Source organism: Rhodococcus sp. PvP016, from assembly GCF_017832185.1.
Taxonomy (GTDB): Bacteria; Actinomycetota; Actinomycetes; order Mycobacteriales; family Mycobacteriaceae; genus Rhodococcoides.
In genome coordinates this window covers 625,365-856,050 of the sequence record NZ_JAFIBH010000001.1, presented here as the reverse complement: position 1 = coordinate 856,050, position 230,686 = coordinate 625,365, and the positions used below count along the sequence as shown (strand labels likewise).

At 68.3% G+C, this 230,686-nt stretch carries 213 protein-coding genes, 3 tRNA genes and 1 pseudogene (2 of these 217 only partly in view); 86 read left to right on the top strand and 131 right to left on the bottom strand.

Going from position 1 to position 230,686, the window contains the following annotated elements; all coding sequences use genetic code 11:
• Window positions 1-573 carry the 3' portion of a histidine phosphatase family protein gene (locus JOE30_RS03875; RefSeq protein WP_204869462.1) on the top strand. 45 nt of this gene lie to the left of the window's left edge, so the window shows 573 of its 618 coding nt (coding positions 46-618); its start codon lies beyond the left edge, outside the window; its stop codon occupies window positions 571-573.
• Between the two features lie 87 nt (window positions 574-660).
• Complete coding sequence (locus JOE30_RS03870) at window positions 661-2,253, top strand: phage infection protein (protein ID WP_204869461.1); 1,593 nt, start codon at window positions 661-663, stop codon at window positions 2,251-2,253.
• A 1-nt stretch (window position 2,254) separates the two neighbouring features.
• Here the strand turns inward: JOE30_RS03870 and JOE30_RS03865 are convergent, their stop codons facing one another.
• Together JOE30_RS03865 and JOE30_RS03860 are read right to left on the bottom strand one after the other, a co-directional pair.
• Window positions 2,255-2,539, bottom strand: coding sequence for a putative quinol monooxygenase (locus JOE30_RS03865; protein WP_027505918.1), 285 nt, complete (start codon window positions 2,537-2,539; stop codon window positions 2,255-2,257).
• 97 nt (window positions 2,540-2,636) lie between these two features.
• Window positions 2,637-3,503, bottom strand: a complete 867-nt coding sequence (locus JOE30_RS03860) for an NAD(P)-dependent oxidoreductase (RefSeq protein ID WP_027505919.1) — start codon at window positions 3,501-3,503, stop codon at window positions 2,637-2,639.
• A 114-nt stretch (window positions 3,504-3,617) separates the two neighbouring features.
• On the opposite strand from JOE30_RS03860, the gene JOE30_RS03855 reads away from it, so the two are divergent.
• On the top strand, window positions 3,618-5,129 hold the full coding sequence (locus JOE30_RS03855; RefSeq protein WP_204869460.1) for an MFS transporter: 1,512 nt from the start codon (window positions 3,618-3,620) through the stop codon (window positions 5,127-5,129).
• Window positions 5,130-5,207: 78 nt separating this feature from the next.
• Here JOE30_RS03855 and JOE30_RS03850 read toward each other — a convergent pair whose 3' ends face one another.
• The 3 genes from JOE30_RS03850 to JOE30_RS03840 form a co-directional block, all read right to left on the bottom strand.
• Window positions 5,208-6,674: a glutamate synthase subunit beta gene (locus JOE30_RS03850; protein ID WP_027505921.1), complete on the bottom strand. Its 1,467-nt coding sequence runs from the start codon at window positions 6,672-6,674 to the stop codon at window positions 5,208-5,210.
• A complete protein-coding gene (gene gltB / locus JOE30_RS03845; protein WP_204869459.1) occupies window positions 6,667-11,268 on the bottom strand; it encodes a glutamate synthase large subunit in 4,602 nt (1,533 codons plus the stop codon). The genes JOE30_RS03850 and gltB overlap by 8 nt, the downstream gene beginning before the upstream one ends.
• A gap of 444 nt (window positions 11,269-11,712) precedes the next feature.
• A tRNA-Leu gene (locus tag JOE30_RS03840) sits at window positions 11,713-11,798 on the bottom strand.
• A gap of 275 nt (window positions 11,799-12,073) precedes the next feature.
• Here JOE30_RS03840 and JOE30_RS03835 point away from each other — a divergent pair.
• The 7 genes from JOE30_RS03835 to pknB all read left to right on the top strand — a co-directional run bounded on the left by JOE30_RS03835 (window position 12,074) and on the right by pknB (window position 22,126).
• Entirely contained in the window at window positions 12,074-13,753 is a 1,680-nt protein-coding gene (locus tag JOE30_RS03835; protein ID WP_204869458.1) for an FhaA domain-containing protein, read from the top strand.
• 138 nt (window positions 13,754-13,891) lie between these two features.
• Window positions 13,892-14,353: an FHA domain-containing protein gene (locus JOE30_RS03830; protein WP_027505924.1), complete on the top strand. Its 462-nt coding sequence runs from the start codon at window positions 13,892-13,894 to the stop codon at window positions 14,351-14,353.
• On the top strand, window positions 14,350-15,810 hold the full coding sequence (locus JOE30_RS03825) for a PP2C family serine/threonine-protein phosphatase (protein ID WP_204869457.1): 1,461 nt from the start codon (window positions 14,350-14,352) through the stop codon (window positions 15,808-15,810). Before JOE30_RS03830 ends, JOE30_RS03825 begins: the two co-directional genes overlap by 4 nt.
• Window positions 15,810-17,285: an FtsW/RodA/SpoVE family cell cycle protein gene (locus JOE30_RS03820; RefSeq protein ID WP_204870751.1), complete on the top strand. Its 1,476-nt coding sequence runs from the start codon at window positions 15,810-15,812 to the stop codon at window positions 17,283-17,285. Before JOE30_RS03825 ends, JOE30_RS03820 begins: the two co-directional genes overlap by 1 nt.
• Window positions 17,282-18,769 (top strand): penicillin-binding transpeptidase domain-containing protein, encoded by a 1,488-nt coding sequence (locus JOE30_RS03815; protein WP_204869456.1) that lies wholly within the window; start codon window positions 17,282-17,284, stop codon window positions 18,767-18,769. Before JOE30_RS03820 ends, JOE30_RS03815 begins: the two co-directional genes overlap by 4 nt.
• A 7-nt stretch (window positions 18,770-18,776) precedes the next feature.
• Window positions 18,777-20,195, top strand: a complete 1,419-nt coding sequence (locus tag JOE30_RS03810) for a serine/threonine-protein kinase (protein ID WP_204869455.1) — start codon at window positions 18,777-18,779, stop codon at window positions 20,193-20,195.
• Window positions 20,192-22,126, top strand: a complete 1,935-nt coding sequence (pknB, locus tag JOE30_RS03805; protein WP_204869454.1) for a Stk1 family PASTA domain-containing Ser/Thr kinase — start codon at window positions 20,192-20,194, stop codon at window positions 22,124-22,126. Before JOE30_RS03810 ends, pknB begins: the two co-directional genes overlap by 4 nt.
• A gap of 18 nt (window positions 22,127-22,144) precedes the next feature.
• Here pknB and JOE30_RS03800 read toward each other — a convergent pair whose 3' ends face one another.
• Window positions 22,145-22,777: an aminodeoxychorismate/anthranilate synthase component II gene (locus JOE30_RS03800; RefSeq protein WP_204869453.1), complete on the bottom strand. Its 633-nt coding sequence runs from the start codon at window positions 22,775-22,777 to the stop codon at window positions 22,145-22,147.
• Between the two features lie 126 nt (window positions 22,778-22,903).
• On the opposite strand from JOE30_RS03800, the gene crgA reads away from it, so the two are divergent.
• Entirely contained in the window at window positions 22,904-23,167 is a 264-nt protein-coding gene (gene crgA / locus JOE30_RS03795; protein WP_027505930.1) for a cell division protein CrgA, read from the top strand.
• 78 nt (window positions 23,168-23,245) lie between these two features.
• Entirely contained in the window at window positions 23,246-23,707 is a 462-nt protein-coding gene (locus JOE30_RS03790; RefSeq protein ID WP_204869452.1) for a PH domain-containing protein, read from the top strand.
• Here JOE30_RS03790 and JOE30_RS03785 read toward each other — a convergent pair.
• Together JOE30_RS03785 and JOE30_RS03780 are read right to left on the bottom strand one after the other, a co-directional pair.
• The gene (locus JOE30_RS03785; RefSeq protein WP_204869451.1) at window positions 23,704-24,597 is read right to left on the bottom strand and encodes a rhomboid family intramembrane serine protease; all 894 of its coding nucleotides are present in this window, start codon (window positions 24,595-24,597) and stop codon (window positions 23,704-23,706) included. The two genes, JOE30_RS03790 and JOE30_RS03785, sit on opposite strands and share 4 nt — an antisense overlap.
• 39 nt (window positions 24,598-24,636) lie before the next feature.
• Window positions 24,637-25,164 carry a peptidylprolyl isomerase gene (locus JOE30_RS03780; protein ID WP_204869450.1) on the bottom strand — a complete coding sequence of 176 codons (528 nt, stop codon included), beginning with the start codon at window positions 25,162-25,164 and terminating at the stop codon, window positions 24,637-24,639.
• A 41-nt stretch (window positions 25,165-25,205) separates the two neighbouring features.
• Here JOE30_RS03780 and JOE30_RS03775 point away from each other — a divergent pair, with 41 nt between their 5' ends.
• On the top strand, window positions 25,206-25,568 hold the full coding sequence (locus tag JOE30_RS03775; RefSeq protein ID WP_204870863.1) for a hypothetical protein: 363 nt from the start codon (window positions 25,206-25,208) through the stop codon (window positions 25,566-25,568).
• Window positions 25,569-25,580: 12 nt separating this feature from the next.
• On the opposite strand, the gene JOE30_RS03770 is transcribed toward JOE30_RS03775, so the two are convergent.
• From JOE30_RS03770 to dnaA, 14 genes are all read right to left on the bottom strand, one after another.
• Complete coding sequence (locus JOE30_RS03770) at window positions 25,581-26,897, bottom strand: alpha/beta hydrolase (protein WP_204869449.1); 1,317 nt, start codon at window positions 26,895-26,897, stop codon at window positions 25,581-25,583.
• A gap of 110 nt (window positions 26,898-27,007) precedes the next feature.
• Window positions 27,008-28,003: a GGDEF domain-containing protein gene (locus JOE30_RS03765; RefSeq protein WP_307806053.1), complete on the bottom strand. Its 996-nt coding sequence runs from the start codon at window positions 28,001-28,003 to the stop codon at window positions 27,008-27,010.
• Window positions 28,004-28,124: 121 nt separating this feature from the next.
• Window positions 28,125-28,197 (bottom strand) — tRNA-Ala (locus JOE30_RS03760).
• Between the two features lie 132 nt (window positions 28,198-28,329).
• Window positions 28,330-28,403 (bottom strand) — tRNA-Ile (locus JOE30_RS03755).
• Between the two features lie 98 nt (window positions 28,404-28,501).
• Window positions 28,502-29,458: a DUF3566 domain-containing protein gene (locus tag JOE30_RS03750; RefSeq protein ID WP_239532474.1), complete on the bottom strand. Its 957-nt coding sequence runs from the start codon at window positions 29,456-29,458 to the stop codon at window positions 28,502-28,504.
• A gap of 5 nt (window positions 29,459-29,463) precedes the next feature.
• Window positions 29,464-31,986: a DNA gyrase subunit A gene (gene gyrA / locus JOE30_RS03745; protein ID WP_204869447.1), complete on the bottom strand. Its 2,523-nt coding sequence runs from the start codon at window positions 31,984-31,986 to the stop codon at window positions 29,464-29,466.
• Between the two features lie 37 nt (window positions 31,987-32,023).
• Complete coding sequence (gene gyrB, locus JOE30_RS03740) at window positions 32,024-34,063, bottom strand: DNA topoisomerase (ATP-hydrolyzing) subunit B (RefSeq protein WP_204869446.1); 2,040 nt, start codon at window positions 34,061-34,063, stop codon at window positions 32,024-32,026.
• A gap of 253 nt (window positions 34,064-34,316) precedes the next feature.
• Window positions 34,317-35,411: a PDR/VanB family oxidoreductase gene (locus JOE30_RS03735; protein WP_204870748.1), complete on the bottom strand. Its 1,095-nt coding sequence runs from the start codon at window positions 35,409-35,411 to the stop codon at window positions 34,317-34,319.
• A 26-nt stretch (window positions 35,412-35,437) separates the two neighbouring features.
• Complete coding sequence (locus JOE30_RS03730) at window positions 35,438-36,301, bottom strand: metal-dependent hydrolase (RefSeq protein WP_239532472.1); 864 nt, start codon at window positions 36,299-36,301, stop codon at window positions 35,438-35,440.
• 155 nt (window positions 36,302-36,456) lie between these two features.
• Complete coding sequence (locus JOE30_RS03725; RefSeq protein WP_204869444.1) at window positions 36,457-37,002, bottom strand: DUF721 family protein; 546 nt, start codon at window positions 37,000-37,002, stop codon at window positions 36,457-36,459.
• On the bottom strand, window positions 36,999-38,264 hold the full coding sequence (recF, locus tag JOE30_RS03720) for a DNA replication/repair protein RecF (protein ID WP_204869443.1): 1,266 nt from the start codon (window positions 38,262-38,264) through the stop codon (window positions 36,999-37,001). Before recF ends, JOE30_RS03725 begins: the two co-directional genes overlap by 4 nt.
• Window positions 38,265-39,170 (bottom strand): phosphogluconate dehydrogenase (NAD(+)-dependent, decarboxylating), encoded by a 906-nt coding sequence (gnd, locus tag JOE30_RS03715; RefSeq protein ID WP_027505941.1) that lies wholly within the window; start codon window positions 39,168-39,170, stop codon window positions 38,265-38,267.
• A 46-nt stretch (window positions 39,171-39,216) separates the two neighbouring features.
• Window positions 39,217-40,401 carry a DNA polymerase III subunit beta gene (gene dnaN / locus JOE30_RS03710; RefSeq protein ID WP_204869442.1) on the bottom strand — a complete coding sequence of 395 codons (1,185 nt, stop codon included), beginning with the start codon at window positions 40,399-40,401 and terminating at the stop codon, window positions 39,217-39,219.
• A gap of 499 nt (window positions 40,402-40,900) precedes the next feature.
• On the bottom strand, window positions 40,901-42,463 hold the full coding sequence (gene dnaA / locus JOE30_RS03705) for a chromosomal replication initiator protein DnaA (protein ID WP_204869441.1): 1,563 nt from the start codon (window positions 42,461-42,463) through the stop codon (window positions 40,901-40,903).
• Between the two features lie 550 nt (window positions 42,464-43,013).
• On the opposite strand from dnaA, the gene rpmH reads away from it, so the two are divergent.
• From rpmH to JOE30_RS03660, 9 genes are all read left to right on the top strand, one after another.
• A complete protein-coding gene (gene rpmH / locus JOE30_RS03700; RefSeq protein WP_027505944.1) occupies window positions 43,014-43,157 on the top strand; it encodes a 50S ribosomal protein L34 in 144 nt (47 codons plus the stop codon).
• A gap of 24 nt (window positions 43,158-43,181) precedes the next feature.
• Entirely contained in the window at window positions 43,182-43,604 is a 423-nt protein-coding gene (rnpA, locus tag JOE30_RS03695) for a ribonuclease P protein component (RefSeq protein WP_204869440.1), read from the top strand.
• Window positions 43,604-43,993: a membrane protein insertion efficiency factor YidD gene (gene yidD / locus JOE30_RS03690; protein WP_204869439.1), complete on the top strand. Its 390-nt coding sequence runs from the start codon at window positions 43,604-43,606 to the stop codon at window positions 43,991-43,993. Before rnpA ends, yidD begins: the two co-directional genes overlap by 1 nt.
• A 4-nt stretch (window positions 43,994-43,997) precedes the next feature.
• A complete protein-coding gene (gene yidC / locus JOE30_RS03685; RefSeq protein WP_204869438.1) occupies window positions 43,998-45,101 on the top strand; it encodes a membrane protein insertase YidC in 1,104 nt (367 codons plus the stop codon).
• Between the two features lie 167 nt (window positions 45,102-45,268).
• Window positions 45,269-45,778: a protein jag gene (locus JOE30_RS03680; protein ID WP_371831739.1), complete on the top strand. Its 510-nt coding sequence runs from the start codon at window positions 45,269-45,271 to the stop codon at window positions 45,776-45,778.
• Between the two features lie 187 nt (window positions 45,779-45,965).
• A complete protein-coding gene (gene rsmG / locus JOE30_RS03675) occupies window positions 45,966-46,670 on the top strand; it encodes a 16S rRNA (guanine(527)-N(7))-methyltransferase RsmG (RefSeq protein WP_204869436.1) in 705 nt (234 codons plus the stop codon).
• Between the two features lie 37 nt (window positions 46,671-46,707).
• Complete coding sequence (locus tag JOE30_RS03670; RefSeq protein ID WP_027505949.1) at window positions 46,708-47,703, top strand: ParA family protein; 996 nt, start codon at window positions 46,708-46,710, stop codon at window positions 47,701-47,703.
• The gene (locus tag JOE30_RS03665) at window positions 47,700-48,692 is read left to right on the top strand and encodes a ParB/RepB/Spo0J family partition protein (RefSeq protein WP_204869435.1); all 993 of its coding nucleotides are present in this window, start codon (window positions 47,700-47,702) and stop codon (window positions 48,690-48,692) included. The genes JOE30_RS03670 and JOE30_RS03665 overlap by 4 nt, the downstream gene beginning before the upstream one ends.
• A 212-nt stretch (window positions 48,693-48,904) precedes the next feature.
• On the top strand, window positions 48,905-49,615 hold the full coding sequence (locus JOE30_RS03660; protein ID WP_204869434.1) for a GNAT family N-acetyltransferase: 711 nt from the start codon (window positions 48,905-48,907) through the stop codon (window positions 49,613-49,615).
• A 21-nt stretch (window positions 49,616-49,636) separates the two neighbouring features.
• Here JOE30_RS03660 and JOE30_RS03655 read toward each other — a convergent pair whose 3' ends face one another.
• From JOE30_RS03655 to JOE30_RS03620, 8 genes are all read right to left on the bottom strand, one after another.
• Window positions 49,637-50,821 carry an N-acetylmuramoyl-L-alanine amidase gene (locus JOE30_RS03655; RefSeq protein ID WP_204869433.1) on the bottom strand — a complete coding sequence of 395 codons (1,185 nt, stop codon included), beginning with the start codon at window positions 50,819-50,821 and terminating at the stop codon, window positions 49,637-49,639.
• Between the two features lie 186 nt (window positions 50,822-51,007).
• The gene (gene trxA / locus JOE30_RS03650; RefSeq protein ID WP_027505953.1) at window positions 51,008-51,340 is read right to left on the bottom strand and encodes a thioredoxin; all 333 of its coding nucleotides are present in this window, start codon (window positions 51,338-51,340) and stop codon (window positions 51,008-51,010) included.
• A 45-nt stretch (window positions 51,341-51,385) separates the two neighbouring features.
• A complete protein-coding gene (gene trxB / locus JOE30_RS03645) occupies window positions 51,386-52,375 on the bottom strand; it encodes a thioredoxin-disulfide reductase (protein ID WP_204869432.1) in 990 nt (329 codons plus the stop codon).
• Window positions 52,376-52,509: 134 nt separating this feature from the next.
• The gene (locus JOE30_RS03640) at window positions 52,510-53,187 is read right to left on the bottom strand and encodes a hypothetical protein (RefSeq protein ID WP_204869431.1); all 678 of its coding nucleotides are present in this window, start codon (window positions 53,185-53,187) and stop codon (window positions 52,510-52,512) included.
• Between the two features lie 60 nt (window positions 53,188-53,247).
• A complete protein-coding gene (gene sigM / locus JOE30_RS03635; RefSeq protein WP_204869430.1) occupies window positions 53,248-53,826 on the bottom strand; it encodes an RNA polymerase sigma factor SigM in 579 nt (192 codons plus the stop codon).
• 76 nt (window positions 53,827-53,902) lie between these two features.
• A complete protein-coding gene (gene murJ / locus JOE30_RS03630; RefSeq protein ID WP_371831738.1) occupies window positions 53,903-57,709 on the bottom strand; it encodes a murein biosynthesis integral membrane protein MurJ in 3,807 nt (1,268 codons plus the stop codon).
• Window positions 57,710-57,835: 126 nt separating this feature from the next.
• Window positions 57,836-60,250: a DUF6049 family protein gene (locus JOE30_RS03625; RefSeq protein ID WP_204869428.1), complete on the bottom strand. Its 2,415-nt coding sequence runs from the start codon at window positions 60,248-60,250 to the stop codon at window positions 57,836-57,838.
• Entirely contained in the window at window positions 60,247-60,954 is a 708-nt protein-coding gene (locus tag JOE30_RS03620) for an NUDIX hydrolase (RefSeq protein WP_371831702.1), read from the bottom strand. The genes JOE30_RS03625 and JOE30_RS03620 overlap by 4 nt, the downstream gene beginning before the upstream one ends.
• A 33-nt stretch (window positions 60,955-60,987) precedes the next feature.
• Between JOE30_RS03620 and JOE30_RS03615 the strand changes: the two genes are divergently transcribed.
• The gene (locus JOE30_RS03615) at window positions 60,988-62,439 is read left to right on the top strand and encodes a CCA tRNA nucleotidyltransferase (protein ID WP_204869426.1); all 1,452 of its coding nucleotides are present in this window, start codon (window positions 60,988-60,990) and stop codon (window positions 62,437-62,439) included.
• Here JOE30_RS03615 and JOE30_RS03610 read toward each other — a convergent pair.
• Window positions 62,384-63,724 carry an MFS transporter gene (locus tag JOE30_RS03610; protein ID WP_307806051.1) on the bottom strand — a complete coding sequence of 447 codons (1,341 nt, stop codon included), beginning with the start codon at window positions 63,722-63,724 and terminating at the stop codon, window positions 62,384-62,386. The genes JOE30_RS03615 and JOE30_RS03610 overlap by 56 nt on opposite strands.
• A gap of 73 nt (window positions 63,725-63,797) precedes the next feature.
• On the opposite strand from JOE30_RS03610, the gene JOE30_RS03605 reads away from it, so the two are divergent.
• Complete coding sequence (locus JOE30_RS03605) at window positions 63,798-64,403, top strand: YqgE/AlgH family protein (RefSeq protein WP_204869425.1); 606 nt, start codon at window positions 63,798-63,800, stop codon at window positions 64,401-64,403.
• A gap of 40 nt (window positions 64,404-64,443) precedes the next feature.
• Here JOE30_RS03605 and JOE30_RS03600 read toward each other — a convergent pair whose 3' ends face one another.
• On the bottom strand, window positions 64,444-65,073 hold the full coding sequence (locus JOE30_RS03600; RefSeq protein ID WP_204870746.1) for a UdgX family uracil-DNA binding protein: 630 nt from the start codon (window positions 65,071-65,073) through the stop codon (window positions 64,444-64,446).
• Window positions 65,074-65,146: 73 nt separating this feature from the next.
• Between JOE30_RS03600 and JOE30_RS03595 the strand changes: the two genes are divergently transcribed.
• Together JOE30_RS03595 and JOE30_RS03590 are read left to right on the top strand one after the other, a co-directional pair.
• The gene (locus tag JOE30_RS03595) at window positions 65,147-66,040 is read left to right on the top strand and encodes a glucose 1-dehydrogenase (RefSeq protein ID WP_204869424.1); all 894 of its coding nucleotides are present in this window, start codon (window positions 65,147-65,149) and stop codon (window positions 66,038-66,040) included.
• Between the two features lie 83 nt (window positions 66,041-66,123).
• The gene (locus JOE30_RS03590) at window positions 66,124-66,528 is read left to right on the top strand and encodes a hypothetical protein (protein ID WP_204869423.1); all 405 of its coding nucleotides are present in this window, start codon (window positions 66,124-66,126) and stop codon (window positions 66,526-66,528) included.
• Here the strand turns inward: JOE30_RS03590 and JOE30_RS03585 are convergent.
• Complete coding sequence (locus tag JOE30_RS03585; RefSeq protein ID WP_307806050.1) at window positions 66,500-67,501, bottom strand: bile acid:sodium symporter family protein; 1,002 nt, start codon at window positions 67,499-67,501, stop codon at window positions 66,500-66,502. The genes JOE30_RS03590 and JOE30_RS03585 overlap by 29 nt on opposite strands.
• Before the next feature lies 1 nt (window position 67,502).
• Entirely contained in the window at window positions 67,503-67,916 is a 414-nt protein-coding gene (locus JOE30_RS03580) for an SdpI family protein (protein WP_204869422.1), read from the bottom strand.
• A 66-nt stretch (window positions 67,917-67,982) separates the two neighbouring features.
• Between JOE30_RS03580 and leuS the strand changes: the two genes are divergently transcribed.
• Window positions 67,983-70,838, top strand: coding sequence for a leucine--tRNA ligase (leuS, locus tag JOE30_RS03575; RefSeq protein ID WP_204869421.1), 2,856 nt, complete (start codon window positions 67,983-67,985; stop codon window positions 70,836-70,838).
• A gap of 106 nt (window positions 70,839-70,944) precedes the next feature.
• On the opposite strand, the gene JOE30_RS03570 is transcribed toward leuS, so the two are convergent.
• The 4 genes from JOE30_RS03570 to JOE30_RS03555 form a co-directional block, all read right to left on the bottom strand.
• Window positions 70,945-71,739 carry a DNA/RNA non-specific endonuclease gene (locus JOE30_RS03570; protein WP_204869420.1) on the bottom strand — a complete coding sequence of 265 codons (795 nt, stop codon included), beginning with the start codon at window positions 71,737-71,739 and terminating at the stop codon, window positions 70,945-70,947.
• 161 nt (window positions 71,740-71,900) lie between these two features.
• Window positions 71,901-73,406, bottom strand: coding sequence for a tripartite tricarboxylate transporter permease (locus JOE30_RS03565; protein ID WP_204869419.1), 1,506 nt, complete (start codon window positions 73,404-73,406; stop codon window positions 71,901-71,903).
• Window positions 73,406-73,954, bottom strand: coding sequence for a tripartite tricarboxylate transporter TctB family protein (locus JOE30_RS03560; RefSeq protein WP_204869418.1), 549 nt, complete (start codon window positions 73,952-73,954; stop codon window positions 73,406-73,408). The genes JOE30_RS03565 and JOE30_RS03560 overlap by 1 nt, the downstream gene beginning before the upstream one ends.
• Window positions 73,951-74,934 carry a tripartite tricarboxylate transporter substrate binding protein gene (locus JOE30_RS03555; RefSeq protein WP_204869417.1) on the bottom strand — a complete coding sequence of 328 codons (984 nt, stop codon included), beginning with the start codon at window positions 74,932-74,934 and terminating at the stop codon, window positions 73,951-73,953. Before JOE30_RS03555 ends, JOE30_RS03560 begins: the two co-directional genes overlap by 4 nt.
• A 177-nt stretch (window positions 74,935-75,111) precedes the next feature.
• Here JOE30_RS03555 and JOE30_RS03550 point away from each other — a divergent pair, with 177 nt between their 5' ends.
• Window positions 75,112-75,498, top strand: coding sequence for a universal stress protein (locus tag JOE30_RS03550; RefSeq protein WP_204869416.1), 387 nt, complete (start codon window positions 75,112-75,114; stop codon window positions 75,496-75,498).
• 24 nt (window positions 75,499-75,522) lie between these two features.
• Here JOE30_RS03550 and JOE30_RS03545 read toward each other — a convergent pair whose 3' ends face one another.
• Window positions 75,523-76,194, bottom strand: coding sequence for an SDR family oxidoreductase (locus tag JOE30_RS03545; RefSeq protein WP_204869415.1), 672 nt, complete (start codon window positions 76,192-76,194; stop codon window positions 75,523-75,525).
• 9 nt (window positions 76,195-76,203) lie between these two features.
• Window positions 76,204-76,662 (bottom strand): MarR family winged helix-turn-helix transcriptional regulator, encoded by a 459-nt coding sequence (locus JOE30_RS03540; protein WP_027505986.1) that lies wholly within the window; start codon window positions 76,660-76,662, stop codon window positions 76,204-76,206.
• Window positions 76,663-76,760: 98 nt separating this feature from the next.
• On the opposite strand from JOE30_RS03540, the gene JOE30_RS03535 reads away from it, so the two are divergent.
• From JOE30_RS03535 to JOE30_RS03525, 3 genes are read left to right on the top strand one after another with little or no spacing between them, the layout of a single operon-like run.
• Entirely contained in the window at window positions 76,761-77,267 is a 507-nt protein-coding gene (locus tag JOE30_RS03535) for a VOC family protein (protein ID WP_204870744.1), read from the top strand.
• A gap of 46 nt (window positions 77,268-77,313) precedes the next feature.
• Window positions 77,314-77,913 carry an NAD(P)H:quinone oxidoreductase gene (gene wrbA / locus JOE30_RS03530; RefSeq protein ID WP_204869414.1) on the top strand — a complete coding sequence of 200 codons (600 nt, stop codon included), beginning with the start codon at window positions 77,314-77,316 and terminating at the stop codon, window positions 77,911-77,913.
• A 30-nt stretch (window positions 77,914-77,943) separates the two neighbouring features.
• Window positions 77,944-78,726: a pirin-like bicupin family protein gene (locus JOE30_RS03525; RefSeq protein WP_204869413.1), complete on the top strand. Its 783-nt coding sequence runs from the start codon at window positions 77,944-77,946 to the stop codon at window positions 78,724-78,726.
• Between the two features lie 14 nt (window positions 78,727-78,740).
• Here the strand turns inward: JOE30_RS03525 and JOE30_RS03520 are convergent, their stop codons facing one another.
• Both JOE30_RS03520 and JOE30_RS03515 read right to left on the bottom strand, forming a co-directional pair.
• On the bottom strand, window positions 78,741-80,171 hold the full coding sequence (locus JOE30_RS03520; protein WP_204869412.1) for an amino acid permease: 1,431 nt from the start codon (window positions 80,169-80,171) through the stop codon (window positions 78,741-78,743).
• Window positions 80,172-80,194: 23 nt separating this feature from the next.
• Window positions 80,195-81,136, bottom strand: a complete 942-nt coding sequence (locus JOE30_RS03515; protein WP_204869411.1) for a universal stress protein — start codon at window positions 81,134-81,136, stop codon at window positions 80,195-80,197.
• Window positions 81,137-81,269: 133 nt separating this feature from the next.
• Here JOE30_RS03515 and JOE30_RS03510 point away from each other — a divergent pair, with 133 nt between their 5' ends.
• On the top strand, window positions 81,270-82,607 hold the full coding sequence (locus JOE30_RS03510) for an amylo-alpha-1,6-glucosidase (protein ID WP_204869410.1): 1,338 nt from the start codon (window positions 81,270-81,272) through the stop codon (window positions 82,605-82,607).
• Window positions 82,608-82,638: 31 nt separating this feature from the next.
• Here JOE30_RS03510 and JOE30_RS03505 read toward each other — a convergent pair whose 3' ends face one another.
• Window positions 82,639-84,708 carry a PhoX family phosphatase gene (locus JOE30_RS03505; RefSeq protein ID WP_204869409.1) on the bottom strand — a complete coding sequence of 690 codons (2,070 nt, stop codon included), beginning with the start codon at window positions 84,706-84,708 and terminating at the stop codon, window positions 82,639-82,641.
• 153 nt (window positions 84,709-84,861) lie between these two features.
• Between JOE30_RS03505 and JOE30_RS03500 the strand changes: the two genes are divergently transcribed.
• Window positions 84,862-85,692 carry an alpha/beta fold hydrolase gene (locus JOE30_RS03500; protein ID WP_204869408.1) on the top strand — a complete coding sequence of 277 codons (831 nt, stop codon included), beginning with the start codon at window positions 84,862-84,864 and terminating at the stop codon, window positions 85,690-85,692.
• Window positions 85,693-85,738: 46 nt separating this feature from the next.
• On the opposite strand, the gene fdhA is transcribed toward JOE30_RS03500, so the two are convergent.
• The 3 genes from fdhA to JOE30_RS03485 all read right to left on the bottom strand — a co-directional run bounded on the left by fdhA (window position 85,739) and on the right by JOE30_RS03485 (window position 89,655).
• Complete coding sequence (fdhA, locus tag JOE30_RS03495) at window positions 85,739-86,959, bottom strand: formaldehyde dehydrogenase, glutathione-independent (RefSeq protein WP_204869407.1); 1,221 nt, start codon at window positions 86,957-86,959, stop codon at window positions 85,739-85,741.
• 113 nt (window positions 86,960-87,072) lie between these two features.
• A complete protein-coding gene (locus tag JOE30_RS03490) occupies window positions 87,073-87,828 on the bottom strand; it encodes an amino acid ABC transporter ATP-binding protein (RefSeq protein WP_056440906.1) in 756 nt (251 codons plus the stop codon).
• A gap of 3 nt (window positions 87,829-87,831) precedes the next feature.
• A complete protein-coding gene (locus JOE30_RS03485) occupies window positions 87,832-89,655 on the bottom strand; it encodes an ABC transporter substrate-binding protein/permease (protein ID WP_204869406.1) in 1,824 nt (607 codons plus the stop codon).
• Window positions 89,656-89,845: 190 nt separating this feature from the next.
• Here JOE30_RS03485 and JOE30_RS03480 point away from each other — a divergent pair, with 190 nt between their 5' ends.
• Complete coding sequence (locus JOE30_RS03480; protein WP_204869405.1) at window positions 89,846-91,210, top strand: ammonium transporter; 1,365 nt, start codon at window positions 89,846-89,848, stop codon at window positions 91,208-91,210.
• A 3-nt stretch (window positions 91,211-91,213) separates the two neighbouring features.
• Here the strand turns inward: JOE30_RS03480 and JOE30_RS03475 are convergent, their stop codons facing one another.
• From JOE30_RS03475 to JOE30_RS03460, 4 genes are all read right to left on the bottom strand, one after another.
• Window positions 91,214-91,981 (bottom strand): LLM class F420-dependent oxidoreductase, encoded by a 768-nt coding sequence (locus tag JOE30_RS03475; RefSeq protein ID WP_204869404.1) that lies wholly within the window; start codon window positions 91,979-91,981, stop codon window positions 91,214-91,216.
• Between the two features lie 53 nt (window positions 91,982-92,034).
• The gene (locus JOE30_RS03470; protein ID WP_204869403.1) at window positions 92,035-92,553 is read right to left on the bottom strand and encodes a TIGR04338 family metallohydrolase; all 519 of its coding nucleotides are present in this window, start codon (window positions 92,551-92,553) and stop codon (window positions 92,035-92,037) included.
• Window positions 92,550-93,365: a DUF2786 domain-containing protein gene (locus JOE30_RS03465; protein ID WP_204869402.1), complete on the bottom strand. Its 816-nt coding sequence runs from the start codon at window positions 93,363-93,365 to the stop codon at window positions 92,550-92,552. The genes JOE30_RS03470 and JOE30_RS03465 overlap by 4 nt, the downstream gene beginning before the upstream one ends.
• A gap of 113 nt (window positions 93,366-93,478) precedes the next feature.
• Entirely contained in the window at window positions 93,479-96,928 is a 3,450-nt protein-coding gene (locus JOE30_RS03460; RefSeq protein WP_204869401.1) for a BREX system ATP-binding domain-containing protein, read from the bottom strand.
• Window positions 96,929-97,061: 133 nt separating this feature from the next.
• Here JOE30_RS03460 and JOE30_RS03455 point away from each other — a divergent pair, with 133 nt between their 5' ends.
• Entirely contained in the window at window positions 97,062-97,604 is a 543-nt protein-coding gene (locus tag JOE30_RS03455) for a hypothetical protein (protein ID WP_204869400.1), read from the top strand.
• A 67-nt stretch (window positions 97,605-97,671) separates the two neighbouring features.
• Here the strand turns inward: JOE30_RS03455 and JOE30_RS03450 are convergent, their stop codons facing one another.
• Window positions 97,672-98,763 carry an inositol-3-phosphate synthase gene (locus JOE30_RS03450; RefSeq protein ID WP_204869399.1) on the bottom strand — a complete coding sequence of 364 codons (1,092 nt, stop codon included), beginning with the start codon at window positions 98,761-98,763 and terminating at the stop codon, window positions 97,672-97,674.
• Window positions 98,756-99,394: a PadR family transcriptional regulator gene (locus JOE30_RS03445; protein ID WP_204869398.1), complete on the bottom strand. Its 639-nt coding sequence runs from the start codon at window positions 99,392-99,394 to the stop codon at window positions 98,756-98,758. The genes JOE30_RS03450 and JOE30_RS03445 overlap by 8 nt, the downstream gene beginning before the upstream one ends.
• A gap of 281 nt (window positions 99,395-99,675) precedes the next feature.
• On the opposite strand from JOE30_RS03445, the gene JOE30_RS03440 reads away from it, so the two are divergent.
• From JOE30_RS03440 to JOE30_RS03430, 3 genes are all read left to right on the top strand, one after another.
• The gene (locus tag JOE30_RS03440) at window positions 99,676-100,095 is read left to right on the top strand and encodes a DUF5318 domain-containing protein (protein ID WP_056695695.1); all 420 of its coding nucleotides are present in this window, start codon (window positions 99,676-99,678) and stop codon (window positions 100,093-100,095) included.
• 655 nt (window positions 100,096-100,750) lie between these two features.
• On the top strand, window positions 100,751-102,841 hold the full coding sequence (locus JOE30_RS03435; protein ID WP_204870743.1) for a transglycosylase domain-containing protein: 2,091 nt from the start codon (window positions 100,751-100,753) through the stop codon (window positions 102,839-102,841).
• A 152-nt stretch (window positions 102,842-102,993) separates the two neighbouring features.
• Window positions 102,994-104,511 carry a glycosyltransferase family 87 protein gene (locus JOE30_RS03430; RefSeq protein WP_204869397.1) on the top strand — a complete coding sequence of 506 codons (1,518 nt, stop codon included), beginning with the start codon at window positions 102,994-102,996 and terminating at the stop codon, window positions 104,509-104,511.
• On the opposite strand, the gene JOE30_RS03425 is transcribed toward JOE30_RS03430, so the two are convergent.
• Genes JOE30_RS03425 through JOE30_RS03395 form a run of 7 tightly spaced genes read right to left on the bottom strand, consistent with a single transcriptional unit; the run spans window position 104,474 to window position 111,890 of the window.
• Window positions 104,474-104,941, bottom strand: a complete 468-nt coding sequence (locus JOE30_RS03425) for a universal stress protein (RefSeq protein ID WP_204869396.1) — start codon at window positions 104,939-104,941, stop codon at window positions 104,474-104,476. The genes JOE30_RS03430 and JOE30_RS03425 overlap by 38 nt on opposite strands.
• A gap of 22 nt (window positions 104,942-104,963) precedes the next feature.
• Window positions 104,964-106,196, bottom strand: coding sequence for a TerD family protein (locus JOE30_RS03420; protein ID WP_307806049.1), 1,233 nt, complete (start codon window positions 106,194-106,196; stop codon window positions 104,964-104,966).
• Window positions 106,197-106,234: 38 nt separating this feature from the next.
• Window positions 106,235-107,062 carry an HAD family hydrolase gene (locus tag JOE30_RS03415; RefSeq protein WP_204870740.1) on the bottom strand — a complete coding sequence of 276 codons (828 nt, stop codon included), beginning with the start codon at window positions 107,060-107,062 and terminating at the stop codon, window positions 106,235-106,237.
• 44 nt (window positions 107,063-107,106) lie between these two features.
• Complete coding sequence (locus JOE30_RS03410; RefSeq protein WP_204869395.1) at window positions 107,107-108,216, bottom strand: cysteine protease StiP family protein; 1,110 nt, start codon at window positions 108,214-108,216, stop codon at window positions 107,107-107,109.
• Complete coding sequence (locus JOE30_RS03405; protein ID WP_204869394.1) at window positions 108,213-109,487, bottom strand: phosphoribosyltransferase family protein; 1,275 nt, start codon at window positions 109,485-109,487, stop codon at window positions 108,213-108,215. The genes JOE30_RS03410 and JOE30_RS03405 overlap by 4 nt, the downstream gene beginning before the upstream one ends.
• Window positions 109,484-110,668, bottom strand: coding sequence for an HpcH/HpaI aldolase/citrate lyase family protein (locus JOE30_RS03400; RefSeq protein ID WP_204869393.1), 1,185 nt, complete (start codon window positions 110,666-110,668; stop codon window positions 109,484-109,486). The genes JOE30_RS03405 and JOE30_RS03400 overlap by 4 nt, the downstream gene beginning before the upstream one ends.
• 16 nt (window positions 110,669-110,684) lie before the next feature.
• Window positions 110,685-111,890 (bottom strand): hypothetical protein, encoded by a 1,206-nt coding sequence (locus tag JOE30_RS03395; protein ID WP_307806048.1) that lies wholly within the window; start codon window positions 111,888-111,890, stop codon window positions 110,685-110,687.
• 165 nt (window positions 111,891-112,055) lie between these two features.
• Between JOE30_RS03395 and JOE30_RS03390 the strand changes: the two genes are divergently transcribed.
• Both JOE30_RS03390 and JOE30_RS03385 read left to right on the top strand, forming a co-directional pair.
• Entirely contained in the window at window positions 112,056-112,631 is a 576-nt protein-coding gene (locus JOE30_RS03390) for a TerD family protein (RefSeq protein WP_204869392.1), read from the top strand.
• A 171-nt stretch (window positions 112,632-112,802) separates the two neighbouring features.
• Window positions 112,803-113,918, top strand: coding sequence for a DUF475 domain-containing protein (locus tag JOE30_RS03385; RefSeq protein WP_204869391.1), 1,116 nt, complete (start codon window positions 112,803-112,805; stop codon window positions 113,916-113,918).
• Between the two features lie 16 nt (window positions 113,919-113,934).
• Here JOE30_RS03385 and JOE30_RS03380 read toward each other — a convergent pair whose 3' ends face one another.
• From JOE30_RS03380 to JOE30_RS03370, 3 genes are all read right to left on the bottom strand, one after another.
• Window positions 113,935-114,246, bottom strand: a complete 312-nt coding sequence (locus tag JOE30_RS03380; protein WP_204869390.1) for a LuxR C-terminal-related transcriptional regulator — start codon at window positions 114,244-114,246, stop codon at window positions 113,935-113,937.
• Window positions 114,247-114,413: 167 nt separating this feature from the next.
• Window positions 114,414-114,995 carry a GNAT family N-acetyltransferase gene (locus JOE30_RS03375; protein WP_204869389.1) on the bottom strand — a complete coding sequence of 194 codons (582 nt, stop codon included), beginning with the start codon at window positions 114,993-114,995 and terminating at the stop codon, window positions 114,414-114,416.
• Window positions 114,992-116,401, bottom strand: coding sequence for a glycosyltransferase 87 family protein (locus JOE30_RS03370; protein WP_204869388.1), 1,410 nt, complete (start codon window positions 116,399-116,401; stop codon window positions 114,992-114,994). Before JOE30_RS03370 ends, JOE30_RS03375 begins: the two co-directional genes overlap by 4 nt.
• A gap of 171 nt (window positions 116,402-116,572) precedes the next feature.
• Here JOE30_RS03370 and rpsF point away from each other — a divergent pair, with 171 nt between their 5' ends.
• The 6 genes from rpsF (at window position 116,573) to dnaB (ending at window position 124,068) form a co-directional block, all read left to right on the top strand.
• Window positions 116,573-116,860, top strand: coding sequence for a 30S ribosomal protein S6 (gene rpsF / locus JOE30_RS03365; protein ID WP_027506019.1), 288 nt, complete (start codon window positions 116,573-116,575; stop codon window positions 116,858-116,860).
• A 79-nt stretch (window positions 116,861-116,939) separates the two neighbouring features.
• Window positions 116,940-117,491, top strand: a complete 552-nt coding sequence (locus tag JOE30_RS03360) for a single-stranded DNA-binding protein (RefSeq protein ID WP_027506020.1) — start codon at window positions 116,940-116,942, stop codon at window positions 117,489-117,491.
• A 47-nt stretch (window positions 117,492-117,538) separates the two neighbouring features.
• Window positions 117,539-117,781, top strand: a complete 243-nt coding sequence (gene rpsR / locus JOE30_RS03355; RefSeq protein WP_027506021.1) for a 30S ribosomal protein S18 — start codon at window positions 117,539-117,541, stop codon at window positions 117,779-117,781.
• Between the two features lie 14 nt (window positions 117,782-117,795).
• Entirely contained in the window at window positions 117,796-118,248 is a 453-nt protein-coding gene (gene rplI, locus JOE30_RS03350; protein ID WP_027506022.1) for a 50S ribosomal protein L9, read from the top strand.
• Between the two features lie 337 nt (window positions 118,249-118,585).
• Window positions 118,586-120,859: a bifunctional SulP family inorganic anion transporter/carbonic anhydrase gene (locus tag JOE30_RS03345; RefSeq protein ID WP_307806047.1), complete on the top strand. Its 2,274-nt coding sequence runs from the start codon at window positions 118,586-118,588 to the stop codon at window positions 120,857-120,859.
• A gap of 569 nt (window positions 120,860-121,428) precedes the next feature.
• Window positions 121,429-124,068: a replicative DNA helicase gene (gene dnaB, locus JOE30_RS03340; protein WP_204869386.1), complete on the top strand. Its 2,640-nt coding sequence runs from the start codon at window positions 121,429-121,431 to the stop codon at window positions 124,066-124,068.
• Window positions 124,069-124,100: 32 nt separating this feature from the next.
• Here the strand turns inward: dnaB and JOE30_RS03335 are convergent, their stop codons facing one another.
• Window positions 124,101-124,643, bottom strand: coding sequence for a YceI family protein (locus tag JOE30_RS03335; RefSeq protein WP_204869385.1), 543 nt, complete (start codon window positions 124,641-124,643; stop codon window positions 124,101-124,103).
• A 41-nt stretch (window positions 124,644-124,684) separates the two neighbouring features.
• Here JOE30_RS03335 and JOE30_RS03330 point away from each other — a divergent pair, with 41 nt between their 5' ends.
• Window positions 124,685-125,392: a YoaK family protein gene (locus JOE30_RS03330; RefSeq protein ID WP_204869384.1), complete on the top strand. Its 708-nt coding sequence runs from the start codon at window positions 124,685-124,687 to the stop codon at window positions 125,390-125,392.
• A 6-nt stretch (window positions 125,393-125,398) separates the two neighbouring features.
• Here JOE30_RS03330 and JOE30_RS03325 read toward each other — a convergent pair whose 3' ends face one another.
• Window positions 125,399-126,829, bottom strand: a complete 1,431-nt coding sequence (locus JOE30_RS03325) for a diguanylate cyclase (protein WP_204869383.1) — start codon at window positions 126,827-126,829, stop codon at window positions 125,399-125,401.
• A gap of 228 nt (window positions 126,830-127,057) precedes the next feature.
• On the opposite strand from JOE30_RS03325, the gene JOE30_RS03320 reads away from it, so the two are divergent.
• Complete coding sequence (locus JOE30_RS03320) at window positions 127,058-127,738, top strand: YitT family protein (RefSeq protein ID WP_204869382.1); 681 nt, start codon at window positions 127,058-127,060, stop codon at window positions 127,736-127,738.
• Here JOE30_RS03320 and JOE30_RS03315 read toward each other — a convergent pair.
• Window positions 127,681-128,073 (bottom strand): hypothetical protein, encoded by a 393-nt coding sequence (locus JOE30_RS03315; protein ID WP_204869381.1) that lies wholly within the window; start codon window positions 128,071-128,073, stop codon window positions 127,681-127,683. The two genes, JOE30_RS03320 and JOE30_RS03315, sit on opposite strands and share 58 nt — an antisense overlap.
• 135 nt (window positions 128,074-128,208) lie before the next feature.
• Here JOE30_RS03315 and JOE30_RS03310 point away from each other — a divergent pair, with 135 nt between their 5' ends.
• Entirely contained in the window at window positions 128,209-128,910 is a 702-nt protein-coding gene (locus tag JOE30_RS03310; protein ID WP_204869380.1) for a type 1 glutamine amidotransferase domain-containing protein, read from the top strand.
• Between the two features lie 168 nt (window positions 128,911-129,078).
• Here JOE30_RS03310 and nuoN read toward each other — a convergent pair whose 3' ends face one another.
• The 17 genes from nuoN to JOE30_RS03225 all read right to left on the bottom strand — a co-directional run bounded on the left by nuoN (window position 129,079) and on the right by JOE30_RS03225 (window position 146,506).
• On the bottom strand, window positions 129,079-130,608 hold the full coding sequence (gene nuoN, locus JOE30_RS03305; protein ID WP_204869379.1) for an NADH-quinone oxidoreductase subunit NuoN: 1,530 nt from the start codon (window positions 130,606-130,608) through the stop codon (window positions 129,079-129,081).
• A complete protein-coding gene (locus JOE30_RS03300) occupies window positions 130,605-132,152 on the bottom strand; it encodes an NADH-quinone oxidoreductase subunit M (protein ID WP_204869378.1) in 1,548 nt (515 codons plus the stop codon). Before JOE30_RS03300 ends, nuoN begins: the two co-directional genes overlap by 4 nt.
• Window positions 132,149-134,035: an NADH-quinone oxidoreductase subunit L gene (gene nuoL / locus JOE30_RS03295; RefSeq protein ID WP_204869377.1), complete on the bottom strand. Its 1,887-nt coding sequence runs from the start codon at window positions 134,033-134,035 to the stop codon at window positions 132,149-132,151. Before nuoL ends, JOE30_RS03300 begins: the two co-directional genes overlap by 4 nt.
• 1 nt (window position 134,036) lies before the next feature.
• Window positions 134,037-134,336 (bottom strand): NADH-quinone oxidoreductase subunit NuoK, encoded by a 300-nt coding sequence (gene nuoK / locus JOE30_RS03290; RefSeq protein WP_056440973.1) that lies wholly within the window; start codon window positions 134,334-134,336, stop codon window positions 134,037-134,039.
• Complete coding sequence (locus tag JOE30_RS03285; protein WP_204869376.1) at window positions 134,333-135,031, bottom strand: NADH-quinone oxidoreductase subunit J; 699 nt, start codon at window positions 135,029-135,031, stop codon at window positions 134,333-134,335. The genes nuoK and JOE30_RS03285 overlap by 4 nt, the downstream gene beginning before the upstream one ends.
• Window positions 135,028-135,582, bottom strand: coding sequence for an NADH-quinone oxidoreductase subunit NuoI (nuoI, locus tag JOE30_RS03280; RefSeq protein ID WP_239532469.1), 555 nt, complete (start codon window positions 135,580-135,582; stop codon window positions 135,028-135,030). Before nuoI ends, JOE30_RS03285 begins: the two co-directional genes overlap by 4 nt.
• The gene (gene nuoH / locus JOE30_RS03275) at window positions 135,575-136,849 is read right to left on the bottom strand and encodes an NADH-quinone oxidoreductase subunit NuoH (protein WP_204869375.1); all 1,275 of its coding nucleotides are present in this window, start codon (window positions 136,847-136,849) and stop codon (window positions 135,575-135,577) included. The genes nuoI and nuoH overlap by 8 nt, the downstream gene beginning before the upstream one ends.
• Window positions 136,846-139,221: an NADH-quinone oxidoreductase subunit G gene (locus tag JOE30_RS03270; RefSeq protein WP_204869374.1), complete on the bottom strand. Its 2,376-nt coding sequence runs from the start codon at window positions 139,219-139,221 to the stop codon at window positions 136,846-136,848. Before JOE30_RS03270 ends, nuoH begins: the two co-directional genes overlap by 4 nt.
• Window positions 139,218-140,534 carry an NADH-quinone oxidoreductase subunit NuoF gene (nuoF, locus tag JOE30_RS03265; RefSeq protein WP_204869373.1) on the bottom strand — a complete coding sequence of 439 codons (1,317 nt, stop codon included), beginning with the start codon at window positions 140,532-140,534 and terminating at the stop codon, window positions 139,218-139,220. Before nuoF ends, JOE30_RS03270 begins: the two co-directional genes overlap by 4 nt.
• Window positions 140,531-141,379: an NADH-quinone oxidoreductase subunit NuoE gene (gene nuoE, locus JOE30_RS03260; RefSeq protein WP_204869372.1), complete on the bottom strand. Its 849-nt coding sequence runs from the start codon at window positions 141,377-141,379 to the stop codon at window positions 140,531-140,533. The genes nuoF and nuoE overlap by 4 nt, the downstream gene beginning before the upstream one ends.
• Complete coding sequence (gene nuoD / locus JOE30_RS03255) at window positions 141,376-142,686, bottom strand: NADH dehydrogenase (quinone) subunit D (protein WP_204869371.1); 1,311 nt, start codon at window positions 142,684-142,686, stop codon at window positions 141,376-141,378. The genes nuoE and nuoD overlap by 4 nt, the downstream gene beginning before the upstream one ends.
• Window positions 142,686-143,333 carry an NADH-quinone oxidoreductase subunit C gene (locus JOE30_RS03250; RefSeq protein WP_204869370.1) on the bottom strand — a complete coding sequence of 216 codons (648 nt, stop codon included), beginning with the start codon at window positions 143,331-143,333 and terminating at the stop codon, window positions 142,686-142,688. The genes nuoD and JOE30_RS03250 overlap by 1 nt, the downstream gene beginning before the upstream one ends.
• Window positions 143,330-143,884, bottom strand: coding sequence for an NADH-quinone oxidoreductase subunit B family protein (locus JOE30_RS03245; protein ID WP_027506037.1), 555 nt, complete (start codon window positions 143,882-143,884; stop codon window positions 143,330-143,332). Before JOE30_RS03245 ends, JOE30_RS03250 begins: the two co-directional genes overlap by 4 nt.
• A gap of 27 nt (window positions 143,885-143,911) precedes the next feature.
• Window positions 143,912-144,271, bottom strand: a complete 360-nt coding sequence (locus tag JOE30_RS03240) for an NADH-quinone oxidoreductase subunit A (protein ID WP_027506038.1) — start codon at window positions 144,269-144,271, stop codon at window positions 143,912-143,914.
• 178 nt (window positions 144,272-144,449) lie between these two features.
• The gene (locus JOE30_RS03235; RefSeq protein WP_204869369.1) at window positions 144,450-144,842 is read right to left on the bottom strand and encodes a response regulator transcription factor; all 393 of its coding nucleotides are present in this window, start codon (window positions 144,840-144,842) and stop codon (window positions 144,450-144,452) included.
• 87 nt (window positions 144,843-144,929) lie between these two features.
• Window positions 144,930-145,559 (bottom strand): MSMEG_1061 family FMN-dependent PPOX-type flavoprotein, encoded by a 630-nt coding sequence (locus JOE30_RS03230; RefSeq protein WP_027506040.1) that lies wholly within the window; start codon window positions 145,557-145,559, stop codon window positions 144,930-144,932.
• Complete coding sequence (locus JOE30_RS03225) at window positions 145,556-146,506, bottom strand: ring-cleaving dioxygenase (protein ID WP_204869368.1); 951 nt, start codon at window positions 146,504-146,506, stop codon at window positions 145,556-145,558. Before JOE30_RS03225 ends, JOE30_RS03230 begins: the two co-directional genes overlap by 4 nt.
• Window positions 146,507-146,554: 48 nt before the next feature.
• Between JOE30_RS03225 and JOE30_RS03220 the strand changes: the two genes are divergently transcribed.
• Window positions 146,555-147,469, top strand: coding sequence for a DUF5996 family protein (locus JOE30_RS03220; protein ID WP_204869367.1), 915 nt, complete (start codon window positions 146,555-146,557; stop codon window positions 147,467-147,469).
• Here JOE30_RS03220 and JOE30_RS03215 read toward each other — a convergent pair.
• The 6 genes from JOE30_RS03215 to JOE30_RS03190 all read right to left on the bottom strand — a co-directional run bounded on the left by JOE30_RS03215 (window position 147,445) and on the right by JOE30_RS03190 (window position 152,836).
• On the bottom strand, window positions 147,445-148,239 hold the full coding sequence (locus JOE30_RS03215) for an SDR family NAD(P)-dependent oxidoreductase (protein WP_204869366.1): 795 nt from the start codon (window positions 148,237-148,239) through the stop codon (window positions 147,445-147,447). The genes JOE30_RS03220 and JOE30_RS03215 overlap by 25 nt on opposite strands.
• 14 nt (window positions 148,240-148,253) lie before the next feature.
• Complete coding sequence (locus JOE30_RS03210) at window positions 148,254-148,691, bottom strand: GNAT family N-acetyltransferase (protein WP_204869365.1); 438 nt, start codon at window positions 148,689-148,691, stop codon at window positions 148,254-148,256.
• A gap of 7 nt (window positions 148,692-148,698) precedes the next feature.
• Window positions 148,699-149,949 carry a dihydrolipoamide acetyltransferase family protein gene (locus JOE30_RS03205; protein ID WP_204869364.1) on the bottom strand — a complete coding sequence of 417 codons (1,251 nt, stop codon included), beginning with the start codon at window positions 149,947-149,949 and terminating at the stop codon, window positions 148,699-148,701.
• A gap of 148 nt (window positions 149,950-150,097) precedes the next feature.
• Window positions 150,098-150,940 (bottom strand): SGNH/GDSL hydrolase family protein, encoded by an 843-nt coding sequence (locus JOE30_RS03200; protein ID WP_204869363.1) that lies wholly within the window; start codon window positions 150,938-150,940, stop codon window positions 150,098-150,100.
• Window positions 150,941-150,950: 10 nt separating this feature from the next.
• Complete coding sequence (locus JOE30_RS03195) at window positions 150,951-151,754, bottom strand: hypothetical protein (protein WP_204870862.1); 804 nt, start codon at window positions 151,752-151,754, stop codon at window positions 150,951-150,953.
• Entirely contained in the window at window positions 151,751-152,836 is a 1,086-nt protein-coding gene (locus JOE30_RS03190) for a PLP-dependent cysteine synthase family protein (RefSeq protein WP_204869362.1), read from the bottom strand. Before JOE30_RS03190 ends, JOE30_RS03195 begins: the two co-directional genes overlap by 4 nt.
• Window positions 152,837-152,926: 90 nt before the next feature.
• On the opposite strand from JOE30_RS03190, the gene JOE30_RS03185 reads away from it, so the two are divergent.
• Entirely contained in the window at window positions 152,927-153,967 is a 1,041-nt protein-coding gene (locus JOE30_RS03185; RefSeq protein ID WP_204869361.1) for a type III polyketide synthase, read from the top strand.
• On the opposite strand, the gene JOE30_RS03180 is transcribed toward JOE30_RS03185, so the two are convergent.
• Window positions 153,968-155,605 (bottom strand): AMP-binding protein, encoded by a 1,638-nt coding sequence (locus JOE30_RS03180; RefSeq protein ID WP_204869360.1) that lies wholly within the window; start codon window positions 155,603-155,605, stop codon window positions 153,968-153,970.
• Window positions 155,606-155,749: 144 nt separating this feature from the next.
• Between JOE30_RS03180 and JOE30_RS03175 the strand changes: the two genes are divergently transcribed.
• Complete coding sequence (locus JOE30_RS03175) at window positions 155,750-156,988, top strand: APC family permease (protein WP_204869359.1); 1,239 nt, start codon at window positions 155,750-155,752, stop codon at window positions 156,986-156,988.
• 2 nt (window positions 156,989-156,990) lie between these two features.
• On the opposite strand, the gene JOE30_RS03170 is transcribed toward JOE30_RS03175, so the two are convergent.
• Window positions 156,991-157,359, bottom strand: coding sequence for an Lsr2 family protein (locus JOE30_RS03170; RefSeq protein WP_204870736.1), 369 nt, complete (start codon window positions 157,357-157,359; stop codon window positions 156,991-156,993).
• Window positions 157,360-157,650: 291 nt separating this feature from the next.
• On the opposite strand from JOE30_RS03170, the gene JOE30_RS03165 reads away from it, so the two are divergent.
• Together JOE30_RS03165 and JOE30_RS03160 are read left to right on the top strand one after the other, a co-directional pair.
• Window positions 157,651-158,643, top strand: coding sequence for an LLM class flavin-dependent oxidoreductase (locus tag JOE30_RS03165; protein ID WP_204869358.1), 993 nt, complete (start codon window positions 157,651-157,653; stop codon window positions 158,641-158,643).
• 116 nt (window positions 158,644-158,759) lie between these two features.
• Window positions 158,760-159,176, top strand: a complete 417-nt coding sequence (locus JOE30_RS03160) for a VOC family protein (protein ID WP_204870735.1) — start codon at window positions 158,760-158,762, stop codon at window positions 159,174-159,176.
• Window positions 159,177-159,197: 21 nt separating this feature from the next.
• Here JOE30_RS03160 and JOE30_RS03155 read toward each other — a convergent pair whose 3' ends face one another.
• The gene (locus JOE30_RS03155) at window positions 159,198-160,178 is read right to left on the bottom strand and encodes a sigma-70 family RNA polymerase sigma factor (protein ID WP_204869357.1); all 981 of its coding nucleotides are present in this window, start codon (window positions 160,176-160,178) and stop codon (window positions 159,198-159,200) included.
• Between the two features lie 91 nt (window positions 160,179-160,269).
• Between JOE30_RS03155 and JOE30_RS03150 the strand changes: the two genes are divergently transcribed.
• Window positions 160,270-160,680 (top strand): DoxX family protein, encoded by a 411-nt coding sequence (locus JOE30_RS03150; protein WP_204869356.1) that lies wholly within the window; start codon window positions 160,270-160,272, stop codon window positions 160,678-160,680.
• A 1-nt stretch (window position 160,681) separates the two neighbouring features.
• On the opposite strand, the gene JOE30_RS03145 is transcribed toward JOE30_RS03150, so the two are convergent.
• Together JOE30_RS03145 and JOE30_RS03140 are read right to left on the bottom strand one after the other, a co-directional pair.
• The gene (locus tag JOE30_RS03145) at window positions 160,682-162,916 is read right to left on the bottom strand and encodes a heavy metal translocating P-type ATPase (RefSeq protein WP_307806046.1); all 2,235 of its coding nucleotides are present in this window, start codon (window positions 162,914-162,916) and stop codon (window positions 160,682-160,684) included.
• Window positions 162,913-163,122, bottom strand: a complete 210-nt coding sequence (locus JOE30_RS03140; protein WP_204869355.1) for a heavy-metal-associated domain-containing protein — start codon at window positions 163,120-163,122, stop codon at window positions 162,913-162,915. The genes JOE30_RS03145 and JOE30_RS03140 overlap by 4 nt, the downstream gene beginning before the upstream one ends.
• A 148-nt stretch (window positions 163,123-163,270) precedes the next feature.
• Here JOE30_RS03140 and JOE30_RS03135 point away from each other — a divergent pair, with 148 nt between their 5' ends.
• Complete coding sequence (locus JOE30_RS03135; protein WP_204869354.1) at window positions 163,271-164,194, top strand: phosphodiesterase; 924 nt, start codon at window positions 163,271-163,273, stop codon at window positions 164,192-164,194.
• Here the strand turns inward: JOE30_RS03135 and JOE30_RS03130 are convergent.
• Both JOE30_RS03130 and JOE30_RS03125 read right to left on the bottom strand, forming a co-directional pair.
• Window positions 164,178-165,611 carry a stealth family protein gene (locus JOE30_RS03130; RefSeq protein WP_371831737.1) on the bottom strand — a complete coding sequence of 478 codons (1,434 nt, stop codon included), beginning with the start codon at window positions 165,609-165,611 and terminating at the stop codon, window positions 164,178-164,180. The genes JOE30_RS03135 and JOE30_RS03130 overlap by 17 nt on opposite strands.
• A 286-nt stretch (window positions 165,612-165,897) precedes the next feature.
• On the bottom strand, window positions 165,898-166,596 hold the full coding sequence (locus JOE30_RS03125; RefSeq protein ID WP_204869352.1) for a FadR/GntR family transcriptional regulator: 699 nt from the start codon (window positions 166,594-166,596) through the stop codon (window positions 165,898-165,900).
• Window positions 166,597-166,784: 188 nt separating this feature from the next.
• Here JOE30_RS03125 and JOE30_RS03120 point away from each other — a divergent pair.
• Window positions 166,785-167,772, top strand: a pseudogene (locus tag JOE30_RS03120) (malate dehydrogenase).
• On the opposite strand, the gene JOE30_RS03115 reads toward JOE30_RS03120, so the two are convergent.
• Complete coding sequence (locus JOE30_RS03115) at window positions 167,744-168,319, bottom strand: hypothetical protein (protein ID WP_204869351.1); 576 nt, start codon at window positions 168,317-168,319, stop codon at window positions 167,744-167,746. The pseudogene JOE30_RS03120 and the gene JOE30_RS03115 overlap by 29 nt on opposite strands.
• Before the next feature lie 63 nt (window positions 168,320-168,382).
• On the opposite strand from JOE30_RS03115, the gene JOE30_RS03110 reads away from it, so the two are divergent.
• A complete protein-coding gene (locus JOE30_RS03110; protein ID WP_204869350.1) occupies window positions 168,383-168,982 on the top strand; it encodes a TetR/AcrR family transcriptional regulator in 600 nt (199 codons plus the stop codon).
• An 11-nt stretch (window positions 168,983-168,993) separates the two neighbouring features.
• On the top strand, window positions 168,994-169,374 hold the full coding sequence (locus JOE30_RS03105) for a YchJ family metal-binding protein (RefSeq protein ID WP_204869349.1): 381 nt from the start codon (window positions 168,994-168,996) through the stop codon (window positions 169,372-169,374).
• Here the strand turns inward: JOE30_RS03105 and JOE30_RS03100 are convergent.
• The 3 genes from JOE30_RS03100 to JOE30_RS03090 are packed head-to-tail and all read right to left on the bottom strand — an operon-like array spanning window position 169,356 to window position 172,277.
• Window positions 169,356-170,282: an alpha/beta fold hydrolase gene (locus JOE30_RS03100; protein ID WP_204869348.1), complete on the bottom strand. Its 927-nt coding sequence runs from the start codon at window positions 170,280-170,282 to the stop codon at window positions 169,356-169,358. The two genes, JOE30_RS03105 and JOE30_RS03100, sit on opposite strands and share 19 nt — an antisense overlap.
• A 40-nt stretch (window positions 170,283-170,322) precedes the next feature.
• Window positions 170,323-171,399: a PDR/VanB family oxidoreductase gene (locus JOE30_RS03095; protein WP_204869347.1), complete on the bottom strand. Its 1,077-nt coding sequence runs from the start codon at window positions 171,397-171,399 to the stop codon at window positions 170,323-170,325.
• The gene (locus JOE30_RS03090; protein ID WP_204869346.1) at window positions 171,396-172,277 is read right to left on the bottom strand and encodes a metal-dependent hydrolase; all 882 of its coding nucleotides are present in this window, start codon (window positions 172,275-172,277) and stop codon (window positions 171,396-171,398) included. Before JOE30_RS03090 ends, JOE30_RS03095 begins: the two co-directional genes overlap by 4 nt.
• A 216-nt stretch (window positions 172,278-172,493) precedes the next feature.
• Here JOE30_RS03090 and JOE30_RS03085 point away from each other — a divergent pair, with 216 nt between their 5' ends.
• On the top strand, window positions 172,494-173,090 hold the full coding sequence (locus JOE30_RS03085; RefSeq protein WP_204869345.1) for a hypothetical protein: 597 nt from the start codon (window positions 172,494-172,496) through the stop codon (window positions 173,088-173,090).
• Between the two features lie 23 nt (window positions 173,091-173,113).
• Here JOE30_RS03085 and JOE30_RS03080 read toward each other — a convergent pair whose 3' ends face one another.
• Window positions 173,114-173,989: an alpha/beta fold hydrolase gene (locus tag JOE30_RS03080; RefSeq protein WP_204869344.1), complete on the bottom strand. Its 876-nt coding sequence runs from the start codon at window positions 173,987-173,989 to the stop codon at window positions 173,114-173,116.
• A gap of 55 nt (window positions 173,990-174,044) precedes the next feature.
• Between JOE30_RS03080 and JOE30_RS03075 the strand changes: the two genes are divergently transcribed.
• Entirely contained in the window at window positions 174,045-174,524 is a 480-nt protein-coding gene (locus JOE30_RS03075; RefSeq protein ID WP_307806045.1) for a MarR family transcriptional regulator, read from the top strand.
• Between the two features lie 18 nt (window positions 174,525-174,542).
• On the opposite strand, the gene JOE30_RS03070 is transcribed toward JOE30_RS03075, so the two are convergent.
• A complete protein-coding gene (locus JOE30_RS03070; RefSeq protein WP_204869343.1) occupies window positions 174,543-175,019 on the bottom strand; it encodes an alpha-isopropylmalate synthase regulatory domain-containing protein in 477 nt (158 codons plus the stop codon).
• Between the two features lie 239 nt (window positions 175,020-175,258).
• On the opposite strand from JOE30_RS03070, the gene JOE30_RS03065 reads away from it, so the two are divergent.
• Window positions 175,259-176,446: an AAA family ATPase gene (locus tag JOE30_RS03065; RefSeq protein ID WP_204869342.1), complete on the top strand. Its 1,188-nt coding sequence runs from the start codon at window positions 175,259-175,261 to the stop codon at window positions 176,444-176,446.
• 32 nt (window positions 176,447-176,478) lie between these two features.
• Here JOE30_RS03065 and JOE30_RS03060 read toward each other — a convergent pair whose 3' ends face one another.
• Both JOE30_RS03060 and JOE30_RS03055 read right to left on the bottom strand, forming a co-directional pair.
• The gene (locus JOE30_RS03060; protein ID WP_204869341.1) at window positions 176,479-177,687 is read right to left on the bottom strand and encodes an acetyl-CoA C-acetyltransferase; all 1,209 of its coding nucleotides are present in this window, start codon (window positions 177,685-177,687) and stop codon (window positions 176,479-176,481) included.
• A complete protein-coding gene (locus JOE30_RS03055; protein WP_204870732.1) occupies window positions 177,684-178,289 on the bottom strand; it encodes a TetR/AcrR family transcriptional regulator in 606 nt (201 codons plus the stop codon). The genes JOE30_RS03060 and JOE30_RS03055 overlap by 4 nt, the downstream gene beginning before the upstream one ends.
• A 223-nt stretch (window positions 178,290-178,512) precedes the next feature.
• On the opposite strand from JOE30_RS03055, the gene JOE30_RS03050 reads away from it, so the two are divergent.
• The 4 genes from JOE30_RS03050 to JOE30_RS03035 all read left to right on the top strand — a co-directional run bounded on the left by JOE30_RS03050 (window position 178,513) and on the right by JOE30_RS03035 (window position 182,992).
• The gene (locus tag JOE30_RS03050; protein ID WP_204869340.1) at window positions 178,513-180,759 is read left to right on the top strand and encodes a bifunctional diguanylate cyclase/phosphodiesterase; all 2,247 of its coding nucleotides are present in this window, start codon (window positions 178,513-178,515) and stop codon (window positions 180,757-180,759) included.
• Between the two features lie 92 nt (window positions 180,760-180,851).
• The gene (locus tag JOE30_RS03045; RefSeq protein ID WP_204869339.1) at window positions 180,852-181,835 is read left to right on the top strand and encodes an NADPH:quinone oxidoreductase family protein; all 984 of its coding nucleotides are present in this window, start codon (window positions 180,852-180,854) and stop codon (window positions 181,833-181,835) included.
• 41 nt (window positions 181,836-181,876) lie between these two features.
• Window positions 181,877-182,218, top strand: a complete 342-nt coding sequence (locus tag JOE30_RS03040) for a carboxymuconolactone decarboxylase family protein (RefSeq protein ID WP_204870731.1) — start codon at window positions 181,877-181,879, stop codon at window positions 182,216-182,218.
• Window positions 182,219-182,227: 9 nt separating this feature from the next.
• Window positions 182,228-182,992, top strand: coding sequence for a deoxyribonuclease IV (locus JOE30_RS03035; RefSeq protein WP_204869338.1), 765 nt, complete (start codon window positions 182,228-182,230; stop codon window positions 182,990-182,992).
• Between the two features lies 1 nt (window position 182,993).
• On the opposite strand, the gene JOE30_RS03030 is transcribed toward JOE30_RS03035, so the two are convergent.
• From JOE30_RS03030 to JOE30_RS03005, 6 genes are all read right to left on the bottom strand, one after another.
• Complete coding sequence (locus tag JOE30_RS03030) at window positions 182,994-184,256, bottom strand: multidrug effflux MFS transporter (protein WP_204869337.1); 1,263 nt, start codon at window positions 184,254-184,256, stop codon at window positions 182,994-182,996.
• 50 nt (window positions 184,257-184,306) lie between these two features.
• Entirely contained in the window at window positions 184,307-184,792 is a 486-nt protein-coding gene (locus JOE30_RS03025; protein ID WP_204869336.1) for a DUF309 domain-containing protein, read from the bottom strand.
• A 10-nt stretch (window positions 184,793-184,802) separates the two neighbouring features.
• Window positions 184,803-185,750, bottom strand: coding sequence for an aldo/keto reductase (locus tag JOE30_RS03020; RefSeq protein ID WP_204869335.1), 948 nt, complete (start codon window positions 185,748-185,750; stop codon window positions 184,803-184,805).
• A gap of 61 nt (window positions 185,751-185,811) precedes the next feature.
• Complete coding sequence (locus JOE30_RS03015; RefSeq protein WP_204869334.1) at window positions 185,812-186,330, bottom strand: VOC family protein; 519 nt, start codon at window positions 186,328-186,330, stop codon at window positions 185,812-185,814.
• A gap of 176 nt (window positions 186,331-186,506) precedes the next feature.
• Entirely contained in the window at window positions 186,507-187,469 is a 963-nt protein-coding gene (locus JOE30_RS03010; protein WP_371831701.1) for a DNA-3-methyladenine glycosylase, read from the bottom strand.
• A complete protein-coding gene (locus tag JOE30_RS03005) occupies window positions 187,459-188,490 on the bottom strand; it encodes an oxidoreductase (RefSeq protein WP_307806044.1) in 1,032 nt (343 codons plus the stop codon). Before JOE30_RS03005 ends, JOE30_RS03010 begins: the two co-directional genes overlap by 11 nt.
• A gap of 136 nt (window positions 188,491-188,626) precedes the next feature.
• Here JOE30_RS03005 and JOE30_RS03000 point away from each other — a divergent pair, with 136 nt between their 5' ends.
• The gene (locus tag JOE30_RS03000; RefSeq protein WP_204869332.1) at window positions 188,627-189,112 is read left to right on the top strand and encodes a ribonuclease H; all 486 of its coding nucleotides are present in this window, start codon (window positions 188,627-188,629) and stop codon (window positions 189,110-189,112) included.
• 9 nt (window positions 189,113-189,121) lie between these two features.
• Here the strand turns inward: JOE30_RS03000 and JOE30_RS02995 are convergent, their stop codons facing one another.
• Window positions 189,122-189,388: a hypothetical protein gene (locus JOE30_RS02995; protein ID WP_204869331.1), complete on the bottom strand. Its 267-nt coding sequence runs from the start codon at window positions 189,386-189,388 to the stop codon at window positions 189,122-189,124.
• Between the two features lie 48 nt (window positions 189,389-189,436).
• Complete coding sequence (locus JOE30_RS21605) at window positions 189,437-189,997, bottom strand: DUF4190 domain-containing protein (protein WP_204869330.1); 561 nt, start codon at window positions 189,995-189,997, stop codon at window positions 189,437-189,439.
• Between the two features lie 118 nt (window positions 189,998-190,115).
• On the opposite strand from JOE30_RS21605, the gene JOE30_RS02985 reads away from it, so the two are divergent.
• The 4 genes from JOE30_RS02985 to JOE30_RS02970 all read left to right on the top strand — a co-directional run bounded on the left by JOE30_RS02985 (window position 190,116) and on the right by JOE30_RS02970 (window position 195,869).
• Window positions 190,116-190,931: an alpha/beta fold hydrolase gene (locus JOE30_RS02985; protein WP_204869329.1), complete on the top strand. Its 816-nt coding sequence runs from the start codon at window positions 190,116-190,118 to the stop codon at window positions 190,929-190,931.
• Between the two features lie 43 nt (window positions 190,932-190,974).
• Window positions 190,975-191,370, top strand: a complete 396-nt coding sequence (locus tag JOE30_RS02980) for an OsmC family protein (protein ID WP_204869328.1) — start codon at window positions 190,975-190,977, stop codon at window positions 191,368-191,370.
• Window positions 191,371-191,562: 192 nt separating this feature from the next.
• Window positions 191,563-193,881 carry an endopeptidase La gene (gene lon / locus JOE30_RS02975; RefSeq protein WP_204869327.1) on the top strand — a complete coding sequence of 773 codons (2,319 nt, stop codon included), beginning with the start codon at window positions 191,563-191,565 and terminating at the stop codon, window positions 193,879-193,881.
• Between the two features lie 113 nt (window positions 193,882-193,994).
• Window positions 193,995-195,869, top strand: a complete 1,875-nt coding sequence (locus JOE30_RS02970) for an ABC transporter ATP-binding protein (protein ID WP_204869326.1) — start codon at window positions 193,995-193,997, stop codon at window positions 195,867-195,869.
• Between the two features lie 10 nt (window positions 195,870-195,879).
• Here the strand turns inward: JOE30_RS02970 and JOE30_RS02965 are convergent, their stop codons facing one another.
• Both JOE30_RS02965 and JOE30_RS02960 read right to left on the bottom strand, forming a co-directional pair.
• A complete protein-coding gene (locus JOE30_RS02965) occupies window positions 195,880-197,088 on the bottom strand; it encodes a lipase family protein (RefSeq protein WP_204869325.1) in 1,209 nt (402 codons plus the stop codon).
• Between the two features lie 192 nt (window positions 197,089-197,280).
• Window positions 197,281-199,554: an ATP-dependent DNA ligase gene (locus JOE30_RS02960; RefSeq protein WP_204869324.1), complete on the bottom strand. Its 2,274-nt coding sequence runs from the start codon at window positions 199,552-199,554 to the stop codon at window positions 197,281-197,283.
• A gap of 109 nt (window positions 199,555-199,663) precedes the next feature.
• Between JOE30_RS02960 and JOE30_RS02955 the strand changes: the two genes are divergently transcribed.
• A complete protein-coding gene (locus JOE30_RS02955; protein WP_056442173.1) occupies window positions 199,664-200,092 on the top strand; it encodes an SRPBCC family protein in 429 nt (142 codons plus the stop codon).
• On the opposite strand, the gene JOE30_RS02950 is transcribed toward JOE30_RS02955, so the two are convergent.
• Genes JOE30_RS02950 through JOE30_RS02940 form a run of 3 tightly spaced genes read right to left on the bottom strand, consistent with a single transcriptional unit; the run spans window position 200,093 to window position 201,815 of the window.
• On the bottom strand, window positions 200,093-200,533 hold the full coding sequence (locus JOE30_RS02950) for a hypothetical protein (protein WP_204869323.1): 441 nt from the start codon (window positions 200,531-200,533) through the stop codon (window positions 200,093-200,095).
• Window positions 200,526-200,906 (bottom strand): hypothetical protein, encoded by a 381-nt coding sequence (locus JOE30_RS02945; protein WP_204869322.1) that lies wholly within the window; start codon window positions 200,904-200,906, stop codon window positions 200,526-200,528. Before JOE30_RS02945 ends, JOE30_RS02950 begins: the two co-directional genes overlap by 8 nt.
• Before the next feature lie 12 nt (window positions 200,907-200,918).
• On the bottom strand, window positions 200,919-201,815 hold the full coding sequence (locus tag JOE30_RS02940; protein WP_307806043.1) for a DUF3626 domain-containing protein: 897 nt from the start codon (window positions 201,813-201,815) through the stop codon (window positions 200,919-200,921).
• A gap of 170 nt (window positions 201,816-201,985) precedes the next feature.
• Between JOE30_RS02940 and JOE30_RS02935 the strand changes: the two genes are divergently transcribed.
• From JOE30_RS02935 to JOE30_RS02900, 8 genes are read left to right on the top strand one after another with little or no spacing between them, the layout of a single operon-like run.
• Window positions 201,986-202,510 (top strand): MSMEG_0572/Sll0783 family nitrogen starvation response protein, encoded by a 525-nt coding sequence (locus JOE30_RS02935; RefSeq protein ID WP_204869321.1) that lies wholly within the window; start codon window positions 201,986-201,988, stop codon window positions 202,508-202,510.
• A 12-nt stretch (window positions 202,511-202,522) separates the two neighbouring features.
• Window positions 202,523-203,626: an MSMEG_0568 family radical SAM protein gene (locus JOE30_RS02930; protein WP_204869320.1), complete on the top strand. Its 1,104-nt coding sequence runs from the start codon at window positions 202,523-202,525 to the stop codon at window positions 203,624-203,626.
• Window position 203,627: 1 nt separating this feature from the next.
• Complete coding sequence (locus JOE30_RS02925; RefSeq protein ID WP_204869319.1) at window positions 203,628-205,025, top strand: MSMEG_0567/sll0787 family protein; 1,398 nt, start codon at window positions 203,628-203,630, stop codon at window positions 205,023-205,025.
• Complete coding sequence (locus JOE30_RS02920) at window positions 205,022-205,930, top strand: carbon-nitrogen hydrolase family protein (protein ID WP_204869318.1); 909 nt, start codon at window positions 205,022-205,024, stop codon at window positions 205,928-205,930. Before JOE30_RS02925 ends, JOE30_RS02920 begins: the two co-directional genes overlap by 4 nt.
• Complete coding sequence (locus tag JOE30_RS02915; protein ID WP_056441075.1) at window positions 205,923-206,207, top strand: MSMEG_0570 family nitrogen starvation response protein; 285 nt, start codon at window positions 205,923-205,925, stop codon at window positions 206,205-206,207. Before JOE30_RS02920 ends, JOE30_RS02915 begins: the two co-directional genes overlap by 8 nt.
• Entirely contained in the window at window positions 206,204-207,457 is a 1,254-nt protein-coding gene (locus tag JOE30_RS02910; RefSeq protein WP_204869317.1) for an MSMEG_0569 family flavin-dependent oxidoreductase, read from the top strand. Before JOE30_RS02915 ends, JOE30_RS02910 begins: the two co-directional genes overlap by 4 nt.
• 7 nt (window positions 207,458-207,464) lie before the next feature.
• Window positions 207,465-208,328, top strand: a complete 864-nt coding sequence (locus JOE30_RS02905) for a carbon-nitrogen hydrolase family protein (protein WP_204869316.1) — start codon at window positions 207,465-207,467, stop codon at window positions 208,326-208,328.
• Entirely contained in the window at window positions 208,310-209,413 is a 1,104-nt protein-coding gene (locus tag JOE30_RS02900) for an MSMEG_0565 family glycosyltransferase (protein ID WP_204869315.1), read from the top strand. The genes JOE30_RS02905 and JOE30_RS02900 overlap by 19 nt, the downstream gene beginning before the upstream one ends.
• Here the strand turns inward: JOE30_RS02900 and JOE30_RS02895 are convergent, their stop codons facing one another.
• Window positions 209,414-209,563, bottom strand: coding sequence for a hypothetical protein (locus JOE30_RS02895; protein ID WP_204869314.1), 150 nt, complete (start codon window positions 209,561-209,563; stop codon window positions 209,414-209,416).
• A gap of 199 nt (window positions 209,564-209,762) precedes the next feature.
• Here JOE30_RS02895 and JOE30_RS02890 point away from each other — a divergent pair, with 199 nt between their 5' ends.
• Together JOE30_RS02890 and JOE30_RS02885 are read left to right on the top strand one after the other, a co-directional pair.
• Window positions 209,763-211,178 (top strand): sugar porter family MFS transporter, encoded by a 1,416-nt coding sequence (locus JOE30_RS02890; RefSeq protein ID WP_204869313.1) that lies wholly within the window; start codon window positions 209,763-209,765, stop codon window positions 211,176-211,178.
• Window positions 211,179-211,215: 37 nt separating this feature from the next.
• Window positions 211,216-211,572 (top strand): universal stress protein, encoded by a 357-nt coding sequence (locus tag JOE30_RS02885; RefSeq protein WP_204869312.1) that lies wholly within the window; start codon window positions 211,216-211,218, stop codon window positions 211,570-211,572.
• A gap of 25 nt (window positions 211,573-211,597) precedes the next feature.
• Here JOE30_RS02885 and JOE30_RS02880 read toward each other — a convergent pair whose 3' ends face one another.
• Window positions 211,598-212,203 carry a lipocalin family protein gene (locus tag JOE30_RS02880; protein WP_027506100.1) on the bottom strand — a complete coding sequence of 202 codons (606 nt, stop codon included), beginning with the start codon at window positions 212,201-212,203 and terminating at the stop codon, window positions 211,598-211,600.
• Window positions 212,200-214,392, bottom strand: a complete 2,193-nt coding sequence (locus JOE30_RS02875) for an MMPL family transporter (protein ID WP_307806042.1) — start codon at window positions 214,390-214,392, stop codon at window positions 212,200-212,202. Before JOE30_RS02875 ends, JOE30_RS02880 begins: the two co-directional genes overlap by 4 nt.
• Window positions 214,393-214,575: 183 nt before the next feature.
• Between JOE30_RS02875 and JOE30_RS02870 the strand changes: the two genes are divergently transcribed.
• Window positions 214,576-215,007 (top strand): MarR family winged helix-turn-helix transcriptional regulator, encoded by a 432-nt coding sequence (locus tag JOE30_RS02870; protein WP_051613432.1) that lies wholly within the window; start codon window positions 214,576-214,578, stop codon window positions 215,005-215,007.
• Here the strand turns inward: JOE30_RS02870 and JOE30_RS02865 are convergent, their stop codons facing one another.
• The 10 genes from JOE30_RS02865 to JOE30_RS21450 all read right to left on the bottom strand — a co-directional run bounded on the left by JOE30_RS02865 (window position 215,008) and on the right by JOE30_RS21450 (window position 225,871).
• Window positions 215,008-215,442: a VOC family protein gene (locus tag JOE30_RS02865; protein WP_056441082.1), complete on the bottom strand. Its 435-nt coding sequence runs from the start codon at window positions 215,440-215,442 to the stop codon at window positions 215,008-215,010.
• A 9-nt stretch (window positions 215,443-215,451) separates the two neighbouring features.
• On the bottom strand, window positions 215,452-216,897 hold the full coding sequence (gene thrC, locus JOE30_RS02860) for a threonine synthase (protein WP_204869311.1): 1,446 nt from the start codon (window positions 216,895-216,897) through the stop codon (window positions 215,452-215,454).
• A gap of 110 nt (window positions 216,898-217,007) precedes the next feature.
• Window positions 217,008-217,853: a type IV toxin-antitoxin system AbiEi family antitoxin domain-containing protein gene (locus JOE30_RS02855; RefSeq protein WP_204869310.1), complete on the bottom strand. Its 846-nt coding sequence runs from the start codon at window positions 217,851-217,853 to the stop codon at window positions 217,008-217,010.
• A gap of 88 nt (window positions 217,854-217,941) precedes the next feature.
• Complete coding sequence (locus tag JOE30_RS21600; RefSeq protein WP_204869309.1) at window positions 217,942-218,745, bottom strand: DNA-formamidopyrimidine glycosylase family protein; 804 nt, start codon at window positions 218,743-218,745, stop codon at window positions 217,942-217,944.
• 1 nt (window position 218,746) lies between these two features.
• A complete protein-coding gene (locus tag JOE30_RS02845) occupies window positions 218,747-219,838 on the bottom strand; it encodes a spore photoproduct lyase family protein (protein WP_204869308.1) in 1,092 nt (363 codons plus the stop codon).
• 9 nt (window positions 219,839-219,847) lie between these two features.
• Window positions 219,848-220,882, bottom strand: a complete 1,035-nt coding sequence (locus JOE30_RS02840; RefSeq protein WP_204869307.1) for an adenylate/guanylate cyclase domain-containing protein — start codon at window positions 220,880-220,882, stop codon at window positions 219,848-219,850.
• Window positions 220,875-222,323 carry an HAD-IB family hydrolase gene (locus JOE30_RS02835; protein ID WP_204869306.1) on the bottom strand — a complete coding sequence of 483 codons (1,449 nt, stop codon included), beginning with the start codon at window positions 222,321-222,323 and terminating at the stop codon, window positions 220,875-220,877. Before JOE30_RS02835 ends, JOE30_RS02840 begins: the two co-directional genes overlap by 8 nt.
• Complete coding sequence (locus JOE30_RS02830; RefSeq protein WP_204869305.1) at window positions 222,320-224,593, bottom strand: glycerol-3-phosphate 1-O-acyltransferase; 2,274 nt, start codon at window positions 224,591-224,593, stop codon at window positions 222,320-222,322. Before JOE30_RS02830 ends, JOE30_RS02835 begins: the two co-directional genes overlap by 4 nt.
• Before the next feature lie 138 nt (window positions 224,594-224,731).
• Window positions 224,732-225,226 carry a pyridoxamine 5'-phosphate oxidase family protein gene (locus JOE30_RS02825; RefSeq protein ID WP_204869304.1) on the bottom strand — a complete coding sequence of 165 codons (495 nt, stop codon included), beginning with the start codon at window positions 225,224-225,226 and terminating at the stop codon, window positions 224,732-224,734.
• 45 nt (window positions 225,227-225,271) lie between these two features.
• On the bottom strand, window positions 225,272-225,871 hold the full coding sequence (locus JOE30_RS21450; RefSeq protein WP_204869303.1) for a CatB-related O-acetyltransferase: 600 nt from the start codon (window positions 225,869-225,871) through the stop codon (window positions 225,272-225,274).
• Between the two features lie 147 nt (window positions 225,872-226,018).
• Here JOE30_RS21450 and JOE30_RS02815 point away from each other — a divergent pair, with 147 nt between their 5' ends.
• Together JOE30_RS02815 and JOE30_RS02810 are read left to right on the top strand one after the other, a co-directional pair.
• Window positions 226,019-226,765 carry a DUF6319 family protein gene (locus JOE30_RS02815; protein ID WP_204869302.1) on the top strand — a complete coding sequence of 249 codons (747 nt, stop codon included), beginning with the start codon at window positions 226,019-226,021 and terminating at the stop codon, window positions 226,763-226,765.
• Window positions 226,766-226,824: 59 nt separating this feature from the next.
• Window positions 226,825-227,496 carry a S1 family peptidase gene (locus JOE30_RS02810; protein ID WP_204869301.1) on the top strand — a complete coding sequence of 224 codons (672 nt, stop codon included), beginning with the start codon at window positions 226,825-226,827 and terminating at the stop codon, window positions 227,494-227,496.
• A 222-nt stretch (window positions 227,497-227,718) separates the two neighbouring features.
• On the opposite strand, the gene JOE30_RS02805 is transcribed toward JOE30_RS02810, so the two are convergent.
• On the bottom strand, window positions 227,719-228,186 hold the full coding sequence (locus tag JOE30_RS02805; RefSeq protein ID WP_204869300.1) for a DUF6764 family protein: 468 nt from the start codon (window positions 228,184-228,186) through the stop codon (window positions 227,719-227,721).
• Window positions 228,187-228,324: 138 nt separating this feature from the next.
• Window positions 228,325-230,058 carry a dihydroxy-acid dehydratase gene (ilvD, locus tag JOE30_RS02800; protein ID WP_204869299.1) on the bottom strand — a complete coding sequence of 578 codons (1,734 nt, stop codon included), beginning with the start codon at window positions 230,056-230,058 and terminating at the stop codon, window positions 228,325-228,327.
• Between the two features lie 231 nt (window positions 230,059-230,289).
• Here ilvD and JOE30_RS02795 point away from each other — a divergent pair, with 231 nt between their 5' ends.
• Window positions 230,290-230,686: the 5' portion of a sigma-70 family RNA polymerase sigma factor gene (locus JOE30_RS02795; RefSeq protein WP_307806041.1), read on the top strand. It continues 182 nt past the right edge of the window; 397 of the gene's 579 nt are visible here — the first part of the coding sequence; its start codon is at window positions 230,290-230,292; its stop codon lies off the right edge, out of view.

Genomic DNA, 230,686 nt, shown 5'->3' with positions numbered 1-230,686 from the left:
GCGGGTGCCGATCCGACACTCGCACCGCTGGGACTCGAGCAGGCCGCGCGCGTGCCCGACGGGCTGCGCGCCCATCGCCTCGCGCGCATCGTCAGCAGTCCACAACTGCGCGCCCGGCAGACCGCGGAACCACTCGCGGCGGACACCGGACTCCCGGTGGACGTGCTCGACGGTCTGGCGGAGTACGACCGCGACTTCCCGGGTTACCTCCCCATCGAGGAGGCCCGCGAGAAGTTTCCCGCCGAGTTCGAGCGCATCAAGGCCGGGCATCTGCCGAGCGCGGTGGACGCCGACGCCTTCCGCCGACGGGTGTTCGACGACATCGCCTCGGTGGTGCGGGACGCGGAGCCTGAGGACACGGTCGCCGCCGTCGCCCACGGCGGGGTGATCAACGTCTACCTGCAGGATCTACTCGGCACCGCAATGCCCCTGACCTTTCCGATCGACTACGTCTCGGTCACGCGAATACTGTTCTCGCGCAGCGGCAGACGTACGGTAGCGTCGGTGAACGAGACGCAGCACGTGTGGGATCTGCTCCCCCGTAACCGCGCACGATCCTCACCGACTTCTTAATCGCGCAGGTCACCGGGTATTACGGGCGCGATCGGCACTCGGCACGGTCCGTCGAGCGCGTCGGCACCGGTTAGCCTGAGCAGTATCATGACTTCTCCCTCAGCACACGGTGCCCCGCGTTCGGGTCTCGTCGCCACGTTGTCGCGGCCCGTGATCGTCGTTCTCGTGATCGCACTCCCCCTGCTCCTGGCCGGCCTCTATGCGTCGTTCAGCGGGAACGACGTCGTTCCCCTGGCCTCGCAGAGCAGTTCCGAGACCACCACCTCGGCGGACGGTTCCGAGGGCACGGACGGGGGCACCACCGCTGCGGGAGACCCGTTGGCGAAGACGCGCTCGGCCCTCACCCAGACGCAGCTGCCCCTGAGCCTCCTCAGCGGTGGACTGACTCAGTTGACCGACGCGGCGCCGCAGCTCACCGACGGGGTCACCCAGCTCTCCGACGGCCTCGGACAGGCGCGCACCGGGTCCCAGCAGCTCGCGGACGGCAACTCCCAGCTGGCCGGCGGACTCGTGCAGCTGCAGGGCGGCGTGGGCCAGCTCGGTGACGGCGCCGTGCAGATCAGCGGCGGCGTGAACCAGCTGACGACACCTCTCCTGGCGCTGGGCGAGAAGCAGGCCAAGGTCACCTCGTCCATCGCGGACGTCGCGAACCGGATCGAGGTGCTGAACAACCCGATCACCACCGATGCGGCGCGGCAGCTGCGTGAGCTCATCGACACGCTGAACGCGCAGGGCATCGGCCCCGACACCGTCTCCCAGATCAACCAGCTGCGCGACGGCGCCGCCCTGCTCGCGTTCCAGCTCGACGATCCGTCCAGCGAGTTCGTCACCGGTGTGAACACCGCCGTCGACGGCAGTGCGCTGCTCTCCACGGGCGCCGGCCAGCTGAACGACGGCATCATCCAGCTCGACGACGGTGGCAAGCAGCTGAAGGCGGGCACCGACCAGATCGCGACCGGCATCGAGCCGATCGGCGGCGTCGTCAGCAGCCTGCAGACCAACGTCAAGACCGCGCAGACCTCGCTGCCCGCAGCGAACGCGGTGGCAGCGACCACGACCACCGACGAGAACGGTCAGACGCAGACCACCCTCGTCGTGCAGGGAAGCACCCCGTCGAACTACTACCTGATCGCGGCACTGGTGGCCGTGGCTGCGGCCGCCGCCGTGAGTCTGATGCGCCTGCTGACGCGTCGGGACCGCCTGGCGCGGATCGCGCCCGTCCTCGGGGCCCTCGCGGTCACCGCAGCTGCGGGCATCGCCTACTGGTTCGTCGGCGACGGCCTCAGCGTCGGCTCGCTCCTCGGCGGCATCGTCTTCCTGTTCCTGGGTTCCGCGGCGTTCCTCGCCGCGGCGGGCGCCGTGCAGATGGCGTTCGGCCGTGCCGTCGGCCAGTCGATCAACCTGGTGCTGCTGCTCGTCCAGCTGGTCCTGGCAGGCGGCGCCCTGGTGGGGTCGCCCGACAGCTCCGTCTTCGGCAAGGCCGCGGCCTTCACGCCCGTCGGGTGGCTCGCCGCCGGACTCGAGCGCATCGCGGCGGACGCCATGGACTCGACGGGCTGGCTCGCCGTCCTCGTGATGGTCGCCCTGCTCGCGGTGTCCGGTCTCGTCTACTCGCTCGTCGCCCGGTCCGACCCGGAGGACGACCGCGCGGCCTACCGGGACGAACCGCGCCTCGCCTGACTCAGGCGGGCGTCAACGGGTGGATCGCCAGGGCGCCCAGCTTGGCGCCGTGGCGACCCATGACGTCGGCCATGTGCGGTGACGCCATGTGCCCGTCGAGGGCCGCCTGGTCCCGCCACACCTCGACGGTGACGATGGTGTCGGGCGCCGCGTTCGAGGTGTAGACGTCGTACTCCAGGCAGCCGTCCTCCTCGCGCGTGAGAACGGCGAACTGCCGCATCGCCTCCAGCACCTCATCGAAGCCGTCCGTCACCGGAATGGTGGCCACCACGTGCAGATCACTCATCGTCGTTCTCGTCTCGCTCGTTCGTCATCGGTCCACCCGAACGTACGGCGAGGAGCGGCGGCGGGCGTCGGTTATCGCCCGACTGCCCGCTGGCGACTCAGCCCTGGAACCCCTCGTCGTTCTCGAAGGCCGTGACGACGGCCGCCAGATCGTCGGCGCCGTGCCCCGCGACGCTCGCGTCCACGTACGCACTGCGCACGGCCTGCAGCAGGCGGGAGGTGCGCGGATCCACCGCATCGATCATGAGGTCGACGTCCTTGACCACGCCGTCGATCCCGAACGACGGGGTGAAGTCGCGCTCGATCATCGAGCGGCCCTTCATCTGTGTGTACGGCGCGTTGATCGGACCACCGTCGAGCGCCTCGAGGACGAGCGAGGGCTCCAGGCCCAGTTCCGACGCCATCGCGAGGGACTGCGCCGTGGCCGCCGTGAGCGTGGACACCATCGCGTTGCACGCCAGTTTGAGCGCACTCGCCCGGCCGGGTTCCGTCCCCGCGTTCACGATCTTCACCGTCATCGACTCGAGCACCGGGCGCACCGACTCGAGCCCCCCGGCGGGTCCGGAGGCCAGCGCCGTGAGCTTTCCCGACTCCGCCGGCTCCTTGGTCCCCAGCATCGGGCAGTCGAGAAAGGCGACCCCGTGGTGCTGCGCCAGATCGGCCAGCCGTCGGGCGCCGGCCGGACCGACGGTCGCGGACTGGACCCACACGGCGCCGTCCTTCACCGCTGACAGGAAGGTGGTGGCCGTGTCCGCGGTGGCCGACTCGTCGTAGAGCATCGTGACGATCACGTCGGCGTCGGCGACGCAGGCCGCCGGATCGTCCGCGACGGTCGCCCCCTGGTCCTTCAGCGGCGCCGCGCGATCGGCGTTGCGGTTCCACACCGTCACCTCGTGGTCGCCGCGGAGCAGAGACCCCGCCATGCCCGCGCCCATCGTTCCGGTTCCCAGTACTGCCACCCGCATGTTCGTTCCCTCTCACCGGCTGGAGCGGATTCTTTTCCGACCCGCTCCGTGTGTTGCAATGCAGGGTGTTCCCCTCACGGAGCACCACCACACGCACTCTCGAACGGATCACGCATGACCAGCACCGACACGCCCGCCACCGAACGGGCGGGGCGTCGCGAGTGGTGGGGTCTCGCCGTCCTCGTCGTCCCCATCGTCCTCGTCTCGATGGACATGTCGGTCCTGTACCTCGCCCTGCCCTCGCTGACCGAGGACCTCCAGCCGAGCAGCTCGCAGCAGCTGTGGATCCTCGACATCTACAGCTTCATGCTCGCCGGCCTACTGGTCACGATGGGCTCCCTCGGCGACCGCATCGGCACCCGTCGGCTGCTCATGATCGGGTCGCTCGTCTTCGGCATCGCGTCCGTCGCCGCCGCCTTCTCGCACACCCCGGAGGCCCTCATCGCCTCGCGGGTTCTTCTCGGGATCGGCGGCGCCACCCTCGCGCCGTCGACACTGTCGTTACTCCGCAAGCTCTTCGTCGACCCCGTGCAGCGCGGTGTCGCCATCGGGATCTGGACGGCCGGATTCGCCGGCGGTGGCTCGTTCGGCCCGGTCATCGCGGGCGCGCTGCTCGAGTACTTCTGGTGGGGCTCGGTGTTCCTCATCAACATCCCGATCATGGTGGTCCTGCTGATCGCCGCGCCGGTGATGCTGCCCGAGGCGAGGAACCCGAACCCCGGCCGCTTCGACCTGCCCGCCGTCGGCGCCTCGATCGTCGCGATGCTCGGTATCGTCTACGCGCTCAAGCACGCCGCGCAGAACGGCCTCGACTGGCAGGTGGCCGCCGCGCTCGCGGTGGGGCTCCTGGTCGGCTGGTGGTTCGTGCGACGTCAACGCGCGAGCACGCACCCGGTCATCGAGTTCGACCTGTTCCGCACCCCGGCCTTCTCCGTCGCGGTGATCGTCATCCTCGTGTCGGTCTTCATCATCACGGGCTTCAATCTGATGCTGTCGCAGTATCTTCAGCTCGTCATGGGGCTCGGCACCCTCGAGGCGGGACTGTGGTCGCTGATCCCGGCGATCGCGACGGCCACCGCCTCACTGACGGCCCCCCTGATCATGAAACGCCGCCCGCCGGCCGTCATCCTCGTCGGCGCCATCTCCGTCATGTTCGTCGGTGCCGTCGTGATCGGTGCGGTGGCCCTCCCCTCGGACGTCGGGTCGGGCGCCACGCTCGCGATCCTGCTGTGCGGAATGGTGATCGCTGCGTTCGGTGTGGGTACCGGCACGACGTTCGGCTCGGATCGGGTGCTCGCCACCGCGGCACCGGAGAAGGCGGGCGCGGCCGGTGCCGTGTCGGAGACGGGTGCGGAACTCGGTGGGGCACTGGGCATCGCCGTGCTCGGCTCCATCAGCGTGGCCACGTACCGCCTGGTGCTGGGGCCCGCCGACACGTCCGGAGACGGCACGCTCGCCGGCACCCTGGCCGAAGCCGGCCGGATGTCACCCGACGTCGGGCCCGACCTCGCGTCCCGCGCCCGCGAGGCGTACGTGGACGGCATCGTCGCCGCGTCCGGGGCCACGCTCGTCACGCTGCTGATCGCCGGCAGCGCGGCCGCCGTCCTGTTCCGTCGAGCGCGCTGACGCACCGACTCCCGACACAGAACACCCTCTGCAGCAGGCTGCAGGGGGTGTTCTGTTCGTACCGGGGGTGTGGGCTCGCTACCGCTGGGGTGCCTGGGTGGGCACGATCGGCGCGGGCAGCGCCGTCTTTCCCATGAGGAACGAATCGACCGCGGACGCGCAGGAGCGGCCCTCGGCGATGGCCCACACGATGAGCGACTGACCGCGGCCCATGTCGCCGGCCACGAAGACACCGTCGACGTTGGTGTTCCACTTGTCGGTCCGCGACACGTTGCCGCGCTCGTTGAGGTTCACCCCGAGGTCGGTGAGCAGGCCCGGCTTCTCGGGTCCGGTGAAGCCCATCGCGAGGAACACGATGTCGGCCTCGAGGTGGAAGTCCGACCCCTCGACCTTGGCGAAGCGACCGTCCTTGAACTCGACCTCGTGCGCGTCGAGTCCGGTGACCATGCCGTTCTCGCCCGTGAAGCGCTCCGTGTTGACGGAGAAGACGCGCTCGCCGCCCTCCTCGTGAGCCGAGGACACGCGGTAGACCAGCGGGTACGTCGGCCACGGGGTGGATCCGGCGCGCTCCTCCGGCGGGCGGGGCATGATCTCGAACTGGTGGACGCTGGCCGCGCCCTGACGGTGCGACGTGCCGAGGCAGTCCGCGCCGGTGTCGCCGCCGCCGATGATGACGACCTTCTTGCCCTTCGCCGTGATGGGCGGCTGGCCGTACTGGTCGACGACGTCGTCGCCGAGCTGAACACGGTTGGCCCAGGGCAGGAACTCCATCGCCTGATGGATGCCGCCGTACTCGCGGCCGGGGACCTCGAGGTCGCGGGCCTTGGTGGCACCGCCCGACAGGACGACCGAGTCGAACTCCTCGCGGAGCTCGTCCGCGGTGATGTCGACACCGACATTGACACCGGTGCGGAAGATGGTGCCCTCGGCCTCCATCTGCGCCAACCGGCGATCGATGTGGCGCTTCTCCATCTTGAACTCGGGGATGCCGTAGCGCAGGAGTCCGCCGATGCGATCCGCTCGCTCGAACACGGTGACGGTGTGGCCGGCACGCGTGAGCTGCTGCGCGGCAGCGAGACCCGCGGGACCGGAACCGACGACGGCCACCTTCTTGCCGGTGAGGTACGTCGGGTAGACGGGCTGGACCCATCCCTCGTCGAAGGCGCGATCGATGATCTCGACCTCGACCTGCTTGATGGTCACCGGGTCCTGGTTGATGCCCAGGACGCACGACGCCTCACACGGAGCCGGGCACAGCCGGCCCGTGAACTCCGGGAAGTTGTTGGTGGCGTGCAACCGGTCGATGCTCTCGCGCCACCGGTCCTTGTACACCAGGTCGTTCCACTCGGGAATCAAGTTCCCGAGCGGGCACCCGTTGTGGCAGAACGGAATGCCACAGTCCATGCACCGGCTGGCCTGGGTGCGGAGGGTGTCCGTGGAGAAGTCCTCGTACACCTCCTTCCAGTCCATGAGGCGCAGGTCGACGGGACGCCGCGACGGGAGCTCCCGCGACGTGTTCTTCAGAAATCCCTGTGGGTCACCCACGAGCTGCCTCCATGATCGCCTCGTCCACGTCCGCGCCGTTCTTCTCGGCCTCGGAGATCGCGAGCAGTACCTTCTTGTAGTCGCGGGGCATCACCTTCACGAAGTGATTGACCTGCTGCGACCAGTCCGCGAGGATGCGCTCGGCGACCTCGGACCCGGTCTCGTCACGATGCCGCGTGATCGCATCCTTGAGCCACGCGAACTCGTCACCCTGGAGCTCCTCGATGTCGACGAGCTCGGTGTTCAGGTTGTCCTCGAACGTCGAGTTCGGGTCGAAGACGAACGCCACACCGCCGGACATGCCGGCACCGAAGTTGCGGCCGGTCTCGCCGAGGATGACGACCTTGCCACCGGTCATGTACTCGCACCCGTGGTCACCGACACCCTCGACCACCGCGACGGCGCCCGAGTTACGGACGGCGAACCGCTCACCGACGACACCGCGGATGAGCGCCTCACCCTCGGTGGCACCGAAGAGGATCACGTTGCCGGCGATGATGTTGTTCTCGGCGACGAAGCTCGAGTTGGCCTCGAGCGACGGGCGTACGACGATCCGCCCACCGGACAGACCCTTGCCGACGAAGTCGTTGGCGTCGCCCTGCAGTCGCAGCGTCATGCCCTTGGGCACGAACGCTCCGAAGCTGTTGCCGGCCGATCCCGTGAAGGTGATGTCGATCGTGCCTTCCGGCAGACCGTCCTCGCCGTACGCCTTGGTGACCTCGTGGCCGAGCATCGTGCCCACGGTGCGGTTCACATTGGTGATCCGCGTCGAGAACTCGACCTTCTCGCCCTTGTCCAGTGCCTCGCGGCTCGCCGCGATGAGTTGCTGGTCGAGAGCCTTGTCCAGTGCGTGGTCCTGCGTACCGGTGCAGTAGAGATCCTGGTTCATGAACGCCGACTCGGCGACGTCCAGGATCGGCGACAGATCGAGCTTCGACGCCTTCCAGTGATCCTTCGCCGCGGTGGTGTCCAGCAGCGCGACCTGGCCGATGGCCTCGTCGAGCGTGCGGAAACCGAACTCCGCGAGGTACTCGCGGACCTCCTCGGCGATGTACAGGAAGAAGTTCTCGACGAACTCGGGCTGACCGGCGAAACGCTTGCGCAGCAGCGGGTTCTGCGTCGCCACGCCCACCGGGCAGGTGTCCAGGTGGCAGACGCGCATCATGATGCAGCCCGAGACCACCAGCGGCGCGGTGGCGAAGCCGAACTCCTCACCACCGAGCAGCGCGGCGACCATGACGTCGCGACCGGTCTTGAGCTGACCGTCGACCTGCACGACGATGCGATCGCGAAGACCGTTGAGCAGCAACGTCTGCTGGGTCTCGGCCAGGCCTAGCTCCCACGGTGCGCCGGCGTGCTTGACCGACGTCAACGGGGTGGCGCCCGTGCCGCCGTCGTGGCCCGAGATGAGCACCACGTCCGCGTGCGCCTTGGAGACACCGGCGGCGACCGTACCGACACCGACCTCGGAGACGAGCTTCACGTGGATGCGCGCCGACGGGTTGGCGTTCTTCAGGTCGTGGATCAGCTGAGCCAGATCCTCGATCGAGTAGATGTCGTGGTGCGGGGGCGGCGAGATGAGGCCGACACCCGGCGTCGAGTGACGCACCTCGGCCACCCACGGGTACACCTTGTGCGCCGGAAGTTGGCCGCCCTCACCGGGCTTGGCGCCCTGCGCCATCTTGATCTGGATGTCGGTGCAGTTGGTCAGGTAGTTCGACGTGACACCGAAACGACCCGACGCGACCTGCTTGATGGCCGACCGACGCCAGTCACCGTTCTCGTCGGGGAGGAAGCGTGCGGTGTCCTCGCCGCCCTCACCCGAGTTCGAGCGACCACCGAGGCGGTTCATCGCGATGGCCAGCGTCTCGTGCGCCTCGGCCGAGATGGAGCCGTAGCTCATCGCACCCGTGGAGAAACGCTTGACGATGTCGCGTGCCGACTCCACCTCGTCGATCGGGATCGGGGTGCGACCCTCGGTCTTGAAGCGGAACAGGCCGCGCAGCGACGCGAGCCGCTCGGACTGGTCGTCCACCATGCGGGTGTACTCCTTGAACACGGAGTACTGACCGGTGCGGGTCGCGTGCTGGAGCTTGAACACCGTGTCCGGGTTGAACAGGTGGTACTCGCCCTCGCGGCGCCACTGGTACTCGCCGCCCGTCTCGAGCTCGCGGTGCGCGCGCTCGAACTTGTTGTCCAGGTATGCGACTCCGTGACGCACCGCGACGTCGGCCGCGATCTGATCGAGATCGATACCGCCGAGCGGCGACTGCACACCGTAGAAGTACTCGTCGACCAGTGCCTGCGACAGGCCGATGACCTGGAACAGCTGGGCGCCGGTGTACGAGGCGAGCGTCGAGATGCCCATCTTCGACATCACCTTCAGCACGCCCTTGCCGGCGGCCTTGATGTAGTTCTTGACGGCGCTGTCGTAGTCGATGCCCTGCAGGGTGTCGCGATCGATCATGTCCTCGATCGACTCGAACGCCATGTAGGGGTTGACCGCTGCGGCACCGAAGCCGACGAGGGTGGCCATGTGGTGGACCTCGCGGGCGTCACCGGCCTCGACGATCAGCCCCACCTTGGTGCGGGTCTTCTCCCGGACGAGGTGGTGATGCACGGCCGAGGTCAGCAGCAGCGACGGGATCGGTGCCAGCCGCTCGCTCGACTCACGGTCGGACAGGATGACGATGCGCGCACCGCCGTCGATCGCCGCGGAGACCTGCGAACGAATGATCTCGAGCGAACGACGCAGTCCCTCGCCGCCTTCGGCGACCGGGTAGAGGCCGCGAACCACCACGGACCGCAGTCCGTCCTGGGTGCCGTCGTCGTTGATGTGGACCAGCTTGGCCAGCTCGTCGTTGTGCAGGATCGGGGACTTGAGCACGATCTGCCGGCACGCTTCGGCACTGGGCTGCAGGAGATCTCGCTCCGGACCGATGGTGCCGCCGAGGCTGGTGACCACCTCTTCCCGGATGGCGTCCAGGGGCGGGTTGGTCACCTGCGCGAACAGCTGCGAGAAGTAGTCGAACAGCATGCGCGGGCGGTTCGAGAGCACGGCGACGGGCGTGTCGGTTCCCATGGACCCGATGGCCTCGGCGCCGGCCTTGGCCATGGGCGCGACCAGCATGGTCAGTTCCTCGGTGGTGTAGCCGAAGATCTGCTGACGGATCAGCACGCGGTCGTGCGTCATGTGGACGTGCGGGCGCTCGGGCAGGTCCTCGATCTCGACGAGACCCTCGTCCAGCCACTCCTGGTAGGGGTGCTCGGCCGCGAGCTCGTCCTTGATCTCGTCGTCGCTGACGATGCGACCCTGCGCGGTGTCCACCAGGAACATGCGACCGGGCTGCAGGCGAACCTTACGCACGATCTTCGACGGCTCGATGTCGAGGACGCCGACCTCGGACGCCATGATGACCAGGCCGTCCTCGGTGACCCAGAGCCGGCTGGGGCGCAGGCCGTTGCGGTCGAGGACCGCGCCGATGACGGTGCCGTCGGTGAAGCACACCGACGCCGGTCCGTCCCAGGGCTCCATCAGAGTCGAGTGGTACTGGTAGAACGCCCGGCGAGCCGGATCCATCTTGTCGTGGTGCTCCCACGCCTCGGGGATCATCATGAGCACGGCGTGCGGCAGGCTGCGACCGCCGAGGTGCAGGAACTCCAACACCTCGTCGAAGCGCGCGGTGTCCGACGCTCCGTGCGTGTTCACCGGGAAGATCTTCTCTAGCTTCTCCGGGCCACCGAAGACGTCCGACTCGATGAGGGCCTCGCGGGCACGCATCCAGTTCTCGTTGCCGGTGACGGTGTTGATCTCACCGTTGTGCGCGACCCGGCGGAACGGGTGGGCCAGCGGCCACGAGGGGAACGTGTTGGTGGAGAAGCGCGAGTGCACCAGACCGAGCGCACTGACGACGCGCTCGTCCTGCAGATCGAGGTAGAAGCCCCGCAGCTGCGGAGTCGTGAGCATGCCCTTGTAGACGATGGTCGACGGCGACAGCGACGGGAAGTACACGGACTCGCGTCCGGGACCGTCCTTGCCGGGGCCCTCGAGTCCGAGTTCGTGCTCGACGCGCTTGCGCACGACGAACGCGCGGCGCTCGAGATCGATGCCGGACAGTGCACGGTCGGGAGCGGCAACGAACAGCTGGCGGAACGTCGGCATGGCGTCACGAGCCAGCGCGCCCAGGGAGGCGTCGTCCGTCTCGATGTCGCGCCAGCCGAGAACCTCGAGGCCCTCCTCGGTCACGACACGCTCGACACCGGCGACCGCTTCTGCGGACGCGGCGCGCGCCTGCGGGAGGAACGCGATACCGGTGGCGTAGGAGCCCTCGGGCGGCAGATCGAAGTCGACCACGGCGCGATAGAACGCGTCGGGGACCTGGATCAGGATGCCGGCACCGTCACCCGTGTTGGGCTCGGCACCCGCAGCGCCGCGGTGTTCGAGATTGATCAGCGCCGTGATCGCCTTGTCGACGATGTCGCGGCTCCGTCGGCCATGCATGTCGACCACGAACGCGACACCGCAGGAGTCGTGTTCGTTGGCGGGATCGTAGAGGCCGCGCGCTGATGGGTACCGGTGTCCGGGAAGCTGCATGTGTCTTGCCTAACTGACGAGTCGAGCCAAGATCCGCGAGAGCGCGGCCACGTCCGAGATTCGACGTGAACCACCGCGGGGCGATGCGAGAGCGGGTTCACCGTTGAACACGCACTCCGATGGGGCTCCGGCCCCTCTCGGACAACGATCCGTTCCGAGGTGGTGACCGAGTGTTTTCGGGCAGGGGCAATCCTTGTGGGTCGACCCCGCAGCTGAACGATAAGTCAGGAACCGGTCGAATTCACAAATCAGGGCATCCTCAATTGGGCCTGACCTGGTCGTTCCCCCGGCGGTGTGGGAGTGTGCGCGACGTTGCGCGGTACCTCGGCGTTCGACCATGAGAATACTCCCGGAGCGCACGAGCTCGACGTCGGAGATCTCACAGTCGTACGAACTACCGGTGAAAGACTACTGGCCGTAGCGATTTCTCAGCTACGGCCAGTGTGGTGGGCGAAGGGGGACTTGAACCCCCACGTCCCGAAGGACACTGGCACCTGAAGCCAGCGCGTCTGCCATTCCGCCACTCGCCCGAGCGACGGGACGAGATTAACACGACCCGTCTCTCGGGCAGAAATCCATACCGTCGGTCCGGGTTTCCGGTGCCGAGGCGGGGCCGGGAACCGATTCCGGGCGTATAGCATGGATCGGTAGTCGCACGCCGGAAGGACACGCGAGGCCGCGAGGCCCGCGCGGACGTCGGCGGCGTGGACGCCTCGGGGACGGTTCCAGCATCATGAGTCTCCGACGCACGGACGCAGTACCGATGTGAGAAGCAGTACCGACGAAGACGGAGAAGGAGGGTGTCGTGGGAGTGGTTCAGCGATTCGAGAGAAAGCTGCAGAGTGCTGTCGGCGACGCCTTCGCTCGCGTCTTCGGCGGCGGTGTGGTGCCGCAGGAGGTCGAGGCGGCCCTCCAGCAGGAGGCCACCATGTCGGTCCGCACGCTCGACGGCGGACATCTGCTGGCACCCAACGCCTACGTCATCACCATCAGCCCGTCGGATCACGACAGGCTCGCGTCCGACCACGACCTCACCACGCGTGCCTTCTCACGCCATCTCCAGGACTTCATCACCGACCAGGGATGGCAGACGTACGGGCGCGTGGTGGTCCGCTTCGAACCGTCCACCACACTGCACACGGGACAGTTCCGCACCTCGGGAACAGTCGATCCCGACGCGTCACCCCAGCAGAGCGCTCCACCTCACCAGTCCACTGCACAAGACCGACCGTCGTCGACATCAGGAGCCGGCCCCATGACCCAGAACTCAGGGACTCAGAACCAGGGCGACGAGCCCGACCGCGACAACGATCGGCCCGCATCGGGCGTCGCCGCCCGTACACCCCGCAACGGCAGCGCGTACCCGTCCGAGGCGTACGACCCCGAGGCGTCGGGTCGCGTCGACCCGGCGGCGGAGAACCGGGTGCGCCCGCCCCGCGCGTACGGCGACTCGGACCAGGACGCTCGGGGCTACGGACGGCCGCCTGCCGGTCAGGAGCAGGGTGGGTACGGACGCGCACCGTACGGACAGGGTCACGATCAGCAGGGCTACGGCCAGGCGGGGTACGACCAGCAGGGCTACGGCCAGGCGGGGTACGAGCAGCAGGGACACGACCAGGCCGGCTACGACCAGGGATACGGGCGCCAGCCGCAGAACCGCGCACCGTACGACTCACGTGCCTACGGCCAGCAGCCTCCCGCTCAGCAGCCGTACGACCGCCAGGCCTACGGACAGCCGGCGGCGGATCCGCGCGGTCAGGGCCGTCCTCCGTACGACCAGGGTGGACCCGACCCCCGCGCCTACGGTCAGCAGGGCTATGACCAGCGCGGCTACGACCAGCGCGGCTACGACCAGGGCGGTCACGACCAGGGCGGTCACGACCAGGGCGGCTACGACCAGCGCGGGTACGACCAGGCGGGCTATGACCAGCGCGGGTACGACCAGGGCGGGTACGACCAGGCGGGCTATGACCAGCGCGGCTACGACCGGTCCGGCTACGACCAGCAGGGTCAGGATCAGCACGGTCAGGACCGTCAGCAGGCGTACGGCGACTACGACCAGCGCGGCTACGCCGACGGTGGCCAGGCCGCACAGCCGCGGGCGTACGGCGCCGCGGCGGCGTACGACCAGCCGGCCACGCAGGGCTACCAGCAGGTCGCGGACGGGGACGACTACGACCGTCCGGCCGCGTCCCGCGGGCTCGCCGCCACTCTCCAGCTCGAGGACGGCAGCGGCCGCCACTACCAGCTCCGCGAGGGCGGCAATGTCGTCGGTCGCGGCCAGGAGGCCCAGTTCCGGCTCCCCGACACCGGCGTCTCGCGGCGGCACTTCGAGATCCGCTGGGACGGCCGGGTGGCCATGCTGTCCGACCTGGGTTCCACGAACGGCACGACCGTGAACGGTGCACCCGTCCAGGACTGGCAGCTGGCCGACGGCGACATCGTCCGCGCGGGTCATTCGGAGATCCTCGTCCGGATCGTCTGAGACGACCGGACCGGCGACGGGTGCGGCGGCCGACACCGGCCGTCGGCGCCTGCCCTTATGATGCTCCGAGACGGGACGTCCCCGGGCGACCGAGAAAGCCGTGACCCGGCTTCTGGTGACACGAGGAGGTGACACGCTGTGCAGGGATTGATTCTGCAGCTCACGCGAGCTGGCTTCCTCCTGATCCTGTGGTTGTTCGTCTGGGCAGTGCTGCGCACCCTGCGGTCGGACATCTACGCAGCCTCCGGGCTGCGGGTGGCACCGCGCTCCCGCACGTCACCGGTGTCGTTGCAGGGCCGCAAGGCGAAGGTGGCCAAGCAACTGGTGGTCACGCAGGGTTCGCTGGCCGGTACCCGCATCACGCTCGGGTCGCAGCCGGTCCTCATGGGTCGGGCGGACGACTCGACGTTGGTCCTCACCGACGACTACGCGTCCACGCGCCACGCACGGCTGTCTCCTCGCGGGGGTGACTGGTACGTCGAGGATCTCGGTTCGACCAACGGCACCTACCTCGACCGGGCCAAGGTCACGACGGCGGTGCGCGTCCCGCTGGGCACGCCCGTGCGCGTCGGCAAGACCGTGATCGAGCTGCGCCCGTGACACTGGTTCTCCGCTACGCCGCGCGCAGCGATCGCGGTCTCGTGCGATCCAACAACGAGGACTCGGTCTACGCCGGCGCCCGCCTGCTCGCTCTCGCCGACGGCATGGGAGGGCACGCTGCCGGTGAGGTCGCGTCCCAGCTCATGATCGCGGCGCTCGCCCACCTCGACGACGACGAGCCGGGAGACGATCTCCTGGGCAAACTCGAACGAGCGACGCGTGAGGGCAACGCCACCATCGCCGAGCAGGTCGAAGAGGATCCCGAGCTCGACGGCATGGGCACGACCCTGACGGCGATCCTGTTCGGCGGCAGGAAGATCGGGCTCGTCCACATCGGCGACTCGCGTGCCTACCTGCTGCGCGACGACGAACTGACGCAGATCACGCGAGACGACACATTCGTCCAGTCCCTGGTGGACGAGGGCCGGATCACGGCCGAGCAGGCGCACTCGCACCCGCAGCGGTCGCTCATCATGCGCGCTCTCACCGGTAACGAGATCGAGCCGACACTCACGGTGCGCGAAGCCCGCGCCGGGGATCGCTATCTCCTGTGCTCCGACGGCCTGTCGGACGTCGTCAGCAGCGAGACCATCGCCGACACGCTCCGCGAGGGCGAGAACGACGAGTGCGCCGATCGGCTCATCGAGCTGGCGCTGCGCAGCGGTGGCCCCGACAACGTCACCGTCGTCGTCGCCGACGTCATCGATCTGGACTACGGCCAGTCGCACCCCATTCTCGCCGGGGCCGCGTCGATGTCCGACGAGGAGGACGCGCCGCCGCCGAACACGGCAGCCGGCCGCGCCGCCGCCATGCGTCCGCCCCGCACCACACCGAAGCGTGTCGTGACACCGCCGCCCGTGCCGGAGAAGAAGTCGCACAAGCTCCGGTGGTCACTTGCCGGCCTCGGCGTGGTCGCTCTCCTCGTCGTCGGTCTGGTCGTGGGATGGCAACTGCTGCAACGCAACTACTACGTCGGCACCGACGACGGTCGTGTGGTCGTGATGCGCGGAGTGTCCGGTTCCGTGCTCGGCTTCTCGCTGCAGGAAGTCGATCTCGTCGGTTGCGTGCGCGACGGTGCCACCGCCACCGAGGACGCGACCGTCGAGCTGCGCGCTCCGGGCGACGCGGACTGCACGGTGCTCGGTGTCGACGATCTCCAGCCCTCGGCGCGCGAGCAGGTGCGCTCGGGACTGCCGTCGGGCACCCTCGACGACGCACGTACCCAGGTGGCACGGCTCGCGTCCGGTGATCTGCTGCCCCCGTGCGATCCCCCGGCGAGCGCCACCACCACACCGAGCCCGACGCCCGAGGCGACGCCCGCACCCACGGCCGCGCCTTCCGCACCGGTTCCACCGGTGCCCGTCGATCCGGCAGCTCCGGTGACCACCACGATCGAGCCCACCCCGGCACCGACGCCGACGCTGGTGGCGGGCCAGACCTGCAGGACGGGTTCGTGATGTCCGCCCCGACCCCGAACCGGTCCACCCCCAGCCAGTCGTCCGCCTCGTTCGCCAGCCCGCCCGGAGGCTTCGCTCCCGCACCGCCGCAGTCGACGAAGCGTGGTGTCGAAGCAGCGCTTCTCGGCGCCGCCGCGATCATCACCACGGTGTCGCTCGTGCTCGTCGAGGCGAGCCAGGAGCAGGCCATCACCTGGGACCTGGCGAAGTACGGCCTCGCCTACCTCGCGATGTTCGCGCTCGCTCACGCCGCGGTGCGCCGGTTCGCCACCCATGCGGACCCGCTCCTGCTCCCGGTCGTCGCGATGCTGAACGGGCTCGGACTGGTGCTCATCCACCGTCTCGATCTCGCAGCGCAGCAGTCGGCCGTGTACCTGGGTATCGAGGAACCGTCGGCGGACGCCACGCAGCAGGTGCTGTGGACGGCCCTGGGTATCGCCGGGTTCGTCGCCGTCCTCGTGCTGGTCCGCGACTACCGCACCCTCGCGCGGTACGGCTACACCCTGGGCCTCGGCGGTCTGGTGTTCCTGGCCCTCCCGGCCGTCCTGCCCTCGTCGTTGTCCGAGGTCAACGGCTCCAAGATCTGGATTCGGTTGCCCGGCTTCAGTATCCAGCCCGGCGAGTTCTCCAAGATCCTGCTGCTCATCTTCTTCGCCTCGGTGCTCGTGGCGAAGCGCGAGCTCTTCACCACCGCGGGCAAGCACGTGCTCGGGATGGACTTCCCGCGCGCCCGCGATCTCGGCCCCATCGTCGTCGCGTGGATCGTGTCCATCGGCGTCCTGGTGTTCGAGAAGGATCTCGGCACGTCGCTGCTGATCTACTGCACGGTCCTGGTGATGATCTACGTCGCCACCGAGCGCGTCGGCTGGATCGTCGTGGGCGTCGCGCTGCTCCTCCTCGGCTTCCTGCTCGCGTACCAGTTCTTCGGTCACGTCAAGATCCGTACCGACACGTGGCTCGATCCGTTCGCGGACTACAACGACACCGGCTATCAGATCTCGCAGTCGCTGTTCGGTCTGGCGACCGGCGGCATGGGCGGCACCGGGCTCGGCAGTGGCAGGCCGTCGCAGGTTCCGTTCGCGAGCACCGACTTCATCATCGCGACCATCGGCGAGGAGCTCGGCCTCATCGGCCTGGCCGCCGTGTTGATGCTGTACCTCGTCTTCGTGCTGCGCGGGCTGCGCACCGCCCTCGCGGTGCGCGACAGCTTCGGCAAGCTGCTCGCCGCCGGGCTGTCCGTCACCATCGCGGTGCAGCTGTTCGTCGTCGTCGGCGGCGTCACCAAGCTCATCCCGCTCACCGGTCTCACCACACCGTTCATGTCCTACGGAGGATCCTCGCTGCTCGCGAACTACGCTCTGGTCGCCTTGCTCATCAAGATCTCGGACGCCGCGCGGGCGCCCGTCGTGCCGCAGAAGCGCGGACCGGCGGCTCCGATCGGTGACGCTCCCACCGAGGTGGTGAAGCGCCCGTGAACACGCCTCTGCGCAGAGTCGCCATCGGCGTCATGGCGATGATCGTCGTCCTGCTCGCCAACGCGACGTACGTCCAGGTCATCAAGGCGGACGATCTCCGAACGGATCCGCGGAACTCGCGGGTGCTGCTCGACGAGTACGCACGTCAGCGTGGGCAGATCTCGAGTGGCGGCCAGGTGCTCGCCGCGTCCGTCGCGACGGACGACCGTTACAAGTACCTGCGGACGTACCCCGCCAACCCCGCGGCACCGTCCAGCCCGGCCGCCAACGCACCGGTCACCGGTTTCTACTCGATGCTGTACTCGAGCACCGCTCTCGAGCGGTCCGAGGACGCGGTGTTGAACGGCTCGGACAACCGACTGTTCGGCAAGCGGTTCTTCGACCTGCTCTCCGGTCGCGACCCCCGCGGCGGCAACGTCGTCACCACGATCGACCCGGTGATGCAGCAGGTCGCCTACGACCAGTTGACCTCGAAGGGCTATACCGGCTCCGTCGTGGCCATCGAGCCGTCCACCGGCAAGATCCTGACGATGGTGAGCACGCCGAGCTACGACCCCAACGAGCTGGCGACGCACGACGGCGAGACGTCGACGCAGGCGTGGGAGCGACTGAGCAGCGATCCGGGCGAGCCCCTGGTCAACCGCGCGGTCTCCCAGACCTACCCGCCTGGTTCGACGTTCAAGGTGGTGGTCACCGCGGCGGCGCTGGCGGCCGGCTCCACCCCGGACACCCAGCTCACGGCGGCGCCGACCATCACGCTGCCCGACACGTCGACGACGCTCGAGAACTACAACGGCTCCACGTGCGGCGGCGGCGCCACCGCGTCGTTGCGCGAGGCGTTCGCGCGCTCCTGCAACACCGCCTTCGTGGAACTCGGTATCGACGCCGGCAGCCAGAACGTCAAGGACGCCGCGTCCGCGTTCGGCATCGGCGAGGCCAACCAGGCCGTGCCGATCCCCGTCGCCGACAGCACCGTCGGGGAGATCCCGGACGACGCCGCCCTCGGTCAGAGCAGCATCGGCCAGCGCGACGTCGCACTGACACCGCTGCAGAACGCCGAGATCGCGGCCACCATCGCGAACGGTGGCGTGCGTATGGCGCCGCACATGGTGGCCCAGCTGCAGGGTCCGGACCTGTCGACCCTCGACACCACCGAGCCCACGTCACTGGGCCAGTCGATCTCTCCCGAGGTCGCGTCCACACTCACCGATCTGATGGTCGGCTCGGAGAACAACTCCGGCGGCGAGGGCAAGATCGCGGGGGTGCAGATCGCGTCCAAGACCGGCACGGCCGAGCACGGCAGCGATCCGCGCAACACCCCTCCGCACGCCTGGTACATCGCGTTCGCGCCGGCACAGGACCCGAAGATCGCCATCGCGGTCATCGTCGAGAACGGTGGTGACCGCGCACTCGCCGCCACCGGTGGGTCCGTCGCGGCACCAGTGGCGAGAGCAGTGCTCGGCGCCGGATTGCAGGGGAGGTGAGCCCCGCATGAGTGGAGGCCTGGGTAACGGAGCAGTGGTCGCCGACCGCTATCGACTGCTCCGACTGATCGCGACCGGTGGAATGGGACAGGTCTGGGAAGCGACGGACAACCGGCTCGATCGCCGCGTCGCCGTCAAGATCCTCAAGCCGGAGTTCTCGGACGACCCGGAGTTCGTCGAACGGTTCCGCGTCGAGGCGCGCACGACCGCGCTGTTGAACCATCCCGGCATCGCCAACATCTACGACTACGGCGAGGTGCGGGACGCCAACGGGCAGTCGCTCGCGTATCTCGTCATGGAGCTCGTCATCGGCGAGCCCCTCAACACGGTGCTCACGCGCATGGGCCGGCTTCCGTTGGTCCACGCACTGGACATGCTCGAGCAGACCGGCCGCGCCCTGCAGGCCGCCCACCGCGCAGGCATCGTCCACCGCGACGTGAAGCCGGGCAACATCATGATCACGCCCGACGGGACGGTGAAGATCACCGACTTCGGCATCGCGAAGGCCGTGGACGCCTCGCCCGTCACGCGCACCGGCATGGTCATGGGCACCGCGCAGTACATCGCACCCGAACAGGCGCTGGGGCAGGACGCGACGTCCGCGTCCGACGTGTACTCGCTCGGCGTCGTGGGCTACGAGGCCATCAGCGGGACCCGTCCGTTCGTCGGCGACGGCGCACTCACGGTCGCGATGAAGCACGTACGGGACGCCGCTCCGCCGCTTCCCGGCGATCTGCCTCAGCCGGTGCGGGAACTCGTCGAGATCACCATGACCAAGGACCCGGCCGCTCGGTACGAGAACGGCGGCGAGTTCGCCGATGCCGTCGCCGCCGTACGCGCCGGCCGACGCCCGCCCGCCCCGGGTACGGCGTCCGGTACCGGTCGGGTCGTCCCGCCCGTCGGCGCCGCCGGTGGGCCGTCCAGTACCCGCATGATGACCACGTCCGCCACCGGCTACGCCGCCGCGGCAGCGGCCACACCGCGATCACCGGAACCCGATCGTGACCGCGGGTCCGGCATGACCCCCGGGCAGAAGGCCCTGGCCTGGGCCGCCGGTGGACTGCTCCTCCTCGCCGCCGTCGTCGCGTTCGGGCTCTTCGTCTTCACCGAGAGCAACGGCTCGACGCCCGTCGTCACCTCGACCACCACGGCGGCGCCCACCACGGAGCCGACCACCACCACGACGCGGCCGACGACCACCACCACCGAACCCACGACCACGACGACGACGACGACCACCACCACCACCACCACGACGGAACCGACGACGACCACGACCACCGAGCCCACGACCACCGAGCCCACGACGACCACCACGACCACGACCAACGGGGGCCTGTTCACCATCCCCGGTCTCGGCGGCGGGAACGGCAACGGCAACGGGGACGGCAACCCGTTCAACTACGCACCGGGAGGATCGCGATGACCACACCGCGCAAGCTCTCGTCCCGGTACGACCTCGGTGAGATCCTCGGTTTCGGTGGCATGTCGGAGGTCCACCTCGCGAAGGACGGTCGTCTCGATCGCGACGTGGCCATCAAGGTGCTGCGTCAGGATCTCGCACGCGATCCCACGTTCTACCTGCGGTTCCGCCGCGAGGCGCAGAACGCTGCGGCACTGAACCATCCGGCAATCGTCGCGGTGTACGACACGGGTGAGGCGGAGACCGAGACGGGTCCGCTGCCCTACATCGTCATGGAGTACGTCGACGGCGACACGCTGCGCGACATCGTCCGCGCCGAGGGCCCGATGGCTCCCAAGCGCGCGATGGAGGTCATCGCCGACGTCTGCGCCGCCCTCGACTTCAGCCACCGCAACGGCATCGTGCACCGCGACGTGAAACCGGCCAACGTGATGATCAACCGCGCCGGTGCCGTCAAGGTCATGGACTTCGGCATCGCTCGGGCCATCGCCGACAGTTCGTCTCCGATGACGCAGACCGCTGCCGTCATCGGCACCGCCCAGTACCTGTCGCCCGAGCAGGCTCGCGGCGAGCAGGTCGACGCGCGGTCCGACGTCTACTCGCTCGGATGCGTGCTGTTCGAGATCCTGACGGGTGAGCCGCCGTTCACGGGTGACTCCCCGGTCGCGGTCGCGTACCAACACGTGCGGGAGGATCCGCGACTGCCGTCGTCGGTGAATCCGGACATCCCACGTGAGCTGGACTCGATCATCCTCAAAGCGATGAGCAAGAACCCGGCCAATCGGTACCAGAGCGCCGCGGACATGCGGACCGATCTCATCCGCGTCCTCGGTGGCCAGCGGCCCAGTGCGCCGATGGTCATGAACGACGAGGATCGCACCACCATCCTCGGCTCGATGGACGCGCCGCGGCCCGGCGCCCGGCCGGCGTCCGACAACTCCGGCGAGCCTCGCCGGATCGCCCGCCACGCACACCCCGACGCGGACGACGAGGGAGACCGACCTCGCCGCAAGGGCCTGCGCGTCGCCGTCATGGCGATCGCCGCACTCGTGGTCGTCGGCATCGTCGGCGTCTTCCTGTGGAATCTCGGCCCCGGTGCGGAAGCCCGTTCGGTGACCGTCCCGGACGTGTCCGCGCAGACCGCCGACGCCGCCCGCACCACCCTCGAGAACGCGGGCTTCCGCGTCGACGTCCAGCAACGATCCGATGCGACGGTGCCCGAGGGGTCCGTCATCGGTACGCGACCCGTGTCCGGCACGACGGTCGACGAGAACAGCATGCTCGTTCTCGAGGTGTCCACCGGTCCGGAGCAGATCCAGGTCCCCCAGCTGGCAGGACTCACGCAGAGCGCCGCGGAACAGGCACTGGTGCAGGCCGGTCTCGCTCTCGACCCGTCGATCGGCCGGGCCGCGTCGTCCCGCGCGGACGTCGACAAGGTCATCGGTCAGGAGCCGGCTCGCGGATCGTCGATGGCGCAGGGCTCGTCGGTACGCATCACGCTCGGATCCGGACCGCGGCAGGTGCGGGTCCCCGACGTGGTCGGTCAGAACATCGACGTCGCTCAGCCGAACATCGCGGGTGCCGGTTTCCTCGTCGATCGCCAGAACGTCGACTCGACGCTCCCGGCCGGTCAGGTGATCGCGACGACGCCCGCGGGTGGCAGCAACGCCACGGACGGCGACACCGTGGTGGTGCGGGTGTCCAACGGATCGCAGTTCGAGATCCCGGACCTGACGGGCCAGACTCCGGTCCAGGCAGTGGAACTGCTCCGCGCCGCGGGGTGGCAGGGCAGCATCGCCGAGATCGATCAGGTCGACGTCCAGACGTCGGACCTCACGCAGGTCAACCGTGTTCAGCAGCAGGCGGTCGCGCCGGGGACGGCCATCGCGAAGACGGCGCGCATCAACGTGACCGTCGGCAAGTTCGGACTCTGACCCGACGCCGCGCGGCGCTCAGACGCGGGCGGCGCTCTCGAGCTCGGCCACCAGGCCCGGCTCGGGAGCCTCGCCGCAGACGGCGAGCCAGTTCGCCAGCATGCGGTGACCACCCTGCGTCATGACCGACTCGGGGTGGAACTGCACGCCGTGGATCGGCAACTCCCGGTGGCGCATCGCCATGACGATCCCGCTCTCGGTGCGCGCGGTCACCTCGAGGTCGTCCGGGATCGTGTTCTCCCGCACCGTCAACGAGTGGTACCGCGTCGCGGTGAACGGATCCGGCAGCCCTGCCAGCACGCCGCCTCCGGAATGGTGGACCACGCTGGTCTTGCCGTGCAGCAGTTCCGGCGCGCGTTCGACCACGCCGCCGAAGGAGGCACCGATGGCCTGGTGTCCGAGGCACACGCCCAGCAGAGGAGTTCCCGACGATGCGCAGGCCTGCACCATGTCCATGGTGACGCCGGCGCGCTGCGGCGTGCCGGGGCCGGGACTGAGCAGCACTCCGTCCACCTCCGCCACGGCGGCCTCGACATCGAGCACCGCGGGGTCGTCGTTCCGCAGCACTCGGGCCCGTGTCCCCAACTGGCCGAGGTACTGGACCAGGTTGAACACGAAGCTGTCGTAGTTGTCGACGACGAGGATGCGCATGTCACAAGACTAATGCCGCACGGGTGGGAGCTCGGCTGCAGGTTATCGTGGACGTGAGAAGTGAGCGTCCACACCGTGGCTCACACCCGCCCGCCTGTAGTCCGGTACGAGAGTTCGAGGTCATCCATGCCCAAGTCGAAGGTCCGCAAGAAGCCCGACTACACGATCGATCCGGCGTCGCGGACGCCCGTCAAGGTCAAGGCCGCTCCGTCGAGCACGCTGTATCTGTCGGTCATGTTCGGTTTCATGGTGCTCGGTCTGGTGTATCTCATCGTGTACTACCTCGCCCAGGACAGCATCGGCTGGATGTCGGATCTGGGGGCCTACAACCTACTGATCGGCTTCGGTTTCTGGATCGTCGGTCTCGTCATGACGATGAAATGGCGTTGACCAGGGCTTCCTTCGCCATGCGCGCCGGAATTACACGCGTGTTGTTCATCCACACTGTGGATAACTTCTGTGGATAACTTGTCCACAGGTGGCAGCGAGACACCGCAGTCCTGGTCCACGCCCCTCGCCGCTGTGGCCGCGCTGGGGGTGGGAGCAGCCGCACTCGCCGCCGCTGCCGTCGCCACGACAGGCGATCCGGCCGGCCGCGCACTCATCGGACTCGCTGCACTGGCAGCCCTGGCGCTGGCTGTGCTGGCCGCGGTCCAACGCCCGAAGTTGAGTGTCGACGGCGACGTACTGCGCATAAGAACTCTGCGCGGAGCCCGCGACTACGGGCGCGACGACGTGCTCTCCCTGCGTCTGGTCCCGTACCCGCGACTCGGTCGGCGGGTTCCGATGCTGGAGATGGACGTGACCGACGGCAACGACGAGCGACTTGTCATCTTCGGTCGCTGGGACCTGGGCGCCGATCCGCGCGCCGTGTTCGACACACTCGAGCTGCACGGGTGGGTCGACGCGGGCTGGTCCCAGCGGGACTAGCCCGCGACGAGGGTCGGAGCGAGCGTCGCGGCACGCAGACCGATCAGCGCCAGGGCGAGCAGGCCGACACCGGCGATGCCGAACCACCCCAGCCGACGGGACCGACGAGCGTCCGAACCGGTGACGAACAGCACCGCGGCCGTGGCGGCGGCACCGGCGGCGAGCCCGCCGAGGTGTCCCCACAACGAGATGCCGGGGATCGCGATGCTCAGCACCACGTTGAGCCCGATCACGACGAGCACCGGGGTGGGGCTGCGACGCAGCCGCACGAGGATCACGGCCTGTGCACCGAGAAGGCCGAACACGGCGCCGGATGCTCCGACTGTCGCCACCAGGGGGCTGGACAACCACATCACGGCCGCGGCGCCGCCCAGAAGCGCGACGACGTACACGGCGAGGTATCGCGAGCGCCCGAGCACCAGTTCGCAATCGCGCCCGATGACATACAGGGCGAACATGTTGACGGCGAGGTGCACGATGCCGGAGTGCAGGAAACCACTGCCCAGGATGCGGACGACATCGCCGTCGGCCACCAGGAGCGGGACGAGCTGCCAGCTGCGGAACAGCGAGCTCGACTGGTTCGCCAGGCCGCCCGACTGGGCGGCGGTGAGGGCGAACACGAGGATGTTCAGTGCCATCACCGCGTAGGTGACGACGGGGGTGGAGACGGTCCTGCTGACACCGCCGGCCATCGTGCGGGCACGCGGGATCGACCCTGCAGCCTGTGCCACGCAGTCGACACAGTGTTGACCCACCGCCGCAGGCCGCAGGCATTCCGGGCAGGCCGGTCGATCGCATCGGGTGCAGGACAGGCCCGTGGGCCGATCGGGGTGGCGCACACAGGTGGGGAGGGGCGGCACCGGAGCGCCGCCCCATCCTGGTCCTGTCATGTCACACCGATCTCGCGACGGGGGACCGTGTCGGTCGAATCAGGCAATGGTGACCGAGTTGATGACGACATCCTCGACGGGGCGATCGCCGCGGCCGGTCGCGGTCGAGCCGATCTCGTCGACGACCTTCTGCGACGCGGGATCGATGACCTCGCCGAAGATGGTGTGGCGACGGTTGAGGTGCGGCGTCGGGCCGACGGTGATGAAGAACTGCGAGCCGTTGGTGCCGGGGCCTGCGTTCGCCATGGCGAGCAGGTACGGACGATCGAACGACAGCTCGGGGTGGAACTCGTCACCGAACTTGTATCCGGGACCACCGGTGCCGGTGCCGGTGGGGTCACCACCCTGGAGCATGAAGCCCGCGATGACGCGGTGGAAGATCGCACCGTCGTAGAAGGGTCCCTCGGAGGTACCCGACGCGTTCTTCGTGCTGTAGTCCTTGGTGCCCTGCGCGAGACCGACGAAGTTCTCGACCGTCTTCGGCGCGTGGTTGCCGAAGAGGGCGATCACGATGTCGCCGTGATTCGTGTGCAGGGTCGCGGTCTGAGTCTGTAGAGGTGAGGTCACAACACCATCGTGCCACCCGGGGAATGTGCAAGGGTGAACGGATGACGTCAACACCCGACAGTGCCACCGCCAAGAAGGCGCTCGGCATCGCCCGTGACACCGCCCTCACGCTCGCGAAGGGCCCCGCAGCAACAGGTTTCGTCGTCACGCGCAAGGGGGTGTCGGTCCTCCGGTCACGACGCGCCCAGCAGCGTGCCGCTCGTCCCGCCCCCGTGCGCACGGCGGCGCCCGTTCGTCGCGGTCGGTTCGTGCCCGGCCGCCGCGCCGGCGTGATCGGACTGCTCGTCCTCCTCGGTGCCGGCGCTGTCGCGTTCTCCCGCTCGCGCCGCACCGAGCTACCCCCTCCCGCCGCCGAGCCGCCGAGCCTGGGCACGCCGAGGACCAACGGTCACCAGGCGCCCTGACTGCTCCGCCCGTCAGAGCATCCCCAGCACGAACCGCGCCACGTCCGCCAGGTCCACGGTTCGTGGGGCGGGTGGGCTCGGTACTCCGGCCACCACCTCGGCCACGGCCCGCGCCGACACACTTCCCGGCTCCAGGTAGTCGGCGTGGCCCACGGTGCCCGCGGTGTCCAGTGCCTCGGTCTCGGGTCGCTCGCTGGGATCGGGCCCGAACCGTCCCAGGTCGGCGACGGGGTCCCACGCCGCCTCGGCGACGTGCACCGGGCCCGGCGCGGCTGCGGCGGCGCGGTCGCTCCATCCGGGTGAACCCATCACCACCACGGCGTCGACGGGCGCGCCGGCCTCGATGGCCCGCGCCGCGACGACAGTGCCGTAGGAGTGCGCCACCAGCGTCACCTCCGGAGCGTCACCACCGTGTCGACGATCGCCCAGCGCCTCGAGAACACCGACGAGCGCGGGTGCCCCGGCCGCGGCCGGCGCAGTCGAGGCAACGCTGCGCCCGGGCTCGAACAGCTCCGTGTTCCATTGCGGCGCTTCGTATCCGAGCCACGACACGCCTGCAGTGACAGAGCCCGGTGACAGTGCACCCGCCTCGGTGACGAGTGCCGCCGTCTCGCCGTCGTGTCGCGCGATCGACTCCGCCACCGTGGTCCCGGCGCCCGGAACCACCACCGCCACCCGATCCGCACCGTCGAGGTCGCCGACGGACACCGCCGCCAGGGTGCGGCGCGCACCCGCCTCGTAGTGCACGAGACGGCGCTCGGGACGCGCGAGCACCTCGATCAGCGCGTCGACGGCCGCCAGGCGCCGCCGTGTCTCGGCGAGTCCCGCGTCCACGTTCGAGAACGCGCCCCCGAACGCGGCGTCGTCGAGTCGCGCGGACAGGTCCCGTTCGGCGACGACGAGGCGCTCACGGTCCTCGGCCATCCGCGCCCGGTTGGCCACGTCCAGCACCGCCGCGGCCCTCGTGGGCGCCGGCTCCGGCGACTCGTCTCCGCCCGCTCTGGTCAGGTCCTCCGCGACCGTGCGATCCAGTTCGACGAGGGCGCCCGCCCGATCCGTGGGATCCCATCGCGACAGGGCTGCACGGTCGTCACCCGCGCGGGCGAGGACGTCCGCGATCCGGCCGAGCACGTCCGCTCGCGTCGACAACTCCGCCGCCGTGCCCACGACGGCCGACCGAGCGGCGTCCGCGGCCGCTCCCTCCCACCCGGTCAGCCTCCCGACCACGGTCGTGCGATCGATCAGCACGCGCAGGCGAGTCCTCGCGGACACCACCCTCGTGTGCATGCTCCACATGTCCGGTGCTGTCCAGACCACCGACTCGCTCACGCCGACCCCCGTCGTTCCCGGACGGCACGTGGTGGCCGCCTCGAGCGGACAGTGGACCAGACGGGGACCGTGGCCGGACCTGCGTCGTCCACAGCCCGGGGATCGAGACGTCAGCGTCGCTCGGCGGGCACTCCGGTGTCCTCGATGACGGCCCTCGGCACCGGCGTCGACATTTGCTGGGCACCGCGGCTGCGCTTGGCCTTGTAGAGCTCGGCATCGGCGGCCCGGTAGATCTCCGACCACTTGCGCACGGTGGGCATGCAGACCAGTCCGACGCTCCACTCGGCCGAGTGCGCTGCCCGCAACCGCTCCAGAAGGGTCGCCGCCTCGCCCTCACCGGTTCCCGGCATGAACAACACGAACTCGTCGCCGCCGAGACGGCCGAGCACGTCGCCCTTGCGCAGTTGGCCGCGCCACGCTGCCGAGACCCGTTCGAGCAACACGTCGCCGGCGATGTGCCCGTAGATGTCGTTCACGGTCTTGAAGTTGTCGAGATCCAGAACCGCCATGCTCACCGGCAAGCCACGGGAGGCGAAGACCGGCAGCAGCTTCTCGACGCGGTCCTCGAGGCCCTGACGGTTCAGGAGTCCGGTCAGGGCGTCCCGTGACGCCGAGTGCCGCATCCGCCGCGAGTGGGAACCGAAGAACTCCGCGGCGGCCACGATGCCCAGGGCGGTGAGGACATAGGCGACCGTTGGCATGGTCGACGGCGACAGCGCGGCCGCCACGACCGATCCCACCGTCAGCACGCTCACCCACACCCAGCCACCGCGCTCGCTCCAGTACCCCGCGAGTTGCATGCCCAGGAACATCGCCGCCTGGCTCAGCAGCAGGTACGCCACCGGCCCGTCCGACGTGAGGAACATCGCGCACAGCGACGCTACGGCGCCGCCCGTCACGATGCCCAGCGTGCGAGGCGAGGTCGGACGAGGACCGAAGTGCAGGACGGCCGCGCCGGCGAGTTGCAGGCATGCCGCCAGGACCATGACGACGGTCCCGGTCGTGGTACCCGAGAAGGCCACCGCTCCCGCGATGAAGAGAACGGCCGTCGGACACAGGTAGAACACCATCGCGGTGCTCGCTTCTGTTCCTCGGCCGGGGTTCACGCGTCAAGTATCGACGATGAGGCGCGCAGCGGTGGACGAAGCATCGCCGGTGGGCATGGTGACATGTCCAGAGACGAGAACACCCTGCTCCGGAATGCGGAACAGGGTGTGGTCGTGACTGTGGAGCCTAGGAGATTCGAACTCCTGACATCTGCCTTGCAAAGGCAGCGCTCTACCAACTGAGCTAAGGCCCCGGATCGACATCGGGCAATCGATGCCACCGCGTACTCTCCACGCGGATCGCGCGAACGGTGACGGCAACGACGACCGACATCACGAGGGCGGGGAGAAGAATCCTCACGGACGTCCTTTCTCGCTCTCGTTCGTGGGCCTAGGAGGACTTGAACCTCCGACCTCTTCCTTATCAGGGAAGCGCTCTAACCGCCTGAGCTATAGGCCCGCACTCGGCCCGCAGAGCACGATGGAACGTGCTGTGCTGACCGAGGAACGAGATTACCGCACACACGGCGCGAGACCAAAACGCCGGTGTGCGGTGGGTCAGTCCCGGTCCGCCAGCGTCACTTCCAGGCCGCCGACGAGGTCGGAGCACAGGTTGTAGATGAATGTGCCGATGGTCGTCAGTGCGGTGAACAGCACCACATTGATGAGACCGATGACGGCGGCGTAACCGAAGATCTGGCCGGCCGACACCAACCCGGACTCGCCGGACGTGGCGACGATGTCGGAGAACGCGTTGTTCAGTCGATCCCACACGCCCATGCCGTCGAGCACCATGTACAGCAGCCCGACGGCCACCATCCAGACGAAGAACAGCGACACGGAGATCACGAGCGACAGTTTCAACATCGACCACGGGTCGATCTTGCGCACCTGGACGGTCGCGCGCAGCGGCTCACCGGACTCCGACGGCCGCGCCGTCATCATCGGAGTGGCGCGCTCGGCGCGCTGTTCCTCCTGTTGAGGATGACGGACCGTGGAGAGGTCCGGCATGTCGGCGGGCAGGTCGTTCCGCGCGATGTTGCGCGTCGGCCCGTCGATGACCGCAGCCTTGGCCGTGGCCTCGGCGGGACGCCCCTGGCGGGGACGGTCCTGACCGTCTGTCGGACGCGCGGCGGGCTGCACGGTCGTCCGCGCCTGACCCTGGTCCGGACGAGCCTGCTCGGGAGCGCGGCCCGCCGGTGCGGGTCGACTCTGCAGGTTCGTCTGCGGCTGACGCTGGGGCGGCTGCTGCTCCCGCACGGGAGCCTGCTGGGAGTCCGGTGTCCGAGCCGGACGGGGACCCTGATGGCCGGGGTCCTGTCGAGCGGCGTCCTGTCGGGCAGCGTCCTGCTGCACCCCGTCCTGGCGCGCGCCGTCCTGCTGGGCAGGCGGCCACGCCGCGGGCGGGCGAGGCGCCGGGGGTCCGCCGGCAGGCCGGGGAACCTGACGGTCGGACGTGGTGCTCGGCGCGGGGCGTCCGTTTCCGGTGGACCCGGGCTGTTCGGGAGTACTCATTGCGCTCATGACTCCTTCGATCCGTCGGCCTCGGCGATCCCGAGGTCCTCCGGCTCGTCCGCGTTGCGTGCAATGGCCAGCAGGTTATCGCCGTCGCCGAGGTTCATCAGCCGAACGCCCTTGGTCTGGCGGCCTGCCTTGCGAACCTGACGAGCCGCGGTGCGGATGACACCGCCGCTCGAGGTGATGGCGTAGAGCTCGTCGTCGTCCTCGACGATGAGCGCTCCCACCAGGGTGCCACGACGCGGGTCGTACTGAATGGTCAGCACGCCCTTGCCGCCGCGGCCCTGCGGGGGGTAGTCCTCCATCGCGGTGCGCTTCGCGTAGCCACCGGACGTGGCGACCAGCAGGTACGTGCCGTCCTTCACCACGTTCAGGGAGAGCAGTGCGTCCTCGCCGTTGAACCGCATTCCCTGGACACCCGAGGTGGCGCGGCCCATCGGGCGCAGCACCTCGTCGGTGGCCGAGAAGCGGATCGACTGGCCCTGAGCGGACACGAGCAGCAGGTCGTCCGCATTGGTGCACAGCACGGCTCCGACCAGCTCGTCGTCGCCACGCAGGTTGACGGCCACGATGCCGCCGGAACGGTTGGAGTCGAAGTCGGCCAGCTTGGACTTCTTCACCAGACCGGCCTTCGTCGCGAGCACCAGGTAGGGCGCGTCGTCGTAGGTCTTGATCTGGATGATCTGCGCGATGCGCTCGTCCGGCTGGAACGCCAACAGGTTGGCGACGTGCTGTCCGCGAGCCGTGCGGTTGGCCTCGGGGAGCTCGTACGCCTTGGCCCGGTAGACCCGACCCTTCGTGGTGAAGAACAGGATCCAGTCGTGCGTCGAGCAGACGAAGAACTTGCTGACGATGTCGTCCTGCTTGAGACCCGCGCCCTGCACACCCTTGCCACCGCGCTTCTGCGAGCGGTAGAGGTCGGTCCGCGTGCGCTTGGCGTACCCCGTCTCCGTGATGGTGACGACGACGTTCTCGCGCGCGATCAGGTCCTCGTCGCTGACGTCGCCGTCGGCCGCGATGATCCGGGTACGACGATCGTCGCCGAACTTGTCGACGATCTCCTTCAGCTCCGAGCGCACGATCTCACGCTGACGCTCCGGACGGTCCAGGATGTCCTGCAGGTCCGCGATCTCGATCTCGATCGAGGCGAGCTCGTCGACGATGCGCTGCCGTTCGAGGGCCGCGAGGCGACGCAGCTGCATCGCGAGGATGGCATCCGCCTGGATCTGATCGACGTCGAGCAGGTCCATCAGTCCCTGGCGTGCGACGTCGGCGTCGGCGGACCGACGGATCAGGGCGATGACCTCGTCGAGGGCGTCGAGCGCCTTCACCAGTCCGCGCAGGATGTGGGCCCGCTCCTCGGCCTTCCGCAACCGGTACCGCGTACGCCGGACGATGACGTCGAGCTGGTGGGTCACGTACAGCTTGATCATCTGGTCGATCCGCAGGGTGCGCGGAACGCCGTCGACGATCGACAGCATGTTGGCACCGAAGCTCGTCTGCAGCTGGCTGTGCTTGTAGAGGTTGTTCAGCACCACCTTCGCGACGGCGTCGCGACGCAGCTTGATGACGATGCGCATACCGACACGATCGGACGACTGGTCCTCGATGTCGGAGATGCCGGCGATGCGGCCGTCCTTGAGCTGCTCGGCGATCGAGGCGATCATGTTGTCCGGGTTCACCTGGAACGGCAGCTCGGTGACGACGATCTGCGTGCCGCCGCGCTCGCCCTCCTCGATGTCGACCACGCCGCGCATGCGGATCGACCCGCGACCGGTGCGGTACGCGTCCTCGATGCCCTGCGATCCGACGATGAGTCCGTGAGTGGGGAAGTCCGGTCCCTTGATCCGCTCGATCATCGCCTCGAGGGCGACCTCTTCGCTGGCCTCGTAGTTGTCCAACATCCAGTACACACCCTCGGCGAGCTCCCGAAGGTTGTGCGGCGGAACGTTGGTCGCCATGCCGACGGCAATACCGCCACTGCCGTTGGCGAGCAGGTTGGGGAACCGGGCGGGCAGCACCGTCGGCTCGAGGGTGCGACCGTCGTAGTTCGCGATGAAGTCGACGGTCTCCTCCTCGATGTCCGCGAGCATCTGCATCGCGAGAGGAGTGAGCCGACACTCGGTGTACCGCATGGCTGCCGGGCCGTCGTTGCCACGAGAACCGAAGTTGCCCTGACCGTCGACGAGCGGGTACCGCATGGACCACGGCTGCGCCATGCGCACGAGGGTGTCGTAGATCGAGCTGTCGCCGTGGGGGTGGTAGTTGCCCATGGTCTCGGCGACCGGTCGAGCGGACTTCACGTATCCACGATCGGGCCGATATCCGTTGTCGAACATGGCGTACAGCACGCGGCGGTGCACGGGCTTGAGACCGTCGCGCACCTCCGGAAGTGCTCGACCGACGATGACGCTCATCGCGTAGTCGATGTAGCTGTTCTGCATCTCCTGCTGGATGTCGACCAGCTCGATGCGGTCGGACGTCGGTCCGTCGCCGCCGGTGGGGGGCAGGGTGGTGTCTGTCATTGCATTCTCCTAGCGCGGCGCTCGGGGCGCGGAGCGCCTATACGTCGAGGAAACGAACGTCCTTGGCATTACGGGTGATGAAGCTGCGGCGTGCCTCGACGTCCTCACCCATGAGGATGGAGAAGAGCTCGTCGGCGGCGGCAGCGTCGTCCAGAGTCACCTGACGCAGCACGCGCACGCTCGGATCCATCGTGGTCTCCCACAGTTCCTTCGCGTTCATCTCGCCCAGGCCTTTGTAGCGCTGGATGCCGTCGTCCTTGTTGATCTTCTTGCCCGACGCCAGGCCGGCCTCGATCAGTCCGTCACGCTCCCGGTCGGAGTAGGCGAACTCCGGATCCGCACCGCGCTGCCACTTGAGCTTGTACAGCGGCGGCATGGCCAGGTAGACGTAGCCGTGCTCCACGAGAGGCCGCATGAAGCGGAACAGCAAGGTGAGCAACAGAGTCGAGATGTGCTGGCCGTCGACGTCGGCGTCGGCCATCAGCACGATCTTGTGGTAGCGCAGCTTCGCGATGTCGAACTCGTCGTGGATGCCGGTGCCGAACGCCGTGATGATCGACTGGACCTCGGTGTTCTTGAGGACGCGGTCGATGCGGGCCTTCTCGACGTTGATGATCTTGCCGCGCAACGGAAGAATGGCCTGATACATCGAATCGCGACCGGACTTGGCGGAGCCGCCGGCCGAGTCGCCCTCCACGATGTAGATCTCGCACTTCGACGGATCGTTGGAACGGCAGTCCGCGAGCTTGCCCGGCAGTCCACCGATGTCGGTGGCGCTCTTGCGCCGCACCAGATCTCGGGCACGACGAGCAGCCGTACGCGCCTGCATCGAGGCGACGGCCTTGGAGATGATGAGCTTGGCCTCGGCGGGGTTCGCCTCGAACCAGTGCGTGAGATGTTCGCCGGCGGCCTTCTGCACGAAGGACTTCACCTCGGTGTTGCCGAGCTTGGTCTTCGTCTGACCCTCGAACTGCGGCTCGCCGACCTTGACGGAGATGATGGCGGCGAGACCCTCACGGATGTCGTCTCCGGTGAGGATGCCGTCCTTCTCCTTGACGAGCTTCTTCTCGCTGGCGTACTTCTTCACGACGTTGGTCAGCGCAGAGCGGAAACCCTCCTCGTGCGTACCGCCCTCGTGCGTGTTGATCGTGTTGGCGAACGTGTGCACGGACTCCGCGTACGTCGAGTTCCACTGCATCGCGATCTCGAGTTCGTGGCCCGGGCCCTTGGCCGAGAATCCGATGACCGACGGATGCTGCGGCGTCTTCGCGCGGTTGATGTAGCGGACGTAGTCCTCGAGACCACCGGGGTAGTGGTAGGTCCGAGTCTTGATCTTGGCCGGTGCTCCCGACGGCTCCTCGGCGTCCGCCTTGGGCGTCTCCGCCAGCTCGCTCTCGGAGGCCTCGTCGGCGATGCGCTCGATGTCCGAGGCGCGCTCGTCGGTAAGGACGATGGTGAGTCCCTTGTTCAGGAACGCCATCTCCTGCAGGCGACGCGCGACCGTGTCGAACTTGAAGACGGTCTCCTCGAAGATGCTCGCGTCCGGCCAGAACGAGATCGCCGTACCCGTGCGCTTCGTCGGCTCACCCTTGATCAGCTCGCCGGGGACGGACCGTGTGTAGGTCTGCTCCCAGTGGAAGCCGTCGTTGTCGACCTGCGCGAGCAGAGTCGTCGACAGGGCGTTGACCACGGAGATACCGACGCCGTGCAGACCACCGGACACCGCGTAGGAGTCGGAGTCGAACTTGCCGCCGGCGTGCAGCTGCGTCATGACGACCTCGATGGTCGGGATGCCCGAGGAGTGCATGCCGACGGGGATACCGCGACCGTCGTCGACGACGCGCACGCCGCCGTCGGCGAGAAGCGTGACCTCCACCGTGGTGGCATGACCTGCCATCGCCTCGTCGACAGAGTTGTCGACGACCTCCCAGATCAGGTGGTGCAGGCCGCGCTCTCCGGTGGAGCCGATGTACATACCGGGTCGCTTGCGCACCGCCTCGAGTCCTTCGAGGACGGTGATCGACGACGCGTCGTATTCCTTCGGCTTGTCGCTCTTGCCTGCCTTGGGGTCAGCCACGGTCAGCTGTTCTCCTTCTCGACTACGCTCCCCCGACACTCACCTCGCTCGGTGAGGACGGCAGAGGACCTCGACCCGAAAAAATGCGCGCGGGGACACATGCCCCTCGCGCTCGGTGGTCTTTACCGGTCCATCGTACCGGTAAAGCGTGGGTCGCGGCTCACGTCGACACCCGAAACGGCCCCTCATTGCGTCGGAGACGGACTTTTCTCGTGTTCCGCGGCTCATTTCGTGGGTACGAGGGCTCCGCGCGTCAGAGATCGAGCGTCAGCCGCTCGCCCGCCGAGCGCGACACACAGATCAGCATGTGATCCTCGCGCTCGTCGTCGGCGAGGCGCCGGTCCCGGTGCTCGGGAGCGCCGGCCAGGACCTTGACCTTGCAGGTTCCGCAGAAGCCCTGGCGGCACGAGTACGGGACACCGGGGACCACCTCGCGGATCACGTCGAGTGCCGTCCGGTCCGCCGCGACGTCGAGAATCGTCCCGGACGACGCGAGCTCCACGCTGAACGGGGATCCGGCGACGACGGGCGGCGGCGAGAACCGCTCGTAGTGCAGACGGATCGCCCCGGTCGCCGGGACGCCCTCGCGTACCAGGGCCAACATCGGCGGCGGACCACAGCAGTAGACGGATCCACCGTCCGGCGCGTGGCGGAGAAGATCCGCCGCGGTGGGCAGCCCGTCGACGTCGTCGGTCCGGACGGTCACGCGCTCCTGGTCCCACGTCGACACCTCGTCGAGGAAGGGCATCGACTGCCGCGAGCGTCCGCTGTACACGAGATGCCAGTCCATGCCGAGGGCACGCGCCCGCCGCACCATCGGGATGATCGCGGTGATGCCGATGCCACCGGCCACGAACAACGCGGATCCGGACGCGTAGAACGGAAAAGCGTTGCGCGGACCGGTGACCGAGAGTTCGTCGCCCACCTCGAGGGTGTGCATCTCGGCCGAACCGCCGCCGCCGTCCGGCACCAGTCGCACCGCGATGGAGTACGCGTCCTTCTCGAGCGGGTCACCGCACAGCGAGTACTGACGGCGACGCCCCGAGGGCAGCACGAGGTCGAGATGGCTGCCCGGATGCCACGGCGACACGTCACCACCGTCGACTCGACGAAGTGTCAGTCCGACCACGTTCTCGTCCCGGCACAGCGTGAAACGCTCGGAGACCGCCATCGTGTGCGTCCGCGTCTGGACCGGCGCCGCACGCGCCTTGTACTTCGAGTGATCCAGGATGGCGAACAGCTTGTCCAGCCCGTCCGTGATCTGCGCCAGCGACTCGTCCATGCCGCCCTTGCCGAGCAGATCCTCGGGAATCGTCCGGGACGCGCGGTACTCGCGCACGGCCGCCATGGCCCGTGCGAACGTGCGATCGCCCATCAGACCGTGGCAGCCCTCGCCGCCGGGGAGGTGGCGAGGTACGCGACTGCCAACGAGGTGGATCCCTCCTTGGACGGGTGGTAGTCCTTCCGCAGGTACCGCACGGACGCCTTGCCGACGGCCTTGGCGGTGGGGAACAACCCGCGCTGCGTGACGGCCCTGATCTGCTTCAGCGTGTAGCTGCGCTGATCGTCCGTCAGCGTCGGATCGTTCTTCATGAGGAAGCGGAGACCGCGACCCCACATGACCACGACGGTCGGTGCGACGAGAAGGTAGGTACGCGTGCGGCGGAACCGTCGTGTGTCGAAGTACTGCAACACGTCGTAGGCCACGGCGCGGTGCTCCACCTCCTCGGCCCCGTGCCAGCGCACGAGGTCCAACATGCGGGGATCCACGTCCGCCTCGTCCAGGCCTCTCTCCGTCAGCACCCACATGCCGAGGAACGCCGTGAGGTGCTCGATGGCGGCGATGAGAGCCAGGCGCTCGACGAGGCTGTTCTTGGTGTTCGTCGGCCTCTTGTCGAGAGCGACCCGGAAGACGTACTCCATCTGCTTCACGTACGGCGCCGGATCCAGGCCCTGGTCGGCCAGGAACGTGTGGATGCCCGAGTGCGCCTGCGCGTGCATGGCCTCCTGGCCGATGAAGCCGATCACGTCGGCGCGCAGCTTCTCGTCGTGGATCAACGGCAGCGCCTCCTTGAACACGCGCACGAACCACTCCTCGCCCTCGGGCAGGAACAGGTGCATCACATTCATGAGGTGTGTGGCCAGGGGGTCACCGTCCATGTAGTGCATGCGCATGGACTCCCAGTCGAACGAGACGTTGCGCGCCTGCAGGACGACGGGTCCTGGATCGTCGTTCATCATCGGGTCCTTTCGTGGCTGATCATTCGATCATTCGCTGCAGAGCGCGAGTTCGGATCGGATCCACCGTGACGCTGTCCCCGATCACCACGTCCGGTCGTTTCCCCGTGAAACGCTACGCACCCTCGTGACATCGATCAATGGGGCCGGGGGGCTCACCCGTAGGTGTCACGAGGTCCGCGACCCGACACGTGACGGTCGCCCTTCTTCCAACTGGGCGCAGCGGGACCTGTGATGCGGAGCGACGTGACCACACCGTGGCCCACGGAGGCCGCGATCTTCGCGAGGATCTGCGATTGCATCAACCGCAGCTGCGTCGCCCACGCCGTGGACTCCGCCGACACCGCCAGCACGCCGTCCCGGACGGACACGGGCTCCGCGTGCGCCGCGATGTCCTCACCCACCACCTGGGTCCACCGACCGAGCACCGTGCCCTCGTCCACTTTCGCCGACCAACCACGCGACGCCGCGAGCGTCTTCGCGAGTGACCCGAGTGCTTGCGGATCACGGTCGTCGGGCCTCGAACCGGACCAGGTGCGCGACCGTCGCGGTCGGCGTTGCGTCGACGCACGACCCTGCCCCACCGCCTTGCCGTTGGCCTTGGCAGCCGCACGGGCGTTCTCGAGCGCGCGGCGCGCGATGTCCGCTCCGCGCAACGGGGGCTCGGCCGGATCGCTGCCGGACGGCGTCTCGTCCGTCATGACTCCTCCTCGACGTGGCTCGTGTCGGCGTCAGTATCGGACGTGACTCCGACAGGATCCGACCCGGACGCCTCGGTCAGTTCTGATCTGCGTGCACCCTCGGTCTCGTGGGCACGCACGTCCATGCGGCGCGCTCGCAACTCGGGCGGCACGTCCTCGGGCACTGCCGCCGTCACCAACACCTGCTCCGCCGTCACCGCAACCCCCGCCAGGGCGGTTCGCCGCGCACGATCGAGCTCGGCGAAGACGTCGTCGAGCAGGAGCACGGGATCCGAACCCTCGGACCGCAACAACTCGAAGGCGCCGAGCCGCAGGGACAGGGCGAAGGACCACGACTCACCGTGACTCGCGAACCCCTTGGCAGGATCGGTTCCGAGCACGAGGTCGAGATCGTCACGATGCGGACCGACGAGGGTGACTCCGCGTTCGATCTCCCGCGTCCGCATCACCGAGAGCTGTTGCAGGAACGCTGCTTCGAGAACCTCGACGTCGTCCGGCTCCTCCGTTCTGTCCAGAGCGAGCATCTCGGGCGGCATCGCGCCGGCGAGACTGCTCCGGTACGCGATGGCCGCAGGCCGCGACGACGGTGCGATCCTGCGGTAGGCGTCGACGACGAAGGGACCGACGTCGCGTACCGCGCGCAGCCGGTGCTCCACGATCTCGGCACCGAAGCCGGCGAGCTGGCCGTCCCACACGTCGAGCGTGGCCAGCGCGTTCGCGCCGTCGCTCGACGACGATCCCCGTCGCAGAACCCCGCTCGCACTCTTGAGGAGCGCGGATCGCTGCCGGAGAACGCGGTCGTAATCCGCACGGACAGCGGCCATTCGAGGAGACCGCGCGACGATCAGCTCGTCGAGATAGCGGCGCCGCTCGCTCGGATCGCCGCGCACCATCGCCAGATCCTCGGGTGCGAACAGCACAGTGTTGAGGATGCCCAGCACCTCCCGTGTCCGCCGCACCGGAGAGGTGTTGATGCGCGCGCGATTCGCCCGCCCGTCGTTGATCTCGACGTCGACGGTGAGCTCGCGACCGAGGTTGACGACGGACGCCCGCACGAGAGCGCGTTCCGCACCCGTCCGAATGAGCGGAGCATCGGCCGACACCCGGTGCGACGACAGCGTCGCGACGTACCCCAGTGCCTCGAGGATGTTGGTCTTCCCGTGGCCGTTGGGACCGACGAACACCGTCACCCCCGGTGCGAGATCCACCGAGAGTTGTTGCCAGGAACGAAAATCGACCAGGGTCGCCGAGCGGACGAACACTTACGCGCCGGTGCTCTCCGTGTTGGGGGCACGCTGCACCGCGTGTCCACCGAACTGGTTGCGCAGCGCGGACACCGCCTTCATGGCGGGCGAATCCACCTGCCGCGACGCAAATCTTGCGAACAGTGCCGCGGAGATGACGGGAGCCGGCACCGAGTGTCGGATCGCCTCCTCGACGGTCCAGCGTCCTTCGCCGGAATCCTGTGTGTAGCCGGAGATGTCGGTGAATCCCGGATCTTCCTGCAGTGCCTTCACCAGGAGATCGAGCAGCCACGACCGCACGACGGTGCCCTTGGTCCACGCGCGCACCACACCGGTGACGTCCTCGATCAGATCCTCTGCGGCGAGGAGCTCGTACCCCTCGGCGTAGGCGTGCATGAGGCCGTACTCGATACCGTTGTGCACCATCTTCGCGTAGTGACCCGCGCCCACCGGGCCGGCGTGGACGAAGCCGTCCGCCCGCTCGCCCTCGGGACGCAACGCATCGAACACGGGCATGGCGCGCTCGACGTCCGCAGCGGCACCGCCGACCATGAGGCCGTAACCGTTCTCGAGACCCCAGACACCGCCCGAGACGCCGGCATCGACGTAGCCGATACCCTTGGCGGACAACAGTTCCGCGTGCACCGCGTCATCGGTGAAGCGCGAATTGCCGCCGTCGATCACGAGGTCGCCCTCGGACAGCACGCCGGCCAGGGTGGTGACGGTGTCGCGCGTGACGGGGCCGGACGGCACCATCACCCAGACGATGCGGGGAGCGGGGAGCGCGGCGGCGAGAGCCTCGAGCGACTCGACGTCGGTGACCTCCGGCCGCGGATCGTAACCGGTGACCTCGATGTCGTGGCGCCGCAAGCGCTCACGCATGTTGAAGCCCATCTTGCCGAGACCGACCAACCCGATGTTCATGCGTGGCTTCCTTTCGATGGACCTGCGCCGGTGCCTCGCGAGCGACTCAGCCCGGAAGGCGTACCGGCATGAGCAGGTACGTGTACGCACTCCTCGGTGCGCTGAACGTCCCGGTCTCGTCCGGCTCGAGCTCGTCCTCACCCGCCGGGCGCAGCACTGCGGGCCGGCTCGGTGTGGTGAACCCGAAGGACACCCGCTCGGAGTGCAGCGAGTTGAGACCGTCGATGAGATACCCCGGATTGAACGCGATCACCAGGGGCTCGCCCTGGAAGTTCGCCTCGATCGACTCCTCGGCGCGGCCCGCATCGTCGCCGCCGGCGGACAGAGTGACCGTGTCGGCCGAGAACTCGAGGCGGACCTGCGCCCCACGCTCGGCGAGCAGAGCGACGCGCTTGATGGCCTCCAGAAGCGGTGCGATGGGCACGCTGGCGACCGCGGTGTGCTCGGACGGCAACAGCTGCCGGAACTTCGGGAACTCCGCGTCGAGCAGGCGGGTGGTGGTGCGGCGGCCGTCGCTGACGATGCCCAGGAGGCCGTCGTTACCGATGTGCGATGCGGAGCCCAGAGCGAGCTCGACACCGGACTCCGCGCCTCCACCAATGCTTTTCGCGGATTCGGACAGTGTCTTGGCGGGGATGAGCACCGCGGCGGCCGTACCGGGTGCGGCCGGAGTCCAGTCGAGTTCGCGCACGGCGAGACGGAACCGGTCGGTGGCGGCGAGCACCACGGAGTCGCCGTCGATCTCCATGCGGATACCGGTGAGCATCGGGAGCGTGTCGTCACGGCCCGCGGCGATGGCCACCTGGCTGATGGCCTCGGCGAACACGTCGACCGGAACGGTGCCCGTCTGCGACGGCAGTTCGGGGAGTTGCGGGTAGTCCTCCACCGGCATCGTCGGAAGCGAGAACTTGGCACTGCCGCACGTGATGAGCACCTTGGTCCCGTCCACCGACACGTCGACCGGCTTGTTCGGCAGCGAGCGTGTGATGTCGGCGAGCAGCTTGCCCGACACGAGCACCTGGCCTCCGCCGGCGACCTCCACGGGAACGCGTACCTGGGCCGACACCTCGTAGTCGAAGCCGGAGACCGTCAGCCCGGAGTCGTCGACCGACAGCAGCACACCGCCGAGGACGGGAACCGCAGGCCGGGACGGGAGTGATCGCGCCACCCAGGCCACCGAATCGGAGAAATCTTCTCGAGCAACTCGAAACTTCACACTGCCAAGCTCCATCGCCCGGTTGATCCTCTCGCTGACCTGCTCCACACGAGTCGGTGGGCAAACCACACCGTATGCCCTCGAGCGCGTGCTGAAAAGTCGGGGTTCGTCTCGATCAGAGGCCTCGGAGGCGGTTGTGAATGGATCCGTCCCCACCCTGTTTTCAAAGAGATGTTCCTAGGAAGAAATACAAGCAGTAGTCATAGGTCCTGTGGAATCTGTGGACCGACCCTGTCCGGTGCTGGTGGCACGGCGTGGCGGCTCGAGGATGAACCCGGGCATCACGACGGGCTCGGTGCGGGTCACATGTGGACGGACGGTGGACTCGGCGCGAACTACAGATTTCATCCCCGGGGTATCCACGTTATTCACACAGTTGTCCACAGGTGTGTATCGAGCAGAATCGGCCCAAATTTCCGGTCGAACTCGTCGCCGTTCGGGGCTCCGCACCGACGAGAACGGCCGCTCGAATCGCCGTGGGGGCGACTCGAACGGCCGTGGACACTCGGACGGGTCAGCGCTTGGAGCGCTGCTTGACGCGGGCAGTGAGCTCCTGCACCTGGTTGTACGTACGGTGCCGCTCGGCCATCTCCTTGCGGATCTTCTTGTCGGCATACATGACGGTGGTGTGGTCACGGCCGAACGTCTGACCGATCTTGGGCAACGACAGATCCGTCAGCTCGCGGCACAGATACATCGCGATCTGGCGCGCCTGTGCCAGCGCGCGAGCCTTGCCGGGGCCGCACAGTTCCTCGATCGAGGTGTCGAAGTACTCCGCGGTGACGGCCATGATCGTGGCCGCGGTGATCTCCAGTCCCGTCGAGTCCGGCATCAGATCCCGGAGAACGGCCTCGGCGAGCGCGGTGTCCAGGTTGTGCCCGTTGAGGGACGCGAAGGCCGTCACTCGGATGAGCGCACCCTCGAGCTCACGGATGTTCCTCTCGATCCGGCTCGCGATGAGTTCGAGCACCTCGTGGGGCACGTCCAGGCGGTCCATCTGCGCCTTCTTGCTCAGGATCGCGATACGCGTCTCGAGCTCGGGCGGCTGCACGTCGGTGATGAGGCCCCACTCGAAGCGGGTGCGCAGTCGCTCCTCGAGGGTCGCGAGCTGCTTGGGCGGCCGATCGGAGGAGACCACGATCTGCTTGTTCGCGTTGTGGAGGGTGTTGAAGGTGTGGAAGAACTCCTCCTGGATACCTTCCTTGCCCTCGATGAACTGGATGTCGTCGACCAGCAGGACGTCCGTCTCGCGGTAGCGGCGCTTGAACGCCACCTTGCGGTCGTCTCGCAGGCTGTTGATGAAGTCGTTCGTGAACTCCTCGGTGGACACGTACTTCACGCGCATGCCGGGAAACAGACGTTGGGCGTAGTGGCCGGCGGCGTGCAGCAGGTGCGTCTTTCCCAGTCCGGACGCACCCCACACGAACAGCGGGTTGTACGCCCGCGCAGGAGCCTCCGCGATGGCGACGGCGGCCGCGTGGGCGAACCGGTTCGAGGCGCCGATGACGAAGGTGTCGAACGTGTACTTCGCGTTGAGACTGGTGCTGCCCGTCGGAGTGGACGTCGAGCGCGGCGGCACCGTGTACGAGGTGGGCCACGAGTTCTGGACGCTGGTCAGAGCGTCCCGATCGTCGTCGACCTCCTCGTGATCGCCGTAGTCACTGCTCTCCGAGTCGGACGGCTCGCCCGCGGTGGACTCGGTGAGAAGCCGCCGGCGATACACGGGTGCGCTGTGTCCGGTGTCGGGGCGACGTTCGGTGTCGACGGGCGTGGGAACGTCCGAGAGATCGGCGTCGGCTCCGGGAGCGAGCCGGACACCGAGTCCCTCGACCGGGCGGTCGAGGTGGCGACCGAGGGCCGCGAGGATGGGTTCGCGCAGACCGCGCTCGACCGCTTCCTGGGCGATCGGCGACGGAACCGAGAGCAGAGCGAAACCTTGCGCGAGAGTGATGGGGCGGACGAGAGCGAGCCAGGCCTTCTGAGCGCGGGACAGGGACGACCCCGAATTCGACTCCGCCGTGAGCTCGGCGACGACACTCGGCCATACAGCAGCCAAGACGTCCGGATCGTCCTCCACGGTGCCTCCCCAGGGCCGTGGCATGACCGCGGCCGTCGATGATCCTGCGGTGCCTCGAAGGCCCCGCCGACGACACGAATATGCCACCCGACCTGTGTTTCCACATAATTATCCACAGCTGTGGACAAACGACACCGGTGTAGCTCGACGGCATCTCGCGCGGAGACGGGCCGGAGCGGCGGCGTTGTGACCTGCGACGATGCAGAGCCATGGTGAGAGATCCCCACCGACGGGGCGAGACGTCGTCACCCGCACAGCGAAGTCAGCAGGCCCGCCGGTGCACAACAAGACGAACGGTCCTCTCCTGTCCCCGGCGAGGTGGTCGTCGTGCTCGAGGCGTGTCATCGTGACAGGAGCCCTGTCCCCGGGGTAGCGCGGTTTGACCTCGTTCGACGCCGTCAGTACCCTCGAACGGTCACCCGCGACATGCGTGGATCGGTCCTGCCGTTCTCCTGCGCGAGTGGCCACCGAACTCGAGTTCGCCGAACTCGCGACCATCAGCACACCACCGGCAGTCCTCGGGACTGCCGATATCTCGAGGAGTACCACCGTGGCCAAGGGCAAGCGGACGTTCCAGCCGAACAACCGTCGTCGTGCACGCGTGCACGGTTTCCGTCTGCGCATGCGCACGCGTGCCGGTCGCGCGATCGTGTCGGCTCGTCGCGGCAAGGGCCGCGCGTCGCTGACCGCCTGATTTCCCGGTAACCGGAACGCTCGGGTGTTACCTGAGCAGCATCGGCTGCACCAGTCGTCGGATTTCCAGACGACGGTGCGCCGCGGCCGCCGCACAGGACGCCACGACATCGTCGTGCACCTGAGGTTCCGGGGAGACGAGAACGCTCTCGTCTCCTCCGGACACCCGCGTTTCGGGCTCGTGGTCAGTAAAGCAGTGGGGCCGGCGGTGACTCGACACAGAGTCGCACGCCGGCTTCGTCATATCTGCAGCTCGATGCTTCCTCTCGTCGAGTCGGATGTCGACGTGGTCGTGCGGGCACTGCCCGGCGCAGCGACCGCGGCGTCCTCCGAACTCGAACGCCAGCTGGCGTCGGGTCTGCGACGACTCGGAGCGATGCGCGCGATGAACTCCTCTCACCCGGTTCCCGCCGAGCGCCCCCGCGCCCTCGGCCGGTCCGAGACGTGATGACGGAGTCCGCGAATCCGGTCCCGGGTGATCCTGCGTCCGAGCGGAGCCTCCTGCGTCGGCTGGTGTCTCTCCCCGCCCGATCGGTCATTCTCCTCATCGAGGGATACAGGTCCTACATCTCCCCTCTTCGTCTTCCGACGTGTCGATTCACGCCGACGTGCAGTGAGTACGCCGTCGAGGCGCTCCGCACCCGTGGGTTCGTCGTCGGTGCCGTTCTGGCGGTCGTCCGCCTCCTGAAGTGCGCACCCTGGCACCCTGGTGGGTGGGATCCCGTTCCACCCCCGCGTCGTCTCCGGGGTGGTGCCGACGCGGTGCCCACCGACACCGACCACGCTTGCCCGCAGTCTCGTGACCCCGTGAGGGTGAACCAACAGAGGAGTACATAGAGCCGTGCTCGACTTCATCTACTACCCGGTATCCGGAATTCTCTGGGTCTGGCACAAAGTGTTCGGCGCCGTGCTCGGCGCGGACAGCGGTTTCGCCTGGGCTCTGTCCGTGGTGTTTCTCGTCTTCACACTGCGTCTGATCCTCTACAAGCCCTTCGTCAAGCAGGTGCGGACGACGCGCCAGATGCAGGAACTGCAGCCGCAGATCAAGGCTCTGCAGAAGAAGTACGGCAAGGACCGTCAGAAACTGGCCGTCGAGATGCAGAAGCTCCAGAAGGAGCACGGCTTCAACCCGATCATGGGCTGCCTCCCCGTGCTCGCACAGGCGCCGGTGTTCATCGGTCTGTTCCACGTGCTCCGGTCGTTCAACCGCACCGGCACCGGAATCGGGCAGCTGGGTCTGAGCCCGGAGGTCAACGCCGAGACTCCGAACTACTTCTTCAGCGTCGAGGACGTCCAGTCCTTCCTGTCGGCACGTCTGTTCGGTGCGCCCATCTCGGCGGCCATCACGTCACCCGAATCGCAGCTGCGCGCATTCGAGCCGTTCGGCGGCATCCCGTCGATCGGTCCGATCCTCGCCGTCTCGATCCCGCTGATGATCATCGCGAGCATCGCGACCCACCTGAACTCGCGCGCATCGGTGGCGCGTCAGAGTGAGGCAGCCGCGGCCAACCCGCAGTCCGCGATCATGAACAAGCTCGCCCTGTACGTGTTCCCGCTCGGCGTCCTCGTCGGTGGCCCGTTCCTCCCCGTGGCCATCCTGCTGTACTGGGTGAGCAACAACGTGTGGACCTACGCGCAGCAGCACCTCGTCTTCGGTCGCATCGACAAGGAAGAGGCGGCGAAGAAGGAAGCCGCTCTCGAGCGCCGGAACGAGAACGCTCCGAAGCCCGGTGCGCGCCCTGACGCTCTGAAGAAGAAGCCGGCGCCGGGAGCCAAGCCCACCCGTGCCGCCGCGGCAGAATCGACCACGGACACCGGTGGTGACACGGCATCATCGGAGTCGACCACGACACCGGGCACCGCGGCCACCAACGGCGCCACGACTCCTCGGAAGAAGAAGAGCCCTCCCGGCAAGGTGCGACCGAAGCAGCAGAAGCGTCGCTGATCCGGCCGTCGTGACCCTGCCGGTCCGCCCGCGGACCAGAACCACGTGAAGTGATACGAGTGCGAACGGAAATGGACGACAACGTGACCATCGATTCGAAGACGGACGAGCAGAGCACACCCGAGGTCGAAGCCCCGGCGGACGAGACCTCGGTGGCCGCTGCTCCCGTGACCGCGGAATCCGACGCAGAGGCGGACGAGCCCGAAGGTGACGCCGAGGACTACCTCGTCGAGGAAGGCGAGATCGCGGGTGACTACCTGGAGCAATTGCTCGACGTCCTCGACTTCGACGGCGATATCGACCTCGACGTGGAGGGTGACCGTGCAGTCGTCAGCATCGACGGCGGCAAGGATCTCAACAAGTTGGTCGGGCGCAAGGGTGAGGTTCTCGACGCCCTGCAGGAACTGACCCGCCTCGCCGTGCAGCAGTCGACGGGCGACCGCAGCAAGCTGATGTTGGATGTGGCCGGATGGCGTGCGGGCCGCCGGGAGGAGTTGACGCGACTGGGAACCGAGGCCGCCGAGCGCGTCGCGGCGTCCGGCGACAGCGAACCCCTGGAGCCGATGACCCCGTTCGAGCGGAAGATCGTGCACGACGCGGTGGCGACGGTCGCCGGCGTGACGAGCGAGAGTGACGGCGTCGAGCCGAACCGACACGTGGTGGTCGTCAAGGAGTGATCTGACGACAGAGTCGACAAGGGGCGCGGTCCATGGACCGCGCCCCTTTCTCGTGCCCGGGGTCGGACGATGTCCTGACGGGTGAGGAATGTCTGCGCTCGTCATTAGACTGCCCCCAGCCCGTGACGCCCGCCGTCAGCAGAATTACACGAGTGTGGTTCACGACCACCAAGGACGACGCGAGAGGATGTTTCACGTGGAACATGAGGAAGAGCCCGCGACGCAAGCGTGGGTCGACGATGCCATCGTTCGAGTGTTCGGTGACCGCGCCGACACGGCTCGGGCGTACTACGACTCCCTGAAGGGGGACGGTGTCGTTCGAGGACTGATCGGTCCGCGCGAGGTTCCTCGGCTGTGGGAGCGCCATCTCCTGAACTGCGCGGTGGTCGGAGAGCTCATCCCCGAGGGTGCCAGCGTGGTCGACGTAGGCAGTGGCGCCGGGCTGCCAGGGATCCCGCTCGCGATCGCACGGCCTGACCTGTCCGTGTTCCTCGTGGAGCCGCTCCTGCGCCGCACCGTGTACCTCGCGGAGATCGTGGAGCAGCTGGGTCTCGACGTGACCGTGGTGCGTGGACGTGCCGAGCAGCCGGGTGTCATCAAGGAAGCCGGCGGTTGTGACATCGTCACGTCGCGAGCGGTTGCTCCTCTGGAGAAGTTGGCTCGCTGGTCTCTGCCGCTCGTGCACGAGGGCGGCGTGATGCTTGCGTTGAAGGGCAGCACGGCGCAGGAGGAGATCGATCGCGACTCCGGCACGCTCACCCGTATCGGCGCAAAGAACTTCCAGGTGTTGCAGTGTGGTGAGGGCGTCGTCCCCACACCGACTATCGTTGTACGCGCGGAGCGCGCTGTGCGCGGCAACCGCGTCCCTAAGTTCTCCGCCGGCTCACGCTGACGTCTGCGTGGATCGATCGTTGTCGAAGGAGCAAGTCATGTCGGGTGAATCCGAAGCCGCTGTTTCACGTGAAACACCCGCCGTCGACGTTTCACGTGAAACACGATCGGCATCGGAGTCTTACGGCTACTCCCCCATCACATCGGACGACACTCCCATCGGTGCGGCCGCGCAGCGTGCGAGCCAGGTTCTGCACAAGAGTGGGGTCGCTCTACCGCGACCGCCGGTACGAAGAGTGCTGACGATCGCCAATCAGAAGGGCGGCGTCGGCAAGACGACGACTGCGGTGAACATCGCCGCGGCACTCGCAGTGCAGGGGCTGTCTGTTCTGGTCGTCGATCTGGATCCGCAGGGCAATGCGTCCACGGCCCTCGGCGCAGTCCACACGTCGGGGACCCCGTCCAGCTACGAGTTGCTCCTTGGCGAGATCACCGCCGTGGAGGCCATTCAACGCAGCCCGAAGAACGATCGCCTGATGTGCATTCCGGCGACGATCGATCTGGCGGGCGCCGAGATCGAGCTGGTCTCCATGGTGGCGCGCGAAGGTCGACTCAAGACTGCGTTGTCCAGCGCCGCGCTCGACGATCTGCAGATAGATTTCGTGCTCATCGACTGCCCGCCATCGCTCGGACTCCTGACTGTCAACGCGATGGTCGCGGCAACGGAAGTGCTCATCCCCATCCAGTGCGAGTACTACGCGCTGGAAGGTGTCGGCCAGCTGCTGCGCAACATCGAGTTGGTCCAGGCGCACCTCAATCCGCGCCTGCACGTGTCCACCGTGATCCTGACGATGTACGACGGCCGAACCAAGCTCGCCGATCAAGTGGCCGACGAGGTGCGCAAGCACTTCGGTGACGCCGTACTGAAGTCGGTGATACCTCGCAGCGTGAAGGTCTCCGAGGCTCCCGGTTACGGAATGACCGTGTTGGACTACGACCCGGGTTCACGTGGAGCCATGTCCTATCTCGACGCGGGGCGTGAGATGGCGGCGCGGAGCGCGAGCATGAATGCAGCGACGGAGGGAACGGCATGAGTTCGACCAAGAAGGGCGGTCTCGGCCGCGGTCTGGCTGCCCTCATTCCGACATCTCCCGGACAGAGCTCCGGCCTGGGGTCTGCGGCCGCGGACGTGGTCATCGGTGGCGAGTCCCGCACGGCGACGGCTCCGTCCCCCACCCCACCGGCCATCGTGGAGGACGACCTCTCACCCGCCGGTGCGGTCTATCGGGAGATCGCGCCCAGCAAGATCGAACCGAATCCGAAGCAGCCGCGTTCCGTGTTCGAGCAGGAAGCGCTCGACGAACTGGTGCACTCGATTCGCGAATTCGGTCTCATGCAACCGATCGTGGTGCGTCAGATCGGCGATGATCGCTACCAGTTGGTCATGGGTGAGCGCCGATGGCGGGCGAGCCAGGAAGCCGGACTCGATGCGATTCCGGCGATCGTGCGCGAGACAGCCGACGACACGCTCCTCCGCGACGCGCTCCTCGAGAACATCCACCGTGTCCAGCTGAACCCCCTCGAAGAGGCGGCTGCGTACCAGCAGCTCCTCGAGGAGTTCGACGTGACGCACGATCAGCTCGCTGCGCGGCTCGGTCGATCACGCCCCGTCATCACGAACATGATCAGACTCCTACGGCTCCCCATCCCCGTGCAGAGGCGCGTCGCGGCGGGCGTTCTGTCCGCCGGTCATGCTCGAGCACTGTTGTCGCTCGAGGCGGGAGCCGCGGCTCAGGAGGAGTTGGCGGCTCGCATCGTGGCCGAGGGCATGTCGGTGCGGGCCACCGAAGAGGCGGTGACTCTCGCGAATCGCGAGGACCCGGCTGCGCCGGCACCGGCGCCGAAACGCAAGCCCATCCAGATGCCGGGTCTGCAGGACGTCGCGGAACGGCTCTCCGAATCGTTCGACACCCGCGTCACCGTGAGCCTCGGCAAGCGCAAAGGCAAGATCGTGGTCGAGTTCGGCTCGGTGGACGACCTTCAGCGCATCGTGGAGATGATGGAACGCCAGAAGTCGTCATGATCGCGTCGAGTGTGGGTACAGCCACCCGCGCTCCTTTCGTCACTGTGACGTAACTGTGCCATCGAGTCCGAAAGCTGGTGCACTGCTCCAGCTTTCGTCTGCCGGACGCCGTGGTGTCCCCGGGACAGACGTATCGCTTATCCTGAGGGGGCACATACAGTCGCGGAGGCCTGTCGCCGCCGCGAGTCGGGGTACGGAGGCTGAGTCAACGCGTGTCGATCGTCGTCTCCACACTCACCCTCGGCGGATTCGATGCGCTGCCGGCACACGACCGCCAGTGCGTCTTCTGGACCATGGATCCCGCGGCCTCTTCCACGGCAACTCTCGTCGACACCGAGTTCGAGAAGGAAGCCTGGCTGTCGATGGTCATGCTCGAGTGGGGTCCGTGCGGGCAGGTCGCCACCGACGTCGCGGGCGCAGACGTACCGGCATCGTCTGATTCGGTGGGATGCGCCCTGTACGCACCCCCCGGCGCCGTACCCAGAGTCGCGCACTTCCCCACCGCACCGGTGAGTCCGGATGCGGTCTTGTTGACGTCGCTCTACTCACCGCTGTCGGCGGAGGACGGTGACGGGATCCGGGACACGCTCCTGCACGCTGTGGTGCGCGATCTCGTCAACCGTGGTGTGCGAGCGCTCGAGGCGTTCGGAGTCCGGCTCGAGGATTCCGAGGTCGAGGAGCGCCGGTCCTTCATCGACACTCCGCCGTGCGGGGAGGCGACCTGCATGATCGACGCGGACTTCCTCGAGAAGTACGGCTTCGAGGTCGTGGCCCCGCATCACCGGTTCCCGCGGCTCCGGTTGGAGCTCGATCGTGATCACGGGTGGAAGGAAGACGTCGAGGCTGCGCTCGAGCGGTTGTTGGAGGCTGCAGCACTCACCGTGGTGGAGGCCGATGCCCGCGTGCCCGTCGGGGCGCGCTGAGCGAGGCCCGACGGTGGCGTGTCAGGCGCCCTCGGCGACAGACAGTTCGTAGGCGAGCAGCTCGGCGAACGTGAACGTGCCCGTCGGCTGATCGTCCTGGCCGAGGAGATACAGGCGCTTCACCGCGACGAGGACGGCCTCCGCGATGATGTCGCGCATCCGCGGATCAGCGAGCACCTCGACGTCCTCGTGGCTGGTGAGGTAGCCCAGCTCGAGCTGCACGGTCGGCATGTTGGTCAGACGCAGCAGGTCCCACGTGCGGCCGTGACTGCGGCAGTCCTGCAGCGAGGTCCGTGCCACGATCTCACGCTGGATGTAGCTGGTGAGCACCTGACCGATGAGCGATGCGGAGCCGTGTGAATTGCCGAAGTGGAAGCTGGCGACACCGTGCGCCACCGGCGACGGGTAGCTGCTGCAGCGCAGCGAGATCATGAGGTCGGCACCGATACCGTTGGCGGTCTCGGCACGCTCAGCTGTGCTGGGATCTGCGGACCGGGCACGCGACAGGTACGTCTCCATGCCGGTGGCCGCCATGCGCCCCTCGAGGCGTCCGGCCAGATCCCACAGGATCGCCTCCTCGGTCAGCGGACCGTCCGCGGTCTGGACGACCATGCCGGAGTTCGCGCCACCCAGGCCCGGGTCGATCACGATGCGCTTGCCCGTCAGCTGCGGGCCCGACCGACGGACGAGCTCCTCCTCGGAGATCGCGTGCGGCGATCCGCCGGTGACCCTGGTGCCGAGCAGGTCGAGCGCTCGCAGGGTGGCGGGTCCACAGATGCCGTCGGGCGACAGCCCGATCTCGCTCTGGAACGACGACAGGCCCTCGTGCGTCTCGCCGCCGAAATAGCCGTCGACGCGGCCGTTGTAGAACCCCAGGTCCTGCAGTCGACGCTGCAGCGTGGCGACGTCGTCGCCGTACAGCGGAGCGGAGAGCTGGTAGATCAGGGTGCGGGCGCCGAGTCGGAAGGACGCCTCCTTCACCGAGCGGTACGTGGCGGTGTCGACCTCACCGGTGACGAGGAGGCCGCGCTGCTGTTGGAACGCGCGGACGGCCTCGTCGAGAGCGGCGTCGAACAGGACGTCCGGCTCCGCCCAGGCTGTGTCGCCGTCCACAGCGGCAGAGGGAGGCAGAAACCCGAGACCCGAGAGGATGTCCCGGACCTCCGCGACGGCTGGACCTCGATCGCCGTGGCGGAGTGGCTTCATACTGTCGTCGACCCTTCTTCGTGACCGATCGCAACGGCGACCGGCGGTACACGTCCCCAGTAGGTGTTCCTGAAGGACGATTGTCTCAGAAGATCATGCTCCTCCCACAATCGTCCCGGCCCCGGAACGCACACACGCCCGGCGTGTCATGGACAGGCCGGGCGTGTGGTGGTGCGGGAAGTCAGGTCAGGCGAGAACGCCGTCCAGGTCGCGCAACAGCGCGGCCTTGCCCTTGGCTCCGACGATGGTCTTCACAGGCTCACCGTTCTGGAACAGGATCATGGTGGGGATCGACATCACCTTGAAGTCGCGCGCTGCCTGCGGATTCGCGTCGATGTCGAGCTTGGCGACGGTGATCTTGTCCGCGTGCTCCCCGGCGATCTCCTCGAGCACCGGTGCGACCATCTTGCACGGTCCGCACCACGTTGCCCAGAAGTCGACCAGGACGGGCTTCTCGCTCTGCAGGACCTCGGTGGCGAAGGTGTCGTCACTGATGGTGACGGTGTTCTTGTCGGTCATGTTCTCGTGCCTCTCGTGTGCCGGACGTAGCGGGATGGACGGTGCTCAGACACTCACGGCGTCGACGTCGCGGTCGGCGTTCTCGAGCGTGTTCTCGGTGATGTCGCCCTGGTCGGCGAGCCAGCGCTCGGCGTCGATGGACGCGGCGCAGCCCGTACCGGCCGCGGTGATGGCCTGCTGGTAGACGTGGTCCACCAGGTCGCCGGCCGCGAAGACACCGTCGATGGAGGTGGACGTGGTGGGCGCCTGAACCACCACGTAGCCCGCGTCGTCGAGATCGACCTGACCGCGGACGAGCTCGGAGCGGGGGTCGTGGCCGATGGCGACGAACACGCCGGTCACCGGGAGCACGCGCTCCTCACCGGATCCCGTGTCACGGATCTTCAGGCCGGTGACTCCCGACTCACCCTGCACCTCGACGACGTCGGCGTTGGTGACGAAGGTGATCTTGTCGTTCTCCTTGGCACGCTCGAGCATGATGCGCGACGCACGGAACTCCTCGCGGCGATGCACGATGGTGACCGAGCGCGCGAAGCGGGTGAGGAAGGTGGCCTCCTCCATGGCGGAGTCGCCACCACCGATGACGGCGATGTCCTGGTCACGGAAGAAGAAGCCGTCGCACGTGGCACAGGCGGACACGCCGCGGCCGAGCAACGTCTGCTCGCCGGGAACACCGAGGTAGCGCGCAGCGGCACCCATGGCCAGGATGATCGCGCGGGCGCGGTACTCGGTGCCGTCGACGCTCACGGTCTTGACGTCACCGGTCAGCGACAGTTCCTCGACGTCCTCGGTGCGGATGTCGGCGCCGAAACGCATGGCCTGCTCGCGCATCTGCTCCATGAGGTCGGGGCCCATGATGCCGTCACGGAAGCCGGGGAAGTTCTCCACCTCGGTCGTGGTCATCAGTGCGCCGCCGAACTGGGTGCCCTCGAACACCAGGGGCTTCAGCTCCGCGCGAGCGGCGTACACCGCAGCGGTGTAGCCGGCGGGACCGGACCCGACGATGATCAGGTCGTGGATGTCCGAAGTAGTCATCTTCGCCTTCCGAGATCGTGTGTGGAACCAGGGTCGGCGCTCCAGCGCTCGCCCTCTGATGCCCTCAACACTAGGTCAGGAGACGTTGTTCCCTCACTCGAGGCAGGCGGCCCGAGGCGGGCGGCACCGGCGTGTCAGCCGATCTCCGCGCGGGAGACGGTGTCCGGATCGTCCGGACCGCAGGAATCGCCCACGGCGATCGCGACGAGCGAACCGGGCGTGGTCCCGGCCGTGACGAGAAGGGTCGCCTCGGTGCCGTCGAGGGTGACCGGGCCGGATCCGACCACCGTGGCCGACGCCGGGATGCCGTTGGCCTCGAGGCAGCCGGCCAGCACGGCGGCATCGACGAAGCGGCCACGATCGACCGACCCGACGACGGACAACACCGTGCGATCGTCGAGTGGCCGGGCCGACGCGACCACCTGATCACCGCCACCGGCTGTCTCGATGGACGCGAGTGCCAGGCCTGCACCGGCCCCCACCAGCGCGACGATCGCCGCGGCCGCCGCGATGATCGGGATCCTGGTGCGTCGGCCCGAGCGTCGTGTCGCCAGCTCGTCCCGCGGTGCCCCGGTGAGTGCGCCCTGGACTCGCGCGGCGACGTCGGGCGGCATCGGAACGCCTGCGACCAGATCGCTGCCCCGTGCGCGGACCATGTCGACGACGGCGTCCAGGTCGGCGAGATACGCCGCTGCTTCGGGATCGGTCTCGACGCGCTCGCGGATGCGGGCCGCCTCGTCCTCCGGGAGCAGGCCCGCGTGCAGGTCGGCGAGGAGGTCGGGTGTGAGGGGATCGCGGTCGGTCACGGACATGTCACCGCCTCGTCTGTCGCCATGACAGGTTGGACGCCCGCGATGGGTCCTCGGTTCCCCTCACTCGTCCGAGTTCTGCACACGGACGGAGGCGAGCACGAGGGCGAGCTTCTGACGGCCCCGAGCGCAGCGGCTCTTGATCGTGCCGACGGGAACGCCGAGCGCCGAGGCGGCATCGGCGACGGAGTACCCCTCCATGTCGACGGCGACGATCGCGGCGCGTTGGTCGGGAGGGAGTGAGAACAGTGCCTTCTCGACGACGAGGGAGAGGTCGACGTCGGCGTAGCGGTCGAAGGGGTCACGTGGCTCGCGGGTCTCCTCCCCGAGCGGCACGGTGGGTCGGACGCGATTGCGACGGATGCGGTCGAGGCAGGCGTTGACGACGATCCGGTGCAGCCAGCTGCGGACGGCCGCGTCCGCGCGGAACGAGGCGGCGGTGCGGTGCGCGGACAGCAGCGCCTCCTGGAGGGAGTCCGCCGCGTCCTCCGCGGAGTAGCTGGCCCGCCGCGCCGTGAGCCACAGATGATCCTGGTGGCGTCGTACGAGCACGGCGAAAGCCGTCGCGTCCCCCGCGATGTGCGCCGCGAGCAGCTCACCGTCCGTGGCATCACCACCCGCGACTCCCCCGATTTGTCGCACCCGCGGAGGCTAGCCCAGAAACGAACCTTCCGAGCTGGTCACGAAATCTGTTGTGACAGCGCACGACACGCGGTGATCAGGATGCTGCGGAGACCCCGATGTCCGCGATGGTGCTCTGGTTGCCGCCACCGGCGGTGCTGAGATCCGTGATCCAGAACAGCACGTACTGGACGGGGCCGTCGGGTGTGACGGCGATGTCGGTGAGTCCGTTGCCGAGCGTCGCGGACCCGATCACCTGGGTCTCGTCCAGGCTCGGTGTCGCGCTGGTGGCCGAGCGGATCTCGACGACAGTGCCGGGCGACGGCGAGTTCACGTAGACGCTGGCGGGAGTGGTCTCCTGGTCGAGCGTCGCCATGATGCCGACGCCGGACTTGAGGGACGGGAACGGATTGAAGTACGAATCCGTCTCCCACACCGTCGCCGGGTCGTTGTCGGCCACGTTGTCGACGGTGCTCGGGTTGTCCGGGGTGCCTTGTGGCGAGAAGACGTCGACGGACGACAGCGCGACGGGCACGGTGGTCGGCGCGGGTGCCGCCTCACCGGGCGCAGCCGGAGCCGCCGCGGACGTGGTGAGCCCGAAATTCTGCTCGGTGAGAGGTTCGTCGGAACCGCCGCCGGCGAACAGGTTGGCGAGCCACCAGCCGACGAGGCCGAGCACCACCACCGTGAGCACGCCGAGGCCCACCAACGCGGCGACCATGACGTTGGAGCGGTCCGCGGGCGGCTCGTCGTCGGGGTCGGCGAGTGCGTGACCGGTCGATCCGGGCGGGCGCTGACCCAGTCGCAGTGCAGGGATCATCTCGGTCTTCTCGTTGACCACCGCGGCCTGGCCGAGGATGTGCTGCACGGTGGCGGCGGTCCGGATGCCGCTGTTCTGTTCGAGGGCACGCACGGCGACTGCGGAGATCTCGAACGGGACGTCGGGGCGGATCTCGCGGGGCTCGACTGCCGCCCCGGACGCCGTGCGATCGGCGATGCGCATCCCGCCGACGGTCGCGGGGCCCGACGGGTCGCCCAGGGGCCACCGCGCGGTGATCAGCGCGTAGAGCATCGCGCCCAGTCCGCGCACGTCGGAGCCGGGGTCGGCGTCACCGAAGGTGGCCGGGAACGCGAGAACGGCGTCACCCTTGATGCTGATGCGGACACGATCCGGGTGGTCGATGGACAGCGCGCCACCGCCGCGATGGGCGGCCTCGGCGGCAGCGGCCAGCGACTTGATGGCGTTGGCGGCGCCCAGGGGCGACGGCTCCGTGTCGGCCATCTCGCGCAGGGATCGACCGCGGGTCCACTCCGCGACGACGATGCCGCCCGAGCTGCCGCGGACGACGTCGAGAACACGGGCGAGTCCGGGCGAGTTGATCCGGCCCAGCCGCAGAGTCCGGGACAGCACGGCCTGCGGGCCGTCGGCGCGCTCGGGAGCATCGCCGGTAGACCGCTGATCAGCGTCGACGAACGTCAAGGCCACCTCGCGGTCGAGCTTGACGTCGTGCGCCTGCCAGAACGCGAGGCCGCGTGCGCCGCCGTGCGGTGCGAGAAGGCGGTAGCGGCCGCCGGCGACCGACGCGCCGGGAATGAGCTTCGGTCCGCGCAACGGCGTGCGGGGCGACTCGGCGACGGGGACGGCCGGGGGGAGCGTGGGCGATCCGACCGGCATGACGCCGGTGTCGACGAGGCCGGACTCGGTCTCGTCGGCCGTGCGTTCGGTCTCGGTGACGTCGCCCTGGCCGGACTCGATCGGATCTGTGGTGGACGCATCGGGCTGCCGGTCGGTGTCCTCGGACGACCCGGGGGTGGCATCGGAGTCCGCGACGCGACGGTCGTCGGTGGACACGCCACCGGGCTGAGCGGCGTCCTCGGCCTCGGACGGCGTACGCCCCCGTGCACCCTCGTCGTCGGTCACTGACACTCCTTCGTCACTACTGGTCGTGAGTGCGTCGGTGTACGCGGGGATGATCGTCGTCTCCGACTCGTCTCCGGTGTACATCGGCGCGCGGGAACCGCCGTGTGCTCGCGGGTCCACTCGCCTGTCAGGGTACGGGAGCCGACCCGCGCCGGTGGCCCGACCGAACCCCTCGGTCGGCCGACCCACCGGGGGCATGTCGGGGCCGCCGATCGTGGGGATCAACTCGGTCTCCGCGTACATCGGATCGGTGCCGACGTGCCCTGTCGTTACAGGTCCGGACGTCACGGCCGGGGCGCGGCCGAGGCGACGAGCCACCGCGACGGTGATGGATTCGATTTCCGGGATCCGTGCCCGGTACAGGCACAGGCCGGTGATCAGGAGCATGACCGCGCCGTCGAAAGCGACGCGGAGCAGTGCGCCCGGTCCGGTGAGCCGGTCGAGTCCGAGGGCCGTGTCGGCGGCGAACACCGCGAGCATGCCGATCGCGGTGGAGATCAGCGTCGCCGCGACAGTGCGGCGGACGCCCGCGAGTCTCAGTTCGCCGAGGCTGCGACGCAGCAGCATCCATCCGATGATCGCCCCGGTGATGTAGCCGAGACCGTTGGCCGCGCCGAGCAGCAGGACCACGGATCGATCCGACGTCGCCAGGAACGGCGTCAGGGCGGACAGCGCGATCTTGACACCGGTGATGCCGAGAACGATCCACGTGGGCGTCCACGCCTGCTCACGGGCATAGAAGACCCGCAGGTGAATCAGGACGAGCGAGTAGGGAACGAGGGTGAAGGCCGACCAGCTGACGGCTTCGCCGAGGCGCTCGGCGTCGGCCGCGCCGAAGTTGCCGTAGCCGTACAGAGCCTCGCCGACCTGTGGGCCGGCCACGGTGAGGAACCCGATGACCGGGATGAGAGCGAGCATGGTCATGCGGGTGGCCACGGACAGGTCGTCGACGACGGCCGGGGTGTCCTTGGCGGCGGCATTGCGGCTGAGCCGGGGCATGATCGCCGTCAGCACCGTCACGCCGAGCACTCCGTAGGGCAGCTGCAGCAGGATCCAGGCCTGGTTGTAGATGAGAGGGCCGGCGGGGTCGACGTGCGAGGAGATGCGGGTCGCGAACACCATGCCGGCCTGACTGATGACGACGTAGAGCACGATCGCGACGGCCATGCCGCCGAACTGACGCAGCCTGTCGTCGAGCCCCCACAGCGGGCGCAGATCGATCTTGTTGCGCCGCAGCGCGGGCACCAGACTCAGGGCCTGGACCACGACGCCGAGTGTGATGCCGACGCCCAGGACCAGCAGCTTCGGATCGCTGATGCGCACCGGATCGAGGGAGATCTCGCCCGGCACGACGAGGTAGAGAACCAGAACGCCGAGCACCACGAGGTTGTTGAGCACCGGTGCCCAGGCACCGGGCTTGAAGTTCTGCCGGGTGTTGAGGATCGCCGTGAACAGCGCGGAGAGGCCGTAGAACAGGATCGCGGGCAACAGCAGGAGGAGCAGGGCGGTGGTCAGTCCCGTGTTCACCTGGCCGTCCTCCGACAGGAAGACGTAGCGCGTGAGCAGTGGCGCCGCAGCCGTCGCCAGCACCGCGGCGAGGATCAGCATGGTCAGCGCAGCTGTGAAGAGCCTGCGCACGAATGCGCGGCCGCCGTCCGCGTCTTCGTTCTCCGCCCGCACCAGCACGGGCACGACGATGGCCGTCAGCACGGCACCGAGGACGAGCTCGGCGATCATGTTGGGGATGACACTCGCGACGGTGTACGACGTGGCGACGGTGGTGCCCAGCACCGTCACCAGCAGCAGTTGCTTGGCGAATCCGGTGATGCGGCTGATCAACGTCGCGAACGCGATCGCACCCGTCGCGGAGAGCAGGCGGGAGGAGCTGGAGCCGGACGCCGGTTGCGGTGCCGCCGCGGCCGGGGGGATGCGGGTCGGGGCGGCAGGACGGACCGGAGGCGCGACGCTCGTGGGCACCATCATCGGATCCTGAGCAGCGTCTGAGCTGCGCTGCTGCGCCGTATCGGAGCTGCGCTCCCAGGGCGCGCGAGGCGCCCGCGGTGCGGCGTCCCGTCGCCCGTGAGGAATGCTCCCCGTCATCGAGAATCCTTACTGTTCGTCGGCGGGATCCGGTTGGCCCCGGAACCGGTGCCACAACCGTCGGCCCGCGAGCAGCAGCAGGAGCGCACCGGCGCCTGCTGTGATGATCGCCAAAGCACGACCGTACGCATTGGACCGCACGTTGACGGTCGCAGCCTGCCCGAGTCGCGTCCCGTCGGTGGTGCTCAGGGAGAACTCCACCACCATCTTGCGCGAATCGCTCACTCGAGCGGGGATCTGCAGAGAACGACTTCCCCGTGGGGGGAGCTGCTGAGGGCCGATGCTCTCGATCTGCATCGCGTCGGGCGCGTCGACCGCCAGGTCGACGGTGATGCCGATGGGCAGGTCGTTCCGCGCGACCAGCAGCAGCGGGCTGGCCTCCGAGGCCAGGGTGAAGACACCCCCGGGTGCGAGGATCGTCACCGATCCGTACAGACGGTCCAGACCGGCGGTGACGTCGGTGACACGGCGGCGCGCGGCCTGATCCGACTCCTCGCGCCGAGCGCCCCGACGGTCCGACGTGGTCATCGCCCGCAGGAGATCCTCGCGCAGCGGAGCAACGTACAGCGCCGGCGAGATCGCGGCGCGGGAGTCGTCGATCAGCGCGGCCGCCAGCGCACCGATGCGGGTGTTCTGGGCAGCCACGGCGTCACGGACATCCGTCGGTGCTCCGTCCTCCACGGCCGCGTCCGGGTAGTCCACCTCGGCTGCGTCCAGCGGAGGCGGGACAGCCAGCAGGTCGGACAGGGAGCGCGGCGTCGCGAGTCCGCTGCGGAACAGGCCCGCGATGGTGCCGAGCACCGCGGATGCCTCGTCGCGGTCGGGCGTCCACGTCTGTGGCGGCGCGACGGTGAGCGATCGTGGGCCGTCCGTGGCAGCGACCGTGTCCGGGGCGCCGGCGTTCAGCGCGTCGAAGTGCAACGCGCCGAGAGCGTCCTGCAGTCGGGCCGTGCGCGAGTCCTCGGCGACGTCGTACACCTGCTCACGCGGTGTCACGGACGGGGTCGTCGGGTGCTCACCCACTGCGGACAGCGCGGTGGAGACCTCGGTGTCGTAGAGCGCGGCACGCAGCGGCGGAGTGTCCGCCTCGGTTGCGAGGGTCACCGTGTCGGGCGTGTTGGCGGTGCGCACGGCATCCTGCGCGAGCAGTGCGACCGTCCGACCCGACGCCGCGACCATGGCTGCCCCCGCATCGTCGAGAGCACCCGCGTCCGGCCACAGGACGTCACGGCGGGACGTGACTCCGAGGATCGAGTCGGCGACGTCTGCCGGAGTCGTGATCGCGGCGGAGGTCAGAGTCGGGTCGGCCACAGCGGCGACGGCCGCGAGATCGGTCTGGGCGAACGGCACCGCGGTGACACACATCGAGGACGCGAGGGTGCGGACGCGATCGAGCCACGACGCGGCGGCGACGGCACCGCTGCCCTCGGAGGCAGGGCCGGTGGGATCGGCCGGGTCGTCGACCACGAGGTAACCCCGCGTCATGCTCGAGACGGTGACCAGCAGGTCGGGATCGACGGCGAGACACGTCGAGGACGCGAGTGCGCCCTCGGTGTCGACGGTCGGTCCGGTCGCGAACTCCAGTGCCGACACCAGGCCCTCGAGCCGACCGCCGGCGGACAGCGAGGCGGCGAGGTCGTCGTCGTTCAGTCGCACCTCCTCGTCGACGGTGCCGGGCAGGCCCGCCGCGAGGTGCGGGCGGTCGGCCAGCGGCCAGAGCAGCGTCGTGGCGACGGGGCGTCCCGTGTCCGGTGGCAGCGGAACGGCATCGGGAGCGGCCGGATCGAGCACTGTGGTGTCCCGCGGCAGACCCGAGACGGGAAGCAGGAACGCGGCGTCGTCGAGCCGTGCCTCCTGTCCGTACTCGGGGTTGCCGTTGACGTTCACCATCATCGGATAGACACCCGGCCGATCCAGACCCAGCGACGGTCCGGTGGTCGAGCGCAGCGGCAGGGTCAGCTCGAACGGCAGCGTGTCGCCGCGTTGCAGCGCGGTGTCCGTTCCGTCGCCGGTGAGCGACTCGAAGGGCCCTACCGTGTCGAAGCGGTCCTGATCCTCGGTGAGCGAGGTCCGGAGTTCGTCGGCCGTGCGTACCGCGGGTGCTCGCTGCAGGCGGACCGAGATGTCGCTGACCGCGCGGTCCCCGACGTTCGTCACGGTTCCCGTGACGGTGACGACCGGCGCACTGCTGGTGGAAACGGTGGTCGGGGTGACCTCGTCGACCGAGATCGACAGGAACGTGCCGTCGACCGAGGTGTCCGGTGGCGCCAGCGTGGCCGAGGGCGACGGTGTGCTCCGCGTCGTGGTGGGGTCGCTGGACGGGGTGGACGGTTGCGCTCCCGCGGGGACGGCGGACCAGGCGAGCACGGCGAGGGTCGCCATGACCACGGCGAGGCGCCGGGCCGTCGGTGCGGACCGGGTCATTCGGCGGCGGGAAGGTCGGAGACCGGTCGAGATGGGGCGGGGAGGTCGGAGACCGGTCGAGATGGGGCGGGGAGGTCGGAGACCGGTCGGGGGTTCTGTGTCTCGGCGGTCTTCTCGCGCGCCATCGAGTCGATCATCTCGCCGGCTCGCTCGGCGAGCTTGCGCTCGTCGGCGTACGCCAGCCGGGAGTGCAGTTCGCTGAGCGGCACCCAGGCCACCTCGGTGACCTCGACGTCCTCGTCGGACAGTTCGCCGCCGAGTGACCGCAACAGGTAGTGGTGGACGGTCTTGTGGACGCGTCGCCCCTCGGTCACGAACCAGTAGTCGATGCTTCCCAGGGGCGCGAGGACGGACCCGGTGATGCCGGTCTCCTCCGCCACTTCACGCTCGGCGGTCTGTTCGGGCGTCTCGCCCTGCTCGATGTGACCCTTGGGAAGCGACCACAGCAGCCGGCCCCGTCGGTCGGTGCGACCGATGAGGGCGGCGCAGAGTGCGTCGCGGGGTCCGTCGAGTCCGTCGACGACCAGACCGCCGGCCGAGGTCTCCCGGACGGTGCGCAGCGTGGGTTTGTCGGCCCCTCGTGTTCCGGGGTCGGCGGCGGCACGAGGACGCCGTCGCACACCGCGACGTGTTCTCTTGGCTCGCTCGGCACCGGACACCCGATCGATACTAGTTCCGTCGGCACTGCTCCCGGTGGGACGCACCGCGAAGTGCGCGCCTCGGTAGGGTGTGACGTCGTGCCTCCCCCGCCTGCCACCGATCCGGACCGCCGCGCACGGCTCCTCGCGTCGGGTGCCGTGGCCCTGCGCGCGCACGACGACATCCTCGGTCCACTGGGGTCGCTGTTCGCTGCTGCGGGCCACGAGTTGTACCTCGTCGGCGGGAGCGTCCGGGACGCTCTCCTGGGCCGCTTGAGCAGTGACCTCGACTTCACGACGAACGCTCTGCCCGAGCACGTGCAGGCGCTGCTGGCGGGCTGGGCCGACCATCAGTGGGACACCGGCATCGACTTCGGCACCGTCAGTGCGGTGAAGCACGGACGGCAGATCGAGATCACGACGTTCCGGAGCGACAAGTACGACCGGGTGTCCCGGAATCCGATCGTGCAGTACGGCTCGACTCTCGAGGACGATCTGGTCCGGCGCGATTTCACGCTCAACGCCATGGCGGTGCGAATCGGGCCGGACGGGGCCGGCGAGTTCGTCGATCCCCTGGGTGGCCTGGACGCGCTGCTCGAGGGGGTCCTGGACACGCCGACCACCCCGGAGGCGTCCTTCGACGACGATCCGCTCCGGATGCTGCGCGCTGCGCGGTTCGTCGCCCAGCTCGGCTTCACGATGTTGCCGCGGGTCCGCGCGGCGATCGAGAACATGGCGGAGCAGATCGACCGGATCACGGTCGAACGCGTCACCGCCGAGTTGGACAAGCTGATTCTCGGCGAGTTCGCCGTCGACGGCATCGACGCCCTGTGCGAGACGGGCATCGCGGCACGCATCCTCCCGGAGGTGCCGGCGATGACGCTCGAGATCGACGAGCATCACCAGCACAAGGACGTCTATCAGCACTCCCTCACGGTCCTGCAGCAGGCGATCGACCTCGAGGACGGTGATCCGGACCTGGTCCTCCGATGGGCGGCGCTGCTCCACGACATCGGCAAGCCCGACACCAAACGCAACGAGCCCGGCGGCGGGGTGAGCTTCCACCACCACGAGGTGGTGGGCGCCAAGATGGTGCGCCGCCGCCTGCGCGCGCTGAAGTTCCCGAAGAAGCTGACCGACGACATCGCACAGCTCGTCTTCCTGCATCTGCGATTCCACGGCTACGGCAAGGGCCAGTGGACCGACTCGGCCGTGCGTCGTTACGTCACCGACGCCGGCGATCTGTTGCCCCGGCTGCACAAGCTGGTCCGCGCCGACTGCACCACCCGCAACAAGCGCCGCGCGGCGTCCCTGCAGGCCACATACGACGATCTCGAGCGTCGTATCGCGGCACTCGCGGAGCAGGAGGACCTGGCCAGGGTGCGTCCGGACCTGGACGGCAACGCCATCATGGAACTGCTCGGCATTCCGGCCGGCCCGCAGGTGGGAGAGGCGTGGAAGTTCCTGAAGGAGCTTCGCCTCGACCGGGGGCCGCTCAGTCGTGAGGACGCGGAGAAGGAGCTTCTGGCGTGGTGGGCCGCGAAGTCCTGACGCCGATCCGGAGCGCGATCGCCGCTGCCGCCGCGTAGGCGACGGCGCCGGTCACGACGCAGACGATCGCTGCGGACGTGTCGACCGCGGTCGACCCTGGCCCGATCACGAGGGCCGCGCCGGCCACGGCGCCGACGAACGCCACGTTGAACACGGTGTCCTGCACTCCGAAGACACGTCCGCGAGTGTCGTCGTCGATGTCCGTCTGCATGGCCGCGTCGGCAGTGAGCTTGACCGTCTGACCTGCGAACCCCAGGAGGAACGCCGCGAGGATCAGCAGGTCGGGCACCAGTCCGACGACGAGGGTGGCCTGGGTGAGCGTGGCCAGGACCAGCGCACCGACGACCGTGCGCGTGCGACCGAGTCGCGGCAGGAGGACGGGCGTAGCGAGAGCGGCGAGGAACATGCCCGCCGCGGCGGCACCCACCGTCAACCCGAAGCCCGCCACACCGCTCGGCAGGACGGACGAGCGGGCGCCCTCGCGCAGCACCAGCACCATGACGAGGGTGTCGATGCCGAAGGCGACACGGTGGGCACCCACTCCCACCAGCGCGGCGGCGACGGACGGGGTACGGCGCACCGCGACGAAGCCGGACACCCAGTCGGCAAGAACGCGGCTGGTCGGAGCGGACACCGAGGCGGTGCCTGGACCCAACCGTCCGGAAGCGAAGCCGCGCGCGAGGAGAGTCGCCGCGACGGCACCCACGGCGGACACGGCCGTCGCGAGGGCCGTCGCCCGATCCGACGGCCCGACGAGTCCGAGCACCAGGACCGCCACCGACGCACCGGCGGCGGAGACGACTGCGCCGACGGTCACCAGGGCGGCGTTGGTCGCGACGAGCGATCGCACCGGAACGACGTGCGGTAGCGACGCGGACAGGCCCGCGAGGACGAACCGGCTCACCCCGACGACGGCGAGGGCCGTGATCAGGACGGCCGTCGTCGAGGCGCCCGCGACGAGTTGTCCGGTGGCGCACAGGATGAGGAGCGACTTGACGATGCCTGCCCGGGCGAGCACGGTCGCTCGATCGACGCGGTCGAGAATCCGCGCGGCGAACGGGCCGATCAGCGAGTACGGCAACAGCAGCACCGCGAAGCCGGCGGCGATCGCAGCGGGATCACCGCCGCGCTGCGGGTCGAAGAGGATGGCGCCTCCGAGGGCGGCCTGGAACATGCCGTCCCCGAACTGGGAGGCGACACGCAGCGCGACCAGACGCGGTGCTCCGGGCTCGTGTCGGACGGATCGCAGCGCGTCGACGGCGCCGGTTCGCTCCGCTCGGGTCACGCGGGTGACACTAACCGCCGCCTCGGCGCGTCTTCTCTCGCACTGTCGAGGCTGCCGGTGCCATGATGAGGAGGTGGCACACGCAGAAGAACCGGAGGACCGGACCGCGTCGGCCGATCAGGTGGTGCGGCCGGGATCGCTGCTGGTCTCGTCCACGGAACTCGTCGAACCGACGTTCCGTCGCACCGTGGTCTACATCATCGAACACAACGACGCCGGCAGCCTGGGCGTCGTCATCAATCGGCCGAGCGAGACTGCGGTGCACACCGTGCTGCCGCAGTGGTCGGATCTCGCGGCGTCCCCGAAGGCGCTGTACGTGGGCGGACCCGTGAAGCGCGACTCCGCGCTGTGTCTGGCCACGCTGCGGTCCGGCGTGGACGTCGACGACGTGCGGGGCATTCGCCGAGTGGACGGCCGTGTCGTCATGGTCGATCTCGACTCCGACCCGGCCGCGATAGCCCCGCTGGTGGAGGGCATGCGCATCTTCGCCGGCTATTCGGGCTGGACGCTCGGACAGCTCGAAGGAGAGCTCGAGCGGGACGACTGGATGGTGGTGTCCGCGCTGCCGTCCGACGTCGTGGGCCCGCCGCGCGTCGATCTGTGGGCGCAGGTGTTGCGCCGTCAACCGCTGCCGCTGGCGATGCTGGCGACCCACCCGATCGACGTCGACCGGAACTGAAAGCCCGTTCTCGTCAGTGGGCGCCTGTGAACGTCCGGTGTCATTCCAGGAGTGATGCGGCCACTCGCAGATCGGCGACGAGTGCGTCGAACGCGGCATCGCGTTCATCGTCCGGCGCTCGGAGGACGGCCGACGGGTGTGCGGTCGCAACAGCTCTCGCCTCGCCCAACTCGAGGACGCGCCCCCGGTCGACACCGATCCGGAACGAGGTTCCCAGCATCGCCTGCGCCGCCGTCGCGCCGAGGAGGACCACGACGGACGGGTCGACGGCGCGGATCTCCGCCTCGAGCCACGGGTGACAGGCGACGACCTCCGAGCGCAGCGGCTTCTTGTGGATGCGCCGTGGGCCGCGGTCGGAACGTGTGAACGTGAAGTGCTTGACAGCGTTGGTGACGTAGGTCAGCTCCCGGTCGATGTCCGCCTGTGCCAGAGCACGATTCAGGAGCGCACCCGCTGGGCCGACGAAGGGCTGTGCCCGTCGATCCTCCTGATCCCCCGGTTGCTCGCCGATGAGCATCATGCGAGCAGACGGGGTGCCCGCTCCGAACACCGTGTTCTCCGCGGGCTCCCACAGGTCGCATCCTCGGCAACTGCGGGCGGCGTCGGCGAGAACGCGGAGATCGTCGGACTCGGGCACGAAGGTGCCGGCGCCGGGAAACTTCGGGGCCATGTCTTTGGTGGTACCCGTCACGGGCCAGGTCACACCTGTTTGGCACCCCCCACGGCCGGGGCATGCCACGGCGATGACCGACCAGTACACGTTCACCGATCCCGTCACCCAGTACCGGCAGGACGGGTACCCCGAGCAGCACCAGGATCCGCCGGGCCTCGCCGCGGAACTCGAGCCCAAGGCCGACCATGGTGAGGGCAGCTACCGCGGCACCGGTCGGCTGACCGGGCGCAAGGCACTGGTGACCGGTGCGGACAGCGGCATCGGCCGCGCCGTCGCCATCGCACTGGCCCGCGAGGGCGCCGACGTCGTCCTCAACTACCTGCCGTCGGAGGAGAAGGATGCGCAGGAGGTGGCCGACCTCGTGCGCACCGCCGGGCGGACGGCGGTGCTCGCTCCCGCCGACCTGACGGACGAGTCCGCGGCCCGCGGCATCGTGCGTACCACCGTCGAGAAGTTCGGTGGCATAGACCTTCTCGTGAACGTCGCCGGCAAGCAGCAGTACGTCGAGAAGCTCGAGGACCTGAGCCCCGAGCAGTTCGACGCCACGTTCAAGACCAACGTGTACGCGCTGTTCTGGATCATCCAGGAAGCGGTTCCGCACATGCCGGCAGGCTCGACCATCGTCAACACGAGCTCGATCCAGGCCTACACGCCGTCACCGGGGCTCGTGGACTACGCGACGACCAAGATGGCGATCAACACGATGAGCAAGGCGCTGGCGCAGCAACTCGCTCCTCGCGGAATCCGCGTCAACGTCGTTGCTCCCGGCCCGTTCTGGACGCCCCTGCAGGCATCCGGCGGACAGCCCACGTCGGCGCTGCCCGAGTTCGGCCAGGAGACGCCACTCGGTCGTGCGGGTCAGCCCGCCGAGTTGGCCGGTGCCTACGTGTACCTGTCCTCGGCCGAGTCCGGGTACGTCACCGGCGACACGCTGAACGTCAACGGCGGCATGCCGACGCCGTAGCCGCCCGATCGTGGACTTCTCGCCCCGCTTCCCGGGGTCCGGAGTCCACGATCACCGGGGCGCTCGGGGCCTACCCTGGTGTCATGACCGACTTCTCGTCCGACCAGGCCGCGTCGTTGCCCGATGCGGAGGTACTCGACCTCGTCGTCGCCCTCACGAGTGCTCGCCCGGCGCTGCGGGCGGTGTACGACGCCGCCGTGGCTCTGACTCCCGAGGCGTCGGTCGACCCCGACGTCGTGCCGCGCACGCCGTCGGTGACGGACATCCCGCAGGTTCCGATGGACCCGGGTTTCACCGACGCCGGAGTGCCCACCTTCGACGCGGTGCGTGAACGCATCGACGGGCGTTCGGGGCGCGCCGTGGGCTCCACCGAGTTGGACGCCGAGAGCGCGATCGGACGCACCGAGGCGGAGAAGTTCGCCGAGCGGGAGCGGGCCGGCAGGGCTCGCCTCGACGAGATCAGGAAGTCGATGCAGCAGCGTCCGTGATCGCCTCGCGCTCGTAGCGGCCCGCCAGGACGGCGCACACCACCAGTTGGATCTGGTGGAAGATCAGCAGGGGAAGCACGATCACTCCCACCGGTTGCCCGACGAAGAGCACCGACGCGATCGCGATGCCGCTGGCCAGGCTCTTCTTCGAGCCACAGAACACCACGACGATGCGGTCCTCGCGCCTCATGCGGAGCGCTCGGGCGATTCCGGCGGTCGCCGCGAGAACGACGGCGAGCAGTGCGCTGCACAGGGCCACCACCCCCACGATCTGCCACGGCGTGGTGGCTGCCCACACTCCGTCGACGCGGGATGCGCTGAACGCGGTGTAGACGATCAGCAGGATCGATCCACGGTCGACGAGCAGAGTGGTGGACCGGTGCCGCGCCACCCATCCTGCGAGCCATCGCCTCGCGAACTGTCCGGCCACGAACGGCAGTAGGAGCTGGAGCATGATGTCGACGATCGAGCCGGCGTCGATGCTCGCTCCGCCGGTCGTGCTCATCAGCAGGACCACCAGCAGCGGCGTGGCGAACACTCCGACGATGTTGGACAGCGAGGCGCTGACGACGGCACCGGCGACGTTGCCGCGGGCGATAGAGGTGAACGCGATCGACGACTGGATCGTGGACGGCACGAGGCAGAGGTAGAGCATGCCGGTGTAGAGGTCGTCGGTCAGCAGCCCCGGCGCGAGTACGCGGACGCCGAGCCCCAGGAGCGGGAACAGCAGGTAGGTGCAGGCCAGAACGACCCCGTGCAGTCGCCAGTGGCGGACTCCGTCCATGGCGTCACGGGGAGACAGTCTGATTCCGTACAGGAAGAACAGCAGGGCGATGCCGATCGCGGTGACCCACGACAGGACGTCGGCTGCGGTGCCGGAGACCGGGAAAACGGTGGCCGCGATGGCGGCAGCGAAGATCGCGAGGACGAAGCCGTCGAGCGCTCTGATGGTGCCGGTCAGGGAGAACGCCACGTCAGGACGGCTGGCACGCGTCCTTGAGGCTGCACGAGATGCAGCTGTGGCCGCATCCACCGGTCTCCTCGACCGGCACGGCGGCCGCGGCGCGGGTGCCCATGGCACCGCCGTACGCGGCGGTGACGAGCGCGGCAACTGTGGTCAGCACAGCGGCGACCACGCCGAAGATGCCGCCCGGCGCCAGGGTCGCCACTGCGCCGATCAGCAGGAACACGGCGGCGGCGGCCGTCGTCGGGCCGGCGACTCGGTTGGCGACGGTGAACGTCTCGTCCGAGCGCATGCTCGCTTCCGTTCGGACTCCGGCGACGGAGTTGCGCTTCAAGCGGCCGGTCAGACCGAGGAACGCCACCGCGCCCAGCGCCACGGCGCCGACGAGGAGTACGAGCAGAAGGATCACGGACACGACAATCACGAGCACCACTTTACGGCGTCGTGGCCGGGCGTCCGCGTGCGGATCGTCACGCTTTACGCTGGTCGGGTGAGTGAACACGGCGACACCTCCCCCGACACGACCCCCGGCCACCGCTACACGGCGGATCTGGCGGGTTCCCTCGAGTCGCGCTGGCAGGAGCGGTGGGCCGCCGAGGGGACGTTCGACGCACCCAATCCGGTGGGCGAGCTCAGCACCGGCGCTCCGGTTCCGACCGACAAATTGTTCGTGCAGGACATGTTCCCGTACCCGTCCGGCAGTGGTCTGCACGTCGGCCACCCGCTCGGTTACATCGCGACGGACGTGTTCGCCCGCTACCACCGCATGCAGGGCCGCAACGTGCTGCACACGCTGGGTTACGACGCCTTCGGCCTGCCCGCCGAGCAGTACGCGGTGCAGACGGGCACGCACCCGCGCACCACCACCGAGGCGAACATCGCCAACATGCGCCGGCAGCTCGGGCGGCTGGGACTCGGTCACGACACCCGCCGCTCACTCGCCACGACGGACGTCGACTTCTACCACTGGACGCAGTGGATCTTCCTGCAGATCTTCGATTCCTGGTACGACACCGAGGCCGGTAAGGCACGACGGATCGCCGAGCTCGAGGAGGAGTTCGCCTCCGGTGCTCGGACCCTGGACGACGGGCGTGCGTGGGCCGATCTCTCGGTCTCCGAGCGTCGCGACGTCATCGACGGTCATCGTCTGGTCTACCAGTCCAACTCGCTGGTCAACTGGTGCCCCGGTCTGGGCACCGTGCTGGCCAACGAGGAGGTCACCGCCGACGGTCGCAGCGACCGCGGCAACTTCCCGGTGTTCCGGAAGAACCTGCGCCAGTGGATGATGCGGATCACGGCGTACTCGGATCGGTTGATCGACGACCTGGATCTGCTGGACTGGCCGGACAAGGTCAAGACGATGCAGCGCAACTGGATCGGGCGCTCCCGCGGCGCCGAGGTGACGTTCGTCGCCGGTCTGCCGCACGGGTCCGGCACTGCCGACATCGACGTGTTCACCACACGGCCCGACACCCTGTTCGGTGCGACCTACGTCGTGCTGGCCCCGGAACACCCGCTGGTCGACGACATCACGGCTGCCGCCTGGCCGGTGGACACGGACGAGCGGTGGACGCACGGTGAGGGAACTCCCGTGCTCGCGGTCGGTGCGTACCGTCGTGCGATCGCAGCCAAGTCGGACCTCGAGCGCCAGGAGAACAAGGAGAAGACCGGTGTGTTCACCGGCGCCTTCGCAGTCAACCCCGTCAACGGCGCGTCGGTGCCGGTCTTCATCGCCGACTACGTGCTGACCGGCTACGGCACCGGTGCCATCATGGCCGTCCCGGGGCACGACCAGCGTGACTGGGAGTTCGCCACCAAGTTCGGACTGCCTGTGGTGCAGGTCATCTCGGGTGGCGCTGTCGACGAGTCCGCATGGACCGGCGACGGCGAGCTGGTCAACTCCGACTTCCTGGACGGCCTCACCGTCGAGGCGGCGAAGGCGCGCGTCATCGAGCACCTCGAGTCCGAGGGCCGCGGCAGGGGCACCATCCAGTACAAGCTGCGTGACTGGCTGTTCGCCCGTCAGCGGTACTGGGGCGAGCCCTTCCCGGTGGTGTACGACGCGGAGGGCAAGGCGCACCCACTGCCGGATTCGGCTCTGCCGGTCGAACTTCCGGAGGTGGAGGACTACGCACCCGTGTCGTTCGACCCCGACGACGCGAACAGCGAGCCGTCTCCCCCGTTGGCGAAGGCGACCGACTGGGTGAGCGTCGAGCTCGACCTGGGCGACGGGCTGCAGACGTACACGCGCGACACCAATGTCATGCCGCAGTGGGCCGGTAGCTCGTGGTACCAGCTGCGCTACATCGATCCCACCAATTCCGAGCAGATGTGCGCTCCGGAGAACGAGGCGTACTGGATGGGACCGCGCCCGGACGTTCACGGCGAGAACGACCCCGGCGGCCTCGACCTCTACGTCGGCGGCGTGGAACACGCTGTGCTGCACCTGCTGTACGCGCGGTTCTGGCACAAGGTGCTGTTCGACCTGGGCCACGTCAGCTCGAAGGAGCCGTACCGCCGCCTGTACAACCAGGGCTACATCCAGGCGTACGCGTTCACCGACGCGCGCGGCGTCTACGTCGCGGCCGACGAGGTGGAGGAGCGCGACGGCGGGTACTTCCACGACGGGCAGCCCGTCACTCGTGAGTACGGAAAGATGGGCAAGTCTCTGAAGAACTCCGTCTCTCCCGACGAGATCTTCACCGAGTACGGCGCGGACACCCTGCGCATGTACGAGATGTCGATGGGTCCGTTGGACACGTCCCGGCCGTGGGCGACCAAGGACGTGGTCGGTGCGCACCGCTTCCTGCAGCGCGTCTGGCGTCTGGTGGTCGACGAGGAGACCGGCGCCGTCCGGACCACCGATGCCACGCCGACCGATGCCACGCTGAAGGCTCTCAACCGGACCGTCGAGGGTGTCGATGCGGATTACGCTGCGCTGCGGGACAACACGGCGGGCGCGAAGCTCATCGAGTACACCAACCACCTCACGAAGGAGTACCCGCAGGGTGCGCCGCGGGACGCCGTCGAGCCGTTGGTGCTGATGTTGGCTCCGCTCGCACCGCACATCGCCGAGGAACTGTGGAACATGTTGGGCCACACCGAGTCGCTGGCTCACGGTCCCTTCCCCACGGTCGACGAGAAGTGGCTCGTGGACGACACGGTGGACTACCCGATCCAGGTCAACGGCAAGGTGCGCAGTCGCATCACGGTAGCGGCCGACGCGTCCCGCGAGGACGTGCAGGCGACGGCACTGGCCGACGAGAAGATCGTGGCCCTCCTTGACGGCAAGGATCCGAAGAAGGTCATCGTCGTGCCGGGCAGAATGGTGAACATCGTTCTCTAGCTCGGGAAAGTCCCCACCCCCTCCCCGCGAGTACGCCGACAGTGTCGTGATTCTGCTGGTCGCCACGACAGTATGGACGTACTCGCGGGGAGGGGCGGGGCAGAACTCACCACACCAGGTCGTCGGCGCCCTCGAGTTCGCGCCATTCGACGGGCCGGACGCCGGGAACCAGCGCGAGGCGATCCGCCGCCGTCAGCTCGGCCATCGCCAGGCCCGTCGCAGCGGCGATGTCGGCGACGGGCACCTGGTACGTGCGGTACGCCCCGAGCGGTGGGATGTCGCGGGCCAGGGCGCCGCGTTCGAGAATGGGTGCCAGCGACTCCGACTGGTCGAGCACGTAACCGGTCGCCGCGAGTACGTCGTCCTGCCACCAGGCCGCGATCTTGAAGAACCGGCGCGGTATCGCCACGCCGCGGTACACCGGATCTTCGTCGGCGAACACGCAGCCGCTGAAGACGGAGATCGTCTGCCCGTATGTCCGCGCATGCTCGAGCACGTAGTCCTCGAGGCCCAACCACAGTTCCTTGGACTGGTTCAGCGTGGCCGTCTGCGGTCCACACACCGTGTAGTGGAACGTGTCCTCGTTGGCCTGTTCGGCGATGTCGCGAGTACCCCACACCGGGTCGCGTCGTCGTACGAGGTGCCCGCGGTCGATGTCGTTGTTCGCGTACAGCTCCGGGCCCGCTTGCGCGGTCGCCGGCAGGCGCGGATCGAGGCGCCAGTCGTCTCCGCGGTCCACCTCCTGCAACGCGCCGCCGTCGATGTTCACCGCGGTCACGGCGGCGAGGCGCCGTTCGGTGTCCATCGACACCGAGAAGTGCGTGTAGGTCAGGACGGTCAGGTCCGGCCGGGTAGGGATCGGCAGCGGGGTGGTGGACAGGAAGTTCTCGTCGTATCCCATGCCGTCATTCAGCCACGGTGGGGTGACACGGGGGTGAACACCCACAAACCCCCCGCGAGTACGTCCGAAGTGTCGTGATCAGCAGCTGGATCACGACACTGTCGACGTACTCGCGGGGGGCGCGGGGGGCGCGGGGGCGTGGAGGGGTGAAGCAGAGTGCTCTAGAAGTCCACCTTCGCCCGCGACCGCACCTTCGTCACGATGGAGATGACGACCGCGATGACCATCAGCGTGTACAGGACGACGGTGATGCCACTGCCGACGAGGACGGAGACGTCCCCTTCGCTGACGGCGAGGGCTCGTCGCAGCGAATCCTCGGCGAGCGGTCCCAGGATCACGGCGATGAGCACCGGCGCCAACGGGATCCCGAAGCGGCGCAGCATGAATCCGATGATGCCGAGTCCGAGCATGGCGATGAGGTCCACGATCGAGGCGCTCACCGCGTAGACGCCCAGCGAGGCGAACACGGTGATGCCGGCGTACAGGTAGTTCTTGGGGATCTTGAGCAGCTGCGCCCACAGCGGAGCGAACGGCAGGTTCAGGATCAGCAGGACGACCATGCCGACGAAGAGGCTGGCGAGCAGTGCCCAGACGACCTCACCGTTGCGCTCGAACAGCAACGGTCCCGGTTGGATGCCGTACTGCTGGAACGCCGCGAGCAGGATCGCTGCCGTTGCCGACGTGGGGAGTCCGAGAGCGAGAAGCGCACCCATCGCGGTGCCGGCGGTGGAGTTGCCGGCAGCTTCCGGTCCGGCGACACCGCGGATCGCGCCCTTGCCGAACATCGGGTTCTTGCTGCGTCGGTCCAACCGGCGCTCGGTGCCGTAGGCCAGGAAGCTCGGCACCTCGGCGCCGCCGGCGGGGATGACGCCGAAGGGAACTCCGAATGCGGTGCCGCGCAACCATGCGGGCATCGCTTCGCGGAACTCTGCCTTGCTCAGGAAGGGCCGCCCCTTCGACGGGATGAGCGTGGTGTCGTCGGGCTTGCCGATCTTCGAGGCGATGAAGATGACCTCACCGAGGGCGAGCATCGCGACCGTGATGACCACCACGGAGATGCCGTCGAACAGTGCCGGTACCTCGAAGGTGAATCGCGATGCGCCGGAGGGTCCGTCGATGCCGATGACGGCGAGTGTCAGGCCGATCAGCAGTGCGCTCAGACCCTTGAGGACGGAGTCGGACACCACCGCGGACGTCGCGATGAACGCGAACACCGCCAGGGCGAAGTACTCTGCCGGGCCGAAGTTCGTGGCCAGGTCGGCGAGCGTCGGGGCGAAGAACACCACGAGGGTGGTGGCGATGATGCCGCCGATGAAGGCGCCGATGGCGGAGGTGGCCAAAGCTTGTGGGGCGCGGCCGTTCTTCGCCATGCGGTGCCCCTCGAACGTCCCCGCGATGGCCGTGCTGTTTCCGGGGGTGTTCATGAGGATGCCGGAGATCGAGTCACCGAACAGGCCACCGAAGTAGACGCCGGCGAACATGATGAGCGCCGAGGTGGGCTCGAGGGTGAACGTCACGGGTAGGAGCAGCGCAACGGCCATGGCCGATCCGAGGCCGGGAAGGACACCCACCGCGGTGCCGAGCAGGGCGCCGACGACGACCCACACGATGTTCATGGGCGTCAGCGCGGTGCCGAAGCCGTCGAGGAGATTGGAGAGTGCGTCCATCAGAACACCGCCGCGAGGATGCCGCCGGGCAGCGTGAGCCCGAGTCCACCGGAGAAGACCAGCTGGACGACGGACGACATGACGAGCGCCACACCGGCGTCGAAGACGTACCGGGTGCCGCCGAGTCCGATCGAGACGCCCCAGAACAGCAGCGCACCGGCGAGAACCCATCCCAGCGGATTCAGCAGGGCGATGAACAGGGCGATCGAGCCGACGGTGATGCCGACGGAGCGCCAGTTGGACACGGTCCCGGTGTTGGGCTCGCCGGCCTCGTCGACGCCGAGGTCGACCTCGTCCGGAGTGCGCAGCAGTTGAACCGCGACGAGCACGGCGATGACGAAGCACAGTCCCGCGATGATGGCCGGGAAGACCTGTGGGCCGGGCGATGTCGCAGTGTCCGGCACGTCCATGGTGACGGTGCCGTAGATCAGGAACAGGCCGAGGGCGACGAGGAGCCCCGACACCACCAGTCCGCTCCGGCCGTGGAGGAAACCACGATCGGTATCGGGCGGCGACTCCACCCGCGTGGTCGAAACACTCTCACTCATACCAGGCCCAACTCTCGGAGGATGTCGGTGATGCGGGTCTGTTCGACCTCGAGGAAGTCACCGAAGTCGTCCCCGGTGACGAAGGACGGCTTCCATCGGTTGCGCTCGATGGCGGTGTCCCACTGTTCGGTCTCCTGCATCTCGGTGACGATCTCGATCAGCGTCTGCCTGTCGGTGTCCGAGATGCCGGGAGGTGCGACGAATCCGCGCCAGTTGACCAGGTCGACGTCGTACCCGAGTTCCTTGAACGTCGGGGTGTCGATCCCCTCGACGGGCTCGGGTGCCGCCACCGCGAGGGCGCGGACGTTCCCCGATTCGATCTGGTCGCGGAAGTCGTTGTATCCGCTGACGGCGATGCCGACGGTGTTGGACAACAGCGAGGTCAGCACCTCACCACCGCCCGAGAACGCGATGTAGTTGATCGCTGCCGGATCGATGTCGACCTGCTGTGCCAGTTGGCCGGAGACGATGTGGTCGATGCCGCCGAGCGAACCGCCGCCGATGGGGAGACCGCCGGGGTTGGCTCGCCATGCGGCGATGAAGTCCTCGAGGTTCTGGTACGGCGAGTCTCGCGGTACGACGAAGACCTCGAAGTCCTCGGCCATCTTGGCGATGGGCACGGTGTCCTGCAGGGTGATGTCGGAATCGTTGATCGCGATACCACCGAGCATGACCGTGCCGGTCACCATGACCGTGGTCGACTGGCCCGTGAGATTCTCGAGCTGACTGAGCCCGATGGTTCCGCCGGCACCGGGCACGTTCACCACCTGCGCGTTGTTCACGATGCCGTCGGAACGGAGTGCTTGCTGCGACTCACGTGCCACCAGGTCCCATCCACCTCCCGCGGCGGCGGGAGCGATCAGGGTCAACTTGGCGCGGGCGTCGGATCCGCTGGCGCTGCCGGCCGCGTCGATGCCGGCGACAGCGACGACGGCGACGACGGCGAGCGTGCCGAGCGCGCGCTTGGCTGTGATCTTCATGGGCACGACAACTCAGGAGTGGTTTCGGTCACATCAGGAGGCTAGGTTCTGGATGTCCGAATAGTCCAGGGAATCCGAGTTGTGGCCATAGTGTGCACGGACGAATACCGCGAAACGTACGTCACCGCGACGGAATCTCGGTGAACCTGGAGTCTCCCCGATGCGAAAGGCACCGTCATGACCGTTGCAGTAGCGATGAATTCGACACCCGAAGGCCGTGAGGCGCTCGTACAGGGACAGGCGGAGGCGACGCTGAGGGGAACCGATCTCGTCGTCCTGTCGGTGATCGACGCCGATTCGGTCACCAGCGCCCACCGCGACGCAGCCGAGGCACAGGCACGTCAGGTGCTGGGAGAGAACTCGTTCACGGTGCGCGTCGAACCCGACGGCGGAGATCCGGCGGGGGCTCTGGTCGATCTGGTCTCGGATGTCGGTGCCACGCTGGTGATCATCGGATCACGTCGCCGCAGCGCGGTCGGGAAGTTCCTGACCGGCAGCACGGTTCAGCGTGTGCTGCTCGACAGCCCGGTCCCCGTGCTCGTGGTCAAGGCGAAGGAGCACTGAGTCACGCGCTCCCCTGATCCTCGGTCACCGTGTGCGCAGGACGATCTCGGTGGGATGAGCATCGGCGGGGGTGTCCACGGCCTGGCGGACGGCGCGGGCGACGGTCTCGACGGTGAGGTACTTCGAGGCGTCGTACTCCTCGCCCTCGCCCGCGACGATCGCGCGTTGCATGTCGGTGTCGATCCGCCCGGGGTGGACGGACGTCACGCGCAGGGTCGGCTCCTCGAGGCGCAGTGCGTCACCGAAGGCCCGCAGCGCGAACTTGCTCGCGGCGTAGGCACTCCATCCCGGGTTGGCCCTGATGCCGGCGCCCGAGTTGATCAACACGACGTGGCCGCCGGCTGCTCGGAGCGCGGGCAGCAGGAGGCGGGTGAGCTCGGCCACCGCGAAGACGTTGGCCTCGAACGTGTGTCGCCAGTCCGCGAGAGTCAGCGTCTCCACCGTGCCGAGATCGGCGACGCCCGCGTTGTGTACCAGGACGTCGAGGCTCGTGATGTTCGCGGCGGCCGCAGCGAGAGCGTCCGCATCGGTGAGGTCGACGGGCCACGGCCGTGCGCTGATCAGTTCGTCGGAGATGCCCGCGACGGAGTCGGCCGTCGATCCCCCGACCCAGACGTCGTGATCGGCGGACAACAGGCGAGCGATGCCCGCTCCCAGTCCGCGGGCGGCTCCGGTGACGAGTGCTGTGCGTGGCATACAGCGAGGCTATCCGGCGCCCTTCTGGATGTGCGTCCGCATGTCGGAGTAGGCCCTCGCGAAGGTCGCGACGTCGTCGTCGGTGAGGACGTCGAACATCGACGCCCGGACGGCTCCCACGTGGCCGGGGCTCGACGCCGCGAGCTTGTCCATACCGGCGTCGGTGAGTTCCGCGAGCATCCCCCGACGGTCGTCCTCGCACTCGACGCGGACGACCCAGCCGGCGTCGACGAGTCGGGTGATCGCTCGGGTGACGCCGCTTCGCGTGGTGGTCACCGCATCGGCCAGGTCGCGCATCCGCATCTGTCGGCCGGGTGCCTCCGAGAGCACGACGAGCAGCTCGAAGTCGGTGAAGGAGATCCCGGAATCGCGCGTGAGCTGCCGGTCGAGCGTCTGCATGAGCAGACGCGTCGCGTCGAGGTACGAGCGCCAGGCGCGCTGCTCGTCCTCGGTCAGCCACTGAGTCATGACACGAGTCTACCCAAGTAGTTGACAGCGCAATCATGTGCGGTACTGTCGCAGTAGTTGACAACGCAACGATTCGATCGAAGGCGGAGACGATGAGCATGACAGCCGAAGAGCAGCAGCGGTCGGACGAGTTCGAAGCCCGACGTGACCGTCTGCGCGGCCTGCACCTGCAGCCTGCGGAGTCTCGCCCGACGTCCTCGGCGCGCGGACTGCACCACACCGCCCTGATCAGCAGCGACGTCGAGCAGACCATCCTGTTCTACCAGGGTGTGCTCGAGTTCCCGCTCACCGAACTCATCGAGAACAGGGACTACCCCGGCTCGTCGCACTTCTTCTTCGACATCGGGAACAGCAACCTGCTCGCCTTCTTCGACTTCCCGGGTCTCGACGTCGGTCCGTACGGAGAAGTTCTCGGCGGACTGCATCATGTGGCCATCAGTGTGGAACCCGAGCGCTGGGAGCACCTGCGGACCAAGCTCACGGATGCGGGCGTCGAACTGACGGAGCACAGCGGCGTCTCGATCTACTTCCGCGATCCCGACGGTGCTCGCCTCGAACTGATCGCCGATCCTCTCGGCGAGATGTACGGCCACCACGTTCTCTGAGTCCGAATCTCACCCGAACCATCCGTTCTCTCGAAAGGTCTCGACCATGACGAAGCTCGCGATTCTCTACTACTCCTCCACCGGCCACGGAACGACGATGGCCGCCGAACTCGAGAAGGCCGCTCAGGCAGCCGGCGCCGAGGTGCGCGTGCGGCACATCGCCGAGACCCGCGACCCGGCCACCTTCGCCGAGAACCCGGCCTGGACGGCCAACTACGAGGCCACCAAGGACCTGCCGGCCGCTACCGGTGACGACATCGTGTGGGCCGACGGCGTCATCTTCGGCTCGCCGACCCGCTTCGGCAGCGTGGCCTCGCCGTTCCAGACCTTCTTCGACTCGCTCGGTGGCCTGTGGGCGCAGGGCAAGCTTGCCGACAAGGCCTATGCCGCGTTCACCTCGAGCCAGACCGCGCACGGTGGCCAGGAGACGACCATCGTCAACCTGTACACCTCGCTCATGCACTTCGGCGGCATCCTCGTTCCCCCCGGCTACACCGACGGACTGAAGTTCGTCGACGGCAACCCCTACGGTGTCGGCCACGTCACCGGACCCGACAACCAGAACGAGCTCGACGACGCGACCCGCGCCGCCCTCGGGCATCTCGCGACCCGCGTCGTCACCATCGCGGGCAAGCTCGCCCAGTAGTCTCACTTTCCATCCCGAGAAGGGACCCCCATGACGACCTCCACCGCACCCGCACTCGACGTCCGTCGCGCCGACGACCGGCCTGCCACGAACATCGGCTGGCTCGACTCGCACCATTCGTTCTCCTTCGGACATCACTACGATCCCGACAACACCCACCACGGGGTGCTGATGGTGAACAACGACGACATCGTGGACGCGGGTACCGGTTTCGACACGCACCCGCACCGAGACATGGAGATCGTCACGTGGGTCCTGCAGGGATCGCTCGTGCACCAGGACTCCATCGGGCACAACGGGCTCATCTACCCGGGCCTCGCGCAACGGATGAGCGCCGGCACCGGAATCCTGCACTCGGAGAAGAACGACTCGTGGCGTCTCGCGTCGACGGAGAACCCGTCGCAGAAGCATCAGGATCCGGTGCACTTCGTGCAGATGTGGGTCGTGCCCGACGAGGCCGGGATCACCCCCGGGTACGAGCAGCTCGAGATCGACGACGAACTGCTCTCGGGCGGGCTGGTTCCGGTCGCGTCGGGAATGGACGCCTACAAGGACCATTCGGCGATCCGCATCAAGAACAAGTACGCCGCGATGCACGTCGCACGGTTGCGTTCCGACACCCCGGCTCAGGACCTCCCGGATGCACCGTTCCTGCACGTCTTCGTCGCCCGCGGTGAGGCCTCGCTCGAGGGCGTGGGCCTGCTGCGCGAGGGTGACGCGGTCCGCATCAAGGGCGGTGGCGGACAGACACTGTCGACGACGTCCGCAGCCGAGGTCATCGTCTGGGAGATGCACGCCACCATCGGTCGCTGACCGTCACGGTTCGATCAGCCCTGGAGCCTGTTCGGCTCCAGGGCTGATCGCCGTCGTGAGTAGGTGAAGTAGAGCACCGACGTGGCCGCCAGCCAGACCGCGAAGAGGATCCACGTCTGGATGTGCAGGGTGCTGATGAGGTACAGGCACGCGCAGATCGACAGGATCGGGAGCACCGGGTACAGCGGAACCTTGAAGCCGCGCTCGATGTTCGGCTCGCGTCGGCGCAGGATGATCACTCCGGCGGAGACGACGATGAAGGCCACGAGCGTGCCCATCGACACCAGGTCTGCCAGGAAGTCCAGCGGCAGGAAACCCGCGAGCAGGGACACGAAGAACGCCACGATGATCGTGTTCTTCACCGGTGCGAGGCTGCGAGGACTGACCTGCGAGAACACTGCGGGGATCAGACCGTCGCGGCTCATCGCGAACAGGATTCGCGTCTGCCCGTAGAGGGTGACCAGCGTGACCGAGAAGATCGAGACGACGGCGCCCGCCGACAGCACGATCGACGGCCAGCTCGATCCCGTCACGTACTGCAGGATCTCGGCGAGACCGGCCTCCTGGCCCTCGAACTCGGTGTACTTCTGCGCGCCGATAGCCGACATCGTCACCAACAGGTAGATCAGCGTGACCACCACCAGCGCGCTGATGAGCGCGATGGGCAGCGTGCGCTTGGGGTTGTGCACCTCCTCGCCGGCCGTCGACACCGCGTCGAGTCCGATGAACGAGAAGAAGATCAGGCCGGACGCCGCGCCGACACCGGCGACTCCGAACGGGGCGAACGGCTCCAGATTCTCGAGACTGAATCCGGTGAAACCGACGATGGCGAACATCGCGAGGATGCCGATCTTGATGACGACCATGACGGCGTTCGCACGAGCGGACTCGCTCGTTCCGCGGATCAGCAACACGGCGCACAGCGCGACGAGCACGATGGCGGGCAGGTTGACGCCGAAGCCGGCGCCGTCCCCGGGTGCATGCGACAGCACATCCGGAATGCGTAGTCCGACAGTACGATCGAGCAGGTCGTTCAGATACTGGGACCACAGCACCGACACCGCGGCCGTCGACACGCCGTACTCGAGGATGAGGCAGGCGCCGACGAGGATCGCGACGAATTCGCCGATGGTGGTGTACGTGTAGGTGTAGGTCGACCCGGAGGCCGGGATCGACGACGCCAGCTCGGCGTAGCAGAGCGCCGTCAGGCCGGCCGTGACGGCGGCGATGACGAACGAGAAGATGACCGCGGGCCCCGCGACCGGGACGGCGGACGAGAAGATGAAGAAGATGCCGGTGCCCACGGTCGAGCCGACGCCGATGCACGTCAGCTGGAACGTGGTGATCGACCGCTTCAGGCGACCTTCGCCCGTCGCCTCCAGCGCCGCGATGTCGCTGATCGACTTGCGTCGCAGCAGTCCCGAACTGTTGCTCGGATCGCTCATGTTTCCTCCACTATCGGCGTGGTTCACCGAGCAAATCGGCTTCCACGGGGAACGACCAGAATCGGAACAGGGCTGTGTCGCACGATCTTCGACGCGGTGGAGCCGAGGAACACGCGAGCGAGGGGTCCGAGGCGGGACGAACCGAGCACCAGCAGGTCCTCGGGCCCCAGCTCGACCGAGTCCACCACGTGCTGCCAGTCCCCGCCGGAGCCCACCGCGCAAGTCGGGGACAGGGCCGGGTAGGCGGACGTGACGTCCGACGCCGCGGAGTGCAGCATCCCGGTGGCCTGCTCGCGCCACTGCGACGTCACCAGATCCTCCGCGTCGTAGCCGCCGAAGGGGGGAAACGTCGTCGAGCGTCGCGGTGCGAACGCCACCAGGCGCAGCGCGATGTTCCAGCGCACCGCGAGAGCCGCCGCGGAGTAGAGCGCATCGGTGGCCTCCGGGGTCCCGGTGTAGGCGCAGGAGATGCGGGAGACGGCGGCGGTGTGGCGGCGTGCGCCGCGCGGCGCCAGTGCCAGCGGGACAGCGGACGAGTGCAGCAACGTCTCGCTCGTGCTCCCGGGCGTGAAGCGATCGTCGGGACCGTCGGAGCTCCCCAGCACGACCAGGTCGGCATGGTGAGTGGCCGCCGCCGCGGTGAGTGCGGCCGACTCGGCGGCGTTCTCGGCGAAGAAGGCGGAGGGAGATCCCAGATCGGCCGGTGTGAGCAGGTCCGCCATCGCCGCGTCGGCCCGAGCTGCGGCATCGGTGCCGCGCTCCTCGAGCCAGCGCCGGTACTCCGCATCCACGTGCGCCATCGACGGGAAGGGCCACGTCCGCGGCAGTACGGTGCACGCGCGGACCGTCATCGCGCCGCCCGCGGCCCGAGCGGTGGTCGCCATGCGGGCGGCGAGACCCAGAGCATCGTGACCGAAATCGTCCGGCAGCCACCCGACCAGCGCGGACATCGACGCGGTCGACACACCCACCACCCCCGACCAGTTGCCCCGGCACGTTCGCCTCCGATGGCTCAGTATGCGACCGACGCGTCGCCCTCGCACCCCGACTCACCGGCGCGCCCTGCAGGATCGTGCCGTCCGACGGATGATGTCTCCCATGGCCGCCCCCGGATTCACCCCGACTCAGCTCGCAGCACGGGCCGCCTACCTCTTGCGCGGCAACGATCTGGGCACCATGACCAGCGCGGCTCCGCGCCTGTACCCGCACATGTGGAGCTGGGACGCCGCCTTCGTGTCGGTCGGGCTCGCCCCGTTGAGCGTCGAGCGGGCCGTCGTCGAGCTCGACACCCTGTTGTCGGCGCAGTGGTCGAACGGCATGATCCCGCACATCGTCTTCGCCAGCGGTGTCGACGGATACTTTCCCGGGCCCGCGCGCTGGCAGGTGAACGAACTGGCCGCGCACGCGCCCGTCGGCGTCCACACCTCGGGTATCACGCAGCCACCCGTGCACGCCATCGCCGTGCAGCGCATTCTCGATCACGCCCGTCGGCGCGGGCGGACCACGCGGCAGGTCGCCGGCGAGTTCCTCGATCGGCGATGGCCGGATCTGGTGCGGTGGCACCGCTGGCTGGCACACGCACGCGATCAGAACCACACGGGGCGCATCACGCTGTACCACGGGTGGGAATCGGGTATGGACAACTCACCGCGCTGGGATGCGGCGTACGCGAAGGTGATTCCGGGGGCGGTGCCGCCGTACATCCGCGAGGACACGTCCATCGTCACCGACTCGTCGCAGCGCCCGAGCAACATCGAGTACGACCGCTATCTCTGGTTGCTCGAGGAGATGAAGCTCGCGCGATACGACGATCTCGCGCTGAACAGCGCCATGAGCTTCGCGGTGGAGGACGTCTTCGTCAGCGCGATCTTCGCCGTCGCCTGCGACGTGCTGGCCACCATCGGCGAGGACCATTCCCGGCCTCATGCGGATGTGCGGGACCTGCGCGCCTGGGCCGACCGGTTCCGGAGCGGCGTCGTCGCCACCACCGACGCACGTTCCGGCGCGGCTCGGGATCGCGACGTGCGGTCCGGGGAGTGGATCAAGACCGACACGATGGCGATGTTCGCGCCGCTGCTGTGCGGTGGGTTGCCTCGTGACACCGAGCGGGCGCTGCTGCGCCTCTTCGAGGGTCCGCGCTTCTGCGGGCACCCGGACTTCAAGTACGCCGTCCCCCCGTCGACGTCACCGATCTCGCGGGACTTCCGACCTCGCGAGTACTGGCGGGGTCCGGTGTGGCCGGTGGTGACGTGGCTGTTCTCGTGGGCCTTCGCGCGACGCGGGTGGTCGGAGCGGTCGGCGATGTTGCGCGAGGAGGGGTTGCGCCAGGCGAGCGACGGCAGCTTCGCCGAGTACTACGAGCCGTTCACCGGAGAGCCGTTGGGAAGCATGCAGCAATCGTGGACCGCAGCCAGCGTGCTCGACTGGCTGGGCTGACCGCGGTCCACGACTGCAGGGAGAAAGAAGGTCAGACCTTCCACACCGCGACGACCGACGGGCGGGGCTGCGAGTCGCCACCGTCGGGCCAGTGCGAGGCGGGGGCGTCGGCACTGGCGTCGTCCTCCTCGCCCGGGTGCTGCACGCTCACGACGACACGCTGCTCCTGCACGATCGGACCGCAGGTCTCGGCACCCTTCGGCACGGTGAGGAACTGCTTCGTCTGGCCGCGGCGGTCACCGTCGAGAACCACCGAGAACAGGCCGTCGTTGGAGTCGAGGGCGTTGCCGTCCGTCGACACCCATAGGTTGCCGTCCGCGTCGAACGCGAGGTTGTCCGGGCACGAGATCGGGCTGACCTGCGACTTGTCGAAGCCGCCGAAGTAGGTGTCGGCGGCTGCCGGATCGCCACAGACGAGCAGAAGGTTCCACGTGAAACTGGTCCCGGCGTGGTCGTCGTCGAGCTCGAGAACCTGGCCGTTCTTGTTCTTGTCCCGCGGATTCGCCTCGTCGGCGGCGGCCTTGCCCTCGGTGCCGCGGTTCGAGTTGTTGGTCAGCGCGACGTACACCTTGCCGGTGACGGGGTTCGGCTCGAAGTCCTCCGGTCGGTCCATCTTGGTGGCGCCGACCTTGTCCCCGGCGAGGCGCGTGAAGACGGCGACCTCCTCGGCGGACATGCCGTCGACCAGGGACTCGCCGCGGCCGTCCTCGCCGGTACGCAGCAACGGGATCCACTCGCCCTTGCCGGCGAACTGTCCCGTGGTCGGGAGCTTTCCCGAGCCGTCGATCTGGTCGGGCGCGTCACCGGAGAGCTTTGCGACGTAGAGGGTTCCGGCGTCGAGAAGCGTCACGTTGGAGCGCAGCGCCGCAGCGCCGGTGCCCTGCATCATCTTTCGGCTGGAGACGAACTTGTACATGTAGTCGAAACGCTCGTCGTCACCGCTGTAGGCGACCACGGTGCCGTCGTCCGTCACGTGGATGGTCGCGGCCTCGTGCTTGAACCGGCCGAGTGCCGTGTGCTTGATCGGTGCTGCGGTGGGATCCCACGGGTTCACCTCGACGACCCAGCCGAAGCGATTCACCTCGTTCGGCTCCTGCGCCAGATCGAAGCGCTTGTCGAATCGCTCCCACTTACGCTCGGACGCAGCACCTTCCACGCCGTAGCGCGCCAGACGCTCGGCGACCACGGGGTCGGTCACACTCTCGGCGTTGGCGAAGTACTGGTTGATGTTCTCCTCGCCGGACAACACGGTGCCCCACGGGGTGACGCCACCGGAGCAGTTGTTGAACGTGCCGAAGACCTTGGTCCCGGTGGGATCGGCGGAGGTCTTGAGGAAGTCGCTGCCGGCCGCGGGACCGGTGAGGACGAACTCGGTCGATCCGGTGATGCGACGGTTGTAGCGGCCCATCTGCGGGGTGAGCTTGCCCGAGCCGTTCTCACCGGCCACCTGGACAACCGACAGACCGTGGGCGGCAAGGCCGATGGCGACCTGCTCCGCGGTGGGGTTCTCCGCGTCGTACCCCGTGAAGAGGAACGGTTCCGTCGTGTACTCGTGGTTGACCACCAGCAGGTACTCGGTGGACGACCCGTCGATCGGCAGCAGTCCGGCGAAGTCGTTGTTGAATCCGAACTGCTTCTCCTGGGCCGCCGAGGTCTGGTTGTCGAAGTCGAAGGCAGGCGCACCCTCGACCACCGGGTCGCCCCACCGGATGACGACGGCCTGCTCGTACCCCTCCGGGACGACGACCGCGTCCTCGGTGTTGGGTGCGACGGCGGTGAAGTCGAGTCCACGCGGCTCCGGGGTCGGGGTGGCCGACGCGGTGGTGGCCGTTCCCGAGTCCTCCGTGCCGCAGGCGGCGAGAGCGCTGGTGGCGCCGACGGCCAGCACGGCCATCGCACTGCCGCGCAGGATGCCGCGGCGCGTCATCGCCGTCTTGACGATGTCGCCGAAGTACTCGCTCGACGACGTGTTGGGCACCTCGTGGAAGCAGGCGTCGCCGCACTTGTACTTGCACGTCAGCGACGACCGCGAGGAGCTGCCGTCGTGTCGATGGGCTGCATGCTTGTCGGAGACGATCAGGGGAAGCGGAATCGTGGTCACCGGTCGACCGTAGAAGTGCCGGGCAAAAGGCAAAGGGAAGGTAAGCAACCCCCCGGGTGCAGGAAGGTGAACGGTGGGCGAACGTGTGTCGTCGGGGCCCGCTCCGGGTAGTCCGAGGTCGACGCGGAGACACCGCGACGAAGGAGGCACGACATGCCGATGCTCTCGGTGGGAGTCGAGAACGACGCCCCGATCGACCTGCACTACCAGGACCGGGGCGAGGGTACGCCGGTGGTGTTGATCCACGGCTGGCCGCTCAACGAGCGGTCGTGGGAGCCCCAGATCGTCGCACTGCTCGACGCGGGCCACCGCGTCGTGACCTACGACCGGCGTGGATTCGGCAGCTCGTCGCAGCCCGAGTCCGGTTACGACTACGACACGTTCGCCGCGGACCTGTCGGTGCTGTTGGAGACGCTCGACCTGCGGGACGTGACGCTGGTGGGCTTCTCCATGGGCGGCGGCGAGGTGGTGCGCTACCTCGCGAAGTACGGCAGCGACCGGATCGCGAGAGCGGTACTCGCCGGCGCGGTCCCTCCGTACCTCTACAAGTCCGAGGACAATCCCGACGGTGGCCTCGACGACGAGACGATCGCGGGCTTCGAGAACGGTGTCGAGGAGGACCGCAACGCCTTCCTCGACGGCTTCGCCACCAACTTCTTCAGCGCGAACGGCGAGCTGGCGGTCTCGGAGGAGGATCGTCAGTACGCGGTGGACATGGCGGCCGAGGCGTCGACACCGGCGATTCTCGGGTGCATCGAGGCGTTCGCGCGCACCGACTTCCGTGAGGACATGCCGAAGATCGACGTCCCCACCCTCGTCATCCACGGTGACGCGGACGCCATCGTCCCGTTCGAGGTGAGCGGCAAGCGGTCACACGAGGCGATCGCGAACAGCACCCTGGTGCTCGTCGAGGGTGGCCCGCACGGGTTCAACACCTCGCACCCGGACCGGTTCAACCAGGAACTGCTCGCGTTCCTGGGCTGACACGCACTCGCGAGGTGAGCACGACAGCCCACCTCGCGAGAGTCGGTCAGGCCGCGCCGAGGAGCCCGTGGGGGTCGAGCACGAACTTCGTGGCCTCACCGGAATCGAAGTCGGCGTAGCCCTGCGGAGCCTGCTCGAGCGAGATGGCGCGTGCGTTGACAGCCTTCGCGATCTGCACGCGATCGTGCAGGATCGCCATCATCAGGCCGCGGTGGTACTGCATCGTCGGGCACTGACCGGTGGCGAACGACAACGATTTCGCCCAGCCGGTGCCGAGGCTCAGGGACAGCGCGCCGACCTTGGCGGCCTCGTCGGACGCTCCGGGATCGCCGGTGACGTACAGCCCCGGAATGCCGAGCGAACCGCCCGCGGTGGTGATGTCCATGAGCGAGTTCAGTACTGTCGCAGGCGCTTCCGTGGCAGAGCCGTCACCGTGGCCACGAGCCTCGAACCCGACGGCGTCGACACCGCAGTCCACCTCCGGCACCCCGAGCAGCTGTTCGATCTGATCCTTGGGATCGCCCTTGCTGACATCGACCGTCTCGCAGCCAAAACTGCGGGCCTGCGCCAGCCGGCTCTCGTTGAGATCACCGACGATGACGACCGCGGCGCCGAGCAGTTGGGCGCTGGCCGCAGCGGCGAGCCCGACCGGACCGGCACCGGCGATGTAGACCGTGGAGCCCACACCGACCCCGGCGGTGACGCAGCCGTGGAAGCCCGTCGGGAAGATGTCGGACAGCATCGTCAGGTCGAGGATCTTCTCCATGGCCTGGTCGCGGTTCGGGAACTTCAGCAGGTTCCAGTCCGCGTACGGCACCATGACGTACTCGGCCTGGCCACCGACCCAGCCACCCATGTCGACGTAGCCGTAGGCCGCGCCGGGGCGATCGGGGTTGACGTTCAGGCAGATTCCGGTCTTGCGCTCCTTGCAGTTCTTGCATCGGCCGCACGCGATGTTGAACGGCACCGAACACAGGTCACCGGTCTTGATGAACTCCACGTCGCGGCCCACCTCGATGACCTCTCCCGTGATCTCGTGCCCGAGCACCAGACCCTCGGGCGCCGTCGTGCGGCCGCGAACCATGTGCTGATCGCTGCCACAGATGTTGGTGGACACCACCTTCAGGATCACTCCGTGCGGGCACTCGCGCCCCACGCTGGCAGGATTGACTCCCGGCCCGTCCTGCAACGTGAAGCTGGGGAAGTCGATGTCGACGACCTCCACCTTCCCGGCTCCGGCGTAGGCGACGGCTCTGTTGTCGGCCATGTGTTCTGCTCCCGTTCGAGGTAGAGCGCCCACATTCTCGAGTGCGAATGTCGGCATCTCTCCCGACCGTACGCGGTTCGAGTGTGCCGGGTCACAGTTGTGCGATCACCTCGTCACAGCACCTCGGACAGGAACCTCTGCAGTCGCTCGGTCTGCGGGTCGTCGAACAGCGCTGCGGGCGGGCCCACCTCGACGGCGCTGCCGTGGTCCATGAACAGCACGCGGTCGGACACCGAGCGGGCGAAGCCCATCTCGTGCGTGACGACGACCATGGTCATACCACCGGTCGCGAGGTCCGCCATGAGGGCGAGCACGCCCTTGACGAGTTCCGGGTCGAGGGCGGACGTGGCCTCGTCGAAGAACATCACCTGCGGTTCCATGGCGAGCGCACGGGCGATGGCCACGCGCTGCTGCTGACCGCCGGAGAGGTTGCCGGGCCGCGAGCCCGCCTTCTCCTTCAGCCCGACCTTGTCGAGCTGGGCGAGCGCGGCGGCGTGCGCGTCGTCCTTGCTCAGTCCCTTCAACTTCCACGGACCGAGCGCGACGTTGTCGAGGACGGTGCGGTGGGGGAACAGGTTGAACTGCTGGAACACCATGCCGATGCGCTGGCGCAGCGCGTCGGGATCGTCCTTCAGCACCGAGCGGCCGTCGAGCAGGATGTCGCCCTGCTCGGGCTCGTGCAGCCGGTTGAGCACGCGCAGGAGCGTGGACTTGCCCGAACCGGACGGTCCGATGACCGTCGTGGTGGCTCCTGCGGCGACGTCGATGTCGACGCCCCGCAGAACCTTGTTGGTGCCGAAGGACAGGTGCAGGTCACGGCCGGCGAGTGAGACGCCGGTCAACGGCTCGGTAGAGGGTGCGGTGGTCATGTGTCAGCCTCTTTCCACGACGATGGCCTGCTCGACCGGGTCGAGTGTCTGCTCGGCCTTGCCGACGCGCAGACGCTTGTCGATGTAGTTGACCAGGTGGGTCAGCGGGACGGTCATCGCGAGGTAGACGAGTCCGGCAGCCACCAGGGGTGACAGGTTTCCGGTCTGCGCGTTGAGGTCTCGGCCGACGGCGAACAGTTCGCGCTGCGTCGCCAGCAGACCCAGGAAGTAGATCAGCGACGAGTCCTTGATCAGCGAGATGAACTGGTTGACGAGTGCGGGAAGCACGCGCCGCACACCCTGCGGCACCACGACCAGGCGCATCGAGCGTCGATAGCTGAAGCCGAGAGCACGCGCTGCCTCGATCTGACCCTTCTCGACGCTCTGGATGCCGGAGCGGAAGATCTCGCCGATGTACGCCGCCGCGAGCAGCGACAACGCCACCGCACCGAGCCAGTACGGGTTGTTGCCGGTGAGTCCACTGACGACGGGTCCGATGCCGAGACCGATCACGAGGATGATCACGACGGCGGGCAGTCCGCGGAAGATGTCGGTGTAGACGCGTGCCGGCCAGCGCAGCCAGCGGGTGCGGGACAGGCCTGCCAGTGCGAGCAGCATGCCGAGAACCGTGCCGATGATGCCCGATGCCAGCGCCAGGATCAGCGTGTTCGGCAGGCCGGTCTTCAGCAGGTCCGGCAACGCCTGCTTGTACAGGTTCCAGTCGAAGAACGTGTCGCCGAGCTGCTCGAACGTCGACTTCGGTGCGACGGCCTGCGCAGCCGGGGCAGTCGCGTCGTTCTCGGCGGCGATGGCCGCGAAGTCGGGGAGCTCGGGCTGCGGCGCTGCCTTGCTACCGGGCTTGAATCCCTCCGGGAGTTCGCGCGGCACCCAGTCGGAGTACAGCTGCGCCCAGGTCCCGTCCTCGATGATCGCGTCGAGGCCGGAGTTCAACGCGTCGATCAGCGGCTGGTTGTCGCGCGCGACGGCCCACCCCACGAAGTTGTTGAGGCTGAAGGTGTTCTGCGTGATCGCCGTGCCGTCCTCCGGCTTCACCAGGCCCTCGGCCTGCTGCGACGGTGCGACCCAGGCGTCGATCTGCCCGGTGCGGAGATTCGCGTACGCGGTGTTGTAGTCGGGGAACTTCACCGGGTCCAGGCCCAGGGTGTTGACGACGTAGTCGTCCTGCACCGTTCCCTGCACGACGCCGATACGGGTGTCCGGTCCCAGGTTCTCGAAGGCGGTGATCGGACCGCCGGCCTTCGCGACCAGGGAGAAGTAGCCGAAGTCGTAGCCGTTGGTGAAGCCGACCGTGTTGCGCCGCTCGTCGGTGGTGGTGATGGACGAGGAGCCGACGTCGAAGCGTCGGCCGGCGACCTGCGCGAGCAGACCCGAGAACTCGGTGCCCGAGAAGTTGATCTGCAGGCCGAGCTTCGCGGCGACGGCCTTCAGCAACTCGTTGTCGTAGCCGGTGTAGGTGCCGGAGCCGTCGACGCAGATGCTGGGCGGCGCGTCGGAGAGCGTGCCGACGGTGAGCTGGCCGGGCGTGATCAGTCCGAGCTGCGAGGTGTCGATGCGGTCGAGGGGCGTGACCGACGGCGTCGTGTACCGATCCTCGGTCGCGGCGGCCGCCGCGGCGTCGAAGTTGGTCGGCGTGGACGACGCACTGTCCACACCGGGAGGTGAGCACAGTTCGGTCGGTGCCGCGGCAGCGGACGAGGAGCCGTTCGACGAGCCGCCGTCCGAGGTGCCGCAGGACGCGAGGAGGACGGCGAGCAGAAGTGTGGAGACGAGGACGACGAATTTCCGTCCCACGCGGTGCGCAAGCATGAGATGAACACTAGGGCTCACGTGCCGGGATCACCGAAACGGCGAACGCGCAATGGTTGTGCTCAGTGATCTGCTGCCGGTGATCGCCGTGGGGACCGCTCCGACCAGGGGTCTAGTCTCCGTCGGGGCGCACGTCACCGACTATCCAGGACGCCTGGAGGGTGTGCGCCGGGGGACGGAAGGTGTTCGTATGTACTCCAGTCTCAAGTACCCGCTGACGGGCGCTCCGGATGCCGGCAACACGGCGTGGGTCCTGGCCAGCGCCGCGATGGTGCTGTTGATGACTCCGGGGCTCGCCTTCTTCTACGGCGGCATGGTGCGCGTGAAGAGCGTGCTGAACATGATGATGATGAGCCTCTCGGCCATCGGAGTCGTGTGGGTGCTGTGGGTCCTGTTCGGGTACTCGATGGTGTTCGGCGACGACAGCGCCGGTGGGTGGATCGGGGACCCGACGCAGTTCGCCGGCCTCACCTCGTTGATCGGCGGCAGCTTCGGAGCCGGGGGCGGCCCGGTCGAGATCCCGCTGGTGGGTACCGTCCCGGCGCTCGCCTTCGTCGCCTTCCAGGCAGGCTTCGCGATGGTCACCGTGGCGCTCGTGTCCGGCGCCGTCGCCGACCGGATGCGGTTCATGCCGTGGGTGATCTTCGCCGGTCTCTGGGCGACACTCGTCTACTTCCCCGTCGCGCACTGGGTGTTCGCGTTCGACGGTGTCACCGCGGAGACCGGAGGCTGGATCGCCAATCAGCTGAAGGCCATCGACTTCGCCGGCGGCACCGCGGTGGAGATCAATGCAGGCGCGGCCGGACTGGCGCTCGCCCTCGTCGTCGGTAAGCGTCGTGGGTGGCCCCGCGAGGCGATGCGGCCGCACAACCTGCCCGCCGTCATGGTGGGTGCCGGGCTGCTGTGGTTCGGGTGGTTCGGCTTCAACGCCGGCTCGTCGCTGGCTGCCGACGGAATCGCCGCGGTCGCGTTGGTCAACACGATGGGCGCGGGCGCGATGTCGATGGTCGCGTGGTTGGTGGTCGAGAAGATCCGCGACGGGAAGGCCACGTCGTTCGGCGCGGCGTCGGGCGTCGTCGCCGGCCTGGTGGCGATCACGCCGTCGTGCACGGCCGTCACCCCGATCGGCGCTCTGGGCGTCGGCGCTGCCGCCGGTGTCGCCTGTGCCCTGGCGATCGGTCTCAAATACCGCTTCCGGTACGACGATTCGCTCGACGTGGTCGGAGTGCACCTGGTGGGCGGCATCGTCGGCACGCTGATGATCGGCCTCCTCGCGAGCAGCGACATGCCGCCCGGTGTCGACGGCCTGTTCTACGGCGGCGGCGTCGCGCAGCTGGGTCGACAGTTGGTCGCGGTCGTCGTCGTTCTCGCCTACGCGTTCCTGGTCACCGCGGCCATCGCCACGGCGCTGAAGCTGACCATCGGGATCAGAGCGGATCCGCAGCACGAGACGGACGGCATCGACGAACACGAGCATGCCGAGTCCGCGTACGAGTTCGCCTCCTCGCACGGCGGACACGGCAGCTCGGGCCTGTTCGGGAAACAGTCCGGCTGACAGTCAGCCCTGGTGCGACCGCGCCCAGGAGATCGCGCCGGTCAGCTCGGTGAGCTCGTAGTCGGGGCCGTTCACAGCCACGGTGAAGAGGGTGGCTCCGGCGTCGACGAAGGCCTGTGCGTCGTCGGCGCCGGGCCAGGCCACCGACCGCTCGATCTGCGACACGTCGCGGCCGACGGTCTCACCGTGCCCGGCGAGCACCTCGGACTTGTGCTTCAGCGCGTCGAGATCGGCGAAGCTGTGCCAGACGTCGGCGTAGCGGGCGACCATCTTGAGCGTCTTCTTCTCACCACCGCCGCCGATGAGGATCGGGATGTGCCGCGTCGGCGCCGGGTTGCCGACGGCCAGTCGCGCGGTGATGCGGGCCAGGCTCTCGTCGAGCAGGGCCAGACGCGAGCCGGCGGTGCCGAAGTCGTAGCCGAAGTTGTCGTAGTCCTTCTGGTTCCAGCCGGCACCGATGCCGAGGATCAGGCGTCCGCCGCTGATGTGGTCCACCGTGCGGGCCATGTCCGCGAGGAGATCGGGGTTGCGGTATCCGCCGCCGGTGACGAGGGCGCCGATCTCGACGTTCGACGTCTGCTCGGCCCAGGCGCCCAGCATCGTCCAGCACTCGAAGTGGGCTCCGTCGAGGTCGCCGTACAACGGGTAGAAGTGGTCCCAGTTGAAGACGATGTCCACACCCGCGTCCTCGGACCGCAGAACCGCGTCGCGGATGAGGCCGTAGTCGGGGGCGTGCTGGGGCTGAAGCTGAACTCCGATGCGAACGGACATGTGTGATCCTTCGGTGAGTGCGCCGGGCTGTCGCTTCCATGGTGCCCGGCCTGTCAACCGACGCGCGCCCCGCAGGAGTGCATCGCCGCACGGAGGACGAAACCCGCCTCGGCGCCGATGATCTCCGACACCAGGGTGAGGTAGCGGTCGACGAACGCACCGCCGTGTGCCGGTTCGCAGTGGTCGTCCGGATCGCCGGGTTCGAGATGATGCGCGATCTCGTGCAGCACCACCATCTCCCGCAGAGCCCAGGCGCGTCCCCGCACGTGGAGTGGGACGGCGATGGTGGCGGTGTCGACCTCGTAGTGCGCGGCGCCCGCACCCGAGCGGGCCCGGACCCGTACCGGAACGGCCGCCCGTGGCCATTCCGCACGTACCCGGGAGAGGGTGAGGACACCGTCGACGTAGCTCTGGACCGAGTCGAGCGAGGCGAAGCGCCGCTCGATCGGCAGGGTGACCGTGGACCCGAGGATCTCGACTGTGCGCAGGCCCCGTTCGTCCGCGCGGTCGAACATGGTGCGGACCTGATGCTCGGCGTCGTAGACGCGGGAGCGCTGGCTGTCGCGAGTCACCGTTCGAGTTGTCCTCGAGAGCCGCCGATCTCGCTCTGATTGCCCAGGCGTGCACGTCGACCGGCGTGGTCGCCCGCTCGCCGGGCCTCCGACGAGTACGAGCGACCCGAGCTGCCGCGCCAGGTACCTCGAGCGGTGGAGGCGGACCGGTAGAAGTCGCGCAGCTCGATCTCCTTGTCCCGCAACACCAGTGCGGTGCCGGCCTCGGGAGCTTCCGTGGCGACCGCCTCGGCCTCGGCCTCCTTCTTGACGGCGGCCAGACGCTCGCCGACCCGGTGCGCGAACGCGGTCTGGAACTCGATCCTGGCCGTGACGCCGGCGAGCGGTGCCCGCTCGACCGTGCGGTAACGCCGGCGTCCTCGGACGACGGTGACCTCACGGTCCACGGTGGCGTCCCGGTACGCACCCGACGAGATGTACGTGTCGCTCGCGCGCACCATCTGCACGAGCAGGCTCGCGTACAGGGCCTCGCACGTGTCGATGTCGCTCTCGAACCCGTACGCGAAGACCTGCGTGGACGACTGCGCGACGTCGCACTGCACGTCGTTCGCGCGGGCGATGGCCACGAACAGCAGGACGTAGGTGCGCAGGCCCTTCTTGCCGTGCTCCCCGATGTGGACGACGCGCTGCATCGGCGTCGCCCGCTTCTCGCGCGAGGCGGTGTGCGAGCGCGCCACGGCCAGATCGACCGAGGCGGCGGTCGCGAGACGCTGCGCCGCCTCCATGAACGCCTCGGCCTCGTGGGGATTGTCCGTGGACTCGGCCTGACGCAGAAGCCCACCGATGCGGGCCACCATCCTGTCTGAACTCACGGGCCGAGAGTACGCCCGGACCAGCCGTGAGCCTGGCCCACCGAGCGCCTGTGGGGACGGCCGTCCACAGGCGCTCGCCGGGTCTTGCGGACGGCCGAGTCGACGAGTACCGGTCAGAGCTCGGAGTTCTCCACCAGTGCCGCGAAGGCGTCGATGCGCCGCCGGACCGCCGAGGCTCCGATGACATCCGCACGGCTGCGGGCCGACGCCAGAGCACGGGCCGCGAGCCGTCCGGTGCGGGCGTGCTCGATGCGGAGACCGAGGTACGCGTCCTCGGCGCTCCATCCCTCGAAGCCGCGGGCGACGTGCAGGCGCCGCGCGGCGTGCAGATGACGACCCGCTCGCTCGACGTGACCGGTGGCCAGGGACATGTCGGCCAGGTGGTGGTGCACCACGCCGAAGACGCTCGGGGCCACCGACACGGTCTGCTCCGCGTAGGGCAGCAACCGCTCGTACACGTCGGTGCACACCAGTGTGTTGCCCACCGTGGCACCGGCACGGGCGATGAAGGTCATGGCGATCATCCAGAGCATGTCCGGGGCGATCGCCGCGAGCCGTTGCTCGTCGTACCAGTCCATCAGCTCGCGCGCCTCGTCCATCCGTCCGACGTCGGCGAGCGAGGACGCCACGACCGGGCGGAACGCCGGAATCGAATCGAACATGGTGGCCATCTCGTCGCGCCGGTCCGCGAAGTGCCGGAGGTCTCCGCGCATCGTCCGAAGAGTGAGGATGGAGGTGTGCTCGCGTCCGTACGTGTGGCCGCCGAGGGCGGCGTCCGGTGTCTGGCAGATTCGGGGCAGCATGGTCTCCGCGCGCACGAGACGCCCCGCGGACACGTCCACGCCGAATCTGGAACACACCATGGCCCAGGTCATCTCGGGATCGTCCGCGAGATCGGCGCGCGTGACCGCGGCCAGTGTCGACGCGGCGCCACCGAGATCGCCGAATGCTTGCTGGGTCCTCGCCAGGATGGTGGCGGCGGACGGATCGCGATGCCGCCGAGACGATGTCGACTCCAGCTCGACGAGGCGTGTCATCGCCTCCTGGCGCAGATCCCAACACTGGGGCACCAGAAGGCACCACAGCATCGCGCGCAGCGCCGACTCGAGGGCATTGCGGTCTCCCACCGAATGCGCCAGCGTCACAGCCTGTTCGAGAAGGTCGCGGCGTTCCTTCCAGTCCTCGGTCCAGCTCAGCTCCATGGCCAGCAGTACCAGGACCTTCGCTGTGTCAGCGCTGTTCGCTCGGCCGGAGTCCTCGAGTACGTGCAGAGCGTCGTGCAGGCTGTCGAGACGTTCCGGCAGTGGGTCGAACATCTGGAACAGGCCCGCGCCACTGATCGTGTCCGCCAGTGTCGCGTCGACCTGGAGATCGACGTCGCCCAGGCGCCGCGCCATGGCGATCGCATCGAAGAGGGTGGCCCGGTAGGACCGGTCGATACACTTGCGCTGAGCCCTGCCGAGATCGATCAACAGTCGGCACCGCTCTCGGGAATCGCCGTGCGGCACCATCTTCCGCAGAGCGGTCCGGTACCCCACCACGGCGTCCTCGTATGCGGACACCGCGTAGGCGGCATCGCCGGCGCGCCGTGCGTAGAGCGCTGTCTCGGAGCGGTCGGAGTCCAACGCCCGGCCGAAGTGATAGGCGATCCGCGCGAGTTCGTCGGCCGTCGTGTCGGCGCCGAGGGCGACCAGTGCTCGAGCGACGTCGGAATGCATCTGCGCCCGACGGGCCCCGGGTATCGCGTCGTAGAGCGTCGACTGAACGAGACCGTGTCTCATCACCAACTCGTCGTCCGTGTCCCCGAAGACCAGGAACCGGACGGCGAGCAGTTCGTCCAGGCTCTCGGCGAATCGGAGGTCGGACTCGATCGACGACGCCGCCCGCAACAGCGCACGCGAGACGGTCACCCCGGTCACCGCGCACAGTTCGAGGAGAGTCACGGCGTCGCGGCCGAGTTCGCGACTCGCGAGACGCACCGCGTCCGCGACCGTGAACGGGAGCGAGCCGCCGGGTTCGCGCTCATGTGCCGCGATGACGGCCGCGACCAGCAGGGCGGAGCCGCCGGTCCGTGCCACGATGGCTTCGGGGTCGAGGGGCGAGTTCTGCTCGCGGAGTAGATCGTGCACCGCGGCCAGAGACAGTCCCTCCAGGGTGATCTCACGGAACCCCGCCGACAAGCGCGCGACGTCGAGGGTCGCCTGGACGTCCGGGGACACGAGGTTCTCGTCCCGCACGGTGGCGAGGATGCACAGTCGATCGTTCTGCGTCGACCGCGCGACATGGCGAACCAGGGCGGCCGTGGCGCCGGAGGCCCACTGCAGGTCGTCGATCACGAGCAGGGTCGGGGCCTGTCGAGCGGGCCCGACGAGCCACCGCTGCACCGCGTCGGATGCCCCCGTGCGGTCGTCGTCAATGTGCGAGGGGATGAGGTCCCCGAGTCGACGCGCGGCCCCGGGAACGATGCCGAGGATGTCGGCGCCGTTGGTCCGCAGCCACTGACGCGCTCCGATGACGCCACGCGAGTCGAGGTCGCGGGTGACCGCCTCCACGAACGGTTCGTACGGAATGGCCGAGTGCTCGCTGCAGCGACCGGACACCACGTCCATCCCGGCCGCTCGCGCACGCCGCATGACGGCGCGGGCGAGTGACGTCTTCCCCGCGCCCGGTGGACCCGAGACCAGGAGGAACCGCCCCTGACCGGCAGCGGCCGCCTCCAGGTCCTCGACGATGCGGGTCATCTCGGCGTCGCGCCCGACGAAGGCGGATCCCACCGGCGGCTCTTCGCGCTGCGGTGAGGTGGTCTCGGTGTCGTCCTCCAACAACTCCAGGTACAGCGCCTGGGTCTCGCGTGAGGGGCTCACCCCGAGCTGGTCCGCCAGCACCGCTCGGCATCGCGCCGCCGCCCCGAGAGCCTGTCCTCGATCGCCCAGTGCCACGTACGCACGCATGGCGATGCGGTACGCACTCTCGCGCAGGGAGTCGGCGGCCAGCAGGGACTCCGCCGAGGACACGGCGTTCTCGAACGCACCGAGATCCATCGACGCGATGGCGTCCGTCTCGAGGGCCGTGAGCCGCAGGTCGTCGAACTCCCGGCGGACGTCGTCCGCCCACGCGCCGTTGGCTCCGACGAGCACGGGTTCGGCGAGCAGACGCAACGCCGTCCGGGCATCGCGGGCCCGGTCCGCGGGTGATCCCTCCGTGCGACGGCACGCGTCCCGGATCTCCTCGAGATCGACCGTGGTGTCCGGCGGAAGAGTCAGACGCACCATGCCGGTACGGGACACGATCGACGTACCCGCGATGTCCGCGGCGTCGAGAACGTCCCGCACCTTGGAGATCACCCCGCGCAGTACCGAGTTCCAGGTACGCGGACGCTTCTCCGGCCACAGCAGGTCCGCCAACTCGTCGTGTGAGACCTCTCGATGGCGATTGACCGTCAGATACGACAGCAGTTCGACGCAGCGCGGCCCACCGATGATGCGAGGATCGACCACTTTGGAACCACGCTCGACGGTGACGGCACCGACGAGTCGGATGGAAGCGGGTGAGTCACTCGTCACCTGACAAGTCTAGTCAGCTGTGCGTATCGACGCCGCACGCAGGCACTTTTGCACTTCTTGTGCACGCGTCGGGCACGGTGAGTGCAGGAGAAACCGGCCGACCCGGCCGGCGCACGACCCTCAGGAGCGACCCATGCCCCGGACTTCCGTCACGGCCTGTCTGGTGGCGGGTTCTGTCGCCTCGCCGCTGTGTCCGCAGCGGCGCCACAGACTGGGGTCCGGCCCGTCCTGCGGTACCGCGGACGTCGCGTCCGACGGAATGTTCACCTACTCGCGCACGGCGTCGGTGGACCGGTGGGAGGACGACCCGTCGTCGTTCGGCTCCGACCGCTTCACCATCGTCGTCACCGACGGAGACCACGAGGTGGGGGAGATCGTGATCCGCCCGGTGTTGTCCACGAGTGCGTCGGAACCGATCACGGGCGTCGGCGTGGTCACCACCGACGGCACCGTCGTGACCTACGAGCACGTCGCGGTGGCGTCCGCGCGGCACCGAACGCTCACGCAATCGTCTCCACCGCGGGGGCCGCGCGTGACGGGTGCGCATCATCGACACGCCGTCGTCCGTTTCGGTACCGACACCTGCGATCAGACGTTCCAGGTGTTCGTGTCCGACGGTGTCCGCGGCACCACGTCGTACCTGCTCGGCGTCTCCGACGGCCCGCTCGTCCGGTGAGACGCCGACGGGGTCGCCGCGGCCGAGTGATCGACCGTGACGACCCCGTCGGGACGTTCGCGAGTGGCTACTGCTCGTCGGACCCGATGATGAACGCCTCGAGCTGCTGACGAGCGATGTCGTCGGCGAGCTGCTTCGGCGGGCTCTTCATGAGGTACGCGGACGCGGGCACGACGGGTCCGCCGATTCCGCGGTCCTGAGCGATCTTCGCGGCGCGCACGGCGTCGATGATGACGCCGGCGGAGTTCGGGGAGTCCCAGACCTCGAGCTTGTACTCGAGGTTCAGCGGGACGTCACCGAAGGCGCGACCCTCGAGGCGGACGTAGGCCCACTTGCGGTCGTCGAGCCAGCCGACGTGATCGGACGGGCCGATGTGCACGTCCTTCGCGTTGAACTCACGCTGCAGGTTGGACGTGACGGCCTGCGTCTTCGAGATCTTCTTCGACTCGAGGCGCGTGCGCTCGAGCATGTTGAGGAAGTCCATGTTGCCGCCGACGTTCAGCTGCATCGTGCGATCGAGCTGGACGCCGCGATCCTCGAACAGCTTGGCCATGACGCGGTGGGTGATGGTGGCACCGACCTGGCTCTTGATGTCGTCGCCGACGATGGGCACACCGGCGTCGGTGAACTTCTGTGCCCAGACCGGATCGGACGCGATGAAGACGGGCAGCGCGTTGACGAACGCGACCTTCGCGTCGATGCAGGCCTGCGCGTAGAACTTGTCGGCCTCTTCGGATCCGACGGGCAGGTAGGAGACGAGTACGTCGACCTTCGCGTCACGCAGTGCCTGCGCCACGTCGACCGGCTCCGCGTCGGAGATCTCGATGGTCTCCGAGTAGTACTTGCCGATGCCGTCGAGTGTCGGGCCGCGCTGGACGCTGACGTCGCTCGGGGGCACGTCGGCGATCTTGATGGTGTTGTTCTCGCTGTTGAAGATGGCTTCCGACAGATCGAAGCCGACCTTCTTGGCGTCCACGTCGAACGCGGCGACGAACTCGACGTCGCGGACGTGGTACTTGCCGAACTTCACGTGCATGAGGCCGGGAACGGTGGTGTTCTCGTCGGCGTCCTTGTAGTACTGCACGCCCTGAACCAGGGACGACGCGCAGTTACCCACGCCCACAATGGCCACGCGCACCGCAGTGCTGTTGTCACTCATGGTCGGGTTCTCCTTCTTTTCCGTATCGGGTGGCCGGAGCCGAAGAGCTCTCCGGGTGTGCCACGGCCGAGGTGTCGGTCGTGGGTGCGGGCGGTGGACTCTCCGAAGTGATCGCCATTGCCTCGGCAGCGATCAATTCGTTGAGCCACCGCACTTCGCGCTCGCTCGACTCGAGGCCGAGCTGATGCAATCCGCGCGTGTACCTGTCCAACGACCCACTTGCTCGGCCGATGGCGTCGCGGAGCCCCTCACGGCGCTCCTCGACCTGGCGACGCCGACCTTCGAGTATCCGCATCCGCGCCTCAGCGGGGGTGCGCCCGAAAAAGGCCAGGTGTACGCCGAATCCATCATCTGTGTAGTTCTGCGGACCCGTGTCCGCGACCAGCTCGGTGAACCGAGCTCGGCCGGCCGGCGTGAGTTCGTAGACGCGACGTGCCCGACGCTTGACGGCGCCCTGGACTCCGGGGTTCTCGACGATGAGCCCGTCCGCCTGCATACGACGCAAGGTGGGGTAGAGCGAACCGTACGAGAAGGCCCGGAAGGCACCGAGAAGTCCGGTGAGTCGCTTACGAAGCTCGTAGCCGTGCATGGGTGTCTCCAGGAGCAGGCCGAGGATCGCCAGTTCGAGCATGTGCGGTCCCCTTCCTCCTCCGACCCGAGTCCGCGCCGAGATGACGCTCGCTCACTATAACCGCCACATGTATCGGGCCGATATATGGGGGTACATGTAACTGTCGACAACATGAACACGGACCCCGCCAGGGGCGGAGAGGGCTGTCGAAGGACAGCTGGTCCGCCTCCCCGGGGTGGTGGTCGCGACCACCTCGTCCACAGCGCACGCGCATCCGCGGCGAGGGCGAGACAGGTGGCGTGGCACCACCCCGCCTCGGCGGCGCACGTACTCTGGTCCCCGTGAGATCACAGCGGCAGGTGGTGGACTACGCGTTGCAGCGCAAGTCGCTGCTCGCCGAGGTCTACTCCGGACGAACGGCGATGGCCCAGGTCTGCGACGCAGATCCCTACCTCCTCCGAGCGGCCAAATTCCACGGTCGGCCGTCCACCGTGGCATGCCCGATCTGCCGGAAGGAGCAGCTCACGCTGGTCTCCTGGGTGTTCGGGGAGAAGCTCGGGACGATGAACGGCTCGGCCCGGACCGCGGACGAGCTCACCCGCCTCGCCGGCACGCAGGAGGAGTTCTCCGTGCACGTCGTCGAGGTCTGCCGCACCTGCAGTTGGAACCACCTGGTGCAGTCCTACGTCCTGGGAGCCGTCCCGGCGCCCAAGAGCCCCCGCACACGCTCCGCCTCCCGCCGACGCACGGCCAGTGAGTGACGGACACAGGTCGTCGGCGGTACCGTCCGTCGGTGGTCCCCCGCGCAACCGAGTCGAACGAGCCCGACGCACACGTGACCGTCGCCACCTGGTCACACGTGCGTCCTGACAGTGGAGTACGTGAGTGAGTTCCCCCTACGACAGTTCCCGTGACGATCGCGGGCGTCCGTCCGGCCGCCACGGTCGACCCGACGGGCCCGGGGAACCACCGCGTCACGATCGCCCGAGCCACGAGCCGGTCCGCGATCCCCAGCAGTGGCCGTCGGGCCCGCCCCCACCGCGTGCGCCTCGCCGGGACGGCCCCGGTGGCCCCCCACCGAGCTGGCCGCCGGCCGACCACCCGCGGCGCCCGGCCTACGGTCCACCGTCCTACGACGATCGCGGACCGGACACCACCCAGATTCCCCCGACCGCGCCCCCGCCGCGGTCGCAGGCGTTCTCGCAGCCGCGCCCGTACTCGGACGATCCACGGGCGACCGACGTTCCACCCTCTCGGCCCGCGACGTCCCACTCGCGTGGCGACGCCGACGGTGACCGGGACCGGTTCGGTGGAGGACCCACCGAACCGCCATCAGGAGGTACTGCCACGAAGACGAAGAAGAAGTCGAAGTGGAAGGTCCTGCGGCGCACGCTGTACGGCTTGATCGCGCTGGGCATGGTCGTTCCGGTCCTGGTGTTCATGGTCGCGTACGTCGTCGAGGACGTTCCGCGGCCCGGTGACATCAAGACCAACCAGGTCGCCACCGTCCTGGCATCGGACGGAACGTCTGTCCTCGGCACGGTCGTCCCTCCCGAGGGCAACCGCACCGACGTGGAGATCGGACAGATCCCCGAGCACGTCCGCAACGCGGTGTTGTCGGCCGAGGATCGCGACTTCTACTCCAACCCCGGCTTCTCGGTCACCGGCTTCGCACGCGCCGCTCGGGACAACGTGCTCGGGCGCGACAGCGCCGGTGGTGGATCCACCATCACGCAGCAGTACGTGAAGAACGCGCTCGTGGGGTCCGAGCGGACGCTCACCCGCAAGATGCGCGAGCTGGTCATCTCCTCGAAGATGGCGCGTCAGTGGACCAAGGACGACATCCTCGCCGCGTACCTCAACACCATCTATTTCGGCCGCGGCGCGTACGGCATCGCGGCGGCGTCGAAGGCGTACTTCGACAAGCCCGTCGAGCAGTTGAGCGCCGAGGAGGGTGCCGTGCTCGCGGCGACCATCCAGCAGCCCTCCGGACTCGATCCGGAGAACAACCCGACGGGTGCGCAGAGTCGCTGGAACTACGTCCTCGACGGCATGGTCACGATGGGTGCGCTCGATCAGACCCAGCGCCAGGCGATGCAGTACCCGCAGTGGCGACCGCTCGCCTCGGTGGACAGCGGCGACGCCGCCGACGCCGGTCCGAACGGACTGATCAAGAATCAGGTGCTCAAGGAGCTCACCGCGTCGGGCATCAGTGAGCAGGACCTGAACACCGCCGGACTGCAGATCACCACGACGATCGATCCGCAGGATCAGCAGGCCGCCATCGACGCCGTGAACTCCAACATGGAGGGCGAACCCTCCGAGCTGCGCACGGCGTCGGTGTCGATCGACCCCCGCACCGGTGCGGTGCGCTCGTACTACGGAGGTGTCGACGGCCGCGGCTTCGACTTCGCGCAGTCCGGCCTGCAGACCGGCTCGTCGTTCAAGGTCTTCGGCCTGGCGGCGGCACTGGATCAGGGCATACCGCTGTCCCAGATGTACGACAGCTCGCCGCTGACGGTCAACGGCATCTCCATCGGCAACGTCGAGGGTGAGTCCTGTGGCACGTGCACCATCGCCGAGGCGCTCAAGCGGTCGCTCAACACGAGCTTCTACCGGTTGCAGCTCAGCCTCGACGGCGGCCCCCAGGCGGTGGCCGACATGGCGCATCGCCTCGGTATCCCGACCGAGGTCGAGGGCATCGGCGAGACCCTGACCGAGCCGAACGGCGCCGGTCCCAACAACGGCATCGTGCTCGGGCAGTACCAGTCCCGTGTCATCGACATGGCCAGCGCCTACGCGACGCTCGCCGCGTCGGGGACGTACCACGCACCGCACTTCGTGCAGAAGGTCGTGACGGCCGACGGCACCGTGTTGCTCGATCGCGGAGCGGACCCCGGCGAGCAGCGGGTCGATCCCGCCGTCGCGGACAACGTCACGGCAGCCATGCGTCCCATCGCGGGCTACTCCAACGGCCACAACCTGGCCGAGGGACGCGCCTCCGCCGCGAAGACCGGCACCGCGCAGCTCGGTGACACCGGCGAGAACAAGGACGCCTGGATGGTCGGGTACACGCCGTCTCTGGCGACGGCCGTGTGGGTCGGTACCGAGCAGGGCCTCCCGCTGGAGAACAGCTACGGGGGACCCATCTACGGCTCGGGACTTCCGTCGGACATCTGGAAGGACACGCTCGACGCGTCCCTCGAGGGCTCGCCCGTCGAGTCGTTCCCCGCACCGGGTGCGATCGCCGGCCAGGCCGGTGTGCCGCAGTACTCGGCACCCGCGCCGACTCGGACGGCGGCACCGCCCACGTCCTCCTCCGCAGCGCCGGAGCCCACGACGCCGGAGCCCGTCGCGCCGCCGGTGGTCGTCCCGTCGCAGGTCGAGATCCTGCCGGGCATCACCATTCCGGTTCCCGGTCTGGCCCCGGCACCGGCGGAGCCCTCCGCCGTCACCCCGCCCGACGACGGGGCGGCTCCGGAGCCGGCCACGCCGCCCGGCGGCTAGGGGTGGCGGGCAGGCCGGAGGCCGGTCGGGATTCGGCGGGCAGGCCGGAGGCTGGTCGGGACTCGTCCGACGAGTTGTTGGCGAGTCCGGGTGAGTTGGCGACGGATCGACGCTCCGCTCGTCGTCGCGATCGGCCGAGTCTGACCGATCCCATGGTCGCGGAGTTGTCGACGGTGGTGGGCGGCCCCGTCGGCAAGCACGCGCTGGTGGGGCGACAGCGCCACATCACGCCACTGCGGGTGATCTTCGCGTTCACGGTCGTGTTTCTCGCGCTGGGCTGGTTCGGCAAGGCCGCGTGCATCCAGCAGGCCCCGAACGGCCCCGGCGGCGAGCTGGGACTCGACTGGAGCGGGAGCCGTCAGTACGTCGCGATGTGTTACTCCGACGTGGTCCCCCTCTACGGTGCGGAGCGACTCGATCAGGGCGCGTTCCCGTACAAGAAGTCGTGGGAGGAACCGGGTTCCGACGGTTCCACGATCACTCGGTACATGGAGTATCCGGTGGTGGCGGGGCTGTACCAGTACGTGTCCATGCAGGTGGCCCACGCGTGGTCCGCGGTCCCGTGGTTGCCGCAGGCGCTCGCGGTCGCGCTGTATTTCAACGTGGTGGCATTCGGTTCCGCCCTCGCCTGGATCGTGACGATCTGGGCGACCACGATGTTGGCGGGACGCCGGGTGTGGGACGCCGCGCTGGCCGCGTGTTCCCCTCTGGTGATCGTGCACGTCTTCACCAATTTCGACGCCCTCGCAACGGCATTCGCCTCCGGCGGGCTGCTCGCGTGGGCCCGGCGCAGGCCGGTGCTGGCCGGTGTCCTGCTCGGCATCGGGGGCGCGACGAAGCTCTACCCACTGTTCCTGCTCGGTCCGCTCCTCGTGTTGTGCATCCGCACGGGGAACATCAGGGACTGGTCGCGGACCACGGCGGCGGCGCTCTCGGCATGGGTTCTGGTCAATCTGCCCATCGCACTGCTGTTTCCGCGTGGGTGGTCGGAGTTCTTCCGGTTGAACTCCGACCGCGGCGCCGATCCGGATTCGCTCTACAACGTGGCCCGGTCGTTCACCGGCTGGGCCGGATTCGACGGTCCGCTCGGTCCTGGCGAGAAGCCGGTGATCCTCAATCTCGTGACGGCGCTGCTCTTCGTGGTCGTGTGCCTCGCCATCGGCTGGGTGGCGCTGACGGCCCCTCGGCGTCCTCGCCTGATGCAGCTGTGTTTTCTCGTGGTCGCCGGTTTCCTGCTGACGAACAAGGTGTGGAGTCCGCAATACTCCCTGTGGCTGGTGCCGCTCGCGGTGCTCGCACTCCCGCACCGGCGAATCCTGTTGGCGTGGATGACCATCGACGCGCTCGTCTGGGTTCCGCGGATGATGTACTACCTGGGCGTGGCCGACAAGGGTCTGCCCGAGCAGTACTTCACGGCGACCGTCCTGGTGCGCGATCTCACCGTCGTCGGATTGTGTGTCCTGGTGGTGCGGCAGATCTACCGGCCGGTGGACGATCTGGTGCGCCGCAGCGGCGACGACGATCCGGCCGGTGGTGTGCTCGACGGTGCACCCGACGCGTACCCGTCGTGGGTGCCGGCGATGGTGCGTCCGCGGCCCGTCGAGGTTCCGATCGCGGATGCGGCGCCACCGCCTAGGGCACCACGGTCACCGGCCACCGACCGAGCTTGACCAGCCGGACGGCGACGGAGCCGAAGATGCGGTGCCCGGCGGACTCGGACGTGCCCACGACGATCGCGTCGGCACGCAGTTCGTCGCCGACGGCGGCGAGTCCCATCGCCGGGTCGCCGCGAAACGTCCGGAACTCCCAGTTCACGTGCTGGTGCTCGCCGAAGCGCACCACGTGGTCGCGGATCTCGGTGAGCAATTGGTCCGCGACCTGGCTTCCCGAGTCGTAGACCACCCCACTCGCCTGGGCGAAGGCACCGGCCGCCAGTGTCTGCACGTAGACCAGCACGAGCCTGGAGTGCTGCCGGCGCGCCAGTCCGGCGGCGTACGCGGCCGCCCGCCAGGACGAGTCGGAGCCGTCGAGGCCCACGATGATCAGCTTGGGGCCGTCCACTCCGTACTCGAAGACGGAGGGATCGTTCGACGAGGTCACGACTTGAGCCTACGACTCCTCGTCAGGAGAGGTACGGACGGAGCTGCGGCAACGCCTCGCCCGCGTGCTTGGCGTTGATGCCGTCGCCGATCGCCTGCAGCTTCCACTCGCTCCCGGCTCGGTACACCTTGGCCATGACCAGTCCGGTGAACGGCATGCCGCCCTGCAGAGTGAAGCGAGCCAGCTCGGTGTTGATCGTGTTGTCGACCAGGCGGGTGAACGCGTTCGCCACCTGCTCGAACGTCTGCCCGCGGTAGGAGGTCACGATGAAGACGATCGAGCTGACGTGGGCGGGAACCCGCGTCAGGTCCACCGTGATCACCTCGTCGTCGCCCTCACCCTCGCCGGTGAGATTGTCGCCCTGGTGGACGATCGACCCGTCCTTCGACCGCAGCTGGCCGAAGTACACGACGTCGGCGTGCTTGTCGCCGGAGAACATCAGCGCCGAGGCGTCGAGATCGACGTCCGCGCTGCGCCCGCCTCCGAAGAAGCCGGCCTTCTTGATGGGATCCCAGCCGAGGCCCATCCGGATGGTGGTCAGGGCGACGCCGCCGTCCTTCTTCAGTGTCACCTTCTGACCCTTGGTGAGGCTGACGGGCCGAGCCTTCGTCAGGCTCACCTCGGCGGGGGCCGCGGGCGTGGTGGATGCCGGGGGCGCAGGGGGTGCTGGAGGTGCCGCGGGCGCCGCCGGCGGCGTGGGGGCCGGCGGAGGTGTGGGTGCAGCAGGCGCGGGCGCCGCTGCGGGAGCGTCGTCCACCGAGACGCCGTGATCGCCGACCAGGGCGGCGAACCCGCCCGCGTAACCCTGGCCCACCGCACGGACCTTCCAGCCGTCGCCGCGCCGGTACAGCTCGAGCGCGATGACGATGGACTCCGTCGTGAGGCCGTCCACGGTGTACGAGTAGAGCGTCGCGCCGGTACCGCCGTCGATCACGTGCGCGGTGGGGGCCGAGACGCGTCCGAAGCTGCTCGACGTGTCGTCGAGCGTGACGACGACACGGATCTGGGTGATGTCGGCCGGGACCGCGGCGAGGGTCACGGCGACCTCCTGCGGGCCACCCTGGCCGGGAACCAGCTGCACACCGGGGCCGGAGGGCTGGTTGAAGAAGACGAAGTCGGCGTCCGAGCGGACCTTGCCGCTGTCGGTGACGAGCAGGGCGGAGATGTCCGCCGGTGCGGTCAGTTCGAGACCGATGCGAACGGTGGCGGTGGACAGAGGAGCATTCTGTCCCTTGGTCAACGGCTGTGCAGCCACGTCTCGTCCTCTTCCGGGGTGGTCGGGTACGTCCGAATTCAGCGTACGTGTGTCGGCGGGGCAGCGGCGGCGCCCGGCGTGCCGGCCGTCGCCCGGAACCAGCGCAGGATCTCCTCGCTCGCAGCACCGCCGGACCGCTCGGTGACCACCAGTCCGGGTGCGTCCCACTGCAGCAGTTCCAGTTCACCGTGCCGCGGACGGATGGCGGCGGTCGCGGCGCGGAGCATCTCCGCGTCGAGGGCGCCGTCCCCGGCGGCGAGCACCGGGGCGTCGGCCTCCAGCGTTCCCGCGGTCACGCACCGTCGGCGAACCTCGGCGACGGCATGCGACTTGCACACCGCGTCGGGCATCGCGTACACCTTCCGGCCCTGCCGGGACACGCCCCAGCCGCGCTCGGTGCACCAGTGTGCGAACTCGTCGACGAACCCCTCGGGCATCGTCTCCACGTTCACCACGAGGTAGCAGAACAGATCGTCCGCCGTCCGCTGCTTGAGCACCCACGAATCATCGCCCCGCCGTGTCATCTCCGCGGTCACCTCCGCGAGCGGCACCGCAGACCCGGCGACGGCGTCCTCGACGGCGCAGCGCCAGTCGAGATCCGGCTCACCGTCGACGAGGATGGTGGCCCCGTTGGTCGTGATCGCATGCCGCCAGGGTGCTCCCGGCAGGGTGATGCGTCGGAACTGCTCGACGGTGCGCGTCGTGGTCGGCACCACCACCGCCTCGGACGCGAGGGTGGTGAGCAGGTCCGCGGCGCGTGCGGTCATGTACGACAGCGGCGCGCCCTCGTAGTACTCGACGCAGCGCACGTCGTCGTCCTGTCCGTCCGTGCGACCCTCCGCCAACGCGGCCGCGCTGTAGATCATCGTGCGGTCGAGATCGGTCGCGACGAGTGCGGTTCTCGCCTCGGTCACGAGACGTCCCGGACCAGGCCCATGCAGGAGTAGGCCAGATCGGGAACGACGTCCACGGGCACTCCCCTCGCGTCGGCGAGCATCCGGATGTGGCGGTGCTCCGGCGCCTGCGCGTCGCGCACGAGGATGCGCCACGGGACCCGGCGGAGCAGCACGCGAGTGGTCTCTCCGACTCCGGGTTTGACGAAGTTGACCGTGCTGATGCCGTACTCCTCCCGTACGCGCTCGACCGACGCCCAGCCACTCCACGTCGGAGTCCGGTCGGCGGACCGCACCGTCGACAACCCCTCCGCCACGGCGTCCGCGACGTCGTCGAATCTGGCGGACACGGTGTCCAACAACAGATTCGACACGTCCACCGCGGCGAGATCGGCGTAGAACTTGGCGCCGTGGAACTCGCCGGGCCCGATGAGGGTGTCGTTCAGCACTGTACGGGAGATCAGGCCGGACACCGTCGAGTTGAGGCATGCGGACGCGATGAGGAAGTCGTCGCGGGTGCCGTAGGTGGTCACACAGTGCCCGGGGTCCGCCAGTACCGCGAGCCGATCGTCGAAGCGGGGGCCTCCCGCTCGCTGCACAGCGTCGAGGGCGGCTGTCAGCTCCCGGGTGATCGCGCCCTTGCCGGTCCAGCCGTCCACGAAGACGATGTCGGCCGGGTCGTGGTGACCGGCGAGGTGATGCAGTGCGGCGGAGTCGATTCCACGGTCGCGCACGATGGACACCGCGTAGTGCGGCCACGTCAGACCGCGCACGTCCCGCGCCCAGCGGCGCATCAGGATGCCGATCGGGGTGCCGGCGCGGGCGAGAGAGGCGAGCACCAGGTTCTCCCCGCGCTCGGCGATCACCAGATCGGTGACGACGCCGACCGCGGTGGCGAGGCGCGTCGCGCTCTCCTCGAGGACGGTGGCGAACAGGTCGCGATAGGCGGCATCGGGCTGATACTCGACGGGCAGACTCTCGGCGTAGTGCGCTGCACCCGACTGGATCTGCTTCTCTCGGGACGCGGTGTCCGCCTCCAGCGAGACGTGCGAGAGATCCTTCAGGAGCCAGGACACCTCGTCCGCCGCGTAGGAACCGAATGCCGGGCCGTGCAGCGGTACCGTCATCGAGACCCCGTCCGCAGCGAGTGCGGATCCGACGCCACCACGGCGACGGTGACATCGATGCCGGTGCGGGTGAGGGCGTCCACGAGACCGTCGGGACCCGTCAACGCCTCGGTGTCCGCGGGCGGATCCACGACGAGAAGAACGGGGCTCGGCGCCGCCTCGTCCGGTACCCGAGCGTTGTAGAGATGACGTCGGCCACCGGCCGCGGGTTCCGGTGCGACGAACGAGAAGCCGCGCCGCAGCGGGTAACCCGGCTCGTCGAGCACATGAGCGGGTGAGCGGGTGGTGGTCTGGAACAGCGTCGGCGTTCCGCGGTCCGACAGTGCGCGGGCGATGCGGAGCGGGAGGTACATCAGTTCCTCGTGCCCGATCACGACGGTGGTACCCGCGCCGAGGTGCGGTCGCAGCAGATCGGCCGACTCCTCGACCGCGGCGTCGAAGGCGCCGACGTCCTCGGCCCGGAAACCGTGGCGACCGCCGTCCGGAACTCCGGCCGGCCAGGGCACGTCGACCCGAGTGACGGTCCCTCGGTGTGGAGCATCCACCGGCGCAGGTGCGGCGGGTAACGCCTCCACGACGGCGATGATGTCGTCCGGCAGGTGCACGGTGCCCGTCGCGAGCGACACCGAGTCGATGACCACACCGAGTTCGGCTGCGACACGGTCGGTCTCGCGGCGCTGATCCGCCGAGCGCATGTCGACGAGCGAGGCGATCACGTAGCGCGCCCGCGGTGCGAGAGCGTGCACCGCGCGAATGGCTCCGAGCGCCGTCGTTCCCGTGGAGATCTCGTCGTCGACCAGAACCATGGGGAGGTAGGGCGGCAGGTCGCGGTCCGGATCGGTGGGCAGGAGGCGATGGTCCGTCGCGTGCGAGTGGCCCTCCTCGAACTCACCGTGCACGCCGAATCCCTCGACGGGTCGACGGGTCGAGTGGATGTAGGACCGGGCGCCGAGACGCGTCGCCACGCAGTGGCCGAGTCCCGTGGCGGTCTCGGCGAATCCGAGTACCACCACGCCGTCGTCGTGTCCGGCGAGCACGTCTGCGCACAGGGAGCCCAGGAGTTCACCTGCGCGGATGACCTCGGCCGGATCCTGCGGGATGTGCTTGCCCAGCACGGTCGACACGAGCAGGTGTGCCCGGCGCGGGTTGCGCCGCAGCCCCGGCTGCACGAGGTCGCCCACCCGCCGGCCCACCGACGAGGTGCCGTGCTCGAGGACGAGCCCCAGTTCGGCTGTCGCCCAGGGCAGTCGGCGGTCCGTCGCGCGACTCATCGTGCAGTGCCGGTCACGGACGCGGGACGCCTGGCCAGTGCCTGCATCACGTCGACGAACGACACACCCTCGGCAGTGACGCCGAAGACGGCGGCCCGGCGCAGCGTCTGCTCGGCCCACGGCCGGTGCGGGCCGAGTTCGTTCATCTTGTTCCCGTAGCCCGAGGCGAGCACGCCGCCTCCGGCGGAGGACGACGCGATGGCCTGTGCATCCTGATACTCCTCGTGGGTGACCACCGACAGCGAGTGCACGGCGGCGACGTGGGACGGATGGATGACGGTCTTGCCGTGCAGCCCGTTGGCACGGTCGAGTGCGACCTCGCGGAGCAGACCGTCGATGTCGCGGCTGACCAGCTGTTGGCGGAAGCGGACGGCATCGTGCTCGGCGAACGGCGTGGCCCGCAGCATCGGGCGGAAGAGCCGTTCGTGGTCGGCGAAGTACTCCCAGACCGGGCCGGTGACGACGAACCCCGTTCCGTCACTGCGACCGAGGTGGTTGACGATGGCGCCGATGGTGTCCGCGACCACGCGGACGTCGTAGATCGTCAGGTCGCGGTCGCGTCGGATCCCGAAGGCGCCGCTCATGTCGGTGGCACCGACGCGCACCGCCAGGACGCTGTCGCGGTGTCGGCCGAGCACGTCACGGGCACCGGCCAACTCGTCGTCGCGGGTCTCCCGGTAGACCATCTCGCGGGATTCCATCACGGGCATGACCACCAGGTGTCTGCCCGCGGCGGCCGACCGTGCGGCCACCTCCTCGAGAAACTTCTCGCCGCTCTCCGGCCGGAACTTGGGGAGGACGAAGCCGTGCAGGACGTCGAAGCCGGTGGTGAGACGGTCGCAGACGTGGTGCATGTCCTCCGCCGTGCGGACGCGGACGAAGACGGCGGTCTCGGGCGGATCGACGGCCAGTGCGTCCAGCGCGGCGACGACGTGTCCGCGCGCCGCTTCGAGGTCGCCGTCGGCGACGGCGTCCTCGAGATCGAGCACGACGGACCGGGAGCCCTCGGCGGCGCGCTTGCGCACGGTCTCCACCAGGTTCGCCCTGGTGGCCGGCACGTAGAGCGTGGCGCCCAGGGCGAGCGCCCGTGTCGTGAGGTCGCTCTCCGCGGTCACGGCGACGGGCGGGCGGTGGAACAGGTACTCGAGTGTGGCGGGTTCCAAGTGAGAGAAGTGCTGCACTGCAACCCCTTTCGTATCAGGTCCGACTCTGTCGTCCGCGGATGCGGTCGACCACACCGGAGATGAAGTCCTCGACGGAATCGAGTTCGCGCAGGTACGCCCAGTAGTCGGGTCGGCCCGTTCCGAGTGCCTCGGCGGCCCTCTCGATCCGTGCGAGCTGAGCATCCAACACCGAGCCCCATTCGGCAACCAGTCCCCGGTCGACGGCAAGCAGCTGCGCGTCGCGCAACCGGAACCGGACGCGGCGATCCACGGCACCGGGGTCGTCCCGCACCTCGCGCAGGCGCGCCAGGCGTCCGGTCACGGCCTCGATGTCCGCCTCCGCGTCGGCCAGATGCTGCCGTGCGGCGGTGATCCGGTCGAGTGCCTCCTCCGGATCCCCTCGCTCGCGTGCGGTCGCCGCGTCGTCGATGTCGCGGGTCGCCTCGGCCATGTGGGTCTCGCAGTTCTCCCGAGCTCGGGAGAGATCGTCCGAGCTGGCGGCCACGAAGTCGCGCAGCAGGGCGGAGTAGGCGGGCGCGATGTACTCGGCCTTGGTGCCGACCGCCTGGAGCCGAGTGCGGACCGAGGCCAGGGCGGTGGACGCGGATCCGGCACGGCCGGGTGCCTCGGCGAGAGCCCGGCGGAGATCGTCAGTGGCGGAGCGCACCTGCGCCGCGCGGCCGGTGACCGCGGTGCCGCTGCCACCGGATTCCGCAGCCGCGAGACCGTCCAGTGCACGGTGCACCGCGGCGACGGCGTCACGCACCGAGCGGTAGGAGTGATGCGGTTCCGATCCGGTGACGGTCGCGAGCACCGAGGTCGCCGCGGTGCGCGCGTCGTTCGCCAGTCGCGGGACCGCGGCGTACTCGCTCGTCGCGTGTTCGAGCCGTGCCCGATGCGCCTCGTAGAACTGGTCGACCGCGGCGCTGGCGGCGGAGAGATGGGCGATGGCGGTGGCGAAGGCGTCGTACGCCTCCTCGCTCGCGTCGGACTCGGGGCGCTCGGTGGCCGCCAGATACGAGGCACCCGCTGCGAAGCACTGCTCCTCCACCGGCCGCCAGCGCGCTCGCAGACTGTCGTCCGACCTGCCCAGTCGTTCGAGCGCATCGACTCCTGCGGACGCGATCGACTGACGCTTGTCCATGTCGAGGAAGGTCCGGACCGTGTCGGCCCGGATGGCGGCGACCGCCTCGGTGCGCGCCCGGCCGCGGCTCAGGCGCCCGGGCCAGCGGTGTGTCACCCGCCCGATGGTACTGGCGGCGCCGTTCTCGGACGTGCCGGCGATCTCGAGTCGCACCGGCTCGAGGGAACGCTGGTGCGATGCCGCTCGTTGAGGGTATGAACGCGACGTGGGCAGCACGTGCCGACACGCAACCGGTAGCACGCAACCGAAAGGACTCGAGCCATGGGCGTCAGCCTGACCAAGGGTGGCAATGTCTCCCTCACGAAAGCAGCACCGAACCTCACGGCCGTCTCGGTGGGCCTCGGATGGGACATCCGCACGACCACCGGCACCGACTTCGACCTCGACGCCAGCGCGATCGCGCTCGGTACGGACAAGAAGGTGGTCAGCGACCAGCACTTCGTGTTCTTCAACAACCTGAAGAGCCCCGACGGGTCGATCGAGCACACCGGTGACAACACCACCGGTGAGGGCGAGGGCGACGACGAGCTCATCAACGTCGAGCTCTCCGCCGTGCCGCCGAACATCGACACCATCAACTTCCCCGTCTCGATCTACGAGGCCGACGCGCGCTCGCAGTCGTTCGGCCAGGTCCGCAACGCGTACATCCGCGTCGTCGACAAGTCCAACGGCACCGAACTCGCCCGCTACGACCTCAGCGAGGACGCCTCGACGGAGACCGCCATGGTCTTCGGCGAGCTCTACCGCAACGGTGCGGAGTGGAAGTTCCGCGCCGTGGGCCAGGGCTACGCCTCCGGTCTGGCCGGCATCGCCCGGGACTTCGGAGTGAACGTCTGACACGTGTGAAGGAGTAATGTCCCGCTCGACGGGGCATTCGGTCCGAGTACCGGAGAGTGTTGCGCGTCGTCCTCGTCGGACGGCGCTGCGACACTCTCCGTTGCATGTCGGGGCAACGACGCCCCACAGCCGGAGCCCGCAGGGATCGACATCAGAGAAAGGCCACCACCCGTGGTTCTACGCATCTTCGGATGGTCGTTCGCGATCACCGCGCTCGCCATCGTGGTGGCCTTCATCTACGGGAGCTGGCAGGCCGTCGCTCTCGTCGTGATCCTCGGCATCCTCGAGGTGTCGTTGTCCTTCGACAACGCGGTCATCAACGCCACGGTCCTGCGCAGGATGAGCGAGTTCTGGCAGAAGATCTTCCTCACCATCGGCATCGTCATTGCCGTCTTCGGTATGCGGCTGGTCTTCCCGCTCGTCATCGTCTGGGCCGCGTCGGGCCTGGGCCCGGTGGCGGCGCTCCGTCTCGCGCTCAACCCGCCCGCGGACGATGCCGCCTACTTCCCCGACGGCAGCCCGTCGTACGAGACGCTGATCACCGACGCGCATCCGCAGATCGCCGCGTTCGGTGGCATGTTCCTGCTCATGCTGTTCCTCGGCTTCATCTTCGAGGAGCGCGAGCACACCTGGCTCTCGTGGATCGAGAAGCCGCTGGCCAAGGCCGGCAAGCTCGACATGATGTCCGTGATCGTCGCCGGCATCCTGCTGGTTCTCGCGGCCGAGTTCATGGCGGAGGACGACAAGATCTCCACGGTCATGGTGTCCGGCGTACTGGGCATGGTCACCTACATCGCGGTGAACGGTCTCGGCAATCTGTTCCACGTCCCGGGTGAAGACGAGGAGGAAGAGACCTCCGGCGGGCCGTCGGACCTCGCGAAGGCCACCGGCAAGGCCGGCTTCTTCCTGTTCCTCTACCTCGAGGTCCTCGACGCGTCCTTCAGCTTCGACGGCGTCATCGGCGCGTTCGCCATCACCGCCGACCCCATCATCATCGCGCTGGGTCTCGGCTTCATCGGTGCGATGTTCGTGCGGTCGCTCACGGTCTTCCTGGTGCGCAAGGGCACGCTCGACGACTACGTGTACCTCGAGCACGGCGCCCACTGGGCCATCGGCGCACTGTCGATCATCCTGCTCGTCTCGATCGGCGTGCACATCAACGAGATCGTCACCGGTCTCGTCGGTGTGGTCCTCATCGGACTGTCGTTCCTGTCCAGCGTCCGCCGTAACCGGCGCCTCGCGGCCGAGGGCCATGCCGACGACGCCAAGGTGCACATCCAGGAGTGACGGGCGTCGGCGGGCCTCAGAGCTCGTCGATGTCGATCAGGCCGTCCTGCAGGGCTCGCGCGACCAGGGAAGCCTTGGTCGGTGCGGGTCGGCCAACGGCTGCGTACTTCTGACGGATCCGCGTCAGGTGGGTGTTCACCGTTCCGAGCGAGAGGAACATGCTGGCCGCGACGGCCGGCTTGGAATCGCAACGGAACCAGCTGATGAGGACCTCGATCTCGCGAACCGTGAGGTTGGGGCGCTGGTAGGTGGTGCTGTCGGTGTGGCCATGGGTGCGATCGGTGGCCGAGCCGTCCTGATCCGGACGGCGCCATGTCGTGGTCGTCACTGGTGTGCCTTTGTTTCTCGTGTCCCTGGTTTCGGTCGAACTGCCGGTTTCTTCAGCAGTCTGTCACCGAACAGTCGGTTTTGTCATCGTCCCCCGGAGAATGACTCGTCACGAACTCTGCCGGACGAGTGCACACATTCTGTAAAAGGCGCAGGTCGACGGTTTACTCAGCCGTCGATGCGGGTGCGTAGAACGTCTCGGGCCGCCGGCCACTCGTCGTCGGTCATCGAGAACAGCGCCGTGGTGCGCCACGTTCCGTCGACGCGGCGACGATGCTTGCGCAGCAGTCCCTCGAACTGTGCGCCCAGCTTGCCGATCGCCGCGCGGGACTGCTCGTTCAGCGCGTCGGTGTGCCACTCCACCCGCACCACGTCGGCGGAGCCGAAGGCGTGCTCGAGCAGAAGGAACTTCGACTCGGGATTGATCCTGGTTCCCTGGGCCGAGCGCGAGAGCCAGGTGTATCCGATGGCGACGCTCCGATTCGAGGCGTCGATCTGGTAGTAGGACGTCGTGCCGACCGCAATGCCGGTACGCGCGTCCCGCTGCAGGAACGCCCGCCGCGACGTGTCCGCCAGTGCGGCGTCGATGTACGCGCGGGCGGTCGTATCGTCGGACACGACGGAGCCGGTCCAGCGGAAGATCGCGGGGTCGTCCGCGGCGGCCGCGAGCTCGCCCACGTGATCGGGCGTGAGCGGCTCGAGGTGCACGTGCTCGCCGAGCAGGGGGCCGGGATCGAACGGCGTGCTCACACGGGTACCTCCGCTTCGGCGTCGGTCCGGCGGCGCGGGGACCGGGTGGGACGGGCGTCGAGAGTGCGGCGACGTGACCGTGCGAACAGGACGACGAGAACGACCAGCAGCACGGCGCGCACCCACACCCCGAACACCACGACGTTCTCCTCGGTGGTCGCGTCGCTGCCACTCGACAACGCGGCGAAGTACCGGAAGACGCCGACACCGAGTACGACGTCGGTGATGAGGTAGGCCGTCACCACGTGCCAGGGAACGTGCAACAGGACGAAGAACGGTACGAGCCACAGCGTGTACTGCGGTGAGTGCACCTTGTGGAACAGAAGGAACGCCACGAGCATCACCGCGCTGGTCTGCACCCAGGGGTAGGTGCCCTCCGCGAGACGTCGGCGCCAGCCGAACCACAGCGCGGCGGCGAACGCCACCAGCACCAGCAACGGCGAGAGAACCGAGACCAGGCTCTGGTACGCCTGGTCGTTGGCGGCGCTCATGTCCGGCGTCGCCGATGGCACGTCGTAGAGGATCCGCAGACCCCAGTACCAGATCGAGTTGGTCGTGATGTCGGCCTGCCGCATGCCCTGGAAGGCGAACGACGCCCGCCATCCGTCGTAGCCGAGGATCGCGAAGGGCAGGTTCACGACGGCCACCACGGCAGCGGCGACGGCGATCACCCCGGCCGCCCCGCGCACGTCGAGTCGGCGCGGCGACCGGCGTGCGGACACGGGGGATTCCGCCCCGCCCACTCCCCCCGCCAGGACGTACAGCGCGAGCGGGAGAACGAAGGCGCCCGGATAGAGCTTGAGGCAGAAGCCCACCGCCAGGAGTGCCGACGCCAGGTACGCCCGACGTCGGAGCGGCATGCGGGTGGACATCACGTACACGGCGCCGACGGCCGTCGCCACCACGGGGAGTTCCCAGTTGTGGAACGCGTACAGAACCAGCGCCGGGCCGGCCGACCAGAGCAGCGCGACGCGGCCGCCGAGGCGTCCGAGCATCCAGGCGGTCACCGCGCCGAACGGTGCGAGCAGGAGCGCCGAGTAGAGGAGGAACTGGGCGTCGGTGTGGCTCGCCAGACCGCCGACCCACATGAGGAGTCCGCTGAGCACCGGGTACTCGACGGTTCCGCCGGTGAGCGTGCCGTCGGCGGAGATACCGCCGGTCAGGTACGGGAACAGGTGCTGATCGATGCCGCGGTCGAGCCACAGGAACTGGATGTCGGAGTAGCAGACGGACGAGTCCTTGATGCGGTCGAACGCCAGACTGCGTCCGGTCTCGTCGAAGGGCGCCCCCGCGCACCGCGCCTTGTTGAGGTAGCCGAGCACCATCGTGATCACCGAGATCGCGGTCACGGTGGCCGCGGTGGCCACCCCGGCGCGGCCGGAGATGGTCGCGCGGCCGGTGGTCATGAGGACAAGAGTAGGTGCCCCGGCCCTCGCGCCGTGCTGTCCGCACCGTCGATCCGCCGATTTCGTGGTGAGCCGCGGTCCAGGTACCCTGGACCGGTTGCTGACGCAACGACCCTCCTGTCACGGATCGTCCGTGACCGTTTCACAGTCCATAGGAGGTGATGAGGTCTTATGCGTCATTACGAACTGATGGTCATCCTCGACCCCAATCTCGACGAGCGCACGGTCGCCCCGTCGCTGGATACGTTCCTGAACGTCATCCGCAAGGACGGCGGCAAGGTCGACAAGGTCGACGTGTGGGGAAAGCGCCGTCTCGCCTACGAGATCGAGAAGCACGCCGAAGGCATCTACGCGGTGATCGACATCAACGCGGAGCCCGCCACGGTGTCGGAGCTCGATCGCCAGCTCGGCCTGAACGAATCGGTGCTGCGCACCAAGGTTCTGCGCCGCGGCAAGTGATCCCTCGTGTCACCGTCTCGCCCTAGGCTGACGGCAACCGAGAAGATCATGCGCTGACAAGGCACGAGAAAGAGGAATCATGGCAGGCGAAACCGTCATCACCGTCGTCGGGAACCTGACGGCCGATCCCGAACTCCGATTCACCCCCGCAGGTGCAGCGGTCGCGAACTTCACCGTCGCGTCCACGCCCCGCACGTTCGATCGTCAGTCCAACGAATGGAAGGACGGCGACGCACTCTTCATGCGCTGCAACATCTGGCGCGAGGCTGCGGAGAACGTCGCGGAGTCGCTCACCCGTGGAGCGCGAGTCGTCGTGACGGGCCGGTTGCGGCAGCGTTCCTACGAGACGCGTGAAGGCGAGAAGCGCACTGTCGTCGAACTCGAGGTCGACGAGGTCGGTCCCTCCCTGCGGTACGCGACGGCCAAGGTCAACAAGGTCAGTCGTGGCAGCGGCGGAGGCGGCGGCAACAGCGGCGGCGGGTTCGGTGGTTCCTCCGGTGGATCGGGTGGCTCGTCGAGCCGTTCGTCCGGTGGCAGCTCGGGCGGTGACGATCCGTGGGGCAGCGCCCCGCAGGCATCGGGATCGTTCGGTGGCTCCCGTGGCGGCGGCGACGACGAACCGCCGTTCTGATCCGGTACGCACCACACATGCAGTGAATCAAGATTCGGAGATTGTCCATGCCTAAACCGCCGTTGCGCGACAAGGTGATCAAGAAGAAGGTCTGTGCCTTCTGCAAGGAAAAGAACACGTCCATCGACTACAAGGACACGACGTTGCTGCGTAAGTACGTCAGCGACCGCGGCAAGATCCGCGCTCGTCGTGTCACCGGCAACTGCGTCCAGCACCAGCGGGACATCGCCATCGCAGTCAAGAACTCGCGTGAGGTAGCACTGCTGCCCTACGCCGCGACTGCGCGATAAGGGGAAAGGTAACCATGAAGCTCATCCTCACCGCTGATGTCGACAACCTCGGCGCACCCGGAGACACCGTCGAGGTCAAGGACGGCTACGGACGTAACTTCCTGCTGCCCCGTGGGCTGGCCATTGCGGCCACCCGTGGAGCACAGAAGCAGGTCGAGGGCATCCGTCGTGCCCAGGAAGCTCGCGCCGTGCGCGGGCTGGACCATGCCAACGAGCTCAAGCAGGCCATCGAGGGCCTCACGTCCGTGACGCTGTCGGTGCGAACCGGCGGCTCGGGCAAGCTCTTCGGTGCGGTCACCGCAGCCGACGTCGCCGCTGCCGTCAAGAGCGCCGGTGGCCCGGTGCTCGACAAGCGCAGCATCGAGCTGCCGAAGTCGCACGTGAAGTCCACCGGAACGCACCGCATCACCGTGGCGCTGCACCCCGATGTGACGGCGTCGTTCGACCTCGAGGTCACTGCCTCGTAATCATCACCGACACGCAGTACAGAATGCCCCGGCCGATTCTCGGCCGGGGCATTCTGCGTTTGCGTTCATTTTTTTCCTGCCTGCCTCGGCCGCCTTCCGGCACGGGCGAGGTGGTGATTCTGTGCGCGGTGAGTGTTTCCGGGCGGGTCCACTGGCACCGTCCCCACACCTCGGCGCAGACGCGGCTCGAGCACCGTCCGACGCCGACGGTGTGCCGAAACCCTTACGTACTCTTCGAGATGTCCGACCAACGATGCGTCCCGGGGAGAGACCGGGCGTTCTGCACCGACGAAACCGCACAGACCCACACCATCCGTGTCCGCCTGGAGGCTTCACCGTGACTGCACAACTCGATCGCTCGTCCCCCGCCGAACCACCCGTACCCGACGCGAACCCCACACCACGCGACCGACTGACGAGCATCGCCCGGTACGACGTGCCCGCGTCCCTCGTGGTGTTCCTGGTGGCGGTGCCGCTCTCCATCGGTATCGCCGTGGCCTCCGGCGCTCCCGTCATGGCGGGCCTCATCGCGGCCGTCATCGGCGGCATCCTCGCCGGTGCGCTGGGCGGGTCCCCGCTGCAGGTGAGTGGGCCGGCCGCCGGCCTGACCGTGGTGGTGGCCGAGTTGGTGAACCAGTTCGGCTGGCGCATCACGTGTCTCATCACGGTGTTCGCCGGGGTGCTGCAGGTGGCACTGGGTCTGAGCCGGATCGCCCGCCAGGCGCTCGCCATCTCGCCGGTGGTGGTGCACGCGATGCTGGCCGGTATCGGTATCACCATCGCGCTGCAGCAGATCCACGTGTTGCTCGGCGGTGAGAGCCGGAGTTCCGCCGTCGCCAACATCACGTCCCTGCCCTCGTCGATCCTGAACGCCGAGGCGGCGCCGGTCGCCATCGGCGGCGTGGTCGTCGCACTGATGCTGCTGTGGCCGCGCATCACCGGCCCACTCGGCAAGGTTCCCGGCCCGCTGGTGGCCGTGGTCGCGGGAACCTGTCTCTCCCTGGCCTTCTCGATGAACGTCGAACGAATCGATCTGCCCGGCAACCTGATCGAGGCAGTCGAGTTGCCCGCGTTTCCGGAGGGTCAGTGGGCGGCGTTCGCGACCGGTGTGCTGACCGTCGCGTTGATCGCGAGCGTCGAGAGTCTGCTCTCCGCCGTGGCCATCGACAAGATGCACTCGGGCAGACGCACCAATTTCGACCGCGAACTCATGGGTCAGGGCGCCGCCAACATGGTGTCCGGTGTCGCCGGCGGACTGCCCGTCACCGGTGTCATCGTGCGCAGCGCCACCAATGTCCGATCCGGCGCCCGATCCCCCGCCTCGGCTGTGCTGCACGGTGTCTGGGTTCTCATCTTCTCGGTTCTGTTCATCGGCGTGGTCGAGCTGGTCCCCTACGCCGCACTGGCAGGTCTGCTCGTCATGATCGGTGTGCAACTGGTCAAGCTCGCGGACATCCGATCGGCGAAAAGGACCGGCGACGTGGTGGTGTACGCGGCGACGGTCGTCGGTGTCGTCACCCTCAATCTACTCGAGGGTGTGCTGATCGGGCTCGCGATCTCGGTCCTGCTGGTGTTGCGCCGCGTGCTGTGGGCACGGGTGCGGGCCGAGCAGCTCACCGAGGATTCCTGGCGCGTCGTGGTGGAGGGATCGCTCAGCTTCCTGTCGCTCCCTCGTCTCACGCGGGTGCTGCAGTCCGTTCCTGCCGGCCGATCCGTGACGATCGAGCTGACCGTCGACTTCCTCGACCACGCGGTGTACGACGCGTTGCACGAGTGGACGAAGCAGTACGAGGCGACGGGCGGCACCGTCGTCGTCGACGAGGTCGGCGCCGTGGACATGGCATCTGCCACGGCCGGACCACCGACACGCATGCCCCACATGCTTTCCGCGCGCACGTTCATGCCGTGGTCGCAGTGGCAGACCGTCGACAGCCACTCCGGACCGTTCACCGCCGACGCCGTCACTCCGGCGGCGCTCCGGCCGGTCCTGGCCGGTGTCGAGGAGTACCACCGTCGCAGCGCGTCGTCCATGCGCCCGCATCTCGAGAAGTTGAGCGAGTTCCAGGACCCGGACACGTTCTTCCTGAGTTGTGTCGACTCGCGCGTGCTGCCGAACACGATCACCAGCGCCGGACCCGGAGACCTCTTCACCGTTCGCAACATGGGCAACCTGATACCGGTCGGCGACCCGGACACCTCGCTCGAGGCCGCTCTGGAGTACGGCGTGAACACGCTCGCCATCAGTTCCGTCGTGGTCTGCGGCCACTCCGGTTGTGGAGCGATGCGAGGGCTGCTCGCGGACGCTCACGACGCCGACGGGGTGGTGGGTGAGTGGCTCTCGCACGGCCGGGCGAGCCTCAGTGCGTTCCGGAGTGGCCACCCCGTCGCGCGGGATGCCGCGGAGCTGGGGTTCTCCAAGATCGATCAGCTCGCCATGGTGAACGTGGCAGTACAGCTGCAGACCCTGTCGCGTCACGCCGTGGTGGGCAAGGCGGTCGCCGAGGGGAGGCTGAAGGTCGTCGGACTCTTCTTCGACATTCCCACGGCGCGGGTCGTACTCGTCGACGCGGCGTCGGTCACCGAGCTCGATCAGGAGCTCGTCCAGAACTGACCAGGGTCTCCACGGGCGCCGCGACGCACTGCGTCGCGGCGCCCCGTCGCCTGTCCCGCGGCTGTTATCCGGACCGGATCAGAATCACTCGGCGGTTTCACCGGCGGATACCGACATGTGACCCAGGTCATGTTGATAACTCCAGCTGCGGAGACCTGACACGCCCGACATGTCAAGTCGGCAGGACACGCCGAGTGTGGATTCATCCACAGAGAGGAAATTTGCGAAATCGCTCTGACGTGCATCGATGGGCTGTGTGATCTTGTTGCTGCACAGGTTCTGCACAGGTGGTCAACACGACTCGCCAGCGTTGTCCACACCCCGTCCACAGATTGCTCAACAGGCCCGTTTGGTGCTGGCGGACCGAGCACCTAACGTCCCTCCGGCACACCATCGACGGGCCTCGTCGACCGCTGGACAGCCGCTCGCGTACGTGCGAGCAGACGGTGTCCGGACCGTGTCGGAGGCCGGGGGTACAACGTGGTGAGCACGTCCTCGGCCGACACGGTCGAGGACGGACGAGATCTCCGGGGGCGAGCTTCGGTCGAGCGAGAGGGCGGCGAACATCTGTGGCAGTCGTGGACGATCGGGGAACGAACGACTACCAGGGGCCGTCCGAGGCGCCCGGTGAGGACTTCGGTCGTCAGCCCCCTCAGGACATGGCTGCCGAGCAGTCGGTACTGGGCGGCATGCTGCTCAGCAAGGACGCCATCGCGGACGTCCTGGAGGTTCTGCGGCCCGGCGACTTCTACCGCCCGGCGCACCAGATGGTCTACGACGCCATCCTCGATCTGTACGGCCGCGGCGACCCCGCCGACCCGGTCACCGTCTCCGCCGAGCTCGAGCGGCGCGGCGAGCTCAAGCGCATCGGCGGCCCGCCCTACCTCGTCACGCTGACGCAGACGGTCCCCACGGCGGCCAACGCGTCGTTCTACGCCGAGATCGTCGTCGAGAAGGCGATCCTGCGTCGCCTCGTCGAGGCCGGCACGCGCATCGTCCAGTTCGGCTACGCGGGCGCGGACGGTCAGGACGTGTCCGAGGTCGTCGACCGGGCTCAGGCCGAGGTGTACGAGGTCACCGAACGGCGTACCGCGGAGGACTTCGTCCAGCTCGAGGAACTGCTGCAGCCCACGATGGACGAGATCGACTCCATCGCCAGCCGTGGCGGCATGTCCAACGGTGTCCCAACCGGCTTCACCGAGCTCGACGAGGTGACCAACGGTCTGCACCCGGGCCAGATGATCATCGTCGCGGCGAGGCCTGGTGTGGGCAAGGCGCTCGCCCTCGACACGCCGTTGGCGACGCCCACTGGGTGGACGACGATGGGTGAAGTCGAGGTCGGGGACCATCTCATCGATGCGTCCGGATCTGCGACTCGGGTCGTCGCTGCGACCGACGTGATGGTCGGTCGGCCGTGCTACGAGGTCGAGTTCTCCGACGGCACGGTCATCGTGGCCGACGCGGAGCATCAGTGGCTCACGGATACCCGCGCATCGCGGAAGTCGGCGCAGGCCGCGGCTGCTCGATACAACAGGACCAAGAACCAAGGAACGTTCGCCGAGGTACGAACCACCGAGCAGATCGCCGGTTCGGTCAGGTGCGCGACCAAGGACGCTCGTCTGAATCACTCGGTGACCAACGCGAATCCGATCCAGCGTCCGGACGCGGTCCTTGCCGTCCCTCCCTACACGCTGGGCGCGTGGTTGGGGGACGGCACCAGCGCTTGCGCGCAGATCACCTCCGACGATCCCGAGATCATTGCTCGGATCGAAGGTGAGGGGTTGGTGGCCGTTCGATCCGCAGCTGCTGAGTTGCGATACTCGATTCAGCTTCCCGCACCCGAACCTGTACCGGCCAAGTTCTGTACGGTGTGCGGAAAACGCTTCGTGCCGTTCTCTTCTCAGGTGCGTACCTGCGGCCGTTCATGCGGTGGCCGGGCTCGTTTCCAGGATGACGTGGTGGATCAGCCGCTGTGCCCTCTCTGCGGTGAGCTGTGCACCGGACTTCGGATGTGCCAGAAGTGCCGAAACGCCACGGGGACGGTGCAAGCTCGCCTCCGAACACTCGGTGTGTTGAACAACAAGCACATTCCCATGGAGTACCTCAGGTCGTCGGAGTCGCAGCGGCGAGCTGTACTCGCCGGCCTGCTGGACACTGACGGGACCGTCACGGCAGGCGGATCCGCGCAGTTCAGTGTCACCAGTGAGCGACTGGCACTCGACGTCGAGGAACTCATCGTCAGTCTGGGGTACCGAGTACATCGATCGACGAAGAGGGTGGCAGGACGCACCGAGGCGTCGTCGACGGCGTTCACACTCACCTTCTCGACCGATGATGTGGTCTTCGGTCTGCATCGAAAGCAGTTGCTGCACAAAGAGCGTCGTGCCTCGTCGAATGTGTCCAGGTCTTCGAGTCGCTTCATCGTCGACGTTCGTCGCGTCGACTCGGTGCCGGTCAGATGTGTCGAGGTCGATAACACGGACCACCTCTATCTCGCCGGTCGTTCGATGGTGCCGACACACAACTCCACTCTCGGAATGGATTTCATGCGCTCGTGCTCCATCAAGCACGGCATGGCCAGCGTCATGTTCTCGCTCGAGATGAGCCGCACCGAGATCGTCATGCGTCTCCTCTCCGCCGAGGCCAAGATCAAGCTCGGCGACATGCGCTCGGGAAAGATGACGGACGACGACTGGACCCGCCTCGCCCGCAGGATGAGCGAGATCAGCGAGGCACCACTCTTCGTCGACGACTCCCCCAACCTCACCATGATGGAGATCCGCGCCAAGGCGCGTCGACTCAAGCAGCGACACGATCTCAAGCTCATCGTCATCGACTATCTGCAGCTCATGTCGTCCGGCAAGAAGGTGGAGTCGCGTCAGCAGGAGGTCTCGGACTTCTCGCGATCACTAAAGCTGCTGGCCAAGGAGCTGATGGTGCCCGTGGTGGCGATCTGTCAGCTCAACCGTGGTCCCGAGCAGCGCACCGACAAGAAGCCGATGGTCTCCGACCTTCGTGAGTCCGGCTCGCTCGAGCAGGACGCCGACATGGTCATCCTGCTCTACCGTCCCGATGCCACCGAGCGGGACGATCCGCGCGGCGGCGAAGCCGACCTGATCCTCGGCAAGCACCGCAACGGACCCACGGCCACCATCACGGTGGCGCACCAGCTGCATCTGTCGCGCTTCGTCGACATGGCGCGCGGCTAGTCCGCCGAGGTCGGCTAGGAGATCGAGGCCGGCTACGAGATCGAGGCCGAGAAGGACACGTCGACGTCATCGACGACCTTCATGGATCCGAGCAGCTGGGAGTAGGGCTTCACGCCGAAGTCCGTCTGCCTCACCACCGCGTCGAAGGCGACGTGCGTCGTCCCGTCGGAGGTGGAGACCGCCAGGTCGACGGTGTGCTCGCGTGTCACGCCGTGGATAGTCAGCGTGCCGTCGAGACGGTAGCCGTCCTTCGTCGACTCGACGGTGGTCGCGTCGTAGCGGATCTCGGGATGATCCGACGCGTCCAGCGTGCCGAGGGCGTTGGATCGCGCGAGCATTTTCTCGGGGCCGAACATCGGTGTGACACCACCCTCACCGCTGACGACCTCCATGGAGTCGACGCGCACCCGAACCGAGACGGCCGTCGGCGCGCCCTCCGACTCGTCGACGGTGACGCTCCAGTCGCGGAACGCGATGGTCAGCCGGTGCCCCATCTTCGACGCTCGACCGGTCACCCCGGTGTGGACGTTCAGCGTGCCGTCCGCCGCGGTCAGGGTCCTGCTCGAGATGGTCATCACCCGACTGTATCCGCGCTGCTGGGGCGGAATGCGTGGCCGTGACAACACATGGCTTCTCGGACCACGTCGCGCATCCCCGCCACGGGCCGCTGCCGATGATCCTGCTGGCCGTCACGGTCGTCACCGGTGCGATCGACGCGCTCAGCCTGCTGGCTCTCGGTCGAGTGTTCGTGGCCAACATGACGGGCAATGTCGTGTTCATCGGTTTCGCACTGGGCGGGGCACCCGGTTTCTCGTTGTGGGGCTCGGTGCTCGCCCTGGTCGGATTCCTGGTGGGCGCAATCGTCGGTGGAACACTGATCGCGCGAGCCGGTGGTCGACGAGATCATCTGCTGCGCAACGCACTCGGGGTCGAGTTCGTCCTCGCGCTCGCGTCGCTGATCGCCGCGATCCTCATGGTGGACGGTCCCGGCCGCGGATACCTCATCGTCGTGCTGCTCGCGCTGGGCCTGGGGCTGCAGAATGCGGCGGTGCGGCATCTCGCCGTCCCGGACATGACCACGACCGTGCTGACGATGGCCCTCACCGGCATCGGGTCCGATCTCCGGAAACGGGACGGCGCGGCTGTACTGCGTCGGCTCTCCTCCGTCGTCGCCATGTTCCTCGGTGCGATCCTGGGCACCGTGGTGGTGTTGCATTCGGGTGTGGTGGCAACGCTGGTGCTCGTGGCCGCGATGTTCGCGGCGATCCTTGTGGTCGTGTGGGCGGTGGGGCGCCGCGAGCGGCCATGGCAGGTCGCCGCCTGATGTCGGTCAGTCGAGGCTGACCGCGACCACCGTGTTCCTGCCGCGTCGCTTCGCGTCGTACAGCGCATGATCCGCGGACACGAGCAGCGGCGAGACGGACTGCGGGGCGTAGCTGGACCAGGCCAACCCGATGCTGACCGTCGCCGTGCGCGACGAGAGTACGTGCAGCCGTTCGTGATCGCGGCGGATGGAGTCGGCGATGGACGCGGCGTCCTCCTGATCCGCATGTGGGAGGAGGATCGCGAACTCCTCACCGCCCATGCGCCCGGCGATCGCGTCGTCCGGCAGGGCGCCCCGGATGCAGGCGGCGCTGCGGACCAGCGCGATGTCGCCCACGGCGTGACCGAGAGTGTCGTTGATGGACTTGAAGTGGTCGAGGTCGAGCATGAGCAGCGCGACCGGCCGCGAGTCGGTGATCAGGGTGTCGAGGCGCTGCTGGCTCCGCCGCAGGAAAGCGGCGCGGGAGAGGACGCCGGTGAGACTGTCGTACTCGAGGGCCTCGCGGAGCTTGTTCTGCACAGCCATCCGGTCCAGCGACACGGCGGCGACCAGCAGCGGTCCGAGTGCGACCAACGCCACGGAGAGCACCGCGGAGGCGCCGTCCTGCCCGTCGGCGCCCAGCAGTCCACCGGTCTGCAGTTCCCCGCGTCCGAGAAAGAGGAGCGTCCACGCGGACCACAGCGCGGTGAGCAGCGCGGTGCCGAAGATGGGGATGCGCGTTGCGCACCAGAGCAACGCGGGCAGCGGCAGTGCGAGCAGCAACGGGCCCTGGACGATGAGTCCGGCCAACATCAGCAGGACCGTCAGCGCGATCGGTGCCGTCTCCCCCGTGATCAGGCCTCGGAGTGAGGCGGGGCGGCTGCGGCGGCGCGGCGTCGAGGCGCGGAAGGAGAGCAGGACGGGGACGATCAGAAGGTAGCTCGTGAGTTCGGATCCGAACCAGCTCAGAGCCTCGACGGCGGGTGCGTGCGGTCCCAGGCGGCTGCTCGAGAGGGTGGCGACCGTCGTCGACAGGAGGGCGGCAACGACGATGCCGATGCACATTCTCGCGAAGTCCGCGGATCCCGCGAACGTCATCGGCTCGGGGTGCCGCCGCCGGATCACGAGTGTTCCGCCGAGGATGCCGACGATGTTCGCGACGTTGAATGCGATCGTCGCGTAGACATCGGTACCCGAGACGAGGTCCGCGGTGACGAGGGTGAGCAGCGCTGCGACGGCCGCCGGCGCGGTGAAGGTTCGGGGCCAGCGAACGAAGACACTCAACGCCACCGCGTTGGCCACCCACACCGAGGCAAGAAGTCCCGGTGGCCTGGAATGAATGCCGATGATGGCAGCGACGAAGACGGCGGCGGACAGCATGGCGACATCGGTCGCCGCGCGCGCGGCCGGACTGCGCATGTCCGGCTCGGGTGTCGCAGGCAAGGTCGTCCTTCGCATGGACGGGAACCCCCTGTGACATCTCAGTCGTCCCCAACGGTTTCGTTGTTATCGAGTGCAGTATCTACTACCGCAACCGCACGTGGCGACCGATGCGGCAGACTGCTCCCTCGCGCTGAGGCGCCGCGCTCGCCCACGTCTCCGGTTCCGGTACGGGGACCGATATTCAGTCCACTGCCGGTCGGTGGACTGGACTTCGGCAGTAGGCGGGCGGACAGACTCGACGTCATGAACACCCGCGACCTCGCACTCCGGACCGCCCTGCTCGTGGGTGGCCTCACGCTCTACGGCACATCGATGGCCATGATGATCACCGGTGGTCTCGGGCTCAACCCGTGGGACGTGTTTCACCAGGGGCTGGCCGCACGGCTCCCGATCAGTTTCGGGGCGATCACGGCGGTGACCGGCGTGATGGTGTTGTTGCTGTGGATCCCGTTGCGTCAGCGGCCGGGCACCGGAACCGTCGCGAACATCGTCATCATCGCGGTGAGCGTCGACCTCGTGTCGGGCTGGCTGCCCGATGTCTCCTCGATCCCGTCACGCACAGCGATGCTCACCGGAGGTGTCGTCCTCAACGGTCTTGCCACGGCGGCCTACATCTCGGCCGGCCTGGGCGCGGGTCCGCGCGACGGCCTGATGACAGGACTCGTCGCGCGGACCGGACTGTCCGTGCGTCTGGTGCGCACGGTCATCGAACTCGCGGTGCTGGGAACCGGATGGCTCCTCGGCGGCACGGCCGGTGTGGGGACGGTGCTGTACGCGCTCGCGATCGGGCCGCTGGTGCACTTCTTCCTCGGCGTGATGCCCCAGAAGTTCACGGCTCAGAAGTTCACGGCGCCGGCAGCCGGGGATCACTCCTCGGTGGAGAGCTCCGAACCGGCCGACAGGATCCCGACCGAGACACCGTAGGGAAGGAAGCGGACCTTGCGATTCGGATCCACGTTGTCCCGGTGGGCACGCAGGGCATCGAGTTCGGTGGCGAAGACCTGGTCGACGCTCGCGGACCCGTCGGAGTCGACGGAGTAGACGGCCCACACCCCGTCGCCCTTCTGACCCGTGGTCTCCGGCTCCGGGGTGGACTTGGGAGCGGCGGGCGTGAACATGCCGACCCACGGAGCGCCTCCGCCCGACTGATCGGCCATTTTCATGGCCTGGCCCAGCATGTCCCGCAGACCCTCTCCCGCTTCGCGAGCGACGCGCTCGAAGTCCTCGGGATCGAAACCGAACTGTCCTTTGCCGCTCATGGTGTACCTCGCAGAGTGTGGTGTGACGGGCTTTACTCCCTCAACGACCGGTGAGCTTCATCCGTTCCCGGGTCAGTACGGCGCGGACGGGTACACCATGACGGCAAGTACTACTCGACGAAGGGACATCACCGCATGACGAAGCTTCTCTACGTGGTCACCGGATCCGATCACTGGACGCTCAAGGACGGGACCGCGCACCCTACCGGGTACTGGGCGGAGGAGCTCGTCGAGTCGCATCGGACCTTCACCGAGGCCGGCTGGGACATCGTCGTCGCGACGCCCGGCGGTGTGACCCCGACCGTCGACGAGGGATCGCTGGCCGTCGAGGCGAACGGCGGCGACGAGGCCAAGGTTGCCGATCTGAAGTCGTACCTGGAGTCGGTGAAGGACGTTCTCGCGTCACCCGCGCGCCTGGAGGACCAGACGGCGTCGTCGTTCGACGCGGTCTTCGTCCCCGGTGGCCACGGCCCGATGGAGGACCTCGCGGTGTCGGACGATTTCGGCGCCCTGGTCACCGAGTTCCTCGACTCGGGCAAGATCGTGTCGGCCGTGTGCCACGCACCCGCTGCGCTGCTCTCGGCGAAGCGTGACGACGGCAGCTGGCCCTTCTCCGGTTACCAGCTCACGGGCTTCACCAACCAGGAGGAGGAGCAGGCCGGACTGGCCGACAAGGCGCCCTGGCTGCTCGAGACCCGTCTGCGCGACGGTGGAGCGAGCTTCTCGGCGGCGGACGCCTGGTCGCCGCACGTCATCGTCGACCGCACCGTCTACACCGGCCAGAACCCGGCATCGACCAAGGCGTTGGCGGATCGGCTCGTCGCTGCTCTGAGCTGACGGCACCCGCCTGACCCTCACTGGTCCCCGCTGATCCCCCCGCGAGTACGTACATACTGTCGCGATTCCGCGCCGGTTCACGACACTTCGGACGTACTCGCCGGGGGCGGGCTCGCCGGGAGCGGGCGCCGGGAGCGGGCGGGCCGGGAGCGGGCGGGGCAGGAGGGGTCAGGCAATGGCAGCCGCAGCCCGCTCGGCGAGGTCGAGCAGCGGTTGCGGGAAGACCCCGAGCACCACGGTGGCGACGACCGAGACGGCGACGGCCACGGTCGCGCCCGTTCCGTGGGTGATCGTCGCCGAGGGTCCCTCCGGTTCGGTGAAGAACAGCACCACGATGACGCGGATGTAGAACGACGCGGCGATGGCGCTGCTGACGACGCCGACGATCACCAAGGCGGCACCGCCGTCCTCGAGCGCGGCCTGGAAGACGGCGAACTTGCTCGTGAAGCCGCTCGTCAACGGGATGCCCGCGAAGGCGAGCAGGAACAGCGCGAAGGCCGCTGCGGTCAGGGGCGATGATCGTCCGAGGCCCGCCCACCGGGACAGTTCGGTGACCTCGCCGCCCTGATCCCGTACGAGGGACACCACGGCGAAGGCGCCGAGTGTGCTGAAGGCGTAGGCGGCGAGGTAGAACAGCGTGGCGGACACCCCGGCAGCTCCCGCGGAGACACCCGTGAGGATGAAGCCCGCGTGGGCGATCGACGAGTACGCCAGCATGCGCGTGACGTCGGTCTGAGTCACCGCGATCACGGCTCCGACGAGCATGGTGACGATGGCGACGGCCCACAGCATCGGCCGCCACGCGTCCTGGAGATCGGGCACGCCCACGACGAGAATGCGCAGCAGCGCGCCGAACGCCGCCACCTTCGTGGCCGACGCCATGAACGCGGTCACGGGAGTGGGTGCGCCCTGGTACACGTCGGGAATCCACGAATGGAACGGCACCGCACCAACTTTGAACAGCAGGCCGACGGCCACGAGCCCGACCCCCAGTACGCCGAGAATCTGGTCTCCGTCGGCCGCATCGGCGATGTCGTCGAGTCGGACGCTGCCCGCGTAGCCGTAGAGCAGCGCCGTGCCGAACAGGAAGAAGGCCGACGAGAACGCCCCGAGGAGAAAGTACTTGAGCGACGCCTCCTGGGACAGCAGACGACGACGGCGTGCGAGACCGCACAGCAGGTACAGCGGGAGCGAGAGCACCTCGAGCGCGACGAACATGCTCAGCAGATCGTTCGAGGCGGGCAACACCATCATGCCGCCGACTGCGAACAAGGTGAGCGGGTAGATCTCCGTCCGCGTGACCCGTGCGGTGACGGCACGGGCTTCGGCGACCGTGCCCGGCACCGTCGATGCGGCGGGCGTGAAGGCGTCGACCGCAGCCACTTCGGGATGGTCGGACGAGCGATGCGCCATCAGTGCCACCGACGCTGCGGACACGGCGACGATGACCCCCTGCAGGAACAGTGTGGGCCCGTCCACGGCCACCGACCCCACCGCAGCGACGGTGCTGGTTCCGGCCAGCGCGACGACGGCGACGAACGCTGCCGCGAGTGCGCCGAGGGCGAGCACGAGATGGGTGACGCGGCGCCGATCGGCGGGAACGAACGCCTCGACGAGGACGCCGATCACCGCGGCCGCCAACACGATGATCATGGGCGACAGGAGGCTGTACTCGAGGGACGGGGTGTCGATGGTCATGGTGCGGCCACTCCTGTCTCGAGTTGCTCGACCGACGTGCGTTCGACGGCCGGCGTGAGGACGTCCAGCGCGGGTCTCGGGTACACGCCGAGGGTGATGACGAGCACGAGAAGCGGAGCGACGACGGCGATCTCGCGCGGCACCAGATCGCGGATCCGTTCCGAGCCGACGGCGACGGGCCCGGTCATCACCCGTTGATACAGCCACAGCACGTAGATCGCCGAGAGCACCAGTGCCGACGCCGCGATCACCGCCGCGACGCCGTAGCGCGGGAAGGTCCCGACGAGTACCAGGAACTCGCTGACGAACGGTGCGAGTCCGGGAAGCGACAGCGTGGCCAGTCCGGCGACGAGGAACGTGCCGGCGAGCACCGGTGCCACCTTCTGCACACCCCCGTGGTCGGCGATGAGCGCGCTCCCGCGCCGGGTGACGAGGAACCCTGCGACGAGGAACAGTGCGGCCGTGGCGATCCCGTGATTCACCATGTAGAGCGCGGACCCGGCCTGCGACTGGCTCGTCATGGCGAAGATGCCGAGGATGATGAAACCGAAGTGCGAGATGGAGGTGTACGCGATGAGGCGCATGATGTCGGTCGCGCCGATCGCCAGCACCGCGCCGTAGACGATTCCGACGACGGCGAGCGTGATCACCATCGGCGCGAAGGTCGCCGACGACTCCGGGAACAGCTGCAGGCAGTACCGCAGCATCCCGAAGGTGCCCACCTTGTCGACGACGGCCATCATCAGCACCGCGGTGGCCGGGGTGCTCTCGGTCGCCGCGCCGGGCAACCAGGTGTGCAGCGGCCACAGCGGCGCCTTGACGGCGAACGCCACGAGGAAGCCCAGGAACAACGCGTTCAGCACGCCGGGCGAGGCGCCGAGTTCGCCGGCCGCCGCGGCGTCCGCGACGGCGCGTAGGTCGAACGTGCCCGCCGAGAAGGGACTCGCGTCGGACGCGGTGACGACGTACAGGCCGATGACGGCCGCCAGCATGACCAGCCCGCCCGCGAGGTTGTAGAGCAGGAACGTCACCGCGGCGGAACGCGCTCGTCCGGCATCACGGCCGAAGCCGCCGATGAGGAAGTACATCGGCACGAGCATGGCCTCGAAGAAGAGGTAGAACAGCAGGATGTCGAGGGAGACGAACGAGACCATGACCATCGACTCGACGACGAGGATCAACGCGACATACGTGTGGGTGCGGCGGGAGCGGGGCGCGGACGGGGTGTCGTTCCACCCGGCCAGCAGGAGGATCGGGACCAGGACCGCGGTCAGCAGTACGAGAGTCAGTGCGATGCCGTCGATCCCGAGTGTGTAGCCCGCACCGAAGCTCGGGATCCACGCGTGCTCCTCCACGAACTGGTATCCCGGCGCACCCGGCTCGAATCCGATCGCACACAGCACGGCGAGAAGCAGCACGATGCACGATGTCGCGAGTCCCACCGCGCGGGCGGCCGGGGAACGGCGGGGCGGCACGGCGATCACTGCCAGCGCTCCGATCAGCGGCACGAGCCAGAGCGCGGTCAGCACGGGAAGGTCGGTCATCGCGTCACTCCCAGTGCCACGGTCAGGGCGACGACCACCAGGACGGCCCCGGCGAACATCGAGAGGGCGTACGACCGGACGAACCCGTTCTGCCACCGGCGTAGTCGCGTGGACGACACCCGGACCGCGGTGGCGACGGCACGCACCACGCCCTCGATGCCGGCGCGGTCGGCGGTGACCACCGCGGCCGTCGCTCGCTGACCCGGCCGCATGAAGACGGCCTCGTTCACCGCGTCCCCGTACAGGTCTCGGCGGGCGGCCGCGGTGAGGACCGACCCCGTGGGTGCGGTCACCGGGATCGCCGATCGGCCGTACATGCGCACGGCCACGCCCACTCCCGAGGCGACGGTCACCAGCACCACGAGGGTGACGGCCCATACGGGTACGAGATGTGCGGGTTCGTGTTCACCGACGACCGGGGCGAGCCATCCCTCCAGCCGGGTGCCGATCGCGAAAAGCGCACCGGCACCGACGGATCCGACGGCCAGCACGATCATCGGGCCGGTCATGCTCGCGGGCGCTTCGTGCGGGTGGACTCCGCTCCGCCAGCGCCGCTCGCCGAAGAACGTGAGGATCATGACCCGCGTCATGTAGAAGGCGGTCAGTCCCGCGCCGACCAGGGTGGCCGCGCCGAGCGCCGCACCCTTCACACCGCCGGCGTCGATCGCGGCCTCGATGATGCCGTCCTTCGAGAAGAAGCCCGAGAACGGTGGGACACCGATGATGGCGAGGTAGGCCAGCCCGAACGTGACGTAGGTGATCGGCAGGACGGTGCGCAGTCCGCCGTACCGCCGCATGTCGGTCTCGTCGTTCGTCGCGTGCATCACGGACCCGGCGCCGAGGAACAGGCCGGCCTTGAAGAATCCGTGCGTGAGCAGGTGCAGGATCGCGACGGCGTAGCCGGCGGGGCCGAGTCCCGCGGCGAGAACCATGTAGCCGATCTGGCTCATCGTCGATGCGGCCAAGGCCTTCTTGATGTCGTCCTTCGCGCAGCCGATGACGGCTCCGAAGAGCAGCGTCACGGCGCCGACCAGCACGACGACGTTCTGGGCCGCCGGGGACGCCTCGAAGACGGGCCCGGACCGGACGATGAGGTACACACCGGCAGTGACCATCGTCGCGGCGTGGATGAGCGCCGAGACGGGCGTCGGACCCTCCATCGCGTCTCCCAGCCACGACTGCAGTGGCACCTGCGCCGACTTGCCGCACGCGGCGAGCAGGAGCACGAGTCCGAGGGCGGTCGCGGTGCCACCGCCCATGCCGTCGACCCCGGCGAACACGTCGTCGTACGAGACGGATCCGACGGACGAGATCATGATCATCAGCGCGACGGCCAGTCCGATGTCGCCGACACGATTGACGACGAACGCCTTGCGCGCGGCAGAGGCGGCCGACGGCCGAGTCGACCAGAACCCGATCAACAGGTACGACGCGAGGCCCACGCCCTCCCATCCGACGTACAGGCCGAGGAAGTTGTCGGCCATGACCAGGAGCAGCATGGCGGCCACGAACAGGTTGAGGTACGCGAAGAAGCGGCGGCGCGCGGGATCGTCCCGCATGTACCCGATCGAGTACACGTGGATCAGAGTTCCGACGCCGGTGATGAGCAGGACGAAGCACACCGACAGTTGGTCGAGGCGGAGACCGAACTCGATCTGCAGCGACTCGACCGGAACGTAGGTGAAGACCGTCTGCGAGAGCGCGCGGTCCTCCTCCGCCCGTCCGGCCATGTCGACGAAGGCGGCGACGGCCAGCGCGAACGACGCGAGCATCGCCGCGCAGGCGAGCAGATGGCCCCACGCATCGCCCCGGCGTCCACCCAGCAGCAGTACGACGGCTCCGGCGAGGGGAATGAGCGGCAGCAGAACCAGAGTCGTCGCCATGTCAGTACTTCAACAGACTGTCGTCGTCGACCGAGACCGATCGACGGGAGCGGAAGATCGCCATGATGACGGCCAGGCCCACCACCACCTCGGCGGCGGCGACGACCATCGTGAAGAACGCGAAGACCTGGCCGTCCAGGCCGCCGTGCATCCGCGAGAACGTCACGAAGGCCAGGTTCGCGGCGTTGAGCATCAGCTCGATGCACATGAAGACGACGATGGCGTTGCGGCGCAGCAGGACACCGGCGGCACCGATGGTGAACAGGGCCGCGGACAGGTACAGGTAGTACTCCGGGTTCATCGGCTCGGCCCGTCGCGGAACTGCCGACTGACCGACGACTCGGCGTCGCTGCCGTCGGGGAGACGAGCGGGCCGGTCCACACCGTTGTGGCGTGCGTAGACACCCGGGCTCGGCAACGGTGTCACTCGGTCTCCGAAGCGGAACCTGTCCTGCGACAACTCCTTCTGAGTTCTGGTGCGGCCGATGGCGTCCCGGTGGGTCAGCACCATGGCACCGATCGTGGCGGTGATGAGAAGCGCTCCGGTGAGTTCGAAGGCCCACACATAGCGCACGAACACCAGCTCGGCGAGCCCCTCGACGTTCGCCGGCGACTGCGCGGTGAAACCGCGGAAGTCGCTCAGCGCGGCGTTGCCGAGCCCCCCGATCAGCAGGACACCGAAACCGAGACCCACGATTATTGCCGCGATGCGTTGTCCCCGTAGCGATTCGACGAGCGAGTCGGACGAGTCCACTCCCACGAGCATGAGCACGAAGAGGAAGAGCATCATCACGGCGCCGGTGTAGACCACGATCTGGACGACACCGAGGAAGACGGCACCCTGGACGATGTAGAAGATCGCGAGCACCACCATCGTCGATGCCAGGAACAGCGCCGAGTACACGGCTTTCGCCGACGCCACGACGCCCAGCGCGCCGATGAGAGCGAGCGGGGCGAGGATCCAGAAAGCGATGGCCTCGGAGGTCGAGACGATCATCGGTCCGCCTCCCGCCGGGTGGTGACGGCCCCGCGGTAGTAGTCCTCGTCGGTGGCGCCGTCGGCCATGGCGTGCGGGGGCGCGTCCATCCCCTCGGCGAGCGAGGCCAACAGATCGGTCTTCTCGTAGATCAGATCGGCGCGGTTGTCGTCGGCCATCTCGTACTCGTTGGTCATGGTCAGGGCGCGGGTGGGGCACGCCTCGATGCACAGGCCGCAGCCGATGCACCGCAGGTAGTTGATCTGGTAGACGCGCCCGTACCGTTCACCGGGCGAGTACCGCTCGGTCTCCGTGTTGTCCGCACCCTCGACGTAGATGGCGTCGGCGGGGCACGCCCATGCGCACAGTTCGCAGCCGATGCACTTCTCCAGGCCGTCCGCGTAGCGATTGAGCTGGTGACGGCCGTGGTACCGCGTCGCCGTCGGCACCTTCTCCTCCGGATACGACTCCGTCTCCGGCTTCTTGAACATGGTGGCGAACGTGACGCCGAAACCCTTGACAGGGCCGGGAAGACCGGGGGTCGGCCGCATGGAACGGGGTGCCTCAGGCATCGGTCGTCTCCTTCGCGATGGGTCGAGGGCTGGCCGGACCGGGTGAGCGGTCCGGCATCGGAGGCACGGGGAACCCGCCGGCCGAGGCATCGACCCCGTGCTGGTCCGCCGTCGTACCGGAGTGGGTCCGCTCCAGGCGACCACGGCGCAGCGTGCGGGCGAGCACGGCGATCAGGGCGGCGGTGTACAGCAGTGACACCACCACGGTGACCGGCCGGACGTGCGGGGAGTCGAGGAGGAGGACGCGCACGGCGGCGATGACCATGATCCACAGCAGCGCAGCGGGAATGAGCACCTTCCACCCGAAGTTCATGAACTGGTCGTAGCGCAGGCGCGGCAGGGTGCTGCGGAGCCAGACGAAGACGAACAGGAATCCCCACACCTTGATCGTGAACCAGAGCACGGGCCACCAGCCCTGATTCGCACCGTCCCACAGGCTGATCGGGAAGGGGGCGCGCCAGCCACCGAGGAACAGCGTGGTCGCGAGCGCCGAGACGGTGACCATGTTGACGTACTCCGCGAGCATGAACATCGCGAACCGGAGGGACGAGTACTCGGTGTGGAATCCACCGACCAGTTCGCCCTCGGCCTCGGGAAGGTCGAACGGAGCGCGGTTGGTCTCGCCCACCATGGACGTCACGTACACGAGGAACGACGGCAGCAGCATCACGACGAACCACAGGCGCTCCTGCGAGGCGACGATGCCGGACGTCGACATGGTGCCCGCGTAGAGGAACACCGCCGCGAAGCTCAGCCCCATGGCCACCTCGTAGGAGATCACCTGTGCGGTCGAGCGAAGCGCTCCCAGAAGCGGATACGTGGAACCGGACGACCACCCGGCCAGGACGATGCCGTACACACCGATCGAGGTCACCGCCAGGATGTAGAGCACCGCGACGGGCATGTCGGTGAGCTGGAGCGGCGTGATGTGCCCGAACACGGACACGGTGGGGCCGAACGGGATGACGGCGAACGCCATGAAGGCGGGGACGACCGAGATGATCGGTGCCAGCAGGTAGATCGGACGGTCCACGCCCTTCGGGACGATCCCCTCCTTCAGGGCGAGCTTCACACCGTCGGCGAGGCTCTGCAGGATGCCCCAGGGCCCGACCCTGTTGGGGCCGATGCGCATCTGCATCCAGGCCATGACCTTGCGCTCGGCGTAGATCGCGATCAGCGGTGTCAGCACGAGGAAGCCGAAGACGGCGAGCGCCTTGGCGACGACCAGCCACAGTGGGTCGATCCCGAAGACGGAGAGGTCGGTCATGACGGTGCTCCTGCCGAGAGACGAACGACGGCACCGGGCGCGACGCGGAGGGTCGCACTCACTCGGGACGGTGCCGAGTTCCACGGCAGCCACACCACGTGGTCCGGCATCGCGGTGACGCGGAGCGGCAGCGTGATCGACCCGGAGTCGGTGGAGACGGTCAGGGGCTCACCGTCGGACACCTCGGCGTCGGCGGCGGTCGCGGGCGACAGCCGGGCGACGGGGCTCCGCGCCGTGCCGGCGAGATCGGTCTCCCCGTCCTGCATCCGTCCGGCATCGAGCAGCATCCGCCAGCCGGCGAGTACGGCGGTGCCTGCGCCGAGGGCGGTCGGTGACGCGCTGCCGCGGTCTCGGACATCGGGTGATCCGGGTGCCGACCCGGCCGCGTCGAGTTCGCGGCGTGCCGCGTCGGCGTCCGGCAGTCCGAGGCGGTGACCCATCTCGGTGGCGATCGCGTCGAGGACCCGCAGGTCGGCCATCATGGACGGCGTCGGGAGTGCTGCTCCGAACGTGCGCCGGCGGCCCTCCCAGGTGGTGAACGAGCCGACCTTCTGCGCGACGGCGGCGACCGGGAACACGACGTCGGCCCGGTCGGTCACCTCGCTGCTGCGCAGGTCCAGGGCGATGACGAAGGGGGCTCTGTCGAGCGCGGCGCGGGCCGCGTCGGGATCGGGGAGATCGTCGAGTTCGACACCGGCCACGACGAGCGCGCGAAGGTCGGCGCCGAGGATGCCGACCGTGTCTCGGCCCGGTGTCGCCGGCAGATCGTCGACACCCCACGCCGCGGCCACCGCGTGCCGAGCCGCGGAGTCGTCCACCCGGCGACCACCGTGCAGGAGGGTGGGGAACGCACCCGAGTCGAGGGCGCCGCGGTCGCCGGCACGGCGGGGGATCCATGCGACGCGGGCGCCGGTGGTGTCGGCGGTGCGCGCGACCGCGGCGAGGGTGCCGGGGCTCGACGCCGCGCGCTCGCCGACGAGGATGACCGCGCCCGGCACGCGCAGCTGCTCGAGCACGTCCGGGTCCGCCAGCCCCGCCGCCTCCGTCCCCGGCACCGTGGGACGCACGTCGGCTCTCAGCTTCGTGGTGCCGGGCGACGCGAAGGGCGCCAGTGTCAGTACGCGAGTGTGTCCCCCGCGCACTGCCTTCCGCAGGCGGAGGAAGACGATGGGGCTCTCCTCCTCCGGTTCGAAGGACACGAGGACGACGGTCGGTGCTGCCTCGAGTGCGGCGTACGTGACGTCGATTCCGCGGCCGGCCACGCGAGCGGCCAGGAAGTCGGTCTCCTCCTCGGACGTCGGGCGGGCTCGGAAGTCGATGTCGTTCGTGCCGAGAGCGATCCGCGCGAACTTGCTGTAGGCGTATGCGTCCTCGACGGTGAGACGGCCACCGGTGAGCACCCCGGCGTGTCCGCGGGCCGCCGTCAGGCCGCGAGCGGCCACCGCCAGCGCCTCCGACCACGATGCGGGCTCGAGGGTGGCTCCGCGTCGGACCAGTGGGGTGTCGAGGCGATCGGGCAGCGTGCCGTACGCGAATGCCCAGCGGCCCTTGTCGCAGTTCCATTCCTCGTTGACCTCGGGATCGTCGCCGGCCAACCGACGCAACACCTTTCCGCGGCGATGGTCCGTACGCTGGGCGCACCCACTGGCACAGTGTTCGCAGACGCTGGGAGTGGACACGAGGTCGAAGGGCCGCGCCCGGAATCGGTAGGCGGTGTTGGTGAGTGCCCCCACCGGGCAGATCTGCACGGTGTTGCCGGAGAAGTACGACTCGAACGGCTCGGCGCCGTAGATGCCGACCTGTTGCAGTGCACCGCGTTCGAGCAGATCGATGAACGGGTCGCCGGCGATCTGCTCGGAGAAGCGTGTGCACCGGGCGCAGAGGACGCACCGCTCCCGGTCCAGCAGCACCTCGGTCGACAGGGGGATCGGCTTGGGATACGTACGTTTGGTCTCCGTGAACCGCGACTCGGTACGGCCGGTGGACATGGCCTGGTTCTGCAGCGGGCACTCGCCACCCTTGTCGCACACCGGGCAGTCCAGCGGATGGTTGATCAGCAGCAGTTCCATCACTCCGCGCTGCGCCTTCTCGGCGATCTCCGAGCTGTGCTGCGTCCGGATCACCATGCCGTCGGACACCGTGGTGGTGCACGACGCCAGGGGCTTGCGTTGACCCTCGACGTCGACCAGGCACTGCCGGCACGCGCCGACCGGGTCGAGCAACGGGTGGTCGCAGAACCGCGGGATCTGCACACCGAGCATCTCGGCCGCCCGGATCACCAGGGTGCCTTTAGGGACCGACATCGGGACGCCGTCGAGGGTGATGTCCACCGTCGTGTCGGCGCGCGCGCCGTCGTTCTGCACCGCGGTCATGTCAGTTGTCCTGCCATCAGGGTGGAGAGGTGCGGATCGAAGGGGCATCCACCGTGCTCCACGTGCGCCACGTACTCGTCCCGGAAGTGGGCGATCGACGAGACGATGGGGCTGGCCGCACCGTCCCCCAACGCGCAGAACGACTTTCCCAGGATGCTGTCGGCGACGTCGAGCAGCTTCTGCAGGTCACCCTCCGATCCGGTGCCGTTCTCGAGGCGCGCGAGTATCTGCACCAGCCAGTAGGTTCCCTCGCGGCACGGGGTGCATTTCCCGCACGATTCGTGCGCGTAGAACTCGCTCCAGCGACGGACCGCGCGGACCACGCACGTCGTCTCGTCGAAGATCTGGAGTGCTTTCGTGCCGAGCATCGATCCCGCGGCACTCACGCCCTCGTAGTCCAGCGGGACGTCGAGGTGCTCGGCCGTGAAGATCGGGGTGGAGGATCCGCCCGGTGTCCAGAACTTCAGCGTGTGCCCGGCGCGCACACCGCCCGCGTGCTCGAGCAACTCGCGCAACGTGATACCGAGCGGCGCCTCGTACTGTCCGGGGTGGGTGACGTGGCCGGAGAGGGAGTACAGCGTGAAGCCGGGTGACTTCTCGTTGCCCATCGAGCGGAACCACTGCGTTCCGCGCGCCAGGACCGTCGGCACACTCGCGATGGACTCGACGTTGTTGACGACGGTAGGGCTCGCGTAGAGGCCTGCCACGGCGGGGAACGGTGGCCGCAGCCGGGGTTGGCCGCGACGCCCCTCGAGCGAGTCGAGCAGCGCGGTCTCCTCGCCGCAGATGTAGGCGCCCGCCCCCGCGTGGACGACGAGTTCCAGATCGAACCCGGAGCCCTGGATGTCCGTGCCCAGATACCCCGCGGCGTAGGCCTCGGCGACCGCGGCCTGCAGCCGCCGCAGCACCGGCACCACCTCACCGCGGAGGTAGACGAAGGCGTGCGACGAGCGGATGGCGTACGCCGCGATGACGATCCCCTCGACCAGCGCGTGTGGTGTGGCCATCAGCAGCGGCATGTCCTTGCACGTGCCCGGCTCGGACTCGTCGGCGTTCACCACGAGGTAGTGCGGCACGCTCTGGTCCGCGGGTGTCGGGCCGTCCTGGGGGATGAAGCTCCACTTCGTGCCGGTGGGGAAGCCGGCGCCGCCGCGGCCACGCAGGCCGGAGTCCTTGACCGTGCCGATGACCTCGTCGGGTGTCATCGCCAGGGCTGCGGCGAGACCGTCGTATCCGCCGTGGCGGCGGTAGGTGTCCAGAGTCCAGGACTCGGGCTCGTCCCAGTAGCGGCTCAGAACCGGGGTGAGCGTCACGGCCGGGCCTCCTTCGCTGCAGCGCCGTCGGTGTGCGGCACGTCGGCGGAGGGTGCGGGGGCAGGCTTGTCCGGGGTGGAGTCCGTCGGCGGCTCGGCTGTCGCCGCCGCGTCGGGTTCCGCGTGATCGGGGGCGCGCATGCCCTTCTCCCGCGCGACACGCAGGCCTGCCAGCGTCGCCTCGCCGGCGGTCGGGGCGTCGAGCGCGCCGGGTCGGGTGTCGGGAAAGCCCGCCAGGATGCGCGAGGTCTCGCGGAAGGTGCACAGCGTCGCACCGCGCGTCGGGGTGACCGGGCGCCCGGCGCGGAGTTCGTCGACCAGCGTGCGCGCCGACTCGGGCGTCTGGTTGTCGAAGAACTCCCAGTTCACCATCACCACCGGTGCGTAGTCGCAGGCGGCGTTGCACTCGATGTGTTCCAGGGTCACGGTGCCGTCCGTGACGCCGTCGAGGTGGTCGACGAGGGCCTCGTGGACGGCGTCCCCGCCCATCACGGCGCAGAGGGTGTTGGTGCACACGCCGACGAGGTAGTCGCCTGTCGGCTCGCGGCGGTACATCGAGTAGAACGTCGCCACTGCCGCGACCTCGGCACCCGTGAGGTCGAGTGTGTGCGAACAGAAGTCGATCGCAGCGGGGGTGAGGTACCCGTCCTCGGCCTGGAGCAGATGCAGGATCGGGATGATCGCGGACCGGGCCCGCGGGTAGCGGGCGACGATGGTGGCGGCGTCCGCCTCGAGGCGGGCCAGCACGTCCTCGGGGTAGGTACGCCGGGCGCCGGGTCGCACGAGTTGGACGCGTTCCTCCGGACGAGGTCCGAAGGGTATCGCCACCGGTTCCCGTGTGCTCATCTGTCCACCCCACCCATCACGGGATCGATGCTCGCCACGGACGCGATCACGTCGGACACCATGCCGCCCTCGCACATCGCCGCGACAGCCTGCAGATTGGTGAAGGACGGATCCCGGAAGTGCACCCGGTAGGGCCGGGACCCGCCGTCGGAGACCATGTGCACACCCAGCTCGCCGCGGGGCGACTCCACCGCGACGTACACCTGTCCCTCGGGCACGCGGATGCCCTCGGTGACGAGCTTGAAATGGTGGATCAGCGATTCCATCGATCCGTCCATGATCTTCTGCACGTGCTCGTGGGAATTGCCCAGTCCGTCGGGGCCCGAGACCAGGTCCGCCGGCCACGCGATCTTCCTGTCCGACACCATCACGGGCCCCGGCGCCAGTCGGTCGAGGCACTGTTCGACGATCTTCAGCGACTCGCTCATCTCGTCGACACGGATGAGATACCGGGCGTAGCAGTCACTCTCCTGCTCGGTGATCACGTCGAACTCGTAGGTCTCGTACCCGCAGTAGGGCTCTGCGCGACGGAGATCGTGAGGCAACCCCGTGGCACGCAGCACCGGACCGGTGATTCCGAGCGCCATGCACCCGGTGAGGTCGAGATACCCGATGCCGCGGGTGCGCCCCTTCCAGATGGGGTTGTCGTCCAGCATCGCGCTCATGTCGCGCAGGCGGATCGGCAACAGGTGCAGCAGGTCCCGGATCTTCGGCACGGTGTCGGCCGGCAGATCCATCGCCAGCCCGCCCGGCCGGACGAACGCGTGATTCATGCGCAGGCCCGTGATGGTCTCGAAGATGTCGAGGATCAGTTCACGTTCCCGGAATCCGAAGAGCATCGCGGTGACCGCGCCGAGTTCCATGCCGCCGGTGGCCAGGGCCACCAGGTGCGAGGAGATGCGGTTGAGCTCCATCAGCAACACCCGGATCACGGTCGCGCGTTCCGGCACGTCGTCGGTGATGCCGAGCAGCTTCTCCACGCCGAGGCAGTACGCCGTCTCGTTGAAGAAGGGTGACAGGTAGTCCATCCGCGTCACGTAGGTGACGCCCTGCGTCCAGTTCCGGTACTCGAGGTTCTTCTCGATACCGGTGTGCAGGTAGCCGATTCCGCACCGCGCCTCGGTGACGGTCTCCCCCTCGATCTCGAGGATGAGGCGGAGGACCCCGTGTGTCGAGGGGTGCTGCGGTCCCATGTTGACGACGATGCGCTCCTCACCGGCAGTGCCGGCCAGGTCGACGATCTCGTCCCAGTCCTGACCCGACGCGGTGTAGACGGTCGGCGTGGTGTGGTCCTTCTCGAGTGTCATCAGTTGTACGACCTGCGCTGATCGGGGGGCGCGATCCGCGCGCCCTTGAACTCCACCGGGATGCCGCCCAGCGGGTAGTCCTTGCGTTGCGGGTGCCCCACCCAGTCGTCGGGCATCTCGATGCGGGTCAGGGACGGGTGCCCGTCGAACTCGATACCGAAGAAGTCGTACGTCTCGCGCTCGTGCCAGTCGGTGGTGGGGTAGATGCCGCACAGCGACGGAATGTGCGGGTCGGACTCCGGCACAGACACTTCGAGACGCACCCGACGACCGTGCGTGATCGACTGCAGATGGTAGACGGCGTGCAGCTCGCGCCCGGTCTCGCCGGGCTGGTGGACACCACTGACGCCGAGACACAGTTCGAAGCGGAGTGCCTGGTCGTCGCGTAGCGCGGACGCGACAGCGGGCAGGTGCGTACGCGCGATGTGCAGAGTCAGCTCTCCGCGGTGGAGCACGGCACGCTCGACGGCGTCGTCCCAGCGTTCGCCCCGAGCCGCGAGCGCCGACTCCAGTGCGTCCGCCACGACGTCGTGGTTCCCACCGAACGGCCGACTCGCGTTGTCGTGTCGGGGTTTCGGCGGCGCCAGTCGGCCGTATCCCGACGTGTCGCCCGAACCGCGTACCCCGAACATGCCCCGCGCTCTCATCGGAGCAGCGTCTTCGCATCGATGACGGACGGGGAACTCAGCGCGGCCTTCTCGGTCTCGGCGATGGCCCTCTCGCGGTCGACACCCAGCGGCATCGCCTGGATCGACGCGTGCAACTGCAGGATGGCGTTGATCAGCATCTCGGGCCGCGGCGGACAGCCGGGCAGATAGATGTCGACCGGTACCACGTGGTCGACGCCCTGCACGATGGCGTAGTTGTTGAACATTCCTCCCGAGGACGCGCAGACACCCATCGCCAGAACCCATTTCGGCTCGGCCATCTGGTCGTACACCTGCCGGAGCACCGGCGCCATCTTCTGGCTCACCCGGCCTGCGACGATCATGAGATCGGCCTGGCGGGGCGAGGCGCGAAAGGCCTCCATACCGAATCGGGCGAGATCGAACCGGCCGGACGTCGTCGACATCATCTCGATCGCACAGCACGCCAGTCCGAAGGTCGCGGGCCACAGAGACCCCTTGCGGGCGAAGCCGGCGAGGCCTTCGACAGTGGTCAGCAGGAAGCCGCTCGGCAGCTTCTCTTCCAATCCCATGCGATCACTTCTTCCACGGCGAGTGGATCAGTCCCAGCTGAGACCTCCACGACGCCACTCGTATGCGTAGGCGACGGAAACGTTGACGATGAACAGGGCCATCGCGGCGAGACCGAACACACCCAGTGCCTCGAAGTGGACAGCCCACGGGTACAGGAACACGATCTCGATGTCGAAGATGATGAAAAGCATTGCGGTGAGGTAGAACTTGACCGGAAAACGACCGCCGCCGATGTGCTGCGGGGTGGGCTCGACACCACATTCGTACGCGTCGAGCTTGGCGCGGTTGTATCGCTTCGGTCCCACTTCCGATGCCACGAGGACCGAGAACAGCGCGAAGGCGACCGCGATCGCGCCGAGAACGAGGACCGGCACATATGCGTTCATGCCACTCGAACTCCTGCCCGTGTCGTGGGTTCCGACCGGAACCGCCCTACGCCTCGAGGTGATCTGTGCCACACAGTAGGACTTTTTCGTCGCGATGGGTCCGGTTTGGTGACTCGGGGTCACAATCGTCGCGAATCGGTGATCCGCCGGTGTTGCGGATCGGAGATCCGGCGGGGCCTCAGGCAGGGTTGCGGAGCAGTCCCACCACGGCGCGGCCGAGTTCGAGCGGGTCGATCGGGTGCGACACCGACGCGTCGGCACGCGACCACGTGGCCAACCACGCGTCGTCGGGGCGGCCGGTGAGCACGAGAAGTGGTGGACACGGGTCGATCTCGTCGCGCAGTTGCTTCGCGAGGCCCATCCCGCCGACGGGTGCGCTCTCGCCGTCGAGGATCACCAGATCGACACCGCCGCGGTCCAGGTGCTCGATCACGACGGGCGCCGTCGCCACGTCGAGATACTCGATCTCGGGCAGGTCTGGGTGTGGGCGGCGGCCCAGCGCCTGGTGGACGAGCGCGCGCGTGGAGGAGTGGCTGCTGTAGATCAGCACCGACAACGTTGCGTCCGCCACGGGTGGGACGTTACCCAGTGCGCTTCGCGCCCGTGCGCCTTTTGCGTATGCCTGGATGCGCAAAAGGCGCACAGGCGCGGAGCGCATCTACGACCGGTACAGCGACTCCTCGTATGCCGGCCCGTAGTACGCCCGCAGTTCCTCGAGCGATTCCGGCGAGTCGGGGATCAGCGTCTTGGAGATCTCGGCGACCGTCGGCAGCACCGACGGATTCCAGGTGTCCGGCTCCCAGAGCCGGGACCGCAGGAACGCCTTGGCGCAGTGATGGAAGACCTGCTCGATGTCGACGACGAGCGCGAGGATCGGGCGGTGCCCCTTGACCACGAGGTCGTCGAAGAACGGCGCGTCGGAGATCAGCCGTGCGCGGCCGTTGATGCGCAGCGTGTCCCCGCGTCCTGGGACCAGGAAGTCGAGCCCCACGAACGGGTTGCTCAACACGTTGCGGTACCCGTCCATCCGCTTGTTGCCGGGCCGCTCCGCCAGCGCGATGGTGGCGTCGTCGAGGACGTGTACCAGCGAGCCGGGCGGGTCTCCCTTCGGCGACACGTCGCACCGTCCGGTCTCGTCCGCCGTGGCCACCAGGCAGAACGGCGACGCCGCGAGGAAGTCGCGATCGAGAGGATGCAGCCGGGGGCGATCTTTGTGAGCGGCGCGGAAGCTCGGCGTGCCGAACATCGCCGTCAGCGTCTCGCCGTCGGTCACCTGTGTCCACGTCACGACGCGTCCTCCACCGGGAGTGCCGGAAGATTCTGCTCGATCTGTTCTCGCGTCGGCTCGAGCCACGGCGGCAGCTTCAGCGAGCGCCCGAGTTCGAGCAGTGGCTCGTCGACGTCGAAGCCCGGCGCCTCGGTCGCTATCTCGAACAGCACGCCGCCCGGCTCCCGGAAGTAGATCGACTGGAAGTACTGCCGGTCCAGGATCTCGGTGACGTGCGCTCCGCTGTCGATCAGCTCGGTGCGCCAGGCGGTGAGCGTCTCGTGGTCGGGCGCACGGAAGGCGACGTGATGGACGGTGCCGCCTGCCTGCAGACCACGGTCGCTGCGATCGGTGACGACGTCGACCAGCGCGCCCGCGCCGCCCGCGGCCATGGCGAAGCGCGCGCTCGCGGTACCGTCCGCGGCGACGGTCATGCTCATCCGGTCGGTGAGCAGCTCGGCTGTCGCGTCGAGTGTCGTCTCGGTGAGGGTGACCGAGTGCAGTCCGCGCACCGCGTGTTCGGTGGGTACCGACGCCACGCCGTCCCAGCCCGATCGGGTGTCCCCGTCGGAGGCGATCAGGTCGAGGACCATGCCGTCGTGGTCGTACAGGCGCAGGACCTCGTCGTCGCCGCGGGTCACCGGCGCCTCGACGCGCACGTTCAGCTCCCGGAGCCGGTCGTGCCAGAAGGACAGCGACGAGCCCGGAACGCTGAACGCCGTCGACGTCGCGAGACCGGTTCCCTGTCGTCCGCGCTCGACGTCCTTCCACGGGAAGAAGGTGATGAGCGACGACGGGTTGCCGCGGTGGTCCCCGTAGTACAGGTGGTAGGTGCCGGGGTCGTCGAAGTTGACGGTCTGCTTCACCAACCGCAGGCCGAGAACGCGCGTGTAGAACTCCACGTTCCGGCCGGGGTCCGACGCGATGGCGGTGACGTGGTGAAGACCGAGAGGAGCGAGAGTCGTCATGGGACCATCGTCCTCCGTGTGCGCCGATATCTCCGTGAAAGGGATGCAGTGACCGAAACGAACGATGCCTGGCCGGAACTCGTCGTGGACTCGTGGCAGGACACCCGCGACACCGTGCACATGTGGACGCAGATCGTCGGCAAGGTGCGCATGGCTCTGGCGCCACCGCTCAACCACTGGTGGGGAGTGACGTCTTACGTCGATGCGTCCGGACTCACCACCTCGCTCATGCCGTACCGCGACGGCGGAGTCGAGATCCGCTTCGACTTCCTCCGACACCGGTTGACCATCGAGACCACGTGGGGCGACGCACGCGAGATGGAGTTGCGGCCGCGCACGGTCGCGGACTTCCACGACGAGTTCTTCGCCCACCTCGAATCGCTCGGGGTCCACGTCTCGATCATGGGCTCCCCTGTCGAGGTCGACCCCGCCATCCCGTTCTCCGAGGACACCCTTCATGCCAGCTACGACGCCGAGGCGATGACGCGATACTGGCGCTCGCTGGTGTCGGCACATCGGGTGTTCTCCGCGTTCCGCGGCGGGTTCCGCGGGAAGTCCAGTCCGTCCCACTTCTTCTGGGGGGCCTTCGACCTGGCGGTCACCCGGTTCTCGGGTCGCCCTGCGGCGCAGCATCCGGGCGGGGTTCCCAACTGCCCCGACTGGGTGATGCACGAGGCCTACAACGAGGAGGTGTCGAGCGCGGGGTACTGGCCCGGCGGCGCGTCGGAGGGCATCTTCTACTCGTACGCCTACCCGCAACCCGACGGCTTCGACACCGCGGCCGTCGAGCCGGCGCAGGCGTACTTCGATCGCGATCTCGGCGAGTTCGTGCTCCCCTACTCGGCGGTGCGGGAGGCCGTGGACGGCGACGCCCTGCTGCGAGAGTTCCTCGAGAGCACTGCACGTATCGCCGCGGACCTCGCGGAGTGGCCCGACGGTCAGGGCAGGATCGAGTCCACGTAGCCGCCGTCGACGCGCAGTGCGCCGCCCGTGGTGGCCGACGCGAAAGATGAACTGAGGTAGACCACCATGTTGGCGATCTCCTCGGGCTCGATGAGTCGCTGGATCAGGCTCTGCGGGCGGTACTTCACCATGAACTCGTGCTGCGCCTCGTCCCACGGCAACTCGTCGCCCACCAGATCGCGGACGAAGGTCTCGACACCGCCCGTGTGCGTCGGTCCGGCGATGACGGAGTTGACGGTCACGCCCGAGCCGGCCGCCTCCTTCGCGAAGCCGCGCGACACCGCGAGCAGCGCGGTCTTGGACATGCCGTAGTGGATCATCTCGGCCGGAATCACGACGGCCGAGTCGCTGGCGATGGACAGGATCCGTCCCCAACCCCGGTCCTTCATGCCCGGGAGGTAGGCGCGGATCAGACGCACGGCGGCGAGGACGTTGACCTCGAAGTAGCGGCGCCACTCGTCGTCGTCGATCTCCAGAGCCGGTGTGGCGCCGAAGATTCCGAGATTGTTCACCAGGACGTCGACATCGGGGTGTGCCTGCACCAGGGCGTGTGTGCCGTCCTCCGTGCTGACGTCCGCCGGGGCCGCGACGACCGTCGCGTCGGGTACCTCCGCGGTGAGGCGGTCGAGTGCCGCACCGACGGACGTGTCGGACCGGCCGTTGATCAGCACGGTCGCTCCCGCTCGGGCGAGGCCGACGGCGATGGCGTAGCCGATGCCCTGCGTGGAACCCGTGACGAGCGCTGTCCGGCCGCTCAGATCGATCTGCATGTGTCCTCCTGGTGTCAGGAACGGGTCAGCAGCATCGGCAGGTGGTCTATTCCTGCCTCCAGATAGTTCGGCCCGGTGCGCACGAAGCCGAAGCGCCCGTACCACTCCTCCAGGTAGGCCTGGGCGGAGATCGCGACGTCGGTGCCCGCGAACTCGATCGCCGCCCGCACCAGGTCGGCCGCCAGCCCGCGTCCGCGCGCCGCCGACGCCGTGGCGACGCGGCCGATGTGGGCCGGCACCTCGTCCTGCAGCACCCGCAGTGTCGCGAGCACGTCGCCGTTCGGCTCCTCCGACCAGAACAACGTGGTCGTGGGTTCGAGATCGCGCCCGTCGATCTCCTGCTCGCCGACGATGCCCTGCTCGTGGATGAACACCTCGGTGCGCAACTGCAGGATGCGGTACAGCGCAACGGGATCGACGTCTCGAACGGTGGCGTGGTGGATGCTTGTCACCGCACCACTATCCCAGGGCCGCGAACCCCACCGGATCCGAGAGCAGGGTCGCGACGGTGGACAGGAACTTCGAGCCCTGTTCGCCGTCGACGAGCCGGTGGTCGAACGACAAGCTGAGCGTCGTGACGTGCCGCAGGGCGATCTCCCCGCGGTACTCCCACGGCTGCCGCCGGACGGCCCCGAAGCACAGGATGGCGGCTTCGCCGGGCGTGAGGATCGGTGTGCCCGAATCGATGCCGAACACGCCGATGTTGGTGATCGTGATGGTCCCGTCGGCCAGCTCCGCCGGGCCGGTCTTCCCCTCCTTGGCGACGGCGGTGAGCGCGGACAGCGACGAGCACAGGTCGCGGAATCCGAGGGTCTGCGCGTTCTTGATGTTGGGAACCATCAGCCCGCGCGGTGTCGCCGCGGCGATACCGAGGTTCACGTACTTCTTGGTGACGATCTCGTTCGCCGCCTCGTCCCACGACGAGTTGAGACTCGGGTGCTCCCGGACGGCGATGAGCAGCGCCTTCGCGACGAGAGCGAGCGGCGTCACGCGGACGCCGGCCAGCAGTGGGCTCGCCTTCAGCTCGTCGAGCAACTCCATCATCGGCGTGACGTCGACGGTGACGAACTCGGTGACGTGCGGCGCGGTGAACGCACTGCGCACCATGGCCTCGGCAGTGTGCTTGCGGACGCCCTTGATCGGCGTGCGCTCCTCGTCCGCGTGCGGCGCGGAGGAGACGGCCAGGTCGTCGCGGGTCACGTTGCCGTGCGGCCCCGTCGGGGCCACGGTCGCGAGATCGATACCGCGTTCGCGCGCTTCCTTGCGTACCGGCGGGGCGGCCAGGGGCCGACGACTCGACGTCTCCTCCGCGACGCCGTAGCCGACGAGGACGGGCGTCCGCGTCGGCGCGGCCTCTGCCTTCTCGGTCTCCACCGTCTCGACCGCCGGCTCGGGACGCGCGTCGGCTGCCGCCTCGTCGGCGGTGTCGGTCGAGGCCGGACCGGTCGGGTCGGCCGTCGCCGGACCCGCCACCTCGATGTCGAGGAACGGTGCGCCCACGTCGATGGTGGTGCCCTCCTCGGCGTGCCGCGCCACGACCACCCCGGCGTAGGGAGACGGTAGTTCGACGGACGCCTTCGCGGTCTCGACCTCGGCGATGGTCTGGTTGAGCGTGATGGTGTCGCCGACGTCGACCGACCAGGTGAGCAGCTCGGCATCGGCGAGCCCCTCGCCGAGGTCCGGCAGCAGGAATGTCTTGACCGTGGACATGGCGGATGCTCCTCGTGAGTGCACTCGTGAACGCTGTGTGTCAGGTCACACAATCACCGCACCGCACAGTGCGCAAGAGACGGCCGAGTGAGTGAGCACGATGACCAACGGCAGCGGTCGAGCGAGGCAGTCGGTCGTGCACCGTGCGTCAGCGCAGTGCGGTCACGATCTCGCGCGCGGTGTTCTCGTGACTCGCCGCCGTGGGGTGCAGGGGCACCACCGCGTCGGGGGACGTCGGCACCGCGCCGACCATCCAGCTGTCGGCCGCACACACGTCGTGGTCGCGGGTGGTCGGTGCGAGGTCGACGAACGTGGCGTCGTGCGCGGCGGCGGCGCGACTCATCACCGAGTTGAGCTGATCGATGCGGGCCTGCAGGTAGGTCGCGTCCGCGGGCCGCACGGGTTGCGAGTCGAGGCAGCCGCCGGGCCGGATGCCGGTGGGATACCCGACCATCACCACCCTCGCGGCCGGCGCCCGGCGGGCGATCTCGTCGAGGATCGTGTCGTACGTCGTGGCAAATGCCTCGATACGGTCGCTGTAGGCGTCCGGACGATCGGAGCACGACGGCGTCAGGGGGGCCGGGACCAGGCTGATGCACCCCGCCGCGAGTTGAACCAGCTGGATGTCGTTGCCGCCGATGCCCAGGGTGACGAGCGTGGTGTCCGGACCGAGCGCGTCGAACTGCGGTGCGGCGACTCCGCCGCCGAGCCCGGTCTGCGGTCCCGCGAGGTTCTCGCTCTCCGCAGCGCCGCACGTCACGTCGCGCACCGTGTCGATGCCGAGTTCGCGAGCGACGAGCGTGGGGTAGTTCACCGCGGACCGGCCGCAGATGCCGGAGGGTGTCTGTGGTGCGATACCGCTTCCGGCGGAGAACGAATCCCCCAGCGCGACATAGGCACCGGGTGCAGTCGCGGCGGCCGCGGGAGTCGCGGACAGAGTGCTCGCGGCGGCGGCTGCCATCACTGCGACGACGACTCGGCGTGTCGACATGCGCGCAGTCCTAGTCGGCGTCGTTCGTCGCTTCCGACTCCGCGACGTCGGGCGCGTTCTCCCGCGTCGCCATACCGCCGGCACCACCGTGATCGGCGGGTCCGGGACGGCCGCCCTTGGGCTCGTCGGTGGAGTCGTTCGTCGTCGTCTTGTCGGCCATGGACTCAGCGTAAACGGCCGTGGCGCCGCCGGACGTCGACAGGTCGGGACCGGGTACGCGCATCCCCACCGCCGCCAGTTCGAGCGCCGCGAGCGAGCGGACCACGGCGGGGTCGCCCGCGCGCCACGCACCGGCGGGATCGGGATGGATGTGTGTCAGTTCCGTCAGCGGTCGCCGGGCGAGTGCACGCAGCGCGAAGAGGTCGAGGTCGGCACCGGACCGGAGAAGCGCCGCCGCGGCGGTGGCCTGCCGGGCGAAGCGGATCCGCCGCGGGAGCCACAGGAGCAGCAGCGCGACGATGGGGAGCAGGGCGACGGTGACACCGAGGAACGTCGCCAGCGCCTCGACCGCGGCGACCTGCGCCTCACCCGCGCCGCGCAGTGCGGCCCCGGCGTCGCCGGCCCGGTCGAACGGTGTGCGGACGTCGTCACCGATGAGTGGGACGGAGGACACCCGTTCGCCCGCGGACCGCAGGTTGTTCTCCAGTCCGCTTCCGGCGTCGGCGATCTCGCGTCCGGGCGCCGCCAATGCCATCACCGCGTCGTGCAGCGCCAGGCCTACCCGGACCCACACCACGGTCCACACCGCGACCACCACGTCGGCGACCACCTGGCGAGTCCGGCGGGCGGGCAGCTCCGAGTAGAGAGTCATCACACCGACTCCGACCAGACGCCCGTCGCGAGGAAGTGGTCGATGCAGGCGCGGTGTGCGTCGGGGTGCATGCCGCGGCTCGTCACCCAGGCGTCGTCGTAGTAGGTGCCCTCGTAGCGCTCTCCCCCGTCGCACAGCAGCGTGACGATGCTGCCCTGCTCTCCGCGAGCCTTCATGTCCGCTGCCAACCGGAACGCACCGACGAGGTTGGTGCCGGTCGATCCACCGGCGTGCAGACCCGTCACCTCGTCGAGCATGCGGACGGCCGCCACCGAGGCGGCGTCGGGAATCTGCATCATGTGCTCGATGACGGCGGGGACGAAGGACGGCTCGACGCGGGGCCGACCGATTCCCTCGATGCGCGATCCGCTGCCGACGGCGTCGCGGGTGTCGTCGCGCCACGCCTCGAAGAACGCGGATCCCTCGGGGTCGACGACACACACCCGGGTGGGCACGCGGCGGTAGCGGCAGTACCGGCCGATGGTCGCGCTGGTGCCACCGGTGCCGGCGCCGACCACCACCCAGGTGGGGACCGGGAACCGTTCGAGGGCCATCTGATCGAAGATGGAGGCGGCGATGCTGTTGTTGCCGCGCCAGTCGGTGACCACCGAGGCGTTGGTGAACTGGTCGAGATACAGCCAGTCCTTCTGCGCGCCCAGTTCTTCCGCGACGTCGTACACGGCGCCCGAGTGCTCGACGAGGCGGCAGATGCCGCCGTAGCGCTCGATCAGCGCGATCTTCGTCGGGCTGGTGGTGGCCGGCATGACCGCGACGAACTCGAGGCCGATGAGCCGGGCGAAGTATGCCTCCGACACGGCGGTCGACCCGGACGACGCCTCGACGAGCGTGGTGCGGGGCCCGATGTCGCCGTTGGCCAGGCCGAAGAGGAACAGTGACCGCGCCAGCCGATGCTTGAGCGATCCGGTGGGGTGGACCGACTCGTCCTTGAGGTAGAGATCGATGCCCCACTCGGCCGGCAGTGGGAAGGGATGCAGGTGCGTGTCCGCGCTGCGGTTCGCGTCGGCCTCGACGATGCGCAGCGCGTTCTCCACCCAGGAACGGTCCTCGATTCTCATGACGGCCATTCTGTCCGACGCGCGGACCCGCTCGGTGGTTGACTGCGGTGGTCAGGGGGAACTCGACCTGTCGAGCCCACACCTTCACGAGAGGCACCTGTGACGACCGCATACATCAATGCCATCTCGACCGCCGTTCCCGAGCACGACGTCCACGACGATTTCGTCGCCTACGCCGACAGCACCTTCACGCTGCGGCGCAAACAATTGTTGTTCCGCAGAATGGCCGACCGGGCGCAGATCTCCCACCGGTGGTCCGCGTTCCCGTCCATCGCCAGTTTCTACGGGGACGATCCCAACGCCGTCGACACACAGGCACGGATGCAGGAGTTCGAGCGCGCCGCTCCCGGACTCGCCGTTCGTGCCGTCGACGGGCTCGGCCTCGGCGACGCGGCAGCCGACATCACCCATCTCATCGTCCTGACGTGCACCGGGTTCTACACTCCGGGAATCGATTTCGAGATCATGAAGCAGTGCGGCGTACCCACCACGGCGGAACGCACCCAGGTCGGTTTCATGGGTTGCTTCGCCGGCATCAACGGTCTCAAGCTCGCCCACCACATCGTGCGCTCCGAGCCTGCCGCGAAGGTGCTCGTGGTCAGCGTCGAACTGTGCTCGCTGCACATGCAGCAGACCGACGATCTCGAGACGATGCTGTCGTTCCTGGTGTTCGGCGACGGCGCTGCGGCCGTGCTGGTCACCGCCGAGTCCACCGGCCTGGCCATGGACTCCTTCCAGGCACTCATGATCGAGGACTCCCGCGACCTCATCACCTGGCGCATCGGCGGCATGGGGTTCGACATGGTGTTGTCCGGCAAGGTGCCGGGCTCGTTGTCACGCGCGCTGGACGAGACCACGATGAAGACGGTGCTCTCGGGAGCGGAGACGTCGTCGATCGACCTGTGGGCCGTGCATCCCGGTGGTCGCTCGATCCTCGACGCGGTGGAGGGCGCGCTGCACCTCGACGCGGACGCTCTGACGTCCTCGCGCCACGTGCTCGAGAACTACGGCAACATGTCGTCGGCCACCGTGCTGTTCGTGCTCGCCGACATGCTCGAACGGGGTGACACCGGATCGGGATGCGCGATGGCGTTCGGCCCCGGACTCACCGCCGAGACCATGCTGTTCCACGCGGCCTGATCAATCCCGCCCGTTCGATCGACCCAGCAGTCGCGTCGCGTCCTCGCGTAGTTCGATCTTGCGGATCTTGCCCGTGACGGTCATGGGGAAGGCATCCATGACACGCAGGTAGCGCGGAATCTTGTATCGCGCGATGCGGCCGTCGCAGTAGGCCCGGAGGTCGTCGACGGTCATGGCCGCGGCGCCCTCACGCAGACGGACGCAGGCCATCAGTTCCTCGCCGTACTTGTCGTCGGGCACACCGATCACCTGGGCGTCCAGGATGTCGGGGTGCGAGTACAGGAATTCCTCGATCTCACGGGGGTAGATGTTCTCGCCGCCGCGGATCACCATGTCCTTGATGCGCCCGGTGATGGCGACGTAGCCGTCGTCGTCCATGGTGCCGATGTCGCCGGTGTGCATCCAGTGCTCGGAATCGAGTGCCTCGGCGGTCTTCTCGGGGTCGTCCCAGTATCCGAGCATGACCGAGTAACCGCGTGTGCACAGTTCGCCGGGCTCTCCGCGGGGAACCGTCTCCCCGCTCACCGGCTCGACGATCTTCACCTCGAGATGCGGTCCGACGCGTCCGACCGTGGACACGCGCTGCTCGATCGTGTCGTCGGAGCGGGTCTGCAGTGACACCGGAGACGTCTCGGTCATCCCGTAACAGATGGACACCTCCGCCATTCCCATGACGTCGATGACCTGCTTCATCACCTCGGTGGGACAGGGTGATCCGGCCATGATGCCGGTTCGCAGCGAACGGAGATCGTGCTGCGCCAGGTCGGGGACGGCCAGTTCCGCGATGAACATGGTGGGGACTCCGTAGAGCGAGGTGCACCGCTCGGCGGAGACCGCGGCCAGCGTCGCTGCCGGATCGAACGACGGTCCCGGGATCACCATGGTCGAGCCGTGCGAGGTGCAGGCGAGGTTTCCCATCACCATCCCGAAGCAGTGATAGAACGGCACGGGAATGCAGACACTGTCCGCCTCCGTGTAATGGCACAGCTCGCCGACGAAGTAGCCGTTGTTCAGGATGTTGCGGTGGCTCAGCGTGGCGCCCTTGGGGAATCCCGTGGTGCCGGAGGTGTACTGGATGTTGATGGCGTCGTCGGGGCCGAGTTCGGCACTGCGCCGGTCGAGTTCGTCGATGTCGACGGACGCACCACCGGCGACGAGATCGGTCCAGTCGTCGGTACCGATGTACACGACGTGGGCCAGATCGGTGCACTCGCCGCGTACGGCGTCGATCATCGAGGCGTAGTCCGAGGTGCCGTGCGCCCGGACCGCCACCAGCATGGTGGCGCCGGACTGGCCCAGCACGTACTGCAGCTCGTGCGCACGATAGGCAGGGTTGATGGTCACCAGCACCGCGCCGATCTTCGCGGTGGCGTACTGGACGATGGTCCACTCCGGGCAGTTCGGTGCCCAGATCCCCACGCGATCCCCGCGACGGATTCCGCGAGCGAGCAGCCCGCGAGCGAGATCGTGGACGTCGGAACGCAACTCGTCGTACGTCCAGCGGCGACCGGACGCGACGTCCACGAGGGCGTCCGACGACCCCACCCGCGCGGCGGTGCGATCGAAGTTCTGTCCGATCGTCTCGTCGAGCAGCGGTGTGTCGGTCGGGCCGGACGAGTAGGAAGTCTGCGGTGACAAAGTCGCTCCTCGAGGCTCGGGTACCTCCGCGACGCTAATCCATGGGATGGCCGCCTGTCTGCGGTTTCCCCGATTTCGGTTAATCGCGATTCATCGAAGTGGTCGTCCCGTTCGGTGTTCGCCGGGGGCCCCTATGCTTCGTCGATGCCGCTGCAACGACGACTGACCACTCGCGACGCCGTCGTCATCGGCGTGGGATCGATGGTGGGCGCCGGAGTGTTCTCCGCCTTCGGCCCGGCCGCGGCGGCCGCGGGTGGCGGGCTGCTGGTCGGGCTCGCCGTCGCCGCCGTCGTGGCGTTCTGCAACGCCACCTCGACTGCCCAGCTCGCCGCAGTGCACCCCACGTCCGGCGGCGCCTACGCCTACGGGCGCGCGCGACTCGGTGACAGATGGGGCTTCCTTGCGGGCTGGAGCTTCGTGGTCGGCAAGACCGCGAGTTGCGCCGCGATGGCCCTGACGTTCGGCGCGTACGCGTGGCCCGAGCATGCGCGGGCGCTCGCGGTGATCGCGGTGCTGGCGCTGGCAGCCGTCAACTGCCTGGGTATCACCCGCACCGCATCGGTCACGCGCGTGCTCGTGGCGGTCGTGCTGGTCGTGCTCGTCGCGGCACTGATCGTCGGTGCGACCGGATCGTCCACCGTGTCGGGCGCCGGGTTCTCGGCGAGCTCGGGTCCGGCGGGCGTTCTGCAGTCCGCGGGAATCCTGTTCTTCGCCTTCGCGGGGTACGCGCGCATCGCGACGCTCGGCGAGGAGGTGCGGGACCCGGCGCGCACCATCCCGCGCGCCGTGATCGGCGCCCTCGCGTGCGCGGTGGTGATCTACGCGGCCGTCGCAGTGATGCTGCTGCACGTCCTCGGGGCGGATGCACTCGCGCGGTCGACGGCTCCGGTGGCCGCGGCGATGGACGCCGTCGGGGCACACTGGGCGGGCCCGGTGGTGCGCGTCGGGGCGTCGGCCGCGGCTCTCGGGGCCTTGCTGGGACTGATCGCGGGCGTCGGCCGCACCACGATGGCGATGGCGCGGGAGGGGGACATGCCGCGGTACCTCGCACGCGTCGACGATGTCCGCTCGGTTCCGCGCGCAGCGGAGATCACCGTGGCAGCCGTGGTGGTGGTCGTGGTTCTCATGTTCGACGTCCGGAACGCGATCGGATTCTCGTCGTTCGGAGTTCTCGTCTATTACGCCGTGGCCAATGCGGCGGCATTCACGCAGACCGGTTCCGATCGCCGGTGGCCGCGGGCACTGCAGATCCTCGGGCTCTGCGGCTGCGTCCTCCTCGCGGTCACACTGCCCGCGGCGGCGGTGGTGGTCGGAATCGCGGTCCTGTCGGCAGGGTCGGCGGGACGGTGGATGCTGCAGCGCCGGCGCGCACTGCAGCCCTGACATCACTGGGCGGAGTTGTACGCCTCTTCGACATCGGCCGGAATGCGTCCGCGGCTCGAGACCGTGTACCCGTTCTGATTCGCCCACTCGCGAATGGCCTTGGTCTGCAGCGGATCTCGCGGAGACGAACCGACCTGCGTCGCGGTTCCGGTCGCTTTCTTCGCCGTGGCATTCTTGCCACGCGACGACACCTTGGTGGCGTGCTCGGTCCAGTAATCGAGCTGCTTGCGAAACTCCTTGGCATTCTTCACGCCGAGATCGATCTCGTACTCCACACCGTCGACCGAGAAACCGATGGTCTCCCCTTTACCCGATTTGATGGGAGCGCCGTCGATATCGTCGACCAATTCCACGAAGACCTGTTTCGCCATGACGCTGTGGTTCCTTTCGATGATGAGTTCCCCGACCGAACCGAACATGGATTCACCGAGCCGTCGTCGACTCGTCGTCCCGACCACCATGGCGGTTCTTCCGTCAGAGTTTATCCATCCCGACGCCCGATTAGCGAGTCACCGCCAATTCCGGTTCGATGTCGTGCACTCGCGCCGGCTCTCGATACCGCGCGGTCCGGTCGTTCGAGGTCACGCGGCTCGGGAAATATTCTCCGCCGGGCAGGCGTTTGCACTTCAGAAGTCTTCTTTTTCTCGAAAGGGTGAACGCTCGTGGCCGTACCACTGTCCGTACTCGATCTCGCACAGGTCGGCGAGGGTGAAACTCCTCGAAGCAGTTTCGATGCCAGTGTCGCGTTGGCCCGCCTCGCGGAGGAGAGTGGATATCGGCGAGTCTGGTACGCGGAGCACCACAACATGCCCTCCATCGCGTCCTCGGCGACGTCGGTCCTCATCGCACACGTGGCTGCGCACACCTCGTCCATTCGTCTCGGATCGGGCGGCGTGATGTTGCCGAACCATTCTCCGCTGACCATTGCCGAGCAATTCGGAACGCTGGCCACGCTCCATCCGGACCGTATCGATCTCGGTCTCGGCAGGGCACCGGGATCCGATCAGACCACCATGCGTGCGCTGCGCCGTGACCCGTCGTCGGCCGATTCCTTCCCGCAGGATGTTCTCGAACTCCAGGGCTACCTGTCGGGATCGAGTCGGGTTCCGGGAGTGCAGGCAGTGCCGGGCGCGGGAACCGATGTGCCGCTCTACATTCTGGGGTCCTCGCTCTTCGGTGCTCAGCTCGCCGCGCATCTCGGCCTTCCGTATGCCAATGCGTCGCACTTCTCCCCCGACTCGCTCGAAGAGGCCGTGGCCGTCTATCGGGACACGTTCCAGCCGTCCGCACAGCTCGCGGAGCCGTACGTCATCGCCGCCGTCAACGCGACGGTCGCACCGACGTCCGCTCGCGCGCACGAGCTGTTCACGGCCGGTCTGCGTCGCCGGGTGGTGCAGATGGTGGGACGTGGCCGTTCCTTCTCCGAGGAGGAGGTCGACATGATCATGGACTCGCCCGCGGGCCGACAGATTCAGGGAATGGTGAAGTACTCGGCCGTCGGAACGCCGGCGGAGGCGTCGGACTACATTGATCGTTTCGCCGCGCACGCGCAGGCGGACGAGGTCATCGTGGCCAGCGGCATCGACGACACCGACGAGCGACTGCTCTCCTACCGCCTTCTCGCCGAGCAGCACCTGCACGCCACCGCGGCCTGACGCCGCACGACCGACACCGCCCGCGCGATGACTTTTCCGCTCGGGCGGTGTCAGTAGTGGTGAGTGGCCCTGATGCCGGGGCCGACGACACCACACCAGGAGACACCATGTCCGGCATGATCTTCGTCAACACCTTCGTCCAGGACGTCGCCGCGAGCCGCGCGTTCTTCACGTCGCTGGGATTCTCTTTCAACGACACCTTCAGCGACGAGAACACCGCGTGTCTGATCATCAACGAGCAGGCCGTCGTGATGCTGTTGGCAGTCCCACGCTTCAAGGACTTCATCCGCGACGACGTCGCGGACCTCTCCACCGCGCGCGAGATGCTGCTGGCGGTGTCGGCCGACAGCAAGGAGGCCGTCGACGCCATGGCCGACGCGGCGCTCGCCGCGGGAGGCAGTGACTGGATGGATCCGCAGGACCACGGCTTCATGTACGGGCGGTCGTTCCGCGACCTCGACGGTCACGTGTGGGAAGTGACCTGGATGGACCCGGCCGTCGCTTCGGGCGAGGCCACGCCTCCCGACATGTGAGCCGCGGCAGGTGACCCGGGCTCAGCCCGGGTACACCGGAGGCAGGCCGAACCGATCGAACAGCGTGAGATCGAAGAAGCACGCCACATGCGCGACGCGGGAGTCGATGATCTCGAGGACGTGCAACTGGAACGGGCGGTGCACCCCGTCCTCGCCGAGCATGTAGAGGCCGAAGGCCGGTTGCCCGTTGGCGGTGGTCGCCACCATCCGCATCGACTCGGGGCCGGTCGCGGGGCACTTCGTCGAGATGAGGGCGCCGATGTCGGCCGGGCCCCGGTACCACCCGGTGAACGGCGGCATCTCCCAGACGGCCTCTGCGGCGAAGAGTTTCACGATGCCGTCGATGTCGTACGTCTCGAATCCCTCGACGTAGCGTCGCAACAACTCTCGCGTCTCCGGTGACTCCGGCTCGGACACGGAGTTCTCGTCGGGCATGATCGCCTCGATCTGGCCACGCGCACGTTGCAGCAGGCTGTTGACCGCAGCGGTGGAGGTGCCGAGAAGCTCGGCCACCTCGGACGCCTTCCACTGCAACACCTCTCGGAGTACGAGGACGGCTCGCTGTCGGGCGGACAGATGCTGCAACGCGGCCACGAACGCGAGTCGCACCGATTCACGCGAGCCGATCAGCGATGCCGGGTCGTCGTCCACCGGATCGCCGAACGGCGGCGCCGGCTCGAGCCACGCGATCTCGTGGCGCTCGACCAGCTCGTCCGACGGATCGGACGACGGGGTACCCAGCCCCGACGGCATCGGTCGGCGCTTGCGGCCCTCGAGCGAGGTGAGGCAGGTGTTCGTCGCGATGCGGTAGAGCCACGTGCGCAGCGACGAGTCACCCTTGAAGTTCGCGTACCCCTTCCACCCTCGGACGAGGGTGTCCTGCACCAGATCCTCCGCGTCGTGGATGGATCCGGTCATGCGGTAACAGTGCGCGAGGAGCTCGCGGCGGTACGGTTCCGCGAGAGTCATGAAGTCGTTGCCGAGCTCCTGCGTCGCAGTCATGCGAGGAGGATAGTCCTCGCAGGGACGACTCGCCGAGGAAAATTTCGGGGCTTCGTGATGAGTTTCCCCGGCGCACGCGGTCGACAGTCACATGACCACACACCTCACCCGCGCCACCACCACCGCGCCGTCCCGCGGAGCCGTTCGAGCAGGATGGATCATCAGCGCACTGGTGGTCGTCTTCATGCTGTTCGACGCCGTGATCCACCTGCTGAACCTCGACGTCGTGAAGGACGCGTCCGCCGAACTCGGCCTTCCTGTCGACATGGCCCCGAAGATCGGCGTCATCTGCCTCGTGATCGTGATCCTGTACGTGATCCCGCGGATGGCACCGCTGGGTGCCGTCCTGCTGACCGGCTACCTCGGCGGAGCGGTGATCACGAACTGGCGCACCGACCAGCCGCTCGTCAGCACCGTGTTCTTCGCGATCTACGTCGGCATCGCCGCGTGGCTCGGACTCTGGCTGCGTGATGGCCGAGTCCGAGCCCTGCTCGCAGCCTGAGTCACACCACCGAGGATCGGAAGGACCGGAGCCGCAGGCTGTTGGTGACGACGAAGACCGACGACAGTGCCATCGCGGCGCCGGCCAGCATGGGGTCGAGCAGGCCGGCGGCCGCGAGCGGGATCGCCGCGACGTTGTAGGCGAAGGCCCAGAAGAGATTGACCTTGATGGTGCGCAGGGTAGCGCGCGAGAGGCGCACCGCGTCGACCGCGACGCGCAGATCTCCCCGCACCAGCGTGAGGTCGCCGGCCTCGATCGCGACGTCGGTGCCCGTGCCCATCGAGAGTCCGAGGTCCGACGTCGCCAGTGCCGCAGCATCGTTGACGCCGTCGCCGACCATGGCGACGACTTTGCCCGACGCTTGCAGCTCGCGGATCGCGTCCACCTTCTGCTCCGGGAGCACACCGGCGATGACGGTGTCGATACCGACCGAGGCGGCCACCGTGCGGGCTGCCGACTCGTTGTCGCCGGTGAGCATGATCGGGTCGAGACCCAGTTCGCGGAGCTCCGAGACCGCCTGTGCGGACGTCTCCTTCACGGTGTCGGAGACCGCGATGACGGCGCGGGCCTCGTCGTCCCACCCGACGACCACCGCGGTGGCCCCGGTGGCCTCGGCGTCCTCGAAGGCCGTCTGCAGAGCACTGGGCAGCGCACCGCCCACCAGACCGGGACGTCCGACGACCACGCGGTGGCCGTCGACCGTCGCGGTGACACCGCGCCCCGCCGTGGTGGTGAAGTCGGTGGCGGCGACGGGCTCTCCGTGCGCGGACCGGTATGCGTCGACGATCGCGCGGGCGACCGGGTGCTCGGAACCGGACTCCGCGGCCGCGGCGAATCGCAGCGCGTCGTCCGGGGCGTCGCCCGCGACGGACTGCACGCTCATGACTCCGCTGGTGATGGTGCCGGTCTTGTCCAGCACGATCGTGTTCACGCGGCGGGTGCGTTCGAGCACCTCGGGTCCCTTGATGAGGACGCCGAGTTGGGCGCCGCGTCCGGTGCCCACCATCAGCGCGGTGGGAGTGGCCAGGCCCAGTGCGCACGGGCACGCGATGATGAGAACCGCGACGGACGCTGTGAACGCGGCGGACCAGCTGCCGCTGACGAGTACCCAGCCCAGCAGGGTGGCCAGGGCGAGACCGATGACGACGGGGACGAAGACGCCCGAGACGCGGTCGGCCAGGCGCTGCGCCTCGGCCTTGCCGTTCTGCGCGTCCTCCACGATGCGGGCCATGCGCGCGAGTTGCGTGTCCGCGCCCACGCGGTCGGCGACGACTGTGAGCGCGCCGCCCACGTTGACGGTTCCGCCCGTGACCGTGTCGCCCGGACCGACCTCCACGGGGATGGACTCGCCGGAGATCATCGACGCGTCGACGGCGGACGTGCCGCTCTCGACGGTGCCGTCTGCGGCGATCTTCTCGCCCGGTCTGACGACGATGTGGTCTCCGACCACGAGCTCGTCGGCGGGCACGCTGACCTCGCTGCCGTCACGCACCACGGTCGCGTTCCTGGAGCCGACCTCGAGCAACGCCCGCAGGGCGGCGCCGGCGCTGCGCTTGGACCGCGCTTCCAGATACCGACCCGCGAGCAGGAACGTCGTGACGCCGGCCGCCGCCTCGAGATAGATGTTCGCGCTGCCGTCGCCACGCGAGACGGTGAACTCGAAGGCGTGGTGCATGCCGGGCATGCCCGCACGCCCGAAGAACAGCGCGTACAGCGACCAGCCGAAGGCGGCCAGCGTGCCCACCGACACGAGAGTGTCCATGGTGGTCGCACCGTGCCGCGCGGTGGTGAAGGCGGCGCGGTGGAACGGCAGCCCGCCCCACACGACGACGGGCGCGGCGAGGGTGAGCGAGAGCCACTGCCAGTTGTCGAACTGCAGCGGCGGGATCATCGCCATGGCGATGACGGGAACGGACAGCAGCGTCGACACGAGCAGGCGTGTGCGCAGCGGATCGGGCTCGGCTGTGGCGGCATCGGACTCGGCTGCGGGAGGGCCGGCCGGTCGGTGGGGTTCGTGCACGGTCGCGCTGTAGCCGGCTTTCTCGACGGTGCCGATGAGATCCCCGGTCTCGACGGTCGCGTCCGCAGCGATGCTCGCCTTCTCGGTGGCGTAGTTGACCGTCGCGGTCACACCGTCGAGGCGGTTGAGCTTCTTCTCGATGCGGTTGGCGCACGACGCACAGGTCATGCCGCCGATGTCGAGCTGGATGTTCGCGGCCTTCTCCCCGGTTGTCACGGCTGTGCCAGCTCGTACCCGGCCTCGTCCACCGCGGCTGCGAGGGCAGAGTCGTCGACGGGTGTGTCGGACTCGACATCGACGCGTCCGGACTCGAGATCGACGCGCACCGAGGTGACTCCCTGCAGGGCGCTCACCTCCTCCGTCACTGCTGCGACGCAGTGCTGGCAGGTCATTCCGACGACGGTGACAGTCTTCGTGGTCATGAGAACTACCATACCCCCCTACGGTATGCAGTCAACCCCGTGTCGCCCGGCGTTCGGCGGCTCGACACCTCCTGTGGTTAGGGTGGACGAGCCCGGTACACACAGGGTGACCGAGCTCCGATCCGGGAGCACTGGGAAGCGAGAACTCATGGAGCCAGTCGAGCAGACCTGGCGCACCGCCGAGCATCCACGGCCGGACCATTTCCTCCTGCACATCAGTGACACGCACCTGGTCGGCGCGGGCGAGTTGTACGACGCGGTCGACAGCGAGGCGCGGCTGCGGCAGATCTTCGCGGAGCTCGAGGCCACGGGTGCCCGGCCGGAGGCTCTGGTCTTCACGGGTGATCTCGCGGACAAGGGCGAGCCCGACGCGTACGACTCGTTGCGCGCGCTGGTCGATCCGGTCGCCGCCGCCCTGGGGTCCGAGGTGATCTGGGCGATGGGCAACCACGACGACCGGGCAGCATTCCGTCGCGGCCTGCTCGACGAACGCGGATCGACCGAGCCCGTGGACAGGGTCTACGACATCGGCGGGCTGCGCGTCATCACGTTGGACTCGACCGTCCCCGGCCACCACTACGGCCAGATATCTCCGGACCAGTTGCGCTGGCTCGCAGCAGAACTGGCGATGCCGGCGCCCGACGGCACCGTGCTCGCGCTGCACCATCCGCCGGTTCCCTGCGTGCAGGATCTCGCGGTGTTGGTGGAACTCCGTGACCAGGACTCGCTCGCTGAGGTGCTCGCGGGCAGCGACGTGCGGGCGATCCTCGCGGGCCACCTGCACTACTCCACGTCCGCCACCTTCGCCGGAATCCCGGTGTCGGTGGCGTCGGCCACCTGTTACACCCAGGACCTCAACGTCCCGGTGGGTGCGCAACGCGGGCGAGACGGGGCGCAGGCCTACAACCTGGTGCATCTGTATCAGGACACGGTGGTCCACTCGGTGGTGCCCATCGGCACAGGCGACACCGTCGGCACCTACGTGTCGGCCGACGAGGCCGCCCAGCGCCTGCACGACGCCGGCGTCGTCATCGCCGACGCTCCTCAGAAGGCGATCAGTCGGCTGGTGTGACGGCCTGTTCCCAGGGCGCCGGCACCGGGAAGTAGGTGCTCAGGAACGTCGTGACCGCCGCTGCTCGCTCGTCGGCGTCGATCTCCGGGAAGCTGCCGTCGTTGAGGCAGAAGAAGTCCATCGACCGCTTCGCGAGCAGGCGGTCCATGTCCCGCAGTCCACTGCGCATCGTCGTGTCGACGTACTTGACCGAGGCCTGCGTCTGCACCACGGCACGGCCGGTGAGCAGTGCGTAGTAGTGGTAGAGCGAGTTGGTCACCGAGATGTTGGAGCTGGCGCGGAACCGGCTGGCGGCCGTGGCCGCGAACTCGTCGGGGAACTCCTTCTCGAGCTCGAACATCACACTGCGCCGGAGCGGCACGGGAGCGTGCTCGAGGTGGCGCGTGGTGATGCGACCGAACCGGTCGTGGAGCAGGCGTCGGTTGACCCGTGCGGCGTTCTCGAATCCGCTGCGCTGCTCGTCGTTGGCGCCCAGTCCGATTCGGGTGCCTGCCTCGACGAACATGCTGATGCCGCCGGGTGAGAAGAACATCTGCGGACCGACGGGGCGGCCGAAGAACATGTCGTCGTTCGAGTACAGGAAGTGCTCGGCGAGACCGTCGATGTGGTGGAGCTGGCATTCCACGGCCTGCGAGTTGTAGGTGGGCAGCACGGAGGTGTCGGTGAAGAACTCCTCGCTGCGCACGAACGTGACGTCGGGATGGTCGTCGAGCCACCCCGGCTTCGGTGAGTCGGTGACGACGAAGATGCGCCGGATCCACGGCGCGTACAGGTGTACCGAGCGCAGGGCGTACTTGAGTTCGTCGATCTGGCGGAAACGGGCCTCGTGGTCGTCACCCTCGCCCACGACCACCTCACGCAGCATCGCCGCGCGTTCCGCCTGCCATTCCGCGTCGGTGCCGTCGACCCAGGAGAAGATCAGGTCGATGTCGAAGTCGATGTCCGACGCGTGGTCGGCGAACATGTTCTCGATGGTCGGCCAGTGTCGGCCGAAGCGCTCGACCGTGCCACGAACCGCCTCGTCCTGGCGGATGGTGCGTCGGGTCAGCGAGTTCTCGACGGGAAGGACGATGGTGTCGTCCGAGAACTCCCACAGTTCGATCTGGATGCCCTTGCCGGATCCGTAGAAGAGCCCGCTCGGGCGGTGCGCACGCGGGCGGAACAACCGGAAGATCCGCGCCTGTGTGGCCGACGCCAGGAGTCCGTCCGCGATGAGCAACGCCGGGGACCCCTTGACGTCCATCGGCTTGGAGTAGAACGGCTCGTCCGCGCAGGCCGCGACCAGCGCATCGCGCAACGTCGGCCTGTCGTGCCTGTCGATGGCGATGACGGGGCGCTCGTCGTTGCCGCGGACGAGCAGGTACTCGATCGCGGTCGCGTCCAGCACGTCGCGAACGAACAGCAGGTCCTCCACCATCGCCTCGTGCGGCGTCGTGGTTGTGATGGACAGTGCGAACTTGTCCTTGACCCACACGATGTCGGAGCGCTCGGTCAACCGGTGTCGGGACGCGGTGGACGCGACGCGCGCCCGCTCGATCTCGTCGCTGTCGGGCGGGACGAGGTAGACATCGGGCGTCTCGACGTTCTGCAGGGCTGGCGGCTGTGTGATGGTGGACCTTCCCGACGTGCTGGTGGGCGAACCTGTACGGCGCTGTGACCTGCTCATTCTAAGTGATGCCGAGGGTGTGTCCGGACCACGGGAGTCATCGGCCGCGGAGCTGGCCGAGTGCGTCCTGCACGTGCGTCAGGTGCCGACTCATCGCCTCGGACGCTGCCTCGCCGGACCCGGAGTCGATGGCGTCGACGATGCTCTCGTGCTCGACGTTGGACCGGTGCCGACGGTCGGGCAGCAGGTTCACCATCTCGGACTGTTGCGACAGGGCCTCGCGGATCTCGGTGATGACGGCGGCGAAGACGTCGTTGCCGCTCGCGGTCGCGATGAGCAGATGGAACTCCGCGTCGAGACGGACCCACTCCTTGGGATCGTTCTCGGCGACCATCCGATTCAACAGGCTGCGGATCGCGTCCATCTGCTCCGGCGTCCGCCGTTCGGCAGCGAGCGCCGCGGCAGGAATCTCGATGTGCGGGCGGGCCTCGCGCAGCGATTCGACGGAATGGTTGCCGAAGACTCTGTCGGTCTCGACGGTCTTCGCCAGGACGAAGGTGCCCTTGCCGGTGTGCGTCTCGGTGAGTCCCAGAGCCGTGGTCGAGCGCAGTGCCTCACGGACCACCGACCGGCTCACACCGAAGCGCGTCGCGAGAGCTGCCTCGGAGGGGAGCCTGGTCCCGACCTCCAGTTCGCCGCTCTCGATCGCCGAACGCAGCTCGCGCAGGACGGCCTCGGCCGCCCCCACGCGCGTCACCGTGGCCTGTTTGCTGGCCCAACTGTCCGACAGGGTCATGGCGTCACTGTGAACGAGGAATGGTGGTCAGGCAAATCGGATGTGCACAGGACGATATTCAGGGTTCTAGTCTCAGTGCTAGACAGCCAGAGAGAGCCCGATGGAACGGTGATCGGGTGCAGTCCGACACACATCCGTGCACTCGGTCGACTGCCGGATCTACGGTCGAGGGGAACGAAGGAGTTCACATGGCCCACAGCATCGTCACCGTCACAGGCGCGGCCGGCAGCATCGGCTACGCGGCACTGTTCCGCATCGCATCGGGTGCGATGCTCGGTCCGGACACGTCCGTCACGCTGCGGCTTCTCGAGATCCCGCCGGCACTGCGCGCAGCCGAGGGCACGGCCATGGAACTGCACGACAGTGCGTTCCCCCTGCTGCGATCGGTGGAGATCCACGACGATCCGGTCGACGCCTTCGACGGCACGAACGGCGCTGCTGATCGGCGCTCGTCCTCGTACCGCGGGGATGGAGCGCGCCGACCTGCTCGAGGCCAACGGGTCGATCTTCGGGCCGCAGGGCGCCGCTCTCGAGGCGGGCGCCGCGTCCGACATCCGGGTGGTCGTCGTGGGCAATCCCGCCAACACCAACGCGGCCATCGCCGCAGCGCACGCACCCAGCATCCCCGCAGATCGGTTCACCGCGCTGACCCGGCTCGATCACAACCGCGCCGTCGCGCAGCTGTCCGCGCGTGCGGACGTCCCGGTGGGTGAGATCTCGCGGGTCAGCATCTGGGGCAACCATTCCGCCACGCAGTACCCGGACATCTTCCATGCGCGAGTCGGTGACCGGTCGGGCGCCGAGTTCGCCGCGGACACGGCCTGGCTCGAGGACGTCTTCGTGCCGACGGTGGCGCGCCGAGGTACCGCGATCATCGAGGCGCGCGGTGCGTCGTCCGCTGCCTCCGCAGCGAACGCCACCATCGATCATGTGCGTGACTGGGTCCTGGGCACTCCCGCCGACGACTGGACGTCCGTCGCGCTGCCGTCGACGGGCGCGTACGGCGTGCCCGAGGGACTGGTGTCCTCGTTCCCCGTGCGGTCCTCCGGCGGTGCCTGGCAGATCGTGGAGGGTCTCGAGATCGGCGAGTTCTCTCGGCGCCGTATCGACGCATCCGTCGCGGAACTGCAGGCCGAGCGCGAGGCCGTCACGAGACTCGGGATGCTGCCGAGCTGAGCTCGCGTTTCTCGTCACGACGTCGAGGCTGTCGTGGCCACACCGTGTAGGTGATCGCGGCGACGACGTCGACAGCGAGCACGACGAGGGGCGCGGGCATGAAGGCCGTCAGCGCCTCGGTTCGCTCGGGAGACCCGACCAGCGCGACGAGGCCGGCGAGCAGCCCGACGGTGACGGCCACGGCGATCAGGGTCCTGACCACGTCTGCCCAGCAGGCTCGCGCGTAAGCGGCGCCGTGGAGACGAACCGGCGCCGGTCCGCCGCGGAAGTGGTGGGCGACTCGCACGTCTGCCCAGCGAATCATGCGGTGTCCGTAGGCGATCGAGAAGCCGATGTAGGCAGCGGCCAGCGCGTGATGCCATGTGGCGGTACTGCCCGATCGCAGGTCGATGACGGTTGCGCAGAGCAGGACGAGATCGACGACCGGGGCACAGGCGAGAACCACGGCACCCGCACGCGGGCGCCGTGCGCCGTACCGGAGCGTGAGTCCGGCGGCGATGGCCACCCAGAATCCGATCTCGCACGCGACGATGACTGGCAGAACCATGAGCGCTCCTTGTTAGTACGATTGTGTTCACAACAAAGTAGCACGACTGTGTACATTCAGGGTGTGCCGAAACTGATCGACCACGACCAGCGGCGCCGCGACGTCGCCGACGCCGCCTGGCGCATCATCGGTCGAGACGGCCTGCTCGATCTGTCGGTGCGCAACGTGGCCGAGGAGGCCGGGCTGGCGACGGCCTCCCTCCGTCGCTCCTTTCCCACTCAGGACGACCTGCGAGCGTTCTGTCTCGAACACGCAGCCGAACGCGTCGTCGAACGCCTGGAGCGCATCGACCCGCAGCTGTCACCCCGCGAGTACTGCGAGGCGAGCCTGCGAGAGTTGTTGCCGCTCACCGACGAGAGTCGCCTCGAGATGGAGGTGCAGATGTCGCTGGGCGCTCTCGCCTTCACGAACGCCGCGATGCGCGTCGCCTACGACCGGGCGCACCAGTACCTGGCCGCAGGGTGCGGGCGACTGGTGAACCTACTCGCCGAGAACGACACCGACTACGCGGCACTGTCGGACCGGGTACCCGACGCGGCGCGTCGACTGCATGCATTCCTGGACGGACTCGCGCTGCACCTGGTCCACGCGCCACACGACGAGAACCGCGCGTGGGCGGAGGCGGAGCTGGCGGCACATCTCGACTCGCTGCGCGCACCGTAGGCTCCACATCCATGCCCGCCACCTGCCCGTGCGGCACTCCCCTCCCGATGTCCGAGTGCTGTGGACCGTTGCTCGAGGGACGGATCGGTGCGCCGACGGCAGAGCGTCTGATGCGCTCGCGCTACACCGCCTTCACCGTGCTCGACGCCCAGTATCTGCTGCGCACATGGCATCCCGATACCCGACCGTCGACGCTCGACCTCGACGACCGCCGCCGGTGGGCCGGCCTCGAGATCCTGGGCACCACCGGAGGTGGCCTGCTGCACACCACGGGCACGGTCGAGTTCGTAGCTCACTTCCGTGACGCGGGTGCCCGGCACTCGGGTTCGCAGCGGGAGAACAGCACGTTCTCCCGCGTCGACGGAGCCTGGGTCTACGTCGACGCGGTCTGACGCCGCGACTCGATGCCGTCGACGAACTCGGACGTGATGCGCGCGATGTCCCACGGATGCGACAGCGGCGACCAGTGTCCTGCATCGAGATCGGTACGCGACAGGTCGGCCACCCAGCGCGGGGTGTCCTCGTAGTGGAACGGGCGCACGGCTGCGTCACGGGTGTTGACGATCAGATGCACGGGCACGGTGACGTAGCGACGCCGTGGAGAGGTGAAGCGCGGCAGCAGATTCGCTCGATAGATGCGCAGGCCGTTCCATGCGTCGTCGAGAAGTGTCGGTGACTCCTCCACCATCGCTGCGGGAACGTCGGAGAACTCACCGATGAACTGTGTCCAGCCCTTGCGCTTCATGCGGTACATCCGCAACCGCGCCAACGGCGGCACGTGGAAGGTGACCGTGTACCAGGACGCTCGCGTCTGGGCGAACACCTGTGCCAGGTTGCGCGGTGTGGGCCTGCGGAGCCGTGATCGAGCCCAGAGCGCGAGATGGTCCAGGTTGGGGCCGGACACCGACGTGTAGGACGAGATGCGGAGCGGGGCATCGGCTTCGGCGACGAGCTCCCAGGCCTCCACCGCGCCCCAGTCGTGACCGAGCACGTGGACGGGGGTGTCGGGACTGACCGCGTCGATCACCGCTCGCAGATCGGAGGCCATCGCGTCGAGCCGGTACCCGCGGGTCTGTGCGGGGACCGTGGAGTCACCGGCGCCGCGCGAGTCGTACGTGACGACGCGGTAGCGGTCGGCGAGCGGTCCGACGACGTGGTTCCAGAGTGTGTGATTGTCCGGCCACCCGTGCACCAGCACGAGAGTGGGGCCGTCGGACACGCCGGCGGTGTACACGGCGAGCTCGACGTCTCCGTTCCGCACGGTGGAGCGCTCGGACTCGAACGGGCGGGTGACGGTCATGGACGCTCCGGAATCGGTGGACGCGGGGTGTGGCGGGGCATCAGACGTCGAGCGTGAGGTGGTCGGAGTCTGCCCGAGACACGCACGGCAGCATGTGGTGCTGCTGCTCGGTGGGACTCAGTCGAGTCTCGCGGTGCTCGGGCGTCCCCGCGAGAACACGCACCTTGCAGGTGCCGCAGAACCCTTGGCGGCAGGAGTACGCGACGGTCGGGTCCTCGTCCACGATGACGGACAGTGCGGACCTGTCGGCCGGAACTGTCAGCGTACGACCGCTTCTCGCGAGTGTGACGGTGAACGGCCGGCCCCCCACCACGGGTGGGGCCCCGAAACGTTCGAAGTGCAGGGCCGTCGCGCCGCATCCCGCGAACGATGTGCGCACGGTGTTCAGCATCGGCGTCGGTCCGCAGCAGTACACCGCGCCGCCGCGGGCGGCAAAACCCAGAAGGTCCGTGGCAGTGGGCAGTCCGTCGTCGACGTCGGTGCGGACGACGACGCGCGGTGAATTCCAGCTCTCGATCTCGTCGAGGAAGGGCATGCTCTCGCGGGAGCGTCCGCAGTAGACGAAGGTCCAGTCCAGGCCAAGGTCGCGAGCGGCGCGGACCATCGGAAGGATCGGGGTGATGCCGATGCCGCCGGCGACGAAGTGCACCGAGCTTTCCCGAGCGAACAGGAAGGCGTTGCGGGGGCCGCGCACCGTCACTGTGTCGCCGGCGCGCAGGGCGTGCATCCGCTCCGAGACGGTGCCGATGCGGCGCACGGCGATGCGGTACCGCGTCGTGTCGGCAGGGTCGCCGCACAGCGAGTACTGCCGTCGGAGCGGTCCCGACGTCGTGTCGCCCTCCAGGTGCACGTCGATGTGGCAGCCCGGCTGCCAGGCCGGAAGGGACGATCCGCCCGCGTCGACGAGATCGATCTGCGCGACGTCGCCGTCGCTGGTGACCGGCGTCACACTCGCGACCGTCAGTGTGGCCGCGGTGTCCGGCGGACGGAGGGCCACTCGAGGGTCGTAGGGGACACGCGACATCGCACCGAGGTAGTTACCGACGACCAGGCCGATCAGGCCGAGGGCCCGGTCGCCACGCGGTCGTCCGCGGAGGTCGCGTGGTGCGTCGATCATCGCGACGCTGCCCGTGCCGCGGGCGAGGAGGCCAGATAGGCGACGGCCTGCGCCGTCGATCCCTCCTGGCTGGGGTGATAGCTGCGACGGAAGTAGCGCGAGAGCCGCAGGCCGAGATCGATCGGCCCGGGAACGGTGCCCTTCTTCGCCGCGCGGCGCCAGGCGAGCGGCGTGGGACGGCGCCGGGACGCCGGTCCGTCGGCGAGAAGCGGATCGTTCTGCATGAGGAAGCGGGTTCCGCGGATCCACAGGTAGACCAACAGCGGTGCCGCGAGAGCCTGGGTGCGAAGGCGGCGGACCTCGCGGCGATCGAAGTAGCGCATCGTCTCGTAGGCGACCGAGCGGTGCTCGACCTCCTCGGACCCGTGCCATCGCAGCAGGTCGAGCATGGTCGGATGGACGTCGGCGCGGTCCAGACCCTCGGCGTTCAGCACCCAGTCGCCGAGAAACGCGGTGATGTGCTCGATCGCCGCGATGATCGCCAGGCGCTCGACGAGGTAGTTCTTCTCACGGCTACTGGTGATGGGTCGGGGCCCGATGACCTTGCCGAAGACCCAGTTCATCTGGTCGGTGAACGGCGTCGGATCCAGTCCGCTGCGCTGCAGGTGCTCGAGGACACCGGAATGAGCCGACGAGTGCATGGCCTCCTGGCCGATGAACCCGATGACGTCCTCGCGGAGCTTCTCGTCCTCGATGAACGGGAGTGCCTGGCGGAACGTCTCGACGAACCACTCCTCTCCGGCGGGGAGCAGCAGGTGCAGCACGTTGAGCGCGTGTGTGGAGAACGGCTCACCCGGGATCCAGTGCATCGGCAGGTCGTCCCAGTCGAAGTGCACGTCGCGCGCCTGCAACACGAGATTGTCGGCATCGGCGGTCATGTCGGGTCCTTCCGGTGTGGCTTCGTTCACACAAATCTTAGTATGACAACTGGTAACAGTAAAGCACCTCGGGTAAGCGAGAACACATGTGACGTGACGCGAACGACCTTGCCGGGGTCACACGCTGCGCGGAACCTGGACAGAAGGTCGAACACGCAGGGCACCCGACGCCGTCACGGCGCACCGGGGTCCGTGACGCAGGCAGGACACGAGACGATGGCGGACAATTCCCAGAGGGCGGAGCGCGGAACCGACGACACTCGGCGGCCCCTGGCGCGCACGCCGCGCAATCCGCTCGTTCGAGGCGTCGACCGCGCGGAGGCTCGACTGCACCGTCTTCTCGTGACGGTGTTCCTGCTCGCCGTCCCGTTCGTCGCCGTGATGGGCGTCAGCCTCTACCACGATCAGCAGGCTGCGGCGGCCGACGCCGTGACGTCGTCCTCGTCCGTGCTCGCCACGACCACCGCGGACGCCGTGGCGTCGGTGTCGTCGGACGAGTTCGCGGCAATCACTCCCACCGTGTCGGCTCCCGCGACCTGGTCATCCGACGGCGTGAAGCATGTCGGGTCGGTTCCTGTTGCGGCGCAGAGCCCGTCGGGTACCGAGGTGACCATCACCGTCGACGCGGACGGTCGTCGCATCGCACCCCCGCCCACCGGGGTCGACGTCGTGGTGGTCAGCATCTTCGGCGCTGCAGCACTTCTCGCGCTCGTGGCGATCCTGCTCGTCATCGTGCACAGCGTCTTCGCGCGTGTCTACGACCGTCGCCGGGATCGGGAGTGGGACGACGCGATCGCGCGATTCCTCTCCTGAGGGGCGCGTGGAGAAGGTAGTCGCTACCTGACCAGAGCGTCGCGAATCGCGACGCCGAGTTCTGCTCTCGGTGACTCGGGGAACGTGTGATGCGTGGCGCCGCCGAGGATTCGGGCAGTGATCGACGGCCACTTCTTCTGGATGCGATCTCGCACCGCAGCACTGTCGTGTATTCGGCTCGACCCGGCGAGAATGACCGTGGTGGTCGCCTCGAGCGAGTGCAGCGCCGCGGAACGGGGCCGTCTCGGAACGATGGGCCGACGCCGAGGGTGGTGAGCTGTTCCGAGTTCGGACAGTCGGGACAGGTCGGCGTCGAGAACTGCGCCGCCTGTCTCCCACGCCGTGAAGCGTCTCTGTCGATCTTCCGACGGTCGCAGCAGGAGCGGTAACGCATGTGCCAGGTAGGCGGCGCGCATGCCGGCGAAGCACGAATTCGGATCGAGCAGGACGAGGCGGTCGACGTCGGCCGGCCGACGGAGAGCGAACGCCAGAGCGATCATCGCGCCGTACGAGTGTGCGAGAACCGACGGTCGCCGCAGCGCCGACCCGGCGAACACGTCGTCCAACCACACCATGAGGTCGTCGACGTTCCTCGCGGGTTCACCCGCCGGGACCGACCGACCCACGTCGCCGAGAATGTCCACCGCGAACACTCGGTGGTGACGACTCAGCTCGGTCACCTGGCCGGTCCAGGCCATGGAGGTCGCCCCGGATCCGGGGAGCAGTACGACAGGGCGACCGTCGCTGGGACCCGCGGCGGTGACATGGGTGTCCCCGAACCGTGTCGGCACCATCGTGGTGGTCGTTCCCGCCGGCCATGTCCCGAGTACACGGTCGTAGGCCGCAGTGAACTCGCGCCCCTCGGGCGATCGACGGAACGTCTGCATCGGGTCGGTCATACGGCACCTCGTTGTCTCGATGATCGAGTAATACGATAGGTGACATACTGGTGCCGTGGACGAAGTCGACGCAACACCTCCGGTGGACACGGACGTCATGGACCTGGTGCACGGCCTGCGTGCGCTCGTCGTCGAGCTCGACCTGCTGGGTGCGGGATTCGCGGACAAGCACCGTATGCACAGCACCGACGTGCGGGCATTGATCGTTCTTCTCGATGCTGCTCGTGCCGGTCGAACGGCTACTCCGTCCTGGCTGCGGACGCAGCTGGGCATCACCTCGGCGACCGCGACGGCACTCGTGGACAGGCTCGAACTCGCAGGCCATGTCGAACGGCAGTCGGTGGTCGGTGATCGCCGCAAGGTGGCCCTGAGGGTCACCGACAAGGCGCAGCGACTGGGCTCGGAGTTCTTCGGCCCGCTGATCCTCAGGGCGGCCACGCAACTCGCCGAGTTGTCGGACGACGACCGAGCAACCATCCGGCGGTATCAGTCCGCGATGCTGGCCGCCATCAGATCCGGTGTGCCGGGCTCGTGAGACCGGTGTAGCGACCGACTACCGGTTCTGTATCCGATTGGCCGCGGCGACAAGGGCTTTGGCGGTCGACTCGGTGGGATCCGAGCCCGTCCCCATGGCCCACGCGGTGCGGTGATCCTGCTGGCCGCGGATGTAGGTGACGTATCCCGTCTCGGTGATCTGCTGGTGGAACGACAGGATCTCGAGGTTGACGCCGGCGTCGTAGAGCATCGACGTCATGGCCTCGGCGGGTCCGTGGCAGACGATCGACGAGCTGCGGATGGTGTCGCCGATGGCGAGCGTGGCCGTGAACTCGAACCTGCCCGCACCCTTCGGCGCGCACTCTGCGGAACCGAGCCGGATGGGGCCGGACGTGGGCGAGTAGGTGTGGACGAACTCCGCGAAGGACATGCCGTCAGCCTCCGCGCGCAACCCGTGCGGCAGAGCCGACGAGGCGTGAATGGCAGCGGAACTGTGCGAGAAGTGTTCGGTGAGAGAATGTGCGCTGGTGCTCATGTCGCTGGGGTCTTTCCGGTGAGAGGAAGGACCGACGGGCGCTCGTTCGACCCGCAGCGGGGGGTCGGTCCGAGATCAGACCCCGCTGCGGTGAACTACGAGAATGCGCGACATGACCCCAGAGTAGCCGCGTCGCGGCGTCACAGGCAAGGGTTCGGTTCTCGATCGCTCTCTGTTCGGTTCTAGGACACGCGCTAGAGAAGGGCAGAGAACGCTACCGTCGTTGCTACCGTCACGCCATGGACCCCGTTCGCAACCCGTACGCCCCCGGCGCCGGCCAACGGCCGCCCGAGCTCGCCGGCAGGTCGAAGCAACTGGACGCGTTCGACGTGGTGCTCGAGCGCATCGCGCGCGGTCGGCCCGAACGCAGTGTCGTGCTCACCGGGTTGCGCGGCGTCGGAAAGACGGTGCTGCTGAACCACCTGCGATCGGCCGCAATCTCGCGGAAGTGGGGGACCGGGAAGATCGAGGCCCGCCCCGACCAGGATCTGCGGCGACCCCTGTCTTCGGCGCTGCACATGGCAGTGCGGGAGATCGCGGTGGCGCATCGCGATCCCGAACGTGTGGACCAGTTCCTCGGCGTGCTGAAGTCCTTCGCGCTTCGTGCGTCCGCCGACAAGGGCATGCGGGACAAGTGGCAGCCCGGCATCGACGCGCCCGCCCTCAAGGGGCGCGCGGACACCGGCGACATCGAGATCGATCTGGTCGAACTGCTGCTCGACGCCGCGTCGCTGGCTCGGGACGTCGGCGTCGGTATCGCCATCTTCATCGACGAGATGCAGGACCTCGCGGCGGAGGACATCTCCGCGATCTGCGGCGCGTGCCACGAACTGAGCCAGGATGCGGCGCCGCTGATCGTCGTCGGCGCCGGCCTGCCCCACCTCCCGGCGGTGCTGTCCGCGTCGAAGAGCTACTCGGAGCGCCTGTTCAGCTACCACCGGATCGACCGGCTGGACCGCGCCTCGGCGGATCGTGCTCTCATCGCCCCGGCCGAGCGTGAAGACGTCGAGTACACGAGCGAGGCACTCGACGCGCTCTACGAGGCCGCGGACGGGTACCCCTACTTCGTTCAGGCGTACGGCAAGGCCACGTGGGACCTGGCCGCGGACAGTCCCATCACAGTCGACGACGTGCGGGTCGCGGCGCCGACTGCCGAGGACGAGCTGGCCGTCGGATTCTTCGGATCCCGTTACGAGAGAGCCACTCCCGCCGAACGTGAGTACATGCGAGCGATGGCCGACCTGTCCGGCGACGACGGCCCCGTCTCCACGTCGAAGATCGCCGTGGAGCTCGGCCGCAAACCGGCGTCGCTGTCCCCCGCGCGCGACGGGCTGATCAAGAAGGGACTGATCTACTCCGCCGAACGCGGGTCGATCGGCTTCACCGTCCCCCACTTCGGGCGGTACCTGAGAGCGCAGGCCGACTAGCGCGTCGGCCTGCGCACCGGTTCCAGAACCGGCTACGAGGCTGCAGGAACGCGCAGGATGAGTGCGTCGCCCTGTCCGCCGCCGCCGCACAGTGCAGCGGCGCCGACTCCGCCGCCGCGTCGCTGCAGCTCGAGTGCGAGGTGCAGGGCGATGCGGGCGCCGGACGCGCCGAGGGGGTGACCGATGGCGATGGCGCCGCCGTTGACGTTGACCTTCTCGGGATCGATGCCCAGTTCGCGGGTGGAGACGATGCCGACGGCGGCGAACGCCTCGTTGATCTCGACGAGGTCGAGGTCGGTCGGAGCGATGCCCTCCTTGGCGCACGCGGTGGTGATGGCGTTGGCGGGCTGGGACTGCAGTGAGGAGTCGGGTCCGGCGACGACGCCGTGAGCACCGATCTCGGCGAGCCACGTCAGTCCGAGTTCCTCGGCCTTGGCGCGGCTCATGACGACGACGGCAGCGGCGCCGTCGGAGATCTGCGAGGCGGAGCCTGCGGTGATGGTGCCGTTCTTGTCGAACGACGGGCGGAGCTTGGCGAGGCTCTCGGTGGTGGTGTCGGCGCGAATGCCCTCGTCGCTGGTGACGACGACGGGGTCGCCCTTGCGCTGCGGGATGCTGACGGGGACGACCTCGTCGTCGAAGACGCCGTTCTTCCAGGCTGCGGCGGCACGCTGGTGCGACGCGGCGGCGAAGGCGTCCTGCTCCTCGCGGGTGACGAAGCGGGTGTCGGCGTTGCGGTCCTCGGTGAGGGCACCCATGGCCTGGTCGGTGAAGATGTCGTACAGGCCGTCGTAGGCCATGTGGTCCTTCATGGTGACGTCGCCGTACTTGAATCCGCTGCGGCTCTTCTCGAGCATGTGCGGGGCGAGGGACATCGATTCCTGGCCACCGGCCACGACGATGTCGAACTCTCCGGCGCGGATCATCTGGTCGGCGAGGGCGATGGCGTCGACACCGGACAGGCACACCTTGTTGATGGTCAGAGCGGGGACGCTGAGGGGGATACCGCCGGCGTGGGCGGCCTGGCGTGCGGGAATCTGGCCCGCACCGGCCGTGAGGACCTGGCCCATGACGACGTACTGGACCTGGTCGCCGCTGATGCCGGCCTTCTCGAGGGCGCCGGCTATGGCGATGCCGCCGAGGTCCGAGCCGGAGAGGGTCGACAGCGATCCGAGCAGGCGGCCGATGGGAGTGCGGGCACCGGCCACGATGACGGACGTGGTGCCGGAAGATGCGGTCATGCTGTTTCCTCACTGGTGGGGGCAGATGTGATGGTGGACGAGGCGGGGTCGATCCCCAGAGCGGTCAGAGCCATGGTGGACAAACGGTGTCGGAGCAGCGACGCGGGCACGCGGCCCATCGACTGCGGAGTGGAGTTGAGCAGACCGAACGCCGCGTGTGCCTGGACGCGAGCGTCGTCCTCGGAGCAGTCCGAGTCCAGCTCCCGCAGGGTGCGGACCCAGATCTCGACGTAGCGGCGCTGCAGCGAGCGCACCGATCGCTGGGCATCGGTCGGCAGGTTCGCGAGATCGCGGAACTGGATCTCGATGAGGCGCGGCGAGGTCATGGCGAAATCGAGGTGGAACGCGACCAGTTCGTGCAGCGTCGGCAGCGGTGCCGACCCTCGCGCCAGGACCTCTTCCCCTCCGGCGTGGAGGTACTCGGAGATTCCCACCAGCAGTTCGACGAGGACGGCTTCCTTGTTGGGGAAGTGGCGATACACGGCGGGACCGCTGATACCCACCGCGGCGCCGAGGTCCTCGAGGCGCAGACCGTGATATCCACGCTCCGCGACGAGGACGGCGGCGGCGTCGACCAGTGCGCTGCGGCGCTCGGCCTTCATGCGCGAACGTTCGGTGGACGCGGAGCCCGCCGCGATACGGTTCACCACTCGGGCCTCCCACCTGTCGTCGGTCGCGAGCAGCCAGTTTACCGTATTCGGTTAGTGGCCATTCACTTGGTGACCGCACTCTCTTCGCGGTGTTCCCGCGATGCTCGCCGGTCGGCGGCGGTACATTCATTCCGTCCATGTCGGTCGGGGTCACGAGAGAGGCAGCATGGTCTCGATGTCCTCGCCGACCCGTTTTCTCGTGGTCGGTGCGCTCGCGATCGCGGTGTACGCGGCGCTTCCGCCCGGCGTGGTGTCCAACGCGCTGTACTGCGTCGTCGCCGTGGGTGCGGTGGCGTCCATTCCGGTCGGAATCCGCACACACCGCAAGGTGAGCACCCATTCATGGTGGATCGTCGCGACGGCCCTGTCGTTCTGGGTCGTCGGCGACATCGCGATCGCGGTGATGGAGTATTCGGGTGGGGGCGTACCGCTCCCGTCGGTGGCGGACGCCGCCTACGTCCTCGGGTACCTGCTCATCGTCGTGGCCCTCCTGTCGGTTCGCAGCTCGGGAACCCCGATGCTGAGTCCGGCGGACGGCCTCGAAGCCGCGATCATGACCGCGGGGGTGGGTCTCGCGTCCTGGGTCGTGGTGTCGGGTCCCCGCGGCGAGCGTGTGCCCGACGCCGGCACCTGGCTCGGCATCTTCTACACCGAGGTCGACGTCTTTTTGCTGGTGCTGCTCGTCTTCGTCGTCCTGAAGCGACGGGCGGGCTCCACCACCCATTGGCTCCTCGGTGCGGCCACGGCGCTGATGGTGGTCGCCGACTACACCTCGTACGTGGTGGTCGCGGACGGTCCCGCCGTGAGCACGATCCTCAACGTCTGCTGGCTCGCGTCCTATGTGCTCTTCGGTGCGGCGGCGTTGCGACACGACGAGCGTCCGCGTGTCAGCACCATCAGCCGTGCGCAGACGGGGATGGCTCGACTGATCCTGCTGACCTCGGCCGTGGCGATGACGCCGGTCGTCATGAGCATCGAACTGATGCGAGGTACTCCGGTCACTCGCTGGGGGCCCGCGGTGGTGATCGCCGCCTCGATCATCGTCGTCCTCGGCGCCGTGCGGATGACCTCGTTCCTCACACTGCTGCAACGACAGTCGCGGGCACTGCGCGTCGCGGCCGACACCGATTCCGTCACGGGACTGGCGAACCGTGGCCGGCTCGGGCGTCGGCTGCACGAGATCCTCGGTCCGGAGGGCCGCGACGGCGTGGCCCTGGTGCTGGTGGATCTCAACCGCTTCTCCGACATCAACCAGACCTTCGGCTACGCGGTGGGGGATCACGTGCTCGCGGAGATCGGCCGCCGACTCGTCGACACGGTGGACTCGTCGGCGACGGTGGGGCGTCTCGGGGGTGACGAGTTCGCCCTCGTCCTGCCGGGCCCCGTCGACAGGCACGACGCCGTGGCGGTCGCCATCGCGGCGCAGCGTGCAGTCGGCGCCCCGCTCGAGGTGCGGGACATGAAGTTGACGCTGGAAAGCAGTGTGGGTGTGGCGCTGTCGTCGGACACGCCGCATCCGCGATCCGAGGAGCTGGTGCAACGGGCGTACGCCGCCGTGGTGGCCGCGAAGTCCCGGCAACCGCGACTGGCCGTCTACGACCACACGATGGACATCGACAGGATCGATCAGCTCCGCAGGATGGGCGAGTTGGAGGACGCCATCACGGGCGGCGAGCTCGAGGTGTTCTTCCAGCCCCGCCTCGACCTGCGCACCGGAGCTGTGTCGGGAATGGAAGCCCTTCTGCGGTGGCGACATCCGCGCGAAGGGCTGCTGCTGCCGGCCGCATTCCTGCCGAGTGCGGAGCAGACCGGCATGCTTCCGGCCGTCACCTCGTTCGTCATCGACACGTCGATGGCCGCGTGCCGACGCTGGCGTCTGGCGGGATTGGACATCGACGTGGCCGTCAACCTCTCCGTCCGGGATCTCGTGGACTCCTCCCTGGCGTCGAAAGTGCGAACGGCTCTGGACGACCACGGGCTTCCCGGACACGCCGTCGTCTTCGAGGTCACCGAGTCGTCCGCGATGACCGACCCCGAACGATCCATCGACACTCTCGAAGCGCTTCGCGCCCAAGGGGTCTCGCTCTCGATCGATGACTTCGGCACGGGGTACAGCTCCCTGACGTATCTGGCGTCGCTTCCGGTGCAGCAGCTGAAGATGGACCGTTCCTTCGTCACCTCGCTCGCGTCGGACTCCGCCAACCTCGCGATCGTCCGATCCACCATCGCTCTCGCGCACAGCATGGGTCTGCACATCGTGGCCGAGGGCGTCGAGGACCAACACACCCTCGACGTGCTGCGCGGACTCGGATGCGACGCGGTGCAGGGCTTCCACATCGCGCGGCCGGTTCCCGCGGGCGACGTCGTGAGCACCGTGAAGGCCGTGAACTCCGCAGTGGGCGCCACTCGTACTGCTGTGTGACCCAGCGCACCGGCGACAGCGGGTTCTTTGTAACCTGAGGCTCGAGTCGACTCGCACCACCCCTCGACCGTCGACCGGCGAAAGGACAGTCCGTGCGCGCAGTGCAGGTGACCACCCTCGAAGGCCCCGAAGCCCTCACCCTCACCGATCTCGACGAGCCCACTGGCGACGGCGTGGTGATCGACGTGCGTGCGGCCGGCGTGGCTTTCCCCGACGCCCTCCTCAGTCGTGGGCTCTACCAGTACAAGCCGGACCTGCCGTTCGTGCCCGGAGGCGAGGTCGCCGGTGTCGTGCGGTCCGCGCCCGAGGGTTCGGGATTCGCGCCCGGTGACCGGGTGGCGGCACTGACCGGATTCGGGGGCGGCATGGCCGAGGTGGCGGTGACGACCCCCGATCTCGTCTTCGCGCTGCCCGACGCCGTCTCGTTCGAGGCGGGAGCGGGACTGCTGTTCAACGATCTGACGGTGCACTTCGCGCTCCGCGAGCGAGGACGTCTGGCGGAGGGCGAGACCGTCCTGGTCCACGGTGCCGGTGGCGGCATCGGTACATCGACGTTGCGCCTCGCTCCGGTACTGGGAGCGTCACGCACCATCGCCGTGGTGAGCAGCGAGGCCAAGGCCGAGGTCGCTCGCGCCGCGGGTGCCACCGATGTGGTGATGCTGCAGGGTCCGAACGGCGAGGGCTGGAAGGACGCGGTCAAGGAACTCACCGGTGGCCGCGGAGTCGACATCGTCATCGACCCCGTCGGCGGAGATCGCTTCACCGACAGCATCCGGTCGCTCGCGCCCGCGGGCCGTCTCGTGGTCATCGGCTTCACCGGTGGCGACATCCCGACGGTCAAGGTCAACCGACTGTTGCTGAGCAACGTCGAGGTCGTCGGCGCCGGGTGGGGTGCGTGGTGGATGAGCCGGCCCGGCTACACGACGACTCAGTGGGCCGAGCTCGAGCCGCTGTTCGCCTCGGGCGCGCTGGTGGCGCCGGAGCCTGTGGTGTACCCGCTCGAGAAGGCCGGCGAGGCCATCGCGTCTCTCGAGAACCGCACCGCCACAGGCAAAGTCGTGGTGAGCCTGCAGTGAGCGATGCCTATCGGGACGGTCTCGCGGTCCGCCGCGAGGTGATGGGCGAGTCCTTCGTCGCGGCCGCCCTCGAGAACAGCACGGGCACCGACTCGGAGGCGTTGCAACGCCACGTCACCGAGCACGTGTGGGACGCAGTGTGGAACAGGCCGGGCCTCGATCGGCGGAGTCGGAGCCTGCTGAACATCGGCATGCTCATCGCCCTGCGGGCCGAGCAGGAGCTCGGCGGGCACATCCGCGGCGCCCTCACCAACGGTCTGACCCGTGAGGAGATCGTGGAGTCCGTGGTCCATGCCAGTGGTTACTGCGGCGCGCCGGCGGCGCTCGCGGCGATGCGGGTGGTGCAGCGAGTGCTCGACGAGGAGCTGGGTCCGCTCGAGTAAGGTCGGGACATGCGTATCGGTGCACACGTCCGCAACTCGGAGAACCCGCTCGGCGAGGCCGAGGATCTCGACGTCGACCTGCTGCAACTGTTCCTCACGGACCCGCAGAAGTGGAACAAGCCCGTGGTCGGCTCGGGCCTCGAGGCGGTCCGGGACAGTGCGGTCGACATCGTCGTCCACTCGTCCTACGTCATCAACGTCGCGAGCCTGAACAACCGCATCCGCATCCCGTCCCGCAAGGCCGTCGCGCAGCAGGCCGAGGTGGCCGCGGAGGTCGGTGCCCTCGGGTTGGTGGTCCACGGTGGACACGTCCGCGACGGTGAGGATCCCGCCGAGGGAGTGGCCAACTGGCGCAAGCTCTTCGAACGGCAGGCCGAGTCCGGCGGATTCGCGGTTCCGATCTGGATCGAGAACACCGCCGGCGGCGACTTCGCCATGGCGCGGCGCTTCGACGCCATCGCTCGCCTCTGGGACGCCGTCGGGGAGTTCGGAGCAGGGTTCTGCCTCGACACGTGCCACGCCTGGGCCGGCGGCGAGGACCTCGTGGACGCCGTGGAGCGAGCCAAGGCGATCACCGGGCGCATCGACCTGGTGCACCTGAACAATTCTCGTGACGAGTTCGATTCGGCCCGCGACCGTCACGCCAATCTCGAGAGCGGCGAGATCGAGGCCGAGGTGCTTGCCGCCGTCGCCGCCGCGGCGGACGCTCCGGTGATGCTGGAGACGCCCGCCGACGGCATGAAGGACGACGTCGCGTACCTCCGCTCGCTCTGAGTCAGATCGCGTCGGCGGGTACCGGCTTCTCTGACCGGACGCTCGCGAGAGCGAGCAGTGCGATGGTCGCGCCACCGGTCATCGCGATGGCCATGGCCGGGCCGTCGTTGCCGAGGACGCCCACCAGGGGCGCGATGAGCGCGCCGATGCCGAACTGCGCGGCACCCAGCAGAGCGGCAGCGGTGCCGGCCGCCTCACCGTGCCGTGACAGAGCGAGCGCCGGGGAGTTGGGCATGACGAAACCTGCCGACGCCAGCACGAACAGCACGGGCACCATGAATCCGACGATGCCGCCTGCTCCGGTGGTGGTGGTGACGATCAGGGCGGCGCCGGACGCGGCCATCGCGACCAGTGCCACAGTGACGATCCGCTGCGGGGTGAAGCGCTGCAGCGCCAGGACGTTGAGTTGCGACGCGCTGATCAGTGCGACGGCGCCGATGCCGAACACCAGCGCGAACTGCTGCTCGCCGAGTCCGTAGCCGTCCTGCAGTACGAACGAGCTGCCGGAGATGTACGCGAACAGCGCGGACATACCGAGGCCGGCCACGAGAACGAGGACCACGAATCGGCGGTCGCCGAGCAACGATCCGTAGGTCCGCAGAACGGGCAGGATCTCGTTGGGTCGGCGACGCTCCTCGGGGAGCGTCTCCTTCAGCAGGAACATCGCCACGAGCATGAGAGCGGCACCCACGACCGCGAGCCCGGCGAAAACGCCGCGCCACGATCCGTGGATGAGGACGAGGCTGCCGAGGCTGGGTGCCACGATCGGCGCGACACCCATGACCAGGACCAGGCGTGACATCACGGTGGCTGCGGCCCGGCCGTCGAAGAGGTCGCGGACGATGGCGATCGCGATGACCATGGCGGCGGCGGCACCGAAGCCCTGCAGGGCTCGGGTCACACCCAGGATGCCGACGGTCGGCGCGATCATGCACAGGAGCGACGCGACGATGTGGATCATGGTTCCGGCGATGAGGGGCCGCCGACGTCCCAAGGAGTCCGAGAGCGGCCCGATCACCAGCTGTCCCACGGCCAGTCCGATGAGGGTGCCGGTGAGGGTGAACTGCACCGCGGAATCCGTGGACCCGAGGTCCTCCGTGATCGCGGGCAGCGCCGGGAGGTAGACGTCGATCGTGAGCGGCCCGAGCGCGACGAGGGCGCCGAGAACCAGGATGGTGCGAAGCCTGGAGGGTGCGGCCGGCTGGTCGGAGGTACCGACTGCCGTGCCGGGAGTCGCCGAGGTGGTGCGGGAGTCTGTCGTCACCCGGGGTGCAGCACCGCGCGGCCGCGATGTGTTCCCGATCCGTGTGACGGTCAGGTGAACTGTCGGCGATGCGTGAGGTGCGGGACGGTCGGGACGGGAGACTCCCCGCGGTCCAGCGCTGCCACCAGAAGGTCGGCCCACTGCATCAGGCCCGAGATGTCGATGTCGTGGGGTGCTTCGGCGTACGTCCCGATACGGTCACGTCCCTGCGTCAACAGAGAGGTGGCTCCCACGCGATTCCCTCGCAGCAGGTGGGTCAGACCGACGGCGAGCTGGGCCAGGCCCTGCCACAGTGCACGTTCTTCGGGCGTGCTGATCTTCCATGTGCCTTCGAGAATCTCGTGCGCGTGAAAGGGCATGCCGTCGTCGAGGAGTTGCTGGGCATGGACGAGGGACTCGGTCGGCGGAAGCTGGACGTCGTCCGGAATGCGCTCGACGCCCTCGGACCCGCGGGGCAGGGGACGTCCGAGCCCGTCGCGGGGCCGACCGTTCTGCGGCCGGCCCTCGGGGTTGCGCTCTCGTCTCGGCGTGACCACCGAGACGACGCTACTCGCCGACCTTGTCCGACAATGCGGTCAGACGGTCGAGCTCGTCGGCGGTCAGCGAGAAGGCCGGGGCGTCGGTAAGGGACGTGAGCTGCTCGAGGCGGCTCGCACTGGCGATGGGTGCCACGATGCCGTTGCGGGAGAGCAGCCACGCCAACGCCACGGTCGGGATCGCGGAGCCGTGAGCGTCCGCGATGTCGGCGAGCGCCCCGACGACCTCGAGGCCGGCGTCACTGAAGTAGCCGGACGTCATCGCTGCACGGGGTGTGCCCTCGATGTCGGCACGCGTGCGGTACTTGCCCGTCAGGAAGCCCGAGGCGAGCGCGAAGTACGGGAAGACGCCCAGCTGGTTCTTCTCGGCGACCTCCATCAGCTCCGGCTCGTAGCTGCGGCGATGCACCAGGTTGTAGTGCGGCTGCAGGGCCACGGGGGCGTCGAACCCTTCGCGCTGGGCGATGTCGATCCACTGGCGCGCGCGCTCCGCCGTGTAGTTGGAGATACCGACGTACCGCACCTTGCCGGCCTTCACGAGTGCGTCGAAGGCGGCCACCGTCTCCTCGAGCGGGGTGTCCGCGTCGTCGAAGTGTGCGTAGTAGAGGTCGATGCGATCGGTCTGCAGACGCTGCAACGACGCGTCGGCCGCGGCAGCGACCGTGCCCGCGGCCAGACCTTTGAACTGCGGGTGCTGGCTCACCTTGGTGGCCAGGACGACGTCGTCGCGCCGGCCCGTCGAGGTGAACCACGTCCCGATCACCGTCTCCGACTCGCCGCCCGAGTTGCCGGGTGCGAAGGCCGAGTACGAGTCCGCGGTGTCGATCAGCGAACCACCGGCTCCGAGGAAGGACTCGATGATGCGGTGCGAATCCTGCTCGTCGCTCGTCCACCCGAAGGTGTTGGCACCGAGTGCGAGCGGGAAGACGTCCAGGTCCGAGGTTCCGATACGAGTCATGTTCGGTGCAACACCTACGCGACCGCGCTATTTCCGTCCGGCACCGAGTGAGTGGCGCCCATCAGGACAGCGCCGCCGTGCTGACGCCGATTCCGCCCGTGGTGTCGGCCCCGTAGCGAGCGATCTCCGCGTCGAGGTCCAGGGGCGCGACGGTGGAACGGCCGCGCAGAACTGCGTCGTCGATGCGGTCCGCGGGAACGAGCCAGGCGATCTCGAACTCGATGCCGTCGGGATCCTGGCCGTAGAGACTCTTGGACGTCGAGTGATCGGATGCTCCGACCAGCGCTCCCGCGGCGGCCAGCTTCTCCCGCAGGTCGACGAGGTCGGACAGCGTCTGCACCTCCCAGGCCAGGTGGTAGAGCCCGACGGTGCTGCGGCCGGCCGGGGATGCGCCCGCTTCGTCGCCGATGGAGAACAGCCCGAGATCGTGGTCGTTCGTGCTGTCCGGCGCCTGCACGAACACGGCGCGATCGCCCATGGACATGACGACGCGGAAACCGAGCACGTCGGAGTAGAAGCGTGCGCTGCGCTGGGCGTCGCGCACGTAGAGCACGGCGTGGTTCAGGCGGGAGATGGCCATGAGAGGTCCCTTCGGATCGGGGCGGTGTTGTTAGCTTGAAGCTTCAACTTCACACTGTACCCCGGTTGTTCCCGCAGCTGTGTGGACACAGCCTGCGTGAAGCGAACACCCGCTCCTGCGTGCGGGAGGTCGTGTGCGCTCACGGGTACCTGTGCGCACACACCTTCCAGCGTCCGTCAGTGGTGGCGGTGGTCGGTGACCACGGTGCGCGGGCCGAACTTCGGGCGCACGGCCGTTCCGCTGACCTCGAGCAGGCGCACCGCGCGATAGCGGTGCGGCCGGATCGGCGCCAGGTACTCGAGCATCTCGTCGTCCGTCATCGGCGCCCCCGTCAACGTCCATCCGATCACCGACGCGAGGTGGTAGTCGCCGACGGACAGAGCGTCCGCATCCCCCAGCGCCCGTTGCATCACCTCGGCCGCGGTCCACACGCCGATTCCGGGAACGTGGCGCAACCGGCGCTCGGCATCCTCCCTCGTCATGGACACGATCGGTTCGAGCTTGTCGGCCAGGGCGGCGCTCCGCACGATCGTCTTGGAGCGCTTCGGATCCACGTTCGCCCGGTGGAACTCCCAGGACGGCACCCGTCGCCAGACCTCGGCGGGCGGCGGTACTCGCATCCCCGCGGGCGCCGGTCCTGGTGCCGGCTCGCCGAACTTCGAGAGCAGGTAGCGCCATGCCGCGAAGGCGGCGACCCCGTGCACCTTCTGCTCCAGAACGGCCGGGACAAGCGCTTCCATGACCTGCCCGGTGCGGCCGATGCGCAGATGGGGAAACCGACGATGAGCCTCTGCGAGGATGCGGTGCTCGGGCGCGAATCCATCGGCGTGATCTTCCATGCCCACGAGCCCCGGGAGAGTGTCGAGGAACTCCGCGGTGCCGGCGCCCCAGGCCTCGCAGGTCACCTCGAACCTGCCCACCTGGCGGAGGCGATACGTCACCGGTCCCGTGCGAAACCGTGAGGTGCGCCAGATCGACCCGTCGGCCTCCACCCGATGGGCCGGATCGCCGGCTCCGCGGCGGTGTGGCGACAACGAATATCGCAGGGCGAGTGGACGATCCGAGGTGAGCGTGATCTCCACCGCGCCGCTGCGAGGAGTATGACCGGGGTCGAGCACGGGAAACGAGCTAGCCGACACGGACGAGGGTGCGACCGGTGGTGGCCCCGTCGCGCAGGGAGTCGAGCACTCCCGCCACCTCGTCGAGAGTCACCTCGGTGGTGACCTCGGCGAGCCGACTCGGGCGCAGGGAACCGGCCAGGTCGTTCCACAGGATGCGGCGGGCCTCGATGGGCAACTGCACCGAGTCGATGCCCAGCAGAGCCACTCCCCGGAGAATGAAGGGCAACACCGTGGTCGAGAGCCCGGCTCCCCCGGTGAGCCCGCTGGCGGCGACCGCGCCGCCGTACCTCGTGGTGCTCAGGACGTGCGCGAGGGTCTTCCCGCCGACACAGTCGACCGCGGCGGCCCACTGCGCCTTGCCGAGGGGACGCGGCGCCGCGTCGGGGTCCTCGGGGAGGCGGCCGATGATCGACGCCGCGCCGAGTGTGGTCAGCAGGTCGTGCGCCGACTCCTTGCCGGTGGAGGCGACCACCTCGAAACCGGCCTGCGACAACAGGTCCACGCTGACGCTGCCGACCCCACCGCTCGCTCCGGTGACCAGCACCGGACCGTCGGACGGGGTGAGGCCGCGGGCCAGCAGGGCCTGCACGCTCAGGGCGGCGGTGAAGCCCGCGGTGCCGATGGTGGCGGCGTCTGCCGTCGACAGTCCGTCCGCGAGCGGCACGACCCACTCGGCCGGAACGCGCGCGTACTCGGCGTAGCCGCCGTGACGTCCGGTACCGATCTCGTAGCCGTGTGCCACGACGCGGTCGCCGACCGACACTGCGCCGGACGTCGAGGAGACCACCACACCGGCGAGGTCGATGCCGGGGACGATGGGGTACTCCCGCACCACCCCGCCCTTCGGGGTGACGGCCAGCGCGTCCTTGTAGTTGGCGCCCGAGTACTCGACGCGGACGACCACCTCGCCCTCCGGCAGGAACGACAGGTCGACCGTCTCGGACGTCAGATCCACACCGTCGTCGGTCTGCCGGGCGACCAGGGCGCGGAAGTTCTCCGGGATCTCGGTGGCGGATCGATCGTCGGTCGGCGAGGTCACGTGGCGTCTCCCTGTGTCGGTCCAGATCGAGGTCTGGGCTGATGGTTCGCGTTCGAGAGTAGGCCGAGGCGTCGACAGGGTGTGCGCTCGGCGCGGGACCGCGGATTTGTCGGTCCTCGGCCGTACTGTCTCGAGGGTGATCATCGTGAGTACCGACGGTTCGTGCCTGAAGAACCCCGGCGGGGCCATCGGCTGGGCCTGGGTCGACCACACCGGTCCGTCCGCCTCCGGCGGCGAAGCTTCCGGCACTAATCAGATCGCCGAGCTCAGGGCGTTGTACGAGGCCGTGGCCGCGCATCCGGGTCCCGAGCCGATGCTCATCGAGTCGGACAGTCAGTACGCCATCAAGTGCGCGTCGGAGTGGCTCGCCGGGTGGAAGCGCAAGGGCTGGCGCACGTCCACGGGCGGGCCGGTGCGCAATCTGGAACTGGTCCGGGCGATCGATCGCGCCATCACCGAGCGCGAGGGTCCGGTGCGGTTCCGCTGGGTCCGCGGACACGTGGGCAACCAGTTCAACGAAATGGCCGACGAGCTGGCCGGAATAGCCGCGCGGGCGATTCGAGACGGTTCGCTGACGCCGTGCGAGCCGGTGGGAACGCAGGAGCCGGTCACCCTCTTCTAGGGCACCGACTCACTCCTGGCGAGCGGTCTGCTTGTCGTCCTTGTCGCCGGCGGTGACGTCGCGCGGACTCGGAGCGGGCAGATCCTTGCCCTCGTCCACAGCTGCCTCACTGCGATCGAGGGTCGGCGCCGGCTCGGCCTCGGCGTGGTTGTCGAACTCGCGCACGGCTTCGTCGCGTTCGCCCTGGCTCTGCGCGGTGTCGGCGCCGGTACCCTTGGATTCCTCGCGCGGGTCGATGGACGCGGTGTCGACGGGCTCGTTCACGGAATCACTCATGAGCACCGGTGTGCCCGGTCCGACTCGTGATCAACCCTTCCGCACCCGTCACGGCGTCGGAGCAGGCGTCAGGGTCACCGAGAACTGGTTCTCGATGTTGTTCGTGAACTCCTCCTGGCACTGCTGCACCCGGTCCGCGTTGCCCCCGGCCTCGCTGAGGCAGGTCGCGAGGTCGCGTCCACCGATCTCGTTGAACACCCAGACACTCAGGGCGATGAACACCGCGCCACCGATGATGCCGAGCACACCCAGCACCAGGCCGGTCGTGGCGACGCCGCCGTTCGTGGCCTCGCGGCGCTTGACTCGGCCGCGGCCGAGCACCCCGAGCACCACGGCGATGATGCCCAGGAAGATGCCGAATCCGAAGGTCCAGAAGGCCAGGATCGACAGGATGCCGAGGATCAGCGCCGCTATTCCCACGCCGTTCTTCGGGCTTACCGGGGGCTGGCCGTAACCACCGTCGTAGCCGCCGGGTGGTGGGTACTGCCCACCACCCGGACCGGGCTGCTGGCCGTACTGAGGCTGTTGCCCGTACTGAGGCTGCTGGCCGTACGGCGGTTGCCCGCCGTACTCGGGCTGCTGGCCGTACTCGGGCGTGGGACCGCTCACTGGTCTCTCCTGACGGGCGACTCGGCTGATGCCTCGCACTGTAGCGCCGGACGGCACCCTCGGCGCGTGTGCGTGATCGCACCGTTACCGCAGGTGTCCGATGGGGTATCTCAGCAGGATGAGTACGTGGTCCGTCAGCGACGGCACAGTCCTGCACTACACCGACCAGGGAACGGGGCGGCCGCTCGTGATGCTGCACGGGTGGGGATTCAGCGGCCGCTTCTTCGACGGCAGTGTCGATCGGCTCGCCGAGCACGCCCGCGTGATCACCGTCGATCTGCGCGCTCACGCCGATTCGGAGGATCCGGGCCACGGCTACCGGGTGTCGAGGTTGGCCAAGGACGTCCGCGATCTGCTCGTGGGGCTGGAGCTGACGGACGTCACCGTCCTGGGGTGGTCACTGGGTTGTCCGGTGATCTGGAGCTACCAGGAGCTGTTCGGCACCGACCTGCTGGCGCAGGCGATCTACGTCGCCCAGACCCCGCGGCAGTACCGGACACCCGAGTGGACCCTGGCGCACACCAGCATCTTCGACGACGCGTCGTTGGCTGCCGTGCAGGGCCGCGTGACGTACGACCGCGAGAACTTCGACCGGGAACAACTCGACGAGATCACCGCCACCGACCTCCCCGCCGAGCGCGTCGAGGTCCTCCTCGCGGAGATGGCCAAGATGTCCTCGCAGGCGCGCAACGCGGTGATGGCGGACCACACCCACCACGACTGGCGTGATCTGCTGCCGGTACTCGAGCTGCCGTCGCTGGTCATGGTGGGCAAGCACGACAAGGCGTTTCCGTGGGAAGCGGCACAGTACGTGGGCGACACGATTCCCGGCGCGCGCACCGTCGTGTTCGAGAACAGCAGTCACGCACTGTTTCTCGACGAGCCACGGAAGTTCGAGGACGAGGTGCTCGGCTTCCTCGCCGAGCGCTCCTGACCTCGGTGGTTTGCGGACAGCGGTTCGCGGACACCCGGCAGACATGAGCCAAGACCTGTACACCGCCACTGTCACCGCGACCGACGGATCGATCTCCTCGAGCGACGACGTGCTCTCCCTCGATGTCCACGAGCCCGCCGACCTCGGCGGTCCCGGTGGGGCGACCAACCCCGAACAGTTGATGGCCGCTGCACTGAGTTCGTGCCTGCTCGAGTCGCTGCGCATCGCCGTCGGTACCGCGGGCGGATCGCTCGACGGTGCATCGGTGGAGGGACAGGTGACGCTGTCCTCCGCGGACGGCGCGGGTTATGACGCGGCCTACCGCCTCGGCGTGACGCTGCCGGGTGTCGACAACCCTGGCGACGTGCTGGAGCAGGCTCGGTCGATCTGCCCGTTCCTGAAGACCGTCACCGGCGTGGACGTGACGCTCAGCGAGTGAGCGCCGCATCCTGATCGTTTCCCGCGGGTGTATCGACTCGCCGTAGTGGTTGCAGGCGCTGCGGGAGCATGGAACGCCTGCGGGAATCTTCCGCAGTCCCGCCGTGTCCGCCTCCAGCGAACGCCCTCATCTGCGGGAACACCGGGGCCCACCGCCAAGTTGAGCTGATCACGCTGAACTTTGGAGGACCCCATGAGCGAATCGACTCGCTTGCCCGTTCTGTTCCTGACCGACCCCGTCGTACTGCCCGGCATGGTCGTGCCGGTGGAGCTGGACGACGCCGCGCGCGCCACGGTGGATGCCGCGCGGAGCAGTGCCGACGGCAGGGTGCTCATCGCGCCTCGCCTGGACGACCGCTACCCGGCCTACGGTGTCGTGGCCACCATCGTGCAGATGGGCCGACTCGCCACGGGTGAGCCTGCGGCGGTGCTCAAGGCCGAGAAGCGTGCGCACATCGGGTCCGGCGTGAGCGGCCCCGGCGCAGCCCTGTGGGTGGAGGCCGAGCTCGTGTCGGAACCCGAGCCCACCGAGGAGGTGCGCGCTCAGGCGGCCGAGTACAAGAAGCTGGTCCTCGCGATGCTGCAGCGTCGCGACGCCTGGCAGGTGATCGACACCGTGAACCGGATGACGGATCCGTCCGCGCTCGCGGACACCGCCGGATACGCCTCGTGGCTCACTGACGTCCAGAAGCGTCAGCTGCTCGAGACACCCGACGTGGCGACCCGTCTCACCGTTCTCACCGGCTGGATCACCGACCACCTCGCCGAGGTGGAGGTCACCGACAAGATCGCGGGCGATGTCCGCGACGGTATGGAGAAGACGCAGAAGGAGTTCCTGCTGCGCCAGCAACTCGCTGCCATCCGCAAGGAGCTGGGCGAGGGCGAGCCCGACGGTGCCGACGACTACCGCGGACGCGTCGAGTCCGCAGATCTGCCCGACTCGGTTCGTGAGGCAGCGCTGCGCGAGGTGGGCCGACTGGAGCGCTCGAGCGACCAGAGTCCCGAAAGTGGTTGGATCCGAACGTGGTTGGACACCGTCCTGGAACTGCCATGGGCGGTGACGACCGACGACAGCACGGACATCGTGGCGGCGCGCGCCGTTCTCGACGCCGACCACCACGGACTCGACGACGTGAAGGATCGCATCACCGAGTACCTGGCCGTCCGGTCGAGGCGCGCCTCTCGCGGTATGACGGTGGTGGGCGGACGCGGATCCGGTGCCGTCATGGTGCTGGCCGGCCCTCCCGGCGTGGGCAAGACCTCGCTGGGCGAGTCGGTGGCGAAGGCGTTGGGCCGCAAATTCGTTCGCGTCGCCCTCGGTGGCGTGCGCGACGAGGCCGAGATCCGCGGGCACCGGCGTACGTACGTCGGCGCCCTGCCGGGCCGGATCGTGCGTGCGATCGCCGAGGCAGGCTCGATGAATCCCGTCGTCCTGCTGGACGAGATCGACAAGATCGGGTCGGACTTCCGCGGTGATCCCGCGGCGGCACTGCTCGAGGTGCTCGATCCGGCTCAGAACCACACGTTCCGGGACCACTACCTGGACCTCGATCTGGACCTGTCGGACGTGGTGTTCCTGGCGACCGCCAACGTGATCGACCAGATTCCGACCGCGCTGCTGGACCGCATGGAACTGGTGACCATCGACGGCTACACCGAGGACGACAAGGTCGTCATCGCGCGAAACCATCTGCTTCCGCGGCAGGTCGACCGCGCTGCACTGACCGACGCCGAGGTGACCGTCACCGACGCTGCGCTCCGCAGGATCGCCGCCGACTACACCCGTGAGCCCGGCGTCCGTCAGTTCGAGCGACTGCTGGCGAAGGCGTTGCGCAAGGTGGCGACCGAACTGGCGCAGGACGAGCGGCCCATCACGGTGGACGAGCCCGATCTGGTCACCTACCTCGGACGGCCCCGCTTCACCCCCGAGGCGCACGAACGCACCGAGGTCCCCGGTGTCGCGACGGGCCTGGCCGTGACCGGTCTGGGCGGCGACGTCCTGTTCATCGAGGCGAGCTCGACGGGTGACACCGCCGGCCTCACCCTCACCGGTCAGCTCGGCGACGTCATGAAGGAGTCGGCGCAGATCGCGCTCTCCTATGTGCGGTCGCACGCGGCGGAACTCGGGGTGGACCCCACGGCGCTGGACAAGGCGATCCACATCCACGTGCCGGCCGGTGCCGTACCCAAGGACGGCCCGTCCGCGGGCGTCACGATGGTCACCGCGCTGGTGTCGATGGCGACGGGGCGTCCCGTGCGGTCCGACGTCGGTATGACGGGCGAGGTCTCCCTGAACGGTCGGGTACTCCCGATCGGCGGGGTGAAGCAGAAGTTGCTCGCCGCTCAACGCGCCGGACTCACCACCGTGTTCGTTCCCGCGCGGAACGAGCCAGATCTCGACGACGTGCCGGCCGAGGTGCGGGCCGCCGTCGATGTCCGGCCCATGTCGGACGTCGCCGATATCGTCGCCCGGGCTCTCGAACCTGCACGGGAGCAGGTCGCCGCGGCCTGACCACGGAATGAGCGGGGCAGCGCAGAGGTTGCTCGACGTAAGGGTGGAACGGGCCGGAACTCGGTTCGTGTCTTGGGTGTGCAGAGATCGTGACAAGTAACAGGAGGTTCCACATGAGTATGGAAATGACCGCGTGGAACCAGATGTATCGATCGATGCACACCAACGGCGACGATCACCGACCGTTCTCCCGGGTCACCGTGCGCCGCATCATGGTGTTCGCACGGCCCCTGCGCTCCCTGCTCGTCGGGTTCCTCGTCCTCAGCGTCGTCGCGGCGGTCCTGGCCGTCGCGACGCCCGTGCTGGCCGGCCGTGTCGTCGACGCCATCGTGCAGAGCCGCGCGTACGGGACGGTCCTCGTGCTGGCCGTCATCATCGCGGTCGTGGCGTTGCTCGATGCCGGTACGGGGCTGGTGAACCGGTGGCTCTCGGCGCGGATCGGCGAGAACCTCATCCTCGACCTGCGTACTCGTGTGTTCGACCACGTGCAGAAGATGCCCATCGCCTTCTTCACACGCACGCGCACCGGTGCCCTGGTCTCGCGGTTGAACAACGACGTCATCGGGGCGCAGCGCGCCTTCAGCGGCACGCTGTCGGGTGTCGTCAGCAACCTCGTGACGTTGCTGCTCACCCTCGTCGTCATGCTCGGAATCTCCTGGCAGATCACCCTGCTGGCACTGTTGCTGTTGCCGATCTTCGTGCTCCCGGCCCGCAGGATGGGCACGCGCCTCGCTCGTCTGCAGCGTGAGGCCGCCGCGCACAACGCGGCCATGTCGACGCAGATGACGGAGCGCTTCTCCGCTCCCGGCGCGACACTGATCAAGCTGTTCGGACGCCCGGACCACGAGTCGGCCGAGTTCGCGCTGCGGGCGGGCCGCGTCCGCGACATCGGCGTGCGGTCGGCCATGGTCCAGACCGTCTTCGTGACGGCGCTGACTCTCGTGTCCGCGCTGGCTCTCGCGCTCGTCTACGGGCTCGGTGGCTTCTATGCGCTGCGGGGGCTGCTCGACGCCGGATCCGTCGTGACTCTCGCACTGCTTCTGACCAGGTTGTACGCACCCCTCACCGCGCTGGCGAGCGCCCGCGTCGACATCATGAGCGCCGTGGTGAGCTTCGAGCGGGTCTTCGAGATCCTCGATCTCGATCCGCTCATCACCGACAAGCCCGATGCCCGGGCGGTTCCGGAGGGGCCGGTCACCGTCGAGTTCGACGACGTCCGCTTCGCGTATCCGTCGGCCGACAAGGTGTCACTGGCGTCTCTGGAGGACGTGTCGGTCCTGGATGCTCGCGGCGGTGAGGAGGTGCTCCACGGGGTGTCCTTCCGCGCCGAGCCCGGACACATGGTGGCCCTGGTCGGCTCGTCCGGTGCAGGAAAGTCGACCATCGCGCAGCTCGTCTCGCGGCTGTACGACGTGAATTCCGGTGCCGTGCGTATCGGCGACGTCGACGTGCGGGATCTGACGGCCGAATCGATCCGGCGCACAGTCGGCATGGTGACGCAGGACGGCCACCTGTTCCACGAGACGTTGCGTTCGAATCTCACCCTGGCGCATCCGGATGCGACGGAGGAGGAGATCTGGTCCGCGCTGCGGCGTGCGCGTCTCGAGGAGTTGGTGCTGTCGCTGCCGGACGGACTGGACACCGTGGTCGGCGAGCGCGGCTATCGCTTCTCCGGTGGTGAGCGTCAGCGCGTCACCATCGCCCGGCTGCTGCTGGCGCGTCCCACCGTCGTCGTGTTGGACGAGGCCACTGCGTCACTGGACTCCACCTCCGAGGCCGCGGTGCAGGAGGCACTCGCCGAAGCGCTGGAGGGACGCACGTCCATCGTCATCGCGCACCGGCTCTCCACCATCCGGGCGGCCGATCTGATTCTGGTGATCGAGAACGGCCGCGTCGTCGAGCGCGGTACGCACACCGAACTGCTGGCGCGCTCGGGTCGTTACGCCGAGCTCTACCGCACGCAGTTCGACGAACCGGTCCGCGCCTGACCCTCCGCGATCAGCAGGTGCTGGGCGCGGGAAGGCCCGCGAAGCGATCGTTCAGCCACTGCAGTGCGGCCGGCAGGCCGAGCAGCGCGGCACTGAGGTGGTCGGGGGTCGGGGTGAGCAGTGTCTGCACCGGAGTGCCGGCGCGGCAGTACCGAGCGGTGGCGCTGTCGATGGCCTCCACGGGAATGAGCGTGTCGGTCGGGCTGTGCCACTCGAAGATGGGCGCACGGGGCACTCCGGGGTAGAGCTCGACGCTGTTCTCCTCCACGACCGCACGACCCTGCGGATCTGCGAACACGGACCTGTTCGCGGTGATCTCCGCGGCGCTGTGGTTGGCGCCCACGGACAGGATGTCGTTGGTGCAGGAGTCGGCGATCTGGTTCATCATCGACGTGCCCTGCGGAGTCAGGTTCTGGGACACGGGCATCCGGTCGGGGTACTCGCGACCCAGTCCGATCGCCGCGGCCAGTGCCAGCCCGAACACGGGGTGCGGCGTGTTCTCACCGAGCATGTAGGCCATCTTCAACAGGTTCATCGGAACGCCACCCTGGGCGCTGCCCACGATGTCGAGTTCGGGTGCGTACGACGGCGCCAGCGCGGCCGCCCAGGCCGTGGCCATGCCACCACCGGAGTAGCCGCCCATGCCGACGGGGCTGTTGCGCAACTGCAGCGGCTCGAAGTTCTTGGCGGCGCGGATGCCGTCCAGGGTGATCTGGCCGCCCAACTTGGCGGCACCGTAGGCACTGTTCGGTCCGAGATGGTCCGGCATCGAGACCGACCAGCCGCGGGTGAACACCGCGTTCAACGCAGCGGCGTCACGGATCACGACGTTCGGGTCGGTCGACCACAGCGCCTGCGAGGGCGCGCACTTCAGGCCCAGCGCGTTGACGATCTGCTGGTAGGAGAGCAGCGGGCCGTCGGGCGCCTTGACCAGGGGGACGAACACGGTGGTGACGCCGACGATGGGATTGCCCTCGCTGCCCGTGCTCCGGAACGCCAATTGCCAGGTCGACACGCCGACGAAGTTGGGCGGGTTCGGCATCGGACGGCTGGCGAGGACTGTGCCCGGTGCGAGACCGGAGATGTCGCCGGGCGCCGAGTAGAACGGGTCGGCACTGGGGATCGGGTACTGGGCGTCAGCGGCTGCAGTCCCCGGAAGGGCGGCTGCGACGACGGCTGCGGTGACCGCGCCGAGCACGAGGCGACGAATGGATCTCATGGAACACTCCTACGAACCGACTGTGCGGTCATCGAACGACAGCCGCACTGAACACTGCCCGAGCGCACGATGTCGCCCGAGTAACGGCGCCCCGGCCCCGTGATCGAACCGTAAGCAGGCGACACGACGGCGGCAACCATATTCGGCGGGTCTTGTGTAAGGTCCAAAGTTTGCCCGCGCGGGTGGGAACTCTCAGTCCTCGCGGCGGACGTCCGTGACGGTCTTGTCCTCACGCAGGCCGCGCCAGCTCGGATGGCGCAACGAGCCGCCGTCGGTCCACTCGAAGTACCGCACCTCGCCGACGACGGTGGGGGCCACCCATGTCGCATCGCGGCGGTCGGCGGTGGGGAGAGGTTCGTCGAAGGGCGACTCGTCGACGACGCTCGGGCGCAGCAGTGTCAGCAGGTCCGCGCGCTGTCGCTCGGTGAACCCGGTGCCGACCCGCCCGACGTAGTGCAGTCCGTTCTCGGACGGGATGCCGAGCAGGAGCGACCCGATGCTCCCGGTGCGGGAACCCTTGCCGGCGCGCCATCCGCCGATGACCACTTCCTGCGTCCGCCAGTTCTTCACCTTGATCCACGAGGTGCTGCGTCGGCCCACCTCGTAGGTCGAGTCCCGCCGCTTGGCGACGATGCCCTCCCAGCCGCGGCGTTCGGTCTCGGACAGCGCTCCCGCCGCTGTGCCGGGCAGGAGCGGCGAGACGGTCACCGTCTCGAGGCCGGTCAGCAGCAGCTCGAGAATCTTCCGCCGGTCGGTGAACTTCTTGCCCGTCAGATCCGTCCCGTCGAGGTGGAGGATGTCGAAGCAGATGAACTGCACGTCGTCGGGATGCGCGTCCTGCAGTGCCTGAAAGCTGGTGACTCCGTCCGCGCGGTAGACCACGGCCTCACCGTCGAGCACGACCGCATGGTCGGACAGATCCGCGGCGAGCGCCGTGATCCCCGCGTAGCGACGCGTGAGGTCCTGTCCGGTCCGACTCTCGAGCACGACGTCCCCGTGGTCGAGGGTCGCGACGATGCGGACGCCGTCCCATTTCCCCTCGAAGGACCATTCGTCGGCTTCGAGTCCGGACAGCGTTCCGGCGGACGCCAGCATCGGCCGCAGGTGCTGGGGCAACTCGGTGCGTGTCGGCTGGGGGCGCGGCTTCATCCGATGCACGAGCCACTGGTCCCTGTCGGTCCGGATCAGTGCGTACCGGCCCGCGACGCGCTCACCCTCGAGTTCGACGATGACCTCGTCGTCCCGCCATTTCTCGGTGGTGAAGGTGCCGTGATCCCAGACGCTCACCTCGCCGCCGCCGTACTCGCCCTGCGGGATCGTCCCCTCGAAGGACGCGTAGTCCATCGGATGGTCCTCGGTGTGCACGGCGAGATGGTTCTTCTTCTCGTCCGTCGGTAGATTCTTCGGGACCGCCCACGAGACCAGCACGCCGTCGCGCTCGAGTCGGAAGTCGTAGTGGAGTCGGCGTGCGTGGTGTTCCTGGATGACGAAGATCGGGTCCGCGGATTCCCGAGTCGTCGGTGTCGTCGGGACGGGTTCCGGTGTGCGGGAGGCAGTCCGCTTGCCGCGGTACGGGCCCAGGCTGTCGGTGCTCATCGACGCCTCCGGCTCCGGATCGAGTCCCGCGAGCAGATCGCCGTCCCGGTGGAAGCGAGCGAGCACCTCCTCGAAGCTCAGTTGGGCGAGACCGCCACCGGAGAGCTCGTCCCACGTCCGCGGAGCCGCGACGGTCGGGCGGTCGCGTCCGCGCAGCGAGTACGGCGCGATGGTGGTCTTCTTGCCGTTGTTCTGACTCCAGTCCAGGAAGATCTTCCCGGGTCGTAGAGCCTTCGACATCGATGCGGTGACCAGATCGGGCATCCTCTCCTCGAGAAGCGTCGCAACGCGTTTCGCGACGGTCGAGGCGCCGGACGACGACACCGGCTTCTCCAGCGGGACGTACAGGTGAATGCCCTTGCTACCACTGGTGAGGGGGTAGGCGGTGAGCCCGATGTCGGTGATCATCGCGCGCACCTCGCACGCGACGGTCGCGCAGGTGTCGAGGTCGACACCCTCGCCCGGATCCAGATCGAAGACGATGCGGGTGGCCTTGCCCTGCTCGTCGCCGTCGAATGTCCACTGCGGCACATGGGCTTCCAGCGCCGCCTGCTGTCCCAGCCACGCGAGATCGGCGGCGGTGTGGAAGACGGGGTAGACCACGACGCGGTCCGAGTGGTGCAGTCGTCGACGATCGAGCCAGTCAGGTGCCGACGCGGCGAGATTCTTCTCGAAGAACGAGCCTGCCTGGACCCCGTTCGGCCATCGCTTCCGTGTGACGGGGCGTCCGAGGAGATGGGGGAGCATCGCGGGCGCGATGTCGACGTAGTAGTCGATCACCTCGCCCTTGGTGGTGCCCGTCTCCGGCCAGAGCACCTTGTCGACATTGGTCAGCGCGATCTGTCGCCCCGCGACCTCCAGCGATGCCATGGCATCAGGATAGATTGCGTGCTCCGCGGGCTGGGTATGTTCGAGGGCGGTGCCACGCCCGGTGGCAGGACCCGCGCGCGGGACCGACGAGGCAGGAAGCGAGGGCCGCGTGGCCGGAGTGAACGTGACGGTGGATTCGACGATGACACCGGACGAGGCGTGGGCCAGGGCGTCCGATCTGTCCAGCTTCCAGGAGTGGATGACCATCTTCGGTGGATGGCGCAGTCCCGTGCCGGACACGTTGAAGGAAGGCGTCACCATCGATTCGCTGATCAAGGTCAAGGGTTTCCGCAACGTGATCACCTGGACGATCACCGAGTACGACAAGCCCTACGAGATCGCGCTGCTCGGCAAAGGCAAGGGCGGCATCAAGATCGATCTGAAGATGTCCGTCGCGCCGAAGGGCGCCGGATCGGAGTTCACCCTCGACGCGAACTTCCGCGGCGGATTGCTGTCCGGACCGATCGGCGGGGTGGTCGCGAAGGTGTTGGAGTCGGACGTGCGCACGAGTGTGACCAACCTGGCGAAGTTGGGGTAGTCACGCCCCGGGCGAGGTCCGAGACCTACCGGTGTCGGTCCGCCGCAGCCACCAGAGCGCCGCGATCGGCAGGATCACCGGGATGAACAGGTAGCCCGATCCGAAGTGCGACCACACCGTGGGCTCCGGGAACTCCTGCGGCACGGCATAACTGGCGATCGAGACGGCGAGCACACCGACTATCTCGACGACGCACGAGATGGTCGCGATGCGGCGCGACACGACGGAGGCTCGTGCGAGACACACGGTGCCGACGATGTAGACGAGGGCGGCGAACGCGGACAGCAGGTACGCGACCGGCGCGTCGTCGAACCGGGTTCCGATCTGCACTGCCGAGCGGGACGCGGCGGCGACGGAGAACAGTGCGTAGAGGGCGATGAGGACGCGCCCGATGCCCGACCGGGTGGCCGTCTGCAGGTCCGTGCGTGTGGTGTCAGGCATGGCCGGCCCAGATCTGGTTCAGGCGGAGCACCATCACCGCAAGGGTGAGGGTGACGACGATCAGGACGGCGGTGCCGCCTCGACTGCGGTCCCCGAGAGACCACCACACGCCGACGGGCAGCAGCAGCGCCAGACCGATGAGGTACGCGCCGAAGGTGACGGTGTGCACGTCGCGGTCGGTGGTGGCCAGGGCGACGAAACCGACCACGGCCTGCGCGAGAACGAGCAACTCGATGCCGACGAGGAAGCGGAAGAACACGCGGTCACCGCGGTTCGCGAGGAGCAGCGCCTGATTGCGGATCAGCTTCACCAGTGCCCAGACCGCGGCGACGAGTGGCAGCACGTAGAGGGCGACCGTGATGGGTGTGAGCATGGTGAGCTCAGTTTATCCCCGTCCGATTCGTCCCTCGGTAGGTGAGGTTGCGGCCCCGGGACGATCGGACCAGTCGTGTCCGAAGCGCGCGACACAGTGCCACAGCTGTGTGACGTGCTGATCGTCGTGCTCACCGGTGTTCGCGGCCTGACCGACGATCCGCGCGGTGAGCCGCCCGTCTCTCGCGACGGCGTGTGCGAGGTCGGCGATGTGTGGTCCGCGATAGTCGGCGCAGCGGTCGAACCGACTCGACGCCAGCTCGAAACCGTGGTGCCACCGCACCGGAACGGGCGCCCGGCGTGCGATCGCGTCCACCGCGGTCCCGCGGAACGACGGGTCGAGAACCAGTGCCTCGACGTCGGTGTCGAGTCGTAGCGGTCCGTGGACATGGGCCTCGATGTAGTCGTCGAGCACGTCGACGTCGTGGTGGCCGAGTGCCGTCTCGACGAGCGGCATGCGCTCACCGGTGCCGAAGGCTGTCGGCTCGTGGACCGAATCGGGGTAGCAGAAGGTCGTCCGGGAGAGCACGTCTCTGCGAAGCACCAGGTGGGAGGAGCCGAAGCGCACCGATCCGCCCGCGGGCTCCAGGCGGTGATTCAGTGAGCCGTAAATCGGGCGCTCCGATGCCGGGCCGTCGTCGTAGGCCCCACCGAACATGCGGGACTCCCATGCGCGGCGACGCCCGCCGGGCGCAGGATCGAACCCGCCGTTGCTCGTACCCGTGACGAACTGCGATCGATAGAGATTCTCCTCGATCAGCACCTCGAGCAACGGTCGGCCGGCCACGAGCCGATCGGGATGGAAGTGCACGGTCACGCTCGTCGACGGTGGCACGGGTGGGCCCGCCTCGACTCGCGACGCGACGTGCGCGAGGGCGAGGCGGCGTCGGGCACCCGAGACGTCGACCACACTCCGACGGTAACGCGGCGGTGTGTCGCCGGGGTTACACGAGTGAGCAGGACGAAACAGGGCGTTGTTCCGCGGGTGACCATCCGGACATCGAGCGGGCCTGTACTGGTGTCAGCGGGACGGACGTCTCCGCACCCGAGTACTCGCTCACTCATCTTCCGGAGGTTTCCGTGGCCGCGTTCGATCAGACCATCCTCGACAACATGTCCGCTTCGCTCGCCGAGATCCCGCACCCGTCACTCCCCAAGGGCAGCAACATCTACGGCGGAACCAAGATCTTCCCGGACTACAAGGCGGAGGACGGGGAGTCGTACTTCACCCTCGTGCACGGCATCGCCCACGAGTCGTCGGTCAGCTTCGTCGCCGTGCTGCAGGCGACGCGTGCTCTGCGCAAGGGCTACGAGTCGGCGATGTACTTCTACGGTCCCGGCGCCATCAACTGCCTGGCGACCCGCGGCTTCCCCACCACTGGGGACTCCGGTTTCCCCGGCGAGCAGAACATCAACGACGCTCTCGCGACGTTCATCTCGGAGGGCGGCACCGTGTTCTGTTGCCGGTTCGGGCTCGCACTGCACGGCGGCCGCGAGGAAGACCTCATCGAAGGCGTCGTGCCCGCGCACCCGTTGGACGTGCAGGACGCATTGATCCACTACTCCCGCAAGGGCGCGATCATCAACTCCACGTACATGGTCTGAGGTGAGACGGCGATGTCCGACGTTCGACTGCAGACCCCGACCGGCCTCCGGTCTTCCCGCCCGACCAGGAACCACCGGGTCGATCTGGCCCTGCTCGGTATCCGTGGGACCCCACCGGTGCGCCGCACCGCGGGTGCGGGACCGAGCGACGACGGCCACGTGAGCATCGACGGACTCGGCGCAGCACTGCCCCGCAATCCGTCGAGCCCCTACGTCCTGGACGGCGATCGGGTGCTGTTCGACGGGGACGACATCGGACTGGACATCGCCGCCATCGCCCGGCCGGCCTTCTACGATCTCACCACCGACGACGGTGTGCCCTACGAGAAGCTCGCCAAGCTCCACGGCAGAGGAGTGCTGGCCACGACCGTGGTCCAGACCTGCATTCGTTACGACGAGTCGCAACGGTGTCGGTTCTGCTCCATCGAGGAGTCGTTGCGCAGCGGCGCCACCGTGGCGGTGAAGAAGCCCGCCGACCTCGCTGCCGTGGCCGAGGCGGCGGTGCGACTCGACGGCATTACCCAGATGGTCATGACGACCGGCACCTCGGCGGGCCGAGATCGGGGGGCGCTGCACCTGGCACGCTGCGTCCGCGCGGTCCGCGCCGTGCTCCCCGACCTGCCGATCCAGGTGCAGTGCGAACCGCCCGGGGATCTCGCGACCCTCACCGAGTTGTACGACGCCGGCGCGCGGTCCATCGGTATCCACGTCGAGTCCCTGGACGAGGACGTGCGGCGCCGTTGGATGCCGGGCAAGGCGTCGGTCTCGCTCGACGAGTACCGCGCGGCGTGGGCGGAGGCGGTGCGTGTCTTCGGACGCAACCAGGTGTCCACGTATCTGCTGGTCGGGCTCGGCGAGGACCCGGACGAGGTGGTTCGCGGCGCCACCGAGTTGATCGCGATGGGGGTCTATCCCTTCGTCGTCCCGTTCCGGCCGCATCCCGGAACGCTGGCAGTCGACGTCGACGGGGCAGGGGCGCCGTCCGCCGAGCTGTTGACCGACGTCAGCACTCGGGTGGCCGCCGCACTGGTGGACGCGGACATGCTGGGCACCGACCAGAAGGCCGGGTGTGCGGCGTGCGGTGCGTGCAGCGTCCTGCAGACGATGGGTGGCTGACATGAGCACCGAACTGTCCATCCTCACCGGTGCACCTACCGTCGGCGCTGCACCGTTCCTCGTCCGGCCGGCCGAGTCCGCAGCCGATCTCGCCGCCTATCACCGTCTTCGACGCGAGTCGTTCGTCGTCGAGCAGGGCTTGTTCTCGGGTACCGACCGGGACGACGTCGACGACGATCCCCGCGCTGTCGTCCTTCTCGCGACCGCGCCCGACGGCGCGGTTCTCGGCGGGGTTCGGGTGGCCCCCTGCACGGACGTCGACCTGGGCTGGTGGTCGGGCAGCCGCCTCGTCGTCGCACGGGAGAAGCGCAGCCGCGCAGTGGGACCCGCCCTGATCCGCGCTGCCTGCGCGCATGTGGAGACGGCCGGGGTGGTGCGGTTCGACGCCACCGTGCAGTCTCGCCACGTCCCGATGTTCACGGCGCTCGGGTGGACCGCCACCGGACCCACCGTGCTGGCCGGCGCCCCGCACGAGACGATGCGCTGGACGATCGACACGGTGGCACGTCTCGTGCGGTCGACCAAGGCGATGCTCGCAGGTGTGCTGGCGCCCCTGGCGACTGCGCCACTGGGTTTGGGGGCGAGCGGTTTCCGAGGCGACGACGGAGTTCCGGTGCCCGGATCCGACATCATCGCCGCGTGCGATGCCATCGTGCCCTCGATGGTCGAGCGCGACCCGGAGTGGGCCGGATGGTGTGCCGCCCTGGTGAATCTGAACGATCTGTCTGCCATGGGTGCGACCCCGGTGGGCATGCTGGACGCCGTCGGCGCTCCGACGACATCGCTCCTCACCCGCGTGATCCGCGGCCTCGGCCGCGCCAGTGACGCGTGGGGGGTTCCCGTGCTCGGCGGCCACACCCAGGTGGGTGTGCCGGCGGCGCTGTCGGTCACGGCACTCGGACGGACGTCGTCGCCGGTGCGTGCGGGCGGCGGTGCGGTCGGTGACGAGCTGAGCCTCACCGCCGACCTCGGGGGCGGTTGGCGACCCGGTTACCACGGCCTGCAATGGGATTCGACCTCCGCGCGCTTCGGGTCGGACCTCCGCGAGATGGGGTCGTTCGTGGCCCGGGCAGCTCCGCGTGCAGCGAAGGACGTCAGCATGGCGGGGCTCGCGGGCACCGTCGGCATGCTGGCCGAGGCGTCCGGTACGGGCGCCGAGATCGACGTCGCACGCATACCCCGACCCGGCGGTGCCGACCTCGGCCGATGGATCACGTGCTTCCCCGGCTTCGCGATGATCACCGCGGACCGCCCCGGACGTCGGCTCCCGCCGGCCGGTCCGGCGACATCGGCCGCCTGCGGCCGCCTCACCTCGGAGCCGGGTGTCACCTTGCGGTGGCCCGACGGCGCCACCACCTCGGCGATCTCCGCCGCAGTCACAGGATTGGGACCAGCATGAACGACGTAACTCTCTCGGTGGCGTCCGAGCGTTTCGGCCGCGACATGGACGAGTCGTACGCGACCATCGAGCGGACCATCGCGGAAGCACGGCGTCGCGGCAGCGCGCTGCTGGTCCTGCCGGAGGCATGCCTCGGCGGCTACCTCCCGAGTCTGGGAGGCGGAGACGAGTCGGAGGAGAAGCGGCAACGACGGTTGCAGAACCTGCCGCCGGCCCTGGAGCTGGACGGCCCGGAGATCGCGCGAGTGTCGGCGATGGCCGGGGACATGGTGGTGACCTTCGGTTTCTGTGAGGCGGACGGTCCCACTCGGTACAACGCCGCGGTGACGGTGCACGGTGACGGAGTGCTGGGCTCGTACCGCAAGGTGCACCAGCCGCTGGGTGAGAACCTCTGCTACTCGGCTGGTTCCGAGTACCGCGCCTTCGACACACCGGTCGGCCGGATGGGCATGCAGATCTGTTACGACAAGGCGTTCCCCGAGGCGGCGCGGGAGATCGCACTCGACGGCGCCGAGATCATCACCTCGCTGTCGGCCTGGCCGACCTCGCGCACGGGGCGTGCGCCGAACATGGCCGACGATCGCTGGAAGCTGCGCTTCGACATCTACGACCAGGCCCGAGCCCTGGAGAACCAGGTCGTGTGGATCGCGTCCAATCAGGCGGGGTCCTTCGGGTCGCTGGACTTCGTGTGCAGCGCCAAGATCGTCGGCCCGGGCGGGGAGATCCTCGCCGGCACGGGGGTCGAACCCGGCCTGGCCACAGCGACTCTCGATGTGCAGAAAGCGATCGCAGCGGCCCGCGGCGGCGGCATGTACAACCTTCGCGACCGCCGGCCGTCCGTGTACGGGACCCTCGTCGACGGCGACAGCATGTCTCGGGTGGACCGGGTGATGAGCCGTGCCTGAGATGACCTTCACCGTCCAGTGGCCCAACGGGTGCCGCCAACAGTGCTATTCGCCGTCACTCGTGGTCCGTGACCATCTGACGGTCGGGACTCGCTACGAGATCGCCGACTTCGTGCAGCGCAGTCGTCTCGCACTCACCGAGGCCAGTGATCGGGTGCGAGCCAAGTACGGCTTCGCCTGTACCTCGGCAGCAGCGACCCTGCGCGAGATCGAGACCACCGCAGCGGCGTTCGACCGCGGCACCGTGCACGTGCTCGACCTGGGAGGGGCGCGATGACCGAGCATCACACCGTGATCGTGATCGGCGCGGGCCAGGCCGGTCTGTCCATGAGCTGGCACCTGACCCGACGCGGTGTCGACCACGTCGTCCTCGAACGGGACACCATCGCTCACGAGTGGCTGGACGGGCGGTGGGACAACTTCACCCTGGTGACACCGAACTGGCAGTGCGTCCTGCCCGGACACGCCTACGACGGTGACGATCCCGACGGTTTCATGACCCGAGACCTGGTGTACGACTTCGTACGTCGCTATGCCGACTCGTTCGGCGCTCCGGTCCGCGAACACGTTGCGGTGCTGTCGGTGCAGCAGGCACCCGGCGGCGGTTACGCCGTGTCGACCTCTGCCGGGGCGATGACCGCGGATCAGGTCGTGGTGGCCGTCGGTGGCTACCACGTCCCGTCGATTCCTCGCCTCGCCGAGCGGGTGCCGGAGACGATCACGCAGATCCACTCGTCGCGTTACCGCAGCGCGGCGGCACTTCCTCCGGGTGGGGTCCTGGTGGTCGGCACCGGGCAGTCCGGCGCACAGATCGCCGAGGATCTGCATCTCGAGGGCAGGCAGGTGCACCTCGTCGCGGGGTCCGCGCCTCGTGTCGCCCGCTTCTACCGCGGACGGGACTGCGTCGCGTGGCTGCAGGACATGGGGGTGTACGACGTGTCGATCTCCGAACACGCCGGCGGACTGTCCAAGCGGGAGAGCACGAACCACTACGTGACCGGGCGGGACGGCGGACGCGACATCGACCTGCGCGCCTTCGCTCTGGACGGGATGCGGCTGTACGGGCGGTTGACCGACGTCGGTTCGGACGGTGTCCTGCGTTTCGCGCCGACTCTGGAGCAGTCACTCGACGCGGCGGACGCGGTGTCGGAGGGGATCAAGAACGACATCGACGCCTACATCGCCAGGGCGGGACTCGACGCTCCCGTCGAGGAGCGCTACACACCGGTCTGGCGGCCCGAGTCGGAACCCACCGAGCTCGATCTCGAGGCGGCGGGCGTCACGTCCGTCGTGTGGGCCGTCGGCTTCCGCCGGGACTACCGCTGGCTGAAGGTCGGGGTGTTCGACGGTGAGGGCCACCCGGCTCACACCCGTGGTGTGACCGCGGCGCAGGGCTTGTACTTCCTGGGTCTGCCGTGGCAGAACACCTGGGGCTCGGGCCGATTCGCGGCGGTGGCACGGGATGCGGAGTACCTCGCGGAGCAGATGTCCCCCGCGGTCGGCGCCCGCGTGCCCGCGGCGGTCTGACCGCGAGATGGCGCCGATCCGGGCGGCGGCGCTCGCGGGACACTTCGGCCGTGACGTCGAGCGGTCCGTCGAGAAGATCGTGGGCATCATCGAGCAGGGTCATCAGCGCGGCATCGACCTGTTGGTCCTCCCCGATGCCTGCCTCGGCGGTTACCTCGGTGATCTCGCGCGGCCCGATCTCGAGGAGCTGCCGCCGGCGCTCGACGAGGACGGGCCCGAACTCGCGGTGATCGCGGCTGCGGCCGGCGCCATGACCGTGTGCGTGGGGTACACGGAGAGGGCGGCCCTGGTCCGCTACAACGCCGCCGTGTGTCTCACGGGCGACGGGGTGTTGGGTCGACACCGGAAGGTGCACCAACCGGCCGGGGAATCATTGGCCTATGCGGCGGGAGATCGGTTCTCGGCGTTCGACACGCCGGTGGGCAGGATGGGCATGCTGATCGACTACGACAAGACGTTCCCCGAGGCGGCGCGCACCTTGGCTCTGGACGGTGCGCGCATCATCGCGGCGCTGTCGGCGTGGCCGGCCAGCGTGACGGACCGGGCGTCGAAGTTGGCGAACGACAGGCAGTCTCGACTGTTCGACCTCTACGACGCCGCTCGGGCAGCCGAGAACCAGGTGGTCCTGCTGTCGTCCAACCACACGGGAGTGACCGGGTCCCTGCGCTTCCTCGGGCAGGCGAAGATCGTCGGTCCCGGCGGCGAGGTCCTGTGTCGGACGCGGGACAAGGGTGGCCTGGCTTGTTGCGACCTCGACGTGGACGCGGAGGTGGATCGGGCCCGTCGGGTGTTGCGCCACCTCGACGAACGACGACCGGACACCTACCACTCGCCGGCATCGAAGGAGATCACGTGCGTGTCGCCCTCCTGACCTATTCGACGAAACCTCGAGGGGGAGTGGTCCACACCGTCGAACTGGCGGAAGCTCTGGCGCGCGCGGGTGCGGACGTGACCGTGTGGTCCCTGGCGCGCGGCGGCGACGAGGGCTTCTACCGTGCGATCGATCCCGCGGTGACGGTTCGTCTCGTTCCGTTCCCGGCGCGCGAGGACGAGTCGGTCGGCGACCGCATTCTGCGGTCGATAGCGCTGATGCGCAGCGCATTCGACCCGGGTGACGCCGACGTCGTGCATGCCCAGGACTGCATCACCGCGAATGCCGTCGGACGCTGCGTCCGCACGATCCACCACCTCGAGGAGTTCACGACACCGGAACTCGCCGCCTGCCACGAGCGTGCGGTCGTCGAGCCCCACGCCCGGATCTGTGTCTCGCGCGCCGTGGCCGACGAGGTGCGTGCGGGATGGGGCCTGTCGCCGACCGTCATCCCCAACGGGGTGGACCACGCTCGATTCGCGGCGGCACGCGGTGACGAGTGGCGGACCCGTCTCGGCCGGTACGTCCTCGCGGTCGGTGGCATCGAGCCACGCAAGGGGAGCATCGACTTGCTCGAGGCCCACGCCGTGCTCCGAGAGCGGTGCCCGGACGTGGGTCTGGTGTTCGCCGGCGGTGAGACGTTGTTCGACTACCGGGGGTACCGGGCGGAGTTCGACACCCGACTCGCGGAACTGGCGGGCAGGCCGGAGGCCGGTCGGTCGACAGGCGACGAGGGGCCCGCGCCGCGGGTGCTCGGTACCGTCGACCACGACGTGCTGCCGTCTCTCGTCGCCGGCGCGTCGGCATTCGCGTTCCTCTCGACCAAGGAAGGCTTCGGGCTGGCCGCGATGGAGGCCCTCGCCGCCTCGGTTCCCGTCGTGGTGCGGGATCTCCCCGTGTTCCGCGAGGTGTTCGGGGACGCGGTGCGCTACGGCGGCGATGCCGAAGGGACGGCTGCCGCGCTCGAGGACGCTCTGACGTCGGACGACCGTGCCGCTGCCGGGCGCGCACTGGCTGCCCGCACGAGTTGGGACGACGCAGCGGCCGCTCATCTCGCGTTCTACGCGAGCCTCGCGCACCGCTGATCAGCGCAGGGGCGATGCGCCGGTGCCGTCGGGCCCGTCGTCCAGGCCGTGTCCCGGCGACGTCGTGTCGACCGTCGCGTCGAAGAACAACTGGACGAACGACAGCGGCGCCGCGCGCTGCTCGCTGTCTCGCTGGTGCTCGTCGGACATGGTGGCACTCCCTTCTCGACGTGGATCACCGGACCGATCATCTCAGATTCTGAATAGTTGAACAACTGAGAGATACTCCGGTGTCGAGGGGAAAATGATGTGATCCACTTCTCAGGGCGGAGAAACTATGTTAAGACATACAGACATGGTTTGAGCGTCGCTGGACGGCTCGGACCCGCCACGCCGACGATGGGATGTCATGTCTTCGCAAGTCAGCACCACGGGAAGTGCACTACCGCCGGACGCTCCCGGTCCCCACTCGCGTCGCCTCGGCGTCATCGCCGTGGTGGCGACCTTCGGTGGTCTGCTGTTCGGATACGACACGGGCGTCATCAACGGCGCGTTGGAGCCGCTGAAGGAGGACCTGTCGCTCACGGCCTTCACGGAGGGCTTCGTCGTCAGCATCCTCATCTTCGGGGCCGCCATCGGCGCACTGGTCGGGGGTCGACTGTCGGACAAGTACGGCCGTCGGCACAACATCCTGATGCTGGCCGGCATCTTCGTCCTCGGCACTCTCGGCTGCGTTCTCGCGCCGTCGTGGGAGGTGCTGGCGGTGTTCCGCTTCATCCTCGGCCTCGCGGTCGGCGGAGCGTCCGCGACCGTGCCGGTGTACCTCTCGGAGGTCTCACCGTTCGAGCGCCGCGGTTCCCTGGTGACGCGCAACGAGGTCATGATCGTCAGCGGCCAGTTCGCGGCCTTCGTGATCAACGCCCTCATCTTCAACATCTGGGGCGAGCACGACTCCGTCTGGCGCTACATGCTGCTGGTCGCCGTGTTGCCCGCGTTCGCACTGTTCTTCGGCATGCTGCGGATGCCCGAGAGTCCGCGCTGGCTCGTCCTGCAGGGCCGGGACGACGACGCCCTGGCGGTGCTGAAGCAGGTGCGGTCCCCCGAACGTGCGGAGGCCGAGATGGCCGAGGTGCACGCGCTGGCCGAGGAGGAGAAGCTCTCGCAGACCGGCGGCGCGGCCGACCTGTCGGTGCGGTGGATCCGACGGTTGATCTACATCGGTGTGGGACTCGGTGTGTTCCAACAGTTCACGGGCATCAACTCGGTGATGTACTACGGTACCCAGCTCCTCGGCGACGCCGGATTCTCGAGCAGCTCCGCCATCATCGCGAACACGCTCAACGGCCTCTTCAGCGTCCTCGGCATCACGGTGGGCCTGCTCATCATGAATCGGATCGATCGCCGAACGATGCTGATCGCGGGCTTCTCGCTGACGACGCTCTTCCATCTCCTGGTCGGACTGTCCGCACTGCTGCTGCCGGACGGCACCGCCAAGGCGTACTTCATCCTCGTCTTCGTCGTGCTCTTCGTCTTCTGCATGCAGGGCACGATCGGGCCGCTGGTCTGGTTGATGCTCGCGGAGATCTTCCCGCTCAAGATCCGCAGCTTCGCCATCGGCGTCTGCGTGTTCATGCTGTGGATCGCCAATGCCGCCGTCGCACTGGCCTTCCCGCCGGTGGTCGACGCGCTCGGCATCGCGCCGACGTTCTTCATCTTCGTCGGACTGGGCATACTGGCCCTGGTCTTCATCATCACGCAGGTGCCGGAGACCCGCGGTCAGAGCCTGGAGGAGCTCGAGGCCCGGTTCCGCCGCGAGTACTCCTGACACGATCACCCCACTTCGAGAAGGACGGCGAGACATCATGGCAGTACTGGTGGCAGTGACCGACAGCGACGAGGGCCGACACGCACTGTCGGAGGCGGTGTCGGAGGCGCGCATGCTCGGGACCGACGTGATCGCGGTGAATCTGACCCTCGGCGCGCTCGACACGAGCGACGTGGGTGGTGACGTGGCGGTGCGAGTGATCGACCGGGCAGGCCGCGAGGACCGTGACCCGGTGATCGCGGTCATCGACGAGATCGAGGCGCACCCGGAGGTGACGCGACTCGTCATCGGAATCAAGAAGCGCAGTCGCGTGGGAAAGGCGTTGCTCGGCAGCGTCAGTCAGCGTCTGCTGATGACGTCACCGGTGCCGGTGCTCACCGTTCGACCCAGCTGAGCCGAACGGTGAGCGGTGGCGAAGGTCAGACGGTGCAGAGCGGGCGGATCTCGTTGCTGCCCTGAGTGGTCGGCGACGTCAACAGCAGGCAGGCGTTGTAGCCGCGGCTCTCGACGACGCTCCGAATCTGCTTCCACTGATCGGCACTCACCTGCGGTGACCGCGACAGGACGAAGCCGGACGTGCGGAACGGGTCGCCCACCAACGCCCACGAGTAGTCGTCGGCGATGTAGGTGACGATGTAGTTCGTGGGACCCTCGGGGTTGTCCTGGGTGGGGACGCCGGGGAAGCTCACGTGCAGCTGCGCCTGCGTGACCGGATCGTTCACCCGGGCGTTGCCGATGATCTCGTTGGCTCCGCCGTCCCAGCGGGTGCAGTTGTTCTGCACGCGCACGTTGCTGGGGTCGAGCACCTGGTAGTTGGCCCGAGTGTCCTTGGCGCAGTTCAGGTTGAACGGCTGCGGGACGGCCGCGATCTGCCACCAGTCACCGGCGTAGCGCTGGACGTCCAGCTGGGCGATGGGCTGCAGCGGCTCGAACAGGGGCTGCGCTGACGCGGCGCTGCCGCCGGCGAGCAGTGCTCCGGTGACCAACGCTCCGGCGACTGCCGTGCGGATGATGCTGCGGATCATGAGGTGACTCCTTCTTTCGTGGCGTTCGGACTGTCTTCGGAGTGTGGGTCGAGTTCGGTCGGCCACCAGATGCGGGGACCGATCAGGGTGAACAGGGCCGGAATCACGATCGTGCGGACCACGAAGGTGTCGAGCAGGATGCCGAGGCCCACGACGATCCCGAGCTGCGTGAGCAGAATGAGGGGCAGGACGCCCAGCACGGTGAACACCGCGGCGAGCACGATGCCCGCGCTGGTGATGACCGCGCCGGTCGACGCGACAGCGCGCACGATGCCCGCCCGCGTCCCGTACGACGGTGTCTCCTCGCGCGCCCGGGTGACGAGGAAGATCGTGTAGTCCACACCCAGGGCCACGAGGAACAGGAACCCGAACAGCGGCACGTTGTCGCCGAGGGCGGGGAAGCCGAAGATGTTCTCACTGGCCCAGCTGCCGATGCCCAGCGCCGCCAGCGTGCTGAGCACCGTCGTGGCCACGAGCACGAGGGGTGCGAGGGCCGACCGGAGCAGAGCGAACAGCACCAGCAGGACCACCAGCAGGATCACCGGGATGATGACCAGGCGGTCGCGAGCCGCGGCATCAGACGTGTCCAGCGCCTGTGCATCGCTGCCGCCCACCAGGGCGTCGGCACCCGTGATCGGTGCGACCGATGCGCGCAGGTTCTCCACCGCGGCGAACGCGCCGTCGGAGGACGGTTCCGCGTCGAGCACGACGGACCACTCGGTGAGGCCGGTGTCGGAGGTGCCGGGCTGGGAGGTGCCGGGCTGGGAGGTGCCGGGCTGGGAGGTGCCGGGCTGGGAGGTGCCGGGCTGGGAGTCTGCGGTGCGGGACACCGACACCACGCCGTCTGTGTCCTGCAGTGCTGCCTCGACCTCCGAGGCCGCCGCGGTCCGCGCGACGACGACGGTCGGATCGGACTGTCCCGCCGGGAAGTGCTCGGCGAGTGTGTCGATGCCGGTGACGGATTCGGCGGTGACGCGGAACTGCTCGGTCTGCGACAGGCCCACGGTCGTTCCGACGAGGCCGAGAATGCAGACGGCGAGCGCGACCAGCGACACCGCCGCGGCGCGGCCGGGTCGACGACCGACGGCGTTGGCGACGCGGAAAAAGACTCCCTTGTCTGTCGGCTCCGCGTCGCCGACACGGGGAACGAACGGCCAGAACAACTTCCGGCCGAACAGTGACAGCAACGGTGGGAGGACGAACAGCACGAAGACGGCGGCGACCACGAGGCCGGCCGCGGCCAGACCGCCCAGGCTGCGCGTGCTCGGCAATGTGCCCAACAGCAGGGTCAGGAGCGCGAGCACCACCGTCGCGTTGCTCGCCACGATGGCCGGGCCGGCGCGTCGTACGGCACGGTGCAGGGCGGCCCGGTGGTCACTCTCGCGGCGCAGCTCTTCGCGGTACCGCGAGATGAGCAGCAGCGCGTAGTTGGTCCCGGCGCCGAACACCAGGACGCTGGTGATGCCCGAGGTGCTGCCGTCGAACGAGAGCCCGGTGAGCCCGGACACGGCGGTGCCGACCGTCGAGGCGACCCGGTCACCGAACCCCACGACGGCGAGCGGCACGAGCCAGAGAACCGGCGACCGGTACGTGGCGATCAGCAGCAGGGCCACGACCAGCGCGGTGACGCCGAGCAGCGTGACATTGGCCCCGGAGAAGGAGTCGGCGATGTCGGCGGCGAACGCGGGACCGCCCGTGACCTGCGCCGTCAACCCGTCGGGAAGGCCGTCGGTGGCGGCGGTGCGCAGCTCGGTGACCAGATCGGCCAGTCCCGTTCCGGACTCCGACGTCGACACCTGGACGGGGGCGATGGCCGCCTCGCCGTCGGGTGCGGGAACGACCGGGGCGTCGGGCGCACCCGCGTCCACGCCGCGCTCGACACCGTTCATCCGCATCCTCGCGGCAGCGACGTCGGCGAGGTCCTGTTCGGACAGGGCGCCGCCGTCGGCGCGCGTCACCACGAGGATCACCGGCGAGAGGTCGGCGTCGGGGAACTCCTCGAGCAGGGCGTCGACCCGTGCCGACTCTGCGTCCGAGGGGAGCGATGTCGGTGAGCTCTCGGCAGCGGAGTTGCTCCCGACGCCGCCGATGAGCGCGCCGGCGGCCAGGATGACGAGCAGGGCGACGATCCAGGACCGGGGCCCCGAGACGAGGCCGGCCACGCGGTTCCACACAGAGTTGTCGCTCACGCGAAAAGTATCTCAGTTAGTTGATCGTTAAGCAACTGAGACATCGAACGGAGGTCTGGCGAGTACGCTGACACCCGAGTTTTCGAAGGAGAATCTGTGTCAGCACACGAAAGGTCGGAGCGGTCCGACGCGACCGACGCCGACGGTGCCCGGCGCGATCTCGAATCCACCATCGCCGCCGACATGCGGGCCATGACGGCCGAGTCGGATCAGCTCGGCCGTGTGTTCGGCTCTCGACACCATCTCAGCGCGAACGACTTCCGAGCCCTGCTGCACATCATGGTCGCCGATGTCGGTGGACGTCCGGTGTCGCCGGGCGAGCTGGGCTCTCTTCTCGGACTCTCCTCCGCCGCCATGACGTATCTGGTGGAGCGGATGATCGCGTCCGGCCACATCCGCCGCGAACCCGACACGCGGGACCGACGGCGGGTCATCCTCCGCTACGACGAGCCGGGAATGGACGTCGCACGGCAGTTCTTCGGCCCGCTCGGCCAGCACGTCCACGAGTCGTTGTCCGCACTGCCGGACACGGATCTCGCTGCGGCGCATCGTGTGTTCGGTGCCCTCACCGACGCCATGCAGACCTACCATCAGGAGATCAAGAGCACCGGGTGATCAGGCCCCGAGCTTCTGCGCGAACATGACGATGATGCCGCTGGGTCCGCGCACGTACGTCAGCGCGTAGACACCCTCGTAGTTCGCGACACCGCGCAACGGGTGGCAGCCGTGCCGAGCGGCCACCGCCAACGCCTGCTCGAGGTCGTCGACCTCGAAGGCGACGCGGTGCATGCCGATCTGATGCGGGAGCGTCGGTTCCGTCTCGATCATGGTGGGGTGGCGATTCTGGAACAGCTCGATGCGGCCCGCTCCGTCCGGCGTCTGCAGCATCGCGATGTCGGCGTGATTGCCGTCGAGACCCACTGCCGTGTCGGCCCACTCGCCCTGGACCGTGTCACGGCCCAGGAGAGTCAGACCCAGATCGGTGAAGAACGCGATGGCCTCGTCGAGGTCGCGTACCGCGATCCCGACGTTCTCGAGTCGTATCGACATGGCCCGACTCTAGCGACCGGTGTGCTCCACGATGACGTCCTTCACACGATCGACGTCCGCGGGGACGACGTCGAAGCGCTGCGGCAGATTCTCGATGCCCTCGAATGCCGGCGGACGTTCGGGTTCGGTGCCCAGTGCCTCCCGCACGATGTCCGCGAACTTCGCGGGCAACGCGGTCTCGAGCACGATCATGGGCACACCCTCGCGCAGATTCCGGCGGGCGACACTCACGCCGTCCGCGGTGTGCGGGTCGATGGTGACGCCGTAGCGCTGGGCCACGTCGCGGATGGTCTCGACGCGGTTCGCGTGCGTGCTGCGGCCGGACACGAAGCCGAACTCCTGGATGCGATCGAACTCGGGGGTGCCGGAGAAGTCGAAGCCGCCGTCGGTGTCGAGCGCGCGGAACAGCTCACCGAGCCGGACCGCGTCCTGATCGACGAGGTCGTAGAGGAAGCGCTCGAAGTTCGACGCCTTGGAGATGTCCATGCTGGGGCTCGAGGTGTGGTGGGTCTCGGCGGCCGCCCGGGGACGGTAGACACCCGTCCGGAAGAACTCGTCGAGGACGTCGTTCTCGTTGGTCGCGACGACGAGCTGGTCGATCGGCAGACCCATGCACCGGGCGATGTGCCCGGCGCACACGTTGCCGAAGTTGCCGGACGGCACGGAGAACGACACGCGCTGTCCCGGCCCGTCCGTCGCGAGGAGCCACCCGTGCACGTAGTAGACGACCTGCGCGACGACCCGACCCCAGTTGATCGAGTTGACGGTGCCGATGGCGTGGTGCGCCTTGAACTCGGCGTCCTTGGAGACGGCCTTGACGATGTCCTGGCAGTCGTCGAAATTCCCTTCGACCGCGAGGTTCACGATGTTCTCGTCCTGCAGGCTGAACATCTGCGCGCGCTGGAAACTGCTCATCCGGCCGTGCGGGCTCAGCATGACGACGCGGATGTTCTTCTTGCCGCGCATCGCGTGCTCGGCGGCGCTGCCGGTGTCACCCGACGTCGCACCCAGGATGTTGAGCTCCTCCCCGCTGCTCGCCAGGGAGTACTCGAACAGGTTGCCCAACAACTGCATCGCCATGTCCTTGAACGCCAGCGTCGGACCGTTGGACAGGCTCAGGAGGTGCAGCGAGGTGCCCTGCTCCTCGCCGAGCGAACGCAGCGGGGTGATGAGTGACGTGTCGTCGCCCGGCCGACCGTTCGAGTAGACCTCGGCGGTGTACGTCCGGCGCGTGATGTCGCGGAGGTCCTCCGCGGGAATGTCGTCGGCGAACTTCGAGAGCACCTCGAACGCGAGGTCGGCGTAGGACAGTGAGCGGAACGACTCGAGCTCGTCGGCGGTCAGCTGTGGGTACTCGGCCGGCAGGTAGAGACCACCGTCGGGGGCCAGGCCGCCGAGGAGGATGTCCGAGAAGTGCTGGGGCAGGTTGTGACCCCGCGTCGACTGATACTGCATCTTCGTCTCTCTCGTCCGGTGGCACGCCCGGCTGACAACTGTGCCACATCCGCCGGTCCGGACCGGATCTGGTGCAGCGAACCGGGTACAGCACGGTCGGCTGCACCGGATCATCCGGTGACGAAGCGTCGCACCTCGGCCGCCACCTCGTCGGGCCGTTCGACGAGGTCCCGCCAGGTGTACCGCAACACCGTCCACTCCCTGCTGAGGACGTTCTGCCGGATCCGGTCGCGGTGGAACGCGGCGCTGTCCGAGTGGAAGGCCCACCCGTCGATCTCCACGCAGACTCTGGCGTGCGGGAACGCGAAGTCGAGGACGTAGCCCGCGTACGGCAGGTTCACCCGCAGTCCGGTGATGTGTGCGGATCTCATGATCCTGCGGAACAGCCGCTCGGCCTCGGACCGGGCACCGCCCTCGGCGGCGCGTAGGAGCTGTTCCGCTCGCACGTACCCGCGACGTCCGGGGTTGCGGGCGTGCGCCCGTCGGAGATGGTCGAGGGTCATCGTCTTCTGCAGGGCGCGATCCATGACCTCGGGGCCCAGCACCGTCGACGCCTCCAGAACGGTCAGCGGCGTCCTCGTCACGAGGACACGGCGCACGATCACGACGTCGACGTTCGGAAGGTCGCGCCGCCGCAACCGGACACCCGTGATTCCGCGACCGGAGCGTGTCCGGGGCACGGTCACCTCGATCGTCTCCGGGGCCCGCGGAAGCATGCGATGCCAGTACGCGGCTGCGGGACCGGACAGCGCGCCCGCACTCGTGGACCACGCCGCGCACCGGATCCGCGCGTCGTCGGTGAACGGTCGATCGACGGCGAAGAACACTCCGCGACTCGTGCGCCGCCAGCGGCCGGTGTGGACGCGCCACTCGATGGCCTCGGGGGTGAGTCCGGCGGTGAGGGCCTGCGCGGTGGTTACCACCCCGTCCTGCTCGGCCAACAGTTTCTCGATCATCTCGCACTGGACGCGCGCTCCACTGCGGCAGTTCCGTGGATCGGATCCGGTGCAGTCGACCGTGGAGAGCACGGGCAGCTGCACCGGATCACGGCCGCTCGGGCCCCGGCTGGCAGTGCGGGCACCACCAGGTCCGCCGTCGCTCCGGATCGCCCGGTACCTCGGGGACCACGCGGACGGTGGTGCCGCATCGCAGACACGGCTTGCCCGCCCGGCCCGCCACCCAGTGCTGCCGACCGGGCCGGGTGTCTCCGGTGGTCACCTGCATGGCCCGCGGGGTCGACACCGAGTGGCGCATCGCCTTGCGAGTGAGGGCGACCAGTCGAGTGGCATCCACGTCGCAGGCCGGCACCCACGGCCCGAGACCACGCAGGAAACACAGCTCGTTCGCCCACAGATTGCCCGGCCCGGCCATGACGCGCTGGTCGAGCAGCACCGCGACGATCGGGCGCGGGTCCCGCGTGATGTTCGCCGCCGCCCGCGCGGCGTCGAAGTCGTCGTGCAGCGGATCGGGGCCGAGATACGACAGCGCCGCGTCGGCGTCGCGAGTGGCGGAGAAGTCGACCACCGGGAGCAGCAGCCCGTAGGCGGTGGGCCCGTCGCGCACGGCCAGCCGCACGCGCACGTCGGGATCCAGGCGACGGGGCAGTCGTCGGCCGGGGGCGGTGACGGTCCACGACCCCGTCATCTTCAGATGCGTGTGCAGCGTCAGGTCGCCGTCGAGATCGGTGAGCAGGTGCTTGCCGTGCGTCCGGTGCCGCAGGATCGTGCGCCCCGCGAGGTTCTCCGTCGCGTGGGCGGGGACGTTCAGCCGGCCCTCGGCCAGTTCCCGGCCGTCCAGCGCCGCCCGCAGACGAGCCGCGAGTGCGTGAACCGTGTCCCCCTCCGGCACGTCAGGTCCAGTACAGGAGCTGCGCCGCGGGGAGGACGTTGCGCAGTTCCTCGCTGAACCACCTCTTCATCTCCGCCATGGTGTCCTTCGGATAGACGTACTTGACGCCCCCGAACTTCGACCGCTTGGCCGAGCGCGCGTCCTCGTCCATCTCGAGCTTCGTGGCCGGGTACCAGCTCAGCAGCACGTCCTTGCTCGACGGAGTGAACCGGTGCGTGATGATCTCGGCGGTGAGGTCGACGTCCGGGACGTCGGTCAGCGCCGCGGCGATGTCGGCGAGGAGCTCGCCGTACTGCTCGCGCCAGCCGGGCACGGGCATGATCGGAGCGATGGTCACGCCCACCGGGTACCCCGCCTGTGCGAGCGCACGCAGCGCCGCGATGCGCGCGGGCATCCGAGCCGTGCCGCCCTCGAAACGGTTGCCGATGTCGCGGGCGTTGACCGACAGTCGTACCCGGGTACGCCCGCCGTGGTCGAGGCCGACCAACTCGGTGACGTCGTCGAACTTGGTGGTGAAGCGGAGCGAGGCGCCGGGTCCGAACTCGCCGGCGCCGACCCGCGAGATGGCGGCGGCCAGTGATCCGGTGACGTGCTCGATACCGAGAGGGTCGGTGTAGCAGGACATCTCGAAGGTGGTGCCCTCGTGTCCACGCTCGGCGGTGCCGCTGGTGATGGTGCCGCGGCCGACATGCGTCGCGATCGGGGCCAGGACGTCGTCCAGATTGGCGTACACCCGAGTGACAGGTGGGCCCGACAGCGAGCCGGCGAGGTAGCAGTACTGGCAGTGCGCCGGGCAGCCCTTCGCCAGGTCGATGCGCCAGTCGGCGCTGGGTGGGATGGGTTGCGGTTTCAGTGCACTGGGCGGAGCGACCACGACCGCGAGCGTCGACTTCGCCCGCGCGTAGGTCTCCCGCTCGGACTCGCCGCGCAACCCCGTGAGGCGATCCGCCGGGAGAACGTCGATCTCCGACACACCCGCGGCCACACACCGCCGCACGATCTCGGCGGTGTGTGGCAGTTCGGCGGCCGACTTGGTGATCATCACCCGCCGGGGTGTCCACAGGCGGGTCGGAGTGAGCAGTGCATCCGTCATCACCTCACGTCAACGCTCGGTGTCGCGCGATCCTTCCCGCTGGTGATCGCGATTGCGGCGCAGCGCGTAGGTGCGCAGCTTGCTGAAACCGCGCACTCGCAGGGGCCGGAGCGATTTGAGGTAGAACTCGTCCTCGCCCGACAGCGCGTCGGCCGTCTCGCTGTCCACCAGCACCGTGCCGGGGTGCGCGTTGCTGGTCAGGCGGGCGGCCATGTTGACCACGGACCCGTAGAGGTCGCCGAAGCGGGCGAGCACCGGCCCCACGGCGATGCCGACGCGCAGCGCGGGAACGTCGTCCCGATCGGCGAAGGCGTCGTGCAGCTCGAGGGCGATCCGCGCCGCGTCCCGCGGGTCGGTGGTCTGGAACATCACCTCGTCGCCCACGTTCTTCACCACCGATCCGTGGCCGCGGGCGATGATCGTCGTGGCCACCGACTCGAACTCCTCGAGCAGCGAGGTCAGCTCGGAGACATCGAGTCGACGGGTGAGCGAGGTGTAGCCGACCATGTCCGCGAAGCCGACCGCGAGCACCGTGTCGTTCTCCCCGCTCGACTCGACGGACAGTGCGCGCCCGGCGACCGCGGCGAGATGGCGGCGCCACACGTAGTTCTGCAGTTTCTCCATGGTGGGCACCGTGTCCGCGGCGGTGACCCGGGACTCCGATCGAATGGCGTCCGGATCGGCGGCGTCGGCAGCGATGCGCGAGCGGATGTAGGAGTTGACGACGCCCACCTGCCATTCGGCCAGCCGTGACATCGACTGCCCCAGCGTCCGTGCGACCGCCACCTCCATCGACTTCTCGACGACGTTCTCGTCGACGAGTGTCGTGAGCAGGCGCAGCGCCTCGATGTCGGCGTCGGTGAACATGACGGCGTCCGGATCCGGGCTGACCGGAAAGCCCATGGCGATCCACAGTTGTTGCGCCCGTTCCAGATCCACGTTCGCCAGCTCCGCGACCTGATCGCGGGTGTACGTGGGTTCCTCTCCCAGCAGAGTCTGTTCGACCTCGTTCTGCCGGAAGGTGGGCCGGCTTTCGTCAGGCATGGTCGAGGGTTCGCTCGTAGACCGCCCGGACCTCCGCGATGTGCTCGTCCAGTGTCTCCGCCGTCCAGTCCGTCGTCGGGATCGGTTCTCCCACAGTGACGGTGACGGTGCCGGAGTGCGCGGTGAACGAGGACTTCCACATCACGTCTCCCGCTCCCTGGAGGATCAGCGGAACCACCGGGACCCCGGCCGCCATGGCCAGATGGAAGCCGCCCTTCTTGAAGCGCCCCAACCGTTCCGTCGGCATGCGGGTGCCCTCCGGGGCCACGGCCACCGACACGCCGCTGTGGAGCTTGTCGATCGCAGGCTTCATCGCTTCGCGCGCAGCGGCATTGTTCGATCGGTCGACGTAGGCCACGTCGAAGAGTGCCCCGAGGGGGGCGAACCGGGGGTCGCGGCTCAGTTCCTTCTTCGCGACGGCCGTGATGTCACGACGCAGGACACGGGCGACGACGATCATGTCCATCGTGGACTGGTGGTTGAACAGGAACACCGCCGGTCGGTGGCTCCAGGCGTTCTCCTCGTTCACCACGTTCACCGTGATGCCGGTGAGGGCCAGCGCGACCTCCGGTGCGACGGCGTTGGTGACGTTGGCGCCCACTCGGCGGCTGCCACTGAGCACACCGAGGGTCGCACCCAGTCCGGCACTCGCGAGGACCGAGCCGAGGGCGGCGACGCTGCGCACGGTGGACGTCAGATCGGCTCCGCGCGTGGGCTTGCGGAGCTGGACACGGGACCAGCCGCGGTCCCGCGCGGTGCGGTCGAGTTCGGGATTCGGGTTGAGCGCGACGGGACGACCGACGGTCTCGAGCATCGGGACGTCCTCGATGCCGTTGGAGTAGCCGAAACACAGTGAGGTGTCGACACCCTCGGCCTTGGCCCAGTCCTCGATTCCCTCGGCCTTGCGCGGACCCCACAGCGACCGGCCGTCGAGGAGGCCGGTGAGGACGCCGTCCGGACCGATCTCGGGGTGCGTGCAGATCAGATCGTCGAAGCGGAGGTCCTCGACCACGGGCTGAGCCTGGTACGGAGTCGCGGACGTCGACATCACGACGCGGTGACCGGCCCGGCGATGCGCGGCGACGAGGGTGCGGACCTGGGGGAAGATCTGCGAGGCGATCTCGGAGCGGAAGAGCCGCTGCGCCTGCTCCATCAACTCGTCGTGCGTCTTGCCGGCCAGCGCGTGCACGGCCTTGTCCATCAGGTTGTCGACGGTGGTCCCGCGCACCCGCATCTCCACGACGGCGCTGCTGATCTCCCACAGTTCGAACAGGTCGACGTCGAAGCGGCGAAGACGTTCCTTGAACACGGCGGTCGCGGAGTAGCCGTCGATCACGGTGCCGTCGAAATCGAAGAACGCCACCACGTCCGGACCCTCCGGAGCCTGTGCGACGTCGTCGAGCAGATCCTGGAACGTGTGTGCTGGGTGAGTGCTGGTCACCGGTGTCCTCCGGAAGCGTTGTCTGGCCGATCGGGTGCGTCCGCACCGTCGACGGAGTCGAGGGCCACGTGCACCATCGTGCGGATGCGTCTGCTCACACGCCCCCACGCCGCGATGTCCGCAGCGAAAGCCGCACGGCGGGAAGCGATGTCGTCGTCCTCGGTGGACAGGAGGCCACGATTGTCAGCCAACTGCAGGGCGGTGTCGAAGAGCTCGTTCGAGATGGCCTCGCTGTGCTCGAGTTGCTGCCGGAGTCGCCGCGACTGCGCGACGCCCAGGCAGTCGTCGAGGAACGACACCTTGTCGAACTTCGCACCCGGTGTGAGGGTGAGCAGCTGGTCGGCCACAACCTGATACGCCTCGAAGATGGGCTGCAGCACCCGGTGCGCCAGATGAAAAGGCTGCGACTGCAACGACTTCAGTGCGTATCCGGGCTGATCGAGACCGGTGCGCCAGTGTGGATCGATGAGATCGACCTCGGCCTCGAGGCGCTCCCCGAACTCGCGCTTCTCGCCGAAGAAGAACTCGAACTTCAGCATGTCCCGCAGTTCCAGCGCAGACTTCCACAGATCGTCGGCGGCCACCTCGCCCGTGGGGCAGTCCTCGGTGCGCAACACGACCAACTCGCCGATCGCCCGCATCACGAAGAAGTGAATGGCGTTGTTGCGGAAGAACGACGCGACGAGATGCTTGTCCTGCGCGAGCAGGAACAACGGCTCCGGGCCGTCGTCGAAACGCCGCACCACACCGGCCGCGACCTGTGCGCGCACCGCAGCCGTCATGACGTCGATGTCGGTCAGATCCACCCCACCCGCCGTCGGCAGACCACGCTGCTGGATGTACGACGCCAACGGCTCGATGATCGACCACATCTCACGCTTGTTCAGCGCGCGGTCCTCGATACCGAGCATCGCCATCGCCACCAGCGCCGCCGGGGTCACAGGAGTGGACTCGTTGATGGCGTGCGACACCGCCAGCGCCGCACGCTGCACCGCGACCCGCTTGTCGTCGTACTCGTCGAGGAACTGCCGTGCCGACATCGGAGTCCCGAACCGCAGGTAGACGGTTCCGCGTAACTGGCCCTGGGCGCGGACGTACCCGATGGCCATCCGGATTCCCTCGGCCTGCTTCGTCGCACCGTGCGACTCCTTGGCCATCTCGCCGACCTCGTGCAACCGGTCGTAGGTGATGGACGTCGGGACGAGGTACGCGTCGGCCGCCGTGCTGTTCTCGAGTGCGTCGAAGAGGTAGGTGAGCAGGCCGAAGCGCGGAGGCCGAAGCTTCCCGGTGCGGGACCTACCGCCCTCGATGTACCACTCGAGGTTGAACTTCTTGCTCAACAGGAAGCTCATGTACTGGCGCAGGGTCCACTTGTAGACCGCGTCGGAGAACTTGCGCTGGATCAACACCACACCGCTGCGCTTCGCGAGCGGGCCGATGGGCCAGAACCCGACGTTGATGCCGCCCATGACGTGATTGAGCGGAAAGCCCTGCTCGAGCAGGGCGGGGCGCAGAACCAGCGGGTCGAGGTAGGAGCGGTGGTTCGGCAGGAAGACCAGGGGGAACGACTTGTCGAGATCGCGTAGCTCGGCGATCTTCTCGGTGTCCACCTCGACGCGGTAGGCCCGCGAGAAGAAGGCGCCCAGCTTGCCCCAGAGTTCGACGGCGCCCTTGTTCTCGGTCGCCACCATCTCGTCGAGTATCTCGTGGACCCGAGCGTTGACCGCCGACACCGGGGTGTCCACCGATGCCGCCAACTCCGCCAGATCGGCGCGGAACTGCGAGCGCTCCGTCATCTCCTCGACGACGAAGCGCGGCACCTTGTACTCGCTGCCGATGACCTCGCGCTCGGCCTTGTCCAACGTGAGGCTGGCCTGCCGCGCGATGTACGACGACAGGGAGCGGCCGGCCGTCGCCTCGAACCGCTCCCGCAGAGCCGACAACGAGGCGGGTTCACCCTCGATGATGCGCGGCTCACCGCGGCGTGCCCGGCCCACCCGGAGACCGAATCCCTTACGCGGAGCCTTGGTCCAGCTCACCCGCAACGGAGTGATGAGTGGATCGGCGCCGCCGGCCCGTTCGGTGAGTTCGTCGAGGGCCTTGCCCGTCATGACGACCGACTCGGGTCGACCGTCACCGTGGTGCCGGTCGATCCAGTCGTCGGCCGCGTGGACGTCGACGTCGGAGACCGCGTCGATGAGGAACACCTGATCGTCGGCGGACGAGGATCTCCCCGTCAGCGGATGCTCGGTCGAATCCAGTTGAGACATGTCCGCTCGCCTTCCCCCTCCGGTGCGCCACCGGTGGTGGGCCGTGCACGTGATGGTCCGCAACGCTACGCCCGGGACAGGTACCCCGGTGCCACTTTCACGAGCCGCCCCGGCCGCGGAACCGAAGTGGTGCATCCGTCACGACATGTCGACCTTCTCGTTGTCACCCACGTCCGGCTTGTCGCCCGTGATGCGCGACTTGGCGTACGCGATGAGTGTCGAGACCTTGGACCCCGGCGCCGACCAGAACTCGGCTCCTTCCGACTCCACCCGGATGAGGACGACCTCGTCGGACTCGGGACCGTTCTCGAACCACGCGGCGACGCCCTGGCTCCAGAGGTCCTTCTTCTTCGCGTCGTCCAGCACCACGCTCGCACGCCCCGACAGCGAGACCCACGACGTGCCCGACTGGAACGAGACGTTGACCGACGGATCGGAGCGGATGTCGGCGACCTTCCGCGAGTCGTTCGCCGCGAAGAACCACAGATCGCCGTCGAACTCGGTCTCCTGCAGTGCCATCGGCCGGGCCTTGAGGTGCCCGTCGGTGCCGTGGGTGGTGAACATGCAGAGCTTCGCGTCGGACAGCAGGTCGGCGACGCGGGCGGTGCCTTCGGTTCTCTCGTCAGTAGTCATGGGGCACGGCTACCCGCGGTGGCGGCGGCGCAACCGGAAGACGGGTCAGGAGACGTCGTACTTCGCGACGAACCCGTCGAGATCCGAGCTCTGCAGATCCGCGGCACGGGCGAGGACGTCGCTGTGCGGCCAGTCCCACCACGCGATCCTCTGCAGTGCGCGGGTCGTCTCCTCGCTCGCGCGTCGTCGGATCGGCTTCGCGGGGACACCGCCCACCACGGTGTAGGGCGGCACGTCCTTCACGACGACCGCCCGTGCGGCGATGACCGCGCCGTCCCCGACCGTCACGCCCGACATGATCATGGCGCCGAGGCCCACCCACACGTCGTGGCCGATGCTGACGTCCCCCTTGGTGCGCGGTTCCGCGCGCAGGGTGCGGCCCGCCGGCGGGAAGACGTCGGTGAACGGGTAGGTGCTCACCGCATCGGCATCGTGCTCTCCGCCGAGCAGGATCACGGACCCGTGTGCGAAGGAGCAGTACTTGCCGACGGTCAAGCGGCCGCCGTCCGCCCAGCCGACCACGGGCTTGCCGTAGGTCCAGTCGCCGATCTCGTGCCTGCGGTAGCGCCGCAGCCGATTGGTGAGCGGGATGCGCCGATTGCGTCGTACTCGATCTCGTGCCGGTGACGGAAAGGGCAGTCTCATCCGATCGAGGCTAGGTGGCGGGCCGCGGTGCGTCGAACGGTGTCGGTGGGTCGTGCAAAACTTCCTTCGCGTCCGTTCTGCCCCACCTGGGGACTCGCCGATCTCCGGTCACGACCCCGTTCCACTCACGACGAGAGGCACCCGATCATGAGCGCTCCCGCCCGGCGCCGCGCCCCCCGACCCGGCGAGGCGCTGTCCGCCGAGGACCTCGCGACTCTCGAGGCGGGGCTCGCGGCCGGTCGTCGCGTCACCGTCTACCTCCGGGAGGCGACGCCGTCACTCGGCCTCGAAGCGGGCGCCTCGGCGCGGGTGATCTCGGTCGACGGCACCACGGTGACGGTGAGCCCCAAGGGTATCGACGACCAGCTGCCGTACGAGGCGGACGAGTTGCGTCTGAGCAAGGACGCGCCACAGCCCGCGCGCAAGGCCACCAAGGTCGCTCCGCGCACGGCGGCGGCGCGCCCGACCACCCGTCCCGCCGTCGTCCCACCCGTCGAGGCCCCGCGATCGGAGACCCCCGTGCCTGAGAAATCAGCACCCGAGAAGTCGGTGGCCACGCCGGTTCTCGCTCCGGAGACGTCGGTGAAGCCCACGGCCCGGCCGGCGCGGCGCACGAAGGCGCAGCCCGCACCGGTGTCGGTGACCGTGACGTCGGGGCCAGACGATCAGTGGACCGTCACCGTGTCTCACGGTGCGAAGAAGCTGGCCAAGCCGTCCGACGTGACGGCGGACCGGGTCCTCCGAGCGATCCGCGAACTGGGCGACGACGTGGCCTCGGCTGCCGTCGAGGACAAGATCGAGGCGGCTCGGGCTGCCGCGGTCGAGCGGGTCGAGGCGTTGAGTCGGGAGCTCGACGAGGCACGTCGCGCGCTCGATCGACTGAAGAACGAGTAGAAGCGTCGCGTTCCGGGTCTCGCGTATTGCTACGGTGTGCGTGACCTCGGAGGGGATACATGCTCAAGAAACTCGTGCTCGTTGCCACCACAGCGCTGGCGCTCGCCGGCGGGATCGGCGCCGGAACCGCGTCGGCCGCACCCGTCGCCGTGCTCGGTGGCGGATCCGGAGTGCTCGTCGCAGACAGCACCGGCAAGGGCAAGTTCGACTGCACACTGACCACCATCGGCAACGACGCCGCCGGTCGACTCGTCGGCATCACCGCAGGTCACTGCGGCGTTCCCGGTGATCTGATCGGTGCCGAGTACCTGCCCGACGCGGGCGCCGTCGGCCGCATCGTGAGCTCGGTCCCCGGCCTCGACTACGCCGTCATCGAGTTCGATCGGGGCCGCGTCGCACCGACCAACCGCGTCGGCAACGTGACCATCACGGGCGTGGGGGCGCCCTCGACCTTCCCCGGCATCATGTGCAAGGAGGGCCGCACCACCGGCAACACGTGCGGCATCACCTACGGGGAGCTCTTCCAGAACGACCGCACCTACACGCAGATCTGCGTCCAGCAGGGTGACTCGGGCGGCCCCGTCGTCGCCGGCACCACGTTGGTGGGCATGGTCAACGCGTACCTGGGCATCCCGTGCATCGGTCCCGAGGTGGGCACCAACATCCAGACGGTGCTCGACGACATCAACCGCGGTGGCGGCGTCGGTACCGGGTTCACCGTCACGGGCTGATCGCCGAACGACACAGCCACACGACGAAGGCCGTGACTCCCGAGAGGGGGTCACGGCCTTCGTCGTGTCGGCGTCACCCGCTACGCCTTCGCGAGTACGTCGATGATGTCGCGGGAACGACTCCGTCGACGACAGTTTCGACGTACTCGCGGAGGCTGGGTGAGGCTGAGTGGAACTGGGTGAGGCTGAGTGGAACTGGGTGAGGCTGGGTGGAGCGGTGGATCAGTTGACGCGCAGGCACGCCTTCAGCGTGGTGAGGTCGCCGGCGAAGCCGGGGCCGTCGCAGGTGACGCCGCCGAGGGAGTCGACCGTGACGGTCGAACCCGGTGCCGCGATGGCGATGGACAGACCCGGGTTGAGGCCGAGTGCCTCGGCGACGGAACCTGGTCCGAACGCGATGGCGGCCGGCGCTGCGTAGCCGACGGCCGAGCTGCTGGCGATGCCACCGTTGAGACCGAGCGCCAGGGCGAGGGCGTTGCGGCTGGCGTCGGCGGACGCGTCACCGTAGGCGGCAGCGGCGCTGGAGGCGTCGCTGGTCGCCGAGCACAGACCATCGGCGGGCACGGCGTCCGCACCGAACGGTGCCTGGCATGCCGTGACCGGTGCAGCCGAGGCGGTGGCGGGCAGGAATGCGGCGACACCGAGTGCAACGGTGAACGCTCCGGCGATGGTTCTCTTGACGACTGACATGACGTGGGTTGCCCTCTCCCGAAAACGATCGACGGCAACGATCGTTGCCGCGTCTTGTCCTCGAAGAATGCCCCCGCCGGGTATCAGCCAACGCCGTCGATGGTCACGGTCAGGTCACGGTCTTGTCACCGCATGGTCTCAGCTGCAGACGGCGCCCTGCGACGCGGATCCCACGAGCTTGGAGTACTTGGCCAGCACACCACGGGTGTAGCGGGGCGGAAGCGGTGCCCACTCCGCCTTGCGCGACTCGAGCTCTGCGTCCTCGACCAGCAGGTCGAGCGTTCCGTTCGCGACGTCCAGTCGGATGCGGTCGCCGTCGCGGACGAACGCGATGGGCCCGCCATCGACGGCCTCGGGAGCGATGTGCCCGACACACAGGCCCGTCGTGCCACCCGAGAACCGACCGTCGGTCATCAGCAGGACGTCCTTGCCGAGGCCCGCGCCCTTGATGGCTCCGGTGATCGCCAGCATCTCGCGCATGCCCGGGCCACCCTTGGGGCCCTCGTACCGGATGACGACGACGTCGCCGGACGTGATGGTGCCATCCTCGAGGGCGTCCATCGCGGCGCGCTCCCGCTCGAAGACGCGGGCGGTGCCCTCGAAGACGTCGGAGTCGAAGCCTGCCGACTTCACGACAGCGCCGCCGGGAGCCAGCGAGCCCTTCAGGATCGTGATGCCGCCGGTCGGGTGGATCGGCTCCGTCATCGCGCGCAGCACCAGACCGTCGGGATCCGGCGGGGCGATGTCGGCGAGGTTCTCCGCCACCGTCTTGCCGGTGACCGTGAGGCAGTCGCCGTGCAGCAGGCCGGCGTCGAGCAGGGCCTTCATGACGACGGGAACGCCGCCGATGCGGTCGACGTCGGTCATGACGTGGCGGCCGAACGGCTTCACGTCGGCGAGGTGCGGCACCTTGGCGCCGACGCGGACGAAATCGTCGAGGGTGAGGTCGACACCGGCCTCGTACGCGATCGCGAGCAGATGCAGCACGGCGTTCGTGGAACCGCCGAAGGCCATGACGACGGCGATGGCGTTCTCGAACGCCTCTTTGGTCATGATGTCGCGCGTGGTGATGCCGCGACGCAGCAGTTCGACGACGGCCTCGCCGCTGGCGCGAGCGAATCCGTCGCGACGCTTGTCGGGAGCGGGTGGGGCGGCGCTGCCGGGGAGCGACATGCCCATGGCCTCGGCCGCGCTGGCCATCGTGTTGGCGGTGTACATGCCGCCGCAGGCACCCTCGCCGGGGCAGATGGCGCGTTCGATGGTGTCGACGTCCTCGCGCGACATCAGGCCGCGCGAGCAGGCGCCGACGGCCTCGAACGCGTCGATGATGGTGACCTGGTGCTCGCTGCCGTCCGAGAGCGTGGCGAAACCGGGAAGAGTGGAGCCCGCGTAGAGGAAGACACTCGCGAGGTCGAGGCGTGCGGCCGCCATGAGCATTCCGGGCAGCGACTTGTCGCAGCCGGCCAGCAGCACGGAGCCGTCGAGGCGCTCGGCGCTGATCACGGTCTCGACCGAGTCGGCGATGACCTCGCGGGAGACCAGCGAGAAGTGCATGCCCTCGTGGCCCATGGAGATGCCGTCGGACACGGAGATGGTGCCGAACTCGAGGGGGTAGCCGCCGCCCGTGTGCACGCCCTCCTTGACCGCCTTCGCGAGGCGATCGAGCGAGAGGTTGCACGGGGTGATCTCGTTCCACGACGACGCGACGCCGATCTGGGACTTGCCCCAGTCCGCGTCGCCCATGCCGACCGCGCGCAGCATGCCGCGCGCTGCGGTCTTCTCGAGACCGTCGGTGACGTCGCGGCTGCGGGGCTTGACGTCGGCCGTGTCGGCGCTGGTGGAGGTGGTGGTGTCTGCGGGGGTGCTGCTCATGGCAAAAACCCTAGACCGCACCGGAATCACCGGTCATCGGGCACCGCACTCGACCTCGACCACCGTGACCTATCCGTTATCAACCAGTGACCCGATCGCGACACTCGCGATGCGCTACCGCGTGGTAGCGCTGGCATCGTCATGCCTATCGAGAGCACGTCCCGCGTTCGACGGATCGAGGTGAAGACCGTGAATACACTTGTTGTACAGCCGCTTACGGATGATTCGGCGGTGTCTCCCGCACCTCGACCCGCGACGCGTTCGACGGCGGAACTGTCGGCTCTGCTCCAGGCCGTCGGCCGTGGCGACCGAGAGGCGTTCGCCCGGTTCTACGACGCCACGTCCTCCCGCGTCTACGGAGCTGTGCTCCGGGTGCTCCGCGATCGTGGATTCTCCGAGGAGTGCGTTCAGGACGTCTACCTCGAGGTGTGGCAGAAGGCCCCCACGTTCTCGCCCGAACAGGGGTCGCCGGCGGCGTGGTTGGTGACCATGGCGCACCGGCGAGCCATCGACCGCGTGCGGTCTGAGCAGTCGCGGACCGACCGCGAGTCGAAGTACGCGATGCTCGACGCCGCCGTGGGGATCCACGACACGTCGGACCGCTTTCTCGACCGCCGTCCGGTGCTCG

Coding starts and splice junctions, on each gene's coding strand:
- JOE30_RS03870 (WP_204869461.1), top strand. CDS start 661: ATGACTTCTCCCTCAGCACACGGTGCCCCGCGTTCGGGTCTCGTCGCC.
- JOE30_RS03865 (WP_027505918.1), bottom strand. CDS start 2,539: ATGAGTGATCTGCACGTGGTGGCCACCATTCCGGTGACGGACGGCTTC.
- JOE30_RS03860 (WP_027505919.1), bottom strand. CDS start 3,503: ATGCGGGTGGCAGTACTGGGAACCGGAACGATGGGCGCGGGCATGGCG.
- JOE30_RS03855 (WP_204869460.1), top strand. CDS start 3,618: ATGACCAGCACCGACACGCCCGCCACCGAACGGGCGGGGCGTCGCGAG.
- gltB (WP_204869459.1), bottom strand. CDS start 11,268: ATGCAGCTTCCCGGACACCGGTACCCATCAGCGCGCGGCCTCTACGAT.
- JOE30_RS03820 (WP_204870751.1), top strand. CDS start 15,810: ATGTCCGCCCCGACCCCGAACCGGTCCACCCCCAGCCAGTCGTCCGCC.
- JOE30_RS03810 (WP_204869455.1), top strand. CDS start 18,777: ATGAGTGGAGGCCTGGGTAACGGAGCAGTGGTCGCCGACCGCTATCGA.
- pknB (WP_204869454.1), top strand. CDS start 20,192: ATGACCACACCGCGCAAGCTCTCGTCCCGGTACGACCTCGGTGAGATC.
- JOE30_RS03800 (WP_204869453.1), bottom strand. CDS start 22,777: ATGCGCATCCTCGTCGTCGACAACTACGACAGCTTCGTGTTCAACCTG.
- crgA (WP_027505930.1), top strand. CDS start 22,904: ATGCCCAAGTCGAAGGTCCGCAAGAAGCCCGACTACACGATCGATCCG.
- JOE30_RS03785 (WP_204869451.1), bottom strand. CDS start 24,597: ATGACAGGACCAGGATGGGGCGGCGCTCCGGTGCCGCCCCTCCCCACC.
- JOE30_RS03775 (WP_204870863.1), top strand. CDS start 25,206: ATGACGTCAACACCCGACAGTGCCACCGCCAAGAAGGCGCTCGGCATC.
- JOE30_RS03750 (WP_239532474.1), bottom strand. CDS start 29,458: ATGAGTACTCCCGAACAGCCCGGGTCCACCGGAAACGGACGCCCCGCG.
- gyrA (WP_204869447.1), bottom strand. CDS start 31,986: ATGACAGACACCACCCTGCCCCCCACCGGCGGCGACGGACCGACGTCC.
- JOE30_RS03735 (WP_204870748.1), bottom strand. CDS start 35,411: ATGGCGGCCGTGCGCGAGTACCGCGCGTCCCGGACGATTCCCGAGGAT.
- JOE30_RS03730 (WP_239532472.1), bottom strand. CDS start 36,301: ATGAACGACGATCCAGGACCCGTCGTCCTGCAGGCGCGCAACGTCTCG.
- JOE30_RS03725 (WP_204869444.1), bottom strand. CDS start 37,002: ATGACGGACGAGACGCCGTCCGGCAGCGATCCGGCCGAGCCCCCGTTG.
- gnd (WP_027505941.1), bottom strand. CDS start 39,170: ATGAACATCGGGTTGGTCGGTCTCGGCAAGATGGGCTTCAACATGCGT.
- dnaN (WP_204869442.1), bottom strand. CDS start 40,401: ATGGAGCTTGGCAGTGTGAAGTTTCGAGTTGCTCGAGAAGATTTCTCC.
- yidD (WP_204869439.1), top strand. CDS start 43,604: ATGACGGAGTCCGCGAATCCGGTCCCGGGTGATCCTGCGTCCGAGCGG.
- rsmG (WP_204869436.1), top strand. CDS start 45,966: ATGTTTCACGTGGAACATGAGGAAGAGCCCGCGACGCAAGCGTGGGTC.
- JOE30_RS03670 (WP_027505949.1), top strand. CDS start 46,708: ATGTCGGGTGAATCCGAAGCCGCTGTTTCACGTGAAACACCCGCCGTC.
- JOE30_RS03665 (WP_204869435.1), top strand. CDS start 47,700: ATGAGTTCGACCAAGAAGGGCGGTCTCGGCCGCGGTCTGGCTGCCCTC.
- JOE30_RS03655 (WP_204869433.1), bottom strand. CDS start 50,821: ATGAAGCCACTCCGCCACGGCGATCGAGGTCCAGCCGTCGCGGAGGTC.
- trxA (WP_027505953.1), bottom strand. CDS start 51,340: ATGACCGACAAGAACACCGTCACCATCAGTGACGACACCTTCGCCACC.
- trxB (WP_204869432.1), bottom strand. CDS start 52,375: ATGACTACTTCGGACATCCACGACCTGATCATCGTCGGGTCCGGTCCC.
- JOE30_RS03640 (WP_204869431.1), bottom strand. CDS start 53,187: ATGTCCGTGACCGACCGCGATCCCCTCACACCCGACCTCCTCGCCGAC.
- murJ (WP_371831738.1), bottom strand. CDS start 57,709: ATGATGGTGCCCACGAGCGTCGCGCCTCCGGTCCGTCCTGCCGCCCCG.
- JOE30_RS03625 (WP_204869428.1), bottom strand. CDS start 60,250: ATGACCCGGTCCGCACCGACGGCCCGGCGCCTCGCCGTGGTCATGGCG.
- JOE30_RS03600 (WP_204870746.1), bottom strand. CDS start 65,073: ATGGCCCCGAAGTTTCCCGGCGCCGGCACCTTCGTGCCCGAGTCCGAC.
- JOE30_RS03595 (WP_204869424.1), top strand. CDS start 65,147: ATGACCGACCAGTACACGTTCACCGATCCCGTCACCCAGTACCGGCAG.
- JOE30_RS03590 (WP_204869423.1), top strand. CDS start 66,124: ATGACCGACTTCTCGTCCGACCAGGCCGCGTCGTTGCCCGATGCGGAG.
- JOE30_RS03570 (WP_204869420.1), bottom strand. CDS start 71,739: ATGGGATACGACGAGAACTTCCTGTCCACCACCCCGCTGCCGATCCCT.
- JOE30_RS03565 (WP_204869419.1), bottom strand. CDS start 73,406: ATGGACGCACTCTCCAATCTCCTCGACGGCTTCGGCACCGCGCTGACG.
- JOE30_RS03560 (WP_204869418.1), bottom strand. CDS start 73,954: ATGAGTGAGAGTGTTTCGACCACGCGGGTGGAGTCGCCGCCCGATACC.
- JOE30_RS03555 (WP_204869417.1), bottom strand. CDS start 74,934: ATGAAGATCACAGCCAAGCGCGCGCTCGGCACGCTCGCCGTCGTCGCC.
- JOE30_RS03550 (WP_204869416.1), top strand. CDS start 75,112: ATGACCGTTGCAGTAGCGATGAATTCGACACCCGAAGGCCGTGAGGCG.
- JOE30_RS03545 (WP_204869415.1), bottom strand. CDS start 76,194: ATGCCACGCACAGCACTCGTCACCGGAGCCGCCCGCGGACTGGGAGCG.
- JOE30_RS03540 (WP_027505986.1), bottom strand. CDS start 76,662: ATGACTCAGTGGCTGACCGAGGACGAGCAGCGCGCCTGGCGCTCGTAC.
- JOE30_RS03535 (WP_204870744.1), top strand. CDS start 76,761: ATGACAGCCGAAGAGCAGCAGCGGTCGGACGAGTTCGAAGCCCGACGT.
- wrbA (WP_204869414.1), top strand. CDS start 77,314: ATGACGAAGCTCGCGATTCTCTACTACTCCTCCACCGGCCACGGAACG.
- JOE30_RS03525 (WP_204869413.1), top strand. CDS start 77,944: ATGACGACCTCCACCGCACCCGCACTCGACGTCCGTCGCGCCGACGAC.
- JOE30_RS03520 (WP_204869412.1), bottom strand. CDS start 80,171: ATGAGCGATCCGAGCAACAGTTCGGGACTGCTGCGACGCAAGTCGATC.
- JOE30_RS03510 (WP_204869410.1), top strand. CDS start 81,270: ATGGCCGCCCCCGGATTCACCCCGACTCAGCTCGCAGCACGGGCCGCC.
- JOE30_RS03500 (WP_204869408.1), top strand. CDS start 84,862: ATGCCGATGCTCTCGGTGGGAGTCGAGAACGACGCCCCGATCGACCTG.
- fdhA (WP_204869407.1), bottom strand. CDS start 86,959: ATGGCCGACAACAGAGCCGTCGCCTACGCCGGAGCCGGGAAGGTGGAG.
- JOE30_RS03490 (WP_056440906.1), bottom strand. CDS start 87,828: ATGACCACCGCACCCTCTACCGAGCCGTTGACCGGCGTCTCACTCGCC.
- JOE30_RS03485 (WP_204869406.1), bottom strand. CDS start 89,655: ATGCTTGCGCACCGCGTGGGACGGAAATTCGTCGTCCTCGTCTCCACA.
- JOE30_RS03480 (WP_204869405.1), top strand. CDS start 89,846: ATGTACTCCAGTCTCAAGTACCCGCTGACGGGCGCTCCGGATGCCGGC.
- JOE30_RS03475 (WP_204869404.1), bottom strand. CDS start 91,981: ATGTCCGTTCGCATCGGAGTTCAGCTTCAGCCCCAGCACGCCCCCGAC.
- JOE30_RS03455 (WP_204869400.1), top strand. CDS start 97,062: ATGCCCCGGACTTCCGTCACGGCCTGTCTGGTGGCGGGTTCTGTCGCC.
- JOE30_RS03450 (WP_204869399.1), bottom strand. CDS start 98,763: ATGAGTGACAACAGCACTGCGGTGCGCGTGGCCATTGTGGGCGTGGGT.
- JOE30_RS03445 (WP_204869398.1), bottom strand. CDS start 99,394: ATGCTCGAACTGGCGATCCTCGGCCTGCTCCTGGAGACACCCATGCAC.
- JOE30_RS03435 (WP_204870743.1), top strand. CDS start 100,751: ATGGTCGTTCCGGTCCTGGTGTTCATGGTCGCGTACGTCGTCGAGGAC.
- JOE30_RS03430 (WP_204869397.1), top strand. CDS start 102,994: ATGGTCGCGGAGTTGTCGACGGTGGTGGGCGGCCCCGTCGGCAAGCAC.
- JOE30_RS03415 (WP_204870740.1), bottom strand. CDS start 107,062: ATGATCTACAGCGCGGCCGCGTTGGCGGAGGGTCGCACGGACGGACAG.
- JOE30_RS03410 (WP_204869395.1), bottom strand. CDS start 108,216: ATGACGGTACCGCTGCACGGCCCGGCATTCGGTTCCTACGCGGCGGAC.
- JOE30_RS03405 (WP_204869394.1), bottom strand. CDS start 109,487: ATGAGTCGCGCGACGGACCGCCGACTGCCCTGGGCGACAGCCGAACTG.
- JOE30_RS03390 (WP_204869392.1), top strand. CDS start 112,056: ATGGGCGTCAGCCTGACCAAGGGTGGCAATGTCTCCCTCACGAAAGCA.
- JOE30_RS03370 (WP_204869388.1), bottom strand. CDS start 116,401: ATGACCACCGGCCGCGCGACCATCTCCGGCCGCGCCGGGGTGGCCACC.
- rpsF (WP_027506019.1), top strand. CDS start 116,573: ATGCGTCATTACGAACTGATGGTCATCCTCGACCCCAATCTCGACGAG.
- JOE30_RS03360 (WP_027506020.1), top strand. CDS start 116,940: ATGGCAGGCGAAACCGTCATCACCGTCGTCGGGAACCTGACGGCCGAT.
- rpsR (WP_027506021.1), top strand. CDS start 117,539: ATGCCTAAACCGCCGTTGCGCGACAAGGTGATCAAGAAGAAGGTCTGT.
- rplI (WP_027506022.1), top strand. CDS start 117,796: ATGAAGCTCATCCTCACCGCTGATGTCGACAACCTCGGCGCACCCGGA.
- JOE30_RS03335 (WP_204869385.1), bottom strand. CDS start 124,643: ATGACCATCTCGAGCAGGACCCTGACCGCGGCGGACGGCACGCTGAAC.
- JOE30_RS03325 (WP_204869383.1), bottom strand. CDS start 126,829: ATGCGAAGGACGACCTTGCCTGCGACACCCGAGCCGGACATGCGCAGT.
- JOE30_RS03320 (WP_204869382.1), top strand. CDS start 127,058: ATGAACACCCGCGACCTCGCACTCCGGACCGCCCTGCTCGTGGGTGGC.
- JOE30_RS03315 (WP_204869381.1), bottom strand. CDS start 128,073: ATGAGCGGCAAAGGACAGTTCGGTTTCGATCCCGAGGACTTCGAGCGC.
- JOE30_RS03310 (WP_204869380.1), top strand. CDS start 128,209: ATGACGAAGCTTCTCTACGTGGTCACCGGATCCGATCACTGGACGCTC.
- nuoN (WP_204869379.1), bottom strand. CDS start 130,608: ATGACCATCGACACCCCGTCCCTCGAGTACAGCCTCCTGTCGCCCATG.
- JOE30_RS03300 (WP_204869378.1), bottom strand. CDS start 132,152: ATGACCGACCTTCCCGTGCTGACCGCGCTCTGGCTCGTGCCGCTGATC.
- nuoL (WP_204869377.1), bottom strand. CDS start 134,035: ATGGCGACGACTCTGGTTCTGCTGCCGCTCATTCCCCTCGCCGGAGCC.
- nuoK (WP_056440973.1), bottom strand. CDS start 134,336: ATGAACCCGGAGTACTACCTGTACCTGTCCGCGGCCCTGTTCACCATC.
- JOE30_RS03285 (WP_204869376.1), bottom strand. CDS start 135,031: ATGATCGTCTCGACCTCCGAGGCCATCGCTTTCTGGATCCTCGCCCCG.
- nuoI (WP_239532469.1), bottom strand. CDS start 135,582: ATGCCTGAGGCACCCCGTTCCATGCGGCCGACCCCCGGTCTTCCCGGC.
- nuoH (WP_204869375.1), bottom strand. CDS start 136,849: ATGACCGACCTCTCCGTCTTCGGGATCGACCCACTGTGGCTGGTCGTC.
- JOE30_RS03270 (WP_204869374.1), bottom strand. CDS start 139,221: ATGACCGCGGTGCAGAACGACGGCGCGCGCGCCGACACGACGGTGGAC.
- nuoE (WP_204869372.1), bottom strand. CDS start 141,379: ATGAGCACACGGGAACCGGTGGCGATACCCTTCGGACCTCGTCCGGAG.
- nuoD (WP_204869371.1), bottom strand. CDS start 142,686: ATGACACTCGAGAAGGACCACACCACGCCGACCGTCTACACCGCGTCG.
- JOE30_RS03250 (WP_204869370.1), bottom strand. CDS start 143,333: ATGAGAGCGCGGGGCATGTTCGGGGTACGCGGTTCGGGCGACACGTCG.
- JOE30_RS03245 (WP_027506037.1), bottom strand. CDS start 143,884: ATGGGATTGGAAGAGAAGCTGCCGAGCGGCTTCCTGCTGACCACTGTC.
- JOE30_RS03240 (WP_027506038.1), bottom strand. CDS start 144,271: ATGAACGCATATGTGCCGGTCCTCGTTCTCGGCGCGATCGCGGTCGCC.
- JOE30_RS03225 (WP_204869368.1), bottom strand. CDS start 146,506: ATGACGACTCTCGCTCCTCTCGGTCTTCACCACGTCACCGCCATCGCG.
- JOE30_RS03215 (WP_204869366.1), bottom strand. CDS start 148,239: ATGCAGATCGATCTGAGCGGCCGGACAGCGCTCGTCACGGGTTCCACG.
- JOE30_RS03205 (WP_204869364.1), bottom strand. CDS start 149,949: ATGTCCACGGTCAAGACATTCCTGCTGCCGGACCTCGGCGAGGGGCTC.
- JOE30_RS03200 (WP_204869363.1), bottom strand. CDS start 150,940: ATGTCGACACGCCGAGTCGTCGTCGCAGTGATGGCAGCCGCCGCCGCG.
- JOE30_RS03190 (WP_204869362.1), bottom strand. CDS start 152,836: ATGGCCGTCATGAGAATCGAGGACCGTTCCTGGGTGGAGAACGCGCTG.
- JOE30_RS03175 (WP_204869359.1), top strand. CDS start 155,750: ATGCCGCTGCAACGACGACTGACCACTCGCGACGCCGTCGTCATCGGC.
- JOE30_RS03170 (WP_204870736.1), bottom strand. CDS start 157,359: ATGGCGAAACAGGTCTTCGTGGAATTGGTCGACGATATCGACGGCGCT.
- JOE30_RS03160 (WP_204870735.1), top strand. CDS start 158,760: ATGATCTTCGTCAACACCTTCGTCCAGGACGTCGCCGCGAGCCGCGCG.
- JOE30_RS03155 (WP_204869357.1), bottom strand. CDS start 160,178: ATGACTGCGACGCAGGAGCTCGGCAACGACTTCATGACTCTCGCGGAA.
- JOE30_RS03150 (WP_204869356.1), top strand. CDS start 160,270: ATGACCACACACCTCACCCGCGCCACCACCACCGCGCCGTCCCGCGGA.
- JOE30_RS03140 (WP_204869355.1), bottom strand. CDS start 163,122: ATGACCACGAAGACTGTCACCGTCGTCGGAATGACCTGCCAGCACTGC.
- JOE30_RS03135 (WP_204869354.1), top strand. CDS start 163,271: ATGGAGCCAGTCGAGCAGACCTGGCGCACCGCCGAGCATCCACGGCCG.
- JOE30_RS03130 (WP_371831737.1), bottom strand. CDS start 165,611: ATGGTGGAGGACCTGCTGTTCGTTCGCGACGTGCTGGACGCGACCGCG.
- JOE30_RS03125 (WP_204869352.1), bottom strand. CDS start 166,596: ATGACCCTGTCGGACAGTTGGGCCAGCAAACAGGCCACGGTGACGCGC.
- JOE30_RS03115 (WP_204869351.1), bottom strand. CDS start 168,319: ATGGTTCTGCCAGTCATCGTCGCGTGCGAGATCGGATTCTGGGTGGCC.
- JOE30_RS03105 (WP_204869349.1), top strand. CDS start 168,994: ATGCCCGCCACCTGCCCGTGCGGCACTCCCCTCCCGATGTCCGAGTGC.
- JOE30_RS03100 (WP_204869348.1), bottom strand. CDS start 170,282: ATGACCGTCACCCGCCCGTTCGAGTCCGAGCGCTCCACCGTGCGGAAC.
- JOE30_RS03095 (WP_204869347.1), bottom strand. CDS start 171,399: ATGATCGACGCACCACGCGACCTCCGCGGACGACCGCGTGGCGACCGG.
- JOE30_RS03090 (WP_204869346.1), bottom strand. CDS start 172,277: ATGACCGCCGATGCCGACAATCTCGTGTTGCAGGCGCGCGACGTGCAC.
- JOE30_RS03085 (WP_204869345.1), top strand. CDS start 172,494: ATGGCGGACAATTCCCAGAGGGCGGAGCGCGGAACCGACGACACTCGG.
- JOE30_RS03080 (WP_204869344.1), bottom strand. CDS start 173,989: ATGACCGACCCGATGCAGACGTTCCGTCGATCGCCCGAGGGGCGCGAG.
- JOE30_RS03070 (WP_204869343.1), bottom strand. CDS start 175,019: ATGAGCACCAGCGCACATTCTCTCACCGAACACTTCTCGCACAGTTCC.
- JOE30_RS03065 (WP_204869342.1), top strand. CDS start 175,259: ATGGACCCCGTTCGCAACCCGTACGCCCCCGGCGCCGGCCAACGGCCG.
- JOE30_RS03060 (WP_204869341.1), bottom strand. CDS start 177,687: ATGACCGCATCTTCCGGCACCACGTCCGTCATCGTGGCCGGTGCCCGC.
- JOE30_RS03055 (WP_204870732.1), bottom strand. CDS start 178,289: ATGAAGGCCGAGCGCCGCAGCGCACTGGTCGACGCCGCCGCCGTCCTC.
- JOE30_RS03050 (WP_204869340.1), top strand. CDS start 178,513: ATGTCCTCGCCGACCCGTTTTCTCGTGGTCGGTGCGCTCGCGATCGCG.
- JOE30_RS03040 (WP_204870731.1), top strand. CDS start 181,877: ATGGGCGAGTCCTTCGTCGCGGCCGCCCTCGAGAACAGCACGGGCACC.
- JOE30_RS03035 (WP_204869338.1), top strand. CDS start 182,228: ATGCGTATCGGTGCACACGTCCGCAACTCGGAGAACCCGCTCGGCGAG.
- JOE30_RS03020 (WP_204869335.1), bottom strand. CDS start 185,750: ATGACTCGTATCGGAACCTCGGACCTGGACGTCTTCCCGCTCGCACTC.
- JOE30_RS03015 (WP_204869334.1), bottom strand. CDS start 186,330: ATGGCCATCTCCCGCCTGAACCACGCCGTGCTCTACGTGCGCGACGCC.
- JOE30_RS02995 (WP_204869331.1), bottom strand. CDS start 189,388: ATGAGTGATTCCGTGAACGAGCCCGTCGACACCGCGTCCATCGACCCG.
- JOE30_RS02985 (WP_204869329.1), top strand. CDS start 190,116: ATGAGTACGTGGTCCGTCAGCGACGGCACAGTCCTGCACTACACCGAC.
- JOE30_RS02980 (WP_204869328.1), top strand. CDS start 190,975: ATGAGCCAAGACCTGTACACCGCCACTGTCACCGCGACCGACGGATCG.
- lon (WP_204869327.1), top strand. CDS start 191,563: ATGAGCGAATCGACTCGCTTGCCCGTTCTGTTCCTGACCGACCCCGTC.
- JOE30_RS02970 (WP_204869326.1), top strand. CDS start 193,995: ATGAGTATGGAAATGACCGCGTGGAACCAGATGTATCGATCGATGCAC.
- JOE30_RS02965 (WP_204869325.1), bottom strand. CDS start 197,088: ATGAGATCCATTCGTCGCCTCGTGCTCGGCGCGGTCACCGCAGCCGTC.
- JOE30_RS02960 (WP_204869324.1), bottom strand. CDS start 199,554: ATGGCATCGCTGGAGGTCGCGGGGCGACAGATCGCGCTGACCAATGTC.
- JOE30_RS02950 (WP_204869323.1), bottom strand. CDS start 200,533: ATGCCTGACACCACACGCACGGACCTGCAGACGGCCACCCGGTCGGGC.
- JOE30_RS02945 (WP_204869322.1), bottom strand. CDS start 200,906: ATGCTCACACCCATCACGGTCGCCCTCTACGTGCTGCCACTCGTCGCC.
- JOE30_RS02930 (WP_204869320.1), top strand. CDS start 202,523: ATGTCCGACGTTCGACTGCAGACCCCGACCGGCCTCCGGTCTTCCCGC.
- JOE30_RS02925 (WP_204869319.1), top strand. CDS start 203,628: ATGAGCACCGAACTGTCCATCCTCACCGGTGCACCTACCGTCGGCGCT.
- JOE30_RS02920 (WP_204869318.1), top strand. CDS start 205,022: ATGAACGACGTAACTCTCTCGGTGGCGTCCGAGCGTTTCGGCCGCGAC.
- JOE30_RS02910 (WP_204869317.1), top strand. CDS start 206,204: ATGACCGAGCATCACACCGTGATCGTGATCGGCGCGGGCCAGGCCGGT.
- JOE30_RS02905 (WP_204869316.1), top strand. CDS start 207,465: ATGGCGCCGATCCGGGCGGCGGCGCTCGCGGGACACTTCGGCCGTGAC.
- JOE30_RS02895 (WP_204869314.1), bottom strand. CDS start 209,563: ATGTCCGACGAGCACCAGCGAGACAGCGAGCAGCGCGCGGCGCCGCTG.
- JOE30_RS02890 (WP_204869313.1), top strand. CDS start 209,763: ATGTCTTCGCAAGTCAGCACCACGGGAAGTGCACTACCGCCGGACGCT.
- JOE30_RS02885 (WP_204869312.1), top strand. CDS start 211,216: ATGGCAGTACTGGTGGCAGTGACCGACAGCGACGAGGGCCGACACGCA.
- JOE30_RS02880 (WP_027506100.1), bottom strand. CDS start 212,203: ATGATCCGCAGCATCATCCGCACGGCAGTCGCCGGAGCGTTGGTCACC.
- JOE30_RS02870 (WP_051613432.1), top strand. CDS start 214,576: ATGCGGGCCATGACGGCCGAGTCGGATCAGCTCGGCCGTGTGTTCGGC.
- JOE30_RS02865 (WP_056441082.1), bottom strand. CDS start 215,442: ATGTCGATACGACTCGAGAACGTCGGGATCGCGGTACGCGACCTCGAC.
- thrC (WP_204869311.1), bottom strand. CDS start 216,897: ATGCAGTATCAGTCGACGCGGGGTCACAACCTGCCCCAGCACTTCTCG.
- JOE30_RS02855 (WP_204869310.1), bottom strand. CDS start 217,853: ATGATCGAGAAACTGTTGGCCGAGCAGGACGGGGTGGTAACCACCGCG.
- JOE30_RS02845 (WP_204869308.1), bottom strand. CDS start 219,838: ATGACGGATGCACTGCTCACTCCGACCCGCCTGTGGACACCCCGGCGG.
- JOE30_RS02840 (WP_204869307.1), bottom strand. CDS start 220,882: ATGCCTGACGAAAGCCGGCCCACCTTCCGGCAGAACGAGGTCGAACAG.
- JOE30_RS02830 (WP_204869305.1), bottom strand. CDS start 224,593: ATGTCTCAACTGGATTCGACCGAGCATCCGCTGACGGGGAGATCCTCG.
- JOE30_RS02825 (WP_204869304.1), bottom strand. CDS start 225,226: ATGACTACTGACGAGAGAACCGAAGGCACCGCCCGCGTCGCCGACCTG.
- JOE30_RS21450 (WP_204869303.1), bottom strand. CDS start 225,871: ATGAGACTGCCCTTTCCGTCACCGGCACGAGATCGAGTACGACGCAAT.
- JOE30_RS02815 (WP_204869302.1), top strand. CDS start 226,019: ATGAGCGCTCCCGCCCGGCGCCGCGCCCCCCGACCCGGCGAGGCGCTG.
- JOE30_RS02810 (WP_204869301.1), top strand. CDS start 226,825: ATGCTCAAGAAACTCGTGCTCGTTGCCACCACAGCGCTGGCGCTCGCC.
- JOE30_RS02805 (WP_204869300.1), bottom strand. CDS start 228,186: ATGTCAGTCGTCAAGAGAACCATCGCCGGAGCGTTCACCGTTGCACTC.
- ilvD (WP_204869299.1), bottom strand. CDS start 230,058: ATGAGCAGCACCCCCGCAGACACCACCACCTCCACCAGCGCCGACACG.